This window comes from Streptomyces sp. NPDC021224 (assembly GCF_044332905.1).
In the GTDB taxonomy this organism is placed as follows: Bacteria; Actinomycetota; Actinomycetes; order Streptomycetales; family Streptomycetaceae; genus Actinacidiphila.
The window spans coordinates 43998-249357 of sequence record NZ_JBIRPW010000002.1; the positions used below are offsets into that span (position 1 = coordinate 43998).

The 205360-nt window shown below is 73.5% G+C and carries 151 protein-coding genes, 1 tRNA gene, 4 pseudogenes and 1 riboswitch; of the genes and pseudogenes, 76 read left to right on the top strand and 80 right to left on the bottom strand.

Translation table 11 applies throughout. From position 1 onward, the window contains the following. A pseudogene (locus ACH4PY_RS05375) lies at positions 1 to 810 on the bottom strand (hypothetical protein); the annotation flags it as partial. Between the two features lie 303 nt (positions 811 to 1113). Further along, complete coding sequence (locus ACH4PY_RS05380; RefSeq protein WP_398176194.1) at positions 1114 to 3621, bottom strand: hypothetical protein; 2508 nt, start codon at positions 3619 to 3621, stop codon at positions 1114 to 1116. 1307 nt (positions 3622 to 4928) lie between these two features. On the opposite strand from ACH4PY_RS05380, the gene ACH4PY_RS05385 reads away from it, so the two are divergent. Continuing rightward, positions 4929 to 5582: a DUF4240 domain-containing protein gene (locus ACH4PY_RS05385; RefSeq protein WP_398176196.1), complete on the top strand. Its 654-nt coding sequence runs from the start codon at positions 4929 to 4931 to the stop codon at positions 5580 to 5582. Between the two features lie 60 nt (positions 5583 to 5642). Here ACH4PY_RS05385 and ACH4PY_RS05390 read toward each other — a convergent pair whose 3' ends face one another. Then, the gene (locus ACH4PY_RS05390; RefSeq protein ID WP_398176198.1) at positions 5643 to 6296 is read right to left on the bottom strand and encodes an N-acetylmuramoyl-L-alanine amidase; all 654 of its coding nucleotides are present in this window, start codon (positions 6294 to 6296) and stop codon (positions 5643 to 5645) included. 431 nt (positions 6297 to 6727) lie between these two features. Then, positions 6728 to 6890, top strand: a riboswitch (cyclic di-AMP (ydaO/yuaA leader). Positions 6891 to 6937: 47 nt separating this feature from the next. On the opposite strand from ACH4PY_RS05390, the gene ACH4PY_RS05395 reads away from it, so the two are divergent. Then, positions 6938 to 8227, top strand: a complete 1290-nt coding sequence (locus ACH4PY_RS05395) for a M23 family metallopeptidase (protein ID WP_398176200.1) — start codon at positions 6938 to 6940, stop codon at positions 8225 to 8227. Positions 8228 to 8631: 404 nt separating this feature from the next. Here ACH4PY_RS05395 and ACH4PY_RS05400 read toward each other — a convergent pair whose 3' ends face one another. The 6 genes from ACH4PY_RS05400 to ACH4PY_RS05425 form a co-directional block, all read right to left on the bottom strand. Beyond that, positions 8632 to 9729, bottom strand: coding sequence for an MBL fold metallo-hydrolase (locus ACH4PY_RS05400; protein ID WP_398176202.1), 1098 nt, complete (start codon positions 9727 to 9729; stop codon positions 8632 to 8634). Further along, on the bottom strand, positions 9726 to 10739 hold the full coding sequence (locus ACH4PY_RS05405; protein ID WP_398176204.1) for an XRE family transcriptional regulator: 1014 nt from the start codon (positions 10737 to 10739) through the stop codon (positions 9726 to 9728). Before ACH4PY_RS05405 ends, ACH4PY_RS05400 begins: the two co-directional genes overlap by 4 nt. Positions 10740 to 10774: 35 nt before the next feature. Beyond that, positions 10775 to 11425, bottom strand: coding sequence for a LuxR C-terminal-related transcriptional regulator (locus ACH4PY_RS05410; RefSeq protein ID WP_398176206.1), 651 nt, complete (start codon positions 11423 to 11425; stop codon positions 10775 to 10777). 347 nt (positions 11426 to 11772) lie between these two features. After that, entirely contained in the window at positions 11773 to 12678 is a 906-nt protein-coding gene (locus ACH4PY_RS05415) for a DUF6339 family protein (RefSeq protein WP_398176208.1), read from the bottom strand. Next, positions 12675 to 13649, bottom strand: coding sequence for a hypothetical protein (locus tag ACH4PY_RS05420; protein ID WP_398176210.1), 975 nt, complete (start codon positions 13647 to 13649; stop codon positions 12675 to 12677). Before ACH4PY_RS05420 ends, ACH4PY_RS05415 begins: the two co-directional genes overlap by 4 nt. After that, positions 13646 to 15769, bottom strand: coding sequence for a helix-turn-helix domain-containing protein (locus ACH4PY_RS05425; RefSeq protein WP_398176212.1), 2124 nt, complete (start codon positions 15767 to 15769; stop codon positions 13646 to 13648). The genes ACH4PY_RS05420 and ACH4PY_RS05425 overlap by 4 nt, the downstream gene beginning before the upstream one ends. Before the next feature lie 518 nt (positions 15770 to 16287). Between ACH4PY_RS05425 and ACH4PY_RS05430 the strand changes: the two genes are divergently transcribed. From ACH4PY_RS05430 to drmB, 5 genes are all read left to right on the top strand, one after another. Beyond that, the gene (locus ACH4PY_RS05430; protein ID WP_398176214.1) at positions 16288 to 16755 is read left to right on the top strand and encodes a hypothetical protein; all 468 of its coding nucleotides are present in this window, start codon (positions 16288 to 16290) and stop codon (positions 16753 to 16755) included. A gap of 231 nt (positions 16756 to 16986) precedes the next feature. Continuing rightward, a complete protein-coding gene (locus ACH4PY_RS05435; protein WP_398176216.1) occupies positions 16987 to 21738 on the top strand; it encodes a DEAD/DEAH box helicase in 4752 nt (1583 codons plus the stop codon). Further along, positions 21735 to 23654, top strand: a complete 1920-nt coding sequence (locus ACH4PY_RS05440) for a UvrD-helicase domain-containing protein (RefSeq protein WP_398176218.1) — start codon at positions 21735 to 21737, stop codon at positions 23652 to 23654. The genes ACH4PY_RS05435 and ACH4PY_RS05440 overlap by 4 nt, the downstream gene beginning before the upstream one ends. Next, positions 23651 to 26881, top strand: a complete 3231-nt coding sequence (locus tag ACH4PY_RS05445; RefSeq protein ID WP_398176220.1) for a helicase-related protein — start codon at positions 23651 to 23653, stop codon at positions 26879 to 26881. Before ACH4PY_RS05440 ends, ACH4PY_RS05445 begins: the two co-directional genes overlap by 4 nt. Next, positions 26878 to 28728 carry a DrmB family protein gene (drmB, locus tag ACH4PY_RS05450; RefSeq protein ID WP_398176222.1) on the top strand — a complete coding sequence of 617 codons (1851 nt, stop codon included), beginning with the start codon at positions 26878 to 26880 and terminating at the stop codon, positions 28726 to 28728. The genes ACH4PY_RS05445 and drmB overlap by 4 nt, the downstream gene beginning before the upstream one ends. A gap of 14 nt (positions 28729 to 28742) precedes the next feature. Here drmB and ACH4PY_RS05455 read toward each other — a convergent pair whose 3' ends face one another. The 7 genes from ACH4PY_RS05455 to ACH4PY_RS05485 all read right to left on the bottom strand — a co-directional run bounded on the left by ACH4PY_RS05455 (position 28743) and on the right by ACH4PY_RS05485 (position 37472). After that, positions 28743 to 29807, bottom strand: coding sequence for a DNA cytosine methyltransferase (locus ACH4PY_RS05455; RefSeq protein WP_398176224.1), 1065 nt, complete (start codon positions 29805 to 29807; stop codon positions 28743 to 28745). Positions 29808 to 29939: 132 nt separating this feature from the next. Continuing rightward, entirely contained in the window at positions 29940 to 30932 is a 993-nt protein-coding gene (locus tag ACH4PY_RS05460; protein ID WP_398176226.1) for a DNA cytosine methyltransferase, read from the bottom strand. A gap of 99 nt (positions 30933 to 31031) precedes the next feature. Next, positions 31032 to 31448: a very short patch repair endonuclease gene (locus tag ACH4PY_RS05465; protein WP_398176228.1), complete on the bottom strand. Its 417-nt coding sequence runs from the start codon at positions 31446 to 31448 to the stop codon at positions 31032 to 31034. Between the two features lie 62 nt (positions 31449 to 31510). Next, positions 31511 to 32893, bottom strand: a complete 1383-nt coding sequence (locus tag ACH4PY_RS05470) for a PrsW family intramembrane metalloprotease (protein WP_398176230.1) — start codon at positions 32891 to 32893, stop codon at positions 31511 to 31513. A 103-nt stretch (positions 32894 to 32996) separates the two neighbouring features. Beyond that, a complete protein-coding gene (gene trmB / locus ACH4PY_RS05475) occupies positions 32997 to 33827 on the bottom strand; it encodes a tRNA (guanosine(46)-N7)-methyltransferase TrmB (RefSeq protein WP_398176232.1) in 831 nt (276 codons plus the stop codon). A 130-nt stretch (positions 33828 to 33957) separates the two neighbouring features. Further along, positions 33958 to 35193: an L-2-hydroxyglutarate oxidase gene (gene lhgO / locus ACH4PY_RS05480; RefSeq protein WP_398176234.1), complete on the bottom strand. Its 1236-nt coding sequence runs from the start codon at positions 35191 to 35193 to the stop codon at positions 33958 to 33960. Between the two features lie 863 nt (positions 35194 to 36056). Then, complete coding sequence (locus tag ACH4PY_RS05485; protein WP_398176236.1) at positions 36057 to 37472, bottom strand: MFS transporter; 1416 nt, start codon at positions 37470 to 37472, stop codon at positions 36057 to 36059. A 1267-nt stretch (positions 37473 to 38739) separates the two neighbouring features. Here ACH4PY_RS05485 and ACH4PY_RS05490 point away from each other — a divergent pair. From ACH4PY_RS05490 to ACH4PY_RS05520, 7 genes are all read left to right on the top strand, one after another. After that, on the top strand, positions 38740 to 41082 hold the full coding sequence (locus ACH4PY_RS05490) for an asparagine synthase-related protein (protein ID WP_398176238.1): 2343 nt from the start codon (positions 38740 to 38742) through the stop codon (positions 41080 to 41082). Between the two features lie 591 nt (positions 41083 to 41673). Further along, the gene (locus ACH4PY_RS05495; RefSeq protein WP_398176240.1) at positions 41674 to 42867 is read left to right on the top strand and encodes a DNA polymerase III subunit delta'; all 1194 of its coding nucleotides are present in this window, start codon (positions 41674 to 41676) and stop codon (positions 42865 to 42867) included. 302 nt (positions 42868 to 43169) lie between these two features. Continuing rightward, positions 43170 to 44240, top strand: a complete 1071-nt coding sequence (locus ACH4PY_RS05500; protein WP_398176242.1) for a hypothetical protein — start codon at positions 43170 to 43172, stop codon at positions 44238 to 44240. A gap of 139 nt (positions 44241 to 44379) precedes the next feature. Then, on the top strand, positions 44380 to 46029 hold the full coding sequence (locus tag ACH4PY_RS05505; protein ID WP_398176244.1) for an alpha/beta hydrolase: 1650 nt from the start codon (positions 44380 to 44382) through the stop codon (positions 46027 to 46029). A 91-nt stretch (positions 46030 to 46120) separates the two neighbouring features. Continuing rightward, a tRNA-Thr gene (locus ACH4PY_RS05510) sits at positions 46121 to 46197 on the top strand. 156 nt (positions 46198 to 46353) lie between these two features. Next, on the top strand, positions 46354 to 47007 hold the full coding sequence (locus ACH4PY_RS05515) for a hypothetical protein (protein WP_398176246.1): 654 nt from the start codon (positions 46354 to 46356) through the stop codon (positions 47005 to 47007). Positions 47008 to 47467: 460 nt separating this feature from the next. Further along, positions 47468 to 50914 (top strand): discoidin domain-containing protein, encoded by a 3447-nt coding sequence (locus tag ACH4PY_RS05520; protein WP_398176248.1) that lies wholly within the window; start codon positions 47468 to 47470, stop codon positions 50912 to 50914. A 360-nt stretch (positions 50915 to 51274) separates the two neighbouring features. On the opposite strand, the gene ACH4PY_RS05525 is transcribed toward ACH4PY_RS05520, so the two are convergent. Next, positions 51275 to 51688, bottom strand: a complete 414-nt coding sequence (locus tag ACH4PY_RS05525; RefSeq protein ID WP_398176250.1) for an arsenate reductase ArsC — start codon at positions 51686 to 51688, stop codon at positions 51275 to 51277. A 92-nt stretch (positions 51689 to 51780) separates the two neighbouring features. On the opposite strand from ACH4PY_RS05525, the gene ACH4PY_RS05530 reads away from it, so the two are divergent. Further along, positions 51781 to 52089, top strand: coding sequence for an ArsR/SmtB family transcription factor (locus ACH4PY_RS05530; RefSeq protein WP_398176252.1), 309 nt, complete (start codon positions 51781 to 51783; stop codon positions 52087 to 52089). Then, entirely contained in the window at positions 52086 to 53201 is a 1116-nt protein-coding gene (gene arsB / locus ACH4PY_RS05535) for an ACR3 family arsenite efflux transporter (RefSeq protein WP_398176254.1), read from the top strand. The genes ACH4PY_RS05530 and arsB overlap by 4 nt, the downstream gene beginning before the upstream one ends. Positions 53202 to 53304: 103 nt before the next feature. On the opposite strand, the gene ACH4PY_RS05540 is transcribed toward arsB, so the two are convergent. Further along, a complete protein-coding gene (locus ACH4PY_RS05540; RefSeq protein WP_398176256.1) occupies positions 53305 to 53661 on the bottom strand; it encodes an ArsR/SmtB family transcription factor in 357 nt (118 codons plus the stop codon). A gap of 24 nt (positions 53662 to 53685) precedes the next feature. After that, positions 53686 to 53826, bottom strand: a complete 141-nt coding sequence (locus tag ACH4PY_RS05545) for a hypothetical protein (protein WP_398176258.1) — start codon at positions 53824 to 53826, stop codon at positions 53686 to 53688. Positions 53827 to 53930: 104 nt separating this feature from the next. Here ACH4PY_RS05545 and ACH4PY_RS05550 point away from each other — a divergent pair, with 104 nt between their 5' ends. Next, entirely contained in the window at positions 53931 to 55295 is a 1365-nt protein-coding gene (locus tag ACH4PY_RS05550; RefSeq protein WP_398177552.1) for an FAD-dependent oxidoreductase, read from the top strand. A gap of 29 nt (positions 55296 to 55324) precedes the next feature. Then, positions 55325 to 55823 (top strand): annotated as a pseudogene (locus ACH4PY_RS05555) (ArsI/CadI family heavy metal resistance metalloenzyme). Here ACH4PY_RS05555 and ACH4PY_RS05560 read toward each other — a convergent pair. Then, a complete protein-coding gene (locus ACH4PY_RS05560) occupies positions 55789 to 58080 on the bottom strand; it encodes a xyloglucanase (RefSeq protein ID WP_398177555.1) in 2292 nt (763 codons plus the stop codon). The pseudogene ACH4PY_RS05555 and the gene ACH4PY_RS05560 sit on opposite strands and share 35 nt — an antisense overlap. A gap of 888 nt (positions 58081 to 58968) precedes the next feature. On the opposite strand from ACH4PY_RS05560, the gene ACH4PY_RS05565 reads away from it, so the two are divergent. From ACH4PY_RS05565 to ACH4PY_RS05595, 7 genes and pseudogenes are all read left to right on the top strand, one after another. Then, positions 58969 to 59448, top strand: a complete 480-nt coding sequence (locus ACH4PY_RS05565) for a hypothetical protein (RefSeq protein WP_398176260.1) — start codon at positions 58969 to 58971, stop codon at positions 59446 to 59448. After that, positions 59445 to 61376 carry a cellulose binding domain-containing protein gene (locus ACH4PY_RS05570; protein ID WP_398176262.1) on the top strand — a complete coding sequence of 644 codons (1932 nt, stop codon included), beginning with the start codon at positions 59445 to 59447 and terminating at the stop codon, positions 61374 to 61376. Before ACH4PY_RS05565 ends, ACH4PY_RS05570 begins: the two co-directional genes overlap by 4 nt. Positions 61377 to 61621: 245 nt before the next feature. Continuing rightward, positions 61622 to 62275: a family 43 glycosylhydrolase gene (locus tag ACH4PY_RS05575; RefSeq protein WP_398177558.1), complete on the top strand. Its 654-nt coding sequence runs from the start codon at positions 61622 to 61624 to the stop codon at positions 62273 to 62275. Between the two features lie 114 nt (positions 62276 to 62389). Further along, positions 62390 to 62827, top strand: coding sequence for a hypothetical protein (locus ACH4PY_RS05580; protein WP_398177561.1), 438 nt, complete (start codon positions 62390 to 62392; stop codon positions 62825 to 62827). Positions 62828 to 62995: 168 nt separating this feature from the next. Next, positions 62996 to 63366, top strand: a pseudogene (locus tag ACH4PY_RS05585) (DEAD/DEAH box helicase); the annotation flags it as partial. Positions 63367 to 63426: 60 nt separating this feature from the next. After that, positions 63427 to 63657: a FitA-like ribbon-helix-helix domain-containing protein gene (locus tag ACH4PY_RS05590; RefSeq protein ID WP_398176264.1), complete on the top strand. Its 231-nt coding sequence runs from the start codon at positions 63427 to 63429 to the stop codon at positions 63655 to 63657. After that, positions 63654 to 64061, top strand: a complete 408-nt coding sequence (locus tag ACH4PY_RS05595; protein WP_398176266.1) for a type II toxin-antitoxin system VapC family toxin — start codon at positions 63654 to 63656, stop codon at positions 64059 to 64061. The genes ACH4PY_RS05590 and ACH4PY_RS05595 overlap by 4 nt, the downstream gene beginning before the upstream one ends. A 317-nt stretch (positions 64062 to 64378) precedes the next feature. On the opposite strand, the gene ACH4PY_RS05600 is transcribed toward ACH4PY_RS05595, so the two are convergent. Continuing rightward, positions 64379 to 64588: a hypothetical protein gene (locus ACH4PY_RS05600; protein ID WP_398176268.1), complete on the bottom strand. Its 210-nt coding sequence runs from the start codon at positions 64586 to 64588 to the stop codon at positions 64379 to 64381. Between the two features lie 464 nt (positions 64589 to 65052). Here ACH4PY_RS05600 and ACH4PY_RS05605 point away from each other — a divergent pair, with 464 nt between their 5' ends. From ACH4PY_RS05605 to ACH4PY_RS05630, 6 genes are all read left to right on the top strand, one after another. Next, positions 65053 to 66303, top strand: a complete 1251-nt coding sequence (locus tag ACH4PY_RS05605; RefSeq protein WP_398176270.1) for a nucleotide sugar dehydrogenase — start codon at positions 65053 to 65055, stop codon at positions 66301 to 66303. 540 nt (positions 66304 to 66843) lie between these two features. Further along, positions 66844 to 67899 (top strand): Gfo/Idh/MocA family oxidoreductase, encoded by a 1056-nt coding sequence (locus ACH4PY_RS05610; protein WP_398176272.1) that lies wholly within the window; start codon positions 66844 to 66846, stop codon positions 67897 to 67899. Next, the gene (locus ACH4PY_RS05615; protein ID WP_398176274.1) at positions 67889 to 69028 is read left to right on the top strand and encodes a sugar phosphate isomerase/epimerase family protein; all 1140 of its coding nucleotides are present in this window, start codon (positions 67889 to 67891) and stop codon (positions 69026 to 69028) included. Before ACH4PY_RS05610 ends, ACH4PY_RS05615 begins: the two co-directional genes overlap by 11 nt. Next, the gene (locus ACH4PY_RS05620) at positions 69025 to 70377 is read left to right on the top strand and encodes a M20/M25/M40 family metallo-hydrolase (protein WP_398176276.1); all 1353 of its coding nucleotides are present in this window, start codon (positions 69025 to 69027) and stop codon (positions 70375 to 70377) included. The genes ACH4PY_RS05615 and ACH4PY_RS05620 overlap by 4 nt, the downstream gene beginning before the upstream one ends. Positions 70378 to 70444: 67 nt before the next feature. Beyond that, positions 70445 to 70912, top strand: a complete 468-nt coding sequence (locus ACH4PY_RS05625) for a DUF6917 domain-containing protein (protein WP_398176278.1) — start codon at positions 70445 to 70447, stop codon at positions 70910 to 70912. A gap of 85 nt (positions 70913 to 70997) precedes the next feature. Continuing rightward, positions 70998 to 71459, top strand: a complete 462-nt coding sequence (locus tag ACH4PY_RS05630) for a carboxymuconolactone decarboxylase family protein (protein WP_398176280.1) — start codon at positions 70998 to 71000, stop codon at positions 71457 to 71459. Here the strand turns inward: ACH4PY_RS05630 and ACH4PY_RS05635 are convergent. The 5 genes from ACH4PY_RS05635 to ACH4PY_RS05655 all read right to left on the bottom strand — a co-directional run bounded on the left by ACH4PY_RS05635 (position 71444) and on the right by ACH4PY_RS05655 (position 76336). Next, entirely contained in the window at positions 71444 to 72115 is a 672-nt protein-coding gene (locus tag ACH4PY_RS05635; protein ID WP_398176282.1) for a response regulator, read from the bottom strand. The two genes, ACH4PY_RS05630 and ACH4PY_RS05635, sit on opposite strands and share 16 nt — an antisense overlap. Next, the gene (locus ACH4PY_RS05640) at positions 72067 to 73095 is read right to left on the bottom strand and encodes a sensor histidine kinase (RefSeq protein WP_398176284.1); all 1029 of its coding nucleotides are present in this window, start codon (positions 73093 to 73095) and stop codon (positions 72067 to 72069) included. Before ACH4PY_RS05640 ends, ACH4PY_RS05635 begins: the two co-directional genes overlap by 49 nt. Before the next feature lie 56 nt (positions 73096 to 73151). Then, positions 73152 to 74510, bottom strand: coding sequence for an FtsX-like permease family protein (locus tag ACH4PY_RS05645; RefSeq protein WP_398176286.1), 1359 nt, complete (start codon positions 74508 to 74510; stop codon positions 73152 to 73154). Next, on the bottom strand, positions 74510 to 75289 hold the full coding sequence (locus tag ACH4PY_RS05650) for an ABC transporter ATP-binding protein (RefSeq protein WP_398177565.1): 780 nt from the start codon (positions 75287 to 75289) through the stop codon (positions 74510 to 74512). The genes ACH4PY_RS05645 and ACH4PY_RS05650 overlap by 1 nt, the downstream gene beginning before the upstream one ends. A gap of 213 nt (positions 75290 to 75502) precedes the next feature. Further along, positions 75503 to 76336, bottom strand: a complete 834-nt coding sequence (locus ACH4PY_RS05655) for a DUF4232 domain-containing protein (protein ID WP_398176288.1) — start codon at positions 76334 to 76336, stop codon at positions 75503 to 75505. A gap of 186 nt (positions 76337 to 76522) precedes the next feature. On the opposite strand from ACH4PY_RS05655, the gene ACH4PY_RS05660 reads away from it, so the two are divergent. Both ACH4PY_RS05660 and ACH4PY_RS05665 read left to right on the top strand, forming a co-directional pair. Then, positions 76523 to 77899, top strand: a complete 1377-nt coding sequence (locus ACH4PY_RS05660; protein ID WP_398176290.1) for a helix-turn-helix domain-containing protein — start codon at positions 76523 to 76525, stop codon at positions 77897 to 77899. A 271-nt stretch (positions 77900 to 78170) separates the two neighbouring features. Further along, positions 78171 to 79388 carry an SEFIR domain-containing protein gene (locus ACH4PY_RS05665; RefSeq protein WP_398176292.1) on the top strand — a complete coding sequence of 406 codons (1218 nt, stop codon included), beginning with the start codon at positions 78171 to 78173 and terminating at the stop codon, positions 79386 to 79388. A 21-nt stretch (positions 79389 to 79409) separates the two neighbouring features. Here the strand turns inward: ACH4PY_RS05665 and ACH4PY_RS05670 are convergent, their stop codons facing one another. From ACH4PY_RS05670 to ACH4PY_RS05685, 4 genes are read right to left on the bottom strand one after another with little or no spacing between them, the layout of a single operon-like run. Next, positions 79410 to 81926: an RNaseH domain-containing protein gene (locus ACH4PY_RS05670; RefSeq protein ID WP_398176294.1), complete on the bottom strand. Its 2517-nt coding sequence runs from the start codon at positions 81924 to 81926 to the stop codon at positions 79410 to 79412. Continuing rightward, the gene (locus ACH4PY_RS05675) at positions 81920 to 85186 is read right to left on the bottom strand and encodes a hypothetical protein (protein WP_398176296.1); all 3267 of its coding nucleotides are present in this window, start codon (positions 85184 to 85186) and stop codon (positions 81920 to 81922) included. The genes ACH4PY_RS05670 and ACH4PY_RS05675 overlap by 7 nt, the downstream gene beginning before the upstream one ends. Next, entirely contained in the window at positions 85183 to 86340 is a 1158-nt protein-coding gene (locus tag ACH4PY_RS05680; protein WP_398176298.1) for a hypothetical protein, read from the bottom strand. Before ACH4PY_RS05680 ends, ACH4PY_RS05675 begins: the two co-directional genes overlap by 4 nt. After that, the gene (locus ACH4PY_RS05685; protein WP_398176300.1) at positions 86337 to 87863 is read right to left on the bottom strand and encodes a PD-(D/E)XK nuclease family protein; all 1527 of its coding nucleotides are present in this window, start codon (positions 87861 to 87863) and stop codon (positions 86337 to 86339) included. The genes ACH4PY_RS05680 and ACH4PY_RS05685 overlap by 4 nt, the downstream gene beginning before the upstream one ends. Positions 87864 to 88157: 294 nt before the next feature. On the opposite strand from ACH4PY_RS05685, the gene ACH4PY_RS05690 reads away from it, so the two are divergent. Continuing rightward, a complete protein-coding gene (locus ACH4PY_RS05690; RefSeq protein WP_398176302.1) occupies positions 88158 to 91307 on the top strand; it encodes a DEAD/DEAH box helicase in 3150 nt (1049 codons plus the stop codon). 433 nt (positions 91308 to 91740) lie between these two features. Here the strand turns inward: ACH4PY_RS05690 and ACH4PY_RS05695 are convergent, their stop codons facing one another. Beyond that, positions 91741 to 93945: a tetratricopeptide repeat protein gene (locus ACH4PY_RS05695; RefSeq protein ID WP_398176304.1), complete on the bottom strand. Its 2205-nt coding sequence runs from the start codon at positions 93943 to 93945 to the stop codon at positions 91741 to 91743. A 248-nt stretch (positions 93946 to 94193) separates the two neighbouring features. After that, a complete protein-coding gene (locus ACH4PY_RS05700) occupies positions 94194 to 95468 on the bottom strand; it encodes a DGQHR domain-containing protein (protein WP_398176306.1) in 1275 nt (424 codons plus the stop codon). Between the two features lie 466 nt (positions 95469 to 95934). Here ACH4PY_RS05700 and ACH4PY_RS05705 point away from each other — a divergent pair, with 466 nt between their 5' ends. Continuing rightward, positions 95935 to 97179, top strand: a complete 1245-nt coding sequence (locus ACH4PY_RS05705) for a glycosyltransferase family 4 protein (RefSeq protein ID WP_398176308.1) — start codon at positions 95935 to 95937, stop codon at positions 97177 to 97179. Positions 97180 to 97222: 43 nt separating this feature from the next. Here ACH4PY_RS05705 and ACH4PY_RS05710 read toward each other — a convergent pair whose 3' ends face one another. Beyond that, the gene (locus tag ACH4PY_RS05710; protein ID WP_398176310.1) at positions 97223 to 97819 is read right to left on the bottom strand and encodes a TetR/AcrR family transcriptional regulator; all 597 of its coding nucleotides are present in this window, start codon (positions 97817 to 97819) and stop codon (positions 97223 to 97225) included. Between the two features lie 15 nt (positions 97820 to 97834). On the opposite strand from ACH4PY_RS05710, the gene ACH4PY_RS05715 reads away from it, so the two are divergent. Further along, the gene (locus ACH4PY_RS05715) at positions 97835 to 98647 is read left to right on the top strand and encodes an alpha/beta hydrolase (protein ID WP_398176312.1); all 813 of its coding nucleotides are present in this window, start codon (positions 97835 to 97837) and stop codon (positions 98645 to 98647) included. A gap of 45 nt (positions 98648 to 98692) precedes the next feature. Here ACH4PY_RS05715 and ACH4PY_RS05720 read toward each other — a convergent pair whose 3' ends face one another. Together ACH4PY_RS05720 and ACH4PY_RS05725 are read right to left on the bottom strand one after the other, a co-directional pair. Continuing rightward, positions 98693 to 99313: a TetR family transcriptional regulator gene (locus ACH4PY_RS05720; RefSeq protein WP_398176314.1), complete on the bottom strand. Its 621-nt coding sequence runs from the start codon at positions 99311 to 99313 to the stop codon at positions 98693 to 98695. A 77-nt stretch (positions 99314 to 99390) separates the two neighbouring features. After that, entirely contained in the window at positions 99391 to 101124 is a 1734-nt protein-coding gene (locus ACH4PY_RS05725) for an MFS transporter (RefSeq protein WP_398176316.1), read from the bottom strand. Between the two features lie 282 nt (positions 101125 to 101406). On the opposite strand from ACH4PY_RS05725, the gene ACH4PY_RS05730 reads away from it, so the two are divergent. The 5 genes from ACH4PY_RS05730 (at position 101407) to pcaB (ending at position 108083) form a co-directional block, all read left to right on the top strand. Then, positions 101407 to 103266: an LCP family protein gene (locus tag ACH4PY_RS05730; protein WP_398176318.1), complete on the top strand. Its 1860-nt coding sequence runs from the start codon at positions 101407 to 101409 to the stop codon at positions 103264 to 103266. Between the two features lie 109 nt (positions 103267 to 103375). Next, positions 103376 to 103540, top strand: coding sequence for a hypothetical protein (locus tag ACH4PY_RS05735; protein WP_398176320.1), 165 nt, complete (start codon positions 103376 to 103378; stop codon positions 103538 to 103540). Between the two features lie 242 nt (positions 103541 to 103782). After that, complete coding sequence (locus ACH4PY_RS05740) at positions 103783 to 104118, top strand: hypothetical protein (RefSeq protein ID WP_398176322.1); 336 nt, start codon at positions 103783 to 103785, stop codon at positions 104116 to 104118. A gap of 565 nt (positions 104119 to 104683) precedes the next feature. Then, positions 104684 to 106672, top strand: coding sequence for an FAD/NAD(P)-binding protein (locus ACH4PY_RS05745; protein WP_398176324.1), 1989 nt, complete (start codon positions 104684 to 104686; stop codon positions 106670 to 106672). A gap of 19 nt (positions 106673 to 106691) precedes the next feature. Beyond that, the gene (pcaB, locus tag ACH4PY_RS05750) at positions 106692 to 108083 is read left to right on the top strand and encodes a 3-carboxy-cis,cis-muconate cycloisomerase (protein WP_398176326.1); all 1392 of its coding nucleotides are present in this window, start codon (positions 106692 to 106694) and stop codon (positions 108081 to 108083) included. A 115-nt stretch (positions 108084 to 108198) separates the two neighbouring features. On the opposite strand, the gene ACH4PY_RS05755 is transcribed toward pcaB, so the two are convergent. Both ACH4PY_RS05755 and ACH4PY_RS05760 read right to left on the bottom strand, forming a co-directional pair. Further along, a complete protein-coding gene (locus ACH4PY_RS05755; protein WP_398176328.1) occupies positions 108199 to 109608 on the bottom strand; it encodes a collagen-binding domain-containing protein in 1410 nt (469 codons plus the stop codon). 232 nt (positions 109609 to 109840) lie between these two features. Further along, positions 109841 to 110830 (bottom strand): AraC family transcriptional regulator, encoded by a 990-nt coding sequence (locus ACH4PY_RS05760; protein ID WP_398176330.1) that lies wholly within the window; start codon positions 110828 to 110830, stop codon positions 109841 to 109843. 270 nt (positions 110831 to 111100) lie between these two features. Here ACH4PY_RS05760 and ACH4PY_RS05765 point away from each other — a divergent pair, with 270 nt between their 5' ends. Next, positions 111101 to 112366: an MFS transporter gene (locus ACH4PY_RS05765; protein ID WP_398176332.1), complete on the top strand. Its 1266-nt coding sequence runs from the start codon at positions 111101 to 111103 to the stop codon at positions 112364 to 112366. 34 nt (positions 112367 to 112400) lie between these two features. On the opposite strand, the gene ACH4PY_RS05770 is transcribed toward ACH4PY_RS05765, so the two are convergent. The 11 genes from ACH4PY_RS05770 to ACH4PY_RS05820 all read right to left on the bottom strand — a co-directional run bounded on the left by ACH4PY_RS05770 (position 112401) and on the right by ACH4PY_RS05820 (position 128966). Continuing rightward, positions 112401 to 115811 carry a DEAD/DEAH box helicase gene (locus tag ACH4PY_RS05770; RefSeq protein ID WP_398176334.1) on the bottom strand — a complete coding sequence of 1137 codons (3411 nt, stop codon included), beginning with the start codon at positions 115809 to 115811 and terminating at the stop codon, positions 112401 to 112403. A 93-nt stretch (positions 115812 to 115904) separates the two neighbouring features. After that, entirely contained in the window at positions 115905 to 118667 is a 2763-nt protein-coding gene (locus ACH4PY_RS05775) for a pyridoxal-phosphate dependent enzyme (RefSeq protein WP_398176336.1), read from the bottom strand. 51 nt (positions 118668 to 118718) lie between these two features. Next, positions 118719 to 120374, bottom strand: coding sequence for a copper resistance protein CopC (locus tag ACH4PY_RS05780; protein WP_398176338.1), 1656 nt, complete (start codon positions 120372 to 120374; stop codon positions 118719 to 118721). Further along, on the bottom strand, positions 120371 to 121093 hold the full coding sequence (locus tag ACH4PY_RS05785) for a YcnI family protein (RefSeq protein ID WP_398176340.1): 723 nt from the start codon (positions 121091 to 121093) through the stop codon (positions 120371 to 120373). The genes ACH4PY_RS05780 and ACH4PY_RS05785 overlap by 4 nt, the downstream gene beginning before the upstream one ends. After that, on the bottom strand, positions 121093 to 121893 hold the full coding sequence (locus ACH4PY_RS05790; protein ID WP_398176342.1) for an ABC transporter ATP-binding protein: 801 nt from the start codon (positions 121891 to 121893) through the stop codon (positions 121093 to 121095). The genes ACH4PY_RS05785 and ACH4PY_RS05790 overlap by 1 nt, the downstream gene beginning before the upstream one ends. Next, a complete protein-coding gene (locus tag ACH4PY_RS05795) occupies positions 121887 to 123005 on the bottom strand; it encodes an ABC transporter permease (protein WP_398176344.1) in 1119 nt (372 codons plus the stop codon). Before ACH4PY_RS05795 ends, ACH4PY_RS05790 begins: the two co-directional genes overlap by 7 nt. Positions 123006 to 123013: 8 nt before the next feature. Next, the gene (locus ACH4PY_RS05800) at positions 123014 to 124231 is read right to left on the bottom strand and encodes an ABC transporter substrate-binding protein (RefSeq protein ID WP_398176346.1); all 1218 of its coding nucleotides are present in this window, start codon (positions 124229 to 124231) and stop codon (positions 123014 to 123016) included. A gap of 530 nt (positions 124232 to 124761) precedes the next feature. Beyond that, complete coding sequence (locus ACH4PY_RS05805) at positions 124762 to 125427, bottom strand: GNAT family N-acetyltransferase (protein WP_398176348.1); 666 nt, start codon at positions 125425 to 125427, stop codon at positions 124762 to 124764. Continuing rightward, positions 125424 to 126563 carry an LLM class flavin-dependent oxidoreductase gene (locus ACH4PY_RS05810; protein WP_398176350.1) on the bottom strand — a complete coding sequence of 380 codons (1140 nt, stop codon included), beginning with the start codon at positions 126561 to 126563 and terminating at the stop codon, positions 125424 to 125426. Before ACH4PY_RS05810 ends, ACH4PY_RS05805 begins: the two co-directional genes overlap by 4 nt. 52 nt (positions 126564 to 126615) lie before the next feature. Then, positions 126616 to 127914: an NtaA/DmoA family FMN-dependent monooxygenase gene (locus ACH4PY_RS05815; protein ID WP_398176352.1), complete on the bottom strand. Its 1299-nt coding sequence runs from the start codon at positions 127912 to 127914 to the stop codon at positions 126616 to 126618. Positions 127915 to 128327: 413 nt separating this feature from the next. Further along, positions 128328 to 128966, bottom strand: coding sequence for a TetR/AcrR family transcriptional regulator (locus ACH4PY_RS05820; protein WP_398176354.1), 639 nt, complete (start codon positions 128964 to 128966; stop codon positions 128328 to 128330). A 90-nt stretch (positions 128967 to 129056) separates the two neighbouring features. Here ACH4PY_RS05820 and ACH4PY_RS05825 point away from each other — a divergent pair, with 90 nt between their 5' ends. After that, positions 129057 to 130022: a zinc-binding dehydrogenase gene (locus ACH4PY_RS05825; RefSeq protein WP_398177568.1), complete on the top strand. Its 966-nt coding sequence runs from the start codon at positions 129057 to 129059 to the stop codon at positions 130020 to 130022. Positions 130023 to 130067: 45 nt separating this feature from the next. On the opposite strand, the pseudogene ACH4PY_RS05830 reads toward ACH4PY_RS05825, so the two are convergent. Beyond that, positions 130068 to 130856, bottom strand: a pseudogene (locus tag ACH4PY_RS05830) (inositol monophosphatase family protein); the annotation flags it as partial. A gap of 55 nt (positions 130857 to 130911) precedes the next feature. On the opposite strand from ACH4PY_RS05830, the gene ACH4PY_RS05835 reads away from it, so the two are divergent. Then, complete coding sequence (locus tag ACH4PY_RS05835) at positions 130912 to 132204, top strand: WD40/YVTN/BNR-like repeat-containing protein (RefSeq protein ID WP_398176356.1); 1293 nt, start codon at positions 130912 to 130914, stop codon at positions 132202 to 132204. A gap of 3 nt (positions 132205 to 132207) precedes the next feature. On the opposite strand, the gene ACH4PY_RS05840 is transcribed toward ACH4PY_RS05835, so the two are convergent. The 3 genes from ACH4PY_RS05840 to ACH4PY_RS05850 form a co-directional block, all read right to left on the bottom strand. Then, a complete protein-coding gene (locus ACH4PY_RS05840) occupies positions 132208 to 133383 on the bottom strand; it encodes a serine hydrolase domain-containing protein (protein ID WP_398176358.1) in 1176 nt (391 codons plus the stop codon). A gap of 377 nt (positions 133384 to 133760) precedes the next feature. Next, entirely contained in the window at positions 133761 to 134762 is a 1002-nt protein-coding gene (locus ACH4PY_RS05845) for an acetylxylan esterase (protein WP_398176360.1), read from the bottom strand. 66 nt (positions 134763 to 134828) lie between these two features. After that, positions 134829 to 135866: a LacI family DNA-binding transcriptional regulator gene (locus tag ACH4PY_RS05850; RefSeq protein ID WP_398176362.1), complete on the bottom strand. Its 1038-nt coding sequence runs from the start codon at positions 135864 to 135866 to the stop codon at positions 134829 to 134831. Between the two features lie 325 nt (positions 135867 to 136191). Between ACH4PY_RS05850 and ACH4PY_RS05855 the strand changes: the two genes are divergently transcribed. The 6 genes from ACH4PY_RS05855 (at position 136192) to ACH4PY_RS05880 (ending at position 144252) form a co-directional block, all read left to right on the top strand. Beyond that, a complete protein-coding gene (locus tag ACH4PY_RS05855; protein WP_398177570.1) occupies positions 136192 to 137190 on the top strand; it encodes an ABC transporter permease in 999 nt (332 codons plus the stop codon). 35 nt (positions 137191 to 137225) lie between these two features. Then, positions 137226 to 138110, top strand: a complete 885-nt coding sequence (locus ACH4PY_RS05860) for a carbohydrate ABC transporter permease (protein WP_398177573.1) — start codon at positions 137226 to 137228, stop codon at positions 138108 to 138110. 116 nt (positions 138111 to 138226) lie between these two features. Further along, positions 138227 to 139900, top strand: a complete 1674-nt coding sequence (locus tag ACH4PY_RS05865; protein ID WP_398176364.1) for an extracellular solute-binding protein — start codon at positions 138227 to 138229, stop codon at positions 139898 to 139900. 91 nt (positions 139901 to 139991) lie between these two features. Next, entirely contained in the window at positions 139992 to 141539 is a 1548-nt protein-coding gene (locus ACH4PY_RS05870; protein WP_398176366.1) for a xylan 1,4-beta-xylosidase, read from the top strand. After that, complete coding sequence (locus ACH4PY_RS05875; protein WP_398176368.1) at positions 141536 to 142225, top strand: hypothetical protein; 690 nt, start codon at positions 141536 to 141538, stop codon at positions 142223 to 142225. The genes ACH4PY_RS05870 and ACH4PY_RS05875 overlap by 4 nt, the downstream gene beginning before the upstream one ends. Further along, a complete protein-coding gene (locus ACH4PY_RS05880) occupies positions 142222 to 144252 on the top strand; it encodes a beta-galactosidase (RefSeq protein ID WP_398176370.1) in 2031 nt (676 codons plus the stop codon). Before ACH4PY_RS05875 ends, ACH4PY_RS05880 begins: the two co-directional genes overlap by 4 nt. A gap of 77 nt (positions 144253 to 144329) precedes the next feature. Here ACH4PY_RS05880 and ACH4PY_RS05885 read toward each other — a convergent pair whose 3' ends face one another. Together ACH4PY_RS05885 and ACH4PY_RS05890 are read right to left on the bottom strand one after the other, a co-directional pair. After that, on the bottom strand, positions 144330 to 146339 hold the full coding sequence (locus tag ACH4PY_RS05885; RefSeq protein ID WP_398176372.1) for an alpha-glucuronidase: 2010 nt from the start codon (positions 146337 to 146339) through the stop codon (positions 144330 to 144332). A 240-nt stretch (positions 146340 to 146579) separates the two neighbouring features. Continuing rightward, entirely contained in the window at positions 146580 to 147167 is a 588-nt protein-coding gene (locus ACH4PY_RS05890; RefSeq protein ID WP_398176374.1) for a histidine phosphatase family protein, read from the bottom strand. Between the two features lie 158 nt (positions 147168 to 147325). Between ACH4PY_RS05890 and ACH4PY_RS05895 the strand changes: the two genes are divergently transcribed. From ACH4PY_RS05895 to ACH4PY_RS05910, 4 genes are all read left to right on the top strand, one after another. Beyond that, positions 147326 to 147748, top strand: coding sequence for a hypothetical protein (locus tag ACH4PY_RS05895; RefSeq protein ID WP_398176376.1), 423 nt, complete (start codon positions 147326 to 147328; stop codon positions 147746 to 147748). A gap of 76 nt (positions 147749 to 147824) precedes the next feature. After that, entirely contained in the window at positions 147825 to 148898 is a 1074-nt protein-coding gene (locus tag ACH4PY_RS05900; RefSeq protein WP_398177576.1) for a MerR family transcriptional regulator, read from the top strand. Positions 148899 to 148920: 22 nt separating this feature from the next. Next, positions 148921 to 149430 carry a hypothetical protein gene (locus tag ACH4PY_RS05905; protein ID WP_398176378.1) on the top strand — a complete coding sequence of 170 codons (510 nt, stop codon included), beginning with the start codon at positions 148921 to 148923 and terminating at the stop codon, positions 149428 to 149430. Between the two features lie 19 nt (positions 149431 to 149449). Then, complete coding sequence (locus tag ACH4PY_RS05910) at positions 149450 to 149839, top strand: Scr1 family TA system antitoxin-like transcriptional regulator (protein ID WP_398176380.1); 390 nt, start codon at positions 149450 to 149452, stop codon at positions 149837 to 149839. A 72-nt stretch (positions 149840 to 149911) separates the two neighbouring features. On the opposite strand, the gene ACH4PY_RS05915 is transcribed toward ACH4PY_RS05910, so the two are convergent. From ACH4PY_RS05915 to ACH4PY_RS05935, 5 genes are all read right to left on the bottom strand, one after another. Then, positions 149912 to 150322: a hypothetical protein gene (locus tag ACH4PY_RS05915; protein WP_398176382.1), complete on the bottom strand. Its 411-nt coding sequence runs from the start codon at positions 150320 to 150322 to the stop codon at positions 149912 to 149914. A gap of 46 nt (positions 150323 to 150368) precedes the next feature. Next, positions 150369 to 151652: a VWA-like domain-containing protein gene (locus tag ACH4PY_RS05920; RefSeq protein ID WP_398176384.1), complete on the bottom strand. Its 1284-nt coding sequence runs from the start codon at positions 151650 to 151652 to the stop codon at positions 150369 to 150371. A gap of 50 nt (positions 151653 to 151702) precedes the next feature. Next, positions 151703 to 152941, bottom strand: coding sequence for an AAA family ATPase (locus ACH4PY_RS05925; protein WP_398176386.1), 1239 nt, complete (start codon positions 152939 to 152941; stop codon positions 151703 to 151705). 578 nt (positions 152942 to 153519) lie between these two features. Then, entirely contained in the window at positions 153520 to 155046 is a 1527-nt protein-coding gene (locus tag ACH4PY_RS05930) for a hypothetical protein (RefSeq protein ID WP_398176388.1), read from the bottom strand. A gap of 115 nt (positions 155047 to 155161) precedes the next feature. Then, positions 155162 to 155485 carry a hypothetical protein gene (locus ACH4PY_RS05935; RefSeq protein WP_398176390.1) on the bottom strand — a complete coding sequence of 108 codons (324 nt, stop codon included), beginning with the start codon at positions 155483 to 155485 and terminating at the stop codon, positions 155162 to 155164. Positions 155486 to 155816: 331 nt separating this feature from the next. On the opposite strand from ACH4PY_RS05935, the gene ACH4PY_RS05940 reads away from it, so the two are divergent. From ACH4PY_RS05940 to ACH4PY_RS05950, 3 genes are all read left to right on the top strand, one after another. Further along, positions 155817 to 156638 carry a helix-turn-helix transcriptional regulator gene (locus tag ACH4PY_RS05940; protein ID WP_398177579.1) on the top strand — a complete coding sequence of 274 codons (822 nt, stop codon included), beginning with the start codon at positions 155817 to 155819 and terminating at the stop codon, positions 156636 to 156638. A gap of 74 nt (positions 156639 to 156712) precedes the next feature. Then, on the top strand, positions 156713 to 156928 hold the full coding sequence (locus ACH4PY_RS05945) for a DUF397 domain-containing protein (RefSeq protein ID WP_031515947.1): 216 nt from the start codon (positions 156713 to 156715) through the stop codon (positions 156926 to 156928). A 49-nt stretch (positions 156929 to 156977) separates the two neighbouring features. Beyond that, entirely contained in the window at positions 156978 to 157799 is an 822-nt protein-coding gene (locus ACH4PY_RS05950; protein ID WP_398176392.1) for an SAM-dependent methyltransferase, read from the top strand. Positions 157800 to 157829: 30 nt separating this feature from the next. Here the strand turns inward: ACH4PY_RS05950 and ACH4PY_RS05955 are convergent, their stop codons facing one another. From ACH4PY_RS05955 to ACH4PY_RS05970, 4 genes are all read right to left on the bottom strand, one after another. Beyond that, positions 157830 to 158387 (bottom strand): CGNR zinc finger domain-containing protein, encoded by a 558-nt coding sequence (locus ACH4PY_RS05955; RefSeq protein ID WP_398176394.1) that lies wholly within the window; start codon positions 158385 to 158387, stop codon positions 157830 to 157832. 64 nt (positions 158388 to 158451) lie between these two features. Continuing rightward, positions 158452 to 159201 (bottom strand): class I SAM-dependent methyltransferase, encoded by a 750-nt coding sequence (locus ACH4PY_RS05960; RefSeq protein ID WP_398176396.1) that lies wholly within the window; start codon positions 159199 to 159201, stop codon positions 158452 to 158454. Positions 159202 to 159296: 95 nt separating this feature from the next. Beyond that, a complete protein-coding gene (locus ACH4PY_RS05965; RefSeq protein WP_398176398.1) occupies positions 159297 to 159545 on the bottom strand; it encodes a hypothetical protein in 249 nt (82 codons plus the stop codon). Positions 159546 to 159640: 95 nt separating this feature from the next. Continuing rightward, positions 159641 to 160354, bottom strand: a complete 714-nt coding sequence (locus tag ACH4PY_RS05970; RefSeq protein ID WP_398176400.1) for a TetR-like C-terminal domain-containing protein — start codon at positions 160352 to 160354, stop codon at positions 159641 to 159643. A gap of 119 nt (positions 160355 to 160473) precedes the next feature. Here ACH4PY_RS05970 and ACH4PY_RS05975 point away from each other — a divergent pair, with 119 nt between their 5' ends. Both ACH4PY_RS05975 and ACH4PY_RS05980 read left to right on the top strand, forming a co-directional pair. After that, the gene (locus ACH4PY_RS05975; protein WP_398176402.1) at positions 160474 to 161250 is read left to right on the top strand and encodes an SDR family oxidoreductase; all 777 of its coding nucleotides are present in this window, start codon (positions 160474 to 160476) and stop codon (positions 161248 to 161250) included. Between the two features lie 412 nt (positions 161251 to 161662). Then, the gene (locus ACH4PY_RS05980) at positions 161663 to 162889 is read left to right on the top strand and encodes an arylsulfotransferase family protein (RefSeq protein ID WP_398176404.1); all 1227 of its coding nucleotides are present in this window, start codon (positions 161663 to 161665) and stop codon (positions 162887 to 162889) included. 66 nt (positions 162890 to 162955) lie between these two features. On the opposite strand, the gene ACH4PY_RS05985 is transcribed toward ACH4PY_RS05980, so the two are convergent. From ACH4PY_RS05985 to ACH4PY_RS06015, 7 genes are all read right to left on the bottom strand, one after another. Next, positions 162956 to 164050, bottom strand: a complete 1095-nt coding sequence (locus tag ACH4PY_RS05985) for an LLM class flavin-dependent oxidoreductase (RefSeq protein WP_398176406.1) — start codon at positions 164048 to 164050, stop codon at positions 162956 to 162958. Positions 164051 to 164285: 235 nt separating this feature from the next. After that, entirely contained in the window at positions 164286 to 164351 is a 66-nt protein-coding gene (locus tag ACH4PY_RS05990; protein ID WP_324607789.1) for a putative leader peptide, read from the bottom strand. 120 nt (positions 164352 to 164471) lie between these two features. Then, positions 164472 to 166109 (bottom strand): mucoidy inhibitor MuiA family protein, encoded by a 1638-nt coding sequence (locus tag ACH4PY_RS05995; protein WP_398176408.1) that lies wholly within the window; start codon positions 166107 to 166109, stop codon positions 164472 to 164474. A gap of 2 nt (positions 166110 to 166111) precedes the next feature. Beyond that, entirely contained in the window at positions 166112 to 168322 is a 2211-nt protein-coding gene (locus tag ACH4PY_RS06000; RefSeq protein ID WP_398176410.1) for a DUF4139 domain-containing protein, read from the bottom strand. A 137-nt stretch (positions 168323 to 168459) separates the two neighbouring features. Continuing rightward, a complete protein-coding gene (locus ACH4PY_RS06005) occupies positions 168460 to 170037 on the bottom strand; it encodes an ABC transporter substrate-binding protein (protein WP_398176412.1) in 1578 nt (525 codons plus the stop codon). Between the two features lie 5 nt (positions 170038 to 170042). Continuing rightward, positions 170043 to 172049, bottom strand: a complete 2007-nt coding sequence (locus ACH4PY_RS06010; RefSeq protein WP_398176414.1) for an ATP-binding protein — start codon at positions 172047 to 172049, stop codon at positions 170043 to 170045. Between the two features lie 223 nt (positions 172050 to 172272). After that, positions 172273 to 173577 carry an extracellular solute-binding protein gene (locus ACH4PY_RS06015; RefSeq protein WP_398176416.1) on the bottom strand — a complete coding sequence of 435 codons (1305 nt, stop codon included), beginning with the start codon at positions 173575 to 173577 and terminating at the stop codon, positions 172273 to 172275. A gap of 570 nt (positions 173578 to 174147) precedes the next feature. Between ACH4PY_RS06015 and ACH4PY_RS06020 the strand changes: the two genes are divergently transcribed. Both ACH4PY_RS06020 and ACH4PY_RS06025 read left to right on the top strand, forming a co-directional pair. Further along, positions 174148 to 174702, top strand: a complete 555-nt coding sequence (locus ACH4PY_RS06020; protein ID WP_398176418.1) for a hypothetical protein — start codon at positions 174148 to 174150, stop codon at positions 174700 to 174702. Between the two features lie 351 nt (positions 174703 to 175053). Then, entirely contained in the window at positions 175054 to 175443 is a 390-nt protein-coding gene (locus tag ACH4PY_RS06025) for a hypothetical protein (protein WP_398176420.1), read from the top strand. Here the strand turns inward: ACH4PY_RS06025 and ACH4PY_RS06030 are convergent. After that, complete coding sequence (locus tag ACH4PY_RS06030) at positions 175412 to 176881, bottom strand: sensor histidine kinase (protein WP_398176422.1); 1470 nt, start codon at positions 176879 to 176881, stop codon at positions 175412 to 175414. The two genes, ACH4PY_RS06025 and ACH4PY_RS06030, sit on opposite strands and share 32 nt — an antisense overlap. After that, the gene (locus ACH4PY_RS06035; RefSeq protein WP_398176424.1) at positions 176878 to 177621 is read right to left on the bottom strand and encodes a response regulator transcription factor; all 744 of its coding nucleotides are present in this window, start codon (positions 177619 to 177621) and stop codon (positions 176878 to 176880) included. The genes ACH4PY_RS06030 and ACH4PY_RS06035 overlap by 4 nt, the downstream gene beginning before the upstream one ends. A 206-nt stretch (positions 177622 to 177827) precedes the next feature. On the opposite strand from ACH4PY_RS06035, the gene ACH4PY_RS06040 reads away from it, so the two are divergent. The 5 genes from ACH4PY_RS06040 to ACH4PY_RS06060 all read left to right on the top strand — a co-directional run bounded on the left by ACH4PY_RS06040 (position 177828) and on the right by ACH4PY_RS06060 (position 184308). Beyond that, positions 177828 to 179207, top strand: coding sequence for a ferric reductase-like transmembrane domain-containing protein (locus tag ACH4PY_RS06040; RefSeq protein ID WP_398176426.1), 1380 nt, complete (start codon positions 177828 to 177830; stop codon positions 179205 to 179207). Positions 179208 to 179271: 64 nt separating this feature from the next. After that, on the top strand, positions 179272 to 179754 hold the full coding sequence (locus tag ACH4PY_RS06045) for an FMN-binding protein (RefSeq protein WP_398176428.1): 483 nt from the start codon (positions 179272 to 179274) through the stop codon (positions 179752 to 179754). Next, positions 179744 to 180508 (top strand): FAD:protein FMN transferase, encoded by a 765-nt coding sequence (locus ACH4PY_RS06050; RefSeq protein ID WP_398176430.1) that lies wholly within the window; start codon positions 179744 to 179746, stop codon positions 180506 to 180508. The genes ACH4PY_RS06045 and ACH4PY_RS06050 overlap by 11 nt, the downstream gene beginning before the upstream one ends. 126 nt (positions 180509 to 180634) lie before the next feature. Beyond that, positions 180635 to 181120: a hypothetical protein gene (locus ACH4PY_RS06055; protein WP_398176432.1), complete on the top strand. Its 486-nt coding sequence runs from the start codon at positions 180635 to 180637 to the stop codon at positions 181118 to 181120. 158 nt (positions 181121 to 181278) lie between these two features. Further along, complete coding sequence (locus ACH4PY_RS06060) at positions 181279 to 184308, top strand: tetratricopeptide repeat protein (RefSeq protein ID WP_398176434.1); 3030 nt, start codon at positions 181279 to 181281, stop codon at positions 184306 to 184308. A 10-nt stretch (positions 184309 to 184318) separates the two neighbouring features. On the opposite strand, the gene ACH4PY_RS06065 is transcribed toward ACH4PY_RS06060, so the two are convergent. The 3 genes from ACH4PY_RS06065 to ACH4PY_RS06075 form a co-directional block, all read right to left on the bottom strand. Then, positions 184319 to 185245, bottom strand: coding sequence for an SDR family oxidoreductase (locus ACH4PY_RS06065; protein ID WP_398176436.1), 927 nt, complete (start codon positions 185243 to 185245; stop codon positions 184319 to 184321). Next, the gene (locus tag ACH4PY_RS06070; RefSeq protein ID WP_398176438.1) at positions 185242 to 185847 is read right to left on the bottom strand and encodes a TetR/AcrR family transcriptional regulator; all 606 of its coding nucleotides are present in this window, start codon (positions 185845 to 185847) and stop codon (positions 185242 to 185244) included. Before ACH4PY_RS06070 ends, ACH4PY_RS06065 begins: the two co-directional genes overlap by 4 nt. A 92-nt stretch (positions 185848 to 185939) precedes the next feature. Further along, a complete protein-coding gene (locus ACH4PY_RS06075; protein WP_398177583.1) occupies positions 185940 to 186458 on the bottom strand; it encodes a TetR/AcrR family transcriptional regulator in 519 nt (172 codons plus the stop codon). A 339-nt stretch (positions 186459 to 186797) separates the two neighbouring features. Between ACH4PY_RS06075 and ACH4PY_RS06080 the strand changes: the two genes are divergently transcribed. From ACH4PY_RS06080 to ACH4PY_RS06095, 4 genes are all read left to right on the top strand, one after another. Then, on the top strand, positions 186798 to 187745 hold the full coding sequence (locus ACH4PY_RS06080; protein ID WP_398176440.1) for an alpha/beta hydrolase family protein: 948 nt from the start codon (positions 186798 to 186800) through the stop codon (positions 187743 to 187745). Between the two features lie 20 nt (positions 187746 to 187765). After that, a complete protein-coding gene (locus ACH4PY_RS06085) occupies positions 187766 to 188725 on the top strand; it encodes an NAD-dependent epimerase/dehydratase family protein (RefSeq protein WP_398176442.1) in 960 nt (319 codons plus the stop codon). Between the two features lie 140 nt (positions 188726 to 188865). Beyond that, positions 188866 to 190128 carry a chitinase gene (locus ACH4PY_RS06090; RefSeq protein WP_398176444.1) on the top strand — a complete coding sequence of 421 codons (1263 nt, stop codon included), beginning with the start codon at positions 188866 to 188868 and terminating at the stop codon, positions 190126 to 190128. Between the two features lie 137 nt (positions 190129 to 190265). Next, on the top strand, positions 190266 to 190757 hold the full coding sequence (locus ACH4PY_RS06095; protein ID WP_398176446.1) for a hypothetical protein: 492 nt from the start codon (positions 190266 to 190268) through the stop codon (positions 190755 to 190757). 6 nt (positions 190758 to 190763) lie between these two features. On the opposite strand, the gene ACH4PY_RS06100 is transcribed toward ACH4PY_RS06095, so the two are convergent. Both ACH4PY_RS06100 and ACH4PY_RS06105 read right to left on the bottom strand, forming a co-directional pair. Then, a complete protein-coding gene (locus ACH4PY_RS06100) occupies positions 190764 to 193421 on the bottom strand; it encodes a tetratricopeptide repeat protein (RefSeq protein WP_398176448.1) in 2658 nt (885 codons plus the stop codon). A 76-nt stretch (positions 193422 to 193497) separates the two neighbouring features. Then, positions 193498 to 194076: a TetR family transcriptional regulator gene (locus tag ACH4PY_RS06105; protein WP_398176450.1), complete on the bottom strand. Its 579-nt coding sequence runs from the start codon at positions 194074 to 194076 to the stop codon at positions 193498 to 193500. A gap of 443 nt (positions 194077 to 194519) precedes the next feature. On the opposite strand from ACH4PY_RS06105, the gene ACH4PY_RS06110 reads away from it, so the two are divergent. From ACH4PY_RS06110 to ACH4PY_RS06130, 5 genes are all read left to right on the top strand, one after another. Next, positions 194520 to 195839 carry a carboxylesterase family protein gene (locus ACH4PY_RS06110; protein ID WP_398176452.1) on the top strand — a complete coding sequence of 440 codons (1320 nt, stop codon included), beginning with the start codon at positions 194520 to 194522 and terminating at the stop codon, positions 195837 to 195839. Between the two features lie 76 nt (positions 195840 to 195915). Continuing rightward, positions 195916 to 196275, top strand: a complete 360-nt coding sequence (locus ACH4PY_RS06115) for a hypothetical protein (protein ID WP_398176454.1) — start codon at positions 195916 to 195918, stop codon at positions 196273 to 196275. 185 nt (positions 196276 to 196460) lie between these two features. After that, positions 196461 to 197363 (top strand): SDR family NAD(P)-dependent oxidoreductase, encoded by a 903-nt coding sequence (locus ACH4PY_RS06120; RefSeq protein ID WP_398176456.1) that lies wholly within the window; start codon positions 196461 to 196463, stop codon positions 197361 to 197363. 202 nt (positions 197364 to 197565) lie between these two features. Then, positions 197566 to 198447 carry a RimK family alpha-L-glutamate ligase gene (locus ACH4PY_RS06125; protein ID WP_398176458.1) on the top strand — a complete coding sequence of 294 codons (882 nt, stop codon included), beginning with the start codon at positions 197566 to 197568 and terminating at the stop codon, positions 198445 to 198447. Between the two features lie 245 nt (positions 198448 to 198692). Next, positions 198693 to 199520, top strand: coding sequence for a RimK family alpha-L-glutamate ligase (locus ACH4PY_RS06130; protein WP_398176460.1), 828 nt, complete (start codon positions 198693 to 198695; stop codon positions 199518 to 199520). A gap of 36 nt (positions 199521 to 199556) precedes the next feature. Here the strand turns inward: ACH4PY_RS06130 and ACH4PY_RS06135 are convergent, their stop codons facing one another. Further along, complete coding sequence (locus ACH4PY_RS06135) at positions 199557 to 200006, bottom strand: winged helix-turn-helix transcriptional regulator (protein WP_398176462.1); 450 nt, start codon at positions 200004 to 200006, stop codon at positions 199557 to 199559. A 228-nt stretch (positions 200007 to 200234) separates the two neighbouring features. On the opposite strand from ACH4PY_RS06135, the gene ACH4PY_RS06140 reads away from it, so the two are divergent. Beyond that, a complete protein-coding gene (locus ACH4PY_RS06140) occupies positions 200235 to 200933 on the top strand; it encodes an NADPH-dependent F420 reductase (protein ID WP_398176464.1) in 699 nt (232 codons plus the stop codon). Positions 200934 to 200995: 62 nt separating this feature from the next. Here ACH4PY_RS06140 and ACH4PY_RS06145 read toward each other — a convergent pair whose 3' ends face one another. Both ACH4PY_RS06145 and ACH4PY_RS06150 read right to left on the bottom strand, forming a co-directional pair. Next, positions 200996 to 202159 (bottom strand): hypothetical protein, encoded by a 1164-nt coding sequence (locus tag ACH4PY_RS06145; RefSeq protein ID WP_398177586.1) that lies wholly within the window; start codon positions 202157 to 202159, stop codon positions 200996 to 200998. Between the two features lie 521 nt (positions 202160 to 202680). Then, positions 202681 to 205032 (bottom strand): SCO7613 C-terminal domain-containing membrane protein, encoded by a 2352-nt coding sequence (locus tag ACH4PY_RS06150; RefSeq protein WP_398176466.1) that lies wholly within the window; start codon positions 205030 to 205032, stop codon positions 202681 to 202683. Between the last annotated feature and the right edge of the window lie 328 nt (positions 205033 to 205360).

Below are 205360 nucleotides of genomic sequence, written 5' to 3' on the forward strand. Positions count from 1 at the left end.
CGCTGCGGCGGGCGCGGCCTCGGGTTGCGGTTGGGCGGCCTGCGTACCGGTGTTCGCGGTCGCCGACTTGCGGGCGGCGGCGGTCTTGCGGGTGGTCGTGGTCTTGGCGGTGGGCGCGGCTTGGGGCTGGGCGCTCTGCGCTTCGGCGGCTGCGGCGGGCGCGGCCTCGGGCTGCGGCTCGGCGCCCTGCGTACCGGTGTTCGCGGTCGCCGACTTGCGGGCGGCGGCGGTCCTGCGGGTGGTCGTGGTCTTGGCGGTGGGCGCGGCTTGGGGCTGGGCGCTCTGCGCTTCGGCGGCTGCGGCGGGCGCGGCCTCGGGTTGCGGTTGGGCGGCCTGCGTACCGGTGTTCGCGGTCGCCGACTTGCGGGCGGCGGCGGTCTTGCGGGTGGTGGTGGTCCTGGCGGTGGGCGCGGGCGCAGGCTCGGGCTGCGGTTCGGCGCTTCCCGTAGCGGCGGCCTCCGGGGCGGCGGGTGCCGCGGTCTTGCGTGCGGCGGCGGTCTTGCGGGTGGGGGTCGCCGGGGGCTGCGGCGTGGCAGGCGTCGCGTCCGCGGGGGCGTGCTTCGGGGCCTCCGGGGGGAGGGGCTGGGCGGCGGGCGGCTGCGGGGACTTGGCGGCCGCGGCCTTGCGCGTACCGGTGGCCGTCCTGCGCGCGGCGGGTGCCTTCTTCGCGGGAGCCGGAGCCGGAGCCGGAGTCGCGTCCGTGCCCGCCGCAGGCGACTGCGCGGGGGCCTTCTCCGCGGCGGCTGCCGCCGCGTCCGCGGGCGGTGCCTGCTCGCCGGGTATGCCGGTGCCGTCGTGCTGGTCTGCCACGTGATCCGCCCCTCGCGCCGCGCCCTTGTGGAGAGGGGACACCCGTCGTACCCCTCGATGCCCTGTGCCGTACTCGTCGGCGTCCGGCCGGCAGCCGGGCCGGGCTGCCGTGGCCCACGGGCTCGCGGGCAGCGTACGGGACGAGGCCGGGGTACGCAGCGGAGCCGCCGTGAGGGTCATGAGCGTACCTGCCCGCGGTGGCGCGGCGCGGACCCGCCTCCCGCCGCTCCGCCGGGGGGAGCCGGGGGAGCGGGGGAGACGGGCCCGCACGCGGGGGCGCCCGTCACGTACCGGGCGCGGCCCTCAGTGCTTGTCGGCCGGCACGAGGATGCACAGCAGCGAGCACGCGACCGCCGACGACGGGTCGGTGGTCGTGTAGGGCGTGCCGTGCGGCGAGTTGGCGGGGACGAAGCTCGCCCACGCCGTGTTCTTGACCGGCAGGGCGAGCAGGAAGGAGTCGCAGTAGATCTGCTTGCTGTCGCCCGCGGCGAGCGTGAAGCTGCCCGCTGCCTGCGAACACTGCGGCGTCGTGGGGTCGTTGACGCTCACGTCGGAGGCCGCGACGGGCCCGGCGTTGCTGACGGTGATGCGCCAGTGCGCGGTGCCGAGCAGCTGGAGCAGCCCGACGGGGCTGGACTTGACCCATGGGCCGGGTCCGCCCGGCTTGCAGTCGTGCGACGAGACCGAGCCGCAGATCTCCTTGACGACGGTGACGTGCGGCCGGCACGCCGCCCCCGGCATGACCGGCACGGTCACGGTGTTGGAGGTCAACGCCCCGCTCGCGTCCGTACCGCCCGCCGTGTCCTGGACCTGCGCGGTGGCGCAGTCCGTCCCGACGACCGTCCGGAGGCAGATCTGCGGAGCGTCGCCCTGGAAGGCGACGGTGAGCGACGGGTGCGCGCCGCCCGCGAAGTCGCTCGTGTCGGTGAGGCTGAACTGCACGGTGACGGTGAGGGTGGGGTGTTGGGCGGCGGAGATCCCGGAGAGGTCGATCGTGCCGTCGGCGCCCAGCGCGGGTGTGGCGACGACGGTGCCGTCCGGGTCGGTCACGGCGACCGTGGTGGCCGCCGGGTCGGTGTGGGCGAGGTCGAGCCCGGTCAGCCGAGCCCGCGTGTACGCGGCGGTGTGGCTCGAACCGTCGCAGTAGAAGTCGGCGGGGGTGAGGGTCACGGACGCGCCCGTGTGCAGGCACGGCGAGCCCGCGGTGGCCGGGTCCATCGAGAAGAGGATGCCCGCGTCGCCGAGCCCGTACAGGCAGCGGGTGGTGGCGTCGTAGGCGTAGCCGTAGTCGCGGGTGACGCCGCCGTTGACGGCCGGGTGGCCGGCCGCGGCCGGGAATCCGGCGCAGGGCGCGGCGTGTGTCCAGCTGTAGCAGGTGGTGTTGCCGGGGAGCGGGCCGCCCCACTCGGCGAAGTAACTGCGGGTTTCGGTGCCCGTGTTGACGACCTCCGGGCTGAAGACCAGCACGCCCGGGGACAGTTGCCCGAGCCCGGTCGCGGGCGCGGCGAGCGCGCCCCCGTCGAGCGTGAAGCAGCCGGTCGCCGGTGCGCTGCCCGATGTCACGGCGGAGCACACGCCGTTGGGCGCGCCCGCGGTGTCGTAGGAGACGAAGGCGTTGTAGGTGTACGCGTTCGGGTCGGCCGTCACCGGGTGCGGTGTGGTCCAGCCCGCGCACACCGCGCCGGTCGCCGGGTCGTAACAGCCCAGCGAGGTGGGCGTGCCGCCGTTCTGCGGCGAGGAGGAGGCGTAGACCCGCCCGCCGGCGACGGTCATGCCGCCCTGGTAGAGGGAGTACGTGGCCCCGGGCGCGTTGTGGTTGGGCGGCACGATCGCGGCGAAGGGCTGCCCGGTGCACGGGCTCTGCGAGGCCATGTCGAGGCACAGCACCTCGCCCGTGCTGGACACCCCGTACGCCTTGCCGTCGCCGGGTGTGACGAGTCCGGCCAGCCCGTTGGCGGCGCTGGGCGAGCCGGTGGACGACTCCAGCGCGACGTAACCACAGTTGGCGCGGGCGCCGAGGTCCAGACAGCCCGCGCCGACCGAGTGCGCCGCGACCGCCGGGTAGTAGACGACTCCCGGGCGGTGCGGGTCCTGGACGTACTGCGGGGTGAGGGTGGTGAAGACGTCGCCGGTGCCGCCGCTGCCGAGCGGGCCCGCCGTGGTGTTGAGCGGGCGCGGCCAGGGCCCGCCCGCGCAGGGCTGGCCGGAGGAAAGGTCGTTGCAGACCACCAGCGGGTTGGCGGGGCCGGTGTGGTGGTAGATGTTCCAGGCCTCGACGTCGCCGGAGGGCGCGCGGTAGAGGATCGGCGTGAAGCCGTCACCGCCGGTGGCGCGGGCTGCCGCCTGCACGGGTGGCAGCAGGTCGCCGCTCACGGCGGTGCCGCCGCCGGTGTCCGCGGGGCTGGTGCCGCGCACCGCGGTGGTCGCGGCGCCCTGGTCGGTGCCGGTGAAGGTGCTGCCGTCGGTGGACCAGCCGGAGGCCCAGCCGGGCGGGACGTGCAGCGAGCCGGGCACATACGTCTGGCCCGCGCTGATCGGGTCGGTGATGGTGGCGGGCGTCCCGGGGGTGGGGGTGCCCTTGTAGGTGACGGTCCAGTCGAGCGTGTCGCCGTGCGCGGCCGGGATGCGGCCGGGGCTGGTGGCGTTCTGCACGGTCTTGACCAGCGGGCCGTCGGGCGGTGGCGGGGTGCCTCCGCCGCCTCCGCCCCCGTGGGCCGTGGCCGGTGCGGTGGAGCCGGCCGCCGCCGCGAGCAGCGCCGCCGAAAGGGCGACTCCTGCGCGAGCGGCGAACCGGCGGGATCTGCGGCTCACCGTCTGCGCCGGAGGCGCAGAAAAGGAACGTAAAAGCCGGAGCATCGATGTCCCCATTTCATCTCGGTGCGCGCGGGCGCCCTCGCCGGCCCGCGCGCGAACACGGTAGAGCAGGGGAAGGTGCGCAGGTCACCCGAACGAGGGAAAGAAGAGGGAGCTTGAAAGCAATTCGCCGGTTGCTTTCGGAAACGGATGACGGAAGGTGTCCGCGGTGATGATTTCCGACCGCGGATGAATGAGTACGCGGAAAAGGAGCGGGGCGCACGCCGAGCGCGAAATCCCGCCCTTATGCGCTTCGTTTGTATGTTTGGCCGCGAGCCTTTACGGTGCGGGGTACACGGTGGTGGAGTGTCGGCTTCGAGCCGGGCACCCACCGGTCGCCGACGCCGGAACGGACGGTCGGCGGGGCGTTCGGCCCGGTCAGGACCGCAGGTCCGGTGGCCGGCCGGAAATCACGGCGCGAAGGGGCGCGGGCGGTCGGACCGGCGGGAACCGCGGGCTCCGGCGCACGGTCGCAGCGGCCGGAGCGTACCGCCGAACGGTGGATCGTGTTCCGCCAGTCGGGTGAATCGGGCGGAGCGGCGTGGGCGCTGGGGCTGGTGGGGCATCACCGTTGTGAGTAAGGCGGGTGACCTGCCACTTCAGCGCGGGGCACCTGCCGTAGCGGGAGGTGAGCCATGATCACGAATGGCTTGTGGCGAACGGTGCAGCGGGCCATCGAGGCCCCTGAGTTGACGGTCCGGTTGATCGCCATCCTGGTCACCATGGGCACGTGCGCCGCCGTTTTCGCCTGGCTCTGGAGAGCCTGACCCCTCCGTCCCGCCCCCGGTCCGTACCGGCGGCCCCACCGCCGCCGACCCGGGCGCGACCCGTCCGTCCACACCCTGTGGACGACGGTCCGCCCGTACGGTCCCGGGCTGCGGGACGCAGGGCTCGGGCCCCCAGGCCGGGCGCTGCCGGAGTGGCACCACGGGCTCCCGGCGAGGCCGGGCGCGGCGCACCGGACACGGCGCGGTGCGGCGCGACGGAGATGGCGCGGCGCACCGGACACGGTGCGTGCGGCGCAGCCGGTACGGCCTCGCCCGGGGTGCCGGACGCGGTGTGGCGCGTGTGGCGAGGGTCACCGGACACGGCGTCCGGCAGGCCCTCGTCCCGCCCCGGCCGGGTGCGGGAGAGCCCGCGGCCGCCCCGGATCCGGAACCACCCGCGGCCCGCGCGTCACAGCCGCCCGCCCAGCGTGCGACGTCAACTTCCGTCCCTGACAAGCGAATTGGAGTCGTCAGAAGCCCCTGGCATAGTCAACCTCCATGAACAGCGACTCCTTCTGGGCCCTCCTGGAGGACTCCCGGCAGCACGGGAGGGGCAGCGACAAACGCGACGCCTGTCTGCGCGACGGCCTCGCGCGGCGCACCGGCGACGAGATCGTGGCCTTCCAGGCCTGGCTCGACGAACTGACCGACCTGGCCCGCACCTGGGACCTGTGGGCCGCCGCCGACCGGATCTTCGGCGGCTGGTGTTCCGACGACACCTTCCGCTCCTTCCAGCACTGGATGATGGGCCTCGGCCGCGCCGTCTTCGAGGCCGCGGCGAACGACCCGGACGTGCTGGCCTACGCCCCCGAGGTGCTGCGGCTGTCCGCCTGCCCGCGCGCGTCCTGGCCCGCCGCCGACCGCCCCGTGTGGCCCGCCCTGGACACGGTCGGCTTCGCCGCGTACGAGCTGGCCACCGGCCCCTCCGAGGACTTCGGCGACGCCTTTTACGCCGCCGTCCGCGGCGCCCGCCGCTCCTGGCCCGCCCCGGGCGGCGGGCGGAGGGCCGGCGCCCCGCCCGTACCGGTGGACGGCTCCGACCCGGCCGGGCGCCGCTGGTCCGCCCTTGACGAGGAGGAGGCGGCCCGGCGGCTGCCGCGGCTGAGCGTCCTGTTCCCCCTCGACCTGCCCCTCGACGCCCCCGGCCCGTGACGACTGTGACCCGGGCCGGTCCGGGAGGGCGGGGCCCCGCGGCGCCCGCGACCGTCCGGCTCAGACGCCGTTGACGAGCCGGATGTAGCGCACCCAGTCCCAGTTGGGGCCCGGGTCGGTGTGGTCGGTGCCGGGCACCTGGACGTGGCCGATGATGTGGTCGCGGTCCTTGGGTATGCCGTACTTGTCGCAGATCGCCGCCGTCAGCGCCGCCGAGGAGTGGTACATCGCGGTGGTGAAGTACGACGGCTGGTCGACCCAGCCCTCGTGCTCGATGCCGATGCTGCGGGTGTTGTAGTCCCAGTTCCCGGCGTGCCAGGCGATGTCGTGCTCGCGGACGCACTGGTCGATCGCCCCGTCGGCGGACCGGACGACGTAGTGGGCGGTGGCCGCGTGCGCCGGGTCCTGGAAGAGCGTGATCGTGTCGGCGAAGGTCTCCTGCGTGACGTGGATGACCACCATCTGGATCGGGTAGCTGGTGGGCCGGTTGGACGCCGTGTAGTTGGCGGTGCTGGCCGGCGCCCAGGTGGCTGACGGGTAGTCGACGGCGGCTGCGGCGGCGCGGGCGGCGCGGTTCGCGGCGGGTGTGGCGGCCGGGGCGGAGGCGGCCGGCCAGAGGTCGGCGGCCAGGCCCGCGGTGGCGGCGGCGCCGAGTCCGAGTCCGCCGCGCAGCAGTGAACGGCGGCTGGGCTCGCCGGGGTTGGGGCGATGCATCGAGGGCTCCCTGAGGCGTCATGGTATGGACGAGTGCATGACAAAGACATGGGGCCCGCCCATCGTGCGGCTCACGCCCCTGACATGCCAAGGGATTCGCGAAATGGCACAGGTCCAGACCACTGGCGTACCTGTGCCGCGCCCGCCGTGCCCGCCCCGCGTGCGCCCGTACCTGCTGCGGCGCGCCCTCCGAGCGCTGCCGCACGGGTCATCGAACCCTCACTGCGCGTGATCACGCCTCCCCCTCCCGGTAACAACTGGCGAACACTCACATCACTGCCCGGCCACGCCGCGTGTCCGCTTCCTCCCCTCTCCGTATACCCTGCCCGATTGCTTCCCACCCCCAACTCTTCGGTTCGGCTTGGAAAACCCGTCCGGCTCTATTAACGTTCGATAACGCAGCGCGGTCGTCACTGCCGCCGACAGGCGGCACCGTGCGCTTGCCGAATCCCGTCCGCGGGAACCGGGGACCCGCCCTTCCGTCACCACGGAAGGGGTCCAATGGGGTGAATCGGGGGGCCGTCAGGCCGTCCGTAGGAGACCTTCCTGCTCCGAACCCGTCAGCTAACCCGGTAGGCGAGAAGGAAGGAAAGGAGTGCGCCCCCGTGGCGTCCAACCAGCCTGCCTACGCTCCGACTCCGGTGGCAGAACCGACCGGACAGTGGCACTTCGGAGAGCCCGGCGAGCGCTTCTCGCCCGACGGCCCCGGTGCTTTCCCCGGCGTCCCCGTCACTCCCGTCACCCCCGAAGTCCCCTCCTACCAGGGCTTCCCCGGCTCCGCCGAACCGCTCCCGGCAGCCGTCGCAGTCCCCGCCCCCGAGGCCCCCGCGCCGGCCGGCTCCCCCCGGCCCGACGCCGACGGCCTCCCGGGCGACGGTCTCCCGGGTGACGGCCCGCGCAGCCAGCCGCGCCTGCCCCGGCAGCGCAGCGGGCTCCCGGGGCTGGGCGGCGGCCTGGGTGCCGGTCTGAGCGGCGCGGCGAGCGTCGGTTCCGCCGTGCTCGGCATGGCGGCGATGGCCGCGGTCGGCGCGGGCGGCGTCGCCGCCGCAGCCGAGCCCCCCGCCGCCGCCGCGCCGATAGCGGCTCCGGACCTGCCCGCCGTGCCCGCGGCTCCCGCCGCCCCGGCCGCGGTTCCCGCCCCCGCCCCCGCCCCCGCCGTGCCGCTGCCGGACGTGGCGGTCGGCACCCCGTCGTACGACCCCGCCGCCGTCACCCGGGCGGCGACCGCGGCCCCCGCCGCCCCGCGCACCGCCGAGGCCGAGGACGCCCCGTGCGCCGAGCCCGCCGCGGAGGCCGCCGACCCCGGCGAGGCGCTGTGCAGCCGCATCATCGCCCAGGTCACCCAGCAGCGCGCGGACGCCGAGCGCCGCGCCCGCGAGGCCGTGGAGCGGGTCGCCGCGGAGCAGGCGGCCAAGGAGGCCGCGGCCCGCAAGGTGCGCGAGCAGGCCGCCGCGGCGAAGGCCGAGGCAGAGGCGAAGGCCAAGGCCGCCGCCGAGGCCGCCGCGCAGGCGGAGGCGGAGCGGCTGGCGAAGCTCGCCGCCTCCTACGTCAAGCCGGTTGCCTCGTACACGCTCACCAACGCCTTCGGCGAGTCGAGCAACATGTGGGCCACGCACACCGGCCAGGACTTCGCCGCCCCCACCGGCACCCCGGTGCACGCCGTCCACACCGGCACGGTCACCTCGGCCGGCTGGGCGGGCTCGTACGGCTACCGGGTCGTGCTGCGGCTCGACGACGGCACCGAGCTCTGGTACTGCCACCTGTCGACGATGGTCGCCACCGGCGGCCGCGTCACCACGGGCGACACCATCGGCCGGGTCGGCGCGACCGGCAATGTGCCGGGCCCGCATCTGCACCTCGAAGTACGCCCCGGCGGCGGTGCACCGGTCGACCCGGTGCCGTGGCTGCACGGCCATGACGTCGCCGTCTGAAATCCGGCGCGAAACACCACGCCGAAACGCACGCACGTACGGATATCCGCGCATAAACTAGGCGCACGGGCATAGGCTCGGAGGTATCGGAGGGCGGGCACCCGTCCTGCCCCCGACACCACCGGCGGCGTCCGGCGCGCATGACGCGGAAGCACCACGCGGAAGCACTACGCTGAGACGGACCGCGCAAGCGGATCGCGGAAGCAGGCGCGGAAGCGGCCGCGGACGCACGACGGAAACACCGCAGGAGTACGGTCACGGCACGGGCTCGGCGCCCGCTCCCGGCCCCCAGGAGCCGCCGCGGCCCCGGCGTTCACCCCCCCCGACGCCGGGGCCGTCGGCATCTCCAGCCCACGGCCCGGCATCGTCCCCGCGGCCGCTGCTCCGGCCCGCCGCCCGTACGGTCAGCTGCCCGCGCCGCCGCCCGCCGCCGCCCCGCCGTCCGCGGCGGCCCGCTCCCGTCCGCCGCTGCCGTCCTCCGCCTCTGCCTCTGCCTCTGCCTCTGCGGTCCCGGTCGCGGTCGCGAAACCCGCCGCGAGGCCGACGAGGGCGACGAGGTCGGCCCGGTCGGTGACGCCGTCCAGGGCGCGGTACTCGACGGCCGCGAGGATCGCCATCCGCTCGTTCAGCCCCCACTGCGGGTAGGGGTCGGCCGCGAGCAGGTCCGCGGCCAGGACCGGCAGCGGGCGGCCCGCCGCGTGCCCGCGGTGGATGACCTCCCGCAGGTCCAGCAGGTAGTCGGCGTAGCGCCGTACGTCCGCGGGCGTCATCACCGGCCCGTGCCCCGGTACGACGATCCGCGGGTCGCACTCCAGGATGCGCGCGCACGCGGCGTGCACCGACTCCAGCGGCCCCGCCCAGTGCACCGGGTGGTCCTCGTTGAAGACGACGTCACCCGCGCACACCACCCCCTCCTGCGGCAGGTGCACGATCAGGTCGCCCGCGGTGTGCGCGGGCCCGACCTCGATGAGCCGCACCGCCACCCCGTCGACGTCCAGGTCCAGTTCGCCGCTGAAGGTACGGTTCGGGTGCAGCGGCGTGACCCCGCCGAAGTCGCCGTAGCGCGCGAAGTGCCGCCGCATGTACGCCCCGATGGGCGTGGCCGGGTCGGCGGCGGCGACCAGCCCGGCCAGCACGGCGGGCTCCGGCTCGGCGCACAGGTGCTCGCCGTTGGCGTCGGTGGCGACGACGTCGGCGCCCGGGAAGAGCCCGTTGCCGTACGAGTGGTCGCCGTTGCCGTGGGTGTTGACGACGGTACGGACCAGGTAACCGTCCCCGCCCGCGCCGCCGTCGCCGAGCCCGGCGACGAGCCGCTGGAGCTGCCGGGTCATGTCGGCGGTGTACGGGGTGTCGACCAGCAGCGCGGTGCCCGGACCCGGGCCCGTACCCCGCCCGGTGACCACGACGCAGTTGGCCATGCCCCACGTCGCGTGGCCGTCCGGGAGCCAGGCGTGGACATGGGGGGTCAGCGACCGCAGCGCATGCGGAAGAGGGAAGCTCATGGGGCCCAATTGTGCGGCCCAGCAGGCCTTTTCGCCGTATCGGCGGCCGTACGGGCGCGTACCGCCGCCACCTTCTCCTCCGGCTTCCCGGCAGCCCCCGCCGCCCCGCCCGCATCCGCGGCGATGAAACGGCGCCCACCGCCCGCCAGGCCCTCCGGATCGACGGGCACGGTGGCCGGCGCGGTGAGGGCCGGGCCGTGCCGCGGCTCCTCGCCCTGGTCGAAGAGGACGAACATCAGCCGCCCGCCCGGCACCCCGAACGGCCCCGCCGTGCACAGCGTCACCCACCCCGGCCCCAGCTCGGCGTGCACCAGCGGCAGCGCGCTCTCCGCCCGCGGCCCTATGTACTCGCCCGTCGGCGCCTCCAGGAAGGGCGCGACGACCGGGTCGCGCATGGCGTCCGCGTGCAGCTGCGCCAGCGGCCGGTCGTGCGGGTTGGCCACCAGCGCGGCCCGCAGCTGCGGCACCAGCCGCGGCAGCCAGCTCTCCGCCCAGTCCCCGAGGACCTCCCTCGCCTCCGGGTCCAGCAGCATCCAGCGCATCGTGTTGCCCGGCACCTCACGGCGCGGGAAGAGCCGTGCGAAAGCGGCGTTGTACGCGACGACGTCCCAGGCCGCGTCGTTGACGTACGCCATCTCGTGCGAGCCGCGCAGCACCCGCTCCCAGGGGCTCGGCACGGCCCTGCCCAGCTCCGGATCCAGCCGGTAGGCGGGCGGCACCCCCGTCGCGTACAGGACCAGCGCCTCCCACTCGTGGTCCGACAGGCGCAGGATCCGTGCGACGGGCTCCAGCAGCTCCGCCTCGATCGCGGCGAGCCGCCCCCGCTCCACGTACCCGTACTTGTGCTCCGGCCAGCCCAGCAGCCGCGTCATGTGCTCGTGCGTCAGGCCGGTCACCTTGCGCCCGCGCGGGTCGGCGCGCGGCGCGAGACCGAACTCGCCCGGGTCGACCCGCGCCCTGGCCCGTGCGAGCAGCGTCTGCATCGCCTCGCGGTCGCGCACCGACCTCACGGCTCCCTTCCGGCCCGCACGCCGGCCGGCGACCCTCACAGGTCCCGCGGATCGACCTCCCGGGCAAGCTTGTACCCCGCCTCGAACCGGCTTCCCGCGCCCAGCCGTTCCATGAGTGCGGCCACCACCGACTGTACGTCCGCAGAGGTGATACCCAGCTTTCTGGCGATCCTGTCATCGCTGTAGCCATTGGTCATCAACCGGATCACCGCCCGCTCCCGCTCCCCGAGCTGAGCGTGGTGCGGCCCCGGCGACATCCGCGACAAGGGCGTGCCGCGCCGCCAGTACGACTCGTACACCGCCGCGAAGGACGCCGCCAGCAACTCCCCGCTGACCCGCACCATCGGCGGCTCCTCCGCCCCCGACGCCACCACCCGCGCCGCCAGGCACACGGTGTGCCGGTCGAAGACCATCAGATCGTGCGGCAGGTGGTCCAGCACCCGCACACTCACCCCGGCGTCCGACACCTGCCGCAGCCACGACGCCTTCTCCGGCACCGCCAGCAGCCCCCGCGGATACATCGCCCGCACCCGCACCCCCCGCCCCGACATCGCCGCCGCGGCCTCCACCTCCGCCTGCCCCGGCCCCCCCACCAGCATCCCGTCGGCGGTCTCCACCACCGACCCCGCCATCTCCCCGAGCAGGTCCTCGTAGTCCTCCCCCGTGGCCCGCGGATACTCCTCCACGACCAGCCGCTCCGCCCGCCCCCCTACATCCCACCGAAACACCGACCCCGACCCCGAACCCGGCCTCGAACCCGACCCCCGCCCACCCCCGTACCAGACCTCCGACCCGACCTCTGGCTCCACGGCCCCACCCTTCCCACTCACCCCGCCTGACGCCATCCACCCGCCACAACCCCGCCCACGCCGAGCGCGCGGAAGCCGTGCCGTCGTCTGTCGCCCCGTCAGATACAGAGTGTTACAGGGGTGTCACGCGTTTTCCAGGCCGAATCCGTCGAGGAAAAGAACGGCACGGACCGAGGCAAACCCTGTCTTGTCGAACGATCTGCGCCGCTCCGAAGGGTTGGGGGTCACCCGAGCGGCGCGGACCTGCCGCCTCGGTCGCGGACGCGGCCCAGGTGCTCGTTGACGTCCTCGAAGAGTCGCGTGAGGGCGTCGACGGACGCGGCGGGGGCCGTGCCGTCGTCGGGACCGTCGGGGAGACGGTCCCAGGGAACGGGAGGAGCGGAGTCGGCCTCGTCGATCCAGGCCAGCAGTTCGGCGTCGTCGGGGAGTTCGTCGGGTCCGACGGTCTCGTACATGAGGGTGCTGGCAGCGATACCGACGGCCTTGCACAACGCGTTCAGCTGATCACCCGGTCGGGGAGCGCCGGATGCGGCGAGGTTCTCCATGACCCGGATCACGGCCAGTGCGGTGGGGCGGTGGTCCATGATGCCCAGGCGCAGGGCGGTGTTGAGGAAGTCCTGGTTGCCGCAGGCCGCTTCGACAGGACGGTAGTCGGCGCCGTCACGACACATCTCGGCCGCCCACCAGAGTCGCGCGAATGCCTGGACGGAGTTACCCCCCACGAATCGGGACGCCTGGACGACGGAGGCGGGTCTCGCGTCGTCGTCGCCCGCCGGAAGGTGTCGCCACAGGACGTAGTCCGGGGCGACGACCATGGCGAGGTACGCCCACAGATCCTTGTCGGCGGCCTCGCTCCTGGTCAGTCGGAGAGTCGCGTGCAGGCGCGGGGCCAGCCAGGCGTCGGCGTCGGTGCGGCTGCTCGCGAAGCGGGCCATGGCCTGGTCCAACAGATCCCGGACCGGCGCGGTGCTCCACCGCGCCGACGGATCGGTGATCGCGACCGCGGCGCGCAACAGGGCGACCTGGGCGGGAGGTTCGGCCCCGGAGCGAACCGCCTGGCTGAGATGGCGGGCGGCCACCCCCACCGGCAGCAGGGCGAGCCGATCCACCGTGGCGTGCTCGGTCGTCACCGAAGTTCTCCCTGTGTCGAGCGGGCGGTGAGGCGCAGTGTCGTGGCGAGCTGTTTGGGCAGCTGCGCCCGCAGCCCGGCGGCGTACTGGACGCGGGACTGCAGCTCGGCCCAACCGTGGCCCTCCTCTCGGCGCGCCTGGAGCTCGACGAGCGCGTCCGAGGGGGACAGTCCGGGCAGGACGTCGGAGAGCATGGTGTCCAGAACGGAGCCACGCCAGCCGTCGGGCATTCGTGGTCGGGCGTCCTCGTCCAGGTCGATGTCGCTCACCGCCGCGTGGAACATCGTCTCCCACACGTCGCTGACGATCTGCGCGTTGACGAGAGCGGCAGTCGCCTTCTCCGTGGTGCTGCGACCGCGCAGCAGAGCGGTCAGCCCCTCGACGCCCCGGTTCAGATAGACGGTCGGCATTTCTCCGGATGTGTCGACGAACCACGGAGCGTCCTTGAACGGGCGCAGCCAGGAGTACGGACCGTCGCGGAAGTCTGCTTCGACGATCCGGATCTCCTCGTCGCGGACGGGGACCTCGGCTCGGAGGTCGACTGCCCAGTCGTTCTCGCCCCACCCGATCATGCGCCCCCGGACCCCACCGACCGCCGCCACCACCTGCACCCCGAGGGTGGCTCGGGAACGGTGTCGGGAGCGGCGCAGCCGTACCGGGCCCTGCCAGGAGCCGGAGTTGCGGTCCCTGGCGAGGCGTTGAACGGTACGGGTGTTGGTGGCCTTCTCCTCCAGCACGGCCACGCAGACGAGTTCGGACCAGGGACCGTAGGCGATCTCCTCCTCGGGCAGCACCGCGCGGACGTCGAACACCGCCTCCTGCCAACTGTCGCGACCGGCGTCGAGGGCGACGGTGCGCAGCGAGGGGGAGACCCTGGCGTAGTCGAGTGGGCGTCCGTCTACCCGGACGCGGGTGACGTCTACCTCGACCGGTCCGGTCAGGACGTCGTAGGGATAGATGATCCGGCTCATGGGCGTGCGGCTCCTTCGGCGGCCCTGCGCAGGCTCACGGTCACGTTGGTCCGAGCGGCGCTCACCGGGTGGCTGTTGACGTCGGTGACACCACTGAACATCGCGTACCGGACTCCCGGAGCGACGACGAGGACGTCCCCGGTGAACGAGCAGTTCTCCGTGGCGGTCAGTTCCGCCCAGCGGACCGGGCTCCCGGAACCCGTTCCGGCGGCTCCGAAGCACGCCGTCGGTGAGAGGTACCAGGCATCGTCCTGCTGCGGGACGGCGACGCGGACACGCAGTGACCAGGCCCCGGTGTCGTCGACCTCGCCGTCGATGTCGTCGACGACGGGGTAGCCGCGGCCACGACGTGTCGTCGTTCGCCCGCCGGTCGGGGCGGTGAGCTGCAACAGGCTGCGGAGCAGCTCGGGGCCTGCTTCGTCGGTGGGGGCGGCTACCCGCGTGCCGACGATCGCCCGCACCGCGTCGTCGATCGCCACGCGGAACTCGTCGAGGCGCTTCTTCGCGCCGCGTACGTACGCGTCGGACAACTCCTCGGTCCACTCCCAGCGGTTGTGCTCGGGCGGCTCTGACGCGCGGAGGAACGCCTCGGCGCGCACGACGTCTTCCCCTTCGCGGGCAGTGGCGAAACCCGCGAGCAGAACGGCCTGGTAGGGCTCGACGCCGAGGCCCAGGTCACGCGGCCGGCGACCGGTGATCCGCATGCGGTTCCCCCGCATGGACACGACCTGGCTGTGCGTCCGGTCGTTGCCGTCCGCCGGGGTGAGCAGCAGGACGGCGTCGTGGGTGACCGACGTGGCTCCCTTGCCGTCGGAACGCAGGGGCGGCACGGTCAGCGGGACGGCGCGCTCAACCACGTCGGTCCGGTCGGTGAGTTCGGTGACGGTCCGTCCGGCCAGATAGGCACGTAGTGCGCGGGCCAGGGCAGGTCGGCGCTGGTCGGGGCTGATGCGTGTCTCCGGGATCAACTCCGCCCCGTTGCGCAGGGTGCGGACGGAAGCCTCCAGCAGCGGTGGCACGGCGTCCGTCCCGGTCATCGCGGCCCAGAAGTTCTCCGCCAAGGAGTCGCAGAGCTTGTCGTGCATGGCCTGCAGCCCCTCGTCGCCGGCCGCGACGGCGGCGGCGTCGTGGGCACCCACCACGAGGAAGGAGGTGCCCGGATCCTCGCCCTCACGCTCCAGGTGGAGGTTCGTGGTCTCCTGTTCGACACCCCACCAGGACCGGGACACGTTCTCGAACGCGCGGTCACTGTCCGGTTCGCCGAACCAGGCCGGTCCGGCGAACGACTCGTTGCCCACCTCGCGCCAGGGCAGGTCCAGACGACCGATCAGCCGCCTCGACGTGCGGCCCTCGTGGGGTACGGAGAGGGTGCTGTTGACGAGGACGAGGCCGAGTCGGCTGGTGGCCCACAACGTGGCCTTGCCCAGGCCGTAGGAGCCGCCGGCCCGACGGTTGTCGCCCTTGTGGCTGTCGAGCTGACGTCGGACGACGGCGGCGAAACGGCCGTCCCCGTACTCGGGACCGGTGAGGCCGTTGGCGTTGTAGTCGTCCACCCGCAGCAACAGGAGCGAACCGGTGGCCTCCAGCTCCCGCAGTCCCTCGGCGAGTGCGCGGCCGACCTTCTGGTCGGTGGTCGCGGCGGCTGCGTAGTGGGCCTTGAGCGATTCCCACTGCACGGCGTCCAGGAAACTGCGAAGATGCTCACCGGTGAGCTCGTGGAGGATGTAACGGACGCGGACGGGCCGTGCGGGGTCACGCCGCTCGTCGAGAGAGTTCTGCGTCGCCTCACGTGCGAGGACGCCGAGGTCCGCGTCGAAGGCGAACGCCGCCGCGTTGCCGAACTCCCGCCCGCCGTCGGCGTGCGCCGGACGGTGGTACCACGCCACCGGGCGCGCCGCGACCGCGTCGCTCGTGCGCCCGTACACCGTGGCCAGGTCGGTGTCGAAGGCGTCGGCGATCAGACGCACCGTCTCCGGACGCGGCTGTGCCCGACCGGTGATCCACGCGGACACCGCGGCGCGAGTGACGCCGACCGTGGTCGCGAGTTCCGTCTGCGTCATCTCGCGGCGTCGGAGCTGCCTCCCGAGCCACGATCCGAAGTCTTCGCTCTCGTCGATCACGCGGGCGTTCCCCTCGGCCGAGCCGCCGACCTCGTGCGTCGCAGGCTGTTCGTGCTGGTCAGAAGCATGCTAGCAGTGAAATTTGACACCTGCAATGCAGCAAAAATCTTTGTCCGGAGTCTCCGGTGGGCTGCGCCAGCAAGTGTCTCGACATGAACGACAAGGTTCGTGTTCGGGGACGGGGCAGAAGCCGCAGAACTGCGGAAAGAGGGGCGATCGGGGCGAAATGAAAGGGCGCGACACAGGCGAATCGGCGCTGGACACGGACGAGGGCCTGTGTCAATCTGGTGCGACTGACTTGCCGCCGAATTCCTTCGGTGGCAGGTGAGTTGAGATTTTCGTGGGGCTCTCCTCGGGGTGCCCTTGTACGGCAGTTGCACAGATCGGGTGTACCGTCGGGCAGTTCTCCGCGCGGAACCCCACTCACCACCGGACGAGTCCCGCGGCGAAATCAGCGTGCCTTGTTCCTCTGTTAATGCACCGTTGTCTCGATTTCGCCGTGCCCGTAGGAGGCTGTCGTGGCCATGCTTTTCCCCGACGATGACGACGACATCTCGTCGTTGATCCGGGAGTACAACTCCATGGATCCGGCCCAGCGCTCGGACTTCCTCGAAGCGCACGGATTGACGCGGGAGGGCTGGCGGTCGAGGGTCGCGGCTCACGAGCGGCGGCGGCGTGCTGCCCGTGAAGCGCGGTCGTCGACCGATGCGCCGCACGCCGGACGCGACGGCAGCGGCTTCTCCTCCGACGGTGAGGTGGTGGTGGTCACCGTTCGGCTCCCGAGGCCGATCCGGCGGGTCGACATCCTGCTCGACGCGGTTGAGGGTGGCGTCGAGGAGCGGTCCCTGCGGCACAGGTCCGCCCCTCCGGCGAGCGGGAGGGGCGCCACGGGCCCGGGACGGCGCCGTTCCGGGAGCCGTCGTCCGTCCGGTTCCCGGGGACGTCCCGGAACCCGCCTTCTCGTCATCGTGCTGTCCGAGGAGTAGGGGCAGGGTGTTCGACCGTCGGCCCACCGATCCGCCGTGCGGTCGGTGGGCCGGCCCCGGCCCCTGTCCGGGCGAATTCCCCCGAGGGACCGGAGTACTCCGTAACCTCGTCGGGGGAACATTTTTCGGTTGGCCGTCGGTCTTCATCTTGACACTCGGTCCGGGCCTTTCCGGACAGGAAGCAGCTGGGTCGTGAGCGATCAGACGTTGTCGCAGGGTTCGGATGCCTCGGTGATTGACACGGTGCTGGAACAGTCCCACCGTACTCTGGAGACGTACCGCATCGACCCGGGCCTCGTGCAGGAGCACGCCAACGGCGAACTGCGGATCACGCAGGGCGGATACGGTGAGCGCCAGTTGTTCGAGCTGGTGCAGAACGGTGCGGACGAAATCGCCAACGAACCCGGCGGTCGCCTTGCCGTGATCCTGACCGACGACACGCTGTACTGCGCGAATCAGGGCACGCCCGTCACCCCGCAGGGCGCCGACACCATTTTGCGGATGAGCGTCTCCCGTAAGCGCGGCGGTCAGATCGGCCGGTTCGGCGTCGGTGTGAAGTCCGTGCTGTCGGTGACCGACGCGCCCCAGTTCTTCAGCACCGGCGGATGCTTCGCCTTCGACCGGGCCTGGGCCGCCGACCGGATCGCCGAGGTACTCGGACTCCAGCAGCCCCTCGACATGGACACCCCGGTGCTCCGGATGGCCCGTCCTCTGGACCGGGAGGAGGAACTCGACAAGGACGACGTCCTGCGGGAACTCCTGACCTGGGCGGTCACCGTGGTCAAACTCCCGCTCCTGCCGGGGGCCGCCGAGCGTCTCGGGCACGACATCTCCGGTTTCAGGCATCCCGACGGTCGGCAGACCGACGCGTTTCCCTCCGGTTTCCAGATCTTCTCCTCGCACGTGGGCGAGGTGCTCCTGGAAGACAGGCGTCGGCTGCCCATCCAGCGACGCAAGTTGACCGTGCAGGCCTCCGGGGAGCGGCGGATCGTTCGCGAGATCGGCACCGGGATCACGGAGACGGTGAGTGAGTGGAGCGTCTTCACGATCGCTCACGAGCCCACGGCGGAGGCCCGCGGCGGCGCCGGCGAGTTGCACGACCGAAGCGTCATCGACGTGTCGTGGGCGGTTCCCGCTTTCGTCGAGAAGGACGGGTTGTGGACGGTGCCGGTCGGGCGCGGCCAGTTCTGGTCCTACTTCCCCACCAAGTACCCCGTGTCCGTCACGGGTTATCTGAACGCGGCGTGGAAGACGAATGAGGACAGACAGAACCTTTTGGACGGCAGTGCGTTCAACCGCGAACTGCTCCAGGTCGCCGCCCGCCTGGTGGTCACCTCCCTGCCCCGGCTCTCCCGAAAGGAGGATCCCGCCAGTTGCCTGCCGCTCCTGCCCGGCCGCGCCCGGGAGGCCGTGAACTGGGCGGAGGAGTACTTCATCCGGCATGTCTGGGACGCCGCCGCGCAGATGCCGTCCCTACCCGACCAGGACGGCGTGCTCCGCGTCCCGCGCGAACTGCACGTCCACCCGGAGAAGTTGCAGCCGGAATGGCTGCACATCTGGGCCGAGTACCCCGGCCGCCCGCGTGACTGGGTGCACCCCTCGGTCGACGCCACCTCGCTGCGCCACGGCAAGATGGAGCACATCCTGTTGGCCGCAAGGAAGTCGCCAGAAGACGTCCGCACGTGGCTGGAGGCGCTGGTCTCGGACGGCACCGCGGATGCGTCCTGTCACGCGATCCGCATCCTCGCGGCCATGGTCGAGCACGACGGAGACAAGGAGACGCTCGCCGCCGCACGCAGCGCCCGTGTCGTCCTGACCGAGGCCCACGGGATGGTGGCCCCGGTCGCGGGCAAGGTCTTCCACCGCACCGGTTCCGACGAACTCCGTGACGACATGGTCTACGTGCACACCGCCATCTCCGAGCGGATGGAGATGCACCGGCACCTGCACACCATCGGCGTCCGTGTCGCCGATGCCCAGGGCCGCTTCCAAGGCGTTCTCGACCAGGGCTTCGGCGGCTACACCCCGGAACAGTGGACCCAGTTCTGGATGCTGCTGCGCAGCGCGGGTGGCAACGCCCAGGTGGACCGCATCCGCCGCCGACACCCGGACCCGCGTGGCGTGCTCCACGTCCGCACGGTCGACGGGCGGTTCCGGCTCATGTCCGCGTGCCTGCTGCCCGGCGCTGTCGTGCCGGCGGACGGCAGCAGGGACGCCTCGATCGCCGTGGACACCGGCTTCCACGGCGGGGACACCGCGATCTTCCGCGATCTCGGTCTGACGGACAGGCCCGTCATCGGCCAGGACCCGAGGCGGCAACCCTGGTTCGACGAGTATCGGCAGGCGGTGCACGAGCAGTACCTGCGCAGGCTCGCCGCGGACGCCCCGAGGACCAGCATCAACCGACTCGTCCTGGAGGGTGCCGCCCCGGCCGGCCCGCTGGACCTCCTGCCGCGCCTCTCGGCCGAGGGCCGTGCCGCGTTCGTCGCCGCGATCCCGGACGCGGGCGTCGTCGAGAGCTGGACGCGCGCGTACGGCACCTCGGCGGCCAACCGGGCCGAAGTGACCTCACCACTGCGTTGGATGCTCGACAAGCACGGTTCGGTACGCACCTCGTTGGGCCTGACCTCGGTACGCGAAGCGGTCGGACCGCAGCTCAAGGCGTACGCGCAGGTGCTTCCCGTCGTCACCGACATCTCTGAGGCGAAGGCTCGCAGGCTCCGCATGCCGGCCACCGCGGAGGAGGTGCCGGCGAACCGCTGGCGTGCCCTGTTGGACCGGGTGCTGGTCAGTGAGGACGACGCCTTCATCGGCCACGCGTACGCCCTGATGCTGCGCGTCGGCACGGAGTTTCCCGAGGGTGTTCTGACTCGCTGCCGTGTGGGTGACGGGTGGGACGTACGTCCCGACTCGGAGATCGTCGTGGCCACGTCCGACGCGGACTTCCGTGAACTCGTCCGCGAGCAGCTCCCCGCCCTCCTGGTCGCCGACAGGGCCGACGCCGCGACCGCCGTCCAGATGGTCGAGCAGTGGGGGATGCTCAAGGTCGACGACGTCATCAGCAAACAGATCCGCAAGGCGGGGGCCACCCCCGCCACTTTGCTCGTCGACGAGTTCCCGCCGCTGCGCCAGCGCCTCGGCAAGGCGGTGGAGAATCGGAAGGTGCAGCGGTGCGGCGAGCTGGAGCAGGAGATCCGCACTCCGCGCGGTGTGGAGCTGAAACCGCTGACCTCGGCCCGCAGCGCGTCGACCCTGTTGGTGCTCGACACTCTCTCCCCACTGGAGGTACTGCTTGCCGCCGACCGAGAGTTCGGCTGGCAAATCGGTCCCCAGGGCTGCAAGGGAGTGCTCGACCTCCAGAAGCGACAGGAGCAGGACCGGGAGACCCGAACCAGGCTGCGGCAGATCACCGAGGCCGAGAGCGTGATCGACAAGATCGTCCTGCTGATCGGTGAGGCGGAGCTGCGGACGGAATTGCCCTCGGGCCTCCTGGACAGCGAGATCGCCGAGCGCGGTGGTCAGCAGCCGGACGCCCGACGGATCGCCGAACTGGCCTTCAACGCCCACGGTGAGGAGATCCTGCGGATCCACAGCCGGGACCTGGCACTCGCCTTTCCCGGCAACGCGCCCAGCAGCTTTACGGGTGATGCCAAAGCACTGAAGTTCGTCACCGACCTGGGGCTCCCGGATTCGTTCGCCGGCTCACGGGTGCCTCCGCTGGAAGCGCGGATCCAGGTCGACGGTCCGTCCGAGTTCCCCGCTCTGCACGACTACCAGGAGCAGCTCGCCCAGGCGCTCCTGCAGCTGCTGGACAATCCGGTTCCGCAACGCGGGATGCTGTCCATCCCGACCGGTGCCGGCAAGACGCGTGTCACCTCCGAGGCGGTCATTCGATGGATCCGGAACCGTGGCGAACTCCCTGGGCCGGTGCTGTGGGTCGCGGAGAGCGAGGAGCTGTGCGAGCAGGCGGTGCAGAGCTGGCGGTTCGTCTGGTCCAAGGTGGGTGCGGAGATGCCGCTGGTCATCAGCCGGCTCTGGTCGTCCAACGAGGCGGCCCCGGTGACAGGCGAGCCGCACCTGGTCGTTGCCACCGACGCCAAGTTGCAGCACGTGCTCGGCCAGGAGGACTATGCCTGGCTGCGGGACGCCGCACTGGTCGTTGTCGACGAGGCGCACCGGGCGACGTCCCCGGGGTACGCCCAGATCTTCGAACAGCTCGGCGTCAACCCGCCGATGACGCGGTGCCACCTGATCGGACTCACGGCCACCCCCTACCGCAACAACGAGGACTTGACCCGGCGCCTGGTGCGTCGCTTCGGCACCCGCCTCGACCTCGACGTCTTCGGCGGCGATCAGAACGAGGCCATCCGCCGGCTCCAGGAGATCGGGGTCCTGGCCCGTGTCAGGCACCGCGAACTCCTCGGCGCGGAGATCCGACTGAGCTCCGACGAGGTGACCAGTTCGGAGAAGTTCGGAGTACTGCCCAAGCGCGCCGAGCAGCGCCTGGCGGAGGACCAGGACCGTAACCAGCGGATCATCGAGGAGATCGAGAACCTCCCCGTGGACTGGCCGATCCTTGTCTTCGCCACCTCCGTCGCCCACGCCAAGTTCCTGGCCGCCAAGCTCAACGACCGACAGATCCGCGCCGCGGCCATCGACTCGGCCACCCCGGTGTCGGAGCGCCGCAAGCGCATCGAGGACTTCCGCAAGGGCCGCATCCAGGTGCTCACGAACTACGGCGTCCTCGCCCAGGGCTTCGACGCCCCGGCCACCCGTGCGGTCGTCGTCGCCCGCCCGACGTACAGCCCCAACATCTACCAGCAGATGATCGGCCGTGGCCTGCGCGGACCGAAGAACAACGGAACGCCCACCTGTCTGATCCTCAACGTCCGCGACAACGTGGTCAATTACCAGGGAGATCTGGCCTTCACCAAGTTCGACTACCTGTGGAACGAGGACTACCTGTGGAGCGAGGAAAAGTGAGCGACTCGCCGCGGGCGCTCACCCCTGCGCAGCAGTCCGTCGTCGACCAACCGTGGGACGCCCGCACCCTCGTCACGGCGGGTGCGGGAGCCGGTAAGACGCACACCCTGGTCCGCCGTCTGGAGACACTGGTCGAACGGGAGGAGCTGGATGCGCACGAGATCCTGGTCCTCAGCTTCTCCCGGGCCGCGGTGCGCGAACTGCGGGAGCGGATCGACAGCCACGCCGACGCCGCACGCCGGGTGCGCGCCCAGACCTTCGACTCCTGGGCGGCCACCCTGCTGCGGTGGTCGTACCCGGACCGCGACTGGTCGGGGACCACCTTCGATGCGCGCATCGAGGCGGCCACCGAGGCGATCGAGAAGGGTGCCGTCGAGGCCGGTGAGTTCGGCCCCCCTGCCCACGTGCTGATCGACGAGGTCCAGGACCTCGTCGGGGTGCGGCGCGAAATGGTGGAGGTTCTGCTCGACCGCTTCCAGACGCAGAGCGGATTCACCGTGGTCGGGGACGGCGCCCAGGCCGTTTTCGGCTTCCAAGTCTCGGACTCCGACCAGCGGGCCCGGGAGACCAACTACTTCTTCGACTGGATCCGTGGCTCCTTCGCCGGAGACCTGGTCGAGATCCACCTCGGTGACAACTTTCGGGCCCGCACCCAGCAGGCCCGCGTCGCCCTCCCCTACGGACCGCGGCTCCAGGAACTGGCCGCGGAACGGGAGTCCGCCGAGGTGCAGGCCGAGCAGATCCATCGCGAGCTGCGTCTCCTGCTCGACGAAGCTCCTCGTTTCGGATCGCTGGACGACGCCTTCGTCCTGGACTCACTCCGATACTTCGACGGCTCGACCGCGATCCTGTGTCGTGACAACGGCCAGGCGCTCTCCGTCAGCCAGACCCTCCACCGGGCAGGAGTGGACCATCGGTTCCAGCGTTCGGTCCGGGACCGGTCCGCCCCTGCCTGGATCGCCGCTCTGCTCGCGGCCACCGATGCGGCCGACGTCACCGAGGGACGCCTCGCCGAACTGGTCGCCGACCTCCACCCACGCCCCGAGCTGGACCCGTCCGTGCTCGCGCGAACTCTGCGCCGGGTCACCGGCCGCCGGCATGGCCGGATCGAACTCGCTGCGCTGCGCCTGGCGGTGGCGGAGCGGCGGCTCCCCGACGAGCTCACGGCGGCCGAACCCGCGCCGCTGGTCGTCTCGACGGTGCACCGTGCCAAGGGCCTGGAGTTCGACCGGGTCCTGGTCGTGGAGCCCGTGGAACTGAGGCGGCCGAAGAACGTGGCCAAGAAGAAGATCGACTACGACCCTGCTGCGGAAGCCCGCCTCCTCTACGTCGCCATGACCCGACCCCGTGACGACCTCTACCGACTCGACCGCCCCAACACATGGCTGATCCGCAAGGACAGGCGCCTGGACCGTTGGTACGTCGGAGGAGGCCGGTCGTGGGCCCGTAACGGCATCGAGGCACTCGGCAACGACGTCTGCCACGCGTACCCGCCGGGCGTCCGCAACGTCGCCGCCGACCCCGTCGAGGTCCGACGACGCCTCGCCCACGAGGTTCACGCAGGCGACGCCGTTGAACTGTCGCTGCTCCACCGCCTGCCGGAGGGCGAGGACCAGACGCCTCCCTACGTCGTCCTGCACGACGGCCGACCCGTCGGCGAGGTCTCGGAGGACTTCCGTCGCGCCTTGCACCTCATGCTCAGTCGTGGCGGCACCTGGCCGGTCCACAACGTTCCCGGCCGCATCACCGGACTGCGTGTCGACTGCGTCGAAACCGTTGCGGGCAGCGACGTCGCGACCGAACGTGCCGGTCTCGGCGCCTCGGGGGCCTGGCTGGCCCCTCGCCTGACCGGCCTGGGCCTCTTCGACTGGACGGACCCGTCCGACGACCCGAACACGGAGCGACTTCCTTCATGAGCCCGTCCCTCCACGACCACTACGCCCTGCGGGACCGTCTCGGCGCCGCGCTCCGTCTGGACCTCCTGGGTCCGATCGGTGGCGCCGAGGAGATCCTCAAGGACGACGCACCCGTGACCATGTACCCGGTCGGCGTCCTGTTCCCCCGGGAGACACCAGAGGTCGCCCGTGGCGACGGGGAGGAACTGGAGGCCGACGGGGACGACTCTCCCGCCCTGGTGCGCGGTGGTGACGGTGAGGAGGGCGCCGTCGAACGGGGGGTGTCGCTCGCCAACGTGCGGCGGCCCTCGTCCATGGGGCTCACCTTCGCGGTGGACCTCGACGCGGCGCAGCGGATCGTGCTGCGCACGACAGCCGCCGTCTACCGCCCCGAGGACGCCGACGGCAATCCTGTGGCGGCCACGCGCATCGAGGCCCGGAGCACCCAGGAGCAGCGCGAGCACTGGCGACGGGTCCCGCTCGATCTGCCCGACGTCGAGGTGGACGTGACGAGGCCGACCACGGTCGGGCAGACGCTCTCGGCCGGGCTGGAACTCCGCGTCCTGGTACGTCCCCGGAGCGTCCACGGCACCGTGACGGTCACCGCCACGTTGATCAACTCCCGTACGGCCGGCGCCCGGGAGCTCAAGGACGCCGCCTGCTTCTACCAGTCGACGCTCCGGGCCCTGGCGCTCGCACCCGGCGTCGAGCCCTTCGTGGAGCGGCGTACGTCCACCGGCAGCGACGACCGGGAGCTGATGCTCAGTCGGCTGCTCCACCGGCACGCCCCCGGCTTCGCCACCGGTCACGGCTGCGCGGCCGTGTGGGACTGGACCCCTCCGGCGATCGGATCCACGTCCCGCCGGCGTGCCGCCGTCGCCGAGGTCCGGACGGAGTTCGTGCCCGTGCACGAGGTGCTGCTGACCGACTCCAACCGGGCCGTCGCCGTCGACGCCCTGTCGATGCGAGGTCTCGGCGTGGCCGACCCCAGGACGGTGGTGGACGCGCTCGACGCGCTCCTGGGCGGCTACCGGACGTGGATCGACGAACGCAGGGCCGAGGCCGCCACCCTGGCCGGTACCGAGTACGCGCAAGCCGCGAAGGAGCGGATCGAGGCGTGCGAGACGGCGCTCACCCGTATGAGCGCGGGCGTCGAACTGCTCTCCGACCCCGCGCACGCCCGTGCGATGCGGGCGTTCCAGCTTGCCAACCTGGCCATGGCCGAGCAGCGCGCCCGCACCTCCTGGATCAAGGACGGGCGACCTGCCGGAGGACCTGACGAGAGCAAGGAGTACTGGCGCCCCTTCCAGATCTGTTTCCTGCTGCTCTGCCTGCAGGGCGTCATCGACGACACACACCCCGACCGTGGTGTCGCCGATCTGCTCTGGTTTCCCACCGGCGGCGGCAAGACCGAGGCGTACCTCGGTCTGATCGCCTTCACCACCTTCCTGCGCCGCCTGGAGGACCCTGTCCACGGTGGTGGTGTCACCGTGCTGATGCGGTACACCCTGCGACTGCTGACGCTCCAGCAGTTCGAACGGGCCACCGCGCTGATCTGCGCGATGGAACTGACCCGGGCTCGCCACGAGAACGAGTTGGGGCGGGAGGGCATCTCCATCGGCATGTGGGTGGGGAGGTCCGCGACCCCGAACGACCTGGCGGCGGCCGAGGAGAAGCTGGAGGTCCTGCGCGCCGGCGGCCGCTCGCTGGACAAGGAGAACCCGGCGCAGCTCCAGGCGTGCCCCTGGTGCGGCAGCCGTCTGGACGCATCGGACTACGAGGTCGTGGCGGAACGTGCGCGTATGCACATCCACTGCCCGGACGATCGATGTGCCTTCCACCGCGGCGACGGGCTACCTGTGCACCTGGTCGACGAATCCGTCTACGACGCGCATCCGACGCTGGTCATCGCCACCGTCGACAAGTTCGCGTCCATGCCGTGGCGGGAGAGGACGGCCGCGCTGTTCAACCGCGACCGAACGGCGACCCCTCCGCCGGAGCTGATCGTCCAGGACGAGCTCCACCTCATCTCCGGGCCGCTCGGCACGCTCACCGGGCTCTACGAGACCGCGGTGGACGTCCTGGCCGAGCAACCCAAGGTGATCGCGTCCACGGCGACCATCCGACGGGCCGACGAACAGGGCCGGCACCTCTTCAACCGCGAGGTCCATCAGTTCCCGCCGGCCGGACTCGACTCCCGCGACTCCTGGTTCGCGGTCGAGGCTGCTCGCGAGGACAAGGCCACCCGGCAGTACATCGGTCTGCTCACCGCCAGTACCAGCCAGTCGACCCTGCTCATCCGCACCTACGCCGCCCTCCTGCACCACATTCACCTCGCCGCCGAGAGCGACGAGGTCAAGGACGCCTACTGGACCCTCGTCGGCTACTTCAACAGCTTGCGGCTGCTGTCCGCCGCCGAACTCCAGGTCCTCGACGACGTGCAGGACCGGATGGAGCAACTCGCCGCGCGCGACGGTGTCGAGAAGCCCCGCCGCCCCGAGGCGGTGACGGAGCTGAGCAGCCGGGCCAGTGCCAGCGACATCCCCAGGCGCCTCAAGGACATCGAGCGCAGGTACCCCTCCCCGGAAGCCACCGACGTGCTGCTTGCCACGAACATGATCTCCGTCGGCGTCGACATCGACCGTCTCGGTCTGATGGCGGTCATGGGCCAACCGCAGACCACCGCCGAGTACATCCAGGCGACCAGCCGTGTGGGCCGTCGTCACCCGGGGTTGGTGGCGGTCATGCTCAACTCGACCCGGTCTCGCGACCGTTCGCACTACGAGAGCTTCCAGCACTTCCACTCCGCCCTCTACCGCGAGGTCGAGTCGACCAGCGTCACGCCCTTCTCGTCGCGGGCCCGCGACCGCGGCCTGCACGCCGTGATCGTCGCCCTGGCACGCCTGATGCTCCCGGAGGCCCGCGACAACGCGGCGGCGGCCAGGATCGAGGACTTCGTCCACGAGATCGACGGCCGCCTTCGCACGGCACTGCTGGAAAGGGTCGCAAAGGTTGCGCCCCGGGAGGTCGACACCACCGCTGCCGCCTTCGACGAATTCGTCGCCTGGTGGCGTCAGGCCGCTGCCGACGATCCGAACCTGCTCTACGAGACCCATGCCAGGAGCGGCCGTTACGCCGTCCTCAGCGCCTTCGACAACGACCTCCCCGAGGCGCGCCAGGGCTGGCCCACGCTGTGGAGCCTGCGTGACGTGGACGCCTCCTCGACATTCTTCCTGGAGAAGCGATGACCCCGCCGCCCCCTCGCAGACGAGGAGCCGTACGACCCGGCTCTCCGATCACGCGCCTGCGCAAACTGGGCGAGATTCGCCGTGCCCAGGCCGTCACCACCTACGGCGTCGGCTCCATGATCGCGGTCGACAACGAGTCCTTCGTGATCGCAGGGCTCGACACCTGGGACGTCAGTCATGCCGAGACCCTGTGGGAGCCGCGCCTCACCGCGGTCACAGGCGTGCGCGAGTTCAAGCTGCCGCCCGCCGTCGATCTTGAGGAGGCCCGTGACGGGGTGCGGGCCGTCCGTTTCCCACAGCTGTACTCGTGCCCTGAGTGCCGCGAGCTGCAGTACTACGCGAAGTTCAACCCGCCCAGGGACAAGGCGGTCTGCGGTACGTGCGAACGGGACCTCGTCCCGTCGCGATTCGTGACGGCATGCGTCAACGGGCACCTCGACGACTTCCCTTACTGGAAGTGGGTCCACCGTTCGTCCTCCCACGAGCCGGGCGCCGACGGCTCGCCCGGTCGGTGCGGCGGCAAGCTGCGGCTGCGGACCGAGGGCTCCACGGCCTCCCTCCGCGGTGTCGTCGTCGGCTGCACCTGCGGAGTCAAGGAGGTGTCCATGGAGGGGGCCTTCCGCAGCCAGGCGCTGCGTGAGCTCCGTATCCGGTGCGCGGGACGCCGCCCCTGGCTCAAGGACGTCGCCCCCGATCCGTGCAACGAACTGCCGCGCACCCTCCAGCGTGGTTCCTCCGCCGTGTGGTTCCCGGTCGTCCACTCGGCGCTGTCCATCCCTCCGTGGAGCGACGGCGTGCACAAGGCCCTCCGCCCCTACTGGAACAGGATCAAGGACGAGGACGAGGCCATGGTCCGGGGATACCTCAGGATCGAGAACTTCGAGGAGAGGAACCGGGGGCTGACCGTGGACGAGGCGGTGGCCGCCGTGCTGGAGGCCAGGGAGAAGGCAACGGACCGGCCCGCTCAGGAGCACACCACGCTGTCCTCGCGCGAGCATCTGTACCTGGAGGAGTACCGGACCCTTCAGCGTGAACGTCCGGAGGACGCTCGGGACGAGCGGCAGGACTTCGTCTGCGAGCGACCCGACGACGAGCGGACACCGGACGGCATCGGACAGGTCATGCTCGTCAAAAGGGTCCGTGAGGTCCGGGCGTTGCAGTCCTTCACCAGGGTCGAGGAACCTGCCGTGGGCGACGGTCCGACCAGTCCCCGTCGCGCGGCGGTGTCCCTCCTTCGCACGCCGGAATGGCTGCCCGCCATGGAAGTCAGCGGCGAGGGCGTCTTCGTCCGCCTCGACCCGGAACGTCTCGCCGCCTGGGAGCGGCAGGACCGGCCGAGGGAGCGCGCGGAGCGCGTCCGACGTCATCACCAGGCGCTGCTCCGGGAACGCTACGCCCATTCCGACCGGCCCGCGCCGCTCTCCCCGGTCTCCCCGCGCTACCTGGCGGTGCACACCCTCGCGCATCTGCTCGTGAACGAGTGGAGCCTCGACGGTGGCTATCCGGCCGCGTCCCTGCGAGAGCGTCTCTACGTCGGCGACGACATGGCCGGCTTCCTCATCTACACGGCGACCAGTGACTCCGCGGGAAGTCTCGGCGGGATCGTCGCCCAGGGCGACCCCGAACGCCTCGCCGCCTCGCTGGAATCCGCACTGCACCGTGCCTCCTGGTGCTCCAACGACCCCCTCTGTTCCGAGGCGTCGACGAGCGGGGCCGACAGCCTCAATCTCGCAGCCTGCCACGCCTGTGTGCTGCTCCCCGAGACCAGCTGCGAGACGAACAACGCGTTCCTCGACCGCGTTGCCCTCGTCGGCACGCCGGACGGGGAGCTGCCCGGTCTGTTCTGACGGGGCAGTTGGTCTCAGTAGGTGTAGTGCTTCCGGATCGCCGCGTCGAGATCCTCCTTGGGAACCTCCAGGGCGGCGGCAAGGATGTGCATGCCGAGGCGGGGCGGTACGGCGTTCCCGATCTGCTGGGAGATGTCCTTGCCTGCCCATGTCCAGTCCGGTGCGGCAGGGAACGTTTGCAATTGCCCCATTTCGGACCAGGTGAACCGGTCCGTGGCGGTGCCCTCGGGCGCTTCGACCCGATTCCGCGAGACCTTGCCGGTGACGGTCGCCGACGGCTCGTGGGAGTGCCGCCGCCCGCGGGCCTTCGGATCGCCGCCGGTCCCGTAGTTGGAGATCACGACGAAGGGGGCCGGTCGGTCCGGAAGGGCGGTGGCCATCGACACGGGGGCCGCCGGACCGTGCAGTCGTTCGGCCCGAACCTTCTTCAGCGGGTTGAACGGATCGTGCGTGGCTTGAGGCATGCACGGAACGTCGGACAGACGGCCCGAGCCGCGGAGCCGGGCGATGAAGATCGCTCGGCGACGGGTCTGCGGTACGCCGTACTCCTCGGTACGCAGCACCTTGGGAGGGGCGACCGCGTAGCCCTCCTTGTGGAGCAGCTCGGCGTACCTCTCCCAGACCGGTCGGACGGCGGGCACCTGCTCGAGGACGATCACCTCGTACGGGCGGCCCGCGTCCAGAGCCTGCAACGCCCAGCGGAGAGGTTCGAGTACCAGTCCCGTGCGCTCGTCCTCCAACGTGGACAGGTCGGCACGGATCGACTCCAGCGGTTCGCGGGCCACGAAACGATCGGCGAATTCGAGTACCTGCTCCAGGGCCTTTCGCCCGCTACCGCTCCCGGCCACGGTGAATGTCTGGCAGGGGGGGCCGCCCGCGAGAACGTTGGCCTGCTCGAACTGGTCGGGTCCGAAGAGGCGGACATCACCCTGTTTCGTGTCCAACCCGTTTGCCGCGCGGGTCGCGCAGGCGCCGTCGTCCCACTCGACGCCCACGGCTGGAATGCCCAACTGGCGCGCCGCAAGATCGAGTCCGCCGGGGCCGGCGAACAGGTCGACAATCTTGAACGGCGTGGACATGCGGATTCCTTGCTGAACGGATCGTGGGGCGGGCGACCTTCCGGCCCCTCGATCACGAGGGCCGCGACCGACCATGCTAGCCCGGCGACGTCGTCCGTCCGCGTCGGCGGCGCAGGAACGGACGACGTCGGATCACGTGGTCGTCGGAGCTGTGCCGTCGGCCAAGGCGGTGGCGATCGACCGCCCCACGGCCTCGGCGACCGGCGGGGGCAGCGCGTTTCCGACCTGCCGGTAGGCCCGCGTCTTGCGCCCGTGGATCCGCCAGCTCTCCGGGAACGCCTGCAAGATCGCCGTCTGCCGCACGGTCAGCCGGGGCCTGCCATCGACGGGGAAGTCGGCCTCGGGGCTGGAGTCGCCCAGACTGCGCCCCTCGACGCCCATGGCCCACCAGGCCCTCTTGCTGCCGGTCGGCCCGAGGTCGCCGCCGCCGCGGTTGTCCGAGCCGCCGACGAGGGCGGGCGCGAGCCGGTCCGCCGCTGCGGCCCACTGCACCGCGCCGAGCCATCCGTTGGCCGCCATCGAGGGGCCCAGCGCCTCGCCCACCGTCGGTGCCGGGGCGGGGTTCGGTTCGGGCCAGGCGAAGCCGTCCCCGCCGCCGTCCGCGAGGGCCACCAGGAAGCCGCTGCGCCGGTGTTGCGGAACGCCGAAGTCCGCGGCGTCGAGCACCTTCCAGAAGGCGCGATATCCGAGGTGCTCCAGCTCCGCCTGCATCCAGCGGCGATCCTCTGCGTAGTCCCCACTCTGGACCAACCCTTCCAGGTTCTCCAGCATCAGTGCCTTCGGCCGGACGGCCATCAGCACGCTGACCGCCGCCTTCAGCAGCCGTCGCTCCTGGTCGTCCCCGCCTCGACGGGCCACCGCCGCTGCCGCCTTGATGCGCGGCATCCCTCCGCTGATCAGGTCGACGTCCAGCACCTTGCGCAGGTCCGGCTCGTCGTCGTCCAACGGGTCGAAGGTCATCAGATCCCGACAGCGGACGTCCCAGTCCGGCCTGTTCAGCTGAATCGTCCGACACGCGGACTCGTTGTTGTCGATCAACATGACCGGGTCGAATCCCGCGCGCTCCAGGCCGAGCGCCTGTGCGCCCGACCCGGCGCACAGTTCCAGCGACGTGAACCTGGTCATCGCTCCCCCTGCCGTCGAACTCCGTCGTACCGGTACGACTGGTGCACCGGTGCTTCGACAAGCCTAGGTCCCACCACTGACAGAGGGCGGCGACAGGCCTCAGGCCGGTTCCCTCCGTACCGTTGCTGTGATCGTCGCGGCGACGTCCGAGGCCGCCTCGTGCTCCCAGAACCGCAGCACCGTCCATCCCTGGGTCGCGAGGTGCTCCGTCGTCTCCAGGTCGCGCTCCATGTTGCGGTCGAGCTTGGCCCGCCACCAAGCGGCGTTCGACTTCGGCTCGGTCGCGTGTTCCGGGCAGCCGTGCCAGAAGCAGCCGTCCATGAACACCGCGACCTTCACCCGTGAGAAGGTGATGTCCACCGTCCGGCGGGACATACCCGGCACAGGTGTGTTGACCCGGTACCGGAGCCCACCTCTGTGGAGCAGCTTGCGGACCGCGAGTTCGGGTGCCGTGTCCTTGCGGGCCTGGTGACGCATCCGGCTGGTCACTGACGGCGAGGACGGGACGGGACGCATATTTCTATTCTTGCGGATCGCCCCGCGGGACGCGGCCCAGTTGCACGCGCCGGCACACGCCGCTACACCTGCCCCCGTGGTGGCCAGTACGGGGTCGGGGCGGGTTGGGGGTGGGGTGGGGGCCAGGGGGTGGAGGGGCGGGGGGACGGGAAGGGTGGGGGCCAGGGGAGGGGGGTGGAGTGGAGGAGGGCGGGCTGGGCGAGGCGGCGGTGGTGCCAGAGGTGCTGGAGGAGTTCGGACTCGCGGGCGGCGTAGTCGGCGGGTTTGCGGCCGCGGGCGGCGGCGGCGCGGAGGAAGGCCAGGTGGGTGGCGTACGCCGCGTAGTCGCGGACGGCGCGGGCGCCCGCGTCGCCGTAGTGGCGGCGGGCCAGATCGCGGGCGTCGCCGCGGATGCGCATGGAGGCCAGGGCGACGGGTTCGCGGGGGGCGAGCCAGCCGGCGGCCGCGTAGGCGGCGAGGTGTTCGCGGACGGTGCGGAACTGCGCCGCGCGGGCCCAGAACGTCAGGCCCACGAGCAGGCCGAAGACCGGGATCATCACCGAGACGTAGACGGTCAGGAAGGCCACCGGGGACAGCTGCGAGGAGCCGTTCCACGAGCCGTGCAGCACCATGGCGAGGAGCCAGCCGCCGATCGGGGCGATCCAGCGCAGGGGGCTGCGCGGGCGGCTGGTCGCGGCAATGGCGAAGCCGAGGCCGGTCATCGAGGTGAAGAGCGGGTGCGCGAACGGTGTCATCAGCACCCGGACGATGAAGGTGCCCAGCGTGGTGGAGCTGAGCACGCCGGCGCCCACCGCCTTGTCCTCGCCGAACGCCGTGCCGAGGTAGAGGATGTTCTCGGTGAAGGCGAAGCCGGTCGCGACGAGGCCCGCGAGCACGATGCCGTCGAGCAGCGACTCGATGAAGCGCCGCCGGAAGAGGTAGAGCAGCAGGATCGCGGCGCCCTTGGCCGTCTCCTCCACGAGCGGGGCGACGAACGTGGCACCCCACTGGTCGGACTGGGTGGGCGTCGCCGACAGGGTGTTCGCGAGGAGTTTGGCGCCGTACTCGTTGGCGAAGAGCGCGACCAGCGTCGCGGCGCACGAGCCCCAGGCGAAGGCGAACACGACGTTCTGCCAGGGGCTGGGCGCGGCGCGGTCCAGCCACAGGAACCCCGACACCAGCACCGGCACGGGCAGCACCGCGAGCGTGGAGCCCACCACGAACGGCTCGGTCCCTATGTGGTGCCGCACGACCGCGAGGATGACGACCCCGCACACCGCGAGCGCCGTGAACAGCGCGCCGGTGCGGACGGCCCGGCTCTCCCAGAACGGCCGCCGCGGCGCATAGTGCACCGAGGGGGGCGGGGGCGCCGCGGGATCGTAGGCATGCTCGTACGCCTGCTCGTCGGACGGCCCGCCGGGCACTTCCGGGTCGGGCGGCGAGGACGGGTACGAGTACGTGGCCACGCATCGACAGTACGGGGCGGATGCCCTGCTCCGCGAGGGTATGGCGCAGGTCGCGGCGCCGGTCGCGCGGCGGGGCGGGAGCCGGCGGACCCGCCCCGGAACGTCACACGCGCGTGAAGAGGAGGTCGCGCACGACGTGTCCCTTCGCGAGCCCCTGCCGCTCGAACTTCGTCATCGGCCGGAAGCCGGGCCGCGGGGCGAATCCTTCCGCCGGGTGGGCGTTGGCCAGCCCGGGTGCCGCGCTCAGGACCTCCAGCATCTGCTCGGCGTACGGCTCCCAGTCCGTCGCGCAGTGCACGACCGCGCCGGGCCGCAGCAGCGGCGTGACGAGCGCGAGGAAGGACGGCTGGATCAGCCGCCGCTTGTGGTGCTTGGCCTTGGGCCAGGGGTCGGGGAAGTAGACGCGCAGGCCCGCCAGCGAGGCGGGCGGCAGCATGTCGCGCAGCAGGACGATCGCGTCGCCGTTGGCCACCCTGACATTCGTCAGGTGTGCGCGGTCGGCGAGGGCGAGAAGATTTCCCTGTCCGGGGGTGTGGACGTCGACGGCGAGGATCCCGGTGCCGGGGTCGGCGGCAGCCATCTGCGCGGTCGCGTCACCCATCCCGAAGCCGATCTCCAGCACGACGGGCAGATCGGCGGAGCCGAAGAGCGCGGCGAGGTCCAGCGGACTGCCGTCGAGCTCGACGCCCCATGTGTCCCAGTGCCGGTCGATCGCGGCGGCCTGCGCCTGGGTGATACGGCCGCGGCGCGCGTGGAAGGACCGGATGCGGTGCTCCTCGCGCGAACCGGCCGGATCGGCGGCGGGCCCGTCCGGGAAACGGGCCGCGGACCGGCCCGCCGGGCGACGGGTGTCCGCGGGGGCGGTGTCGGCAGGGGCGGCCGAGGTGACGGGAGCAGCCGCGGAAGCGCGGGAGACAGCGGAAGAGGTGGACACAATGAGTTCGATTCTACGGGAGTACGCCGCAGGCCCCGGTGCTGGTCAGAGCGCCGGGACGGGGACCGGACCGGTGGGCGCGGTACGCCGGGCACGACGGTGGCGGGATTCCCGGGCGGCGCGCGGGAGGTCAGAGTGCGGCGAGGGCGCGGCGGGCCACCTCGCGGCCGATCGGAAGGGCGGCGGTCGCGGCGGGGGAGGGCGCGTTGAGCACATGCACGAAGGGCGGCGAGCCCGCGAAGCGGAAGTCGTCGACGAGCGTCCCGTCCGGCAGGACGGCCTGGGCCCGCACACCCGCGGGGGCGGGCCGCAGATCGCCGGGCCGCAGCGCGGGCAGCAGACGGCGGGCATCCGCGGTGAAGGCCCGCTTCGACAGGGAGCGCCGCAGCTCACCCGCCTCCTGCCGCCAGTGGCGGCGGGCGATCCGCCAGGCCCCCGGGTAGCCCACGGTGTCGGCGAGGTCACGCGGCCGCACCGTCCACCGGCGGTAGCCCTCCCGGGCCAGGGCGGGCACGGCGTTCGGGCCCACGTGCACCCCGCCGCGGACGTCCCGGGTGAAGTGCACGCCCAGAAAGGGGAAGTCCGGGTCCGGCACGGGGTAGACCAGGCCGCGTACGAGCCCGCGCCGCGCCGGCGCCAGCTCGTAGAACTCACCGCGGAACGGCACGATCCGCAGCCCCGGATCGTCCCCGGCCAGCCGCGCGAGACGGTCGCTGTACAGCCCCGCGCAGTTCACCAGCACCTTGGTGCGCAGGGTCGGCCCGTCCGGTGCCGTGCTGAGCGTCACGGCGCCACCGTCCGTCCGCCCGACCGCGGTGACCCGCAACCCGTAGCGCAGCACACAGCCCGCGTCCGCGGCCAGCCCCGCGAGCGCGGCGGCGACACCGCCGAAATCGCAGATCCCCGTCGACGCCACATGGATCGCCGCCAGCCCCGCGACCTCCGGCTCGTACTCCGCGATCTGCGCACGCCCCAGCTCCCGCACCGCGAGCCCGTGCTCGCGCCCCCGCTGGACCAGCCCGTGCAACCGCGGCAGCTCCGCCTGCGCCGTCGCCACGATGAGCTTGCCCGTCACCTCGTACGGGACGCGGTGCTCCGCGCAGAAACGCGGCGTCTCCACCGCACCGGCCAGCGCGTAACGCGCCTTGAGCGAACCGGGCCGGTAATAGATGCCGCTGTGGATCACCCCGCTGTTGCGCCCCGTCTGATGCAGACCCGGCCCCGCCTCCTTCTCGACGACGGCCACGCGCAGGGCGGGCGCGGCCCGCGTCAGGGCGTAGGCGGTGGACAGGCCCACGACGCCGGCACCGACGACCGTCACGTCGTACGGCTCACCGCGAGCCGCGCTCCTGGGGGACGAGGACACGGTGCCACTCCCTGCGGTTGCTGTATACGGAGGGGGGTGTTGGTGATCAACTTACGCGCTGCGCGCGGCCCCGCGGGCCAAGTCGCCCCACCCTCACCCCTGCCTTGCTGGGCGAGCCGTTCTCCGCCCCCACCGGCGGGACGGCCGCCGACGCTCCCCGGGAGGGGGACGGTGCGGGGTGCGGTTGCCCCGCTGGGCGAGCCTTCCTCGGCCCCCACCGGCGGGCAGCCGCTTTTCCTGCCCGGGAGGGGGACGGTGCGGGGTGCGGTTGCCCCGCTGGGCGAGCCTTCCTCGGCCCCCACCAGCGGGCAGCCGCTTTTCCTGCCCGGGAGGGGGACGGTGCGGGGTGCGGTTGCCCCGCTGGGCGAGCCTTCCTCCGCCCCCACCGGCGGGACGGCCGCCGACGCTCCCCGGGAGGGGGACGGTGCGGGGTGCCCCCGCAGGAATGCGCATCGACTGCGTCGGCTTTGCGGATGAGGTCGTACGCGCATTCCGAGGAGGTGCCCCGTGGCGGCACCCGACCCACCCACCCGCGTGGGGCGCGATGCCCCGCCGGGCACCCCCAGGGGCGCGGGGAACTGCGCGAGCAACCCACCACCGGCCGGTGGCCCGGAAACGACAGCAACTGCCCCCTTCGACCGGTGACTACCTGCACCCCGGTGGGGCCTGAGCGCGCAGTTCCCCGCGCCCCTAAAAAACGGATCCCCGGCGGCGCAGCCGCACCCCCCCGCGAGGGCCGCGCCCCGAAAAACGGGTGCCCCGCGCGGCAGCGCACCGCTCATCCGGCGCGGCAGCGCAAACGTTCACCCCGCGCGGCAGCGCAAGCGCGGGTCCGGCGGCGGGGGCCACCCCGGGGAAGGGCCCTACGCGGGAGCGGCCAGGAGAGGACGCGCGCGTTCGCGGAGTTCGAGTACGCGCGGCTCGTCCGCGTACGGCTCAAGACGGTGGAGCAGGTCGCGGACGTACTCCGTGGTGCGGGCCGAGGAGATGCGGCCCGCGACCTCCACCGCCTTCGCCCCCACCGCACAGGCCGCGTCAAGATTGCCGGATTCGAGCTCGGCGACGGCGGAGACGACGAGCCGCAGTCCGTGCGAGCGGACGAACTCCTCCGTGGGCCGGGCGAGCGCCTGCTCGGTGAAGCGCTGGACCTGCCGTGGGATGCCGAGGTCGCGGTAGCACTCGGCGGCGTCGGCGGCGAGCCGGTCGTAGGAGTAGAAGCCGAGCCAGTGCGGGTCGGCGTCGCCTTCGCGGGCGCGTTCGAGCAGTGCTTCGGCGGCGGCGAGGGAGGCACCGCAGGCGGCCGGTTCACCGGCTTTGGCGTGGGCGCGGGCTTCGACGAGGTGGAAGAAGCTCATGGTGCGGGCGGTGGCGAGGCCGCGGTTGCGTTCGAGGGCGGCCTGGGCGAGGTCGACGCCTTCGTCGGCGAAGTTGCGGTAGGTGGCCTGGAGGGACATGGAGGCGAGGACGTATCCGCCGAGCGGCACGTCGGCGGCGGCGCGGGCGAGCCGGAGGGCCTGGATGTAGTAGCGCTGGGCGGCTTCCTGCTGGCCGGTGTCGAAGGCCATCCAGCCGGCGAGCCGGGTGAGTTCGGCGGTGGCGCCGAAGAGGGCGCGGCCGACGTCGTCGCTGTAGGAGCCGAGCAGCAGCGGTGCGGCCTCGACGCGCAGGCATTCCGGGACCATGCCGGATCGCCAGTCGCCGCCGCCGTACTTGGAGTCCCAGCGGCGCGCGTCCTCGGCGGCCTCGCGGAGTTTGGCGACGTCGGTGTGGCCGACGTGTGCGGTGCCGGGTGCCGGGGCGTCGCGGGCGACGGTCGCGTCGGCGGGGGTGATGAGCCAGCGGGAGGCGGGCGTGACGTAGGCGCTCACGGCGAAGGATCCGGCGAGGCTCTGCCAGATCCCGTTGCCGCCGGGGCCGCGGCGCCCGGCGAGGTCGAGTTTCCACAGGTCGGTGGCGGACTTGACGGCTTCGCCGATGTCGCGCGGGAAGGCGAGGCCGACTTCGGGGGCGGGGTCGGCGTCGGCGAGGCCTATTTCGTGCAGGGGGACGGGCCGCCCGAGTTTGCCGGCGATGGCGGCGGCGATGAGGTGCGGTGCCGCGCCCTGCGGCACCATGCCCTTGGCGACCCAGCGGGCGACGGACGTCTTGTCGTAGCGCAGCGTCAAGCCGCGCTGCGCGCCCAGGTCGTTGACGCGGCGGGCGAGACCGGCGTTGCTTATTCCGGCGAGACCGAGAAGGGCGCCGAGTTTCTCGTTCGGCCCGCGGTGTTCTCTGTTCACTGCGGTTCACCTCGTGATGCCGCTGGGGCAGGCCGGCGGGCCTGGTCGGTCGTCGGGGTGGCGGGGGTCACCCTCCCCTGGTGCCCGATTCAGCCACCGCGGGGCCCTGTTGGCGGCGAGTGCGGTGCCTGAGCCGGATGTCCGAGCCGCACGTACGTGTGCGAACCGGATACACCCAGCGTAGTTCGCCGCCTCCCGACCGTTAAGGGTCTCGTGTCGGATGGCGCGAATCCAGCCCCTTACGGGAACGCGGAGTTGGTCCGGAAAGCGCCGCCCATGACCCTCCCCAGGGGTCGGACGAATGTGTCCCGGGGCGGTGCCGGGAGGTTCCCGGCGCGGCACCGGGACGGGGGCCGGGGGCGCGCTCGCACGGGCGCCCCGCGCGTGCTCCCGGTATATGTGGCCGTGCGCCCGGCCGTGCGCTCTAGGCCGTGCCGACCGCGGGTTGTTGCATAAGGAGCCGTGGGTCGGCCCGCGCTTCCGTCAGGCGGCTATGGCGGTGTGTGCGGCGGGCCAGCGAGTTCCGCTGCCACAATCCCCGCGGGTGGCGGACCGGCCCGGGAGGCGTTGAGCCGTCTCCCGGGCCGTGTGTTCCGGGTGCCGAGTGCCCCGGCGCCACCCCGCGCAGGCCGCCCCCGGCCTGCCCCGCCCGCCCTCAGGGCCTGCCCGAACCGCCGTGTGCGGCACGGGTGTCGAGGGCTGGCGGGGCGATGACGTGCCCCGGCGTACCCTCCGCCGTACCCCTCGACGTACGCTCGCGCCCGCGCTCGTACCAGAGTTGTGCGCCGGCGTACGCGCGCCGCGCCGGTGTGCGCTTCCCGGAGTCCCGGCCGAAGATCGACGGCGGAAAACGATCGTGCGCACGGCCGCCTGGCACGCGGCATATCCCGCCCGGCATGTGCCGCTGCCGCGCCAAAAACTTGGCGCGATTGCGACGTTTCGGCTGAGCCGTATGTTCCGGATTCCGTCGCTGTCCGCAACATCCCGATTACGTATGCGGGATGCTGGGTGATCGAGGTGCCGCAGGGGGTCGTCCCCGGGGTGTCCGGGGCCGTTCACGAGCCGCCCGGCGGTGCGCATATGCCGCATGGCTGTGTACGGCGCACGAACCGGCGCACCCGGGAGCACTCATGCGCCTCCTTGCGCGCGTCCACGTGGCAGCATGGACTTTCGGACGTCAGACGTGGCGGCATGGTGGGGCGAGGCGCGCGCGAGTCAGCGGTGGGTCGGATCCTGCACCGGCTGTCCACAGCCTGTGGAGGCGGCGATGCGGTGGTTGGTGGGGTGGAGCAGTGCCACCGCGGGTCCCGTTCCCGGTGTCGGCGGGGCCGGTGCGGTCGGCGCGGCCGACACGGTCGGGGGGAGCGCGCGCACGCTGCTGCCGGTCGGCGCCCAACTCCTGTGGGACGGGCCCGATCCGCTGTGGGCGGTGGGTGACTGGCGGCCCGACGAGGTCCGCGTCGTCCACGCCGACCCGGCGGGCGCGTACGGCTCCGCCGCGTCCAACGGCGCCGCGTACGGCGGGGCTTACGGCGGGGCTTACGGCGGCGGCGCGCAGGGCTCGTACGGCTCGTACAACTCGTACGGTTCGTACGACGGCGGCGCCGGGTCCCGTACGAACGGGCGCGGCGTCAACGGCACCGGCACGTACGGCGTCGCGCGGCTCGCGGTCTTCGGGCGGTGCGCCGCCAGCGACGCGGAACTGCGGCTCGGGCTCGTCGCCGCCCGCGGCGGCGCGCTGCGGCACGTCACGGCGTGGCCCGGCAGCTACACCGCCGTCCTCCAACTCGGCCGCCGCATCACCGTCCTGGGCGACCTCGCCGGCGCCCGGCCGGTCTTCCACACCCGCTTCTCGCGCGGCACCGCCTTCGCCACCGCCGCCCTCCCGCTCGCCGACCTCATCGAGGCCGGGCTCGACGTCACCCACCTCGCCGCGCTGCTCGCCTGCCCCGACGCGCCCGAAGCCCTCGGCGACGGCACCCCCTACCTCGGCGTACGCCGCGTCCCGCCCGGCCACGCCCTCACCCTGCGCGACGGCGCCCCCGAGATCACCGGCTACGAGCCCACCGCCTCCCTCGCCGTCGGCCACCAGCCCGCCACCTCCGCGGACGCGGACGCCGCCATCGCCGCCATACGGGACGCGCTCGTCGAATCGGTGAAGGCGCGGCTCACCCAGCCGCGGTTCGTGCCGGAAGCGGCCTTCGCCGGGGAACCCGCGGGCCCGGACGGCCGGTTCCCCGACGCGCCCGCGCCCGCGCCCGGCATCGGCGCCGACCTCTCCGGCGGCTCCGCCTCCGCGACCCTCGCGCTGCTCGCCGCCGGACTGCCCGGCATGCCCGGCATGCTGCCCGGCGCACCCGGCACCGCGGCCGGCGAACGGCTGCTCGCCGTCACCTTCAACGACCTCACCGCCGGCGGACACGCCCTGCGCGAGGACGAGATGGCCCGCGCCGGCGAACTCGCCGCCGACCCGCGGCTGCGGCACGTCGTCGTCGCCGGCGGCGAAGAGGCCCTGCCCTACGCCGACCTCACCGGCGGCAACCCGCCCGTCCCGCTCACCGACGAACCCTCCACCTCGCTCGTCGTCGCCGAACGCCACCGGCGGCGGCTCTCCGCGGGCGGCGCCGACCACCTCATCGGACTCGGCGCCCGGCAGGTCCTCGACGCGCACCCCGCGCGGCTCGCCGACCTCCTCATGGACCGCCGCCGACGCCACCTCGTGCGGCCCGTCGCCGCCCTCACCCGCGCGGGCGGCTCCGCGGCGGGCGGGCCCGCCGTCCTCGTGCCCTTCACCGTGCCCATCACCGTCTACCGCGCCGCCCGGCGCCTCGCCCGCACCCCCTACCAGCAGGGCGTCACCGACACCGCGGCCCTGCTGCTGCGGTACGCCGCGGGCGCCGGACCCGCCGAGGAACAGCCCGGCGACGGGCCGATCGGCGCCTCCCTCGCCGCGATGGCCTGGGTACGGCCGGGGCCCGCCGCCCGCTGGCTCACCGGCGAGGCGCTCGCCGAGGTCTCCGTACGGCTCCAGGACGCCGCGCGGCGGCCCTGGCCCATCGAACGCCCCGGCGAACGGCGCGCCCGCGCCGTCCTCGCCCGGCACGCCGCCGACTTCCGCGTCCTGGAACAGGCCGCCGCCGTCCCCAGCCAGCGCCTGCACGCGCCCTACCTCGACAACGCGGTCGTCCGGGCGGCACGCGCACTGCCCGGCGCGCTCCGGGTACGCCCTGGGGCGCGCGCGGAGATCCTCCGCGACGTACTGGCCAGTGCGGGCGTACGGGCGCTGCCCGCGGGGTGGGGCGCCGCCTCGCACTCCTCCGCGTCCGCGGCCGCCGCCGCCCGCGCCGGAATGCGCTCCGCCGCCGACCCCCTGATCGACCTCTTCCGCGCGCCCCTCCTCGCCGACGCGGGCCTCGTCGACGCCCGCGTCGTCCGCGCCGCCCTCCACGCCGCCGCGACCTCCGGCGCCCCCCTGGAGGGCCTCGGCGACATCGTCGCCGTCGAACTGTGGCTCCGCAGACTGCTGGCCCGGCGGGGTTCGTGCTGGACCGGCACGGATTCGCCTGGGCGGCGGGCGGTTGCGAGCGGGGTGCAGCGACTCTCCCTGTAGGACGGCACGTCTGCGCACTGCCAGCGCGTGCGGCGCGGGGGACGCGTTTTTGGGGCTGTGCGTGCCGCGCGGGGCAACCACCAGGGGCGCGGGGAACTGCGCGACCAGCCCCCACCGGGGTGCGGGTAGTCGACCGGCCGAAGGGGGCAGTTGCTGTCGTTTCCGGGCCACCGGCCGGTGGTGGGTTGCTCGCGCAGTTCTCCCCCAGAGCTTCGCCTGGGAGGTGCCCCCACGCGCCCCTGGGGGTGCCCGGCGGGGCATCGCGCACCCGGTGCGCGGGTGGGTCGGGTGCCGCCACGGGGCACCTCCTCGGAATGCGCGTACGACCTCACCCGCACCCTCGACGGAGTCGATGCGCATTCCTGCGGGGGCACCCCGCACCGTCCCCCTCCCGGGGAGCGTCGGCGGCCGTCCGGCCGGTGGGGGCAGAGAAGGGCTCGCCCGGCGGGGCAACCGCACCCGCATCGTCCCCCTCCCGGGCAGGAGACGCGGCTGCAAGCCGGTGGGCGGAGGGCTTGCCCGGCAGGGCAGGGAGGCGGGGATGTCACAGGGATGGCGCAGAATGGACCGCGTCAGCGAAAGGAGTGCGCGGTGAGCGTGTGGGACGACGTGGTCGGGCAGCCCCATGTCGTGGCCGAGCTGGCCGCGGCCGCGGGGGATGCCGACGCCGTCGTCACCTCGGGTGCGGCGGGCTCGCGGATGACTCACGCGTGGCTCTTCACGGGGCCGCCCGGGTCGGGGCGGGCGACGGCCGCGCGGGCGTTCGCCGCGGCGCTGCAGTGTGTCAGCCCGGACCGGGCGCTGGGCGGCGCGCCCGGGTGCGGGTTCTGCGAGGGCTGCCACACGACGCTGGTCGGTACGCACGCGGACGTGGAGTTCGTCCGGACGGACCTGCTGTCGATCGGCGTCAAGGACACCCGTGACCTGGTGCGGCGGGCGTCGATGTCCCCGGCGGGGGGCCGCTGGCAGGTGATCGTCCTGGAGGACGCGGACCGGCTCACCGAGGGCGCGGGCAATGTGCTGCTGAAGGCGGTGGAGGAGCCGGCGCCGCGCACGGTGTGGCTGCTGTGCGCGCCGTCCGTCGAGGACGCGCTGCCGACCATCCGTTCGCGCTGCCGGCTGCTCACCTTGCGGACGCCGTCCGCCGAGGCGGTCGCGGATGTGCTGACGCGGCGCGACGGCATCGATCCGGGTCTTGCCGCGCAGGTGGCGCGGGCGACGCAGGGGCACATCGACCGGGCGCGGCGGCTCGCGACCGACGAGGCGGCCCGCGAGCGGCGGGCGGCCGTCCTGCGGCTGCCGTCGCGGGTCGGCGACATCGGGGGGTGTCTGCGGGCGGCGCAGGAGCTGGTGGACGCCGCGGCGGAGGACGCCAAGGCGGTCGCCGAGGAGGTGGACGCGAAGGAGACGGAGGAGCTGCGCGCGGCTCTGGGCGCGGCGGCCGGGACCGGCGGGCGGATGCCGCGGGGTACGGCCGGGGTGATGAAGGATCTCGCCGACCGGCAGAAGCGCCGCTCGACGCGTACGCAGCGCGACACCCTCGACCTCGCCCTCACCGACCTCGCGGGCTTCTACCGTGATGTCCTCGCCGTCCAGCTCGGTTCGGACGAGCGCATCGCCAATGTCGAGGTCGTGGACGGGATCCGCCGCCTGGCCGCGGATTCCCGTCCGGAGCAGAGCCTGCGCCGTATCGAGGCGGTGCTCGCCTGCCGCGAGGCCCTCGACCGTAACGTCGCTCCGCTGCTGGCCGTCGAGGCCATGACGCTCGCTCTCCGTACGGGCTGATCGGAGCCGGACCGCGGGCGACGCGGCGGCTGCCGGCCCGCACCTCCGTTGTGGGGCGTCTCCTCACGCGCGCACCGCGCCGGTGGACCGCCCCGCGCGGTCGCGCCGGCTCACCCCTCCTCCCGCTCGTCGGAAGCGGTCCCGGACCCCACCCCCGCGTGGTGGTTGTGCGGCGTTCGGGTGATCGCGGGGCGGAGTGCGTGACGCCAGCGGGGGCTGGGGCGGTGGGCGTTGCAAGGTGCAGGGAGGGGGCTGCCTGCCCGCCGTGGCCCCTGCGGGGGCGCCGTCCCGAGGGGGTTGCCGTGGCTGACGTCGTGTGGTCCGTGCTGGTCGTGCTCGCCGGGGCGGCGGCCGTGCTGCTCGGGCACCGGGCGGTACGGCACTGGTGGGCGGAGCGGGCCGGGCGGGCCTACGAGCTGCCCGTCGACCGCAACGGCACCGTCCTGCGCGCCGGGGCCGCGGGAGCCGCCGCGCTCCTGGCCGGAGTGCTGGCCCTTCCGCTGCTCGGCGGCGGAGCGGGAGGCGGGGGCGGAGCGGGCGGTGCGAGCGGAGCGGGCGGAAGCAGCGCGGCCCGGGTCAGCGCCGACGGCGGCAAGGCGTCCGGCGCGCCCGTGCCCGCGGCCCCGTCGCGTACCCCTCAGCCCGCACCGCCGCCGCCGGCGATGCGCACCCTCGGCTATCCGGCGGGCGGCACCCTCGACGTGCTGGCGGACGGCACCCGCGTGTGGCTGCCCCCGTGGTACGCGGCGCCGCAGGGCGTACGGGTCGCCTTCCCGGTGGCCGTCGCGCATCTGCCCGCGGCGCGGGAGGCGGACCTCTTCGACGGCTTCGCCTTCGCCGCCCGGCGCGGGTTCGCCGACCCCTTCGTCCTCGTCCTGCCCGTGGACTGCGCCCACACGGGCGCCGCCCTCGCCGACGCCGGGCGGCACTTCCGCGTGCTGCCCGTGCGCGGCGGCACGGGCGTCATCGGCGTCGGTGCCGGTGCTCCCTGCGCCGTGAACGCAGCGCTTGCCACCACCGGCCGTTACGGCGCCGCCGCCGGTGTGTCCGGTCTGTACCCACCGCCTGCCACCTCGCCCTCCTCGTCGCGACCCGCACCGCCTCCCCTGCTGCTCGCTTCCGCCCCCGGCGAGACCGCGGCCCGTACCTCCGCGCAGCGGCTGCGCGCCGCCCTCCACCCGCGCGGGACCGACGACGTACGCCTCCTCGACGGCGTGCCCGCGCGCCGCGAGCTCTTCGCCCAGATCGCCGGCTATCTCACGGAGAAGCTCGACGGCCCCGCCGCGACCACCCGGACCCCGCCCGTCACCGTCCCCTCGCCCCCTTCGCTCTCCCCGCCCTCCGCCGGCCCCCACAACAGCCCCACCCGCTGACTACCCACGCCACACCGGCCCGCAATCCAGCAAACCATCGCAAAAAGCGCATTCACCCGTGAGAGGGACACCTCGCGGAGCGCCTGCGGCGGACCCCCGCTACGCTCGCAATCATCCGACGGGAGGACCTGAGCCGCCGATGCACCTCACGCGCCTGCTCCGCCTCCCGGCCGCCGCGCTCGCGGCGGCCGGGCTGCTGCTGTCCACATGCTCGGCGTGCTCCGGCGACGGCCACCCGGCCGCCTCCGCGTCCGCCGCGGCCTCCTCCCCGTCGCCCGGGACGGCCGCGCCCACCGCCGGATCCGGCGCGGGCACCGCGACCGGCGCGGGCGCGCAGCCCGCCACCGAGGCGACGCTCAGCCCCCTCCCGGCCGCGACACCCGCGAACCTGAAGCCGTACTACCAGCAGAAGCTCGCCTGGCACTCCTGCGGTGTCCCGGGCTTCGACTGCGCCACCATGCGCGTCCCGCTGGACTACGCGCACCCCTCCGCCAAGTCCGACCTGGAACTCGCCGTCGCCCGCAAGAAGGCCACCGGCCCCGGCAAGCGGCTCGGCTCACTGCTGGTCAACCCGGGCGGTCCGGGCGGCTCGGCCATCGACTACATGCAGTACGCGGCCCTCGGCTACCCCGCCGCCGTCACCGACCGCTACGACATGGCGGCCGTCGACCCGCGCGGTGTGGCCCGCAGCGAGCCGGTGAAATGCCTGACCGACAAGCAGATGGACGCCTACACGGCCGTCGACACCACCCCCGACGACGCCGCCGAGCAGGGCAAACTCGCCACCGCCGACCGCGGGTTCGCCGCGGGTTGCAAGAAGATGTCCGCCGCGCTGCTCGGGCACGTCTCCACCGTCGAGTCCGCGCGCGACATGGACGTCCTGCGCCAGCTGCTCGGCGACGCCAAGCTCAACTACGTCGGCAAGTCGTACGGCACCTTCCTCGGCGCCACCTACGCGGGCCTCTTCCCGCAGCGCGTCGGCCGCCTCGTCCTGGACGGCGCCATGGACCCCTCCGTGGACGCCCTGGAGAGCAGCCGCACCCAGGCCGGCGGCTTCGAGACCGCCTTCGACGCCTTCGCCGCCGACTGCGTCAAGCGCTCCGACTGCCCGCTCGGCCGCACCTCCACCGCCGACGCCGGCAAGCACCTCGACGCCCTCTTCGCCGCCCTCGACAAGCACCCGCTCCCCACCGGCACCTCCCGCCCCCTCACCGAGGCGCTCGGCACCACGGGCGTGATCGCCGCGATGTACGACCAGGAGGCCTGGCCCTCCCTGCGCGGCGCCCTGATCAGCGCGAACAAGGGCGACGGCGCACCGCTGCTCAAGCTGTCCGACGGCTACTACGAGCGGGACGACACCGGTAAGTACAGCAACCTGATGTACGCCAACGCCGCCGTGAACTGCCTCGACCTCCCCCCGGCCTTCCGCTCCCCGGCCGACGTCGACAAGGCGGTGGCGTCCTTCCGCGCCGCCTCCCCGCACTTCGGCAAGACCCTGGCCTGGTCCTCCCTGGTCTGCGGCTACTGGCCCCTCCCGGCCACCGGCCACCCCGAGCGCATCCCCGCCAAGGGCGCCGCCCCGATCCTCGTCGTCGGCACGATCCGCGACCCGGCCACCCCCTACGCCTGGGCCCAGTCCCTCGCCTCCCAGCTCACCTCCGGCACCCTCCTCACCTACGACGGCGACGGCCACACCGCCTACGCCCGCGGCTCCACCTGCATCGACTCCGCGGTCAACGCCTACCTCCTGTCCGGCACCGTCCCCCCCGCCCACAAGAAGTGCACCTGACCAGCCCCTCCACCCGGTCACGACCACCCCCCGGAACCCTGTAGACTTTCCCCCGCTGCGCCTGCCAACCTTGGCCCTACGCGCGCAGCACGCCGCCTTAGCTCAGTTGGCCAGAGCAACGCACTCGTAATGCGTAGGTCTCGGGTTCGAATCCCGAAGGCGGCTCCACGAAACCCTAGGTCACATAGCCCGTGACCTGGGGTTTTTGCTTTTCCTCCGAGTCCGGTCGCCCTGGACGCGGCAGCGACGACCTTCGCCGGCGGCCAGTCCCGTCCCGATGGGATCGCCGACACCCTCGGCGACGCGCTGCGGGATGCGGCGGGCATGGCCGGCGACGACACGTACGGCAAGCAGTTCGCGCAGCACTACGACCCGGCGGCCAAGGCGCTCTTCCGGACGATCTCCCCGGCCGTGCGGGCCATCGGGCAGTCCGCGAACGGCCTGGTGCGCACCGCGAACCACTGCCTCAAGGCCGACCGCCGCTCCTGTCCGAAGGCGGGTAAGAGCGCACCGAAGCTCTTCGGCCGGCCCGACGTCGTCGACGACATCACCTACCCCGACCCGCCGACCGCGATCCGCTCCGGCAGCAACCACTGGCCCCCGCCGCTGCACAAGTACTGGGGCCGGCAGCTTGAGCTTCCCGCCGCGTGCCGAGGCCGGCCCGGGGCGCCCGGACGGTGGGTACGTCGGCCGCAACTCGGGGTCCGTAGTGGCGGCCTGCCGCTGGGGTCACCCACCCCTGCACCAGACCCGACAGACCGATCCAGAGCTTCGAACGAGAGAACCTGCTGGAGTCGACGAGCGGTCGACTACGGCCAGGTCGCCAGCGCTCTGTGCCGCTGCCTCTCCGGCGGACGGACATGGCTCTGCTGGTCAGGGCTTCGTCAGGTCCCGGTCATCGTGTTCACCGGCACCGCTCCAGCGGGCCCGCCGTCCCCTGGGCCAACTCGTCGGCACTCGCGGCGTCACATCTCTTGACACAGCGTTGTCCTCGGGCCCACGATCGCGCAGCGGCTTTGGGAGAGCGCTCTCCTTGAGCGCCCGTCCATGCCCCACTCCTCCGTCAGGAGAGTCGATGGGAACGCCGATGTCCCGTGCCGGCGCGCCGGCCGTGGCCGCACCGACATCGCTCCTGCGTGCCGCGGTCGGCGGTGTCACGACCCGGACCCCGGACGACGGCGCGACCTGGACCGATGTCCACTCCGCGAGAACCGGGACCGGTGGCGCCCAGACGCTTCCCGTAAACGCTTCCGGGCGTCATGCCCGCATGTACGGCACCCGGCGGGACAGCGGGTAGCTGCTCATGACGCCCAGCGGCCGGGCAGGCCGCCTCCACTGAGCGGACGCCGGACCCCCCACCCCGACCAGCAGCAGCCATAGGAGAGCCGTGTACACACGAACGCAAGGCCGCCCCCACCATCCTCCGGGGTTCGCTCCCGTGCCCCGTAAGACCGGCAGAACCCTCTGGACGGCGGCTCTCGCCGTCCTGGCGCTGATCACCGCCCTGCTCGCCTCCGGCGCGACCACCGCGAACGCGGCCCCCACGCTGCTCTCGCAGGGCAAGGCCGTCACCGCCTCCTCCGTGAACGGCGGCAACGCCGCCGCCAACGCGGTCGACGGCAACACCGGCACCCGCTGGGAGAGCGCCTGGAGCGACCCGCAGTGGCTGCAGGTGGACCTGGGCTCGACCGCGACGATCAGTCAGATCGTGCTTCAGTGGGAGACCGCCTACGCCAAGGCGTACCAGATCCAGGTCTCGACCGACGGGTCGACCTGGACCCCGGTCTACTCGACCACCACCGGTCCTGGCGGGACCGAGACCCTGAACGTCAGCGGGACCGGCCGCTACGTGCGGATGTACGGCACCGCGCGCAACACCGGCTACGGCTACTCCCTCTGGGAGTTCCAGGTCTTCGGCGCCTCGGGGACCGGTGGCGGCGGCACGACCTGCGGCACGCAGAACGCGGCGCTGAACCAGCCGGCGACCGCCTCCTCCACCGAGAACGCCGGCACCCCCGCCGCCGCGGCGGTCGACGGCAACAACGGCACCCGCTGGTCGAGCGCCGCCGCCGACCCGCAGTGGCTCGACGTCGACCTGGGCTCCACACTGACGATCTGTAAAGCCACCCTCAGTTGGGAGGCCGCCTACGCCACCGCGTTCCAGCTCCAGACCTCGACCGACAACACCAACTGGACCACGATCTACTCCACCACCGCCGGAACCGGTGGCACCCAGACCCTCAACGTCACGGGAACCGGCCGCTACGTGCGGATGTACGGCACGGCCCGGGCCACCGGCTACGGCTACTCGCTGTGGGAGTTCCAGGTCTTCACCGGCGGAACGGGCGGAACGGGTGGAACGGGTGGAACGGGTGGAACCGGCGGCGGCACACCGCCGCCCACCGGCGATTGCGGCACCACCAACGCGGCCCTCGGCCACCCCGCCACGGCCTCGTCGACACAGGACGACAACCCGGCCTACGACCCGTTCTACGCCACCGACGGCAGCACCCTGACCCGCTGGTCGAGTGCGATATCCGATCCGCAGTGGATCATGGTGGACCTCGGCGGCAGCCTGCCGGTGTGTCAGGTGGTGCTCCAGTGGGAGAACGCCTACGCCTCCGGATTCCAGCTCCAGACCTCGACCGACAAGACCAACTGGACCACGATCTACTCCACCACCACCGGAACCGGCGGCACCCAGACCGTCAACGTCACGGGAACCGGCCGCTACGTGCGGATGTACGGCACGGCCCGGGCCACCGGCTACGGCTACTCGCTGTGGGAGTTCGCCGTCCGCACGGTCGGGAACCAGACGGTCACCATCCCGCCGCCCCCGTCTCAGCCCGCCCCGGGCAACTGCCCCTGGATCAACAAGCCCAACGTGGCCGTCTCGACCCGCGTCGCCCAGCTGATGGGCGCGATGACGCAGGACCAGAAGGCCGGGATGCTGCACGGCGACGGTTCGAGCGTCTACATCGGGCAGATCGCCGGGCAGCCCTCGCTCTGCATCCCGGACGTCAACCTGGAGGACGGGCCGACCGGCGTGGGCGACGGCCTCGGGGGCGTCACTCAGTTCCCCGACGGCGAGACCTCCGCGGCCACCTTCGACCCCGCCTACGAGCACGACTTCGGCGTTGCAGTGGGCCAGGAGTTCGCCGGCAAGGGCGTCAACGTCTCGCTCGGCCCGACGATCAACATGGTGCGCGACCCGCGCTGGGGCCGGTCCTACGAGACCTTCGGCGAGGATCCGTACCTCACCGGCGAGATCGTCAGCGCCGACGTGCAGGGCATGCAGAGCCAGGGCGTGATGGCCATGGTCAAGCACGCGGCCGCGTACAACATCGAGCAGCCGTCGGCGCCCGGAAACGAGGTCGTGGACAGCCGCACCCTGCAGGAGATCTACCTGCCCGGCTTCCAGACCGCCATCGAGAAGGGCGGCGCGGCGGCGCTGATGTGCGGATACAGCATGGTGAACGGCGCCTATTCCTGCCAGAACCCGCAGATCGAGAACGTGCCGATGTACCAGCAGGCCGGGTTCCAGGGCTTCATCTGCTCGGACTGGGGCGGCATCCACTCCACCGCGCCGTCGGCCAACGCCGGCGAGACGATCGAGATGCCGTTCGGCGGGTTCTTCGGAGCCAACCTGGAGCAGGCCGTCGCCGCGGGCCAGGTCACCCAGGCCACCTTCGACACCATGGTGTCCAGGGTGCTGACCCAGATGTTCCGCTTCGGCATGTTCGACAAGGCGCCCAGCGGCTCCACCACCGCCATCGTGGCCACTCCCGCACACCGCGCGGTCGCGCTGCGCGGTGACGAGGAGGGCTCCGTCCTGTTGAAGAACAACGGCGTGCTGCCGCTCGACCCGAACGGCAGCGAGTCCGTCGCGGTCATCGGCACCAACGCCGGCGCCGGCGTGATCACCGCCGGCGGCGGCAGTGGCACCAGCACCAGCACCGGCACCTACAACCCGCTGTACGGGATCCAGCAGCGCACCGCCGGCACCAACGTCAAGGTCGCCTACGACGACGGGACCAACCAGAGCAGCGCGGCCGCGCTGGCGAAGTCCTCGAACGTCGCGATCGTCTTCGCGGCCGACAACTACGGCCACGAGGAGTCCGACAACCCCACGCTCAACCTGCCGAACAACCAGGACGCGCTGATCTCCGCGGTCGCGGCGGCGAACCCGAACACGATCGTGGTGCTCAGCGACAACTCGGCGATCATGATGCCGTGGCTGAACCAGGTCGCGGGCGTGTTCGAGACCTTCTACCAGGGCCAGGAGTTCGGCCAGGCAATCGCTGAGCTGCTGTTCGGCGACGTGAACCCGTCCGGGCACCTTCCGATCACCTTCCCGGCCTCGCTCGCGCAGGTGCCGGCGAACACGGCCGCGCAGTGGCCGGGCGTCAACGGCACCGTGCAGTACTCGGAAGGGCTGAAGATCGGATACCGCTGGTACGACGCGAACAACGTCACGCCGCTGTTCCCGTTCGGCTTCGGTCTGTCCTACACCAACTTCTCGTTCAGCAACCTCAAGGTCGGGGCGCTGAGCGGCGGTCAGGCAACGGTGACGGCCACCGTCACCAACACCGGAAGCCGGGCCGGGACCGAGGTGGCCCAGTTGTACGTCGGCGATCCGGCCTCGGCCGGCGAGCCACCGCACCAGCTCAAGGGCTTCCAGCGGATCACGCTGAACCCCGGCGCGTCCGGCACGGTCACGTTCACGGTGACCGCGCACGACCTCGCGCACTGGGACACCGCGTCGAGCAACTGGATCGCCTCGGCGGGCAATTACCAGATCCTGGTCGGCAACAGCTCGCGTAACCTGCCGCTGACCGGCAGCCTCAACAACCCGAGCGACGTCACGGCCAACGCCATGGACTGATCCGGGATCGCCCCTGAGGGGCGTGAGGTCCCGCTGCCCGGCCACGGCAGCGGAACCTCACGCCCCTCTCGCGCGTCACGGCGCTGCGCGCTCTCCCGAGGGCCGTCATGGGCCCGGGGAGGTGACGTCCACCAGGACTTCGCCGACCGCGCAGGTTCGCCATCAGGTCGGGGCCGTCGACGCCGTCCGGGAAGCCCGGGAAGTTCTCGGCCTCGGTCGTCGTGGTCAGGGAGTCGCCGACGACGATCGAGCTGCCGAACAGCGGGGGCTTGAGCTGGGCGCGGGCGGTGTGGAGAGCGGCGGTGCAGTCGGCCGGGCCCGGGCCTGTGACGATGACCTCGCGCACGTCGCCGGTGGTGCTCATACGGCGGGCTCCGGGGCGATCTCCGCGATCAGGCCCTCGATGAGGCCCTTGATCGCGTCCCGGATGGGCCGTACGGCCTCGACACCCTGACCGGCGGGGTCGTCGAGTTTCCAGTCGAGGTAGCGCTTGCCGGGGAAAACGGGGCAGGCGTCGCCGCAGCCCATGGTGATGCACACGTCCGACGCGCGGACCGCCTCGACCGTCAGCACCTTCGGCGTCTGGGCGGAGATGTCGATGCCGACCTCGTTCATCGCCTCGACGACGGCGGGGTTGACCTGGTCGGCCGGGGTGGAGCCGGCGGAGCGGACCTCGACGCGGTCCCCGGCCAGGTGGGTCAGCCACGCGGCGGCCATCTGGGAGCGGCCGGCGTTGTGGACACAGACGAACAGCACGGACGGCTTGTCGGACATGTTCGAGGCTCTCTGATCGAAATGACATATCAAGCACGGTTAACATCAGCTCCCGGTGACGTCAGTCACCGCTGATGTGAGATTATCAGTCCATGATGACGTCAGTCGACACTGAACTGATCCGCGTTCTCGCGGACCCGCTCAGGCTCCGGATCGTGACCCTGCTGTCCCGCGAGACGCTGTGCACCACTCACCTCGTGGAGGAGACGGGCGCCCGGCAGACCAACCTCTCCAACCATCTGAAGGTGCTGCGCGAGGCCGGCGTGGTGGAGACCGAGCCGTGCGGCCGGTTCACGTACTACAAGCTCCGCCCGGATGTCATCGAAAGCCTCGCGGCGTCCTTCGCCGAGCTCGCCGTCACGGCACGCGCCACCGCCGACACGAAAAGGGCCTGCCCGTGACCCGCACCGAAGCGCCCGCGCCCGTCGAGGAGCCCTCGATCGTCGCGAACCTCTCCACCCTGGACCGCTTCCTGGCCGTCTGGATCCTGATCGCCATGGGCGTCGGCATCGGCCTGGGCCGCGCCATCCCCAGCCTCGACAGCGGTCTGGCCGAGCTCGACGTCGGCGGCATCTCCCTGCCGATCGCCCTCGGCCTGCTGATCATGATGTACCCGGTCCTGGCCAAGGTCCGGTACGACAGGCTCGACACGGTGACCGGCGACCGCAGGTTGCTGGTCACCTCTCTGCTGATCAACTGGATCGTCGGCCCCGCGGTGATGTTCACCCTGGCCTGGGTGTTCCTGTCCGACCTGCCCGCCTACCGCACCGGCCTGATCATCGTCGGCCTGGCCCGCTGCATTGCCATGGTGATCATCTGGAACGACCTCGCGTGCGGCGACCGCGAGGCCGCCGCCGTCCTGGTCGCCCTGAACTCCGTCTTCCAGGTTGTCGCCTTCGGCCTGCTCGGCTGGTTCTACCTGGACCTGCTGCCCAAGTGGCTCGGCCTCGGCAACGGCGAGCATCTGCACATCTCCGTCGGCAGAATCGCCCTGAACGTCGTCGTCTTCCTCGGCATCCCGCTGGTCGCTGGGTTCCTGACCCGCCGTATCGGCGAGCAGAGGATGGGCCGTGACGCCTACGAGGCCAAGGTGCTGCCGCGGATCGGTCCCTGGGCGCTGTACGGGCTGCTGTTCACGATCATCGTCCTGTTCGCGCTGCAGGGAAGGACGATCACCCACCAGCCCGGCGACGTCGCGCGCATCGCCCTGCCGCTGCTGGCATACTTCGCGATCATGTGGTTCGGCACGTTCGCGCTCGGCAAGGGCGTCGGCCTGCCCTACGACCGCACCGCGACACTGGCGTTCACCGCGGCCGGAAACAACTTCGAACTCGCCATCGCCGTCGCCATCGGAACCTTCGGCGTCACCAGCGGCCAGGCCCTGTCCGGCGTGGTCGGCCCCCTCATCGAGGTTCCCGTGCTCATCGCTCTGGTGTACGTCTCCCTCGCCTGGCGCGGACGCTTCGCCGGCCCGGCGTCGCAGCCTGCCGGGCAGGCCGAGTCGGTGGCGTGACCCGGCGCGCCGACGTGGTGATCGTCGGCGGCGGCAACTCCGGTCCCCCTGAGACGGTCGGACTCCCACCGCGGCATGCTGTATCGCTCAGCCCGGGCAGGGGTCAGTGTCCGGCGGTCAGCAGGTTCCCCATAGCGGCCAGCACGGAGGGGGCGACCTTGTAGTAGACCCAGGTGCCGCGGCGCTCGGAGGTGAGCAGGCCGGCCTCGCGGAGCTTCTTCAGGTGGTGGGAGACGGTCGGCTGCGAGACGCCCACGTCGGAGATGTCGCATACGCACGCCTCGCCGCCCGCGTGCGAGGCCACCAGGGAGAACAGCCGCAGCCGTACCGGGTCGCCGAGCGCCTTGAACATCACGGCTGTCCGCTCGGCCTCTTCCGCCGTCAGCGGGCGCTCGGTCAGCGGCGGGCAGCACGGCGCGACGTCCGGTTCGAGTACGGGCAGCAGCTCGGCGTTCGACATACTTCTATGTTGACACATGTCGAATCAATGCGTGCCGTCCAGGCGGTTGCGCAGCACCCGGGCGACGCGTCGGGTGTCCCGGCCGACGCAGCGCAGCTCGTGCGCTGCCGCGAGCCCCGCCTGGTCGCCTCCGGTGACTGCCGCGTCCAGTTGCTCCGTGATCAACTCCCTGATTTCGATAACTGTCTAAGTTGACGCTTGTCTAATCAGTTGCCATGCTGGCAGCACGAGCCATCGACGAAGGTCGAATCAGCAAGCAGAGGGGAAGTATCGTGAGTCCGTCCACACCCGCCCTGCCCATCGTGGTGATCGGGGCCGGCCCCGCTGGTCTTGCCGCAGCCGCCCACCTGGTCGAACGCGGCCAGGACGTCGTGGTCCTCGAAGGTGGAAGCCGCGCGGCGGCCGCGGTACGGGCCTGGGGTCACGTGCGGCTGTTCTCGACCTGGGCCGAGCTGACCGACCCCGCCGCCGAGAAGCTGCTCGCCCCCACCGGATGGGTGAAGCCGGACGCGGGCACGTACCCGACCGGCGCCGACTGGGCCGAGCGGTACCTCCAGCCGCTCGCCGACGTCCTTGGCGACGCCGTGCGCTACGGCGCCACCGTCACCGGCGTCTCCCGCCTCGGCCGCGACCGCGTCGTGGACGCCGACCGCGACACCCAGCCCTTCACGGTCGACCACACCACCCCCGACGGCCGCGAGCAGCGCGTCCTGGCCCACGCGGTGATCGACGCCTCCGGCACCTGGAACCAGCCCTCCCCCGCTGGCGCCAACGGCCTGCCCGCGCTGGGTGAGCGCGCCGCGGCCGACCGCATCTCCTACCGCGTCCCGGACCTGGGCGACCCGGCCGTACGAGCCCGGTACGCAGGCAAGCGCACCGCCGTGATCGGCTCGGGAGCCTCCGCCTTCACCGCCCTCGCCTCGCTCGCCGACCTGGCCGAGGGCGCTCCCGGGACCCACAGCACCTGGATCCTGCGCCGCGGCATCAGCGGCTCCACCTTCGGCGGCGGCACCGCCGACCAGCTCCCCGCCCGCGGCGCCCTCGGCCTGGCGGCGAAGGCCGCGGTCGACGACGGCCAGGCCGACGCCGTCACCGGCTTCCGCACAGCCGCCATCGAGTGCGACGGCGAGCAGCTGGTCCTGGTCGGTGACGACGGACGCCGCCTCGACCCGGTCGACGAGATCATCGTGCTCACCGGACTGCGCCCCGACCTGTCCTTCCTCGGCGAACTGCGCCTCGACCTCGACGGCCGCCTCCAGGCCCCGACCGCCCTCGCCGCGGAGATCGACCCCAACCTGCACTCCTGCGGCAGCGTCCGCCCCCACGGCCACCGTGAACTCGCACAGCCCGAGGCCGGTCTGTACCTGGTCGGCATGAAGTCCTACGGCCGAGCCCCGACCTTCCTGGCCATGACCGGCTACGAGCAGGCCCGCTCGGTGGCCGCCGCCATCGCGGGCGACCTCGACGCCGCCGACCGCGTCGAACTCACCCTCCCCGAAACGGGCGTCTGCGGCGGCTCCGGCCTCTTCGACGACCCCGCGGCCGCCGGGCAGAGCGGTGGCGGGTGCTGCACGCCCGCACCCCAACTCATCCAGCTCGGCGTCAGCGCGCCGGCTTCCGGCGGCTGCTGCTGATCCTCGTCCGCACGCAGCAGGAGGTCGTCATGTCCCGCGTCCAACTCGCGCTGCGCGTCCCCGACCTTGAGGCGTCCATCGGCCTTCCACTCCCGGCTCTTCGGCATCGAGCCCGCCGAGCTCCGTGACGGCTACGCCAACTCCGCCATCGCCGAACCCCCGCTGGAGCTGGTCCTGGTCCAGGGTGCCGACGGTGAGGACACCCGCATGGGCCACCTCGGGGTCGAGGTGGACACCACCGACGCCGTCAACGCCGCCATGACCCGACTCGCGGCGGAGGGCCTGGACACCGCCGTGGAGAACGACACAGCGTGCTGCTACGCCGTCCAGGACAAGGTCTGGGTGCACGGCCCCGGCGACGAGCCCTGGGAGGTCTACGTCGTCAAAGCCGACGCCGACACCCTCGCCGAACAGCGGGCCGGTACATGCTGTTCGGCGTCGGGCGACACCCGCCGATACGCGACAGGGTGTCGCCGGCGCGGCCGTCAGCTTGTCAGTGGTGGATGCGGGCGGGGTCGCCGTAGATGACACCTCGGCCGTATCCGCTGAGGTAGACGCGGCCGTACGTGTCGGGGTCCCCGGTGAGGACGTCCGGGGATCCGCCGTACTGGTGGCGGTCGTCGTTGATGCGGGTCCAGGTCTTCGCGGTGTCGTCGGAGCGGTAGACGCCGCGCTGTCCGCCGATCGTCGCGGCGGTGTACAGGGCGGGGTAGGTCCTCCCGGGTGCCGGCTTGCCGAAGCCGATGTTGTCTGCCTGGCCGACGGTGGTCACCCGGGCGAACGTCGCTCCGGAGTCGGTCGAGCGCCACAGTCCGTAGGAGGTCCAGGAGGCGCCGCCGGCCAGCCAGATGTCGCCCCCGTGTCCGGGTACGGCCTTGAAGCGCACGCCCCAGTTGGTGGCCGGCAGACCGGTGGCGGGGGAGGCGGTGAAGGTGGCGCCGCCGTCGGTGCTGACGTAGAAGGTGCCGTTGGAGTAGGCGTAGAAGGTCGTCGGATCGACCCGGTCGGAGGCCACGAGGGCGTTGGCCGGCACCCCGGTGGACGCGGTCCAGGTGCTGCCGAAGCCGGTCGAGAGGACCACCGGCACGCCCGCGTCGCCCGGCGCCCACAGGAAGCGGCTGCCGTCGGCCGCCGCGGCGATGCTGCCGCCGACGGTGACTCCCTCGGGCTCGCCGCCCTCGAACCAGGTGGTGCCCCCGTCGGTGGAGAACGCCGCGTGGCTGTCGCCGTTCCCGGAGTCGGCGAGGTATCCCGCCCGTACGAGGACCTTCGGGTTGAGCTGGGCGTAGTCGATGCCCGTCGTGGTGCTGAAGACCGGTGAGGTGAAGACCGTCGACGGTGCCGTGCCGAGGTCGTCGTGGCGGAAGCCCCCCACATCGCCCATGGCGCTGACCAGCGCTCCGCCCGGGGGCTTGACGAGGCCCTGGACCGCGCCTTCCTCCAGGCCCCGCACCACGGGTGTGATCTCGACGGTGCCGCCGGTGTCCCAGGCGGTCAGGTTGTTCGTGCCGGCGATGCCGGGGCCACCGTTGAACAGCATGTGGTCGGAGTCGAACGGGTCGATCTCCATCGCCGAGAGGGCTTGGCCGAGTTTGGGCACCAGTATCGGCGGGGCGGACTGCCCTCCCATGGTGTACCAGGGGGTGGCGGTGATGTCGAAGTGGTAGCGCAGGGTGCGGTCGGGCCAGGACCCCCAGTCCCAGATGCGTGTCCAGGAGGCGCCGGAGTCGGTGCTGCGGAAGATGTTCCCGTCCGGCCACCAGGAGACCTGTGTGCCCACCATGAGCGTGCCCGGGCGCTGCCGGTCGACGGTCAGGCCTGAGTAGCCGAAGTAGTCGTCGTCGCTCGACGAGGGCAGAGGGCTGATCCGCGTCCACGTATCCGCGGTGGCGTCGTACTTCCACACGTCGCCCTTGCCGCCGCCGAAGGGCCCGACGTCGTCGCTGGTGGCGATGTACAGCAGGCGGTTGTCCGGGTCCACGACTCCCTTGTGCGGCAAGTAGCCGGTCGGCGCGCCGGGCAGCGGGGCCCAGGTCGCGCCGCCGTCCGTGCTGCGGTACACCGGGTCGTCCCGGTCGGCGACCCCGACGTAGACGGTCTTCGTGAGGTGGCCCGGCCTTCCGGTGCTCTTGTCGAACGCCACCCACACCAGACCCGGGTCCTCCGCGGTGCCGGGTGTCCCCGGGTCGTCACCGGAGGTGGGGAAGCCGGTCACCTGTCCCCACGTCGCGCCGCCGTCGCTGCTGCGCCACAGGCCGTGTCCGCTGGGTGCGCCCAGATAGAGGACACGGTCGTCGTTCGGGTCGACCGCCAGCCGCTCGCCCATGCCGCGACCGTTCATGTTGCCGCCCAAGGTGAACGGAAGGACCGCGGTCTCCCAGGTGGCGCCCCTGTCGCACGAGCGCAGGACGGCACCGTTGTTGGGGTCCACACCGTTGGTGTACATCCCCACCGCGGCCCAGACCTTGGACGCGTGGGAAGGACTGGCGGCGATGGCCGCCACGCCCATGTAGCCCCAGTGGTCCCAGTCCACCCAGTCCAGCAGGGGCTGCCACGCCCCGGCGGCCTGATCCCGGCGGTACATGCCGCCGACATCGGTACGCGCGTAGGCCAGGTCCTTCTGTGCATGGCTGAAGACGATGCCCGTCACGAAACCCGTGCCGCCGATCCTGACGTTCCGGAAGCTGTACCGGTCCCAGCCGGGCTTCGCGTGGGGCGGCGTGACCGCTGAGGCCCGTGGATCCGCGGCAAGGCCAACTGCTGGGGCGCCCAGCGCCGCTGCCATCAACTGCCTGCGGGTCAATCCAGGGGTTGTCACGGTCTGGTGCTCCTCGCGTGTCGGGGTGTCGGCCAGCTCCTTCGGGCACGAACTCAAGGACGTTCGGAGGTGCGGAAGTTGCCACTCCCGGGTGGGAGCGCTCCCATATGCCACACCGTATGCAGTCTGCGAGGACCTCGACAAGACCCGTGACGCGCCCGCGGGGCGCGAGTCGACGTGCCGGGTTCGCGTCCGGCCCACTGCGGTCGACGACTCCTGCGGGCTCGCCGGGGCCGCGGTGGCAGGTGTTGACACCACGCACGGGCGAGGTGCAAGGTGCCGTCGTTGGTGTCGGGCCGACGGCCCGGCAATCTCCCCATCGGGAATGTTAGCGCTAACGTTTCCCCCTCCTCGCGCCGCCCTTGCCCACCCCCCACTGCAAGGAGAACCCGCGTGAACGCCCGAAGTCCGAACTCGACCGGGGAATCCGACTCGAGATGTCACCCGGCCCGCGTCCGCCGTTGAGGCACTCGCCGACGCTGGCACCGTCCGAGCCGGACTCGTAGGACCCCGAGTGCAAGCGGAGTTCGACAGCGCTGCCGCGTACTTCGGCGACGGCACGCCGCCAGTACGCGGGAAGTTCTCTCCCACGCGCGTCACCGGTGAACGTGATGACCGGCAGGACGGCTCTTGTACCGGCCGGACATACCCACTTCATCGGCCGCCCGGCGCGCGCGGTTGATCGTCCATTGCCGACAAGCAGGTGTCCAGCGTCAGCCGGCCCCCTGTCGCTTCACGGACCGTCGGCGTTGCAGTCCGGGTGCGCACGGAGGGGCTTGGTGCGGCAGACCGTCCTTCCGCCATTCCCCGACCCCACATCCCGGAGGAAACCGTGCGCAGACCCGTGCGTCCATTTTGTCACCGCCCGTTCTGCTGGCCGCGGCCGGACTCTTCGCCCTCCTGGGCGCGGGCGTGGCGGTGGTCCCCGAGGCCTCGGCCGCCGTCACCGCCTCGGTTTCCGCCAACGCCGACGCGAAGCTCGCGACGATGCCGGCAACCGGCGTCGGAACGAACGTCGCCGTCTACGACGGGAACATGAACCAGTCGGCCGTCCCGGGCCTGCTCAGCGCCGCGGGCATCAGGACGATCCGCTACCCCGGCGGTTCCTACGCCGACATCCACCACTGGCAGACCAACACCACCGAGGGTGGCTACGTCGCCCCCAACACCGACTTCGACGCCTACATGGGAACGGTCAAAGCCGCCGGCGCCCAGCCCATCGTCATCGCGAACTACGGCTCGGGCACCCCCCAGGAAGCCGCCGACTGGGTGCGGTACGCCAACCCACCCGCTTTCATCTTCCAGACCTCACCGAGATCCAGGAGAGAGCCATGACAGCACGGCAGGACGAACACAAGCCCGCAGGACGGAAATCTCCGAGCCGCAGAGCGGTGCTGGTCGCGCTGGGTGCGCTGCCGGTCCTCTCCGTCGCGACACCTCGTGCGAGTGCGGCGGCCGCAGTGGCGGTGGATCCGGCCGCGCGACGGCAGACGATCCGGGGCTTCGGCGGCATGAACCACCCGGAATGGGCGGGCGACCTGACCGCGGCTCAGCGTGACACGGCGTTCGGTAGCGGCACGGGGCAGCTGGGCTTCTCGATCCTGCGAATCCACGTGGACGAGGACAAGGCCAACTGGAGCAAGGAGGTGGCGACCGCGCAGGCGGCGGTCGCACACGGGGCGCTCGTCTTCGCGTCGCCGTGGAATCCCCCTGCGAGTATGACCGAGACGTTCACCCGCGGCAGCCAGACCGACGCCAAGCGCCTGCGGTACGACATGTACGGGGCCTACGCGCAGCACCTCAACGACTTCTGCACTTTCATGAAGAGCAACGGCGTCGACCTGTACGCCATCTCCGTCCAGAACGAGCCGGACTACGCCTCGACCTGGACCTGGTGGACGGCGAGCGAGATCGTCACCTTCCTGCGGAACAACGCCGGCTCCATCGGCACCAAGGTGATCGCCCCGGAGTCGTTCCAGTACGTCAAGAGCATGTCCGACCCGATCCTCAACGACGCCACCGCCCTGGCCAACCTGGACATCCTCGGCGCCCACCTCTACGGCACCGCGTACTCCAACTTCCCCTACCCCCTGTTCCAGCAGAAGGGGCAGGGCAAGGAACTGTGGATGACGGAGGTCTACTACCCCAACAGCACCGACTCGGCGGACCTGTGGCCCGCCGCGCTCGGCGTCGGAGAACACATGCACCACGCCATGGTGGACGCCGAGTTCCAGGCGTACGTGTGGTGGTACATCCGCCGCTCCTACGGGCCCCTGCGCGAGGACGGCCAGATCAGCAAGCGCGGCGCCGTCATGGCCCAGTTCGCCAGGTTCGTCCGCCCCGGCTGCGTACGCCTCACTATCACGGCCAACCCGCAGACCAACGTCTACACCTCCGCCTACGCCTACGCCGACGGATCCAAGGTCGTGATCGTGGCGGTCAACACGGCCACCTCCACCGTCAGCCAGCAGTTCACGGTCTCCGGTGCCACGTCCGGGAGCGTGTCCGCCTACGTCACCGACGGCTCCAGGAACGTCGCGGCGACCACCGGCCCCGGCATGTCCGGCGGCACCTTCACCGCCTCGCTGCCTGCCCAGAGCATCACCACCTACGTCGTCCCCGTCGGCGGCTCCTCCGGTGGTGACACCCAGGCGCCGACCGCCCCCGGCGCCCCCACCGCCTCCGCGGTCACGTCCGGCTCCGTCACCCTCAGCTGGACGGCCGCCACCGACAACGTGGGCGTGACCGGCTACGACGTCGTACGCGTCAGCGGCAGCACCGAGACCGCCGCCGCGTCCTCCACCACCAACCAGGCCGTTGTCACCGGCCTGACCGCCGGCACGGCCTACACCTTCGCGGTCTACGCCCGCGACGCCGCCGGCAACCGTTCCTCCCGCAGCACCACCACGACCGTCACCACCACCACCGGCACCCCGACCGGCACCTGCGGGATCGGCTACCAGGTGACGAACAGCTGGAGCGGCGGCTTCCAGGGCGAGATCGTCATCAGCAACACGAGCAGCACCCCCCTCGACGGCTGGACCCTGGCCTTCTCCTTCACCGCCGGCCAGACCATCACCCAGATGTGGGGCGGCACACCCGCGCAGAACGGGAGCGCGGTGACCGTGACCCCGGCGGACTACACCCGCGCCATCCCGGCCGGCGGCTCCGTCACCATCGGCTTCCTTGCCAACCAGGGTGGCACCAACCCCGCCCCGACCGCCTTCGTCCTGAACGGCGGCACCTGCACCACCGCCGGCTGACGAGTGGCACCACCGCCACCCACGCGTGGCCCGGACTGCGGCCGGAAGCCTCTGACGCCGGGCCCGTGAACGGGGCGAAGATCGTTGTGTGGACCCGCGACGGCGGCCAGGGCCGGCGGCGAACCGCGAGCCGACCGGTGGCCCGCCGGCGACCACGCGACCGAGACGCACGACCCGCCGCGTACCCCGGCATCCGCCGGGATACGCGGCGACCGAACCGAGGAAGATCAGCTCCCCCATTGCAGATGTACGACAACCCGGTGATCAGTGGCTTCTACCCAGACCCGAGCGTGTGCCGGGTCGGCGATGATTACTACGCGGTGAGTTCGAGCTTCGAGTACTTCCCCGGAGTGCCCCTTTTCCACAGCCGCGACCTGGTGCACCGGCGGCAGATCGGCAACGTCCTGGACCGGCCGGGCCAACTGCTCCTGACGGATGACATACCGTCCTCCCGCGGTATCTACGCACCGACGATCCGGCATCACGACGGCCTGTTCCACGTGATCACTTCCCGGGTCGGTGCCGGCGGAGTCCCCGCCGGGCACCTGATCGTCACCAGCGAGCGGCCGGAAGGTCCGTGGTCCGAACCCGTTCACGTCGATACGCCCGGTGTCGACCCCGACCCGGCCTGGGACGACGACGGCACGTGCTGGTGCAGCACCTCCGGCGTCCGTATGGCGCGCATCGACCCGTCGACAGGGGCGGTGCTGGAGGGCCCGTGGCGGACATGGTCGGGATCCGGTGGGCAGTATCCGGAGGCGCCGCACCTTCACCGCATCGACGGCTGGTGGTACCTGCTGGTCTCCGAGGGCGGTACGGGCGACGGGCACGCCGTCTCCATCGCGCGCAGCCGCCCCCCCGCGGGCCGTTCGAGCCGTGCCCTTCGAATCCGTTCCTGAGTCACCGCGGCACCGATCTGCCGATCCAGAGCACCGGGCACGCCGATCTCGTCCCGCCCGGGACGACTTCGACACCACCGCGCTGTCACCAGGCTGGATCTCCCCCCCCGCAGCCTGCCGGACGCGTCGTGGTCACTGGACGACCGGCCGGGGTGGCCGACGCTCCGTGCGGCCGGCCCGAGCCTCGACCGCCCCGGGTACACCTCCGTCGGACGCCGCCAGCAGCACCTGGACTGCCGAGTCTCCGCCCGTATCGATCCGGGCTCGGGCCGCGGCGGTTTGTGTGTACGCATGGACGAGGCGCACCACTACGAACTCGAAGTCAGCGGCGGAGAAGCCGCCGGGCCGGACACGCTTGCCTTCTCGGTCGTCGGCACTGACACGGCACTGCTGGCGGAACTCGACGGGCGTTACCTCTCGACCCAGCTCAGCACCGGCTTCACCGGTCGTGTGATCGGCATGTACGCCATCGAGGGCAGCGTCGCCTTCGACTGGTTCGACTACACGCCTGCGACGCTTACCACTCAGCACGGCGGAACGAGCGGCTCCTGAAACAGGGCGGGCGGTTCGGCACCGTCGAGGAGCACCATGTGCTCTTCGTCCGAGCAGCCGCACTTCCCGCACTTCGCGCAGCCGTAACGCCGGGGCCCCTTTCGGCTCTGGCGCCGGTACGGGCCGGGGAAGCCGCTTCGGCTCAGCCGCCCCGAGCCGTTCCCAGGGGTCGGCCGGGGGCGCACCGGCTCCGGCAAGACCCTCGCCCTCGGCCTGGCCCTGCCGGCGCGTACCGCCGGGCGGCGCGCCGAGCCCCGTCAGCCGCTGGCCCTGGTGACTGCCGACTGGACCAGGTCGCGATCACCGTGCCGGACGAGGCCGACCAGATGGCCGGCATGGGCTTCGTGCCCCAGGTCACGGCACTCCTGGAACGGTTCTGCCCGCGGGCCGGCGGATGCTGTTCTCCGCCACCCTCGACCGGAACGTCGACCTCCTGGTCCGCCGCTACCTCACCGACCCGGTCGTCCACTCCGTCGGTCCCTGACAGTGGGGTGAGAGCCGCCGCCCTGCACGGCGGGAAATCGCAACCGCAGCGCACTCACGGATCGACAACCCGGAGTGAATCTGCAAAGTGCATGCATTGCTGCTAGATTAAAAGCATGAGCGCACTCACCATCCGGGACGTCCCTGAAGACCAGATCCAGACCCTGAAGATCCGCGCAGCCCAGGCCGGAAAGTCTCTCCAGGCATACTTCCTCGACCTCATCGAACGCGAGACGGCGAAGCCCACCATGGCGGAGATGATGGAACGACTCAACCGCGAAACCACCGCCGACATCAGCACCGCCGACATCCTCAGCGCCATCGACGAAGGCCGGGCGGGCCGTTGATCGTCCTCGACTGCTCTGCGCTCGTCGCTGTCCTCAGCGCCCACAACGCCGAAGGCGACCTGATCCGCACTCGCGTCGCCCAAGCCACCGAGGTGTACGCTCCCACCCTTCTCGACTACGAGGTCCAGTCAGCCCTCCTCGGTATGCGGCGCGGCGGAAAGCTCACCGAAAAGGAGGTCGGTAAGGCGATCGCCGCCTACCGGCTGCTGCCGATCACCAAGCGGGAGACGCTGCCCTTCTGGGACCGAATCCAAAGGCTTCACGCCAACCTGAGCGCCTACGACGCCCAATACGTCGCCCTCGCCGAAGCGCTCGGCAGCCCCCTCGTCACCTGCGACGCCCGCATCGACCGCAGCGGCGCGGCAAAGTGCGCGGTTGAGGTCTTCGAGAGCGCCACCAAGTAGCACGGGTCCGGGTGCTGCCACATCACTCGGCCAACGTGACACGCCCGTCGGCCATTGTCGAAGAGCAACACGTGGTTCTCGTAGGGGGGGAGCAGTCCACCGTGGCGATGGGTTGGCAAGCAGTTGGGCGGGGTTTTCTCCCTGGTGGCATGGCCGGAGCCGTACTCGTCATGCGTAGGTCTCGGGTTCGAATCCCGAAGGCGCTCTCGGCAAACCCCAGGTCAGGCCACTGACCTGGGGCTTTCGTTCTCTCTGGCCATGGGAAGCCCTCGTCGAGGGGCTTTTCGACCTACGCGTGACCGTGCGGCGACAGCTGTTCAGAGGCGAGGGGTGGGTGGCTGTCGTGGCTGGGGTGTGCGGGTGACGATGACCGCGTAGCGGCACTCGGCCTCGGTGGTGTCGTGGAAAGCGCATGGCGCGGGCTCTGCGAGTTCCAGGGTGTCACCGGCGTCGAGTTCGTGGACGGTGGCGCCCTCGTGGAAGGTCAGCTGACCGTCGAGGACCCAGATGACATGGCGGATGAACACCGGCGCGGCATAGGCTCCGCCCAGATGCCGCCGGCGGCGGGCATGCCACCCTGCAGCGCGGAACTCGGCCTCGATCAGGAGGCCACCAGGCCAGGTGCGTCGAACGGCGGCGTGGACCCTCCAGGCGCCTTGACCGCGCGCCGGGCGCACCAGTTGCGGCCCCGGACGCCGCCTTCCGCACCCCCTTGCAGGCACCGGTGCCGTGGGGCCCGCGCGAACCCCGGGCCGCTGCACGGGACTTGCCCGGGCGAGCGGCGGACGCGGGCCTCACTCGGCCGCCTAGCGCAGGGGCGCGGGGGTGAGGGCCGGGGGAGTGAAGAATTCACTCGCTTGAGCAGCGCGCGGCGGCAGTGCCTGCGGGTCGTGCGGGCGACTGGGCAAGATGCGCGGGGTGAGCGCACCGCGGGCGGCCGCCCGGCACGGTTCGTGCAGCGCCCACCGCCGCCGTCAGGGGAGTTTCGGTCATGACGTTCGATCTGCTGATCGTGGGCCTGGGGTACGTCGGGCTGCCGCTCGCCCGCGCGGCCGGGGACGCGGGGCTCGCCGTCGCCGGGTACGACATCGCCCCCGACACGGTCGCGGCGCTGCGCGCGGGGCGTTCGACGGTGCGCGACGTCAGCGACGCGGACGTGGCCCGTATGCTCCGCGCGGGCTTCACCGCCGACACCGACCCGGGGCTGCTCGCGGACGCGCAGGCCGTCGCCGTGTGCGTGCCCACCGGCCTCACCGCGGACGGGCGGCCCGACCTCGGCCCGCTCACGGCCGCGTGCCGTACGGTCGCGCGGTATCTGCGGCCCGGGATGCTGGTCGTCGTCGAGTCGACGTCCTTCCCCGGGACGACCGAGGAGCTGGTGCGGCCGCTGCTGGAGACGTCGGGACTCGTCGCGGGGACGGACTTCCACCTGGGCTACTCGCCCGAGCGGGTCGATCCGGCGAACCGGTTCTTCGACATCGGGAACACGCCCAAGGTCGTCTCCGGTGTGACGCAGGTGTGCGCGAAGCAGTGTGCCGCGCTCTACGAGCACTTCGTCGAGCGCGTGATCGTCGCGCGCGGCACGCGGGAGGCGGAGCTGGCCAAGCTGCTGGAGAACACCTACCGCAGCGTGAACATCGCGCTGGTCAACGAATTCGCCCGCTACTGCCACGAGGTGGGCGCGGACGTGTGGGACGTGGTGGCGTGCGCGTCGACCAAGCCGTTCGGCTTCCAGTCCTTCCGGCCCGGTCCGGGCGTGGGCGGCCACTGCATCCCCGTCGACCCGGTCTACCTGCTGCACGGCGCCCCCGCCGACTCCTTCCCCGTCGTACGGGCCGCGCTGCGCGCCAACCGCGTCATGCCGGACCATGTCGTGGGCCGGGCCGCGCGGTTGCTGCGGGACGGCGGTCTCGCGCTGCCGGGCGCGCGCGTCGTGCTGCTGGGCACCTCGTACAAGCCCGACACGGACGACCTGCGCGAGTCGCCCGCGCGGGACGTCGCGCGCGGGCTGCTGGAACTCGGCGTCGGCGTCGGCTGGCACGACCCGCACGCGACCGCCCCGCCGCTCGACGACACCCGGCTGCGGCGGTACGACGACGCGCTGCGCGCCGCGGCGGACGCGGACCTCGTGGTGCTGCTCCAGGCGCACCACGCCTACGACCTGGGCGCGCTCGCGGCCACCGCGCGGCTGCTGTTCGACACCACCGGGAAGATGGCGGGCGAGGGCGTCGTACGGCTCTGACATACGGCACGCGTCGGACCGCGTCAGCCTGCCGGGGCGAACTCCCGTACCGCGTCGGCGATGAACTCCACGTGCCCGTCGGTCGGATGGGGGTGGACCGGCGGCGACAGGATGCGCCGGCCCGCGTGTCCGGCGGCGGGCCAGAAGCCGCCGGGGTCGGCAAACGGAGCGAACGCGGGCCGGCACGGCAGCGGTTGGCCTGCGGGAAGAACGGGACGCCGGGCGGCCGTTCGCGCTGCGGCTGCACGGTCTGCTGGAGGTCCATCTCCGCCTCTCCGGTCCGGGGTCGCACGGTGACGCTACGGCGTGCGGGGCGGCGAACACCGGGACGCGGCGGGCCCCTTGCGGTGTTTCACGCGAAAAGGGCGCGACCGGCGCGTTTCGTTGACTTCGTCCGGTTCCGGCGCGCAGGCTGGCCCGCGTTGCCCCGGATCCGCCGGATCCGGGGCGTACCCGTTCGACGGGACACCGAACGCCGAACGCAGAAGACGGAAACACCGCCCGTACGACGGCGGACAGGACGGAAGGTTGTTGCCGGACATGCCGGAGAAGCTGCGCACGTTGGTCGTCGGCCTGGGCCGGGCGGGGGCGGGCCTCCACCTGCCGGTCCTCGCCAAGGCCCGGGAGCGGCAGCCGGAATGGTTCGCGCCCGACCCCGTGGTCGCCTACGACCAGGACGCCGTGGCCCGTGCCTGCCACGCCGCCGAGGGCCTGCGCACGGTGGCCTCGCTCGCGCACGCCGCGCGGGAGATGGACCCCGAACGGACCGTCGTGCACGTCTGCACGCCGCCCGTCGCGCGGGTCGCGCTCGTCGAGGAACTGCTCGAACGGGGCTTCCGCAGACTGCTGGTGGAGAAACCTCTCGCCTCCGGCCCGCGCGACCTCGCCCGGCTGCTCGACCTGCTGCGCCGCCCCGGTGTCCAGGCCGCGGTGGTGGCCCCCTGGCTGGCCAGCACGCTGACCGACCGGCTGACCGGACTCGTCCGGGAGCGGTCCGCGCTGGGCAGGCTGCGGCAGATCTCCGTCGTCCAGAACAAGCCGCGCTTCCGCCGTTCGCTCGCCACCACCGGGCACCCCACCGCCTTCGACGTCGAGGTCCCGCACGCGATGGGCGTCCTGCTGCGGCTCGCCGGGGACGCCGACGTGGCGGGCGCCACCTGCGCCGACCTGGACGTCAACGGGCGGCGGCTGCCGCGGATCGGCGGCGCGACGCTGCGCCTGGCGCACCACGGCGGAGTCCGCAGCGTCATCCGCTCGGACCTCACCTCGCCCGTGCGCGAACGCCGCATCACCCTGCGCTTCGACCAGGGCACCGCGATCGGCCACTACCCGGCCGAGGCCTCCGACCACTACGCCCAACTGCGCCTGCTCGTCCGGGACGCACCGGTCGCACCGCGCGCGGTCTTCCGCGACGACGCGCTCACGGAGGTCATGCTGCGCTCCTACACCGGCTTCGCCACCGGGGGAACCGACAGCGCCGCCTTCGCGGAGCAGGCGCGCGTGGTCGGGCTGCTGAGCGAGGCGAAGGAGCTGGCCTTCCCGCACGAAGCGCCCGAAGGGGCCGAGGCGCAAGAGGAGTTGGCCGGTGTCCGCTGAGCCCCCCGTGGGAGCCGCCGTCCGCCCCGTCCTGACCGGGATCGGCGACGAGGCCGCGCTCGGCGTCGCGGGCCAGATCGCGGCCGTCACGGCGCTGGGCTGGCGGTCGGTCGAGCTGCGCACGATCGACGGCACGCCCGTCGCCGACCTCTCGCGCGCCGACTTCGACCGCGCGGCGGGCACGCTCGCCGACGCCGGGGTCGCGGTCAGCGCGGTGGACGCCCGGATCGGCGGCTGGGCCCGCCCCGTCACCGCCGACTTCACCGCCGACCTCGCCGAACTCGACGTCCTGGCACGGCGATGCGCCCGGCTCGGCGCGTCCCGCGTCCGCGTCATGTCCTTCCCGAACGACGGGCTCGGCGCCGCGGAGTGGGAGCGCGAGGTGCTCCGCCGATTCGCTGAACTCGCCCGCCGGGCCCAGGCGTTGGGCGTCACGCTGCTGCACGAGAACTGCGCCGGGTGGGCGGGCGCCGACCCCGCCCGGATGCTGCGCCTGCTGGACGCGGCCGGGCCCGCCCTCGCCCTCCTCCACGACACCGGCAACGGCCCCGCGTACGGCTACGACGCCTTCGCCCTGCTGACCCGCCTGCTCCCCTACGCCGACCGCATCGCCCACGTCCACGTCAAGGACGCGCTGACGGCCCCCGGCCGCCCGCCCCGCTACTGCGAACCCGGCACGGGCGACCTCCGCGTGGCCGAGACCCTGCGCCTTCTGCTCGCCCACGGCTACCGCGGCGCCCTCTCGATCGAGCCGCACATCGCGGTGCGCCCCCACGAGGCCCACCGCGCCCCGGAGGACCGCTGCGCCGCGGCCTTCCACCGCTGCGGGCTGGCGCTGACCCGGCTGCTGGACGAGACGGGGGCGGGGGCGGGCGCGTCGTACGGTACGGCCCGGGTCGCGGGCCAAGGCATGCCGGAGGGTGCGGCCCGGCTGCCGCGCCCGGCGGCGGGGGTGTGGGGCGGCGCGGTGCGCGCGGCCGGGCGGCTGCTGCCCGTACGGGACGGCGCGGGCGGGCCGCCGGGCACGGAGGGGAGCCCCGGCCGTACGACCGGTGCGGGCTCCGACCTGGCCGGCCGCGCGGGCGTCGCGCCCCTGCCCGGCCCCGTGCGGCGGGAGCCGCTGCCGTGAGCGTGTTCGGTGCCGCCGACCGGGATCTGCTCCTGGACCTGCTCGCCCTGCCGACCGCCGGGCCGCTCGAAGGGGGGCCGGGGGCGCCTGCCCCCGCGCTGTGGGAGGCGCAACGGCGTTACGCGGAGGCCGCCGCCGGGCTGGGGTTCGCGGTCGTGCACCACGCGGCGCCGCCGCCCGGGTGCCTCGCGCGCGCGGACGTACCCCTTCCCGTACGCGAGGCAGCGGCCACGCGGGCGGACTTCCTCGACTGCCAGCCCGGTCTCGTGCTGGCCCTCGGGCCCACGGCGGCGCCCGCCGGGCGGACGGTGATGTTCAACGTGCACCTCGACACCGTCGCGGGGGCCGGGCCCGTCTCCTTCGACGGTGCCCGCTTCCACGGCCGGGGCGCGATCGACGCGAAGGGGCCGGCCGTCGCACTGCTGGCCGGGTTGCGGCAGGCGCTCCGGGAGCAGCCGGGGCTGCCGCGGGACACGCGCGTGCTCGTGCAGGCCGTCTCGGGCGAGGAGGGCGGCGCCCTCGGCACCTTCGGGACGCGCCTGCTCGTCGAGGCCGGGCACCACGGGCGGCTCAACGTCTTCTGCGAACCCACCGGCGGGCGCGCGCTGTTGCGGTGCACCGCCGCCATGACCGCGCGCATCCGGGTGCACGGCCGGGACGCGATCGACGACCGGCCCGGCACCGGCCACAACGCCACCGTCCTGCTCGGCCACCTCGCCGCGCACCTGGCCGCCGCGCTCGACCCCCGGCTCGACCCGGCCGAGGGCCAGGTGTGCGTGGCCGGACTGCACACCGGCACCCTGCACAACCGCGTCTACGGGGAGGGGCAGTTGCTGCTCAACCTCTCCTACGGCTCCGCGGCCGCCGGGCAGCGGCTGGAGCGGCTGGTGTCCGCCGCGGTCGCGGGCGGACTGCGATCCTTCCGGGCGGAGTTCGCGGCGAGCCCGCGGTTCGGCCGGACCGCCGCCGACGCCGCCGACATCGTCCGGCTGGACTGGCTCAAACGCGGCCTGCCCGTGCTCGACGGCGACCCGTCGTGGCTCGCGCCGCTGCTGCACCGCGCGGGGGTGCCGCTGTGGCCCGCCGCCGAGCCCGGGTTCACGTGCGACGCGATCTGGATGTCCGGCGTGCCCGGCGCGCACACCGTCGTGCTGGGCCCCGGCCGTCTCGACACCAACCGGGCCCACGCGGAAGGGGAGTTCGCCGAACTGACGGAGCTGGACGCGTTCGCGGCCACCGTTCCCCGGCTGCTCGCGGCCTTCCGGTCCGCGCCCGCCGACGACGTCCCCCGCGTCCCGCCGCCCGCCCGCCCGGCGCAGAGCCCCGCGCACACCGCCCCGCCCCCGTGACCCGCGCCTGCCCAGACGACGCACCCGAATCCACAGACGGACCCGAACCCGTACCGGAGGCGCTCCCGTGCTGACCTCGCCCGCATCGCCCGCATCCCTGCCGCGCCCCGCCGTTCCCGAGGACGGCCGCAAGCGCATCGTGCACGGCCCGCTCGTCAAGGTGCTCCTCCACCGCGGGGACGACCGCGGCATGACCCTCGAACCGCACGCCAGCCGGTGCGTGCGCGCGGGTGAGGTGCACGAACTGGTCACCACCGACCACGACGACACCGCGCCCGGCGCCCGGATCGACCGCGTCGGCTTCCTCGGCTTCGTCGAACTGGCCTGCGGCGGGGTCGTGGACCGTGGCGACACCGTACGGATCGGGGGGCGGCGCGTCGGCACCGTCCTCGGCTTCGACGCCTGCCACTTCCCGGACCACTACAACATCGTCATCCGCGCGGACGCCCCCGTGACCGGGGCCGATCTGCGGCTCGCGCCCGAACTCCCGGTCAGCTTCGAGCAGTCGCCGCTCACCGCGCCGCCCACACCGTAGGAACCGGTGCCGTACGGCCCCACGCGCGTACGACCCCACGCCGCAGGACCCGACCCGTACCACCGCACCCGCCAGGAGCCCCCCCATGACGCGTACCAACCCCATCGCCGCCGCGCCCGACGCGCTGGCCGCGCTCACCGAGCTGTCCTCCGCCTCCGCCGAGGGCCTGCCGCCCGCGCTCGCGCAGCTCGTCAGCCTGCACGTCTCCCAGCTCAACGGCTGCGTCTACTGCACCGGCCTGCACCGCGACGGGGCCCTGGCCGCGGGTCAACCGGCGCTCAAGCTGGAGGCGTTGGCCCGCTGGGCGGACTCGCCCGACTTCACGCCCGGCGAGCGCGCCGCCCTCGGTCTCGCCGAGCACCTCACGCGGCCGTCCGGCGGCGCGGTGCCCGAGGACGTGCACGCGGAGGCCGCCCGGCACCTGGGGGACGCGGCGGCGGCCCGGGTGATCTGGACGGTCGCGGCCGTCAACGCCTGGAACCGCGTCGGCATCGCGACGGCCGCCCCGCTCGCCGGGCGGCGGCCCGCCGTTCAGGAAGGGGTCTGAGGGCTCCCGCCCTCCGTCCGCAGGTATTCCAGGACCGCGAGCACCCGGCGGTTGTCGTCCGGCGCGGTCGGCAGGTCCAGTTTCGCGAAGATGCTGTTGATGTGCTTGCTCACGGCGTTCTCCGTGACGACCAGGGCCGCGGCGACGCCCGCGTTGGAGCGGCCCTGCGCCATCAGGGACAGCACCTCGCGCTCGCGCGGGGTGAGCCGGGACATCGGCCCGCTGCCGCCCAGCCGGGAGACCATCGCCGAGACGACCTTCGGGTCGAGCACCGTCGCGCCCCTGGCCACCTGCCGGACCGCGTCCACGAAGTCCGGGACGTTGCCGACCCGGTCCTTGAGCAGGTAGCCGATCGCGCCCTCGCCCGAGCTGAGCAACTCCCGGGCGTAGAGCTGCTCGACGTACTGGCTGAGCACCACCACGGGGAGTCCCGGGCGGCGTTCGCGGGCGGCGAGGGCGGCGACCAGGCCCTCGTTGCTGAAGGTCGGCGGCATCCGGACGTCCACGACCGCGACGTCCACCTCCGCGCGGGCCAGCGCCTCCGACAGCGCCTCCGGGTCGCCGACCGCGGCCACCACCTCGAAGTCGTGCGCCTCCAGCAGGCGGGTCAGGCCGTCCCGGAGGAGGGCGAGGTCTTCGGCGATGACAACGCGCACGGCACCTCCATCGTCACCCGGGTCGGGCCCCCGGGCGGGCTGTCCACGGCGAGCGTGCCGTCGAAGACCTCCAGCCGGCGCGCCACCCCGCTCAGCCCGCTCCCGGCGCCCGTGGAGGCACCGCCGGAACCGTCGTCCCCGACGACGACCGTCAGCGTACCGGCGCGGTGCGCCAGCTCCACCCACGCCCGGCTCGCCCCGGCGTGCTTGACGACGTTGGCCAGGCACTCCGTCGTCGCGAAGTACACTGCGGACTCCACCGGCGCCTCCAGCCGCCCCGGTACGTCCGCCGCGACGGTGACCGGCAGCGCCAGGTCCAGCGCCACCGCCTGCACCGCGCCGGCCAGTCCGCGGTCGGCCAGCACGGGCGGCTGGATCCCCTCCATGACGGTGCGCAGCTCCTCCAGCGCGGTCAGCGTCGTCGCCCGCGCCTCCGCCAGCAGCGCCGCGACGGCGTCCGGGTCGCGGCGCAGCAGCTCGCTCGCGAGCCCCAGGTTCATCGCCAGCGACACCATGCGGGCCTGCGCCCCGTCGTGCAGATCCCGTTCGATCCGCTTCAACTCGGCCGCCTGCACGTCGAGTACGCCGCTGCGGGTGCGGTGCAGCGCGGCCACCCGCGCGGTCAGCTCCTGCTCGCGGGCCGGGGGCAGCCGTTGCAGCCACCACGCGTGCACCACGAGGGCGACGGCCACCACGGGCGTACTGAAGACGGGCCAGAAGAAGCCGCCGCCGGACAGCGCCCACGACACGATGTCGATGCCCACCCACACCGCGCTCAGGGCCAGTTGGAGCGCGAACGCGCGCCGCCGCCCGCGCGGTTTGCGCAGCGCCCAGCGCAGCCCGTACTGGAGCGCCAGGTTGACGCCGAGCCCGAACCACACCCAGCGCGGCCAGAAGTACATCGGCCGCAACTGCGCCCACACCAGCGTGTCCACGGCCCCGATGACGGCCGAGGCGACGGCCTGCCACACCAGGAACACGCCCCAACCGGGCCAGCGCAACCGCCGGCCCGGTCGGGGGAGTTGGCGCCCCGCGCTCACGCGGCCGCCGCCGTCCGCAGGGCGACCGTCGCGGGGGCGCGCCCCGCGCGGTGGGCCGCAGCGAGCGCCGCGCCCAGCCCCAGCACCGCGACCCCGGCGACCACCGCGGCGTGGATGCCGACCGCCGCGCCCGGCAGGACCTCGCCCGTCACGGCCAGGCTGTACGGGACCGCGGACGCCACGGCCGCGAGCGTGCCGAACAGCAGCCCCGTCACCAGCGTCAGCGCGGTCTCGGCGGCGACCTGCCGCAGCACCTGCCGCGGGGTCGCCCCGGCCAGCCGCAGTTGGGCGAACTCGCCCTGCCGGGCGGCCGTCTCGGCCACCACCAGGTTCACCAGCATCACCGCGGAGAAGACCGCGAGCATGCCGACGACGACGTAGTTGAGCGTCGCCGTGCCCTTGTCGTCCGCGGACAGGTGCGGGTGCGCGGAATTCCACACCGACTGCATCGCGAGCGTCCCCGTGGAGATCGCCGTGCACAGCACGACCGGCATCACCGCGGTCGCCGCCCGCTGGACGCGCTGCCGCACCGCCAGCACACCGAGCCGCCCCGGCGCCCCGAACGCCCCCAGCAGCGGGGCCAGCGCCGCCGCCACCGCCCGCAGCAGGACCGGCGCCAGCAGCGCGAAGCCCAGCGCGGACAGCACCGCGCCCTCGCCCGCGACGGACTGCGCGTCGATCTTCGAGCCGTCCACCGCGGTCGCCGTCACCACCGCGCAGCTCGTCCCGGCCACCACCAGCAGCACCCCCGCGGCCAGCCGGAAGCGGCTGGTGCGGCGGCCCCCGGCGGCGGCCTGCCGGTGCGCCTCCACCGCCCGGCGGCGGGCCGCCCGCCGCGCCGTGCCGAACGAGGCGGCGAGCGCGGCCAGCAGACTGCCGCCCGCCCCGACCGCGAGCGCGGAGGCGCCGAACCGGAAGCCCACCGCGTCGCCGACCTGGCCGGTGTCCTGGAGCAGGTGCAGCAGCGTCCAGCCGCCGCCGTAGCCGACCGGCAGCGCGAGCAGCACACCCGCGAGCCCCACCAGGGCCGTCTCGCCGACGACCAGCCGGACGGTCTGCGCGGGCGTGGCGCCCAGCGAGCGCAGCAGCGCCAGCTCGCCCGCCCGCTGCCGGGCCGCGACCGCCAGCGTCGTGGCCACGGCGGAGGTGACGACGAGCACGCCCCAGCCGCCGACGACCGAGGCCATGATCGTGAGCGTGTCCCGGTCCGTGCCCGTGACGTGCGGGCCGCCCGCGGTGTCCAGCAGCGCGGCGAAGGACATCAGGATCGCCGCGCCCAGGAAGACCGCGAGGAAGGCGGCGAGGAAGCTGCCGCGCCGGTGCCGTACCGACGCGCGGGCGAGTCCGCGGGCCATCACGCGACCTCCGTCCGGGGCGCGGCGGCGGTGCGGGCGCCCGCGGACGCGGCGGAGGCGCCCGCTCCGACGTCCAGGGCGGCCATCCGGCGCGCGGTCTGCGCCGCGTCCGGGGAGCGCAGCTCGTCGACCAGCCGGCCGTCGGCGAGGAAGAGGACGGTGTCGGCGTAGGCCGCCGCCACCGGGTCGTGCGTGACCATGACGACCGTCTGCCCGAACGCGTCCGCGCTCTCCCGCAGCAGCGCCAGCACCTGCCGGCTGCTCACCGTGTCCAGCGCGCCGGTCGGCTCGTCCGCGAACAGCACCGCGGGCCGCGTCGCCAGTGCGCGGGCGACCGCCACCCGCTGCTGCTGCCCGCCCGACAGCTCCGCCGGCCGCCGCTCCGCGAGGTCCGCGATGCCCAGCCGCTCCAGCACCGCCGCCGCCTCCGCGCCCACCCGGCGCCCGCGCCGCCCGGCGAGCGACTGCGGCAGCAGCACGTTCTGCCGCACGGTGAGGTACGGCACGAGGTTGTAGTGCTGGAAGACGAAGCCGATGCGCGACCGGCGGAAGCGCGTCAGCTCCGACTCCCCGCCGCCCGGCAGCTCCACCCCGCCGACCAGCACCCGCCCCGAGGTCGGCCGGTCCAGCCCCGCCGCGCACTGCAGCAGCGTGCTCTTGCCCGACCCCGACGGCCCCATGACCGACGTGAACGTCCCCGCCGCGAGGCCCAGCGACACCCCGTCCAGCGCGGTCACCGGCTCCCCGTCGCCCCCGTACACCTTGACCACGTCCACCATCCGCAGCGCCTCCCCGGCGCCACCGCGTGTCCCGTCCACTGCCCCGTCCTCCCGCCGTCCGTGCCGGTGTTTTCCGACACCGACGACGCTACGGACCCCCGGATCCCCCGGACATGCAGCCAGTATCCGGATCCCGGACTACAGAAAACCCCACCCCGCGGGTGTCCTTTCCCGTGGGGAGGGGCTGCTGCGCCAGGTCAGGGAGGGTCCGGGTCAGGACTGGTAGTCGGCGGTCTTCATGGAGGACACCGCGTCGGAGACCGTGGTGCGGTAGAGGCCGAGCTTGGGGTGCAGGACGGGGGTGGAGGCGGGGAGCGGGAAGTTGAGGGTGGCCGCGTTGGGCATGTGGTCGCCGTCGGCGAGGACGTTCAGCTCGTCGATGCCGGGGACGGTGCCGGTGGTCGCGCCGCTCGGGTCGAGGTCGATCACGGCGTAGGCGGTGCCGCCCGCGTACACCGGGTAGGCCGGGGCGCCGCCGAGGCCGCTGGGGATCAGCGGGTGGACGGCCTTGTCACCGTTCGGGGCCTTCGCGTTGTCGAGGTAGACGAGCGGGTAGTAGCTCAGGCCGCACGAGCGCTTCCCGGTGTTGTGCACCTCGATGACCCGCTGGGAGGGGGCGCCGGAGCGGCCCGTCACATGCACCGAGAGCTGCTGCGGCGTGCAGGGGTGGGTGAAGGCGTAGCTGTCGCTGGTCGCGTCACCGCCGCCCTTCGCGCTGCTGCCCTGCGACCCGGTGCCCTTCGCGCCGCTGCTGCTGCCGTTCCCGTTGCCGTTCCCGCCGGTGGTGCCGTTGCCGCTGCCGCCGCTGCTCTTGCCGTCGCCGGAGTGCGAGGCGGCCGGCGCGGGGGACGCGGGGTCGGCGGAGGGGGCCGCGGTGGAGGCGCCCGGGGCGGCGGTGCTCGACGCCGTCGTGGACGGGGCCCCTGCCGTGTCGTCCGACTGGCACGCCGTGAGCGTGAGCACGCCGAGTCCGAGGACGGCGGCGGACGCGAGCGCCCGGACGGAGGTGAGGGACGCGGCGGACAGGAAAGCGGGCTTCGTCGGCATGGTGGCCGCCCTTCGTGTGGATCACTGGGTGATTCGCTGACTGGCTTGCGTCATCACCGTCGGGCGTGGCCCGTCCCGTCCGCCACAATCTCGCGACAGTCCGGGACGCTGGGACATTCCAGCCCCTCTGAGCTGCGATGATGTACCCACCTGGAACGCCGTTCCGGGACGGGGAGGGACTGGGGCATGACCACGCACGTCGAGGAGTTCGCGGGGCGGCTGCGCGAGCTGAAGGAGCGCTCGGGGCGCAGTTACGGCCAGCTGGCCACTCGGCTGCACCTCAGCACCTCCACTCTGCACCGCTACTGCAACGGCGCGGCCGTACCGACCGACTACGCCCCCGTCGAACGCTTCGCCCGGCTTTGCGGCGCTACGTCCGAAGAACTGCTCACACTTCACCGCAGCTGGGTGCTCGCGGACGCAACACGCCGCGAAACCGACCGACCGGGGGAGCCGCGGCCCGCGCCCTTGACGGGGCCGGTCGCGGAGCCGGCTGCCGAGCCGGCCGCGGGACCGGCCGCCGAGCCGGCCGCGGACCGCGCGGAGGACCCGCGGCCCGCCGCCGAGCCCGAACTCGGACCCGAGCCCGAGACCGCCGCCGGGTCCGGCACCCCCGCCGAGCCCGGACCCGACGTCACCGCCGAGCCCGGTGCCGCCGCGGGCCGGCCGCCGCGGCGGGCGCGCCGCACCGTGCTGGTCCTGGGGGCCGTCGCGGCGATCGCGGCCGTCGCCACGCTGCCGCTCGCGCTGCACGGGCGGGGCGACGGCGACCGCGGCAGCGGCCCGCCCTCGCCGCTCCCGGCGACGCACAGCCTGACCGCCGCTCCGCCGACGGCGACGCCGTCCCCCGTCGTGACCTCGGCGTCCGCCACCCCCACGACGGCGTCCCCCACGGCGACCGCGCCCACCGCGCCCGCCACCCACGCCCCCGGCACGGGCCCGGCGCCCTTCACGGTCAATGTGATGGCCGACAACTGGAACTCGCAGTGCGGGCAGTGGTTCCGGATGCCGCAGCAGCCCGGCAAGGTGCCCCCGCCGCCGTCGCTGGAGCAGACGGACGCGTGGGCGGCGGCGCTGGGCGGCGTCCCGGCGGGGCACCTGCGGCTGGAGCTGACCGCGCAGACCGGGGCGACGCAGCCGATCGTGCTGCACGCGCTCTACGTCCACGTCGTGAGCAGCAAGCCGGCGCAGAAGGGCACCGTCTACACCCCCGGCTCCGGCTGCGGCGGCGCCCTGGACCCGGCGTACTTCGCCGTCGACCTCGACGCGACGACCCCGCGCACCACGCCGGTCCGCGGCTTCGCCGACGACGGCCGGACGCGGACCCTCAGCACATTCCCGTACCGGATCTCCGCGACCGACCCCCAGGTCCTGGACGTGGACGCGGGCACCGCCGACCGCGACGTCAGCTGGTACCTGGAGCTGTCCTGGAGCAGCGGCGACCGCTCCGGCAGGCTCACCGTCGACGACGGCGGCCACCCCTTCCGCACGGTCGGCCTCAAGGGCGATCCGGCCTACTTCTACAACGGCGAGGCATGGGCCCCCACGACGGCGGACAGCTGACAGCGGTCTCCGTCCGTCCAGCGCCTCCATGCCACCGGCCACGGAGAGGCTGAACGGGGCACACGCGGCGGGGCGACACCGGTCGACCTTCCTCGGGGCCCCGTTCGGAGGGCGGCGAGTGCCGAATCAACCCCGTTTTTCCACAGCGGAAGTTGACAATTGTCTGACGGTGTTCCGCTCCGGCCCGCGTGCGTGTGCCGGCGTACCTAGCGTGGTTTCACCGTGAAGTGCTGCGAAAGGCGGACCCGTGAAACCGCAAGGTCAGAGGAACGTGCGCATCGACCTCACCCTCGTTCGTGAGGGTGGACGGCGAATGGATTCGGCGCCTGGCGATGCCGTGTTCGGTGCCGTGCGCCTGTGGAATTGGCAGGTCGATCGCATCGAACCGCCGGTACACACCTTTGGCGGGTCCGATCTGCATCTGATCAAGATCAACTACGAACTGGAACTCCGGCCCGGCTTCTCCCGGATGCCCTGGTTCGAGATCTCCTGCCGGTTCCCCTCCCCCGAGGGGGAGGGGCAGGCCGTGGTCGTGGACGCCCTTCCTGGGCGCGTGGCACCGACGGACGTCTCCAGGGCCTACGTGCTGAATCAGTACCTGAACTTCGTGCCGAGCGCGGACGGTGCCGGTGCGCATGCCTTCCTGCCCGCGTCCGCCGACCGGATCGACACGTTCGGAATCGGTGGGCCCGGCGTGCGCTGGCGGCATGTGGAGCACGGCGAGTCCGGCGTCCGCCAGGGTTCCTACGCCGCGTGGGCGGTGCTGCTCACGCCCGGCGGCCGTGTCGAGCAGGAGGTGGAGTTCTCAGTCCGTTATGACCGCTCGGCGGGGCCGGATGACGCCTATGTGCCGGTGCAGTCTCCGGCCTCCTTCGTTCTCGACCTCGGCGAACGCGCAGCGCCCGTGCCCGCCGTCACGCCGTGGCCCTCCGCGGCGAACGGGGAACGGGCAGGGAGGCGCGCGCCCTCGGTGTTCATCTGCTACGCCCACGATTCGCCGCACCACAAGTACATGGCTCGGCAGTTCGGCACCCTGCTGGTGAAGAGCGGTGTCGACGCGCACATGGACCAGTGGGACGACGACGGTCGCAAGGAATGGTCCGTGTGGGCGCTCAAGCTCATCAACGAGGTGGACTACGTCGTCGTCCTTGCCTCTCCTATCTGCCGCAAGGCGTTCGACGGCGGGCTTCACGGTCCAGACCACCCAGGAATCCGCAGCGAGGCCCAACTGATCAAGGAGAAGCTGCACGCTCACCGTGACGTGTGGACGGCCAAGGTGCTGCCGGTCGTCCTGCCGCACGAGTCGGTGGACAACATCCCCGAGATCCTGCAGCCGTGGACGACGGACCACTACGAGGTGGAGAAGTTGACCTCCGACGGCATCAACGATCTGCTGCGGGCGATGACGGGAGTTCCCCGCTACTCCCGGCCAACACTCGGCACGCTGCCGCCCGACGTCGTCGATCCCTTGGAGGACGACGAGTTCTGACCCGCAGCCGGGGGCCATCTGTCAGGACTCTCCGTCCCCTGCGACCCGGTAGTCCGGATGGTCCTCGTCGAGGACGCTCGCGAGGTGCAGCGGGACGGGCACCTGCGTGCGGTCGTCCCAGGCGAGAGCCTGTTCGCACAGACCGGCCGTGAGCCCGGCCAGCTGCACGGGGAGCCAGGATCCCGTCCGCACCACGCATATTTCCTTGGCCGTGTACGAGTGCCAGGGGACGGCGAGCTGGGAGGAGAGTTCGGAAGGGAGGGTCCACCGAGTGTAGTGGGCGCCCCGGTCACCACCCTTCGCCTTGATCGACCGGGATCGGCCGGCGAAGAGCCAGCAATGGCCGCTCGCTTGGGTGAGCCGGTACACCTTCCGATCAGGGGCGGCCGGTTTGGCCGGATCGCTCGGCATATTGGCCTTCTCCCTCCGCGTGACGGGGCGACCGATCTCTCCGATTTCGGTGTTCAGACGTACGACCGCGACGTCGGCGCCGGCGGCCCGCAACGAATCCCCGGGCAGCGGGCCGTCGCCCAGCCGGACGTTCTGAAGCCCGGGCCAGATGGTCCGAGTCTCCTGTGTATCGACGAAGACCACCATCGGCGTGCCGTCCGGCCCGGTCGGACGATCCGGATGCACGGCAGCGAGAAGGGCTTCGAGCCTCGCCTCCACGACGGCACGTGTCAGCTCGGCCTTGTCTCCCGTGCGCCCGAAGCGGGTGGTCCCGATGGCGCCGGCGTGGAATTCCGCCGTGCCGTCGGCTCCACGCACCCAGGCCTGCCGTCGATCGCTGTGGACGAGGAGTCGGCACCCGGCCAGGTCGTCGGGATCGACGTGGAGTGCGACCATGGTCAGGATCAGCGGTTTGCCTTCCGTTCCGGTTTGCTGCCTGCGGGCGTGAATACCGACGAGCAGGGCCCTCTTCGCGAGCTTGGGCGAACGTCCACCCGCATTCACCGCGTCCAGCAACCGGTGATCCAGAACTCCTGCGGCGCGCAGCAAGTCCCGTAGGGCGGCGCGGGCGGCATGCTTCTTCGTCTTGGTGCTGGCCGTTGTAGCTGTCGGAGGCAGGAGGGTGGGCTCGGTGGCGAGAAACTGCGCCGGTATCCCCATATGCCCCAGCAGACGCCGCAGATGCGGCTTGGCGTCGAGTTCGGGACTCGCGCCTTGGGGGTGGTACTCAGTCTCCAGCCAGGCGGCGGTCAGCCCTTCGCCGGGAGCGGGCAGTTCCAGGCGGGCGAGATGGGCCGCTCGGTTGACGGTGTCGTGGGCGAGGAGTCCCGGACAGTAGCGCGCGACGACGTCCAGACGTGCGTTGACAGCAGCGGGTGGACCGTCTGCGTCCGGTCTCACCGTCCGGCCCGCGAGCTCGGAGATCTCGGCGAGCATCCGGTCGCGCCCCGTCGGTGTCGCGTAGGCGCAGACGAGGGTGACCTTGCGGAACCCACTCGGATCGACCGCTTCCGGGGGGAGGCCGCCGACCGGGTAGTGCGTGACGCGGGTGGCCAGTTTGATCTCGCGGTCCTCCGTGTAGGGCAGCGGCTCGAGGGCGGGAAGGACCGACACGATGTGCTCGTGCAGCCGCAGCATGAACCGGGGCCCCGGGCCGCTGCCGAGCGCGGGGAAGCGGGCGCTCGCGAGCTGCGGCCGGAACTGCCCTGGAACTGAGGGGAGTTCCGCCGGGATGTCCAGTGGCGACAGCTGGCACGCCTCAAGGATCTTGACGACAGCCGGGTCGAGGTGGCTGCGCCATTCGCCGGTGTCCTTGACCTTGCGGCGCCTCAGCGGAAGTCGCAGGACGGGGCTGCCGTTTCTTTCGCGGTCGATCCAGATGCTCTTTGACCAGCTGCCGTCGGGAGAGATCCTCGACAGATGCGCGTCGAAGCAGAGCACGGGGTCAGCGATGCCGACCCGCGTGGTCAGCCGTGCGGTCACCCGGTGCATGCTGAACGCCTTTCCGGACCGACTGACCACAAGGTCGTCCGGGTTCCAGGCCAGTAGCGCCCCGTCGGTATCCATCGTCAGCGGGACCGGTGACCGGCCGTCCACCGTCATCGGCACCTTCGCCAGCCGCCGCATCACCTGCCATTCCGCGGTGCGGAACACCCAGCCAGGCATGACCGGAACCTGGCCGGGACGAAATTTTACGAAATCGGCGAAGGGGCGAGCTGCTTCAGGCGCGGGAAGCAGCCCCGCGAGGACGGCGGTCCCCTTGCCGTCCCGGACGTGTCCCTCCCAAGCCCGTACAGCGACGTGCACGCGGTCGTCGAAGGACCCGCCGCTGGTCAGGAGGAGCATCCGGCTGCCCGCCGACTGTTCCTCCTCGGCGAGTTCCCACTCACCGAAAAGCCTGACGGGCTGACCGGTGGCGGCGACGAGCCCGGTGGCCAGGGCGGAGTAGCGGGGACCGCGCTGGCCTTCCCGCGAGGGCAGGCCTTTCCAGGCTGCCGCAAACTCCTCGGTGAGCGGATAGGCGGTGATCGTGCCGAGCAGGGAGTCCAGGTCCTGCCTCGGGAGGCGGTAGGCGAGCGTGATCAGCACAGGGGTTCGTCCTCCAGCGGGTGCTCCGCGTAGGCCAGGAAGGCGTCGAGCGTGGTGCCGTAGTACTGCCGCATGGCGGGCAGCGTGCCGTCACGCCGCCACTTGTCCCGCAGTTGCAGGATGAGCGTGGCGAGATCGGTGCCACCGGAAGTGTCGAGCAGGGCGCCATCCACGAGATGGAGCGTCGCGTCCGTTCCTCCGCGTCGGGCCCGCCCGATGAGCTGGACGGCGCCGTTGAGGATCTCCGCCAGCACTCCGAGCCGGACGTCGAGCGGTTGGGCCTGGAAGTACGGCGGGCAACGGACGATCTCATCGAAGTACTGCCCGGCCACCTGCCGGCGCTTGGCGAGCAGTGCCCGGGGATCGCTTGTGGGGCCGCGGTGCTCGGCCAGTGCCCGGGCCTGGATGTGCGCGACGAGCTCCGCCGGCTCGTCGATCAGGGGGATCGGCCGCACGATCAGCCACACCGACCCCAAGGCGGACTTGTTTCCCTCCCCGATGATGTTCACCCCCCGCTGCACTCTGGCCAGCGGCGCGATCAAGATGTTCGCTCGGTGGATTGCCGGGAAGCTCTCCAACCGGTCGGCGGGTAGCTCCCACCAGTGCCCGGTGTGAACGGCCGCCTGCTGCTCGCCCTGGTGGGAGGCAGGCCGTACAGCGAGACATATGCGGGCGGGATCCACTCCGGCTGCCGCGAGGCCTTCCGCCACGTGCCGTGCGGCTTCGTACGACGTCGTGGCCAGCAGGACGCGAGCACGGTCCTTCTTGTGGATTTCCAGCTGCTCCAGCTCGTTCCGCAGGTACCTGTCCCACAGCTCCTTGGCGATCCGCCGGGTGGCGGCCGCGCGTTCGGGCCCTTGCAGGCCCGAGATGCGGCGTGGTCGTCCTTCCTCGTCGTCGATTCGAGCGGCGCGGACGCGTACGGTATCCGGCTGGTCGTCCGCGACCCACCACTTCGGCAGTGTGTGGATGTGGTGGTGCGGCGCGCCGGGGAAATACGACGTCGCCGACATGCCGAGGACGATGCGGCGGACACCTGCGTGGCCCAGCGCGGTGGTGTCGCCGAGCCCGACCGTGTAGGTGTGCGGATCGCCGCCGAACGCTGCTGTGGACAGGCGGGCCGGCGCGCCCCCGGTGTCGTCGTAGTACTCGGTGAAGGCGAAGACCAGCCGTCCCAGGGGGCCGGTCGGGGTCACCTGCCAGTGCCCGTATGTGCCGAGCGCGTCCGCGATCTCCTGGGCGGACTCGATACCGATGTCGACGAGCTGGGCGCTGCTGGCCATCAGCTGGTGCAGGAAGATCCGGATACGTTCGAGGATGGCCCGCCGCAGGATCCGGTTGACGGCCTTGGTCCTGTCCTCCTCGGGCGCCTTTTCGACGAGGCGCTCCAGGGCGGCCCGTGCCCTCGGCAGGGACAGGCCGCCGGAACCACCGGTGACGACCGCCGCGAGGTGCTGCCGCGCCTCGGCGAAGCCCGGAGGGTCGTTGGCGGGTGGCTCCGATTCGCCCAGGAAGAGCGAGCGGAACGCGTTCAGGTCGTCGGACGAGATCTTTTTCACGTCGCGGCCGAACAACCGGGCGGTCAGCCAGTTGTCCCAGCGGCGGGGCACTATCCAATAGCGCCCGGGCCCGCGTGGACGCCGTCCTTTGCTGGGGGGCGCTCCGCCGAGGCGCTCGTAGGTCAGATGGCTCACATACGTCTCGGACAGATAGCGGAGAGTGAAGTAGGCGTCGCGGACGCTCGCGTCGACCTCGTCCTGGAGACGGCCGAATGCCTCGGCGAAGTCCCGGTCGAACCGCCGCAGAGGGGTATTGGTTCTTCCCGCGTGGTCGAGTACGAGGTGACGACCGGCCCGGTCGATCGCGGCGCTCTGGAACACGTCGACCTCGTCGATGACGACGATCTGGCAGCGTCGCATCAGCAGCTCCTCGACCGTCAGTCGGTCGGTGACTCCGTGGCCGTCGTTCACGGGGGCCTGGAGCACTCCGGCGAGAAGGTTCGCGTGCGAGGTGACGATGACGTCCGCGGTGCAGGCCTGCCGAGTGCCCCGGAAGCGCCCACAGCTCGTTCGCCAGGGGCACGCGAAGGCCTGTTTCTTCCGGTTGCGTCGGGCAGCCTTGCGCAGCTTCGCGCAAGGCTCGCTGCCCGGCTGCCACCGGTCGACGCCGTCGTCGCTCCCCGCTGTAGCAGACAGGGCGCAGCCGTAGCCGAACCGCTCCCAGACCCAGTCCGCGTCCGGACCACCGTCGGTGGAGCGGGAGGCCGCCGTCTCCGCCACATCGATCAGAGCCCGAGGCGAGACGAGCGGTACGACGCCGCCTACCGGCTGCTCTCCGCACATGTCCAGCGCGCGCTCGATGGCGTGGACTGAGCGGACGACGTCGGCGTTGGTCGGCAGGACGAACGCCACCGGGATCCGGTGGCGGACCGCCCAGCACGCGAAGGTCTCGATGAGGACGACCGACTTGCCGAATCCGGTGTAGGCGAGAAGTTCGTTGAGGTTTCCGGTCGTGAGGTCGAGCCCGTCCAGAAGCTCGTTGTTCTGCGAGCGGATCTGCCTGCCGAAGCGGTCGACGGCGTCCTCCCGGTGGCCGCTCCTGCCGTGTTCGCGCTCGCCTTGGTCGATCAGCCGCGCGATCTCGCGCAATTCATCGAAGGGCACGTGGCGTTCGGGGAGTTCGGGGGCATCGGCGATGACTGGTGGCGGTTGTCCGGCGTCGAGATGGTGGGGGTGGATGTCGTAGTGGAAGTCGACGAAGACCTGCTGCCGGTCGCCTTCCCCGGCCACTCCTGTCGTGGTCACGTGGGCCCCGGTTCGGGCAGGCGGAAGCACGCGATTCCTGGCGGCGTGGAGCTCGTCCAGCCGTTGCAGAAGGCCGTCGACGTAGGCGGCCAGCGGCATTCCCGGGCGTACGGTGATCATTCCGGGCATGTCCTCGTCGTCGGCCGTGGTACAGCCAGGGATCCGTGCGTCGCGCCGCAGCCTGTCGAGGACCCCGCCGGCCGCCTCCGCGTTGGCCAGCTGATTGGGGCGCCGACGGAGCAGCCTGGTGAAGCGGCGGGCGTCGGCGTGGGACAACCTCTGCCAGCCCGACCAGTCGGCGATGTGGCCGTCCAGGACGTAGAGGAGGTCGTCCCGGGTGATCGTCCGGCCGGATTCACCAGCGTCACCGCAGGGGAAGAACAATGCGGTCAGTCCGGCGGCGGCACCCATGACGGCCGGGAAGACCTGCTCGGCCCCGGAAGCGAGGCCGCTCACCGTGCCCTCAGCGCTCGGCGTACCTCGCTGACGAACGCGGTCTCGGTAGTGACCTGGAGCGAGGGCACCGCTGTCGTCAGGGCGCCGCGCTGGTGCTCGTGCGTTCGGGGCAGGAGGACCCGAGCCTGGGGCGGCTCGGCCCGCAGGTCGGCGATCAGACGATGCGCCGAGCGGTACTCCTTGACGTCGACCCGGAACTCTCGGCTTCCTGCCAGCACGCGCAGGTCGTATCTGTCGATCTCCGGCCAGAGCTCTACCGTCGCACCCTGCTTCACGAGCCGCTCCATGATCCTCGTCTCACTCGCTCCCGGTACCACGACAAATCGCCAGACACCGAAGTCCACACACACGGAGCCGCTTGTCGGGCGAGCCGTCGGCGTGGCCATCCGCGGCCGCCCCTCGTCGACACGGCTCAGTCGGGGGAGGGCCCCGGGGGTCCGACCCGCCGCCAGCCGGTAGACCGCGGCGTGCGGGCCGTAGCGGCAGCGCACGGTCGTACCTCGCACTGCCATCGGCCAACGGCAGAAGGGGCAGGGCCACCACCATTGCTCACCGTCAGGCGACCGGTGCACGTGCTCCGCGGGTATGTCGCCGTAGCCGCCCGCGGGAGGTTTCACACCGCTCTCCCCGATCAGGCGGCGCAGCTCGGAGAGATCGCCTGCCGGGTGGTCGATCAGAAACCGTCGCGACGCCACGTACAGCTCCTGGTTCCTTTCTTCGGCCAAGACCTGGAAGGCCTCGCTGCGGAGGCGATCGGCGTGCATCCAGGTCCACGCAGGCATCCACGAAGTGGAGCCGGGGCGGTGGCTCACCGGTAGGGCGTACTCGCCCGCGAGGTCGTACGCCTCCGTGGTCAGCAGCCCATTGCTGTCGAGGAGCGCCACGCGTGCGATGTCCCCGTCCGGTCCGGCAGCCAGAGCCGGTATCGTGCCGAGGCGTCGCTTGAGGCAGTCGACAAGTTCCAGCGGCGTGGTCGGCCCGCGGCCAGGCCCGTGAACTTCCATGACGACGCCGGTCATGCGCGCGACTTCCCGCATGGCGTCGTGGTGCCGGTGCCGGACCGTCCATGCGTACGCGGCCCGCAGGGAAGCGGCCACGACGCGGTCAGCCCGTTCGGCCGGGTCGTCCCACCGGCGGGTCGGCCATTCGGTCATCGACTGCCTCCCGCGGCCGCGTCGGGGCACCACCGTGTGAACGGGCAGTCCGTGCACGCGGCGCCCGGGGCGGTCGTGAACTGGGAGTCGGCGCGCCATGGGGCGATGTACTCGGCCATGACCGTTCGCGCTTCCGCGGCCACATCCGGGGCAGCGACGTCGAACCTTGTGACGATCGGGCCGGTGCCGGTCAGCCGTTCCAGCTCCACCCCGCAGTGCCTGCCCGGCAGGACTCCGGCGTGGGAGAGCAGCACGGCCAGTGCCAACTGCGGATGCTGGGCGAGCAGGTTGCCTTCGTCCGGCACGCGGGCCGTCTTCGTCTCGCGCAGGGTCCACCGGTCTGCCACACGGTAGAGCAGGTCCGACTTGGCGAGGACGACGACGCCGGCGGTGGGGTCGTAGGCGACGACCGTCCGTTCCGGATGGACCTCCGTGTCGGCCGGGCGGTTTTGCAGCGGGCAGACGAGGGCGTGGTCGGCGATCATCTGGATGCCGAGCCTTGCCTGTAGACCCGACAGCGACCATTCCTGGTAGCGCCACGCCTCGGGCGGCCCGGGTACGTCGTCCGGTGTGCACGGCTGCTGCGGGCTGCGGCGGTGGCGGCTCTCGATCCACGCGTGTACGGCCCTGCCGCGTATGACAGCCTCGGTGTCCTCGGCCGCGGTCTCCCGCGGCAGGAAGAGGCCCTCCAGGTGGGAGCGCGCCGGGCAACGGCGGTAGGAGCGCCCCGTCGTGACCGACCAGGAGCGACGAGGCGCGCCGGGCGCGGCGACAGCGAGGAGGCCGGGCGCGGACACGACCGCGGGGCAGTCGGCGACGGCGGCGCAGCGGCCGCAGTTCTTGCCCGGGCGGTACGAGCCGCCGGCGACGATCCGCCCGACGTGTGCCTCGACTTCGGGGGTGTAGCGGGCGTAGGCCTCCGCGGGGGGACCTTCGAAGAGGACGCGGTGGGAGCCGTCGGCGCAGCCGATCTCCACGAGCCGCACGAACCGCGGTGGTTCGTAGCCGCCGAGCACGAGCGGAGTCGCTGCCCACCGGGAGCTCAGGACCGGTCTGCCGCCGGCCAGAACGCCCGCGGCCACGGCGATCTCCATGTCGTCCGGGGGGTTCTTCTCGACCGATCCCGCGCGGACCAGGCGCAGCTCGCGGACACCGTGCCCGGCGTAACGACGGTCGAGCACGATCTCCTCGTACCTGTCCGGGTCACCCGGCCTGAGCGGCCCCCGCTGCCGGGCCCACACACGTGAGAAGGGTTCCAGCGGCACATCGGGCGGAATGCCGGGCGCGGCCGGCAGCGCGGCCGTCGCGGCGAGGTAGCCGCGGACGGCGTGCTCCGTCCACTGGACGAGCGCGGGGTGAACCGGGCGTTTGGGCGCCGCCTCCCATTTGATCAGGGCTTCCTCCGTGCCGAGTCGTCCGAATTCGATGAGGTCCAGGACGTCGTGCAGGGGGCCCAGCGCCCGGCTCGTCGGCGCAGGCCTGTCCTCGCGGAGGACGGCGAGTGGTCTGGGGCGTACTCGCACCGCAAGTCCCTCCGGACATTCGTTCTCCCGGCGTCGCACATCGAAAGGCCGGATGCGCACGAGATCGCTGCCTGCCGGTACTTCCAGGGCGTCAGGCGGATTTCCTGTCATTTTCCCCCCTGAAGTCTCGCGACTCCTGAAGCATTGAAGTTCCCCCGAACGTGCGGATGTCCGGGTTTCCGAGGATCGTGCTTTCGCCTCACCCGGGATTGCCGTAGTGTTCTCATCTCGCAGCCTCCCGCGGGTTTTTGCGGTATGTTCTCGCGTGGGCGGCTGCATCGCAGAGGGGGTGGAATGAACTTTCGCGGACTCTTCGTCGGGATCGATTCTTACGGTCCCGATCTGACGCGCTTGCGATTTGCGCGACGGGACGCCGTCGTGCTCGACGCTATTTTTCAGGACAACCTCGGTGGGGACACGACGCTGCTCGTCGACGGCGATGCCACCAAGGAGAGATTCGTGGCAGAGATTCGCCACCTCGCCGAGGTCGCCGCCGCGGAGGATTTCGTGGTGATCACTTTCTCCGGGCACGGCCTTCCCGGCGGCGCGCTCGCCCTGTCCGACGTTTCGGCGAAGGATCCGGACCCCGGCTCGCTCCCGCTCGACGAGCTCGTCCGGCTGGTCGGCCATATCCGTGCGAAGGCCCTCGTTCTCGTGCTGGACTGCTGCTTCGCGGGGAACGCCGCGGAACGGACCGTCAACGCCCCGGGGGCCGGTTGCACAAGCCGCGACGGTTCCGCTTCGATCTCCGGCAGGCTGGACGTGCTGCGTCGCAAGGAGTACGCCGTCATCGCCGCCGCCGACCACGACCAGGAGGCTCGCGAGGAACCGCGGTTCCGGCACGGCCTGCTCAGCCACTACCTGATCGAAGGACTGCTCGGGCGCGCCGGCACCACCGAGAACGGCAGGGTTCACATTCTCCAGTTGGCCCACTACGTCTTCACCAGCGTGAGTGCCTACGGGCAGGGCGTCCCCGGGAGGAATCAGGATCCCGTGCTCGTCGGTAGCATCTCGAATTTCTCGCTGCCCGTCTTCATCGGCGGGCCCCGATATCTGGAGACAGCCGACGGAAAGCAGCTCGGCAACGTGACGTCCGACATCGCGACGCTGGCGTCGTACGGGATTCCCGGTCCGGTCCTGGAGATGTGGAAACGCCGTATCGGAAAACTCAATCAGCTCCAAAGGGACGCCGTCAACGAAGGCGCCCTGCTGGAGGGTGTGAACGTACTGGTGAGTGCTCCCACGTCGACCGGGAAGACCATGGTGGGCGAAATAAGTGCGTTGCGGTCTGTGGCTCAGGGCAAGAAGGCGGTGTTTCTGCTTCCTACCCGCGCTCTCGTCAACGAGCAGTACGAGAGATTTCAGGGCGACTACGGACCTCTCGGTATCGACGTCATCCGTGCCACGGGCGAACTGCGCAACCACCTGCGTAAACTGATCAGCGGAGACTTCGACATCGCTGTTCTCACGTACGAGAAGTTCGTCGGCCTGCTGTCCAGGATTCCCGGCCTGCTGAACGCGGGAGTCCTGGTCATCGACGAGATCCACTCCCTCGCGCTCGCCGAGCGCGGTCCTCTGCTGGAGACGCTTCTCACCTGGCTGAGGATGAGGAAGGGACGCAGCGCCACTCCGCAGATCGTGGGGCTGTCCGCGGCCCTCGGAAATCCCGCCGAGTTGGCCCGGTGGCTCGGTGCGAGCCACGTGCCCGGTGGGCGCCGGAGCGTCCCGTTGCTCGAAGGTGTCCTGTGGGCGGACGGCCGCTATCGCCATCGGGGCCGGGACGGGGAGGAGTCGATCGAGGAACTGCTGGAACCCGAGGCTGCTCCCGGGTTCGGCACTGCCGAATTCAGCGGCACGGAGCGGCTGATGGTCCGCCTGACCGGCAAACTGGTCGCGTGGGGACAACAGGTCATCGTCTTCCGCTCCACCCGTGGTGGGGCGCGTGGGCTTGCTCAGGAACTCGCCCGCACGCTGGGGCTGCCCCCTGCCGTCGGTCTCCTCGCCTCCCTGGACGGAGGTGACAGCGGTCGTACCACGGACCTGCTGCGGGCCTGCCTGGAGCACGGAGTGGCGTTCCATCTCGCGGACCTGACACTCGAGGAGCGGTCGGCGCTGGAAAAGTCCTTCCGGAGCCCGCACAGCGAGGTACGTGTCCTCGTGGCCACCACGACACTGGCCCAGGGCGTCAACCTGCCCGCGGACTCCGTCATCATCGGGGATCTCACTCACCCCTCCGCGGCGGGCCTGCCGTACTCCGTCGCCGAGTACAAGAACATGGCGGGCCGGGCGGGCCGTACCGGCATGGGGAGGCGGGAGGGGCGCGCGGTCATCGTGGCGAGGGGCAGCGCCGCGGCAGAGGAGAAGTGGCGGCGGTACGTCCTGGGGGAGCCGGAACCTGTGCGGTCGGTGCTGTTCGACTCCGGCGCCGACATCCGCGCCGTGATCCTGGCCGGTCTGGCTGAACCGGTGGCATTCGCCCCCGGCCGGTCGGGCTCGGACGTCGATTGTTTCCTGGAGGCCACCTTCGCTGCGCACCAGTCGCGGAGCAGCGGCCTTTCCGGCCCGTTCCGTGACGCGGACGTCCGCCGACGGATCGACGAGCTGGTCGACGGCGGCTTCCTGAAGAGGACCGTGACGGGATCGCAGGCAGCGCCGTGCCGGCTCGTGCTGACGGACCTGGGTAGGCTCACCGTCCGCAGCGGCCTCGGCGTCGACTCCGTTACCGCAGTGGTGGAAGCGCTGGGCGCGGTCGCGGCCGACCGGATCGGCGCAGCCACCCTGGTCTGTGCCGCCCAGCTCATGGCCGAGCTGGCGGACAGCCGCTTCCAGCAGCTCCCGCAGTCTGCCTACGCAGAGCGCAAGCGCCTTATGGCAGCGCTGAGGGCTCGTGGTGCCGCCGAGCAGGTGCTGGCCCGGTTGATGGGCTCCCCATCCAGGGACGGCGTCGACTTCGGCCGGGCGCGGCGGAGCATCGCCTGCCTGATGTGGGCGGAAGGAATCGCACTCGCCAATATCGAAAGGGCGATCGCGGACGGAGCGATGGCCACGCGGCGGGAGGTTCCCGGCCCTGTCCAGCATGCGGTGCAGCGCACCGCCGACGTGATCGACACCGTCATCGAGATCGCCCACCATGTCCACCCGACCGCGGACCTCGGCAGTTTGCCGGACGTTCTTCCCCACCAGCTGGACCTGGGAATCGCCGCGGGCCTGGTTCCTGTGGCCAGGCACGCGGAGCCCCAGTTCCGCCGTTCCGTCTATATCGCGCTGGCCCGGAAAGGCCTGACCTCGCCGGCGGACATTCTCGCAGCGGACCCGCAGCTGTTGCTCGAGTGCGGGGGAGGCGGCCCCGCGCAGCCACAGGCCCTCCGGGAGGCGGCAGCAGCCGCCTGGGAAGCGGAGGCCGAGAGCAGCCGCGCGGACCGGTTCCTGCCCCCGGTCGGCTGACCGGGCCCGGGATACGGAGCGCTCCGCGGGCGGGTCGCTGTGCGACACGGCCTCCTCCGCGAGGCGCCCGAGAGCCGCGTCCACCCATCTGCGGGCGGTACGCGGATGGCGGTCCAGGCGCGCGGAGATGCCGGTCAGCCGCTGTTCGAACCGTTCGGTGCCGCAAGAGTCCAGGCCCAGCGCGTCCGTCGCGAGCCGGGCCATCATCGGAGGCAGCGCGCCCGCCAGTTCGAGCAGGCGGCTTCTGAGCTTGACCCGTACCGCCGCGGCGCCGTCATCGTCGGTGATTCCCGCGACGTGGCGGAGCGTGGGACCGGTCCGTTCCACAGCGCGGGGATCGTCGATGCCGAGGCCTCTGCGGAGGGACTTGAGTTCCGCCTGCACCTCCGTGACCGTGGGCAGTGGCGCCGGGCCGGGACGGTGCTCCGTCCCGTCATGACGCAAGGCGGACACGCGCTTCCCCGAGCATGATCGGTTCGAGTCCGCCGTAGAGGGCATCGGCGTGGCTCCACAGCTCCGCCGCCTTCTCGTCCTCGCCCGCGGCGCGGTGGATGTTGCCGAGCCCGGTCAGCGCGCGGGCCTGCTCGTACCGGCTGGCGCACCGGCCGGCCAGCGCCAGCGCCTCGTCGTAGCAGGCACGGGCGGCGGGATGGTCGCCCTCCCGGAAATGCGCCCAGGCGGCGCAGTTCACGGACATCACCGCGTCCAGCTCCAGGCCCAGCGCCTGGAACTCGGCGCGGGCTTCCTGCGCGTGCCGTACCGCAGCCGGTCCCATTCCCAGCTCCGCCTCCAGAAGCGCGATGCCGCGCAGCGTGATGGCGGCGTTCCGCTTGTTCCGCATCAACCGGTAGTACCTCAGCGCCGTACGGAGCCCGTCCATGGACGCCTCGTGGTTGCCCAGGTAGAGCTCGGTCCAGGCCAGATTGGAGATGGCGTTGACGATGCCGTGGTCGTCGCCCAGCTCCTGGTACACGGAGAGCGACTGCTTGAAGCAGTCGACCGCGACGGTCAGATCACCGCGGTCCGAGTGGGCGACGCCGAGGTTGCTCAGGCTCATCGCCAGCCACGCGCGCGCACCGGCCGCCCGCGCGCACTCGATGGCCCGGCGGTGGCTCTCCACCCACGGCCCCCACCGTTTGGTGAGAAAGAAGAAGTCCCGCATGGCGAAGGCGAGCTGCCAGCACAGGGAGGAGAGCCCGCTGTCCGCGGCGCAGTGGCACAGCGCCACCAGACTGGGCCACTCCCTCTCGAACCAGGCCAGGGCCGTCACCCGGTCGTCGAACGGTACCGCTGCTCTGCCGAAGTCATCGAGGATGACTGGCGGCCGGTAGCGCTGGGGGGTCAGCAGCTTGTCGGCCGCCACCGCGAAGTGCAGTCCGTGTTCCAGCACCCGCCGGACGGCGTCCCGGCGCTCCTCCAACGGAATCTGCGGCAGGAGAACGAGCGCGGAGAACTCGCGGACGAGGCTGTGCATGCTGACGCGGAACGACGACTCGTAGTCCACGAGATGTACGTCGGCGAGCCCGTCCACGAGAAGGGACGCCCGGAAGCGGTCGACGTCCGCCAACGCCGCGATGCTGTAGAGGTCCGGGGTGGTCCCGGGATACAGGGCCAGCAGTGCGAGGACGCGGCGCTGCTCGGCGGTCAGTTCCTCGCATGTCACCGTCAGGGCCGCGGCCACACTGCGGTCCCCGTCGTCGAGGAGCTCGAGCCGGTGCGTGGCGTACGAGAGCCGTTCCGCGAGCTCCCCCACGGTGGCCATCGGCCCTCTGCGGAGCCGAGCGGCTGCGATGCGTACCGCGAGCGGCAACCTTCCGCAACTGTCGACGACCGCGCGCACGGCGCTGTCCGGCGCAAGCGCGGCACCTTCTCCGCCGACCGCGCGGAATACCGCTTCTGCGCCTGGACCGTCGAGGATGCCGACCGGCACGTGGACAGCCTCGTCGAGAGCGCTCAGCCGCTTCCGGCTCGTGACGACGATCTTGCATCCCGGCTCGGACGACAGCAACGGAAGGACGTCGGCCGCGCGTCGGACATCGTCGAGAACGAGGAGAATTCGCTTGCCCGCAAGGCGGCTGCGCCACAAGCCGGCCATCGCGTCCAGCCGTGACGGAATCTTGCTTTCGGTTACGCGAAGATGGCGGAGCAGTGCGTCCAGGATGTCCCGCGTTCCTCCTGGGGATTGCTCCCCGAGATCGAAGAAGAAGCATCCGTCGGGGAAATCAGCCGCGACGTGCCAGGCGGCGCAGAGCGCCATGGTCGTCTTACCGGTGCCCGGAAATCCACTGATCACGCAGAGCTGGTCCGTGGAGACGCCCGTAAGGAACTGCGTGATATGGTCCAGCTCTTTCGGCCGCCCGTAGCAGTGATGGGGCCTTGGCGGAAGCGTGAGGAGATTTTCTCCGTCCGGCCGTCCCTCCGATTCGGCAACTTCAGTCCGTGCGAGCGCCGCCAGCCTGCCGTCGGCGTCCAGAACCTGGTCGCAGATTTCGGCAAATTCGCTGCTCGCAGGCGTCAAACCCCTCTCCACCATGCTGAGATGGCTCCTGCTCCAGGCGATTTTGCGAGCGAATTCATTCAGTCCGATTCCCTGTTCTTTGCGCGTCCTGCGGAGTTCGCTGCCGAAACCATGCTCCATCTTCCACGACTCCAACGATCTTTGCGGTGGCGTTCAGCCGACGGTCGGGTACGAGGGCGATGGGCGAATGCCTGGGGCTCGTCAGAGACTGCCGCCCTCGTGGGAGGCAGCGTTGCACAGACCGGGGTAGCTTGTAAGGTGTTCTCTGTTCGCAGAAAAAATAAAAACAGAGAACACCTGGGAAACAATTCCGGGTGCCTGCGTACGGGCGCACAGTTGCTACCCGGAGGAAGGAAGCGCGCCGACTGTCATACGACGATGGCGCTGTTCGTCTTCGAGATGAGTCCGCGGATCATGCCCACGAGACGGTCGGTTCCGTAGCGGCCGGTGTACTGGGAGGCGAGCGACGCGGAGCGCCAGAAATCGGATCCGTCGACCTGGTACTCCACGCCGGTGTCGGGGTCGATCATGATGCCGGAGAGCTTCGGCAGGTCGGCCAGCAGGTTCTCGTACTGCAGTGCGTCGGAGAGTCGCGTACCGCGTTGGATCACGATGGGCAGGCAGTCGGCCAGTACGCGGTGCATCGTGTTCACGCCCGTGGCTTTCAGGAGTACCCAGTCCCCGGGCTGCTCGGTCGGATCGAACGGCGTAGGCAGCAGGCGGGCGATCGCTTCCCAGAACGAGTCGATGATCAGCGCCCACTCATGCGGGTTGAGGTCCCGCGGCATCTGGGCCGTCTGCAGGGGCTTCAGGCTGCTGATGAACTGGGAGACCGCGATGGACGTGTCCTTGGAGATCTTCTCGTTGGGCTTGCGGATACGGGTGAGCCACGGACTCCTCTTGCTCACCAGCGCGTCGTAGATTGCGGCACCCGCGAGAAGGCTGCCCCTGTTCTTGCGCTCGCTGAGATACTCCGCCTCGTGGCTGTCCTGCCGCGCCATCCGAAGCAGCAGTTCGGCGGTCAGGTCCGTGGGGACGTTTTTTGCTTCGCGGTTGATGTAGTAGAACTGCTTGATCTCCTCGGTGCGTTCGAATCCGAGCATGAGCTTGACGGGAACGGGGAAATCCTCCCCGAGCCGCTTCCGGTCGATCAGCATGCGGATAGCACCGCTGCGGTGCTGCCCGTCCACGAGCCACATGACGATCTCCTCACCGAGCGTGATCGTCCCCGTCGCCGTCGCACTGCCACCATCAGCTAGCGCCGACATGACGTTCTCACGGTCTTCGGCGGAAGCGAACGTGAGGGTGACGCCCGCGGGCAGGCCGAGCCCCAGGTCGTCGACGGGCTCCCCGTCCTCTGCCGGGCGGATATTGGCGATGATCGGATTCGGCATCAAGCCGTGGCGGTCCTGGAAGACCCTGCCCTGACGCTTCTCCTCGCCTTCGCCGTAGAAGGAGGCTGCCTGGGCCATACGGCTCACGGCCCCGCGTCGCTGGTATCCATTGGCGGGGTCGTTTCCCCGTTCCGGATCGTAGGCGTCGATGTTCGTCGCGGTGCGCAGTTGTGCGGGGGTGAGGGTGGTCGACGCCATGGCCCTTCCGCGCTGTACCTCGATCAGCGCCGGGCTTTCGATCTCTGTCATGTCCGGCTCTCCCCTGGGAATGGCTGGATCTGTTGTACGCAAGTTGTTGAGCTGACTCTGCCAGGCGGATGTCGTCAGGCTCTGACGGTCGACGAAACTGTCGACGATATGAGAAATAGTTTTTCATTCAGCAGGATTTGCGTCGCTGCGTGACTGCTCGGTGATCGAAATACTTCGGGCGCCGGCAGGCGGCGTGGCGATCGGGACCCGCGGGTGGCGGGCGCTCGGCGATCCACACGTCGTGTCCCGGTGGCGCGAGGCACTGCGGTCGGGGAAGGAGGTACTGGAGCGGTTGGAGCAGGAGGACGGTTGGCGTTCAGCTAGTTTTTTTCATAGGTTCTCCATGGGTTCCGGGACGAGTCACCCATGAGGTTGTCCATCGGCTCCGGGAAGTGCTGAGCGCGCGCCCGCTGAGGGGCAGTCCGGGGCCGGTCCGAGCGGAGCGAGGTGTGGGGGAGCGGCAGGCGTGAAGATCACGTTCTTGATTCATGACCTTTACGGGCTCGGCGGGACCAACCGGACGACGCTCAACCTCGCCGCCGCGTTCGCCGAGCGGCACACCGTGACGATCGTGTCCGTGCGGCGGCACCGCACGGAGCCGGAGTTCGAGATAGACCCGCGCCTGACGGTCGTGCCGCTGGTGGACGCGCGGGCCGGGTCCGACGACCGGGCCGACCCGCTGACGGCGGAGCCTTCGACGGCCTTCCCGCAGGCCGAGAAGCGGCTGCACCAGTACAGCCGGCTCATCGACCGCCGGGTCGAGGAGTACCTGCGCGACTGTGACGCCGACGTCGTCATCGGCACCCGGCCCGGCCTCAACGTCTACCTCGCGCGCTTCGGCCGGCCCACGGCCCTGCGGATCGCGCAGGAGCACCTGACGTTCGAGAGCCACGGCGGCAGGCTGCGCGCGCAGCTCGCCCGGTTCTACCGGCGGCTGGACGCCCTGGTCACCATCACCGAGGCGGACGCAGCGGTCTACCGGGCGCGTATGAGCCTGCCCGGCCTGCGCGTGCTGGCGATCCCGAACTCCGTGCCCGACATCGGTGTCCCGCCCGCGGACGGCACCGCCAAGATCATCGCCGCCGCCGGGCGGCTGGCCCGCGGCAAGCGGTACGACCTGCTCATCGACGCGTTCGGCGACGTCGCCGCCAAGTACCCGGACTGGACGCTGCGGATCTACGGCGTCGGCCCGGAGAAGGCGGCGATCCAGCAGATCATCGACGACCGCGGGCTGAGCGGCCGGGCGGTGCTGATGGGGGTCGTCTCGCCGATCGAGGGGGAGTTCGCGAAGGCGTCGATCGTGGCGTCCGCCTCGGAGGCGGAGTCCTTCGGCATGACGCTCGTCGAGGCGATGCGCTGCGGTCTGCCGGTGGTCTCGACCGACTGCCCGCTCGGCCCCGCCGAGATCATCACCGACGGGACCGACGGCCGTCTGGTGCCCGTGGGCGACCGGGACGCGCTGGCCGCCGCGCTGCTGGAGCTCGTCGCCGACGAGTCCGCCCGGCGCCGGATGGGCCGGGCCGCGCTCGAATCCGCGCACCGCTACGACCCCGAGCGCATCGTCGCCGCGTACGAGGCCCTCTTCGCCGACCTCGACGCCTCGCGCCGCTCGCGCGCCTTCGCCCGGCAGACCGCCCGCGTCCGCCACTCGGTGACCCGTACCCCCGCCGCCGCCCTGCGCCGGGCGGCCCGGCGGCTGCGCCGCGGCTGACCCGCCACCGCGGGCCCCGGCACCTGAGCGGGGCCCGCCGCTCTCAGGCGAATCCCCGCTCCAGCGCGTCCAGCGCCGCCCCCGCCGCCGCCCGGACGTCCGCCCCGACGCGCTCCGGCGGGTGGTCCGCGACCAGGCCGGACTGGGCGACGTCCTGCCGCAGCGCCAGCGTGCCCGCCGCCAGCGCACCCCACGCGCGCGAGCCCACCGCCTCGGCGAGCGGGTGCGACCACCCCTGGGTGAGGGCGGCCCGGCGTACGGTCAGGGCGGGCGAGTCGCGCTCGCAGCGCGCCCACACCCGCATCGCCTCCCACGTCGCCGCGTCGACCGTGTCCCAGCGGCAGGGCCCGGCGAGGAGCGGGCCGTCGAGGACGAGCGGGCGCAGTGCCGCGGTGGCGGCGGCGGGGGTGAGGCCGCGGACCGTCGTGACGAGGTGGTCGAGGACGGCGGGCTCGGTGTCGAAGAACAGCTCGTCCTTCGCGCCGAAGTAGTTCGTCACGGTCTTGACGGACACCCCGGCGGCCGCCGCGACCTGCGCGAGCGTGACGTTCTCGAAGCCCTGCCGTTCGAACAGCCGGGTCGCATGGTCCGAGATCCGCTGCCGGGTCTCCGCCTGCTTGCGCTCCCTCAAACCTGCCATGGTAGAAATATTATCATGATGGAAACTTTCGAGACCGCGCTGGTCTCAGGCTCCTTCCATGCCGCCTCCGCGGACCGTACGGTCGACTACCGCGTCCTGCTCCCCGCCGACCGCGCCCCCGGCGAGCGGCTGCCGCTCGTGCTCCACCTGCACGGGGCGAGGTCCTCGGCGGCGTCCCTGGAGCTGCTGCGGCCCCTCTACGACGCGGCGGTCGGCCGCGGCGACCTCCCGCGCGCGGTCGTCGCGTGCGTGAGCACCCCGACGCAGGGCGGCTTCTACATCGACGGGCCCGGCGGGCGCTGGGAGTCGGTCGTCGCCGCGGACTTCCCCGCCCATCTCGCCGCGCACCTCGGGCCGCTGGGCCCGACCGCGCTCATCGGCTCGTCCATGGGCGGCTACGGCGTGCTCAAGCTCGCCTTCGCCGAACCCGAGCGCTGGGCGGCCGTCGCCGCGCTCTCGCCCGTCGTCTTCCCCGGCGAGACGCCGGACGGCGTCCCGGCCCGCGCCCTGCCCTCGCTGCTCGGCGAGCTGCACGCGGCGATGTCGCTGGGCAGCGGCGACCGCGCCGTCTACACGGCCAACAGCGTCCACGGACGGGCCCGCGCGCACGCCGACCGCATCCGCGCCGCCCGGCTCCCCGTCCTCGTCGACTGCGGCGGGGCGGACGAGTTCGGCCTGCACGAAGGAGCGGAGTACCTGCACGGGGTGCTCGACACGCTCGGCGTCGCGCACACCTACCGGCTGGTGCCCGGCGCCGGGCACGTCGGCCCCGAGTCGGACGCGCGCACGGCGGACGCGATCGCCTTCGTGGGGCGGGCGCTGCGCTGAGAGCCGCCGGACCGGCGGGCGGTACGGGCGCGGTACGGGGCCGGGTCAGCCGGCCAGGTAGCCCTGGACGGCGCGTCCGATACGGCCGACGACGTCCTCCAGCGGCGCGTCGCACAGCGGCGGGATGCGGTAGACGTACCGCACGAGGGCGGCGCCGATGAGCTGCGAACCGGCGAGTTCCGCGCGCAGTTCGGCGTCGTCGCCCTCCAGCATCGCGCCGACACGTGCGATGACCTCGCCCCGTACGAAGTCGCGGAGCACCGTGGCGGCGGCCTCGTTGGAGGCGGCCGAGACGAGCATCGCCTGGAAGGGGTGGCGGCGCTCCGGGTCCTCCCAGATGCCGAAGAAGTACGCGGCGAGCGCGTGCCCGAGGCCGTCCGCGCCGCTGCCGCGGCCGCCCGCGGCCAGGACGCGTCCCACGCCCTCGTGCGGCTGCACCGCCCCGTCGAGCACCGCCTTGAACAGGCCGTCCTTGCCGCCGAAATACTGCACGATCAGCGACGGGTCGACGTCCGCGGCCCGCGCGACCGCCCGCACGCTCGTCGCCTCGTAGCCGTGCGCGAACTGCTCGCGCGCCGCCCGCAGGATGTCCCCGCGGGTGTCGGCGTCGCCCCCGCGCCGCCCCCCCTTGCGCCGGGCGGGCGGCTGGGGGGCGGAGGTGGGCACGGCGAGAAGTATAGGCGGGGCCGGTGAGGGCCTGGCGGCTCGCGGAGCCGCGGGGGCCGGTGACGGCGGCTCGGGGGTCATGCCGCCGGGAGGCTCGAGACGTCTCCGCCGCGGACCCGCGGCAGCGCCGCCACCAGCAGGAAGGAGAGGGCGAAGACGCCCACCTGCCAGCCCAGCGCCTGCTGGAGCGTGCGGCTGAAGTCGTGCCGCCGGGCCTGCGGCAGGGCCTCGGCGAGGACGGCCCGCCGGACCGCCGCCCGTACGTCCGCGGGGGCGGCCCCGGCACGGGCGTCCATACGGGCGCAGCTCGCGGGGGTGGCCGCGGGGTCGGTGGCGTGGGCGCGGTCGGTGAAGCAGGCGGTGAAGCCGGTGAGCACGTCGCGCTGCTGGTCCGCGGTGAGGTGGGCCGCGGTGAGCCGCTGGCGCAGATCCGGGGTGACGGCGTCGACCGAGCGCTGCGCGTTCCCGCCGAGCAGGCCGAAGAAGACGACACCCGCCACCGCGATGCCGAGCGCCGCGCCGACCTGCTGCGCGGTGGCCAGCACGCCCGAGGCGGATCCGGCGTCGCGCTGCGGCAGCCCCGCGGTGATGACGCCGGTGACGGGGGCGAGGAAGAGCCCGGCGCCGACGCCGGCGACGGCGAGCGAGGGCAGCAGCTGGTAGCCGTGCAGGCCGGTGCCCGCGGCGTGCAGGGTGAGCAGCACGCCGGTCATGCCGGCGACGAGCAGCGCGGTGCCGAGCGAGAGCGTCCGGGTGCCCAGGCGGCGGACGACCGCGCTGGAGCGGGCCGAGGCGAGCGCGACGAAGACGGCGAATCCGAGCGTGACCGTGCCCGCGCCGACCGCGCTGTAGCCGAAGCCCGCCTGGAGGGTGAGGATGAAGAGGAAGAAGAAGCTCGGGATCCCGGCGAAGAAGACCAGGTTGACGGCCAGTCCGACGCTGAAGGAGCGGCGGCCGAAGAGGCCGGGCCGGATCAGCGGGTCGGCGTCCGCGTGCCGTCCGAGCCGCCGCTGCTGCGCGGCGAAGGCGCCGAGCACGGGCACGCTGAGCGCGAGCAGCACCCATGCCCACACCGGCCAGCCCTGGTCGCGGCCCACCACGAGCGGCAGCACCAGCAGGAAGAGCCCGCCGGTGACGAGCGGCGCGCCCGCGAGGTCGAGGCGGCGGCCGCGGTCGCCGTACGTCTCGGGGAGGATGCGCAGCGCGCCGACGAGGGCGAGGGCGCCGATGGGCAGGTTGAGGTAGAAGATCGCGCGCCAGCCCGTACCGAGGACGTCGGCCGCGATGAGGGCGCCGCCGAGGACGGGCCCGGAGATGGTCGCCAGGCCGATCGAGGCGCCGTACGCGCCGAGCGCCTTCGGGCGGCTGCGCTCGTCGTACAGGCTCTGGATGATGGCCAGGACCTGCGGGAACATCAGGCCCGAGCACATGCCCTGCACGAGCCGCGCGACGACGAGGGTCGTGGCGTCGGGCGCCGCGCCGCACAGCGCGGAGGTGAGGACGAAGCCGAGCATCCCGATGAGGAAGAGGCGGCGCCGGCCGTGGCTGTCGCCGAGCCGGCCGCCGGTGACGAGGGTGCAGGCGAAGGTGAGGCTGTAGCCGGCCAGGACGAGCTGCACGGTGCCGAAGCCGGCGCCGAGGTCGTCCTGGATCGACGGGATCGCGACGGTGACGATCGTCGTGTCGAGCAGCTGCATGAAGACGGCCGAAAGGACCACCACCAGCGCGAGCGCGCGGTGGCCGCGCCTGGCGGCGAGCCGGGCGCCGGCGGCGGTGACTCCGTCTCCGGCGGCGGGAGTTGCGGCGGACATGAATAACTCCTCGCGTGTTGAGTTCTTTGTGCCGCGCAGAACTCTACGCCTGTTGAGTTTCTTGTCAACGGCTCGGAGGCGGCCGGTGCCGCAGGGGGGGCGGACGGGGCGCGGGCGGCGGCCCGGGCGTACGCAACGGGTGCGGTTGTGGGGGAAGTTGGGCGCGAATGATCAACCGGCCTACAACTTTCGGCCGTCCGTGACCGTCTTACCGGGCGTCGGGGGACTGTCCCGCCCGGCTGCGCCACGGGCGAACGCCCATGACATGGGGGATGGTTACGGATGTACGGCGACACGACGGAGGGCGGCGGCGGCCCCTGGCCGGACGGCGGTACGGGCGCGGGTCCCGGACACGGTTACGGCCCCGGTCCCGGTCCTGGCGCGGACACCGGTTACTCCGGCCGTCCCGGGCACCCCGGCCGCCCCGACCCCTCCGGCTACCCCGGCTATTCCGGTCACCCCGGTGTCCCCGGCCCGCGTCACCCCGAGCCCGACCCGGAGCCGGAGCCGGAGCCTGAGTCCGGAGGCGGCGGCCCCCACGACGGCGACGGGCCGCAGCCCGGCGTCACCCCGCAGCCCGGCGGCGGCCACCGCCGGGGCGGCGCCCGTGGCCGGAAGAAGCCGGTCAGCCGTCGCCGTAAGGTCCTCAAGTGGACCGCCATCGGCACCTGCGTCGTCGTCCTCGGCACCGCGGGCGCCGCGTTCGGCTACTACGAGTACCTCGCCGGCAAGATCCAGAAGGGCGAGCGCGTCAGCGGCAAGAGCACCGTCCAGAAGGCGAAGGCCAACGCCGACGGCACGAGCGCGATGAACATCCTCATCATCGGCTCCGACAACCGCGACGACCCCGAGGACGCCAAGCTCGGCGGCGCGAAGGACGCCAAGGGCGAGCGCGCGGACGTCATCATGATCGCCCACCTGTCCGCGGACCGCAGCAACATGTCGGTCGTGAGCATCCCGCGCGACACCCGGGTGCAGATACCGGAGTGCACCGACCCCAAGACGCACCACGTGTACGCGCCGACGGAGGACATCATCAACGCCTCCCTCACCCGCGGCGGCGCGGGCTGCACGCTCGCGACCGTGCAGAACCTCACCAAGGTCTACATCGACCACTGGATGATGATCCGCTTCCACGGCGTGGTGGACATGGCCCGCGTCGTCGGCGGAGTGGACGTCTGCGTGGAGAAGCCCGTCTACGACCACCCGACGCCGAGCGCGCCCGGCAGCTCCCACCTGCTGCTGAAGAAGGCCGGCAAGCAGACCATCACCGACCCGAAGATGGCGCTCGCCTGGCTGCGCGCCCGGCACCCCTTCATGGACGACGCGGGCCGCGCCAAGGCCCAGCACATGTACATGAACTCGCTCATCCGCAAGCTGCGCGGCGAGAACCTCTTCGGCAACCCGGCCAAGCTCAACGACATCGCCACGACGGCGATGTCGGCCTTCGTCGTCTCCGAGGAGATCGGTACCCCGAAGAAGCTGTACGACCTGGGGATGCAGCTCAAGACCGTGCCGCCGGACCGCATCTCGATGGCGACGATGCCGCACGACGCCGACCCCGAGGCCCCCAAGGCCCACTACATCCCGTCCAAGGATGCCGAGACCGTCTGGGCGATGCTGCGCAACGACACCGAGATGGACCCCAACGGCAAGCCCAAGTCCACCGCCTCGCCGACGACTTCGCCCAAGCCCTCGGGTCCGCCCGCGGCCGCCCCGGCGACCGTCGCCGTCTCGGTCGTCAACGGCACGGCGGGCAACGCGACCGGTCAGGCCGTCCCGGGCCGCGCGGGCGACATCGCCGACGCGCTCAAGGCGGCGGGTTACACGCAGGCGGACTACGACAAGCACGCCGCGCCCAGCCCCGCCACGACCGTCGTCTACCCGACGAGCGGCGGCGCGCAGGCGAAGGCCGACGCGACGGCGGTCGCGAGCGCCCTCAAGATCCCGGTGAGCGGAGTGCGGGCGTCCGCCGACGCCGAGCACATCACCCTCACGGTCGGCGCGGACTGGCGCACCGGCACCGACTACGCGAAGACCGCCCCCAAGGCGGGCGGCATCCCGAAGTCCGCCCAGGTGGTCAACGGCGCCGAGGAAGGCTGCATGCCGGTCTACTGGCCGTACGTCTACCACGGCAAGTAGGGCCCACGGGCCCGGCGTTCACCGCGCGCGGGCCGCGTCGCCGACCACGGGGCCGACCCGGGACAGCATCGGGTCCAGGAAGACGTCCCGGGCGGCGGAAGGACGCGAAGTGGCTGGCGTCCCCGATCAGGGCGAAGTCCTTGACGGGGGCGCTCACTTCGTCGAAGAACCGGCGCGCGGGCCCGGCAGCCCCGCACGCCATCGCGACGACCCCCTCGGCTTCGGACTCGACCGCGTCCTCGACGGTGTCCAGGCCCTCGTCGACCGGACCTAGGCGTGTCCTGGGCCCTATCCGCCGTGCGCGCCGGAGCGCGCGCCGGTCGCGCCCGTGACGGGTGTGCCTCCGCAGACTTGTTCATGGCTGAATCATCTGGGGCCGGATCCGGCCTGATGGGCGTATGGTCATTTGTCCGGTCGGCTGCGGGGGGGGCACCGGCCGTACCAGCGGCGGAGCGCCGGGGGAGGCCGCACGCGCCCGTCCGTGGAGGGGGACTCATGACAGGGGGGCGATGGGGGATGGACGACGGAAGACGGGACGAAGAAGGCCGGCTCGCCGAGGTCCTCGACGAGCTGGCCGGCCGAACCGGGCTCCCGGTGGGGGAGGCGGACGCGGACGTCGGCGGTGCCGACGACCACTGGCCGCTGTACGAGGCGGCCCTCGCCGACCCGGCCAACCACGCGCTGCTCTTCGAGGCGGTCTGGTTCGAGCCGGACCAGAACGTCGCGCTGAGCGTCGTCCTGCGTGTGCTCGGCGGGCTCCCCGAGGATGAGCAGGCACGATGGGTCGCCCAGCTCCGCTGGGAGTACGCCCGCGAATACGCTCGCCGCTCCGCACACGGGGCCCTCCGCTGACCCCCACGCGGGGTGCGCATGCCGCGCCGGGCACGCATTTCGCGGGGTGCGCATGCTGCGCGGGGCACTCGTTTTCAGGGCGCGCGTGCCGCGCTGAGCACTCGTTTTCAGGGGCGCGGGGAACTGCGCGGCCCGCCCCCACCGGCCGGTGGTCCGGATCGGACCGAAGAGACCCCTTGGGTCGGTATCCGACCCGCGCCCCGATGGGGGCTGGGGGCACCTCCCAGGCGAAGCTCTGGGGGAGCGCAGTTCCCCGCGCCCCTGAAAACGCTCGCCCGGCGCGGCAGGCGCGACCTCCCCCGCGCGGCAGCGCGAAACGTGCCCGGCGCGGGCTTCGCGCGGGTGGGGAACGGGTGCCCCGGGCGGTGGCGCGAGGGGGGCTACCAGCGCGCCAAGGGCGCGGATAGTGCGCGGCAAGGCGGCAGACCAAAGGTGGGCGTAGTCCGTAAAGTTATGCACTCACCTGGGAGAGGAGCTGGCCCGGATGACGTACTCCGGGGGCGAACCGCGGCCCGGCGGAACGGCGGGGGCGGGGGGCCCGGCGCGCGGGTTGGAGGTGTGCGTCGTGGGGGCCGGCCCGCGCGGCCTCTCACTGCTCGAACGGCTCGTCGCCCGTGAGCGGCGGCACCCGCGGTGGCAGCGGCTCACGCTGCACGTCGTGGATCCGGACCCGCCGGGCGCGGGCCGGGTGTGGCGGCTGGACCAGTCGCGGCATCTGCTCATGAACACCGTCGCGAGCCAGGTCACCGTCTTCACGGACGCGAGCGTCAGTATCGAGGGGCCGTTGGAGCGCGGCCCGAGCCTGTACGAGTGGGCGAAGGCGCTCGCCGACATCGCGGACGCGTCGGGTGCGACGGGACCGGACGACGCGGCGCTGTGCGAGGCCCGCGCGCTCGGGCCGGACACGTATCCGACGCGCGCGCTCTACGGGCAGTACCTGACGTGGGCGTTCCGGCACGTCGCCGCGGACGCCCCCGCGCACGTCCGGGTGCGGGTGCACGCGTCGCGGGCGGTCGCGCTGGACGACGGGGACGGTGCCCTCGGCCCGCACGGGCCGCAGACCGTCACGCTGGAGGACGGCACCCGGCTGACCGGGCTCGGCGCGGTGCTGCTGGCGCAGGGCCATGTGCCGGTCCATCCGACGAGCACGGAGCGGGAGTTGGCGGCGTTCGCCGACCGGCACCGGCTCACGTACGTCCCGCCCGCGAATCCGGCGGACACCGACGTGTCGGCGGTCGCGCCCGGCGAGACGGTGCTGCTGCGCGGTCTGGGGCTGGGCTTCTTCGACTACATGGCGCTCTTCACGCACGCCCGCGGCGGGGTGTTCGAGCGCAGCGGCGGCAAGCTGGTGTACCGGGCGTCGGGCAAGGAGCCGCACATGGTGGCGGGTTCGCGCCGCGGTGTGCCGTACCAGGCGCGCGGCGACAACCAGAAGGGCGCGCACGGGCGTTACACCCCGCGTCTGCTGACCGCCGAGTACGTCGCGGCGCTGCGCACCCCGGCCACCGCGCGCGAGCCGGTGCGCTTCGGCACCGGGCTGTGGGCGCTGATCGCGATGGAGGTGCAGTGCGTCTACTACGAGACGCTGCTCGCGCACCGTGACACCCCCGCGGTGGCGGCGGACTTCGCGGCCCGCTACCTGAGCGCCGCGCCCGGCGAGGACCAGCGGCGGCTGCTGGACGAGGCGGGGATCGCCCCGGCGGACCGCTGGGACTGGGAGCGGCTGGAACGCCCCTACGGAGCACCGGAGTTGCGGGACGCCGCCGCCTTCCGGGCGTGGCTGCGCGGCTATCTGGACGACGATGTGCGCAAGGCCCACGAGGGCAATGTGGACGGGCCGTTCAAGGCGGCCCTGGACATCCTGCGCGACCTGCGCAACGAGGTGCGGCTCGCGGTCGATCACGGCGGGCTCGACGCGGCCTCGCACCGCGACGAACTGGACGGCTGGTACACCCCGCTCAACGCCTATCTGTCGATCGGCCCGCCCGCCTCCCGGATCGAGGAGATGGCCGCGCTGATCGACGCCGGGATCCTGGACGTCACCGGTCCCGGCCTGCGGGTCGGCATCGCGGCGGACCCGGCGGACGGCGGCCCGTGCTTCGTGGCGACCTCCACGGAGATCCCCGACGTGCGGGTGCGGGCCACCGCGCTGATCGAGGCCCGGCTGCCGGACATCGACCTGCGCCGTACCGCCGACCCGCTGATGACGCACCTGCTGCGGACCGGCCAGTGCCGCACCTACCGCGTCCCCGGCACGGACGGCACGGACTACGAGACCGGCGGTCTCGCCGTCTCCCGCCGCCCGTGCCGCCTGCTCGACGCGCACGGCGCCGCGCACCCGCGGCGCTTCGCGTACGGGGTGCCGACGGAATCGGTGCACTGGGTGACGGCGGCGGGCATCCGCCCGGGGGTGGGCTCGGTGACGCTGGAGGAGTCCGACGACATCGCCGCGGCCGTCCTGGCGCTGCCCGAACCCGGCCTCCCGCAGGGCAGGTTGCCGGAGCCGGCCGACAGGCGCGACCGTACGGTGAAGACCGCTGGGACACCGGGATGACGGGACGAGGAGAGCGCGCATGAGCTACGGGGAGCACCAACCCGCCTGGGCCGACCTGGGGTTGCTCTCGCCGGTACGGGCCGGTACCCCCGCCGAGGCCGCGGTCGGCGACGCCGCCTGGCTCCAGGCGATGCTGGACGCCGAAGCGGCGCTGGTACGGGCGCAGGTGCGCTGCGGGACCGTGCCCGCGGCCGCCGCCGAGGCGATCACGGCGGCGGCGCGGGCCGAGCACCTGGACGTCCGCCATCTCGCGCTCGCCGCGCGGGAGACGGCCAACCCGGTCGTCGGACTGGTCGCCGCGCTCACCGCCGTGGTGGCACAAAGGGCGCCGGAGGCGGCGGAGTTCGTGCACCGCGGCTCCACCAGCCAGGACATCCTGGACACCGGTGCGATGCTGGTCGCCGCGCGGGCGCTGCGGCTGATCCGCGCGGACCTGCACACGGTCGCCGACACCCTCGCGGTGCTCGCCGCCGAGCACCGCGACACGGTGATGGCCGGCCGCACCCTCGCCCTGCACGCCGTGCCCACCACCTTCGGGCTGAAGGCCGCGGGCTGGCGGCAGTTGGTGCTGGAGGCGGCCGAGCGGATCGGCGCGGTCGCCGACCGCGGGCTGCCGGTGTCGCTGGGCGGCGCCGCGGGCACCCTCGCGGGCTACCACCAGTACGCGGGGGAGGGCGCCGAACCGGCCGCCGTGCTCGACCTGGTGGCCGCCTTCGCCGCCGAGACGGGCCTGGCCGTGCCCGCCCTGCCCTGGCACGCGCTGCGCACCCCGCTCGCCGACCTCGGCGCCGCGCTCGCGCACACCACGGGGGCGCTCGGCAAGATCGCCGCGGACGTGCTGGTGCTGGCCCGCACGGAAGTCGCCGAGGCCGCGGAGCCGGGCGGCGCGGGCCGCGGCGCGTCCTCCGCGATGCCGCACAAGCGCAACCCGGTGCTGGCCACGCTCATCCGCTCGGCGGCGATCCAAGTGCCCGCGCTCGCAGGCGTGTTGGTGTCCTGCCTGGTCACGGAGGACGAGCGGTCGGCGGGCGTCTGGCACGCCGAGTGGCAGCCGCTGCGCGAGTGCCTGCGGCTGGCGGGCGGGGCCGCGTACACCGCGGTCGAGCTGGTACGCGGCCTCACCGTCCACCCGGAGCGGATGCGCGCCAACCTCGCCGCGACCGGCGGGCAGATCGCCTCCGAGCGCGTCTCGGCGGTGCTGGCCCCGGCCCTCGGCAAGGCCGCGGCGAAGGAACTGCTGGGTGCGGCCTCGCTGCGCGCCGCCGCCGAGGGCCGTCCGCTCGCCGACGTGCTGGCCGAAGAGCCGCAGCTCCAGGGCCTGCTGGACGCGACGCAGCTGGCCTCCCTGCTGGAGCCGGCGAACTACACGGGCGCGGCTGGCCCGTTGGTGGACCAGGCGCTCAAGAGCTGATCGATGCCGGGGTCCGGTGGCGGTACCTGGCGCAGGACCTGCGGCCCGTGGCCCGCCACATGTGCGGAGCCGCGGGCCGCGCCGGTATCCCGTACGCGGTGGCGGTGTGCGGGCCTCAGCCGCCGTAGCCCTGCCCGTAGGTCGGCGGCTCGGTGCTCGGCGGGCAACTGGTGGACGGGGACGGGCTCGGCTCACCGGTGGGCGGAGCGGTGGTGGGGGGAGTCGTGGGGGGTGTGGTCGGGGGTGTGGTGGGCGGAGTCGTGGGGGGAGTCGTAGGGGGTGTGGTCGGAGGTGTGGTGGGGGGTGTGGTGGGCGGTGTGGTGGGCGGGGTCGTGGGCGGTGTGGTCGGGGGCGTCGTCGGCGGGGTTGTGGGCCCGGTGGTGGGCGGGGTGGTCGGTGGGGTCGTCGGCGGGACGGTGCCGCAGTCGATCGAGGCGTCGAAGGGGAAGTCGTGGATCTCGCCCGCGTTGACCCAGGTGCCGTCGGCGAGCTGCGGGCCCGCGGTCAGTCGGCGTACGACGATGTCGCCCTCGATGTTGGAGGCGTCGGTGTCGGTGAGGTGGGCGCGGGGGGCGAAGATCGTGCCTTCGAGGCTGTCCCCGGTGGCGAGTTCGATGTCCGTGGCGTCGGGGAAGTCCCAGAGCATGTACGGAGCCTGGTCCCCGTCGACGCCCGCGAGCGTCGGTACGTCCCACGTGTACTGTCCGCCGGTGGCCGTGGTGTCCACGACGACCAGGAAGGGCGTGTCGGCGGTCGGCTGGTCGCGGAAGGTCAGGGTGCCGATGCGGTTGAGGTCGTCACCGGTGACGTGCAGGACGTTGGTCCGCCCGGGGACGAGGCGGACGTACGCGTTCGTCCCGGCCGGGAAGCCGGTCTGCGGGTCGAGCGGGTCGCCGTTCGCGTCCTCCAGCACCACGTTGGCGTCGCACGTGGCCATCGCGTCGGCGCGGGCGCGGTAGTCGGCGAAGAGCGTCGTGAAGTCGATGAGGCCGGGCTTCGGGGCCACGGAGGCGGGCGGCTGGTCGGTGGTGAGCTGGATGCGGGGGGTGGCCCCGTAACCCGCGCCTTCGGGGACGACCTGTGTGCTGACGCTCGCGCCGTTCGCGTCCCGGTCGAGGACGTCCACCCCGGTGGGGTCGCCGATCTTGACGTAGCCGTTGTTCAGCACCTGGAGCACCCCCGCCGGGTCGCTCGCTCCTGGCAGCACACGGCCACCGACCAGCAGCGCGGTGGGCTCGGCGTCACCGTCGTCGACGAAGGTGCCGGTGGTGTGCAGCGCGACGTTGTATCCGGGGCCGAAGGACAGGTCGCCGCCGAGGGCGACCGTCCCCTCGGTCTCGGTGGTGCCGAGCAGGGCGTCGTGCTCGACGACGGTCCCGAAGCCCTGGTTGCCGACGACGGGGTTCCCGACGGCGCGGGTGGCGGCGACCGCGGCGGGAACGGAGGGCATGGCGACGAGCCCGGCGACGGCGAGACCGCACGTGCACACGGTGAGACCGGCGGTGGCGAAGAGTGGTTTGCGCATGCCCGCGACCGTAGGCAGCGCGCATCGCGAACCCTCCGGACCGGCCGGGGGCACGCCCCCCGTACATCCGATCGGCGCACCCCGCTGTGGGCCGTGCGAGTAGTCCCGGCGCCGGCCCCGGACCGGCCCGGGGGAGTCCGCGGCGGACGGGACGGGGGTCCCGGGCGGGCGGACGCTCGCCGGGCGGTACCGGCTGGTGGAGCGGCTCGGTCGCGGCTGCCGGGGCGGGGAGTCAGCGTCCCTCGGGATGGGGGAGGAGGTGGGCGGCGTGCCGGAAGTCGCGCGGGGTGACGCCGTAGGCGGCACGGAAACTGCGGCTGAAGGTCGCGTGGTCCTTGAAGCCCCAGCGCGCGGCGATCGCGTGGACGGGCACGGACTCCCGTGCGGTGTCGGCGAGTTCGCGGCGGGCGCCTTCGAGCCGCTGCTCGCGGATGTACGCGGCCACCGTCGTGCCCTGGGCCTGGAAGAGCCGGTGCAGGTGGCTGCGGGAGATGTGCCGGGCGGCGGCGACGCTGCTCGGCGTGAGGTCGCCGTCGGCGAGGTGGCCGCGGATGAAGGCCATCAGCTCCAGCGTGAGGGCGCGGGTGCGGGTCTCCGGCGGGAGGCCGTCCTCGGCGTCGAGGACGTGCGCGAACTGCGCGCTCACCAGGTCGGCGAGGACCCGCCCCAGGCGCGGGGCGTCGGCCTGCCGGTACTCGCTCGTGTGCGAGGTCACCTGGGTGAGGAACTGCGCGACCAGGGCGCCGATGCCCGTCCGCCCCGGCAGGTCGCGCCCGACGACGTCACGCACCCGGTCCCACGGCAGGCTCAGCGCGCGGCGGGGCACCTCGACCCCGATCATCTCGATCCACGGCCCGGCGCCGGCGACGCTCATCGGCACCGACGAGACGTTCATGTGGAAGTCCCCGGTCCGGAGGTCCCGTTGCGGACGGTCCGGCCACCGGGTCGACGCCTCGCCCTGCACGACGAGCGACAGGTTGACCGTCTCCGGGTCGGACTGGCGGATGCGGCGCGGGGTGCGGTGGAAGGTCAGCTGCGGGAAGTTCGCGGGCCACAGCGTCATCCCGCCGAGGTCCATCAGCCGCAGCGTCCCGCGGAAGTCGGCGGCGTAGTCGCTCGTGAGGTCCATCGGGGCGTGGGTGCTGCTCATCAGGTCGTGCCAGACGTCGAACCGGTCGGCGACCGGCACGTCCTCGCTGCGGTAGACCATCTCGTCCAGCATTCAGGATCACCCCCGACGCTCCTGCCCCAACCGGCCTCCCCGACGCTGGCGTAGCGGAGTCAACCGCATCCCCCGTGCGGGCGCCACACTCGGCGACGCTCCGGGTCCGCCGGGAGTTGCGCACCGCGCGACTTCTGGCCCGAATTCGGTTGCGGTCAGCCGGTTCGGCACGGGAACATCCGCGGGTGTTCACCACGCCCCGGGTCTCGTAGCTCGGCACCAAGCGCGACACCGCCCTTGTGCCCATGAGCGACCACGGAGCGTATCCACGTGAACACCCCTCGTCAGACCGGTCCGTTGCGTGACCGGAATCTCCCGCTGCTGCTGAGCGGCCAGATCGTCTCGTCCGTCGGCGACCAGGCGCAGGGCATGGCCCTGCCGCTCGTCGTCCTGGCCCTCACCGGCTCGGCCGCCCGCGCCGGGCTCGTCCTCGGCCTGAGCACCCTGTCCTTCCTCGTCTTCGGGCTCGTCGCCGGGGCGCTCGCCGACCGCTGCGACCGGCGCGCGCTGATGGTGTGGTGCGACGCCGGGCGCGCCCTGCTCACCGCGGGCGTCGCCGTCGCACTGTGGCGGGGCGTGCTGGGCATGCCGCAGCTGTACGCCACGGCCGTGCTGTCCGGCATGCTCACCACGCTGTTCCAGACCGCGAGCACCGCCGCGCTGCCCGCCGTCGTCGGCCCGCGGCGGCTGGCCGCCGCACTCGGCTGGTCGCAGACCGCGACGGGCGCGGTCGGTGTCCTCGGCGCGCCGCTCGCGGGCGCGCTGTACGCGGCCGGGCGCGTCGTGCCCTTCGCCGTCAACGCGGTCTCCTTCGCCGGGTCGGCGCTCGCGCTGCGGCTGCTGCGCGCGGACTTCCGGCCCGCGGCGGCGGCCTCCCCGCGGCCCGGCCGGCTCGCCGCCGACATCCGCGAGGGCCTGCGGTGGCTGTGGGACCGGCCCGTCCTCCGCTTCCTCACCCTCGTCAACGCCGCCGACAAGATCCGCTACGGCGCCGGCTACCTGCTCATCGTGACCCTCGCCCGGCAGGCGGGCGCCTCCCCGCTGTGGATCGGCGTCATCTTCGGCGGCGCCGCCGCGGGCACGATGGCCGGCGCGCTCGTCTCCCAGCGGGCCGTCCGCCGCTTCCCGCTCGGGCGGATCGCGGTCGTGATGCTGTGGTCCGAGGCGCTGATGTTCCCGCTGTACGCGCTCGCGCCCGGCCCCCTCGCCCTCGCGGCCGTCGCGGCGGCGGAATCCGTCGTGGCCCCCGTGTACATGGTGGCCATGACCACGCACCAGCTCCGTGCCACGCCGGACGCGCTGCGCGGGCGGGTGTCGGCCGCGGTCTCCACCCTCACGACGGGGGCGCTGTCCGCGGGCACGCTGGCGGGCGGCTTCCTGCTCTCCTCGCTGGGGGCGCACCCCCTGGTCTGGGCCTCCACGGCATGGCTCGCCGCGCTGGCCCTGCTGACGACGGCGCACCCCGCGGTCCGCGCGCCGGTTGCCGAGCCGCCGGGTGACCCGGCGCGGTCGCCGGACGCGGCGACCGCGTCCTGACGGACCCGACGACGCCGGGGCGGTCGGCGGGGGTTCAGTCCCGGTGCTCCTGGTAGTCGACGCGCCGCAGCTGCCCGGCGAGCACGGAGAAGTGCGTGTGGCCGCGCCAGGACTCGTGGTCGCCGATGACGACCAGGCGGCGCCTGGCGCGGCTGACGGCGACGTTGAGGAGGTTGGGCTTCGCGGCCGCCCAGCGGCGGGACCCGGCCGCGTCCGGGTGGGTGCCGAGGACGAGGACCACCACGTCGGCCTCCTTGCCCTGCGCGGTGTGGACGGTGCCCACCCGCTCCCACGGGACCAGGCCCCGCAGTTGCTGCGCCGCGCGGGTCGCGACCTCCCGGAAGGGGCTGATGACGTAGAGCCGGTCGGCGGTCAGGCCCTCGGCGAGGAGCCGCTCCACGGTCGCGGTCAGCGCGCGGCCCTCGGCGGGCACCCACTTGCCCTCGGCCTGCGGGGAGCGCACATGCCACCAGAAGCTCTCCCGGGGCGGCCGGAAGTCGCCCCGGTCGCCGGTGCCGTGGACCATGAGCCCGGCGTACGCGATGGTGTTGCTGACGGTGAACATCGGCTCGTCGCAGCGGCGGTGGACACGCAGCGGCGCGCCGACCCACACCTGCGTGGAGCCGTCCGGGAGCTGCGCGGGCAGGGTCGTGCCCCACCGGCCGAGGCGGTCCGCGACCTGCTGGGCGGACGTCCAGGACGGCGCCCATTCCTGGGCGGCGCCGTGGTGTTCGCGCAGCCGCTGCTGGGCGGTCCACGGCAGCACGACGACCGGCTCCAGTTGCAGCGGGTCGCCGACGAGGACGGCGCGGCGGGTCCGCCACAGCGCGCCCACCGGCATCTGCGGTGAGGCCTGCCCGGCCTCGTCGACGAAGAGCCAGCCCAGGTCGCCGCCGCCGAGGCCGGTGAAGAGCCGGTCGTAGGAGGCGAAGGTGGTGGAGACCACCGGGACGGTGAGGAAGAGGCTCTGCCAGGCCGCGCGCACCGCCTCGGGCGCGAGGTCCTTCGGGGCGCCGCCCCCGACGACCTCCATGGCGGCCTGGAGGTTCCGGCGCATGACGTCGCCCGCGGCGCCCAGGAAGGCGCGGTGCAGCCGCAGCGCCTCCAGGAAGAGCCGGGTGCGGGCCTCGGCGAAGGCGGTGTCGGACCAGGGCGCGGACTTCTCCCGGCGCTCCGCGGCGGCGTCGTCGGCGTCCTCGGTGAAGTCCGCCGGGTCCGGGACGGCGTCCCCCCAGCGCTCACGGGCCGTGCGGACGGTCGCCTCCAGGGCCTCGACGGCGCCCCGCCGGACGTCCGCCGCCTCGGCCATGCGCTCCGCGGCGGCCAGCGTGTCGGCGGCCCGCCGGTGCCGGTCGCGGGCCGCGGCGGCGTCCTGACCGGCGCGTTCGGCGGCCGCGGACAGCCGCTCGTACGTCTCCTGCCAGGTGCGGTGGGCGCGGCCCGCGCCCAGCAGATTCCGCAGACCGGCGGGCTTCGCGGCGAGGTGCGCGCGGAGGTGGTCGCGGTGGCCGTGCTCGCTGTCCGCCGCCCGTTCGGCCTCCCGGGCCGCCTCGGCCTCCTGCCGCCGCAGCTCCGGTACGGCGCCCGAGGCCACGGCGGCGCTCGCCACCGCGTCGGCCAGCTCCCCGCGGGCCGCGGGCAGGGCGGCGAGCGCGTCGGCCACCTGTCGGCGCTCCGTGCGGAGCCGCTCGACCAGGCGCCGGGCGGCCTGGAAGCGCCGCCGGGCCCCGGCCCAGTCGACCGGCGCGGGCGCATGGGCGCCCCGGCCGCTCAGGACGTGCCACAGCCCCTCGTCGGTGGGGACGGACCGGCCGGGGGCGCCGCTCGCGGCCGGGGTGCGCCTGCTGCCCCACCAGAAGCTCTGGACGAACTCGCCGCGGTTCTTCCGGTTGCCGAGCCGGGCGGCGACGGCTCCCCACGCGGGCTCCCCGCCGAGCATGAGGCTCGCCTGCTCGGTCAGGTAGCCGGCTTCGTCGTGCCACTGGGGGGCGATGGCGCCGAGGGACGGGATCTCGCTGGTGATGTTCTCCACCGCCCCGTTGTTGGCCGAGGCGACGACCATCTCGTAACCGGCCAGCCGCGGCTTCAGCTCGTGCACGGTGCGCGTGTACTGCTCGCCGCGCCAGGTGTGCGCCTTCCCGAACGCGTCGCGCGGGTCGGCCACTTCGGCGAGCGCGCAGGCCCGCTGGGTGACCAGGGCGGCGATGACGTCGCGCAGCAGGGTGGTCTTGCCCGTGCCGGGCGGTCCGTTGACGGAGAAGACGCCGCCCTGCGTGCCGAGTTCGGCGAGCATCCGGTTGACCGCGAACTGCTGGCTCAGGACGAGCGAGTGGCCGGACGCCGAGGGCCAGCGTCCCAGCGGGATCCGGTCGGGACCGACCTCCGCCAGCACCTCCGCCGGGCGGTCCCGGACGTCCCGGCGCTGCCCGGTGTCGATCCGGGCCGCGTCCGTGAGGTAGGTGGTCAGCGGGCGGCCCGCGCCCTTGGCCGCGAGCTCGTCCGCGATCCGGTCGAGGTCGTCGGCGATGAAGCTGTTGAGGAAGCCCTCGTTCGCGGCCTCGTCCGCACGGTCCTCCCTGACCTGGACGCTCTGCACGCGGGCCGCGTCCGGCACCAGGTCCTCCGTGACGTGGAGGCGGGCGGCGAGCCATGCGGTGAAGGCGGCGATCCCGTCGAAGGTCACCGGGCGGGTGCCGAAGCGGGAGGGCGGTTCGCCGTCGTCCTCGTCCTCGTCCTCGTCCTCGTTCGAGGCCGCCCCGCCGCCCCGGAGCCGGTCGAAGGCCCCCCGGGCCAGGGATTCCGCCGTCTCCCCGGCGGCGGCCTGCGCGGCCTGCCCGACGACGCCCCCGACCGCCTCCCCCACCAGGCCCCGCGCCAGCGTGCCGAGGCCCGTGACGGCGCCCCCGGTCACCGAGTCGGCGACCAGCGTGCCCGCCGCGGCCAGCAGGCCCCCGGCGCCGGGCCGGGCCCCGCGTACGGTGAGCCGCCCGTCGCCCAGCTCCTGGAGGCACCGTTCGTACTCGGCGGCAGCGGCGTCGAAGCCGTCCAGCCACCGCGCGTCACCCGGCCCCGGGGAGCGGGTGCGCCCGACCGCCCACGCGCACGACGACACGCACACGGAGTCGGCCAGCAGCAGCCCGTCCTCGTTGACGGTGAAGGACAGCAGCGCGCTGGAGCCGCCGAGCCGCCCGTCGCGGTCCTCGGCGGCCGCGTCCGGGAAGACCTCGGCGAGCACGTCCCGTACCCGCTCCACCGGGAAGACCCCGCAGTAAACGGTGTGCTGCCAGACGCAGTCCTTGCGCGGCCGCGGCAGAGCGCCGCCCTCCTCCCACGGCAGCGGGACGCCCCGCTTGACCGCGACGACGTGCTCGCGCGGCCGGACGTCGGGCACCTTCTGCGGGCTGAAGAGCTCGACCGCCCGCCAGAACCGCACGACCTCGGCCATACGGCGTCGCTCACCGGCTCCCGCCGCCACGAGGCCCCCCTCCGTCTCCGCTTCCCCGCAACCCTAGCCCCGCGGGACCGGGCGGCGGGGCGGTCAGTGCCAGGTGGACGGGTGGTCGCGGTGGGTGGGGAGGTAGGCGGCGGGGGTGAAGTGGTGGTCGTAGAAGTCCGGGTCGAGGTGCTGGGCCTGGAGGTAGTTGAGGATGTGGACGGTGGGGACGGTGCCGGGGATCTTGCCGAAGGTCTCGTCGATGTAGCGCACCTGGCCGGTCAGCAGCCGCACGAAGCGCTCGTCGTACGGGGCGGCGGAGGCGCGGACGCCGCGGGTGTCGCGCCACGGGCCCGGGGTGGCGGGGTGGAAGGGGCCGCCGGGACCGAACTTGCGCTCGGTGAAGCGCTGTACGGCCTCGGCGGCGTCCGCGACGTGCGGGCGGGACAGCGTCTCGAAGACGCCGGTGAGGCCGGTCGGGTTGGGCAGCGCCCAGCGCTCGTCGTGCTGGACGTGGAAGCCGAGGCCGGGCACGTCCGGGCGGCCGGAGGCGCCGAGCACCGAGAGCCGGTCGATGCCGTCGAAGGTCCAGCCGCCCAGGCCCATCGCGCCCAGCAGCAGATGGCCGTTGTAGACGCCGGTGATCAGCTCGGCGCTCGCCTCGGCCAGGGTGTACTGCTCCACGAAGGACAGCGGGAAGGGGTCGCCCGCGTGCCGCAGGGACGGGTCGTGCGCGCCGGGCAGCGGGCGGCCGTTGACGTCGTCGTAGACGCCGTAGCCGTTCTGGAGGAAGAAGGCCAGGTTGGCGATGAGGTGCTGGGCCAGGTCGGCGACCGGGACGACGAGCAGGGAGCCGGGGTGGTTGGCGATCCAGGTGTTGTGGCCCTCCAGATACGGCTCCTCGCGGGGCAGCCACAGGCGTTGCGCGGACAGCTTGCGGTAACGGGCGGTGGTGGCGTTCAGCCAGGCGTCGATGTCGGGTTCGGTGCCGGGTTCGGTGCCGGGGCCGGTCTCGCCCGCCGGGGCGGCGTCGCGGGTGGAGAGGAAGTACGTGCCCGAGTCGTCGGTGAAGAAGAAGTCGGTGGTGTGGAAGCCGGCCGCGGAGGGGAAGGTGCGGCCGACCGCGGAGCCCGGGTAGTTGGGGAGGGCCGGGGCGTAGCCGGGGTGGTGCGAGATGCCGAAGTTCCAGCCGGTCACGCCGGTGACGACGGCGAGGACGAGCGCCCGCTCGGCCTCGCTGAGCGGCTGGACGGGCCTGGTGCTGGTGAAGGCCAGTTCGCCGGAGGGGATGCGGCCGCCGACCGGGAAACGCCGCGAGCGCCGCCCGTTGACGGCCGCGAGCAGCGGGAAGCGCAGCAGCCCGGCGATCGCCTCGCGCTCCTGCCCGGAGAGGCGCAGGGGCGGCGCGGGCTGCGACGCCGGGGACGCGGGCGTGGGCTGCGCGGCCGGGGACGCGGGTTCGGCGGCGGGGCCGGGCGCGGACGCGGGCCGTGCGGCCGGCGGGTCCGCCCGTACGGCGTGCCACCGCACCGTGCCCGTCACCCGGCCGCGGTGGAGGACCTGGGCGACCTCCCCGTCCGCCGCGTCCCACCTCGTCACCGCCGGGTCGGCCAGCGGCAGCCCGGCGCCCAGGCGCGGGCCGAACGGCCGTACCGCGCCGGTCACGGAGGGCGCCGCGCGCAGCAGCCCCGGGGTGGTCCAGCCGAGGAGGTCCGTGGGGTGCGGGGCGAGCCGGCGCCCGCCGCGCGGGTACGCGGCCAGTACCACGTCGTCCTCGCCCGCCCCGGCCGCGGTGAGCCGCCGGGCCGCCTCGGCGGCGTCCTCGTCCCGCTCCACCAGCGGCGCCGGGGCGGCGCGGTCGCCGACGAGCGGGCCCGCGGCGGGCTCGCCGCCGTGGAAGCCGTTCTCCGCGAGCCACCGGTCGTTGAAGTACGTCGACAGGTAGGCACGCCCGGAGTCCGGCAGCAGCACCACCACCGTGTCGTCCTCCGTGAGGTCGCGCGCCACGCGCAGCGCCGCGGCGAGGGCGACGCCCGAGGAGCCGCCCGCGAGGATGCCCTCGGTGCGGGCCAGCCGGCGTACCGCGTCGATCGCGTCCTGGTCCTCGACGGCGACGTAGTGGTCGATCACACCGGTGTCGAGTGCCTGCGGCCAGGTGTCCTCGGCGGCGTCGGGGTGGAGGAAGTGGCCCGCGCCCTCGATGTACTTCTGGCTGCCGTCGCCGCCGGAGTAGAGGGACGTGACGGGGTCCGCGCCGATCACCCGGACCCGGCCGCCGCTCGCCTCCTTCAGGAAGCGGCCCGTTCCGGTGACCGTCCCGCCGGTGCCGACGGTGGCCACGAAGTGGGTGACGGCGCCCTCGGTGTCGGTCCAGATCTCGGGTCCGGTGGTCGTGTAGTGGGCGGCCGGGTTGGCGGGGTTGTCGTACTGGTCGGCGAACCAGGCGCCGGGCGTCGCGGCGGCGAAGCGCATGCCCTGGGAGCGCATGCTGCCGGGGTGGTCGCGGGGCACGAAGGCGTCGACGAGGCGCACGTCGGCGCCGTACGCGGCGAGCTGGTCCCGCTTCTCCCGGGAGGTCGAGGAGCTGGTGAAGACCACCGCGCGGTAGCCGAGGTGGGCGGCGGCGAGCGCGAGGCCGATGCCGGTGTTGCCGCTGGTGACCTCGACGACGGTGCCTCCGGGGCGCAGTGAGCCGTCCGCCTCGGCCCGGCGGATCATCGACAACGCCGCCCGGTCCTTGACGCTCGCGCCGGGGTTCTGCCACTCGGGCTTGACGTACACGCGCGGGCGCAGGCCCTGCGCGGCGCGGGTGAGCCGGATGAGCGGCGTCCCGCCGACGGCGTCGAGCAAGGACTCGTAGCTGGCCATGGGGTCTCCTCGGACGGGCGGTCGGTCAGGCGGTGCGCCGGGGCGGGCGGTTCACAGGACCCGGTAGTGGAGTGCGGTGGTGTACTGCTCGGTCGGACCGGCGACGACGGTGAGTGTCGCGGTCCAGCGTCCCGCGGCGGGGACGACGACCGAGGAGCTGACGAAGGTGAACGCCGTGGCCCGGCCCGGAAGGACCGGACCCGGCAGCCGGTACGGGAAGGCGACCCGCACGTCCCGGACGCCCCCGGCGCCCTGCCCGACGTCGAGCTGCACCGACCGCGGCAGCGCGGTGGCGTCGCTCGCGCCCCGCGCGGTCACCCGGAAACTCTGCGGGCCGCGCCGGGCGGGGGCGACCTCGAAGGTCACGGTGTACGGGCCGGCCACCGTGTGCACGACCCTGGCCGGGGCGTACGCGGCGGCCGCGGGCGCGACGGAGGACAGCACACCGGAGACGACGACGATCACCGCGCCGATCCCGGCCTCGGCCCGCACCCGCCCGCGCAGCCGCGCGGTCTCCCCCGGCGGCACGGTGCCCGGACCGGCACCCCGGCGGCCCACCCAGCGGTGGCCGCGCCACCCCAGCAGCAGGGCACCGGCCACGAGCGCGAGCTTCACCAGGAGTATCCACCCGTAGGTCGTGCCCACCAGCGCGGGCACGTACCGCACCTGGACGAGCGCCTGGACCAGGCCGGTGAGCGCGAGCACGGCGACGGCGGACGCCGCGTAACGCGACCAGCGGGGCAGTCGGGCGAGCCGGGCGGGGGTCAGGCGGCGCCGCAGCAGCAGCCAGCCGAGGACGGCGAGGCCGCCCAGCCATGCCGTGACGGCCGCCACGTGGGCCAGCGTGAGCGGGAAGTGCCACCACGCGCCCGTACCGCCGTGCCCGTTGCGGACCACGGTGGCCAGCGCGGCGAGCGCGAGCACCGTCCCCCCGGCGGCGCGCAGCCGCGGCAGCAGAGCGAGGGCCGCCGCGAGCAGCCCGGCCCGCACGTACACCGCCCGGGCGTAGTCCGATCCGGCGAAGGCGCGCAGGCCCGTCCAGGTCGCGCCGCCCGGCACCGCGGAGGCGTCCCACAGGTACTGCGCCACCACCTGGAGCGCCGAGGCGAGCAGCGCCAGCAGCAGGCCCGCGGCGGCGGCCCGGCGCAGCAGCCGGCGCTCGCCGGGGTCGGCGCCGAGCACGAGTCCGGCGGGCAGCAGGCCGAAGGCGGCGACGAGCCCCAGGTAGAGCAGGCCCTTGACGGCTCCGGCCAGCAGTTGCAGCCCGGCGCTGGGCCGCGGGGCGGGCGGCGCGGCGGCGGCCTGCGCGGGCACGCCGTAGCCGAACTCGATCGAGCCGCCCACCGGGTGGGTGTCGGCGGAGACGACCGACCAGCTGGCGATGTACGTGCCCTTGGCGAGCCCGGCCCGCAGCCCGATGACCAGGGTGCGGTGCCCGCCGGTGAGCCGCACCGGGCCGGAGCCGACCTCCCGGCCCGCCGCGTCCACCACCCCGGCCGGGTGCTGTGCGGCGGGCAGCGTGACGGGCTCGTCGAAGGTCACCCGCACCTGCGTCGGGGGCGCGGCGACCCGCGCACCGTTCGCGGGGGTGGTGGCGACCGTGTACGCGTGCGCGGCGGCGGGCGGCGCCGTGCGCACCAGGCCGGTCAGGGCGCCGAGCAGGGCGAGGAGGGTGAGCGCGCAGCGCCGCCTCCAGGGCCCGGTCACGAAGGCGTACGCTCCGGCTCCCGGCTGCTCGCCTCGGCCGCGGGCGGTACGGCCGCGGAGCGGCGGGCCCTGGTCAGCGCGGCGCCGCCCACCGCCCCTGCCCCCAGGGCCAGCACGATGCCGGTGACGCCGAGCCAGGTGCCCCGCCCGGAGTCCGCCGCGCTCTCCGGCGAGGACGCGCCGGGGGCCGCCGCCGGGGTGACGGTCACACTGGGCGCCGGGTGCTCGGGCTCGGCCCCGCCCTGCGCCTGCTGCACCCAGTCGACCTCGGTGCCGTCGGAGTAGCGCTGCACGGTCGGCAGGTAGAGCGTGCCGCGGGCGGGCAGCGGGCCCACCGACAGCGCGAACCGCCCGAACTGCCCCGGCGCCAGCCCCTCCCCGGTCGCCGTCCAGGTCACCGCGGTGACGGCCGAGGTGACGGCCCGCCCGTCGTCGTCCTTGCCCGGCGTCGCGAGGGCGCTACGGGTGAGCTGCACGCGCCAGCCGGGCACGGGCTCGCTCAGCACCGAGGTCAGCGGGGTGGCGGCCGGCAGGTGCACGGTCAGCCCCACCGTGCGGGCGGTCTGCGACTCGACGGGCACCTTGAAGGTGAGCACGGCGCTGCCGCCGCCCGTCGTGTCCGACGCCGTCACGGTGACGTGCGCGGCGGCCGGCCAGGCCGCCGCGAGCAGCAGGGCCGCGGCCCCGGCCGTACCGGCGACCGCTCTGGCGTACGTCATCAGGTCCGTCCTGTCTGTTCGAGCTCGTCGGGCTGCGTGGTGGCCTCCTCGTCGAGCAGCGCGAGGATCCGCGCGCGCAGGGCGACGAACGCGGGGGCGGACTGCTCGCGCGGGCGGTCGAGCCCGACCTCGACGACCTCGCGGATACGGGCGGGGCGCGGCGACAGCACCACCAGCCGGTCGGCGAGCACCAGCGCCTCGCTGACGTCGTGGGTGATGAGGACCGCGGTGAAGCCCCGCTCCTGCCACAGCCGCAGCAGCTCGCCCTGGAGCACCCGGCGGGTCAGCGCGTCGAGCTTGCCCAGCGGTTCGTCGAGCAGCAGCACCGAGGGGTCGTTGACCAGCGCGCGGGCCAGCGCGGCCCGCTGTGCCATGCCGCCGGACAGCTGCGCGGGCCAGGCGTCGGCGAAGTCGGTCAGGCCGACGAGCGCGAGCGCGTCGTCGATGCGCTGCCGGGACGACGCCAGGGCGCGGCGGGCCTGCGGGCCGATCGCCACGTTTCCGCGGACCGTCCGCCAGGGCAGCAGCGTCGGGTCCTGGAAGACCAGCGCGCGGCTCGGGTCGGGCCCGGTCACCCGGGCGCCGCCGACCTGCACGGTGCCGAACAGCGGCCGGTCGAGCCCGGCGAGCAGCCGGATCAGCGTCGACTTGCCCGAGCCGCTCGGCCCGACCAGGGCGACGAACTCGCCCGGCCCTACCGACAGCGAGATGTCGTCGAGGACCGCGAGGTCGCCGTCGGCGGCGCGGAAGGCCTGCGTGACGTTGCGGATGTCGACGGCGGCGCCGTGGCCGGTCACCATCGGGTCAGCTCCTTCTCCCAGCGCAGCACCCAGCCGCGCAGCCGGAACAGCAGGGTCAGCAGCAGGCCGCAGACACCGACGAGGACGACGATGCCCGCGTACAGCGCGGGGAAGTCGCCCCAGCCCTTCTGCCAGTTGAGGTACCAGCCGAGCCCGGAGTTGACGCCGAAGTTCTCCGCCACCGTGAGGCTCACGAAGGACGAGCCGAGCGCCATGAAGGCCCCGGTGAAGATGCTCGGCAGCGCGGCCGGCAGGCTCACCCGCAGCACCAGGAACCAGCTCCTGGCGCCCAGGGTCTGTGTGACGTCGTAGTACGAGCGCGGCACGCTCACGATGCCCGCCCTGGTCAGGACGGTGATGGGGAACCACACGCTGACCGCGATCAGGAAGACCGCGCCGCTGTAGGCGCTCGGGAAGAGCGCGAAGATCACCGGGACCCAGGCCAGCGTGGGCACGGGCCCGAGGAACATCAGCACCGGGTGCACCCAGTAGTTGGCCTGCTGCCACCAGCCGATCGTCACACCGGTCGCGAGGCCCGCGACCAGGCCGAGCGCGAAGCCGAGCGCGAGCAGCTGGAGGGAGTTGCCCAGGCTCTCGGCGAGGATCCGCCGGTCGCTCCACAGGTGCTCGAAGATCTCCTGCGGGGCGGCGAAGTACGGCGTTTCGAGCGCCTGCGTCTTCGCGGTGGACAGCTCCCAGAAGACCGCCCAGGCCGCGGAGCCGACCAGCCAGGGCGAACCGTGCGCGACCCGGGCCGCCGCGCGCGCCCCGAGCCGGCCGCCGGTCGCGGCCACCGCCCAGAACACTGCGGCCAGACCGGCGACGGCCAGCCCGGTGACCACGGTGAAGGGCGTGGTGTGCCGGACGGCGGCGAGGTCGGGCGGCGGCAGCCGGGGGCTGTCGGACAGCGTCCAGGTGAGCACGCCGAAAGCGGCCCAGCCGAGGATGCCGGCCGCGGTGATGACGGGGTTGATACGGACCGGGTGGGTGGTCTTCTGCAGGGCGGCGTGGATACGGGCGGCGCCCTGCACGGTCTTCTCCGCCGGAGGCGGTTCGGCCGGCCGCGCCTCGGGGGCTGCCGCGGGCGGGCCGGTGAGCGGGGTCGTGGTCACGGGCGTCCTCAGAAGTCCAGGCCGAGGTTGACGAAGACCTTGTCGGCCAGCGCCGCGGCATCGGTGGCCGACGGCAGGAAGCCGGTGTGGATGAACTTCGCGATGCCCGGCCGCAGGGCCTCCTGGAGGTTCCTGGGCGACGGGTCGAAGGTGAGGGTGCGCAGCACCGGGAGGATGTTCGCGGGCTTGTCGGGGACGTAGTTCTTCGCGGACTCGATCTCGGCGGTCTTCTCCAGGTTGCTCCCCACCCAGCGCGAGCCGCGCGCCCACGCGTTGACGAGCTTGGCGGCGGTGACCGGGTCCTCGGAGACGAAGGTCTGGTTGAGGGCGACCGCGCAGCACGGGTACGAGGCGTTGCGGCTGAGGTCGCGGTTGTTCGACACCTCGCGCGCCCAGCCGTCCTTGACGCCCTGGATGATCGGCAGGAAGCCGCCCGCCGTCGCGATGGCGTCGACCTTGCCGTCCTTGAGCGCCTTGGGCAGCAGGTCCTGCTCGATGACCACCCATTCGACCTGCTTGGCGGCCGGGCTGGAGTTGATCCCGGCGTCCAGCAGGTCCAGAGAGAAGAAGTTGGTGGCCGAGCCCTGGAGGTTGCTGACGCCGATCCGGCGCCCCTTGAGGGCGGCGACGGAGGCCACGGAGCCGTCGTTGCGCACGTAGAGGTCGAGGCAGCCGTGGTGCAGGCCGCCGGACAGCTTGACGGGGGCGCCGTTGTAGATGGGGCCGAGGAAGTTGAAGAAGATCCCGTTGCTCGCGGTGTACTTGCCGGAGCCGACCGCCGCGGCGACGTCCTCGTCCGTACCGGTCTTCTTCAGGACGACGTCGAGCCCCGCCTCCTTGAAGAAGCCGTTCTCGTACGCGGCGATCAGCGGCGCGTCGCAGACACCGCTGGGCGCGGTGACCCGGATCTGGCGGCCCGCCCAGGACTTGGTGACGGTCAGGCCGTCCGCCTTGCTGTCGTCGGCCCCGCCGCGCCGCAGGAAGGCCCAGCTGCCCAGGCCAGCGGCGGCCGCGACGCCGAGGCCGACACCGCCGAGCGAGAGCAGGCGGCGGCGCGAGAGGCCGGAGGCGTCGTCGAGGTCGACGTTCGCCTCGACGAGCGGGGTGCCGCCTCCGGGCCCGGGAGCGGGTTCGGCGGCGGGTTCGGGAGTGGGCTCGCGGTCGGGCTCGCGGTCGTGGTCGGGCTCGTGCTCGTGCTCGGGGGAAGCGGGAAGGTCGTCACTCATCGTTCGCACATCCTGGGATCGGTTGGCGGGACGGCCCGGTGCCACGGCCGGGGAAGGCGGCACCGCGTGCGTACGCGTGGACGTACGCACGCGGGGCGCGGGCGTGGCGTGCTGCCGGGGATCAGCGGGAGGGCGCCGCGGCGCGGGCCGGGCGGACCGCGGTACGGCGGAGGGGGCCGGGCGGCCGGTTCGGTGACCGGCGGCCCGGCTCAGTGACCGGCGGGCTGCCCCGGACAGAGGGCGGCGGCTATGTGCCCGAGGTCGACGTGCCGGCGGCAGCAGCCGCGGAAGGCGGAGGGCTTGCCGCAGGACAGCGATGTCGGCCGCTCGGCCATCCCCCGCCACCCCCACTCGGCGGCACATGCCGCCCGCCCGTTCCGCGCTCGTCGAATGTCGCGGTCCGACACGGTGCGGCCGCGGCACAAAACGTAGCTCCGCGGCGACGAGCGGGGCAAGGCGGTGGTTTTTGCAGGTTCATGAAGGCTGTGTCAACGCGCTTTGCGGTCGTGTCAACGTGGTGTGAGGCCGTGTCACCGCGTCCTTTCCCCCGGTGAACGGGCCCCGGGGTCGGTACGCGGCAGGTCGGACCCGGACCCGGACCCGGCCCCGGACCCGGCCCCGGGCGTGTACGGGTGGCGGCGCGGCGGCGGGAACTCGTCCGGGCGGATCGGCTCGTCGCCCACCAGCCGCTTGGCGAAGGGCAGCGGGCCGGTCAGCGACCCGGGGTCGGCGGTGACGTCGAACAGCGGGGTGTAGCCGGTGACCAGGTACAGGCCGCGGGCCTCGGGCTGGCGCGTCCCGGTGGTCAGGTAGACCCGCCGGTAGCCGGCCTCGGCGGCGGCCCGTTCCAGCGCGGCCACCACGCGCCGCCCCAGCCCCTGGCGGCGGTGCCCGCTGTGCGTCCAGATGCGTTTGAGCTCCGCGGTCCGCTCGTCGAAGCGGCGGAAGGCGCCGCCCGCGACCGGTTCGCCGTCCCGCAGCAGCAGGAGCAGCAGCCCGCCGCGCCGCGGCTCGAACTCCTCCACCGGGTAGCGCGCCAGCTCCCGGCCGGCTCCGCCGGGCGAGGGGTAGCGGGTGCTGTACTCGTACTCCAGCTCCCGCAGCAGCGGCTGGGCCAGCGGGTCCGCCAGCGTCGCCACCCGCAGTTCGACGCGGGGCCCGGCGGGGCCCGCCGTCGTTCCCGGCGCCGCCGTCACCGCTGCGCCGCTTCCGCCACCGGCCGGGCCTCCCGCGCGTCCTTCGCCGCCCGTTCGGCGTCCCGGCGGGCGACCTCCGCGCGGACCAGCGGGATGACGTGGCGGCCGAAGTCGATGGCGTCGCCGAGCAGGTCGTAGCCGCGGGCCGAGATGATGTCGACGCCGAGGTCGATGTAGTCCAGCAGCGCCTGGGCCACCGTCTCCGGGGTGCCGACCAGGGCGTTGGAGTTGCCCGCGCCGCCCGTGACCGCGGCGGTGCGGGTCCACAGCGCGCGGTCGTAGCGCTCGCCCTGCTCGGCGATGCCGATCAGCCGCTGCGAGCCGGTGTTCTGCGGGGCGTCGCCGCCGCGCCGCCGCCACGTGCCCGCCGCCTTGCGCCGCTCGATGGCGGCGACCGTGCGGTCCGCCTTCTCCCAGGCCAGTTCCTCCGTCGCGGCGACGATCGGCCGGAAGGCGACCTGGATCCGCGGCGGGGTGCTGCGGCCCGCGGCCAGTGCGGCGGCCTTGACCGCCGCGATCTGCTGGGCGGTCTCCGCCAGCGGCTCGCCCCACAGTGCGTAGATGTCGGCGACCGCGCCACCGGCGGCGTACGCGGCGGGCGACGAGCCGCCGAACGAGACGTCGGGGTGCGGCTGCCGGACCGGGAAGACGTCGGAGACGTAGTCGTGGAAGCGGTAGTGCGCGCCCTCGTGGTCGAACGCCTCGTGCTCGGTCCACACCCGCTTGACGATCTCGATGTACTCCCGGGTGCGCGCGTAGCGCTCGTCCTTGGCCAGCACGTCGCCCTCGCGCTGCTGCTCGTGGTCGCTGCCGCCGGTGATGAAGTGCACCGCGAGGCGGCCCTCGCTGATCTGGTCGAGGGTCGCGAACTCCCGTGCCGCGAAGGTCGGGTAGGACACGTTGGGGCGGTGCGCCAGCAGGATCTGCAGGCGCTCGGTGCGCGCCGCGAGGTACGCCGCCGCTGTGCCCGGCTCCGGCGAGGCGGAGCTGTACGCGAACAGCACCCGGTCCCAGCCGTGGTCCTCGTGGGCGCGGGCCAGCCGCAGCGTGTAGTCCTTGTCGAAGGAGGAGCCGCTGCGTGCGGTGGTCTCGGAGCCGTCGTTGGTGGCGGCGATACCGAGGAATTCGACGGGCATGGCGAAGCCTTTCGTGGTGGGGTGGGAGGGGGTTCTTCGGGGGGCGGGGTGGTCAGGTGCCCGCGGGCGGCAGGTCGAGGCCGAGGTTCTCGCGCAGCGTCGTACCGGCGTAGTCGGCGGCGACGATCTTCCGTTTGCGCAGCTCGTGCAGGAGGCCGTTGACGGCGAAGTCGTGCTGGCGCGGGTCGTCCAGCCCGCCGACGAGGACGACGTCGAGCACCCCGGCCCTGAAGCGCTCCTCCACCGCGTCGGCCAGCTGCTCCGGTGTGCCCGCGGCCGCCCAGTGGCCGGTGTCCTGCGCGGCGACGATCAGCTCGCGCAGCGTGTAGCCCTGCCGTGCGTACCCGGCGAAGATGTCGACGCGGCCGCGCCGCCGGTTCACCGATGTGACGTCCGGCAGCAGGCTCTCGGGCAGCTTCGCGTCCAGCGGCAGCCCGGAGAGGTCGAGGCCGCCGCCGAGCATGTCGGCCACCTGGGCGCGGCCGCGTTCAAAGTCGATCGCCTCGCGCCGCTCGCGCACCAGCCGCCGCGCCTCCTCCTCCGTGGCGCCGTAGGTGGCGTGGAAGGAGCTGAAGATCAGCGGCAGCCCGCCGGGCCGGCCGAACTCCTCGGCCTGGCTGCGGATCTTGCGGGTGAAGTCGAGCGCGACGTCCAGTGTGGGCAGCGAGGTGAACACCACCTCGGCGTACCGCGCGCCCAGCGTGCGGCCCGCGTCGGACTGCCCGGCCTGGAACTGCACCGGGCGGCCCTGCGGCAGCGGCGGGATGTTCAGCGGGCCCGCCACCGAGAAGTAGCGCCCGTGGTGGTCGATGGGCCGGACCTTCGCCGGGTCCAGCACCGCGGTGCCGTCCGGCCCGCGGGTCAGCGCGCCCGGCCGCCAGCTGTCCCACAGCGCGTTGACGACGTCCAGCGTCTCGGCGGCGCGCGCGTACCGCTCCTCCGGGCTCGGCAGTTCGCCGGGTCCGAAGTTCTCCTCGCCGAGCGAGGACGTCACCAGGTTCCACGCGGCCCGTCCGTTGCTGACGTGATCGAGCGTGCCGAACAGCCGCGCCAGGTTGTACGGGTGGTGGAAGGTGCTCGACACGGTCGCGATCAGGCCGATCCGCGAGGTCACCGCGCTCAGCGCGGACACGAACACCAGCGCCTCCTGCGAGCCGATCGCGCCCTGCGCGCCGAAGCTCAGCAGGTCGGCGGTGAACAGCGCGTCGATCCGCGCGGCCTCGGCGAGCGCCGCGACCCGCAGCGCGGTGTCGAGGGTGGACCGCTGCGGGTCGAGCGCGAGGCCGTACGTCTCCGACACACCGCCGGCTCCGGTCACGGTCTTCAGCGTCCTGGGGGGTTTCGCGCTCACGGGGGCGTCCCTTCTCGGCCGGTGCCGGGGGCACCGGTGGCGTCGTGGGGCTGGGGCTGGGGCTGGGCCTGGGGTTCGGCGTCGGCGGTGCGCGCGCGGGCGCGGGCGGCCGCCGGGGCTCGCGGGCACGGCGGCGCGCGAGCGGAAAAAGGGGTGAGGGGGGCCGTCAGGGACGGCGGTGCGTCAGCGACAGAGCGCGGTGTGGGTACGGCACAGGTCGACGTGCCGACGCTTCGTACAGCCGGGCCGCGGAACCGCGACCCCGGCCGGTACGACGCGCGAACCCTTCACGACCACTCCGATCGGCCGGGCCCCGAGGGCCGGGCACTGCTCCGCGGCCCCGGGGACGTCCCCGGCCGCGTGATCCGTGTTGACGGTGCGGGACGAACGTACGTGGCGGGCAGCGGGAGTTGTCAAGACCCCCCGGCCCGCGGCGGTCCCGCGTGCAGGCGCGGGGCCCGCGGGAGCGGCGGCGACGGCGGCGCGGCGCGGAACGCCTCGATCACGTAGGCGGCGAAGCGGCGGGACGCCGCGAGGCGGACGGCGGGCGGGGCGTCCTGCGCGCCGCGGTGCGCCATGAGCATCAGGATCAGGTCGTCGACGACGAAGTCGGGGCGCAGCGCACCCGTCCGCTGCGCGCGGCGGGTCAGCTCCCCGACCGCGCGCAGGGTCTGCTCGCGGTCCGCCGCGAAGTCCATGGCCTCGGGGAAGGCCGCCGCGAAGACGTCAGCGAACCCGCGGCTGTGGGCGTGCAGTTCGCAGATCCGCGTCACCACACCGCGGAATCCGCGCCACGGGTCGGCGTCGGCGAGGGCGTCGCGGACCACCTCCCGGCAGGCCCGCCGCTGGTCGGCGTACGCCGCGTGGATCAGCTCCCGCTTGGTCGGGAAGTGCCGGTAGAGCGTGGCCGGGCCGACCTCCGCGCGCCGGGCCACCTCCCGTACGGGCGCGCCCAGGCCCGCCTCGGCGAAGACCGTCCGCGCGGCCGCCAGGATGCGGGCGCGGTTGTCCCGGGCGTCCGAGCGCAGCACGTGAGACACATGGGCCGTCATGCCCTCCCACTTTAGCCAGCGGGCCGCGCCCGGCCGTTACGTTCCGGCAGCGGTAAGGCCGATCCGTACGAGCAGAAGCCGGAGCATGCGATGAAAGCCGTCGTCGTCAGGACGTTCGGGGACCCCACCGGGCTGGAGGTCGTCGACCTCCCCGTGCCCGTACCCGGTCCGGGGCAGGTACGGGTCGCCGCCGAGGCGATCGGGGTGGGCGGTGTGGACGCCGTCATCCGCCGGGGCACGCTCGGCGGCTACGGTTTCCGGGAGGGCCACCTGCTCGGCAGCGAGGTCGCGGGAAGGGTCACGGCGGTCGGCGAGGGCGTGGACGCCTCGTGGACGGGACGACGGGTGTGGGCGTTCACCGGCCTGTCGGGCGGGTACGCCGAGCACGCCGTCGCCGCGGTCGAGGACGTCCTCCCGCTGCCCGACGCCCTGACCGCCGTCGACGCGGTCACCCTGGGCGGCAGCGGCGTGGTCGCGCACTTCGCCCTGAGCCGTGCGCGTTCCGGACCCGGCGAGCGGGTGCTCGTACGCGGCGCGGCGGGCGGTATCGGCGTCCTGGCCGTCCAGCTCGCGGCCCGGGGCGGCGCCTCGGCGGTCGCGGTCACCACCGCCTCGCCCGAACGCGGCGCCCGGCTGCGCGCGCTGGGCGCCACCCACGTCCTGGACCGCTCCGGCGCGGGCGGCGGCCCCGGCGCACCGGCCGACTTCGACGTGGTGATCGACGTCGTGGGCGGCCCCCGCCTCCCCGCCTTCCTCGACCGCCTCGCCCCCAACGGCCGCTACGTCTGCGTCGGCGTGGTCGCGGGGCCCCCGCCCGCGGACTTCGGCACCCACCTGATGGCCGCCTTCCGCAAGTCCCTCTCCTTCGCGACCTTCAGCTCCGACACCGTCCCCGCCCCCGCCCGCCGCACCGTCCGCACCGCCCACTTCGCCGAGGCCGCCCGCGGCGAACTCCTCCCCGTCGTCCACGCCGTCCTGCCCCTGGCCCAGGCGGCGTCGGCCCACCACGCCATGGACGCGGGCGAGGTCTTCGGCCGCCTGGCCCTGACCCCCTGACCCGATTGCCCCGCCGGCGCGGGGCCGGGTCCAGTGGGTCGCCGCGATGATGCCGAGCAGCCGGGTGTGGGTGGGGGCGTCCGCCGCCGCGAGGAGGCCGCGGGTGGTGGGGCCGAGGGGGGAACCGTCCAGGGCGGTCACGACGCAGCCCGCGGCCCGGCACAGGGCGATGCCCGCGGCGAAGTGGACGCTGGAGGCCATGTCGCCGCCGTCGGTGACGTAGGCGGCGCGGCGGCCCGCGGCGACCCACGCGAGGGCCAGCGATGTGGAGCCGACGCGGGTGCGGAAGTGCTGGTCGAACGCGGGGTCGGCCATCATGTCGAGGGCCCGGAAGCCGTACGGGCCGCGGGCCAGCGGGTCGAGGTTGACATCGACGAGGCGGGTCGCGGACGACGGCTCCAGGGGCGCGGAGACGGCGCCGTTGGTGCGGAGCCAGGCCGTGCCGCCGTCCGTGCAGAAGACCTCGCCCGCGAAGGGGTCGGCGACGGCCGCGGCCCCGCCGCGCAGCGCGACGTTGACGGCCACCAGCATCGTGCCGGACGCGTAGTTGAGCGTGCCGCACAGCGGGTCGACGAGCCATTCGCGCTGCGTGCCCGCCGCGCCGCCCTGCCGCCCGAACTCCTCGCCGAGGAAGGCGTCGTCGGGGCGGGCGGCGCGGACGACGCCCAGGATCGTCTTCTCCGCCTCGATGTCCGCGGCGGTCGCGAAGTCGCCGCCGCCCTTGTCCACGCGGTCCAGCCGCGTCCCGTACAGCGCGCGGACCACGTCGGCGCCCGCCTTGGCGGCGGCGGCCGCGACCTCGGCGTCCGCCGCGGGGGTGTAGGTGCTGGTCATGACAGGAGGCTATCCCCGGGCCGGATGCCGGAACCGCTCGGCTAGCGTGGACCGCATGACACGACGAGGGGGGCGGCTCGCGATCCTCGCGGGCCTCACGGCGTGCGCCGCGGCGACACTGACCGGGTGCGGGACCGAACGCGGCGGGGGCGGCGACACGAGCGCGACGAAGCTGGGCTTCACCCGGTACGCGAACGCCGTCGAGTACGCGGCGCAGGACTACGGCAACGAGAAGGCGTACGTGGCCCCGGGCGAGGGCCTGCGGCAGCTCGTCCCGCTGGGCAACTGCGCCTTCGGCATCGGTACGTACGCCAACGGATACCAGTACGTGGACGTCAACTGGACGGCGTCCAAGGGCTGTACGTCCTTCGCGATCACCCCGCGACCGGGGCAGGCGAAGGAGGACGACAAGCCGTACTCGATGCGCAGCGGCTGGCACGGCGGCGGTCTGCGCGCCGAGGTCGCGGTGCCGTGGACCGGCGGCTCCGTCCTCGGCATCGGCGGCACCATCACCCGCCAGGACCCGGACGGCTCGCAAACCGCCCTGGCCACCCTGCCGTTGACCTTCCGCACCGACCCGGCGCAGGAGACGTCCGACGACGCCTCAATCAACACCGCCGTCACGGTGGGTGACCGGCTGCTCATCGGCGGCGGGGAGTACGTCAGCAAGGTCGAGACGCCGTACGTCCTCGCCTCCGACGACGCCGGACGCACCGTGCGGCGGGTGCCGCTGCCGACCGTGAACGGGCTGCAACCCCCCACCCCCGTGGGCGGGTTGGCGGTGGACGGCACGCGGGTCGTCGCCGTCGGCATGGAGGCCGGCAACGCCTACGACTACCACACGGACGCGGGCACCCTGCCGTTCTGGTACAGCACGGACTCCGGCACGAGCTGGATCGCGGGCCAGGTCACCGGCACACCCCCGGGCACCCGGATCCGCGGCGTCCTGCACGCGTCCGGGCGGTGGTACGCGGTGGGCGGCCGCGCGGCGAAGGGAGCGGTCTACGACTCCCTGCCGTACGTCCTCACCAGCACCGACGGCCTGCACTGGACACGCGTCGACAACGACGCGATGGGCAGCGGCCAGATCGTCACCGCGACCGTGGACGGCGCCGGGCACCCCGTACTCGTCGGTACCGCCGCCCGGCCCAGGTCCAGGCCCGAGGACCGCTCCGTCTACTGCGCCACCGTGTGGATCGGGGACGGCACCGCCGACACCGCGAAGTGGCGGCGCGGCGGCCTCGGCTGCTCCGAGAACCCGCCGACCACCGCCGTCACCCTCGCGGGCGGCCGCGTCCTCGTCGCGGGCAACGCCGACCTGTGGGCCACCGCCGCCCGCCGGACGTGACGGTCACCTCAGCGCGGCACGCACCGCGTTGACCAGCGTCGCGGCCCGCCGGTCGTCGGCGCGCTCCACGATGCGGTTCACCACGTAGCAGAACGCCAGCCCCCGTTCGGGGTCGGCGAAGGCCAGCGAACCGCCCCGCCCCTGGTGCCCGAAGGCGGCGGGGCCGGTCAACGGGCTGAGCAGGGTCGGCAGTTGGAAGCCCGAACCGAAACGGCTCGGCAGCCCCGTGACCAGGTCGGGCCCCGACGACTGCTGCACGGTCGCCGCCGCCACCGTCCCCGGCGCCAGCAGCCGCACCCCGTCCACCTCGCCGACCAGCGCCGCGTACATCCGCGCGAGCGCGCGGGCGGTGCCGATGCCGTTCGACGACGGGACCTCCGCGGCCTGCACCTCCACCGACCCGAAGTCCACGTCCGCCGGGTCCGTCACCGCGAACGCGCGGTTCGCCAGCGACCCCGGATCCGCCCACATCGCCACCGCCGTACGGATCTCCGCGGGCAGCGACTCCGGCGGCAGCGACGCGAGATCGACCTCCGGCGCGGGGTACGACATGACGCTCACCCGCTCCCGCGCGGCCGGCGGCAGGCCGATGTGGAAGTCCAGCCCGCCCAGCGGCGCCGCGATCTCCTCGGCGACGAACCGCCCCGGCGTACGCCCCGACACCCGGCGGATCACCTCGCCGACCAGCCACCCGAACGTCCGCCCGTGGTAACCGTGCGCCGTCCCCGGCTCCCACTGCGGCTTCTGCGCGGCCAGCGCCGCCACCATCGGCGTCCACGCGAGCGCGTCCGCGAGCGGCACGGGCGTGTCGAGCGCGACGAGGCCCGCGCGGTGCGAGAGCAGCCAGCGCACCGGGATGCGGCTCTTGCCGTGGGCGGCGAATTCGGGCCAGTAATCGGCGACCGGCGCGTCGAGGTCCAGCGCGCCGCGCTCGGCGAGCATATGGGCGGCGGTCGCGACCGCGCCCTTCGTCGCGGAGTACACGAGCTGGAGGGTGTCCCGCTGCCACGGCCGCCCCGCCGCGGCGTCGGCGAGACCGCCCCACACATCGACGACCGGCTCCCCGCCGACATACACGCACAACGCGGCGCCGACGTCCCCGCGCTCCCTGAAGTTCTCCGCGAATGCGGCTTCGACGCCGCCGAATCGGGGAGCGGCCTCCCCGTGGATCCTCGTCATGCCCCCATCCTCACCCGCGCGCGAGCCGCTCCTTGCGCCGAGGGCGCCCGTTTTTCGGATGCGCGGGTGAGCTGCCCTTTGCGCCGGGGCACTCGTTTTTCCCGCTAGCGGGTGAGCTGGCCCATTGTGCCGCTGGGCACGCGATTTTAGGGGCGCGGGGAACTGCGCGGCCCGCCCCCACCGGCCGGTGGTCCGGATCGGACCGAAGAGACCCCTTGGGTCGGTATCCGACCCGCGCCCCGGTGGGGGCTGAGCGCTCCGTTCTCCCCCAGAGCTTCGCCTGGGGGCACCCCCACGCGCCCCTAAAAAACGCGTGCCCAGCGGCGCAGCCGCAGCGTCCCCCGCCCCGGGGGCGCAGGCCCTGCGCAGCAGGAAGGTCAGGGCGCCAACCGGACGCGAAGCCAGGCGAGTTGGCGGGCGGCGTGCAACGCCTCCCCGCCTTCGTGGTGGTTGAACGGATAGACGTGGAGCGCCCGCTCCACCCCCTCACCCCCCGCGGCAGCGGCCCCCGCACCGTAGTGGTTGTACGCCGCGAACACCGTGCTCGGCGGGCACACCGTGTCGCGCAGGCCCACGCCCACGTGGACCGGCGCGGTGGCACGGCGCGCGAAGTTGACGCCGTCCACGTACGACAGCGTCGTGCGCACGCGCTCCTCCGCCTCGCGGTGCACGGCGAGGTAGCGCACGACCTCGCCGTACGGGTCCGCGTCGGTGATGTCGATCGCGCGCTGGACGTGGCAGAGGAAGGGCGCGGCGATCATGAGGGCGGCGAGGTCGGGGACGAGGCCGGCGACGGCGAGGGCGAGTCCGCCGCCCTGGCTGTTGCCGACCGCGGCGACGCGCCGCGGATCGACGCCGGGCAGCGCCCGTACCGCCGTGACCGCGCGCACCGCGTCGGTGATCAGGCGGCGGTAGTAGTAGTCGTGGGGGTCGAGGACGCCGCGGACGACGGCGCCGGGGCCGCCGAGGGGGCCGGCGCCGGGGTCGGGGGTGTCGCCGCCGTTGCCGTAGAGGTCGCCCTGGCCGCGGGTGTCCATGAGCAGGTGGGCGTATCCGGCGGCGGCCCAGGTGAGGCGTTCGTGCGGGAGGCCGCGGCCGCGCCCGTAGCCGAGGTATTCGACGACGGCGGGGAGGGGGGCGGGGTCGCTTGCGGGGCGGGTGAACCAGCCGCGGACGGGGTGGCCGCCGAAGCCGGCGAAGGTGACGTCGAAGGTCTCGACGAGGCTGAGGCCGGTGTCGGCGCGGCGGACGTCGAGGAGGACGGGCGCGGTGTCGGACTGCTTGAGGGTGGTGGCCCAGAACGCGTCGAAGTCGTCGGGCTCGCGCACGTCGGGCGTGTAGCGGTGCAGCTCGCCGATCGGGAGGTCGAACAGGGCCACGGGGGTCCTCCAGCGGGAGAAGGGAAGGGGTCCGGGGCGGCGGGGCGGCCGCGCGTACGGGGCCGGTCAGGGCCCGGGTCGGGGCGGCGCCGTGCTCTCCCGGACGACCAGTTCGGTGCCCAGGTCGATGCGTTTGGTGGGGACGTCCACACCGGCCGCGAGGTCCAGCAGCATGCGGGTGGCGGCGGCGGCCATGTCGTGCAGCGGCTGGTGGACGGTGGTGAGCGCGGGTTCCATCCAGGCGGCGACCGGCAGGTTGTCGTAGCCGACGACGGACAGGTCGTCGGGCAGGCGCAGGCCCAACTGCCGTGCGGCGCGCAGGACTCCCATGGCCTGGGCGTCGGATCCGGCGAAGATCGCGGTGGGCGGGTCGGGGAGCTGGAGCAGCTGCATGCCGTGCTCGTATCCGGCGTCGAGGTAGAAGTTGCCGTGCCGGACGAGGCCGGGGTCCATGGTGAGCCCGGCTTCGTCGTGGGCGCTGCTGAAGCCGGCGACGCGGGCGCGGCTGCACAGCAGGTCCTCCGGGCCGGCGATGACGGCGATCCGGCGGTGGCCGAGTTCGAGCAGGTGGCGGGCGGCGATGAGGCCGCCGTTCCAGTTGTTGGAGCCGACGGTGGGTACGGCGGCGGGGGTGGCGCTGTCGGTGTCGACGGCGACGAAGGGGACGCGCTGGCGGCGCAGCTTCTCCTGCTGTGCCTCGGCGAGGCCGCACTGGACGAGGAGCACGCCGAGCGGGCGGCGGCCGACGATCCGGTCCAGCCAGGTGTCCTGCGGGCGGTGCACCCCGCCGAGCTGGGTGAGCACCAGTTCGACGCCAGCGCTGGCGACCGCCTCCTCCACGCCGCGGATGATCTCCATGGCCCACGCCGAGTCGAACTCGTGGAAGACCAGGTGGATTTGGCTGCTCGGCTCGCTCGACCGGCGGCTTCTGCGCCGGTAGCGGTGGCGTTCGAGGCTGGCCTCGACGCGTGCCCGGGTCTCGTCGGCGACGTCCGCGCGTCCGTTGAGGACCTTGGAGACGGTCGCCACCGAGACGCCCACCTCGCTGGCGATGGTGGCGATCGTCGCGGCCCGCTGCCCGCCTGCTGGATCGGTACTGGTCACGGAGGTGCCCTAGCTGCGGGGTGTCGAAAGTTTCGACACATCTACTGAAACTAGCTGTGCCCATGGGGTGGGCAGATGGCGAATATACGGCACGGAGAGGGCCCAGACCAGGCTCAAAAGCTGCTGTCCCGACTATTGACACCCGTTCTGCCACGTCCTTAGGCTGCCCGACACATTAAGCAAGAGTTTCGAAAGTTTCGACTCCGCCCGCTCTTTTCCTGCCGCCTCCTGGAGGTCGGCCCGGTCCTGCGCATGGCCGAACCAGCGCCAGGCGACGTGGGCGTGCGTCGCCCATCCACCGCACGGAGGCCCGACGATGAGCACGATGGGGACGGTGGACCTGCCGTCCGAAGCCTCTGGCGCGGGCGGGCGGAAATCCGCCCGGACCCGCCCCAAAGGCCGTAAGACTGCCAAGGGGGCAAAACGGTCCTGGCGGCAGTCGCTGCGCCGCGACTGGCAGCTCTATTCGCTCGCGGTACTGCCGCTGCTGTTCTTCGCGGTCTTCCGCTATCTGCCGATGCTCGGGAATGTCATCGCCTTCCGGCGATATCACCCCGGCGGCAGCATGTTCGGCGACCAGTGGGTGGGCTTGCGCTACTTCAAGCTCTTCTGGCACGACCCGCAGTTCTGGCACGTCTTCACGAACACCCTGCTCATGGGCGTGCTGACGCTGGTCTTCGCCTTCCCGATGCCGATCGTGCTGGCGCTGCTGCTGAACGAGGTGCGCAGCCGCAAGTTCAAGAAGATCGTGCAGTCGGTCTCCTACCTGCCGCACTTCCTGTCCACGGTCATCGTGGCCGGCGTGGTCATGCAGTTCCTGGCCGCCGACGGCCCGGTCAACCAGGCGGTCAAGCACTTCGGGCACAAGCCGATCCTGTTCATCCAGGAGCCCGGCTGGTTCCGCTCCATCTACGTGTCGTCCGAGCTGTGGCAGACGGTCGGCTGGGGCACGATCCTCTACCTGGCCGCGCTCACCGCGATCGACGACAACCTCTACGAGGCCGCGCGGATCGACGGCGCCAACCGGTGGAAGCAGACCTGGCACGTCACGCTGCCGGGCATCCGGCCCACGATGGTCACGCTGCTGATCCTCAACATCGGCACGTTCATGGCGGTCGGCTTCGAGAAGATCCTGCTCCTCTACAACCCGCTGACGTACCCGACGGCGGATGTCATCTCCACGTACCTGTACCGGATGGGCGTCGTCTCCAACAACTTCAGCTACGCCGCCGCGATCGGGCTGTTCGAGTCCCTGATCGGGCTGGTGCTGATCGTCTCGGCCAACCGGATTTCGCGTCGCACAGTGGGGACGAGCCTGTGGTAGCCCTGGACACAACCGCCACCGAGGACCGGCCGTCGATGCGGCCGGACGGGATCCGCGTCAGCCGCGGCTACCGGGTCTTCCAGGTGGTCAACACGCTGATCCTGCTCGGCGTCGTCGTCGTGACGCTCTACCCGGTGGTCAACATCGTGGCCCGCTCCTTCAGCGAGGACGGCTACATCCGGTCGGGCAAGGTCAACCTGTGGCCGCGCGGCTTCAACGTCACGACCTACAAGGCCGTGATGAGCAACTCGCTGTTCTGGACGGACTATCGCAACACGGTCGTCTACACCGTCGTCGCCACGGTCGTCGCGATGGTGCTCACCACCTGCTACGCGTACGTGCTGTCCAAGAAGGACCTGCGCGGCCGCGGGGTGCTGGTCGGGATCGCCGTCTTCACGATGTTCTTCACCGGCGGCCTGATCCCCAACTACGTGCTGGTGACCACGCTGGGGCTGAAGAACAGCGTGTGGGCCATCGCACTGCCCAACGCGATCAGCGTGTTCAACCTGCTGGTGATGAAGGCCTTCTTCGAGGGTCTGCCGGTGGAGCTGGAGGAGGCCGCCGCGATCGACGGCCTGAACACGTACGGCATCCTGTGGCGCGTCGTGCTCCCGCTGTCCAAGGCGGTGCTGGCCACGATGGTGCTCTTCTACGCGGTGTCGTTCTGGAACTCGTGGTTCACGGCCTTCCTCTACATGGACCACTCCGACCTGATGCCGGTCACCGTCTACCTCCGCAACATGATCGCCGGTGCCACGGGCGGCACCTCGGTGGGCTTCTCGGAGGCGGACGCGACCGCGATCGGCGCCAACATCCAGGCCGTGACGATCGTCCTCACCACCCTTCCGATCCTGGCCGTCTACCCCTTCGTCCAGCGCTACTTCGTCTCCGGGGTCACGCTCGGCGCCGTCAAGGGCTGACCCCCGCGAGCGCCGCCGCGGGCCGCCACCGCGGCTCCGTACGACAAGCCCTGCCACACCCGTCCCGTACCACCCCCTACCCCGAACTCCCGCGCCACGCGGGAATGGAGTCCCCCATGAACAACATCTCCCGGCGGTCGATGCTGATCTCGCTGGGCGCCACCCTCGGCGCCGCGACGCTCGGACTGAGCGCGTGCAGCAGCGACAGCGGCGACGACAAGAAGAGCTCGGACCTGTCGAAGAACAGAGAAGACGCCATGGACAAGTTCGGCGTCGGCGACCAGTTCAAGGCGAGCAAGCCGTTCACCCTCACCACTCTGCTCAACGACAACCCCGGCTACCCGGAGAAGGGCAACTGGCTGTTCTGGACGGAGCTGGCCAAGCGCACCAACGTCACGCTCAAGCCGACCGTCGTCCCCTTGAGCGACTACGAGAACAAGCGCAGCGTCATCATCGGCGCCGGCGACGCGCCGTACCTGATCCCCAAGACCTACCCGGGCCAGGAGGCGACCTTCGTCTCCTCCGGTGCGATCCTGCCGGTCAGCGACTACGTCGACCTGATGCCCAACTACCAGGACAAGATCAAGAAGTGGAACCTCCAGGGTGACGTCGACACCGTCATCCAGGACGACGGCAAGTACTACGTGCTGCCGGGCCTGCACGAGGACGTCTGGATCGACTACACCTTCGCGATCCGCACCGACATCCTGGACGCGCTGGGTCTGCAGATGCCCAAGACGCTCGACGACTTCTACAACGTCCTCAAGGCGATGAAGGCCGCGCACCCGGACCTCTACCCGATGTCGGACCGCTGGAGCCAGCCCCACCCGGGCGGCGCCATGCTCCAGACCTTCGGCCAGGCCTTCGGCGCCGGATACGGCGGCGGCTGGGGCTACGCCAACGCCACCTACGACAGCGCCTCCGACAAGTTCGTGCTGACCGGCGCGATGGACCAGTACAAGGCGATGCTGGAGTTCGTCGCGAAGCTGGTGAAGGAGAAGCTGCTCGACCCGGAGAGCTTCACGCAGACCGACGACCAGGCCAACGCCAAGTTCACCGCGGGCAAGTCGTTCGTGATCTCCACCAACGCGCAGGAGCTGGTCAACACCTACCGTCCGGGCCTGGCCAAGTCCGTGCCCGCCGCCAAGGTCACCAAGATGCCGGTACCGATCGGCCCGGCGGGCGACGTCAAGGTCGGCACGCGCCTGGAGAACGGCCTGATGATCTCCAAGAAGGCGCGCGACTCCAAGGACTTCGTCGCGATGATGCAGTTCGTGGACTGGCTCTTCTACTCCGACGAGGGCCAGGTCTTCGCCAAGTGGGGTGTCGAGGGCGTCACCTACACCAAGGACGCGGCCGGCAACTTCAAGCTCACCAAGGACGTCGACTACATCGGCCTCAACCCCAGCGGGACCAAGAAGCTGAACGTCGACTTCGGCTTCGCCAACGGCAACTTCGCGTACGGCGGCAGCACCCAGCTGCTGGAGTCCGTCTTCTCCGACGAGGAGAAGGAGTTCCAGAAGGTCATGACCGCCCGCAAGACCCTGCCCGTGCCGCCCCCGCACCCGCTCAACTCCGACGAGCAGGAGCAGTTCTCGCTCTACGAGGCACCGCTGACGGACTACGTCCAGCAGCAGACCCTGGACTTCATCCTCGGCAAGCGCTCCCTCAGCGACTGGGACAAGTTCAAGAGCGAGCTCAAGGGCAAGAACGGCGACCAGTACCTGAGCCTCGTCAACGGCGCCTACGACCGCTACAAGAGCAAGAAGAACGGCTCCGACAAGAGCTGACGCTCCTGTGATGTGCCGTCAGGCGGGGACTCTCCCACCGGACCGGCCGGCCACCGACGCCACGAACGCACCCTCGCAAAGGACCACCACTGTGCGGATCCCAGTACCCGACCAGCCCTCAGGACACCTGACGGACGCGTGGCGCTTCTGCGTCGGGACCGGCCGGTTCGACCTCGCCCTGCGGCGCGACTACCAGGACTCGCTCGCCCTCGTCCAGCAGGACATCGGCTTCCGGCACATCCGCGGCCACGGCCTGCTGAGCGACCAGACCGGTGTGCACCGCCCCTACGAGCACGCCGGGAAGCGGCACGTACGGCACTCCTTCACCTACGTCGACCAGGTCGTCGACGCCTACCTCGACCTCGGCGTCAAGCCCTTCGTCGAACTCGGCTTCATGCCGCAGGGGTTGGCCTCCGGCGAGCAGACGGTCTTCTGGTGGAAGGGCAATGTCACCCCGCCGCGCGACTGGCGCGAATGGGCGGACCTGGTCCGCGGCACGGTCGCGCACCTCGTCGACCGCTACGGCCTCGACGAGGTGCGCACCTGGCCCATCGAGGTGTGGAACGAGCCCAACCTCCCCGACTTCTGGCAGGGCGCCGACCAGGACGCCTACCACCGCCTCTACGAGATCAGCGCCGCGGCGGTGAAGGAGGTGGACGCCGGACTCCAGGTCGGCGGGCCCTCGCTGGCGCCCGGCTACCAGCCGCACTGGATGACCGGTTTCGCCGACTTCGTCGAATCCAGCGGCGCCCCCTGCGACTTCGTCAGCCGGCACGCCTACTCCACCGGCCCCGCCCAGCACGTCCCCTTCGGGGTGCACCAGACGCTCGGCCCCGCCGCGATGCTGCTGGAGCAGTTCGCGGCGCCGCGCGAGCAGCTCGCGGGCAGCAAGCTCGCCGAACTGCCCGTGCACATCACGGAGTTCAACTCCTCCTACCGCCCCGACAACCCGGTGCACGACACCGCGCTGCACGCCGCGTACCTCGCGCCCGTGCTGGCGGGCGGCGGCGAGCTGGTGGACTCCTTCTCCTACTGGACCTTCAGCGACATGTTCGAGGAGGTCGGCATCCCCACCGCGCTCTTCCACGGCGGTTTCGGGCTGCTCACCCACCGGCAGATCAAGAAGCCCACCTACCACCTGTACGCCTTCATGGCCCGGATGGGCGACGACGTCCTCGCGCGCGGCGCCGACCACCTCGTCACCCGGCACCCCGACGGCCGGGTCACCGTCCTGGCCTGGGCCCCCGTGGACCACACCGGCACCGGGGACGTCACCGACGGCCACACCGTACGGCTGTCCGTCCCGGTCGGCGGCCCCCCGGACGCCACCGTCTACGCACACCGCTCCTCGGTCTCCGAGGACGCGGGCAACGCGTACGCCGCGTGGGCCGAGATGGGCCGCCCCCTGTCGCCCGACCGCCGGCAACTGGCAGCTTTGCGGGAGGCCGCCGAGCCGTCCCGCATCCACCGCTCGCTGCCCGTTGCCGGCGGGAGGGTCGAGGCCGACCTCGTCCTGGGCCGCCACGAGGTCACCCTGCTGGAGCTGACCCCGGTCACCGACCACACCCCGCAGTGGTGGGAAGAGCGCCGGATGCTCGGCCTCGACCCCGCCGCCGACTCGACGGGAGGCCCGGCATGAGCGCCGCGTCCGCAGCCCGCAAGGAATTCGGCGAGGGCCCGCTGGCCCGCGCCGCCGCCCTCGTCTACAGCCTGCTGGTGATCGAGGTGCTGCTGCTGGTCGCGGTGGCCCCCGGCCTGCTCGTGCTCGGGCTGCTCGACCGCGACGCGAGCAACGTGCCGCTCGCCGCGCTGTGCGCGCTGCCCGCCGGACCGGCCTGGTCCGCCGGGCTCTACGCGTGGCAGCGGCGCAGCCGCGACCTCACCGAACTGCACCCGGCGCGCGCCTTCCGGCGCGGCTACCGCGCCAACGCGGCCGACGCGCTGAAGGTGTTCACGCCCTGGCTGGTCGCGATGGCGCTCGTGGCCACCGTCCTCACCCACCGCGACGCAGCGGGCGTGCCGGGCTGGTGGACCGCGCTGCTCGCCGTCTTCGCCGCCGTGTCCGCGCTGTGGATGGTCAACGCCCTGGTGATCAGCGCCCTGTTCAGCTTCCGCACCCGCGACACCGCCCGGCTCGCCGCCTTCTTCCTGGTGCGCGGCTTCAAGGCCACGGTCGGCAACCTGTGCGTGCTGGCCGCGGCCTTCGCCGTCACCCTGGCCGGCGCGCAGCTGCTGCCCTTCCTGCTCGCGTCGGTCGTCGCCGCCGCGACACTCGTCAACAGCCGACCGATGATCGACGCGATCCGCGAGGAATTCACCGCATGAGCCTGCCCGTCACGCCCAGCACGCCCTTCGGCGGGGACTACAACCCCGAGCAGTGGCCGGAGCACGTGTGGAAGGACGACTACCGGCTCTTCGACGCCGCGCACATCGACACCGTCACCCTCGGCGTCTTCGTCTGGGCCAAGACCCAACCGGCCGAGGACACCTACGACTTCACCGTCCTGGACCGCGCCGTGGACGAGGCCGAGGCGCACGGCCGCCGGATCTGCCTGGCCACCGGTACCGGCGCGCACCCCGCGTGGCTCGCCCGCGCCCACCCCGACGTGACCCGCACCGACTTCGAGGGCCGCAAGCACCGCTTCGGCCAGCGCCACAACTCCTGCCCCAGCTCCCCGGCCTTCCGCCGCCTGTCCGCCGAACTCGCCGCCCGCGTCGCCGAGCGCTACGCGGGACGGCCCTCGGTCATCGCCTGGCACATCGGCAACGAGTACGGCGGCGCCTGCTACTGCGACCTGTGCGCGGCGGGCTTCCGCGACTGGCTGCGCGAGCGGTACGGGACGCTGGAGGCGCTCAACACCGCCTGGTACACCGACTTCTGGTCGCACACCTTCTACGACTGGGACGAGATCGAGCCGCCGTCCGCGCTCACCGAGCACTGGCGTGGCCCCGACCACACCGCCTTCCAGGGCATCACCCTGGACTACCTGCGCTTCATGTCCGACGCGATGCTCGCCAACTTCCGCGACGAGAAGGCCGCGATCCGCCGCTTCAGCCCCGACCTGCCGGTCACCACCAACTTCATGGGCATGTACCGGCCGATCGACTACCACCGCTGGGCCGAGCACCTGGACTTCGCGTCCTGGGACAACTACCCGCCGGAGAACACCACCCCGGCGTGGATGGGCCTGAGCCACGACCTGATGCGCGGCCTCAAGGGCGGCCAGCCGTTCTGGCTCATGGAGCAGGCCCCCACCACGACCGCGTGCCGCGACGTCAACCCCGTCAAGCGGCCCGGCGTGATGCGGCTGTGGAGCTGGCAGGCGATCGCGCACGGCGCCGACGCCGTCCTGTACTTCCAGATGCGGGCCTCGCGCGGCGCGAGCGAGAAACTCTTCGGCGCGGTCGTCAACCACGCCGGACGGGACGACACCCGGGTCTTCCGCGAAGTGGCCGCGCTCGGCCGGGAGTTGGCGGACTTCGGCCCCGTCGCACTGGGCGCCCGCACCCCGGCGAAGGTCGCGCTGCTCTTCGACTGGGACAGCTGGTGGACGCTGGAGATCTCCGACGGCCCCAACCGCCACGTCCGCTACCCGCAGGTCGTGCTGAGCTACTACCGGGCGCTGTGGGAGGCCGGCGTCGATGTCGACGTGGTCCCCGTGACCGCCGCACTCGACGGCTACGACGTGGTCGTGGCCCCCGCCCTGCACATGGTCAAGGGCGACCTCGCCGAGCGCCTCGAAGCCGTCGCCCGGCGCGGCGGCTCGGTGCTCGCGAGCTACCTGTCCGGCCGGGTCGACGAGAGCGACAACGCCTTCCTCGCCGACGTGCCCGGCCCGCTCGCCCCGCTCATGGGCATCCGCATCGACGAATGGGACGCCCGCGAGCCGGAGTTCAGCAACCCGGTGCTGCTCGGCAGCGGCCCGGACGCCGTGGAGTCCGCGGCCCGGCTGGTCTTCGAGCTGGTCATCCCGCAGGGCGCCGAGCCGGTCGGCAGCTACCGGGCCGACTTCTACGCGGGCACCCCCGCCGTGACCCGCAACTCCCACGGCTCCGGCTGGGGTTGGTACGTCGCCGCCGGGCTCGACCAGACCGGTGTCGACTGGGTCGTCCGCCAGGTGCTGGACACCGCCGGGGTCGCCACCCGCCACCCCGGGCTGCCGCACCTGGAGACCGCCGTCCGCGTCGCCCCCGACGGCACCCGGCTGCTCTTCCTGCTCAACCACTCCGACCAGCCGGTCACCGCACCGGCCGCGACCGGCGGCACCGACCTGCTCACCGGCGACACCTTCGCCACCGGCGAGCAGATCCCCCTCGACGGCCACGGAGTGCGGGTGCTGCGCGAGCACTGACTCCCCGCGCTCCACGGCCCCTTGACGCCGCCGCCCCCTCCTGCCGGGGGCGGCGGCGTCGTGCTCCGTCCTCCCGGCTACGGGATGAGCCGGCCGTGCGCGTCCGGCACCCCCGACTTGCGCAGGAAGTACGCGTTCACCTGGTCGCGCCACTCCCCGGCGCACCGCACCTGCTCGTCCAGCCGCTCCAGCACCCGGGCGTACAGGGCCGCGTCGACAAGTCCCGTACCCGCCAGCTCCGTCCACCGCTCGCGCATCGCCGCCGCCTCGTCGGCGCCCGCGAAGTGCGTGTCGTAGATGTGCTGGACGACGGTCACCCCGCTGTGCAGCACATGCCCGTACGGCACATGGTGGAAGAACAGCAGCAGCTCGTCCGGGCAGGTCGCCAGGTCCTCGTAGACGTCCGACCAGGGCCGCGGGTACTGCCCGGTGTAGCCGGTGCCGGTCGCGCGGGTGCGGTCCACGCCGATGCCGTCGCGGTCGGCGAAGTGGTAGGTGCCCCACGGCTGGTACTCGTAGCCGTCGACGTCCGGCCCGTAGTGGTTGCCCGGCCGGACCATGAAACCGACGCCGAGCGGCGCGGTGTAGCGCTCGTACGTCCGCCACGAACCGTCCATCAGCGCGTGCAGCGTGCGGCGCAGCACCCGCGGGTCGCGCTCGCGCGACAGCAACGGCACGAACGTCAGGCCGATCCACTCGTCCAGCAGCGCCAGCGGATCCGCCGCCGGATCCCATGCGAGGCGGCCGAACGCGTAGAGGTTGGCCTGCGCGAGCGGGTGCCCCGTCCAGTACGGGTCGTCGCCCACGTTGGAGACGGCCACCAGGCCGCCGCCGGTCACCGGGTCCGCGGCCAGGTCCGCCACCGACCGGCCCGCCTCGCCCCACGGCCGGAAGCCCAGCACCTCGCTCCACATCGGGCCGAGGTAGCACACGTGCCGCTGCTGCCCGGTGTACTCCTGCGTGACCTGCAGCTCCACCGCGAGCTTCGTGCGCGGCATCGCCGCGACGACCGGCGAGACCGGCTCGCGGGTCTGGAAGTCGATCGGACCGTACTTGACCTGGAGCACCACGTTGTCCGCGAACTCCCCGTCCTGCGGGGCGAAATGGTCGTACGCGGCGCGCGCCCGGTCCGTCGAACGGTCCCGCCAGTCCTGCTGGTGGTTGTAGACAAACGCCCGCCAGTGCACCTCGCCGCCGTGCGGTGCGAGGGCCGCGCCCAGCATGTTCGCGCCGTCCGCGTGCGTGCGGCCGTACGCGAACGGCCCCGGCTGGCCCTCGGAGTCGGCCTTCACGACGAAGCCGCCGAAGTCCGGGACGGCGTCGTAGACGCGCGCGGCCGCGGTGGCCCACCAGTCCCTGACCGTCCCGTCCAGCGGATCGGCGGTGCTGAGATCGCCGAGGACGACGGGCGCGGCGAAGTTCACCGACAGATGCAGCCGGATCCCGTACGGCCGGAAGACGTCCGCCAACTCGGCCACGTCACCGAGCCGTTCGGTGAGCAGCCGGGTCTCCGCAGCGTGCACGTTGACGTTGTTGACGGCGACCGCGTTGATCCCGCTCGCCGCCAGCAGCCGCGCGTACGCCCGCACCCGCGGGAAGTCCCGCAGCGGCTCGCCGTCCCGCCAGAAGATCGACCCCCCGGAATACCCGCGCTCCACCGCGCCCATGACCGGGTGGACGGTCAGGTTGTCCCAGTGGTCCAGCATGCGGGTGCGCAGCGCGGGCCGGTGCGTCGTCGCCCCGAAGTCGTCACCGAACGCGTCCTCCCCGAGCCGGACGACATGGAAGAACCCGTACAGCAGCCCCGCCGCCTCCTCGGCCACGACCCGGGTGACCCCGTCCCGCCGCTCCAGCACATAGCCCTCCGCCCCGGCGTCACCGCCGAGCGCCAGCACCAGGTCGCACCCGTCACCGCCGTCGGCGCTGCCCCCGTACTCCCCGCACGCCCGCTCCACCTCCGCCCGCACGGTGTCCGCCACGCCACCGGCGACCCCGCCGGCCGCGTCCACCCGCACCCGCCGCGTCCCGACCGCCCGAAAAGCCTCCGGCGGAAGCCAGGCCGCATGCACCTCGGTCGTCGTGTCCATCGTCACGGAATTTCCCGTCTCGTCGCGTACGCGCGTGCCGCGCCGTGCTCTCCCGACGAATCTACTCACTGCGATTTCCCGGGTAAATGCCCTGGTGGGAGTATGTGCGAGATATTCGGTGGACCGAAATGTTTCGAAGCGGAGAGTAAGCGGGCGGGCCTCTTGTGAATACCCCCGCTCATATGACGGCGGGCGTATTCGGATGATCTCCGCCACGGAATTCGACCGCGTCTTTCGTGGCTAGGGAACGTTCCAGGCGGACAGGACCGGCTGTCCGTCCTCCGTGGCGAGGAAGCTCAGGGTGCCCGGGTGCGGGTGGGCGAGCAGGCGGCTCGCGGACGGGTCCAGGCCGAGCCAGCGGACGGTGAGGACGCGGGCGAGGTGGCCGTGCGCGACGACGGCGACGTCCCCCTCGTCCAGCAGCGGACGGATCCGGTCCAGCACCGCGTCCGTGCGCGCGGCCACTTCGGCGAGCCGCTCCCCGGGGTGCTCGGCGTCGCCCGGCACCACACCGTCGCGCCACAGGTCCCAGCCGGGGCGGGCCGCGCGGATCTGCTCGGCGGTCAGGCCCTCGTAGCCGCCGTAGTCCCACTCCAGCAGGTCGGGATCGGGCTCGGCGCCGGTCAGCCCGGCCAGCTCGGCCGTGCGCACCGCCCGGCTCAGCGGGCTGGTGAACACCGCGACCAGGCTGCGGCGGGCCAGCCGCGGCGCGAGCGCACCGGCCGCGGCCTCGCCCGCCGCGGTCAGCGCGACATCGGTCCGTCCGGCGTGCCGGCCCGACAGGCTCCACTCGGTCTGGCCGTGCCGGATCACCATCAGCTCACCCATGGCCGCGCACGCTACCCGATCGCGCGGCCTTCCGGCATGCGCCCGCCGCCGCCCCGGCGCATGCTGGGAGGCGGTGGCGGACGCCCTGCCCGCGGTGCCGTGCGGCCCAGGACCGGCGGATCGCGGAAACCGGGGCCTCCCGCGGAAGGGAGCAGGCCGTGCCCGCTCTGCATCTCCAGCTGACATCGTCCATGAGCCCCTCCGAGGTGATGGGGGTGCTGACCGACTTCAGCCCGGCCCGGGTCGACGAGTGGCCCTCGATCGACGCGGACCACTTCGAGGTCCACGAACGCGGCGACACCTGGGCCGAGGTGACCGAGGGCAACGAGAAGTCGTTCGAACGGGCCCGCTACGAATGGGACCCGGCCGCCCGCAAGGTCACCGTCACCACCCGCGAGTCCAAGCCCTTCGGCCCGGGCGGCTGGGTCTTCGACCTCACCCCGGACGGCGACGGCACCCGCATCGACATCGAACTCCAGCGCCACCCGACGACGCTGACGGCGAAGGTGCTGTCCACGATCATCCCCTTCGCGGGCCCGGTCTTCCGCAAGTCGTTCCGGGAGCCACTGAAGACGACTTAGGCGTTGCCGACCACGAGGCGGGTGACGCCCACGTCGATGTTGACCTTCGAGTTGGTTGAAGCTCGATGATGGCGAGGTGCCGCATTCCGAGTTGATGCCTATCGGGGTCTTCGCCCAGCACACCGGTCTGACCGCCAGCGCGTTGCGGTTCTACGCCGACTCCGGGCTGCTACCCCCTGCCGAAGTGGACCCGGTCTCCGGTTACCGCTACTACGGCACCGAACAGAGGGCACGGGCGACCGCGCTGCGTCAGCTCCGCGAGATCGCCATGCCCCTGGCTGAGGTGGAGGCGGTCCTGGAGGCTGGGGCCGACGAGGCGGCGCGGCTGCTCGACGAGCATGTCGCCAAGATCGTCGAGGATGCGGCGTCGGCACGGCAGAAGGCCGCGGTCATCAAGTCCGCGCTCGGCGCGAGCGCGCCCGGTCTGCCGATCGTCACGCTGAAGGGACCCGTACTGGCGGACGCGGTCGATCAGATCCTGACCGCGACGGCATACGGGCCGGGTATCGCGGTGCTCGCCGGCGTGCACGTCGAGGCGAGTCATGAGGCGCTCGCCCTGACGGCAACCGACCGGTACCGGCTCTCCACCCGGACCCTGGTGCCGGCACGGCCCGCACAGCAGACGTGGGCCGGCACGGTTGACGGCGACGACCTGCGGGCCGCGGTCGCCGCGGTCCGGCGCAGTGCGCTGGTCCGCATCGAGGCGGTACCGCACGGGATCTGGCTGCGCATGCCCGAACAGCAAGACCGGCACTGCCGGTTGCTGACCGAGGACTACCCAGATCACCGGCTGATGCTCGCTTCCCTGGGCGAGGTCGCCACCCGCGTGACGGTCCCGAAGGATCTTCTGCTGCGTGCCGTCGAAGAACACCTTGGTGAACATGCCGCGTTGCACATCTCCGCGCAGGCGGTGAGCGTTGGGTCCCCGAACGACGAGAGTCCCGGCGTTCGGATCCCCGCCACCGTGACGGGCCCGGCCCTCGAGATCCGGTTCGAGGTGACCACGCTCTATCCCGCCGTGAGCACGGCCATCGGCCCCGACGTGATGTTCGACCTGAGGGGACACGACCGACCTGTCACGATCCGCTCCGCCGACCGCGGCGATCTCGTCACCCTGGCCATGCCCGTCCCGTCCGACCACCCAGCCTGAGAACGACGACGAGGAACACGTCATGCCTACCGCACCCGCCGGCCCTGACCCGACCATGGAGGCCATCGGCCGGGCCGTCGCCGAAGGCCGAACGGGCAGCACACGTACCGCCCGCCGCAAGCTCCTGGACCTGTGGTCGACGATCGGCGTCACCGGCGACCCGCTGCACCGTTGCTCACTCGCCCACCACCTGGCAGATCTCTACGAAGATCCCGCGCAGGCTCTCGCCTGGGACGTGCGGGCCCTGGACGCCGCCGACGCCGTGACCGAACAGCGCGTCCAGGACCACCACGCCGGCCTCCACATCGCCGGGTTCTACCCCTCCCTCCACCTCAACCTGGCCGACGACTACCGGCGACTGGGGTCCTTCGACGCAGCCACGGAACACATCGACGCGGCCAACGAGCACGCCCCCCACCTCCCTCAGGAGGCATACGGTGCCCTCGTGCGCACCGCCCTCGACGAGGTGGCGGAGGCCATCTCCCGGCGGGACACCACCAAGCGACCCTCCGCACCCGGCCCCACCGCGTGACGCACCGGAACGGCGCCCGATGCGGGCGCAGTTGCGCCACCTGCTGGACATGGCCGCCCTCCCCGATGTCACGATCCAGGTGATGGACCTGCGTGCGCCCCCGCACCCCGGGCTGCTCGGTCTGTTCGAGGTCGTTCGCTTCCCTGGCCCGTGGCCGACCGTGGTCAGCCAGGAGAATCTGCGGGACGTGACTCCCCACAAGGAAGAGCTGTACGCCGTCGATCTGGCCGCCGCCTCGTGGCGGAAGTCGTCCTTCAGCAACGGCGGCGAGGGGTGCGTCGAGATCACCGACCTCCCCGGCGGAGGCGTCGCCCTGCGGGACTCGAAGAACCCGTCCTTCCCGGCGCTGCGGTACACCGCCGAGGAGTGGGACGCCTTCCGGAAGGGCGTGGCCGCCGGGAAGCTGTGAAGGTCGGCCCCACGGCGTGGCATCGCAGAACGGCCCTCCCCGGATGCGGGGAGGGCCGTGTGGGTGCGGGGGCTATCCGGCGCGCGGTGGGGTGGTTGCGGGGACCTCGGGGAGGGACAGGAGGCCCGCGAGGAGGGTGAACAGGGTGAGGAGCAGGACGGTGGTCGCGGGACCGGGGGAGTTCCCGACGGCGCGCCCGCCGATCAGCCACCAGAGGGGTGTGCCGGCCAGGATCAGGAGGTGGTTGCCCCTTTCGCCGAGCAGGCGCATGCCCGCCCACAGCAGGACGGGCATCGACGTCAGGCCGACGGCCAGGGCGAGCAGGGCCTCGGACCAGCCCGCGCCCATCGCGCCCGAGGCGGCCGCGGACACGTCGTCCGACCACTCCACCAGGCGGTGCCACACCGTGTAGTCGGCCGTCGCCGCCGCCGCGGACACGAGCGTTGCCTTGGTCCCGCGGACGACCACCGTACGTCTCGTCATCCGCCCATCCTCGCGCCCGCGCGCGGCGCCGTGGGACGGGGCAATGTCAGCCGATCGTCACCACGCGGGCCCAGTCGGGTGGGGGAGTGGGGTGGTAGTGGTCGGGGGTGTCCTCGGTGATGCGGGGTGGGCGGGGGAAGAGGCCGATCACCGTGCGGCAGGGCGGGGCGTGGGCGGGCCAGGGGGTCTGGCCGTCGGTGAGGGCCACGATCACGTCGGGGGAGGGGTGGGCGCGCAGGGCGCGGGTGAAGCCCTCGCGCAGGTCCGTGCCGCCGCCGCCGATCAGCGGGATGTCGTGGGTGGTGGTGAGGGGGCGGACGGCGGCGGCCGCCGCGTCGCACGCGAGGACGCCGACGAGGTCGCGGCGGCCGCCCACCGCCGCGGAGATCGCCGCGATCTCCAGCAGGGCGCTGCCCAGTTCGGCGTCGCTCACCGACCCCGAGGTGTCCACGATCACGCGCACCCGCGGCGGCGTACGGCGCAGGCTCGGCAGCACCGCGCCCGGCACGCTCGCCGAGCGCCGGCCGGGGCGGCCGTACGTGTAGTCCCCGCCCGTACCGCCGCTCGCCGCCGCGGCCCGTACCGCCGCGCCGAGCAACTGCCGCCAGGGCTGCGGCGGATGGAAGGCCTCCTCCGCCCACCGCTGCCAGCCCTCCGGTACGTCACCGGGGCGGCCCTTGATGCCCTCGGCGACCCGGAAGCGCACCGCGTCCCGCTCGTGCGGCTTCAACTTCCAGGAGCCGCCCGGCCCGAGGTCCCACGCCCGGCCGTGGCCGTCCACGCCGCTGCCGCAGTCCAGCCACTTCAGGCCGCCGGTACGCGGCCCGAGACGGATCTTGCCCAGGTACTCCTCCATCAGCAGACCGGGCTGGAGCCCGAACCACCCCGGGGTGACCGCCCCTTCGGGGAAGGGGAGGCCGTCGCCGAAGGCGTCGTCGTTGATCTCGCAGTCCGCGGCGATGTTGCGGCGCAGCCGCTCGGCCGGGCCGTGCTCGTCGTGCTCGCGCGCGTACCGGTCGCCGCGGCCCTGGTGGTCGCGCAGCAGGTGCGACACCTCGTGCACCCACACCGACGCCAGCTCCTCGACGGGCGTCGCGGCCACGAAGGCGGGGGCCGCATAGCAGCGCCAGTACGGGTCCACCGCCATCGTCGGCACCCGCAGGGACGGCACGATGTGCAGCGCGAAGAGCGCGCTCGCGAGGTACGGGCGGGCGCGGGCGGCCAGCAGACGGGCCGCGTAGAGCTTGTCGAGGTCGAGCGTGGGCGGCGGCTCGTCCGCGGGGGCGGGCGGCGCGGGCAGTTCGGTCCGCCCCGGCGTACGGCGCGGCATGAGGCGGGGGGTGGGGCGCGGCTCCCCCGCAGACGGGCGCGGGTCCGTGCTCATCGGGCGGCACCCGCCTTCGCCGCCGTACGGGCCGCGGCCGCCGAGGCCTGGCGGGAGATCGTGAACGCCCCGCTCAGCCGGTCGATCGCGGCGGGGACGTCCCAGTCCTCGCGGCGCAGCGCCGCCAGCGTCTTCGCGGGCACCACCACCAGGTCGGGCGCGCCCGTGTCCAGGGCCCGCACCAGCAGTGCCCACGCCGCGTCCCAGCGCGCCCGGGTCGGACGGGAGTGCACGGCGGTCACCACCGCCTCCAGCGCCGCCTGCCGCAGGTCACCCCGCTCCGGCAGCTCCGCGGTGGCCGGGTCGGCGAGCAGCGTCTCGGGGTCGGGCAGCTCCATCCGGTCGATGGCGGCGAGGAGTTCCAGCCCGGGGCCGTCGCCGACCGTGCCGCGCGCCAGCAGCGCGAGCACCTCGCGCGGCGAATCCGCGGCCGTCGCGAACGCCACCAGCCGCAGCGTCATCTCCCAACTCCGGGGCGAGGGCCACGCACCGCCCCTGCGCGTCTCCGACGCCGGGAGCTGGTGCACGAGTTTGGGCCGCGCCCGCAGGAAGCCCGTCACCGCCCGTCGGGCGAACTCGACGGCCTCCGCGAGGCGTTGCGGATCCAGCTCGGGCAGCGCAGCGCGCGGCCACACCCCGCCCAGACCGCGCACGACGACATCGTGCTCGTGCGTCCACTGCAGATGCACGAAACGGTTCGCCAGCGGCGGGCTCAGCTCCCAGCCGTCCGCCGCCGACGAACGCGGATTGGCCGCCGCCACGATCCGTACACCGGGCGGCAGTTGGAGCGCGCCGATGCGGCGCTCCAGCACCAGCCGCAGCAGGGCCGCCTGCACGGCGGGCGGCGCGGTGGACAGCTCGTCCAGGAAGAGCAGGCCGCGTCCCGCGCGGACCAGCCGCACCGCCCAGTCGGGCGGGGCCATCGGCACGCCCTGCACGGCCGGGTCGTCCCCGACGACGGGCAGCCCGGCGAAGTCCGACGGCTCGTGGACGCTTGCGATCACCGTCGTGAGCGGCAGATCCAGCGCGGCGGCGAGCTGCGTCAGCGCGGCGGTCTTCCCGATGCCGGGGGCTCCCCACAGCAGGACGGGGAGGTCGGCGGCGACGGCGAGGGTCAGGGCGGACAGCTGGTCGTTGGGACGGTGCTCGGTGCGGGTCGCGCTGAGCAGCGCGAGGAGTTCCCCGGCGACGCCGAGCTGGTCCCTGGCGGGGGCGGTGGGGCTTTCAACGGTCATAGGTCACCTTTGCGTTCGAGGTCGAGGCGTTCGGCCTGGTCGGCCGGACACGATGGAGCTTGCGGTCGCCCTGCCGGGCGGGCTTCCCGGTGCGGCGGGGGGCACCCGTTTTTCCGGCCGCGCGGAGAGTGCGCCTGCCGGGCGGGGCACCCGTTTCCGGCCGCGCGGGGAGTGCGGCTGCCGCGCCGGGCACCCCCAGGGGCTGCGTGGGGGTACCTCCCAGGCGAAGCTCTGGGGGGAGAACTGCGCGCTCAGCCCACCACCGGCCGGTGGTCCGGAGCGGACCGAACTGCCCCTTCGGGCCGGTGACGACCCGCGCCACCGTCGTGGCTGGTCGCGCAGTTCCCCGCGCCCCTAAAAACGGATGCCCCGCGCGGCACGCGCAGCCCGAGAACGGGTCCCCCCGCGCCGCACGCGCAGCCCGAGAACGAGTGCCCCGCGCAGCCCGAGAACGGGTGCCCCGCGCGGCAGCGCGAGCTGCCCACCCGCGCGCTGGCGGGAAAACGGTCACCCCTCGCGGCAGCGAAGAGCTTGCGGGCCCCGCGGGGCAGAGATACGGGTCCAGCCGGGGGGGCGGGTCAGTGGGTGGCGGCGTGGCGGGGGTGGGAGGTGAAGTCGGTGCGGCGGCGCCGCTCCTCGCGGGTGAAGGGGGCGAACGCCCGCCGTCCGGGCGCGGGCCCGGGCGTGGCGAGGCCCGAGCGGTAGAGCCCGTGGTCGATCCGACCACGGGCCGCCGCTTCGAGCGCGTCCCGCAACCCCCCTTCGCCGAGCCGCGCCGCAGGCCCGAGCAGCGCTTCGACCTCGGCGAGCGCGCCGCGGACGTCGCCGTGCGCGAGGCGGGCGCGGACGTCCGGGAGGCTCTCCGGGTGGCGGTGGGCGAGTGCGATGGCCTGGAAGCACGGCAGCGGGGGTCCGTTGAGTTCGGCGAGCAGCGCCTCCCTGCGGACTTCCTCGCCGTCGTGGTCCAGCGCGGTGAGGACACCGCCGACCAGGCCGATGCGGTGCCGCGCCCCCCGGCAGTCGACGTACCGGGGTCCGGCCGCGCCCGGCGGGCCGCCCGGAGGTCCCGCCGCCCGCGCGCGGCCGGGCGCGAGGGCGGCGGCGACCAGCGGGTGCAGCTCCTCCGGTGCGATCAGCCCCGCCGTGAGGAGCGCGAGGTCGGGCGGGATCCAGGTCGCCGCGTCGGGCAGCACGGGCAGTGCGCGCGGCTCACCGTGTGCGGTGGCGGGGCCGAGGCAGCCCCCGCATCCGGCGCGGCAACCCCCCTCCCCGGCAGGGGTGTCGCATCGGTACGCCCCCTCCGCGTACCGTGCGGCGATCCGGGGCGGGGCGCCCGGCGGGGTGTGGATCTCCAGGACGAGCCGCCGCCCGCGCCCGAGCCGTACGGCGACGGCCCCGCCGTCCGGGGAGCCTTCGGCGTGCAGCAGCCGGGCGGCCTCGTCTGCCCACCGTGGTACGGCGGCCCAGTCGTCGGGGCTGTCCGGGGCGGGGTGGGCGCGGGGGTCCCACCCGCGGGTCACGCCGGAGCGTTCGCGCAGCTCGTGTGCCCTTTCCGCGTCCCATACGTGGCGGTGCAGGTCGAGCCGGAAGCGGCGGTCGGGGCGGGCGTGCGGGTGGGTGCCCCAGGAGGGGGCGGGGGTGCGGGTCAGGTCGCGGGTGCCGTCGTGGAGCGCGAGCTGGACGCGCTGGCGGCCGGCCGCCCGTGCGGGCGGTGTGCGGGCGACGAGGTGGAGTGCTCCCTCCGCGGTGGGGTAGCGCGCGAGGGCGAGGGTCACGCCGGGGCGGAGCAGCCCGTCCGGGCTGGTCCTGGGCATGTGCCAGCGCAGCAGGTCGGGCGCCAGCCGCCGCAGGTCCAGGCGGACGCGGGCGGCGAGTTCGCGGCCGTGCGTTCGGGCGAGGGAGCGGGGGGTGAAGTCGACGTCGAAGCCCGCAGCGGCGCAGGCTCCCGCCCAGTCGCCGGCGTGGCGGCGGGCGGTCGCGGTGTCGATCATCGGGAGCGGCACGGCGTAACGCCGCACGTGCAGCCACACGGAAAGCCGGGTCTCCGGATTCGCGGATCGAGCCGTGCCCTCGAAGGCGGCGGGCTCGAAGGTCTGAGTGCCCATCAGCACTCACCTTGCGCGAATCGGGCCCCCGTTCTGAAAACAGAAGGAGTAGTCATCGCGCTCACCATAAGCGAGCGTGCCGCGCGATGTCACCCCCTCGCGGGGGTGCGCGGAATCAGGCGATGCGGGCCCGTACCGCCCGCCGGATGCTCCAGCTGACCCGCCCCTGGTCCAGCTCGAAGGTAAGGTCGGCGGCGCCGGTGAGGAGTAACTGCCGTTCGGTGGCGCGGTGCAGGGTGTCGATCCAGCCCCAGATGGGGTGGTCCTCGGGTGCGCTCGCGCCGTACGTGCGGGCCTGGATGCGTATCCAGGACACCGCGCGGTCCGCGCACTCCACGGGCAGCTGGACGCGGCGGTGCTGGTGGTCCGCGCCGCTGAAGACGTGGTCGATGACGTAGGCCGGCGGCGGTACCGGGTACGCGAACATGCCGTCTTCCACCGTCACCACTCCTGTCCCGGCCAGGGCGCGGCGGTCGGCCCGAGGGTCGCCGCCGTGCCCGCGGCGCCCCCGTGCGCCCGGCGTTGCGTGAGTCACACACGTCACTATCGTGCCGCGGAGCGCATCGCGCAATGCGCTTCCTGATAATTTCATCCTGCGTCCGATCGACCTGGTGTTCTCATCAACTGTGTGTGACACTCGGCTTGTTGACGGATGGTCAGCAAGGTGTGAGCAACCAGGACAACCAGCCCTCGGGGCCCGGTCAGGGGGACGTGTGAGCGAGGAGCGGCCGGCCGCCGCGGGCGGCCCCAGTGCCCCCACCGTGCTGCGCATGATCCTCAGCCGCCGGTTGCAGGAGCGCCGCCAGGAGGCGGGCCTGTCGCTGGAGCAGGCCGCCCGGTCGCTGCGGGTGACCCCGCTCACCATCCGCCGCCTGGAGAAGGCGGAGGTCGCGCTCAAGCCGCTCTACGTCGAGAAGCTGCTCCAGACGTACGGGGCCGGGCCGCGTGAGATCGAGGAGTTCTGCGCGCTCGCCGAGCAGGCCAACGAGCCCGGCTGGTGGTATCCGTACCGCGATGTGCTGCCCGGCTGGTTCAAGGCGTACGTGAGCCTGGAGACCGGCGCGCGGGCGCTGCGCACGTACGAGCCGCACTACGTCACCGGACTGCTCCAGACGCCCGACTACGTGCACGCGTGCCTGCGCGGCGGATTCCCCCACGAGTCCGAGGAGGCGCTCGCCCAGCGCGTCGAACTCCGGCTGCGCCGGCAGAGTCTGCTGGAGCGGGAGGACGCGCCCACGCTGTGGGTCGTCATGGAGGAGGCGGTGCTGCACCGCCAGGTCGGCGGCGCCGCGATCATGCGCGCGCAGATCGAGCGGCTGCTGGAGGCCAACGAACTCCCGCACGTCAGCGTCGACATCGTGCCCTTCAGCGCGGGCGCGCACGTCGGCGCCTGCGCGCCCTTCACGTACTTCCGGTTCGCCGAGCCCGAACTCCCCGACATCGTCTACAGCGAGATCCTGTCGGCCGCCGTCTACCTCGACCAGCGCGCCGACGTCTCGACGCATCTCGAAGCGCACAACCGGCTCTCCCTGCTCACCTCCACCCGGGAGAGCACCGCGCTGCTCAACCGCATGCGGAAGGAGTACTCATGACCCCCACCGACTCCCGCGGCCCCGCCTCGGAGGACCGTCCGGAGATCACCGACCTCGCCGTCATCCGGAGCGGCATGCCCGCCCGTGAACTCGGCGACCACGGCTGGGAATGCCCGTGGAGCGGCCCGAACGGCGGGCAGTGCGTGGAGCTCAAGCAACTCCCCGACGGACGTGTCGCGTTGCGCCAGTCCACCGACCCGGCGGGCCCCGCGCTCGTCTACACCCCGGACGAGATCCGCGCGTTCGTGCGCGGCGTCAAGGACGGGCTCGCCGACCACTTCGCCGCGTGACGGCTCCCTCCGGCAGGAGGGCCGCGGACGCCTGACCGAAAGGACCACCATGAGCACGCCCGGGGCCGAACCGGTGATCGACACCAGCCGCCCGCACTCCGCCCGCATGTACGACCACTACCTGGGCGGCAAGGACCACTTCGAGGCCGACCGGCAGGCCGCCGAGGCCATCGCCGGGGTCTTCCCCGGCATCGGCACCTGCGCGCGCGAGCTGCGGTTCTTCATGCACCGGGCCACCCGGGTGCTCGCCCGTGAGCACGGCATCCGCCAGTGGCTCGACGTCGGCACGGGCATACCCACCGAGCCCAACCTGCACCAGATCGCGCAGTCCGTCGCCCCCGAGGCCCGCGTCGTCTACGCCGACAACGACCCGCTCGTCCTGAAGTACGCCGAGCGGCTGATGCGTACGGCGCCGGGCGGCCGCACCGCGTACGTCCACGCGGATCTGCGCGACCCGAACGCGCTGCTCAAGTCCCCCGAGGTGACCGACGTCCTGGACCTCGGCAAGCCGGTGGCGCTGTCGCTCAACGCGATCCTGCACTTCGTGCCCGACGACCAGGACCCGTACGGCCTCGTCTCCCGCTTCGTCGACGCGCTCCCCTCCGGCAGCGCGCTCGCCCTCAGCCACAGCACGCCGGAGTTCGCCCCCGAGGCATGGGCGCGCATCGAGGAGATCTACCTCCAGGGCGGCACCCCCGGCCAGGTCCGCACCCTGGAGGAGGGGCAGCGCTTCTTCGAGGGCCTGGACCTCATCGAGCCGGGCATCGCCATGGTCCACACCTGGCGCCCCGACCCGGAGGACGGTCCGCGCGTCGCCGCGCTCACGAACACCGAGGTCTCCGCGTGGGGCGGCGTCGCGATCAAGCCGTGAGCGCACGGGGGCGGTCGGCGCCCCCGCCGCTCAACCCGCCTGCGCGGCGGACTTCTTACGGGCCCGGTACGCGGCGGCCTTCACGCGGTTGCCGCACGACTCCATGCCGCACCAGTGCCGCCGCATGCCGTGCGAGCGGTCCACGTAGATCCGTGTGCACTCCGGATTGCCGCACTCCTTCAGCAGCGGCACGTCCGGTCCGCTGAGCAGCTCGACCGCCTGCCGGGCCACGGTCGACAGCGCCTCGGCGGGCGCCGCCGCCGTCCACCGGCCCGCGGGCGTCAGCTGCGGCGCGGCGGCGGCTTCGCGGGCCGCCGCGTTCAGCGTCGCGAGGGCGTCCGCGCCGTACGGCTCGTCCCGGCGCCGGGCGCCCACCAGCGCGTAGATCGCCTCGCGGACCTCGCGGGCGCGGACCAGGTCCGCGGGCCCGCTCGGTGTGACGGCGTCCACGACACCCGACTCCACGTACCAGGCGTCGAGGCGGTCGGGCGAGACCAGCGCCTCGAACCGCAGGGTGCGGCGGGCGCGGAGGGTGGCGGCGAAGTCCAGGGCGGGGCTGCCGCAGACGAAGACATGGGTGAGGTCCACGTCACCAGTCTGGGGGGTGAGCCGCCGCGCCGCAACCATGCCCGCCCCTGGGGGCGGGCCGGGGTCAGTCGCCGGCCACCACCAGGCGGTAGCCGTAGTCCATGGCGGGGCGGTCGAGGAGATCGGCGTGGCGGCGGTGCCATGCGCCGGAGTCGAGGTCGTCCTGGAGTCGGGACATCGCGGGTTCCACGACCGCGGGCGACATCGTCGCGAACGTCGAGTTCGCGCGGCGCACCGCGGGGTCGAGGTAGCGCTCGGGGCGGCGCCAGTACGCCGCCTGGAAGCCGTCCGTGAAGTCGTGGGGGACGGGGAAGGGCAGGACGGTGTGCGCGCCGAGCGCGGCGGCGACCTCCGCGACGGGCGTGAAGCGGGCGAACTCCATCGCGCGGATCTCGGGGACGTACTCGTCGATGAGCCACAGCCGCGGCTCGTGCGCGGGGTCCCATGTGAAGACGACCTGGCGGCGGGAGACGCGCCGCAGTTCGGCGAGTCCGCGGGCGAGGTCGGGCCAGTGGTGGACTGTCATGACGGCCATCGCCGCGTCGAACGCGCCGTCCGCGAAGGGCAGTTCGGTCGCGCCCGCCCTGACCTTGCGGCGGCCGGGGTGCTGGTCGAGCATCACCTGCGAGGGCTCGACGGCGGTCACCGCCGCGTGCTGCGGCTCGTAGGAGCCCGCGCCCGCACCGACGTTGACGACCGTCTCCGCGCCCTTGAGGGTCGTGCTGATCAGGGCGTGCAGCCGGGGGTCGGGGCGGCGGACGTCGCGGTAGCCGACGCCGATGCTGTCGTAGACCGGGGGAGTCGCAGGTGTCATCCCCCGAGTCCATCAGGACCCGGGGGCCGAAGCCAGAGTTTCACGGTGGCCGAATGGTGCCCGCCACTGGCGAACCGTTTCGTGTGCGGCGGGGGTCAGAGGCCCAGGTCGAGGGCGAGGCAGTTGAAGGAGATGAGGGAGCCCGCCGCGTTGTACGCGTCGCGAGCCGGATCCCGCGGCTCGACCTGCTCCTGGACCATGTCCGCGAACCGTACGCGCTCGGGCAGGTGGCCGAACCGCGCCTGCCGGGCCGCCGCCGAGGCCTGCTCCCCCTGTGCTCCCTCCCCGTCGTGGGCCTGCCGTACGACCTTCACGCTCACCGCAGTGCTCGTCACCGTGCTCATCGCGGGCCTCCGCTCAGTGGTCCTGGCTGTGCCGTACCTCACGTTCCCACCACCTGCGTCACCTGTCAAGCCGGTGACGCGAATCGGCGGGCGGATCAGCACGGGTTCGCGACGCCGCCGAGCAGATTGCGGACGAGTGTGTCGGCGAAGGCGCGGTCCAGCGGGCGGGCGGGCAGCAGCAGACGGTGGTAGCAGGCGCCCCACAGCTGGTCGACGAGGCTCTCCAGGTCGGTGCCGGGCCGCAGCTGCCCGGCCCGCAGGGCGCCGCCCAGCCGCTCGACGGCGAGGGCGCGGCGCGGCCGCGTGTAGTGCTCGTCGAGGGCGGCGGCGAGGTCCGGGTCGGTCTGCGCGGCGCCGACGAGCTGGGCGATGACGGGGCCGCTGCCCTCCCGGGTGAGCAGGTCGACGAAGGCGTGCAGCTGGGCGGTGAGGTCGGCGGCGAGGTCGCCGGTGTCGGCGAAGGCGAGGGTCTCCTCGGTCGCGGCGAAATAGGCGTCGAGGGCGAGCGCGCCGGGGGAGGGCCACCACTTGTACAGCGTCATCTTGCTGGCCCCGGCGCGCGCGGCCACCTTCTCGAAGGTGATGTCGCGCAGGCCGCTCTCGCGCAGCATCGCGGCCGTCGCGGTGAGCACGGCGGCGCGGACCTCGGCGGCGGGCCGGCGCCCGCGCCCGGGCCGCGCGGGACGCCCGGCGGCGTGCGGGTCGGCGGCGCTGTCGGAGGGGCCGCCGGACGGGCCGCCGGAAGGGCCGCCGGGGTGGCCGCCGGACAAGCCGTCGTCGGGGTGGACGTCGTGCGGACGGTCGGGCATGGCGGGCCTCCCGGGGGCTGGTCCTGGTTGCATTATATGGACGATCAGTCTACATTTCTTGATGTGGACGGACAGTCCACAAAAGCAGTGGACCACCGTGCGAGCCAGAGGAGACCGCCATGACCACCACACCCGAGAGCAACGCCACCGGCAGCCGGGTCGCGCTCGTCACCGGAGGCTCGGGCGGTATCGGCCGGGCCGTCGCCGAGCGGCTGGCCGCCGACGGGCAGTCCGTCGTCCTGCTCTACGGCGGCGGCACGCGACGCGCCGCCGAGGCGCTCGCCGCCGTCGAGAAGGCCGCGGCCGCCGCGGGCCGCGGCGGGAAGGCGCTCGCGCTGGCCGCCGACATCGCCGACGAGACGGAGATGGCCGCCGTCTTCGACCGCGTCGAGCGGGAGCTGGGCGGGATCGACGTCGTCGTGAACACCGCGGGCGTCATGCTCCTCGCGCCCGTCGCGGAGCTGGACCTCGCCGACCTGGACCGTATGCACCGGGTCAACATCCGCGGCACCTTCGTCGTCTCCCAGCTCGCCGCGCGGCGGCTGCGGGCGGGCGGCGCGCTCGTCAACTTCTCGACCTCCGTGACGCGGCTCCAGCAGCCCGGATACGCCGCCTACGCCGCGGCCAAGGGGGCGGTCGAGGCGATGACGCTGATCCTCGCGCGCGAACTGCGCGGGCGGGACGTCACCGTCAACACCGTCGCCCCCGGGCCCACCGCGACCCCGCTCTTCCTGGAGGGCAAGCCGCAGGAGCTGGTCGACCACATCGCGGGCCTCAACCCGATGCAGCGGCTGGGCAGCCCCGAGGACATCGCCGACTCCGTGTCCTTCCTGGCCGGCCCGCACGGACGCTGGACCAACGGGCAGACGCTGTACGTCAACGGCGGCGCCGCATAAGGGCGTTCGCGGTCTGCCGAACGGGCGGGGCACCCCACGGACGGGTGCCCCGCCCGTCCCCGCGCGCCCGGCCGCCACGATGCGGACGGGCGTTGACGGTGTACAGGACAAGCAGTTAGCTTGCTCGGCATGCAGCGGCCCTACCTGCGCACCCTCACGACCCGCGGTCACGTCGACCTCATGCGGGTCTGCTCTGCTGCCTGTCGTCCCTGCTGAGCGCTTCCGCTCGCGTCGAGGACGCCTGAACCACGCCGCTCCTTCCCTGCGATGACGCACGGCCGCCCGCGGGCCGCCGTGCGGTGACGGCGCGCGTCCCGACGCATTCGTCGACCGCGTAAGTCCCCCCTTCCGTCCGGGTGTTCGCCGCCTCGCGCGCGCCGCCCGGCGGATCCGCCATGCCCGGAGGAGTCCCATGTCCGTGAAGTCCTGGTCCCGTCACGCCGTTTCCGCCGCCGCCCTGGCCGCGCTCGCCGCCGTGCTGCCGGTGAACGGCGCCGCCGCCGCATCCGGTACGACGGCGGGCGCGCTGCCGCTGCCACCGCTCGACGTCCTGACCGCGAAGCCCGGCACCGCGAGCGGCGACCTGTTCGTGGCCCCCTACGGAGGCGACGGCACATATGCGAGCGGCGTGGAGATCCTCAGCCACGACGGGCGGCACACCGTGTGGTCGCACGCGGTGCCCGCGGGGCAGACCGCCGCCGACTTCCGCAAGCAGACCTACCACGGCAAGCCCGTCCTTACCTGGTGGCAGGGCACCGGCCTCGGCGGTGTCGCGCAGGGCGTCGACTACGTCTACGACGACCACTACCGCAAGATCGCCGAGGTCCGCACGGGCAACGGCTACTCCGCCGACGGGCACGAGTTCCTCATCACACGGCGCGACACCGCGCTGATCCTCGCCTACGGCGTCGCGACCGCCGACCTCACCTCGCTCGGCGGCTCCGACCACCAGAAGGTCATCGACGGCGTCGTGCAGGAGGTCGACATCCGCACCGGCAAGGTGCTCTTCGAGTGGAACAGCGCCGACCACGTGCCGTACTCCGAGAGCCGCCAGCCGCTGCCCGCCTCCCCCGACACCCCGTGGGACTGGTTCCACATCAACGCCGTCAAGCCCGACACGGGCGGCAACCTGATCGTCGACTCCCGCAACACCTGGGCCGCGTACGAGATCTCCGGCCGCACCGGCGCGGTGCAGTGGCAACTGGGCGGCAAGAGCAGCGACTTCGCCCTCAAGGCCGCCCCCGGCCAGGTGCTGAACACCAAAGACGCCATCGTCGCCTGGCAGCACGACCCGGAGCCGCTGGGCGGCGGCCGCTACAGCTTCTTCGACAACGAGTCCGCGGGCATCGCCAACACCGGCACGGGCGCGGTCGACGAACTGCCCTACAGCCGCGCGGTCACCGTCCAGCTCGACTTCCGCAGGCACACCGCCACGCTCGTCGCCTCCGACGACCAGCCCTCCGGCCTCGTCGCCTCCTCGCAGGGCAACGCCCAGCCCCTGCCGACCGGCGGCCGCCTCGTCGGCTGGGGCGCCCAGCCGTACGTCTCGGAGTTCGGCCGCACCGGCGACCTGCGCTTCAACGCCCAGTGGCCGAACGGCGTGATCAGCTACCGGGCGTACCGCTTCGACTGGAAGTGACCCGCGCGGCACACACCGGCGCCCGCCCCCGACCGCACGTCCGGGGGCGGGCGCCTCGCCGCCTTCCTAGACCGCGGGCGCGGGCTCGCGCAGCCGGTCCCGGAGCAGGGGCAGCAGGGCGTCGCCCACGCGGGCGATCTCGGAGCGGTAGGGGGTGTCGGACAGGACGAAGTGCGTGACGCCCAGGTCCGCGTAGGCGCGCAGGGCCGAGGCGACCTCGTCGGCGGAGCCGACGAGCCAGGTGGTGCCCGCGCCGCCGCCGCCGAAGCGGCCCGGGGCGGTGTACAGGCAGGTGTCCAGCACCTCGCCGCGCTCGGCCAGGTCGTGCAGGCGCTGCTGGCCGACCGCGCGGCGGCGCTGGGCGGTGAACGTCGCGTCGTCGCCCTGCTTCTCGGCCATCGCCGCGACCTTCGCCTCCGCCTCGCGCCAGGCCTCCTCGGAGGTGTCGCGCACGAGCGTGGTGATCCGCAGCCCGAACTCCAGCGGGGCGTGCCGCCGTTCCACCTCGGACGTCAACTCGCGCAGCCGGGCGATGCGTTCGGCGACACCGTCCAGCGGCTCGCCCCAGAAGAGCTGGACGTCCGCCTCGGCGGCCGACACCCGTTCGGCGGCGGCGGAGGCTCCGCCGAAGTAGAGCCGCGGGGTGCGGCCCCGGTCGGCGCCGTGCGGGCGCGGGCGGACGGTGGAGCCCTCGACGCGGAAGAAGTCGCCGGTGAAGGTGACGTCCTCCTCCGTCCACAACCGCCGGACGAGCTGGAGGAATTCGCGGGTGCGGTCGTAACGGCGGGCCTGGTCGGTCTGGCCGTCGCCGTACGCCGCCGCGTTGTCGAGGCCGCTGACGATGTTGACCAGCAGCCGTCCGCCGCTGAGCCGGTCCAGGGTCGCGGCGGCGCTCGCGAAGTGCGCGGGCTGCCAGTAGCCGGGCCGGATCGCCACGAGCGGCTGGAAGGTGGTGGTGCGGGCGGCGAGCGCGGTCGCGACGGTGAAGGTGTCCGGCCGCCCCCACCCCGTGCCGAGCAGCGCGCCGCCCCACCCGTGCGCCTCGGCGGCGAGCGCCAGCTCGGTGGAGTAGTCCAGGGTGCCCCACCCGGTCGTCGTGTCGTCGCCGCGGTGGCCCGGCTCGACGGTGTTGGGGATGTACCAGAGGAATTCGTGAGCCATTTCCGGGACTCCGATACGTAAAAAGGGCGGCGGGCATTCGCGTACGCCGCCGGGATTCGGCCGTGCGGGAATTGCGCCCAGCGCGGGACCGGCCGTCGATCCGGCGGCACGCCGAAGCCGCGTCCTCGGTGAAGACGCAGGTGGGGCCCGGTGGGCGGGAGAGAGGACGCGACGCGCTCGGCGGGTGGCGGGAATCAGCGCGTGGCGGGGAAAAGAGGAAGGGGCGCTGTGCGCGTCAGCGCGGACACAGCGCGCTCGCCGACCGCAGAAGGTCGACGTGGCGGCGCGAAACCAGCCTCATGCCTGTGTGCACACCGGAAATGTAATCGACGGGCCGGATGTCTGGCAATGCTCCCCGAGCCTTTCCGGATTCCGCCCCTCCGCCCGGCCCGGGACGGAACCCCCGCTCACCGCGTCCCGCTCACAGCCCGGTGACCGAACTGGCCGCCGTGATGTCGTAGGCGAGGGCGATCTCCTCCCGGGCGCCCGCCGGGAGGGTCAGGGTCCAGCGGGCGACGCCCTCGGCGTCGAGGGTGTCGGGGGCGGGGGTGGTGTCGGCGGAGCGCAGCGCGACCTCGACCGCGGAGACCTCGGAGACCGGGACGCGCTCGCGCAGGGTGATGGTGCGGTCGGGGGTGCCGGGGGCCGCGTCGAGGCGGGAGACGAAGAGGCGGACGCGCCGGGTCACCACGGTGCGCTGGTTGATCGCGGCCAGGCCCGTGGTGTCGCGGCTCTCCTCGGTGTGCCGGACCACCCGGAAGGTGTCCTCGCTGCCGAAGGCGATCGTGAACTCCTCGCCCGCGGCGGTGAATTCGAGCGTGCCGCGGCCCGTGAAGCCGCTGCCGCGCACCAGGTCGACGGGACCGGCGAGCAGCACGTGCCCGGCCTGGTTGACGAGCCGGGCGACCGTCACGACGAGCGGGGACAGCTCGGGCGCGCAGGTGTGCTCGACCTCGCAGGGGGCGGTGAAGGACGTCAGGTGCACGCGGTGCGGGCGGCCGTCGGACGGGACGCTCACCGGGTGCGGGGCGTGCAGCACCCGCACGTCGCCGCCGTCGTTCAGGCCGGGCAGCGCGGTGGGCCCGGCGGGGGCGCCGACCCGGCGGATCTCCTCCTCGCGCAGATCCACCTCGACCGTGCGCCGCTCCTCGGCCGAGCGGTCCCGCAACGTCAGGACGTCGTCGGCGAGTTCGGGCGGGCTCGCGGCGAGGGTGGGGCGCGCGGTGGACAGCGTGAGCCGCACGCCGGACCAGTCCTCGCCGGTGTCCTGCCACACGAAGGCGTCGGTCTCCAGCCGTACGGTGTGCGGCTGCGGCCCCGGCTGGGAGGTGAGCGTCGCCCGGTAGCCGGGCCGCCACAGCGCGCACGGCACCAGCGCGGACACCCGCAGCTCCGCGGCGCCGGGAGCGTCCGCCTCGACGACCAGCTCCAGGTGCGCCGCGAGGGTGTCCTGCGTGCTCTCGTACACGCTCAACGCAAGGCGTGCCTCGCGCAGTTCGGACTCGATGTCGTGCCGGCGGCGGCGCAGCTTGTGCAGTTCGGCGAGCCGTGGCTCGGCCTCGCTCTCGACGCGGTCCAGCCGGTCCGCCCAGCGCTCGGGGTCGGCGTCGCCGCCGCCCGCGCCCTGCGTGATGTCCCGGTAGAGGTCCGTCCTGGCCTGGGCGACGACCGCGAGGGCGCTCTCCAGCCGCTGCCCCAGCAGCTTGGCGTCGGCCAGCTCCTCCTCCAGGGCGTGCACCTCGCGGCGCAGCGCGGAGGCGTCCGGGCCGGGTTCACCGGGCGGGAGGGGCGCGTAGCGGCGTACGACCCGGGCGTCCACGACGCGCGCGCCGACGCCCTCGTCGGTCGCGGTGACGTCGGCGCGCAGCGAGCGGTCGACGGTCAGCGGGGTGACCGGGCCGATCCGCAACCGGCTGACGCCCGCGGGCAGTTCGACGCGTCCGGTGCGCTGGACCTGCGCGCGGTCCTCCATGCACGTGACGGCCGTGATCGGCAGCGCGGTCATGCCGGGACCGGATGCGGCGGGCGTGGTCCCGGGCCGGGACGGGTCCTCGTGCACGGTCAGTTCCTCCTGTTGCCGCCGACGACGGCCTTGCCCGCGGGCAGGCGTATCGCGTAACCGCCGCTGAGAGTCGTGGTGCCGCCCGGCTCCAGCTCGACGTGCCAGGTGCGTACACCGGCCGCCCAGCTCTCCTCCTGGCCCTCCACCGGGGCGGTGGCCGCCTGCCACGGCGGGACGGCCTTGTGCTCGTCGATCCGCACGTCCTTGTCGGCGGACACCGGCACGCGCTCGCGTATCCGGACGGCGACCGGGTACGGCAGCCGGTTGGCGACGTCGATCTCCACGGTGTGGTCCAGCACCGTCGTGCCGCCGCGCAGCCCCGCCGTCGACTCGCGCATGTGTGTGCGGCGCGCGACCTTCACGCTCTCCGCGACGCCCAGCCCCACCGACTGCCGCTGCCCCGGTGCGAGCGTCGGCAGCGGCGCGGTCAGCACGAAGTCGCCGTCCACCAGGACGTCCACCGGGCCGGCGAGCAGCGCGTGCGCCGAGGTGTTCGTCAGCCACACCGTGCTGAAGACCGCGGGGTCCTCGGACGGCACCGACACGTACACGAAGTCGGCGGTCACCGGGATCTCGTTGACCGGCACGGTGTGCCAGCGGCCGTCCGCGGCGACGTCGGCGGGCGCGGCGGTGTCGAAGCGGTAGTCGAACGAGCCGGCCGACGTGCGCACGTCCACCGCGTGGGCGGGGCGGGCGAGCCCGGCGACCCGGTCCGCGCGGCCGCGGTACTCGCTGCCGACCGCGCCGAGCGCGGGGGACGACGGCTGGAGCGTGCCGCGCTGCTCCTCGGCGGACTCCGGGCCCGCGAGGGTCAGCCGGGCGTAGTCGAGCAGGTCCGCACCCGGCGCGGCCGGGCCGGTCGGCGGCGCTACGGGCTCCGCCTGCGGGGCCCCGTAGCCGTCCGCGGCGCCGGCCCCGGCGGGCGCGAAGCCGCGGCTCACCCGGGAGCGGGCCATGGGCGCCGCCGCCGGGGCCATCGGGCGCGGGGGTCCGCCGGGCGCGGGCGGGGGCGGCGGGGGCAGGGGCGCCGCGGACACGGCGATCGGCGCGCCGAAGGCGAGGTCGTCCTCGGTCTCCTCCCCCTCCTCCGCGTAGCCGTACCCGCCCACCTCGGCGGCCGCGGCCCCGATCGTCGCGGGCGGCGCACCAGCGGTACGGGGGCGGCGGGCCGCGTCGTAGCCCGCGAACAACTCGCCCAGCCCCGGGGGCGGTTCGCGCCAGCTCAGCCCGGCGGGGGGCGCCTGCCGCCGGCCGATCCGCAGCGAGCGCAGCTCGGGCAGGTCGGTGCGGCGCAGCAGGTCCGCGGTGGACAGCGCGAGCCGCACGCCGGTCCAGTCCTCGCCGGTCCGCTGCGCGACCATCGCCCGCAGCACGAGCCCGCCCGCACCGCTGCGCCCGTCCAGCCGCAGCTGGTAGACGGGCACCCAGCACGCGCCGGGCACCTGGTACTCGACGTCCAGCTCGACCTCCACCCCGTCGCCGGGGCCGCCCGCGTCCGGCTCGGCGCCGTCGCCCGCGGGAGAGACCGTGGTGCCGTCACCGGGGGAGCCGTCGTCCGACGACGGGCCCGCGTCGCCGCCGCCCCGGGTCAGCGTCACGTACGCCGTCGCCGTGGGGGTGGTACGGGAGTGGTCCTCGGCGGTGGAGGTCTCCGCCAGGCGGTGCAGGAGGACGTCCACCGCGTGGTCGGCGTCCCGTTCCTCCTGCTCGGCGGCGCGCAGCCGCCGGTGGAGGGTGGTGAGGCGGGCGTCGACGAAGCTCGCGAGGGCGAGGATGGACTCGACGGGGGCCCAGCGGGGCGGGTCGCCGCGGCGCGGGGCCGGGGGCTCGGCGCGCAGCGCGGCGGTCTCGGCGATCTCGGTCCGCAGGCGCGCGGTGCGCTCCCGCAGCCTGCTCTGCCGGTCCTCCGCGTCCTCCAGGTCCAGCCGCAGCCGGGGGAGTTCGTCGCCGCGGCGCAGCGTCGCGCCGTGGCCGACGCGGATGTCGGCGACGCGTATCTCCTCGTCCGCACTGACGCGGCACCGCAGGGACTGCTCCAGCAGGGCGGGGGAGAAGCCGGTGACGCGTACGGTCACGGGTCCGTCGCCGGGCGGCAGCGTGAGACGGGCGCGGCGCGTGCAGACGGCGCCCGCCGCGTACACCACGACCGATGTGAGGGCGGACGGGACCGCGGGTCCGTCCGCCTGCCACTCGCGCGTGCCGGCGCCCACCGTGCCTCCCCTTCCGGCCGGTGCGCCGCCCGGTGCCACCGGGTCGGGTCCGGGCCGACTCCCGCTCTCGGGTGTGCCCCCGGCCGTACCCTAGCCGACGCCGCCGCGCCGCAGCAGCGGAACGGCGGCCGCACGGCTCAGCCCACCGGCGGTGCCTGCCCGGGCCACTTGACGGTCAGCACCCGCGGGGTGCCCTGCGCGGTGAGCCGGATGATCGGGATGGGCTTGCCCACCGGGTTCGAACCGGTCCGGCTGGTCTGGTAGTTGGCGGTGAACTGGATCGGCCCGCTGGCCCCTTCGACGGCGTACTCGCCCTGGAGGGCGCCCAGTTCGTTGAGCACCGCGTCGGGCAGCGGCTGCGTCTGCTGGGTGAGGCGAATCGCGGCGGTCGCGGTGAGCGTCGCGTCGTGGGCCATCATCGCGTTGCCGTCGCCGAGGTAGCCCTTGGGGAAGAGCTGCTGGTAGGTGCGCTGGAAGCGTGCGTAGCCGCGCGCGCCGGTGGCCTGCTCCCGCTCGTGGCCGGGGTCGTGCCCGGCGTCGGCGGCCCACTCGCCCGGGTGGGCGACCCCGGCGTAGTCGACGGTGACGTGGCCGGAGGCGAGGTCGGCCCGCAGTTGCGGGCTGTCGGGCAGGTTGGTGGTGTCGTCGCCGCTGACGATCCTGATCTTCTTGTCCAGGCAGGTGTCGGAGAAGGCGTGCACGAGCACGCCGAGGTCCTGCCCGCGCCCCGCGAAGAGCACCACCGCGGGCTGCGCGGCGCAGATGTTGGTGGTCATCTGGCTGATACGGGTGGCGACTTCGCCCTGGTGGCGGCGCCGCTCCTCCGCGGACTGCCCGTCGCGGTCGCGCTCGGTGGTGTCGTACGGCTCGACCCCGACGATGCGGTGGCCCTTGATGGCCGAGAACTTCTTGAAGCCGGTGACGAGCGTGACGTCGTAGCTGTCGTCGGCGTTGCCGTCCTCGACGAGCACGGCCCGGGTGAAGTCCTTCTGCACGTACGACAGCGCGGCCGCCATGTTGTCGACGTTGCTCGGCGAGACCCGCACGAAGCCCTTGATGTTCGAGTAGGCGTCCGAGGTGAGCGTCGCGCCGAAGGACGCGATGTCGTGCGCGGTCAGGTCGCGGATCGCGCTCTCCGTCCCGGCCAGGCTCAGGCCGAAGCCGGTGACGGCGGCGATGTGCCGGCCGCGGTCCTTCTCGATCTCCGCGACCGCGGGCTGCCAGGCGTTGGCCTGGTAGCCGTCGCTGCCGATGAGCAGCTGGACGTAGGGGCTGTTGCCCTCCACGTTGTTGCGGTTGGCGTAGAACTGCGCGGTGTAGGCGCCCTGGAGCTGCTCCACGGCGTTGGGCATCGACAGGATGCTGCCCTTGTCGGCCGATATCGGCAGCAGCAGCACCACGCTCACGTAACTCGTCGGATAGGCCTTCCGCACCCGCTCGTTCTCCTTGCGAATGGCGTCCTCGGCGGCCTTCAGCGACGGGTCGAAGACGTAGGCGCCGTCGGTGACGCCGACGCACTCGCCGCCCGAGCCGTGGTGCGTCACGGCGGTGGCGCCCTTGCGCATGCAGGGCTTGTTGAGCAGGTGGTCGACGGGCACGTACACGCCGTACGCGACGGCCGCGAGCGCGAGGACGCTCAGCACGGCGAGGAAGCGCCGTGCGGCGACCGGCAGATGCGCGAGGTAACGGCGGACGAACGCGATCGGGCGAGGCACGTCCTTCAGTCCTTCCAGGAGTTCTCGATCCGGCGGAACTTGCCGGCCTGCCGGTACAGCTCCTCGTTGTCGTCGGTGATGTCGGCCAGGTGCTCGTACTCGCCCGCGACGGTGTGGGCGAGCTGGTGGGCCGGGTCGAAGGTCCGGTCGGCGTGCAGCCAGCGGGCCACCGCGAGGCGGGTGACCGCGCGGCGCCGGTTGCGGGCCTCGGCGGGACCGGCGAGCGAGGTGACGAAGGTGCGCGGATCCAGCGGCGTGGCAAGGCGGTTGGGGGCGGACGTGACGCGCTCCAGCACGTCGAGCCAGTCGGCGGCGCTCGCGGCCCGGTCGAACTCCTCGTCCAGGTAGGCGGCGACGGCGCCGAGCGGTTCGCGGCGCGCGGGTTCGACCTGGGCCAGGGTGTGGTGGTGGCGCAGCGGCGCGTCGGCCCGCCCGGAGTAGTGGGCGGCGTAACCCGTGTGCGTACCGCGCCAGACGGCCGGGTCGCGGGCGAGCCAGCGGCGCAGCAGCAGCGCGGCCAGCGGGTGCAGCCGCAGCGCCTCGCCGTCGGCGGTCTCCTCCAGCCACATCCCGGCGGTCAGGGCGAGCTGGGCGGTGTCGGCGTCGGTGTCGGTCCAGTCCAGGTAGTGCAGCGTGGCGTTGCAGGCGCCGCGGCGCAGCCCGGGGGTCGCGGCGAGCACCGCCATGACGTTGAGGAGCGTGTTGTCGGCGGGGCGCAGGGTGCCGTCGGCGGCGACGGTGAGGTGGTCGGCCAGCGCCCGGCGCAGCAGGTAGTCCTCGACGGTGGTGTCCGGGCGCGGCGGCGCGGGCCAGGACGCGGGCAGCGGGCGGGTGTCGTCGGTGAGCCGCGCGCCGAGCAGCCGCCGCGGGTCGAAGGGCTCGGGCAGTTCGGCGGGGGCCCGGCGCGGGTCGGCGGGGGGTGTGCGGCCGAAGCGGGCGAGCAGGTGGGCGAGCCGGTCGGTGGCCTCGGGGTGGCCGCCGGCGAGGGCGTGCAGGAAGTCGGCGTCGCGGTTGTGGCGGCCCAGCACGCTGCTGGTGCACAGCGCGAGCACCTGCTCGCCGGTGAGGTCGGCGAGGGCGACGGGGTACCACCACACCGGGTGCCCGGCGGCGCCGGGGGCGTACGGGTGGCGGGTGCCGAAGGCGAGGGCGGGGTCGGTCGGGTCGAGCAGCCGGGCGGCCTCGGGGCGGACCCGGCCGCGCTGCACGGCCACCACCACGGCGGGGTCGGGGCGTTCGTCGCGGGCGGCGTCCTCGCGGCGGCACTCGGCGAGGAGTTCGAGGAAGAGGTCGGCGGTGCGGCCGCCCGCGTTGTCCAGTAGCAGCAGGCAGTTGCGGGGGCGTTGCAGCCGCGGCCAGGAGTCGTTGAAGTCGTGCCGCAGGTCCGCGAGGAAGGCCGCGCACAGGGTGCGGGCGACGACCCGCGGGGTGCCGGTCGGGTCGTCCTGCGCCTGGTGGCGCCGGTAGAGCTCCCACAGCGAGTCGTACTCGCGCCCGCCGCCGCCGCGTTCGGCGAGCCAGCGCAGTGCCCGGGTGTCCTTGTGCCGGCCGACGGCGGAGTGCAGGGCGCCCAGCAGGCCGGTCAGGACGTCCAGCAGGCCGCGGTGCTCGGGGCTGAGCAGCGGGGCGGCCCGGTTGCTCCAGTCGGTGAGCGCGGACTGCACGGCGGCGTCCTGCGCCCGGGCCCGTAAGTAGGCCTCGAAGGCGGTGCGGCCGCCGCCGGTGTCGACGAAGCTGAGCGCCTTGAGCAGCATCGCGGTGCGCGGGAAGTCGACCGGCCGGATGCCGGGGATGCGGCGGCCCAGCCCTCGGACGGCCGCCAGCGCGATGTCCTCGACGCCCTGTGCGGAGCGCAGGTCGAGCCGCACGCTCAGGCAGTCGTCGGCGAACTCCTGCCACATCGCGTCCAGCAGCACGGTGCCGCCCGAGCCGCGCGGCCCGGCGAGCAGCACGACCGGGCTCGGCTCGGCGGGCACACCGCGGCGTACGAGCGCGCCGCGGACGTAACCCACGACTCTTTCCCGCCCGTGCAGCCTCAGCCCGCCGCCTTCTGCCACCTGTCCACGACCCCCGTCGTCCTCCCCGCGGGCCCGTCCGCCGGGGCACCGCTCGGAAGGGGGATCGTAGACCGGCCCGCGGGGGCCGGTCCCGGAAACGGCGAACCTCGCGGGCGGGCCCGGCGGAAACCGGACGCGAAGGAGACGGAAAGGGGGCGGGGAGCGGGCGCAGGGGAACTCAGCGGGCGGAGTCCATCGACTGCACGAATTCCTTGGGCGTCATCTGCTTGTTGAAGACCTTCTGCAGATTGGCCAGCATCAGCACCGAGGTGTCCGGATCGAGCGCCTGGTCCCAGGACTGGGTGAAGGTCGGGGCGTCGGCGACCATGTCGTAGATGAATCCGGTGTATTCGGGGTTGAGCGCGCCCATCAGCTGGCCCTTGATACCGGCGATGGCGGGGACGTGGCCGATGGAGAGCAGGTCGGCGATGTAGGACGGCTGGTCGAGGGTCTTGGTCATGAAATCGACCGCACCCGACTTGTTCTTCGAGCTGTCCGTCACCGAGAAGTAGTTGGACGGGTTGCCGACGACGTTCTTCGGGTCGCCGACACCGCCCGCGACGGTCGGGAAGGGCGCGAATCCGAGCTTGCCCGCGTTCACGAACTTCGGGGCGGCGGCGAGCATGTCGGCGTATTCCCACGAGCCCATCAGCAGCATGCCGGCCTTGCCCTGCGAGACCAGCGCGTTGGTGCCGCCCGCGTCCTGGTTGACCTTGCCGTACTTCGTGCCGAAGGCGCCCCGGTCGACCAGGTCGCGGATCATGCCGAGGGACGTCTCGACCGCCGGGTCGTCCCACGCGCCCGCCTTGCCCGACTCGATGGCGGCGAAGGACTGCGGGCCGCCGACGCGGTCCAGCAGGTATTCCAGCCACATCAGTTCGGTCCAGGCCTGCGAACCGGCCAGCGCGATCGGGGTGACGCCCTGCGCCTTGATCTTGTCGACGTCCTTGAGGAGGTCCTTCCAGGTGGCCGGCGGCGCGTCGATGCCGGCGTCCTTGAAGACGTCCTTGTTGTAGAAGAGCGCGACGGGCTGCACACCCTCCATCGGCACGGCGTAGACCTTGCCGTCGACCGTTCCGCCGGCCAGCACGCTGGGCAGGAACTCGTTCTTGAAGTCGGTGCTCAGCATGCCCGTCAGGTCGGCGACATGGCCCTGCTTGACGTACTGGCTCAGGTTGCCGCCGCCCCAGTTGAGGAAGATGTCGGGGGAGCCGGACGAGCCGAGCGAGGCCTTGAGCTTTTCCTTGTACGGGTCGTTCTCGAAGGTCTTGAGGCTGACCTTCGCCTTCTGCGAGGTGTTGTAGGACGTGATCGACTGCCTCTGGAGCGGGTTGAGCGCGTCGTTCGACAGCGTCCACACGGTCACCGGGCTGTCGGTCCCCGAGGCACCGTTGCCGATACCGCCGCACGCGGACGCGGTCAGGGCGAGCACGGTCACGGTGGCCACCGCGGCCGTCGCCCGCAGGGACACGAGGCGCTTCATGGTGCGTACACACTCCTTCGGGACCCGGACTTTTCCGACCCGATCGGGGAAACTAGCGAAAGTTTACGTGCCGAGGAACGTACGATTTCGGTGACGTGCAGTCAATGGCCGTGGGGGTAAAACCGCCGCCGCATTGCCCCGCGGTATCCCGTTCCGCGACCACGTCGCGAGACCGGTCGGGCACGCGGCGGCGTCAGTTGGGTCGAGATGCGCATGAGGCGTACGGGGCGCCCGCGGTGTGCCGCCGTGAACGGCCGCACTACGGAAACGTCTCGAAACTTTCGGCTCCTGCGCGCCATCGTACGGGCCCTCTCCGGGGCTTCGGCGGGCGGGGCGGCGCAACCCTTCGTCCAACTCCTCGAAAAGGCCGCGACCTGCTGTTCTTCCGCTTCCCGGGTCGGATACGATGCCGCTCCGCCGGGGGACGGATGTTCGGATCGGCCGACGCTTCTGCGGTGATTTCCCCCGGTGTCCGCCCATGACCGCCGTTTACCGCCGATTCCCTCCCCTTGTCACCGGTTCCGCCCGTGCGCGGCAGCGCGCCGCCACCAGGCCCACCCGAAGGTCCCGATGCTCCCCTTCACCCCGCTCGTCACCGTCGTCGTCCTCTCCGTGCTCCTGCGCAACCGCCACAAGATCCCCGTCTCCCGCGACCCCGCCCGGAAGTTCGGCCTCACGCCCGCCCGGCGGACCGACCCCGAACGGGCCGCCCCCGACCCGGCGGGCGACGCCGCCCTCAAGGCCGTCCGCGCCGGTGACTGGCAGCACGCCGCGGACTTCCTCGCGCACGCAGACGGCAGCGGCGCCCCCGGCACCGACACCTCCTGGGACGAGCGCGGCCGCCGCGCGGGCGTGCTCGGCGAGGAGGCCGCGCGGGGCGGTGCCTGGCTCACCGCGTGGCTCACCGCCCGCCCCGACGACGCGGGCGCGGCCCTGGTACGCGGCAGCTCCCTCATCCACAAGGCATGGGCGGCGCGCGGCGACGGCTTCGCGAAGAACACCTCCCGCGAGCAGTTCGAGAACTTCGCCGTCCAGCTCGACCGCGCCCTCCCCGCCCTCCAGGAGGCCGCCCGCCGCGCGCCCGGCGACCCGTCCCCGCTCGTCGCGCAGATCCCGCTCGCCTAGGGCCTGTCGTGTGGATCTCCGTGGAGGAAGGAGCGGGGTCCGGCGCGTGCAGCTGCAAGGCGGAGGAGGGAGGCAACGCGGAGCGTTGTCGACCGACGACAACGCGGCAGATGTGCGTGCCGGGGCACGCGACGCCGCGGAGATCCACACGACAGGCCCTACGGCCAGGGCTGGTCGCACGAGCGCTTCCGCGCGCTGTGGGCGGAGATCACCGCGCGCGACCCGCACACCTTCCTCGGGCACGCCGGCGCGCTCCAGTACTGGTGCGCGAAGTGGCGCGGCTCCGACCAGCTCGCCCGCGAGTTCGCCGAGCAGGCGATCGCCGGCGCGCCCGCCGGAAGCCTGCTCCCGGTGCTGCGCCTGCACGAGCTGTACGAGCGCCGCACGGACGACGCCGAGCCCGACCGCCGCTGGGGCACGACGCGCGGGCGGGCCGCGATCGACGCGACGATGGACGCGGTCGAGGCGGCCCCGGCCGGGCACCTGCTGCTGCCCCGCGTCCACCTCACTCTCGCGTACGCGCTCGCCCACGCGGGCCGCCACACCGAGGCCGTCGTCCACTTCCGCGCGGCCGACGGCTACGCCGGGGCCCTGCCCTGGACCTACTTCCGCGTCCCGCGCATCTACTACGGCCACACCCGCGCGCGCTCCCTGCGCGCCTGGGCCGCCGCGGGCCGCCCGGCCCCGCCCCGGCGCGCGGCCGCGCCCGTCACGAAGGGGCCCCGCGCGACGGCAGGGTGACGGTGAAGGCCGTCGCGCCCGGACGCGACGCCAGCGTCAGCGTGCCGCCGTGCGCGGCGGTCACGGCCGCGACGATCGCGAGGCCGAGCCCGGCGCCGCCGGAGGGCGTGCCCTCCGCCCGCGCCCCGCGGGTGAAGCGCTCGAAGACGGTGTCGCGGACGGCCTCCGGCACACCGGGCCCGTCGTCCGAGACGACCAGCCGCGCGCCGCCCGACGCGGTCCGGCGCAGGCGCACGGTGACGTGCGTGCCCGGCGGGGTGTGGACGCGGGCGTTGGCCAGCAGGTTGGCGAGCACCTGGTGCAGCCGCGCCCCGTCGCCCGTCACCGTGACCGGCGACTCGGGCAGGTCCAGCAGCCAGCGGTGGCCGGGACCCGCGGCCCGCGCGTCCTCGACGGCGGCCAGGACCAGCAGGGTGAGGTCCACCGGCTCGCTGGCCTGCGGCACCCCCTCGTCGAGCCGGGCGAGCAGCAGCAGGTCGTCCACCATGCCGCCCATCCGCGCGGACTCCGCCCCGATGCGCTCCAGCGCCCGGCGCACCCCGGGCGGTACGGGCTCGGTCCGGCGGAGCGCCAGTTCGGCGTGCCCCCGGATCGACGCGACGGGGGTGCGCAGCTCGTGGCTGGCGTCGGCGGCGAAGCGGCGCAGCCGCTCCTCGCTGCTGTGCCGCCGGGCGAGCGCGTCCTCGACGTGCCCGAGCATGAGGTTGAGCGCGGCCCCGACCTGCCCGACCTCGGTGCGCGGGTCGGTGTAGGCCTGCGGTACCCGGTCCGGCAGCTCCACCGCACCGCTGGCCAGCGGGGTCGCGGTGACGGCGGCGGCGGTCGCGGCCACCCGGCGCAGCGGCCGCAGCGACCAGCGCACCCAGAACGCGCCCGCGGTCCCCGCCCCGGCGAGCGCGACCCCGAAGACGACCGCCTCGACGATCACCAGCCGCCGCGCGGCGGCCTCCACCCGTTCCAGCGGCAGCCCGGTGACGAGCACGTCGCCGTCGTCGCCCGTCACGGCCACGACCCGGTAGTCGCCGAGCGCGGAGAGGTCCAGGCCGTGCGGGCGCCCGTCGGGGTGCAGCCCGGCGAGGGCGGCGCGGTCGCCCGCCGACAGCGTCACGGAGGTGTCCGTCCCGGAGCGGACGACGGCGGCGTCGGTGACCTTGCCGCCGAGCAGCCGGGCGCCGAAGGTGCCGGGGGCCTGGCGGCGGGTGTCGGCGTGGGCGTTGTCGCCGTCCGGTTCGCCGCGCCCGGGGTGCTCCAGACTCGCGGGGAAGCGCCCGCCCGCGGCGGCGAGCTGCTGGTCGAGCTGCCCGGTGAGGTAGGAGCGCAGCGTGAGCACGGCGGCGATCCCGACAGCGGCGCAGCTGAGCGCGAGCAGCACGACCAGCCCGCAGATCAGCCGCCCGCGCAGCGTCCGCGGTGCCCACCGCGGGGAGCGTCCGCTCACACCGCGGCCCGGATGACGTAGCCCGCGCCGCGGACGGTGTGGATCATCGGCGGGCGGCCGGTGTCGATCTTGCGCCGCAGGTAGGAGATGTACAGCTCCACCACATGCGCCTGGCCGCCGAAGTCGTACGACCACACGTGGTCGAGGATCTGGCCCTTGCTGAGCACCCTGCGCGGGTTGCGCATCAGGTAGCGCAGCAGCTCGAACTCCGTCGGCGACAGCTCCACCGGCTCGCCGCCCCGGCTGACCTCGCGCGCGTCCTCGTCCATCAGCAGGTCGCCGACCACCAGGAGCGCCGCGTCGCCGCGCGCCCGGGTCATCCCCGCGCGGCGCAGCAGGCCGCGCAGCCGGGCGAGCACCTCCTCCAGCGAGAAGGGCTTGGTCACGTAGTCGTCGCCGCCCGCGGTGATCCCGGCGATACGGTCCTCGACGGTGTCGCGCGCGGTGAGGAAGAGCACGCACACGTCCGGCTGCGCCGCCCGCAGCCTGCGCAGCACCGCGAGACCGTCCCCGTCCGGCAGCACCACGTCCAGCACGACGGCGTCCGGCCGGAAGGCCGCGGCCTCGGCGACCGCGCCGGCCGCGTCGCCCGCCGTCCGCACCTGCCAGCCCTCGTAGGCCAGCGCCCCGGACAGCACCTCGGCGAGGTCGGGCTCGTCGTCGACGACCAGCACCCGCACGGGGGTGCCGTCGGGATGCGCCAGGGGCGGCGGGGCGGAAGCGGAGGGCGTGGATCTCATCGTCCCCCCAGCATCGCGCGCCGGTCCGTCCGCGGCGCGCCCGGCCGCCTCTGCGTTTGCTGTGGATCGGGGGGCGGCCGCCCGCGCGCCGTGCGCCGTGGACCGGCGGGAGCGGGCCCGTACCGGGGCGGGGCCGGTCGTACTCAGAGGTCATTCAGAGGTTCGGGCCCGACAGTGGCAGGCGTACACGTACGAGAGGAACCCCGATGACCAGCGCCTCCCGCGCCGCGCCGCCCCGTCACCAGGCCGCCGCGCCCCCCGCCACCCCCGTGGACGGCGTCTCCGCCGCCGCGGTCGTGCTCGCGCTCGGCTGGGCGGGGGCCGCGGCGGTGCTCGCCCTGTGGTGGCAGGACACCGGCTCGGTCGTCGGCGCCGACGGCTGGCTGCTCGGCGCCGGGCGCATCGCGGGCCTGCTGTGCGGGTACGGCTGCGCGCTGCTCGTCCTGCTCATGGCGCGCGTGCCCGCCCTGGAGAACGCCGTCGGCAGCGACCGCGTCGCCCGCTGGCACGCCATGGCCGGCCGCTACGTCGTGTGCCTGCTGCTGGTGCACGTCACCTGCGTGCTCGCGGGCTACAGCGCGCAGGCGCACACGGACATCGCGTACGAGACGTGGACCGTCGTCACGACCTACCCCGACATGCTCAAGGGCGCGGCCGGCGGCCTCCTGCTGCTGGCCGTGGGCGCGCTGTCGGTACGGGCCGCGCGCCGCCGGATGCGCTACGAGACGTGGTACCACCTGCACCTGCTCACCTACCTCGCCCTCTACCTCGCCTTCTGGCACCAGCTCGCGCTCGGCGCGGACCTCCCCGGCGGCTCCGGCGCCCGCACCGGCTGGTACGTCCTCTACGGCGCCGCCGCCGCAGCCGTCCTCTGGTACCGCCTGCTCGTCCCGCTGCGGCTCAACCTGCGCCACCGGCTGCGGGTGTCCTCCGTCGTGCGCGAGGCGCCCGGCGTGGTGTCCGTCTTCGTCCAGGGGCGGCGCCTCGGCGAACTGCGCGCCCGCCCCGGCCAGTTCCTGCGGTGGCGCTTCCTCGCGCCCGGCCTGCGCTGGACCTCCGGCCCGTACTCGCTGTCCGCGCCGCCGCGCGGCGACGCCCTGCGCATCACCGTCAAGGCGGTCGGCGGCCACAGCGCCGCCCTCGCCCGGCTCCGCCCCGGCACCCGCGTGTGGGCCGAGGGCCCCTACGGCGCCCTCACCGCCGACCGCCGCCGGAGGCAGAAGGTGCTGCTGCTCGCCGGGGGCGTGGGTGTCACACCGCTGCGGGCGCTCTTCGAGGCGCTGCCCGGCCGCCCCGGCGACCTCTCCCTCATCTACCGCGCCCGCACCCCGGCCGACCTGGCGCTGCGCTCCGAACTGGAGGCGATCGCCCACGCCCGCGGCGCCCGACTCTTCCTCGCCGTCAACGCCCCGGACGGCCGCCGCCCCGACCTCACCGCGGCAGGGCTGCGGGCCGCGCTGCCCGACATCGCGGTGCACGACGTGTACCTGTGCGGGCCGCCCGCCCTGACCCGGGCGGCGTACACGCAACTGCGGGCCGCGGGCGTGCCCGCGCGCCGTATCCACCACGAGTCCTTCGCGCTGTGACCGCCGACGACCGCGGCCCCGGCCCCACCATTGACCCCGCCGTCGACCGGAGAAAGGCCCGCTCATGAGTGGCATGCCCCTGCTGGCGCCCGGCGCGCGGATCGCGCTGGCCACCGCCGCCACGGCGTCCGGCGTGCTCGCGCTGCTGGCGCTCAAACCGCACACCAACGCCCCCGCGGTGACGGCGGCCCCGGCCCCCCAGGGTGCGCCGCGGACCCCGGCGGCGGGCACCGGCCCGCAGCCCACGGCCACCGGCGGGGCGAAGGGGACGCAGAAGATCGACGGGGACACCGTCCAGACGCGCTACGGTCCCGTCCAGGTGCGGATCACCCTCACCGGCGGCCGGCTCACCGGCGTGGACGTCCTCCGGGCCCCGCAGGGCAACGGCCGCGACCAGGAGATCACCTCCTTCTCCGTCCCCCAGCTCACCCAGGAGGCGCTGGCGGCGCAGAGCGCGGGGATCGACGCGGTGTCGGGGGCCACCTACACGAGCGACGGCTACGTGCGGTCCCTGCAGAGCGCGCTGGACAAGGCCCATGGCGGCTGAACCCGCGCGCACGGTGAGCGTCGTCCGCACCATGGGGACGGTCTTCTCGCTCGACGTCCGCGGTGCCGGTGACCCGCGGACCCGGGCCGCGCTGGACGCCGCCGGGGCGTGGCTGGAGCACGTGGACGAGGTCTTCTCGACCTACCGCCCGCAGAGCCAGATCAGCCGCCTCGCGGCGGGCACCCTCGCGCTGTCGGCGTGCTCGCCCGAGGTGTGGGAGGTGATGCGGCTGTGCGACGCGGCGGAGCGCCGCACCCGCGGCTACTTCAGCGCGCGGTACGCCGGCGGCCCCGGCTTCGACCCGACCGGCCTCGTCAAGGGCTGGGCGGTGGAGCGGGCGGCGGCGATGATCGCCGCGTCCGGCGCGGAGGCGGTGTGCGTCAACGGCGGCGGCGACATCCAGACGCACGGCGGCCCCTGGCGCATCGGCCTGGCCCACCCGCTGCTGCCCGACGCCCTCGCCGGGGTCGTCCTCGCCCCGCCGGGCGGGTCGCTGGCCGTCGCCACCTCGGGTCCCGCCGAACGCGGCGCGCACATCCTCGACCCCCACACCGGCCGCCCCCCGTGCGGCGCGGCCGCCTCGCTGACCGTCGTCACCGCCTCCCTGTCCGACGCGGACGTGTGCGCGACGGCGGGCTACGCGATGGGCCCGGCCGCGCGCGGCTGGCTGGAGTCGCTTCCCGGCACGCAGGCGCACGGCGTGACGGCGTCCGGTGAGGTGTGGGCCACCCCCGGCTTCCCGTCGCCCGCGTAGCCGGGCGGGCGGAGGGGCACGGCGGGCCGTACGGAAGTTACGCGTCCGGCGTTTCGCAAGGCGCTCCCCGAGCCGCCCGGAAAGAGCTACCTTCGGGGGAAAGGGCCGTCGCACACAGGGGTGTTCATGCTGGAGCAAGCACTTGCCGCGCTCGCGGCATCGGGGGGAGCCGCGGTCGTGACCGCGGCGGGCACGGACGCCTGGACGCAGCTGCGGACCCGGATGGCCGGCTGGTTCGGCCGGGGGAGCGAACGCCGGGAGAGGGCGACGCTCGAACGTCTCGACACCACCGCAGCCGAGCTGGAGGCCGCGCCCGGCACGGAGTTGGCGGCCGTACGGGAACGCGCGGGCGTGGTGTGGACGAACCGCATCCGGGATCTGCTCGAAGACCTCGACACCGACGAACAGACCACAGCCGCAACGGAGTTGCGCACGCTGCTCGCCGAACTCCCCGCCCGCACCGAGGTGCACGCGTCGGACGGCGGGCTCGCGGTGGGCGGCGACCTGCACGTCCGCGCCACGGCCCCCAACTCCGTTGCCGCCGGCGTCATCCGCGGCGACGTCCACGTGGGCGCCACCCGCCCTCCGACGCCGGACGCATCCCAGGGCTGAGCGCTCCGGCACCCACGAGCCCGACCTCTCCGGCGGACGCCGCCGAGGCCCTGCCTCGCGAGGCGCCCGCCGCGCACGAGCCCGCGGCGCAGGCCGTGCGCGAGGCTGCCGCCGCGGCGGAACCCGCGCATCAGCGGCGCGGGAGGGCCGCGGCGGCCATGCGCGACCTGGCCCTCGCGACCGCCCTCGGCCCGATGGCCGTCGCCGGGGTGCTCGCCACCCGTCGCGTCCTGTCGGCGGAGGAGTCCGCGCGGTCCGGCGACGACGGCACGGGCGTCCTGCCCGTGCACGCCGTCGCCGACGAGGCGGTGCCCGAGCCGTCCGGCCACCGCCGTGTCGGCGAGACCGAACCCCCCTCCCCGGGCGGCGGTGTGCGCGCCGGGCGGGACATCCACGTCGAGAACCAGGGCAGCGGCGCCGCGGTGGGCCAGGCGCACATCGTCAACAACTACCAGGTCACGCAGACCGCGGTCCGCCTGCCGTACCGCATCGGCCGGGTGCCCGCCCTCGCCTCGCCCTTCCAGGAGCGGGACGTCCCCGAGCCGGTGGGCGGCCGGCCCCTCGTCCTCGCGGGCATGTTCGGCACGGGCAAGTCCCAACTGGCCGCGTGTTATGCGGAATCCGCGTGGGACAGCGGCGACCTGCACCTGCTGCTGTGGGTCGACGCGTCCTCGCGCGAGGCGGTCCTGTCCGCGTACGCCCGCGCGGGCCAGGACGTCCTCGGCCGTACGTACGCCGACGCGGCGGACGGCGCGCAGGCCTTCCTCAACTGGCTGCGCCCGGCGGGCGGCACGCAGCCGCACCCGTGGCTCGTCGTCCTGGACGGCGTGACCGACCCCGCTCACCTGACGGGCCTGTGGCCGCCCGCGAGTCCGGTCGGGCGCGTGCTCGTGACCAGCAACCGGGCCGACTTCGAGGGCCCGGGCAGCCCGCAGGTCGTCCGCGTCCGGCCGTTCACCTTCGAGGAGGCCCACGCCTACCTGGAACTCGCACTGGAGCTGAACCCGGCCGCCCGCCGGGCGGTCGGGAACGACGTGCGGGCCTTCGTCGCCCGTGCGGCGGGCGAGATCGAGTCCGGCGGGCTCGCCCTGGACACGTACCTCGACGCGTACCTCGCGTCCCGCGGCGCCGCCCCCGGCAGGGACGAGGCCCGGCCGACGCCCCTCCAGCGCTCCATCGACGCCGCCGCGGCCATGGCACCGGACGGTGTGGTGCGCGCGGTGTTCGCCACGATCACGCAGCTGGACGGGGAGCGTGTCCCGGAGGACATCCTCGTCACGGAGGCAGCCCTGCGGCACATCGCCCTGCTCGGCGACCGCCTGCGGGCCGCCGGGGCGCAGTGGCTGGGCGCGGACGCTCCCGCCCCCGCCGCCCAGGAGCGCTCCGTCCCGCGCGAGGCGGCGCGGATCGTGCCGGTCGAGGCGGCCCCCGCCCTTGCCGCCCTCGTGGAGCGCTACATCTCCCGCGAGGCGGCGGCGTGGATCGTCCCGGTCGACGCGGACGCCGTACGTGTTGCGTTGCGCGCCCTGCATGCCACGAGCCTGGTCGACCGGGAGGAGACCGGCGGCTTCCGATCCGTGAGCACTGTCCCGTACGCGCGGCGGGCGAGCCTGGCCGGTGTGCCGTCGCTGTACGACGAGGAGCCGGTGCGTCAGGGCCTGCTGGACGCCGTGGCTGCGGCCTGGCCGGACGTCGAACGCAGCCTGCTGCACGCCGGGTCGCTGTGGGACACGGCCGAGGCCCTGGGAGCCTGCGACGCCGAGATCGACGGCAGGTCCGTCGCCGATCTGAGCCGCGGTGACGGCCTGCACCCCGTCGCCTTCCGCTACGGACGCAGCCTCGGCGCCTGGGGCCGGTACGGGAGGGCCGAGGAGTACTTCCGCGACCTGGTCCGGCTCGACTCCGAGAGACTGGGGACCGAGCACCCCGACATGCTCAAGGGGCTCGCACGGGCGGCCCGTTGGCGCGGCGCCCGCGGCGACGAGTTCGGCGCGGCGTCCGAGCTGGCCGACGTCACGGCCCGGCAGCGCGCGGTGCTGGGCGACGAGGATCCCGAACTGCTCACGACCCGGTGCGATCTCGCGGCGGCCCGGCTGTCCGCGATCGGCTGGGACGCGCCCGCTCCGCGCGCGGAACTCGCCGCGGTGCTGGCGGACCGGATCCGGCTGCTGGGCCCCGACCACATCGACACCCTGCACACGGCGAGCGAGATCGTCGCGGCGATGCTCGGCCGGGAGACCACCGAGCCGCTGGTGCCCGATGTCGACGCGGCCGCCGGGCTGCTGCTCGACGGCGACGACAGACGGCGGTTCAGCGAAACGACCCTGGCGAGCGCCTTGCACGCCCGACTGCTGCGGACCGTGGGGGCCGACCATCCGTTCGCCATCGTGGCCATGCGGCTGCACGCGAGCGCGTGCGCCCGCGGCGGTGACCACGCCCAGGCACAGGCGCTGGTGGCACGCGCTTTCACCGACGCGCGGCGGGCGCTGGGACCGGATCACCCCGCGACGCTCGAATGCCGGATCGCGGTGGCCGTCGCCGGTGCCACGGGCTCCGGGCGGCGGGTCTTCGAACGCACCCTCCGCGACATGCACGACCGGTGGGAGGAACGGGAGCGCGGCCACCCCTGGACGGTGATCATCCGCGGCCGCCTGCTCAGGTTCGCCTCCCCGGACCCGGAGCCAGCCGCGTTCGCGGAGACGTCCGCGGAACTGCTCGCCGACACCGAGCGGGTCTTCGGCGCGTGCCACCGCCGCACACGGCAGCTCCTCGCGGACGTGGCCGAGACGCACGAGCGCGCCGGCCGCCCCGTCGCCGCCCTCGTGGCTCTCGCCGACCTGGCCGCCCGGTGTGCCCGGGTGCCGGGGCCCGAGCATCCGGGCACCCTGCGGGTCCGGCTCCGGCTGGCGTCCGCGCGCGGCAGTCAGGCCGACACCCTCGGCGCGCTCACCGCCCTCGTGGAGCTGCACGTCGACTGCGTGCGGGTGCTCGGCCCCGAGCACCCGGTGACCCTCGACACCCGCCACCAGCTCGCCCTCAACCGCTATGTGGCGGGCGACACCCCCGGCGCGCTGAGCGACCTGGCCCGGCTGCTGGCCGTCCGGGAACGCCTCGACGGGTCCGGCGCCGCCTCGACGCGCGAGGTCCGCGACGACCTGGAGCGCATGCGGGCGGACGAGGAGGAGTGACCGCCGGACCTCACAACGCCGCCCCCAGCGGCCCGTGTTCGGCCTCCATGTCGGCTGCCCAGTGCGCGGCCCAGTCCGGCTGCGTGCCGTCCGTGTCGGTGAAGCCGTACTCCCCGTAGAGCCCCCATGTGGCCAGCGCGCGGCCCGACTTGGTCATGACGTGCGGGTCCGCGGCGAGCGCGGCGACGGCGCGGCCGAGGTAGGCGGGGCTCTCGGAGTGCGCGAAGTGCGGGTCCTTCGCGGCGCCGTCGCGCCAGTTGGCCTCGGTCACGCCGAATCCTTCCAGCATCGCCTCCGAGCGGAGGAAGCCCGGGGTGATCGCGAGCGCCGTGACGCCGTGCGGGCGCAGTTCGGCGGCCTGGGCGACGGCGAGGCGGATGACGGCGGACTTGGCGAGGTCGTAGAAGAACGAGCCGCGGTAGCGGGCGGTGTTGCCGTCGGTGACCTCGACCACGAGGCCGCTGCCACGGGCGACGAGCATGGGGAGGGCGTAGCGGCTGGTGATCACATGGGTCTCCACCGCCTGCCGCAGCAGCCGCAGCCCGGTGTCGAGGTCCTGCTGCCACAGCGGGCGGTCCCAGTCGGTCAACGGGTCGCCGCCCCATATGCAGTTGACCAGGACGTCGAGGCGTCCGTGCTGCTCGACGGCGATCCGGCCGACGAGCGCGCGCACGTCGTCCGGGCTGCTGTGGTCGGTGCGGACGGCGATGCCCGTGCCGCCCGCGGCGGTGACCAGCTCGGCGGTCTCCTCGACGGTCTCGGGGCGGTCCAGCGGGGAGCGCCCGGCGGTGGCGCTGCTGCGGCCGGTGACGTACACGGTGGCGCCCGCGGCGCCGAGCTGGACCGCGATGCCGCGCCCGCCGCCGCGGGTCCCGCCCGCGACCAGGGCCACCCGGCCGGCCAGCGGGGCTGCGGGCGGGCCTGCGTGCGTCGTCATGATGCCTCCGTGTCGCGTGTCGGGAGATGCGGGGCGAGCAGGGTGCCGAGGTCCCGGCGGAGCCGTTCGGCGAGGGTGCCGCGGCGTTCGAGGGCCCAGTTCAGGCCCGCGCCCGCGGTGACCGCGCGGACGGCGTCGGCGAGCGCGGGCACGTCCGTGCCGGGCCGCAGCTCGCCCGACTCGGCGGCCCGCGCGAGCAGTTCGGCGACGGCCCGGCCGTACGCCTCGTGGACGGCCCGCGCGCGGGCGTACAGCTCGGGGTCGGTGAGGTCCGCGCACAGGAAGGCCAGGTGGTGCGCGTAACGCTCGGGGGTGACCATCGAGGCGGCCGACTCGACGGTCAGTGCCCGCAGGGCATCGAGCGCGCCGCGGTGCTCGCGCCGTACCCGGTCGGCGACGTCGGCGGCCTCCGCTGCCGAGCGGTCGGCGAGGGCGAGCAGCAGGCCGTGCTTGGAGCCGAAGCGCTGCACGAGCGTGCCGGGGACGAGGCCGACCTCGCGGGCGACGGCGGCGAGGGTGAGCCCGGCGGGCCCGAGCCGTCCCATGACGTCGGCGGTCGCGCGCAGGATCACCGCGTCCTCGACAGCGCGCGGGCGTGCCACGGGGGACCTCCCTGGACGAGTAAATGAACGTCCATTTATTAATAGCCGACAGCCCCGGACCAGGGCAACCCCCGCCCGTCCGCGCACGGCCCTCAGACGGGCTGCCGCAGCCCCGCGACCAGGACCTTCACCAGCCGCCGGGCGTCGTACCGCGGATCGGACTCGGCCCCGACGCACAGATTCCCGATGCCGCGCATGAGGTGGTACGCGTCCAGGTCCGCGGCGCGCACCTGCCCGGCGGCGGTGGCGGCGGCGAGCAGCGCGTCGCACACGGGCACGAGCCGGTCGAGGAAGTACGTGTGCAGCGTCTCGAACCCGGCGCTGTCGCCCTGCATCGCGGCGGCGAGCCCGTGCTTGGTGACCAGGAAGTCGACGAAGAGGTCCACCCAGCGGGCGAGCGCGTCGTGCGGGGTGGGCTCGGCGGCGAGCAGCGCGGGTCCGGCCTCCGCGCACGCGTCGACCTGGTGCCGGTAGACGGCGATGACGAGGTCGGCGCGGGTGGGGAAGTGCCGGTAGAGCGTCCCGACCCCGACCCCCGCGCGCGCGGCGACGTCCCGCATGGGCGCGTCCACGCCGGACGCGACGAACGCCTCCGCCGCGGCGTCCAGCAGCGCCTGCTGGTTGCGCCGCGCGTCCTTGCGCCGCGAGCCGCCCGGCTGCGCGGCGCCGGGCGCGGGCGTGTCGCCCTCCGGGGCGGCGGCCTCGGGCGCGGCGGCCTCGGCGGCGGCCTCGGTGGTGGCGGCCTTCGGGGTGGTCCTTCGGCTGGTCTCGCGCACCCTGCGGTGCTCCTTCCGTGCGGCGACCGGCGGTCGGCCTTGCAAAACGGAACCGTGTTCCGTATCGTCGGTGACATCGAATCGGAACGTGGTTCCGCTTCGTTTATCGTGGCACACCGCGCCTCCGGCGGCCAGTCGTCGCCGGATCCGCGCTCCCGGAAGGCGTTTCCCACCATGGCCCACTCCGCCCCCACCCCCGTCGTCTCCGCCTGGCCCGTCGTCGTCCCGGCCCCCGGGCGGGGCACGGACCTCCACGTCCGGGTGTCCGCCCCGGCCGCAGCAGGGGAAGGCACCCTCCCCCTCGTCCTCTTCTCGCACGGCTTCGGCAGTTCCCTGCACGGCTACGCGCCGCTCGCCGAGCACTGGGCCGCGCGGGGCTTCGTCGTCGTACAGCCCACACACCTCGACTCGCGCACCCTCGGCGTGCCCGCCGACGACCCGCGCACGCCGCGCGTCTGGCGCATCCGGATCGACGACCTCGTGCGCGTCCTGGACGGGCTCGACACCGTCGAGCAGGCGGTGCCCGGCCTGCGGGGGCGGGTGGACCGGGGGCGTATCGCGGTCGCGGGGCACTCGTGGGGTGCGCAGACGGCCAGCACGCTGCTCGGCGCCCGGGTGCTCGGCGCCGACGGGACGACGCCCGGCGAGGACCTGACGGACGGGCGGGTACGCGCCGGGGTGCTGCTCGCCCTCGCCGGGCTCGGGGACGCCCCGACACCGCTGGCCGCCGAGCACTTCCCCTTCATGCGGCCCTCGTTCGCGGCGATGCGCGCCCCGGCGCTGATCGTCGCGGGCGACAAGGACCTGTCCCGCCTCACCACGCGCGGGCCGGACTGGTTCACCGACGGGTACGTCCACAGCCCCGGCCCGAAGAGCCTGCTCACCCTCCACGGCGCCGAGCACTCGCTCGGCGGCGTACCGGGCTACGAGGCCGCGGAGACGACGGACGAGAGCCCCGCCCGCGTCGGTCTGATCCAGCGGCTCAGCACCGCCTACCTCCGCAGCGCCCTCGACCCGGCCGACCCCGCCTGGCCCCGTGCTGCCGCGGACCCCGAAACCCTCGGCGGCCTGGGCGAGTTGCGCGGCAAGCCCGCCGCGCCGTCCGTCCGACCGGCCGTCTGACCCACCGGAAAGGCACCACCATGATCCTCGTCACCGGAGGCCTCGGCTTCATCGGCTCGCACACCGTCCGCGCACTGCTGGACCGCGGCGAGGACGTCGTCGTCCTCCAGCGCCGCCCGCGCCCGCTCCCGTCCTTCCTCGACGGCCCGGACGCCGCCCGGATCGCCGTCGAGTCCGCGGACGTCGCCGACCGCGACGCGCTGCTCGCCGTCGGCCGCCGCCACCACGTCACCGGCATCGTGCACCTGGCGGGCTCCTTCCCCTGGGACACCGCACCGGACACCGCGGTCGCCGCGACCCGCACATCCCTCGACGGCCTGCTCAACGTCGTGGAGGCGGCGCAGCGTTGGGGTGTGCGGCGGCTCGGCCTGGCGAGCACGATCGGCGTCTACGCGGGCACCGCCCTCGGCGCGCCGCTGCGCGAGGACGCCCCGCTCTCGCTCGCCGCCGGGCCCGTCTCCATCCCGACGTTCAAGAAGGTCGGTGAACTGCTGGGCGGCCACCTCGCGCACGCCACCGGGCTCGACATCGTCACCTACCGCATCTCCGGCACATGGGGGCCGCTCGGCCACTCCGACCCGTTCTTCGCCGCGCCCGCCCTCGTGCACGCCGCCGCCCGGGGCGCCGCGCCCGACCTGTCGCACCTCGCGGGCCCGGCCCGCGCCGGGGACGGGCTGGACCTGACGTACGTCAAGGACACCGGCCGCGCCCTCGCCCTGCTCCAGCTCGCGGACACCCTGAACCACCGTACGTACAACGTCGGTTCGGGCCGGGCGACGACCAACGCCGAGGTCGCGCGGGCGCTGCGCGCGGCCGTCCCGGACGCCCGGGTGGACCTTCCGGCGGGGGGCGAGGACGCCCCGCGGATGGTGTTCGACATCAGCCGGCTGACCGGGGACACCGGCTACCGGCCGGAGTACGGCACGGAGCGCGCGGCGGCCGACTACGTCGCCTGGCTGCGGGCGGGGAACACCGCCTGACGGCGGCCGAGGGGGCGGGACAGGGGGGAGTTGGTCTAGTCCTCTTGACGCGGTACACCTGCGCGCGCTTTGGTATGTACCAACTCAGGCCTGAGATGAACTCCTCCTCCCCCCCACCACTTCACGCCCGAGGGGCTTTCATGCACCTTGCCAAATGGGTGGCTTCCGCCTCCGCGCTCACCCTCGCGACCGCCGGCGCCGTCCTCGCCCTGGCCCCCGCCGGCAACGCCGCGGCGACCAGCACCTACGCCGTCGCCCCCTACGTCGACATGAGCAACAGCCAGGAGGGCCTGCTCGACCAGGCCATCACCGGCCACGGGCTCAAGGCCTACACCGCGGCCTTCGTGCTCGGCTCCGGCTGCAACCAGATCTGGGGCGACACCCTCCCGATCGGCAACGACTCCTTCACCGACCCGCTGATCGCGAAGGCGAAGTCCGAAGGCGCGTCCGTCATCATCTCCTCCGGCGGCGCCAGCGGCCTGCCGCTCGCCTGGACCTGCTCCACGCAGAGCTCGATCGTCTCCGGCTACCAGGCCCTCATCAACGACTACGGCGTCACGCAGCTCGACTTCGACATCGAGGGCGCCGCGGTCGCCGACACGGCGGCCGCGGCCCGCCAGATGCAGGCGATGAAGACGCTCAAGGCGTCCAACCCGAACCTGCAGTTCTCGGTCACGCTGCCGGTGCTGGCGAGCGGACTGACCGCCGACGGCGTCAACATCGTCAAGGCCGCGAAGACCGCGGGCGTGAAGATCGACGTCGTCAACATCATGACGATGGACTACTACACGGGCACCGGCACCGAGATGGGCCAGGGCTCGGTCGCCGCGGCCCAGGCCACGCTGTCCCAGATACAGTCCGTCGACTCCAGCTACACCTACGCCAACCTCGGCATCACGCCGATGATCGGCAAGAACGACGACGGCTCCACCTTCACCCTCGCCGACGCCCAGACCGTCGAGACCTTCGCCGAGCAGCACGGCGTCGGCCGCCTCGCCTTCTGGGCCGTGACCCGCGACCAGGCGTGCGGCGGCGGCGCCAACTCGCTGTCCACGTGCAGCCAGATCAGCCAGAGCCCGCTCCAGTTCACCGACACCTTCCTGAAGTACGCGGGCGGGTCCGGCGGCACGAGCGGCGGCACCACCAACGGCGGCACGTCCTCCGGAACCACCGGCTCGACCACCAACGGCGGCGCCACGACCGGCGGTTCGACCACGGGCGGGTCCACGACCGGCGGCACCGGCAACTGCCACGTCGCGTCCTGGAGTTCGTCCGCGATCTACACCGGCGGCAACCAGGTCTCCTGGAAGGGCCACACCTGGCAGGCCAAGTGGTGGACGCAGGGCGAGGAGCCCGGCACCACCGGCGAATGGGGTGTCTGGCAGGACCTCGGGGCCTGCTGAGCCCACGGCCCTGCCGCCCGTCACCGACCCCTCCCGCCCGTCGGCCCGACCCCGCTCCCGGGGCCGGGCCGACCCCCGTTCTCGGACCGGCGGACGAGGTCCATGATGGTGCCGGGACGCGAACGAGGGGGGACGCGATGCTCGCGCAACTGGCAGTGAACTGCCACCAGACGAACTGCACGGGTCATGTGGACAACACGCCCGCCTACTACATCTTCGGCGCCATCGGCGCGGCCATGATCCTCGCGCTCGTCGCGGCGGCGGCCGACAGCGCGAACCGGAGGCGGATCCTGGAGCGCGGGGTCGCCGCGACCGCGGAGATCCTGAAACTCTCCCCGCGCAAGGTGCAGAACGACGGCATGGTCGTGCTCGACATGACCCTCGCCGTGACCCCGCCCGACGGCGAGCGCTTCGAGACCGAGACCGACCACAAGTTCCCCATCACCGCGCTGCCCCAGGTGGGGTGGACCCTCCCGGTGCGCTACCGGGAGAAGAGCTACTACCGCGTCCTCGTCTCGGGCGACGCCGTCCCGCCCGCGAGCCCGCCCGCCGATGCGCCCGCGAGCCGACCTGCGGACGCGCCCGCGGACCCGCCCGCCGACGCGCCCGGTGAGGAGTCCACGTCCTGAGGCCCGTCAGCCGCCGTCCGCCCCGGCCGCCCGTGTGCGCCAGTGGGCGAGGAACCGGCGGGTGGTCGCCGTCTCCGGATGGTCGGGGCCGAAGAGGCGGACCCGGTCGTCGAGCAGCTCGGCGAGGGCTTGCGCGGCGCCCGCCGCGTCGCCCGAACGCCCGCGCCACACCGCGAGGTTGTCCCGGGTGACCAGGGTCATGGGGTGGTCGGGGCCGTGGACCCGCAGCCGGTCGGCGAGCAGGTCGGTGTAGGCCGCGACCGCCTCGCGCGGGTCGCCCGCGCGCCCCCGCCACCGGGCGAGGTAGCTGCGGGTCGTGAGGGTGTCCGGGTGGTCCGGGCCCAGGACCCGCAGACGGCCGCGGAGCACGTCGGTGAAGTCGGCCACGGCGCCCGTGACGTCCCCCGCCCGGCCCCGCCACTGGGCGAGGTTGTGCCGGGTGGCGAGCGTGTCGGGGTGATCCGGGCCGAGGACCCGCAGCCGATCCGCGAGCAGGGCGACGTACGCCGTGACGGCGCCCGCGGCGTCCCCGGCGTGGCCCACCCAATGGGCGTGGTTGTGGCGGGCGTTGAGGGTCGCGGGGCTGTCCGGACCCATGACGCGCACGTGGTCGGCGGCGACCTCCGCGAGGATCTCGGCGGCCAGGGCCGGGTCGCCCGCGTGCCCCTGCCAGCGGGCGAGGTTGTTGCGCGTGGCGAGGGTCATGGGGTGGTCGGGGCCGTGGACGCGCAGCCGGTCGGCGAGCAGGGCCGTGAACAGCTCGACCGCGCCCGCCGAGTCGGACGCGATGCCGCGCCGCTCGGCGTGCTGGTCACGGACGGCGAGGGTGCCGGGGTGGTCGGGACCCAGGACGCGGACGTGGTCGGCCACGAGGTCGGCGAGGGCCGCGACCGCCCCGGCCGAGTCGCCCGCCTGCCCCCGGTAGCGGGCCACGTGGTGCCGCGCGGTGAGGACGTCGGGGTGCTCGGGCCCGAGGACGCGCGCCATGTCGGCGACGACAGCGGCCAGTCGGTCCGCGCCGCCCGCCGGGTCGCCCGTCTCACCGTGCCAGAAGGCTGCGTTGTGGCGGGCGACCAGGGTGTGACGGTGGTCGGCGCCGATGTGACGGGCGGCAGTGGCCGCGAGATGCGTGAAGTAGTCGGTGGCCGCGCCGGGTTGACCCGCCTGGCCCAGGCTCGTCCCGGCCCGGAAGAACACCGCGTCGGCGCCGGATCCGTACAGGCACCCGGAGTCGTCCGTGCAGGACATCAGCGCGGCGGCGCAGTCGCGCAGCGCCTGGGCCAGCGCGGTGTCCCGCTCGACCTCGGGCCAGGCCGCCCGCAGCGCGGCGGCCGCCGCGTCGGCCGCCCGCCCGAACTCCTGCGGCGACAGGGCCTCGCGCGTCGCACGCTGCACGACCTGGTGGACGCGCACCCGCCGCCCGGCCCCCTCCTCCTCCACCCCCGGCGCGCTGAGCAGGCTGACGCGGTGCAGGGCCCGCAGAGCGTCCTCCGCGTCCTCCCCCGTCACCGCGCGACCCGCGCGCCCGGCGAGGTGAGCGAGCACCGGCTCGGCGGTCAGGACGGGCGCGGGGATGCCGCCGGGCGCGAGGAAGGCGGTCAGCTCCAGCATCGGCCGGGCGATCCCGGCGGGGCGGAGCTGGTCGGCGTACTCCACCGACAGGCGCCACGCCGCCGCCATGGTGTGCGCCTGGTCGTCCGGCAGCGCGTCCGGGCTGAGGTCCTCCAGCGTGCGCGCCCGCCGGGCGAGCCGCTCCCGGTAGTCCGGCACCCCGATCCCGGCGTCCGCGATGTAGGCCGCGGCCTGCGACAACGCCAACGGCAGGCACCCCAACCCGACGGCGAGCGCCTCCAGTTGCCGGGCCTCCCCGTTGACGGGCGCGGGGCCGGCGCGGTCGGCGGCGGTGGAGTCGGGGTCGGCGGGTTCGGAGCCGGCGCGGTCGGCGGCGGCGGGTTCGGCGGTGGGGGTGAGCACCGAGGTCAGGTACGTCAGGGCCTCCCTCGGGGTGAAGACGCCGACGTCGATGAGGCGGCGGTCGCCCCGGCTGAGGGCCGCGTCCCGGCGGCGGGTGGTCAGGACGGTCCGGCCCGTCGCGACGGCCGGGGGCCACAGGCCCGTCAGGTCGTTGGGGTCGGCGACGTCGTCGAGGACGACCAGCCACCGGCGGTGGCCCGTCGCCAGCCAGGCCAAAAACGTGCGGGCGGCCTGCGGCGGGTCCGCCGGATCCGCCCCGCACACCTCGGCCCCGGCCTGTGCGAAGGCGGCGACCACCGCGTCCCGCCCGGTCGCCGTGACCCACACCAGCAGCTCGGCGCCGTCCGGCCCGCCGCACACCTCGCGGGCGAGGTCGGCGGCCAACTGGGTCTTGCCGACCCCGCCCATGCCGGTGAGCACCTGGCACAGCACCGCGGTGCCGCCGCCCGCGAGTGCGGCGCGCAGCCGTGCCCGTTCGGCTCGGTCCTGGAACGCGCCTGCCCGGGGCGGCACGACCCCGACCGTGTGCGGCCACACCACCGGGCCGCGCGGGGCCTGGTGCACATGCCGGTGCAGTTGCCCGATCACGCCCGCGGCCACGGAGCCGGAGCCCGCGGCGGTGACGGTCACCTCGCCGCCCGCGGCGAGCCCGCCCTCCGCCGCGCCCACGCCCGCGGGCCCCGAATCCACCGCACACACCCCCCGGACGACGACCGGCCGCCGAAAGACGACGCCCGTCGAGCGTAGGCCCGGGGGCCGGGTCGCGTCAGGCGAGCAACGCCGCCACCGCCGCGACGACGACCTCGCGGCGCCGGGCCGCGGACGTCGGGGCGGACACCGCGTCGTACTCGGGCACGTTGCTGCTCCAGAAACCGGACAGGTGCAGGACCAGGCCGAGCAGCTCGGAGGGGGAGTAGCGGGCGGGCAGGACGCCCGCGTGCTGGGCCTCCTCGATCGCGCGGACCTTCGCGCGGGTGCTCTCGGCGACGACCGGCAGCTCCACGCCGCTGCCCGCGCGCTCCAGCCGGTACCAGGTGGCGAGGCGCTGCACCCAGGGGCGTTCGACGTAGGAGTCGTGCAGGCGACCGGCGTACTCGGGGAGGTTCGCGGGGTCGATCGGGACGGCGTCGAGGGTCTGCCGGCACATCTCGTCGAAGACGGCGTCGAACAGGCCGTCCTTGCTGCCGTAGTAGTGGTAGATCTGCGCCTTGTTGCTGCGGGCCTCCGCAGCGATGCGGTCGACGCGGGCGCCCGCGATGCCGTACGCGGCGAATTCGGCGGTCGCCGCGTCGAGCAGGCGGCGCCGGGTCGCGTCCGCGTCGCGGGCGGGGACGTCCTTGGTCATACCGTCCACCGTATCAACTAACCGGACAGTTGACACAGGGGTGTCCGGAGGCCGGATACGAGGTTGTCCACAGGCCGCGGGGTGAGCGGATGCCGCCGCGCCGCCGGGACAGAACAATAGAGGGAGGGAGGGGCCGGGCGCCCGCGCCGAGCCTGCTTCCGGCCCCGCGCCGAGCTGTCCCGGGCTCGTGCCGGTCCTGCCTCGGCCTCGCGCCGTGCCCGCCCCGGCCCCGCGTCCGGCCCGTCCCGTCCCGTCCCGCAGCCGTGGGGTGCCCGGCCCGGCCGGCGCAGGGCGCGTGCCCCGCGGAGGGTGCCGTCCCCGGGCGGTGCGGTACGCCGTCCCGCCGGGCGCCGCGTCCGAGCGGGGCCCGGGGCGGTGGCTGTCCGACCGCCGCCCGCCCGGCGCGCTGCCCGCCCGCGCCCGCTGCACCGGAGGTGCGCACGATGACCGACCGTCCCGCCGTCCGTACACCGCAGGGGGTGCTGCGGGGGACGGTCGCGGGCGGGGCCGCCGCCTACCGCGGGGTGCCGTACGCCGTCGCCGGGCGGTTCTCGGCGCCGCGGGACGCGCCCGGCTGGACAGGGGTACGGGACGCCGCCGCGCCCGGCCCCGCCGCGCCCCAGCCGCCCTCGCGGCTCGCCCCCGTCATGGGGCCCGGCGGCGGGCTCCCGCAGAGCGAGGACTGCCTCGCGGTGCACGTGTGGACGCCCGACCTGCACGGCGAGGGCGGCACCGGCCTGCCCGTCCTGGTCTGGCTGCACGGCGGCGGCTTCTCCAGCGGCTCCGGCGGCGAGGACTTCTACGACGGCACGCAGCTCGCCGCGCGCGGGCACATGGTCGTGGTGACGGTCAACTACCGCCTCGGCGCCTTCGGCTACGCCCACCTCGGGCCGCAGGAGGCGGCCGTCAACCCGGGCCTGCTCGACCAGGTCGCCGCCCTGCGCTGGGTGCGGGCGTCGGCGCCCGCGTTCGGCGGCGACCCGGGCCGCGTCACGCTCGCCGGGCAGTCGGCGGGTGCCCTCTCCGTCCTCGCGCTGCTCGCCCACCCCGCCGGGCGCGGCCTGTTCGCGCGGGCCGTCCTCCAGAGCGCCCCGGCGGGCGTCGCGCCCGACGCCCCGGAGCGGGCCGTCGCCCGCGCGCGGCGCCTGGCGCGGCTCGCGGGCGTGCCGCCCGGCCCCGACACGGGCGGGGAGGCGGACCCCGAGCCGGGTGGGCCCGCGCCGCCGTGGGCCGCCGGGCTGCGCTCCCTCGGCGTCCGCGCGCTGCTCGGCGCCCAGCAGGCCCTGGCCCGCGAGGCGGCCGAGCCGCTGTCCGTGACGCCGCCGCTGCAACTGGTCGCGGCGGGCGGGCTGCCCGCCGATCCCGTCGGCGCCGCGCGCACCGGCGTACCGCTCCTGGTCGGCACCGCGCGGGACGAGGCGCGGGCCTTCTTCCCCGACGAGCCCGCGGCCGTCCTCGCCGACGTCACCGCCCGGCGCTTCACCGACGGGACGCTCCGCCTCGCGGCCCGCGCCGCCACCGCGCACGCCTACCGGTTCGACTGGGCCCCGCCCGGCAGCCCGCTCGGGCCCTGCCACTGCGTCGAGCTGCCCTTTCTCTTCGGCGCCGACCGCCCCGCCTGGCGCCCGGCCCCGATGCTCGCGGGCGCCGACCCGGCGGACCTGCGCCGGCTGACCGCCGAGGTCCAGACCGCGTGGGCGGCCTTCGCGCACACCGGCGACCCGGGGTGGGCCGCGTACCCGTACGTCAGGATCTTCGAGTAGCCGCGGCTCCCCGGCCCCGCCTCCGCTCCCCGGAACGCGGTCGACACCTTCCGGCGGCGGCGCCGACAATCGCGCCATGAGCCTTTCCGTGCACACCTTCGGCTACGACGCCGACGGCGGCCACGACTTCCTCGACGACCCGGACGGCGGCCGCGACCTGGCCGGGTTCGAGAGCACCCGGAAGCGGCTGTGGGGCGGCGAGGCGGTCGTGGCCCTGGGGGCGCGGTTCCTGCCGCGGCTCGCGCGCGAGGATCTCTACGTGGAGCGGGACGACATCGCGGACTTCCTCGCCGAGTGCGCCCTGCTGCGGCCGCACCTGGACGACCTGGCCGAACGCGGCGGCTACCTCCCGGACTACGTGCGCGCGCGCTTCGCCAACATCGTCGCGGCCGCCGAACGGGCCCGGGGCGTGGGCGGCGGCATCGTCATCTGGTGACCTGACCGAAGGGGCCTCCCGGGCCCTCCTGCGCATCCCGGGCCCGTGTCCGGGGGCCGCGCGGGGCGACACGCGCTTATCAACTAACCGATCAGTTGACAACACTCCTCGGGCGAGGTTCCATGGGAGACGTTGCTAATCAACCGGTTAGTAAGAAGTGTCGGCCGGTGCGCAAGGAGACAGTCATGCCGGAGCAGATGCCTGAGCAGAACACCACCACCACACCCCTCGTCCTCCTGGTCAGCGGCGCCTCGCGCGGCCTCGGGCGGGAGATCGCGGCGGCCGCGCTGGCCGCCGGGCACCGGGTCGTCGCCGGGGTCCGCAAGGCCGGAGCGCTCGACGACCTCGCGGACGCGTACGGGGAGCGGCTCGCCGTGACCGAGCTGGACGTCACCGACGGCGAGGCGGCGCGCGCCGCGGTCCGTACCGCGGTCGACCGCTTCGGGCGGCTCGACGTCCTGGTCAACAACGCGGGGTACGCGAACGTCGGCTCCGTCGAGGACGTCGACTTCGAGGACTTCCGCGCCCAGGTCGACACCAACCTCTTCGGCGTCGTCCGCCTCACGCAGGCCGCGCTGCCGGTCATGCGCGAGCAGCGCGCCGGGCACATCGTGCAGATCTCGTCGGTCGGCGGGCGGCTCGCGACCCCCGGGCTCGGGGCGTACCAGTCCGCGAAGTGGGCGGTCGGCGGCTTCTCGTCGGTGCTGGCCGCCGAGGTCGGCCCGCTCGGCATCAAGGTCACCGTCATCGAGCCGGGCGGCATGAGCACCGACTGGGCCGGGTCCTCGATGCGGATCGACCCCGTCCGGCCGGAGTACGAGGAGACCGTCGGCGCGATGGCGCGCGTCCACTCCCCGCAGGCCCTCGCGGCGAGCGACCCGGTGAAGGTCGCCCGGCTGGTCCTGGACGTCGTCGGCCTCGACGAGCCGCCGCTGCGGCTGCTCGCCGGTCCGGACGCGTACGCCTACGCCACGGCGGCGGGCCGCGCGCTGCTCGCGTCCGACGAGCGGTGGCAGCAGCTGAGCGAGTCCACGGCCGTCGACGGCGTCACGGCCGAACAGCTCGACCCGCTGCGGCAGTCGCGCTGACCGAGCCGCAGCCCGCCCCGGGGCCGACCCCGGCCCGCGCCCCGTGCAGCCGTACGCCCAACCGTCAACCACCCCTCATGTGCACGTAGTTGACGGTGGCCGTTCGGCCCGGGGGAACGCGTGGCATCCTGTGACCTTCACGCCCCGCCGGTCACCGTCGGAAGGACGGCCCGGGGGAGGGGCTTGGGGGGGAGTGGGGCGCATGAAGCTGTGCTTTCTGGTGGAGGAGAACTACCGTCACGACGGCATGCCGGTGGAGGTGATCCGGCAACTCACCGCGTGGGGCCACCAGGTGGACGTCGTACGGCCCGGCGGCTCGCTGCTGCGGATGACCGACCTGCTGCGTACGGCCGCGCACGACGCGTGGGTGCTCAAGACCGTCTCCGGCGGGCCCGGCCTCACCCTGCTGGAGGCCGCCGCGGCAGCCGGGCTCACGACCGTCAACGACGCGCGGGCCATCCGCGGGGTGCGGGACAAGGCGCTCGCCGCCGCGATCGGCCGGGCCGGCGGGGTGCCGATGCCGACGACCTACGCGGCCGCCCGGCCCGAACTCCTCGCCGAGATACCCGAGTCGGACTACCCGCTGGTCGTCAAGCCCGCCGACGGCAGTTCGGGGCGGGCCGTGCACCTGGTCGCCACGCCCGCCGCCCTCACCGCCCTCGCCCCGGAACTGCGCGGCGAGGGCCTGCTCATCGCGCAGCCGTACGTGCCCAACTCCGGTGTGGACATCAAGGTCTACTGCGTCCGCGACGACTTCTACGCCACCGAGCGCCGCTCCCCGCTGCACCCCGACCTGCCGCAGCCCGAACGCCGGGTGGCGCTGCCGCGCGAGGTCGCCGCGATCGCCGCGCGCGTCGGCGCGATCTACGGGCTCGACCTCTACGGCCTGGACGTGCTGCTCGCCCCGGACGGCCCGGTCGTCGTGGACGTCAACGACTTCCCGAGCTTCCGGCAGGTACCCGACGCGGCCGCGCGCGTCGCCGCCGCCGTCCTCGGCCTGGCCCGCGACCGCCGCCCGGCACCCCCGGCCCCACGCCCCGCCCCCGTCCCGACCTCGGCCCCCACGGCCGTCCCGGTCCCATGAGCACCCCCGGTGGGGCGGAGGGGCCGCTCGGGACGGACCCGGGCCGTGGCCCCGGTGGGGCGGAGGGGCCGTTCGGGACGGACCCGGGCCGTGGTCCCGGTGGGGCGGAGGGGCCGTTCGGGACGGACCCGGGCCGTGGCCCCGGTGGGGCGGGTGAGCCGTTCGGGACGGACCCGGGCTCGCGGGTCGCGCGGTCCCGGAGTCGCAGTCCGCTCGGGGCCGCTCCTCCGGGGGCGCCGCCGCGGGTGCGGCGGCCGCTGCGGGTCGGGCTCGTCACGACCGACCCCGGCCACCCGCTGCTCGCCGCGGCGGCGGCCCTGCTGGCGGGCGGCGGCGCGAGCGTCGAGGTGCTCGATCCGGCGGGCCCCCGCCCACCGGGTGAGCCCGCCGACGTCTACCTGCTCAAGGCCCGTACACCGCAGGCGCTGGAGCTGGCCCGCGCGCTGGAGGACGCGGGGGCGCGGGTCCTCAACTCCGCTGCCGCGACCGCCCGTTGCCAGGACCGCCAGGCGATGGCCGCCGACGCCCTGGGCGCGGGGCTGCCCTTCGCGCCGACCCGCTGCTATCCCTCGCCCGCCGCACTCGCCGCCGGGGAGGCGCAGTCCGGGCCGGTCGTGGTGAAGAGCAGGCACAGCCGCAAGTCCGACACCGTCGTACGGCTCGACGGCCCCGCGGCCGTACGGGACTTCGCGGCCACCGCGCCCGAAGAGCCGTACGTCGTGCAGGACTTCGTGCCCAACTCCGGCTGGGACCACAAGCTCTACGCCGTCGGCCCGCACGTCTTCACCGCCCGCCGCCGGTCCGAACTCGCCGCCCCCACCGCCGACACCGGGCCCGTGCCCGCCGCGCTCCCGCCCGCCTGGCGGGACCTGGTCCGCCGCACCGGTGCCGCCTTCGGGCTGGAGGTCTACGGCGTGGACGTCGTCACCACCCCCGCGGGGCCCGTCGTCGTGGACGTCAACGCCTTCCCCGGCCTGCGCGGCCGCCCCGGCGCCCCCGAGGCGCTCGCCGCGCTCGTGCTGCGCGGCGCGGGCGGCTGGACGGCCGCGGCCTGCGGCGGCCCCTGGGCCTGAGCCCCGGCTGGGCCCCGGCGGACCCGGACCGTACGGTCAGGAGGCCGCCCTCGCGCGCGCCGCCTCGATGTCGGCGTGGTGCGCCTCCGCCCACCGGCACAGCCCGTGCAGCAGCGGGGACAGCGACTCCCCGAGCGGCGTCAGCGAATACTCGACGTGCGGCGGCACCACCGGGAAGGCCTCCCGGTGGACCAGCCCGTCCGCCTCCAGCGAGCGCAGCGTCTGCGTGAGCATCTTCTGGCTGATCCCGCCCACCGTGCGCATCAACTCGGCGTGCCGGTGCGGGCGGTGCCCCAGCAGGAAGAGGATGAGCGCGCTCCACTTGTCGGAGACCAGCTCCAGCACCTGGCGCGACCCGCAGTGCGGGTTGAGGACGTCGGGGACGGCGATCCCGGGCGGCCCGACGGCGCCGAAACGGGTGTTGGTGCCGGTGCTGCCGTCGGGTCCGGTGCCGGGGCCGCTACCGGGTCCGGTCTCGTCGGGCATGGGGTGACTCCTTCGTGCCGGGCCGGCCGGCGGTGGGCGACAGGCACCCGAAAGTGCGTACTGGTCAGCGGAATCGACTGAAGCTTACGGTCCCGGTGTGGCCAGGTGCCGCCCGCCGCAAGGGAGTCGGCCCACCCGGCGCGGCAGCGCCCGCCCGTGCCCCGGGCCCGGGGCACGGCGCCGTACGCCACCACCCACCCTTACGACAGGACAGGAAGCGGATACGTCATGCGCTACGCAGTGCTCGGCACCGGCATCGTCGGCCGGACCCTCGCCGGCAAGCTCGCCACGCTCGGCCACGAGGTCGTCGTCGGCACCCGCGACCCGGGCGCGACGCTCGCCCGCACCGAGCCCGACGCCTACGGCAACGCCCCCTTCGCCGCGTGGCTCGCCGCCCACCCGGCCGTCGTGCTCGCGACCTTCGCCGAGGCGGCCGCGGGCGCGCAGGCCGTCGTCAACGCCAGCTCGGGCGCCGCCACCCTCGACGTGCTGGCCGCGGCCGGTGCCGCGAACCTCGCCGGGAAGCCGCTCGTGGACGTCGCCAACCCGCTGGACTTCTCGCGGGGCGCGCCGCCCTCGCTCGACCCCGTCAACACCGACAGCCTCGCCGAGCAGATCCAGCGGGCCTTCCCCGCCGCGAAGGTCGTCAAGACGCTCAACACGATGAACGCCGCCGTCATGGTCGACCCGGCCCGGGTGCCGGGCGAGCACACCGTCTTCGTCTGCGGCGCCGACGCGGGCGCGAAGAAGGAGGTCACCGCGCTGCTGGAGTCCTTCGGCTGGCCGCCCGCCAGCGTCATCGACCTCGGCGGCGTCGCGAGCGCCCGCGGCACGGAGATGCTGCTGCCCGTGTGGGTGCGGCTGTTCGGCGTGATAGGCCACCCGGACTTCAACTTCCACATCGCGGGAGCGGGCACCCGGGCCTGAGCCGCCCCCCGCCCCGGGCCCGCGCTCGGGTCCGTACGGAGGGGGCGGCGCCGCCCGCGCGGTCAGGGCGGCCCCGACCCGTTCAGCCAGAGCGCCCCGTACACCGCGGCCCCCAACGCGCACACCGCCAGCACCGCCGCCCGCCACCGCACCCGCAGCCGCCCCAGCGCCGCCGCCACCGGCACCAGCACGCCGAACGCGGGCATCAGCAGCCGCGGCTTCGAGCCGAAGTAGCCCGACGAGCACAGCGCCAGCGCGAGCACGATCCCCGTGTAGACCTGCACGGGCAGCGGCAGCCGCGGCCCGCCCTCCCGGAAGCCCCGCACATACCCCCACAGCAGCACCCCGACACCGGCCGCGAGCAGCACCCCGCCCACGTACGGCGGGCGCGCCGCGAGCCCGCCGGTGAAGCGGACGAAGGCCGCCCCGCCGTCGAAGCCGTTGCCCCACCCGCGCTGCACGTCCAGGTAGCCGAACAGGCTGCCGCGCCGGGCGCCCACCCACAGCACGTACCCGGCGGCCCCCGCCGGGGCCAGCAGCGCACCGGCCACCAGCCGCGGTGAGACCCCGGCCCGCCGGGCGTGCGTCCCCGCGGCCACCAGCACCGCGCACGCCACCGCGAGCCCGATCGGCCGGGTCAGCCCGGCGGCCGACGCGAGCAGGCCCGCGGCGATCCACCGCCGGTCCAGCGCGCAGCACAGCGACCACGCGGCCAGCGCGGTGAACAGCGACTCGCTGTACGCCATCGACTGCACGATCCCCACCGGCAGCGCGGCCCACAGCACGACGGCGGTGATCGCGACGTCCGGCCGCTTTGGGACGGACCGCCGCACCACCGCGTGGATGCCCGCGGCCGCGGCGAGCGAGGCCACCGCCGAGACCAGCAGCCCGGCGTCCGGCTCCGCCAGCCCCGTCAGCCACGACACCGACCGCTCCAGCCACGGCAGCAGCGGGAAGAACGCCAGGTCGGACAGCCGCCGACCGTCCGGCGCGGTCAGGACGTAGCCGTATCCCCGGTCGACGACCCGCACGTACCAGAGCGAGTCCCAGCGGCGGGAGAGCAGCGTCACCGCGCTCTTGCCGTTCGCCGCCGACCAGACCGCGAGCACGACGAGCCCGGCGGCGCGCACCGCCGCGTAGCCGCACAGCGCGACCACCAGCCCGCGCCGGGCACCCCCGGCGCCGGACCCGGGCAGCGGCCGCCGCGTCGGAAGACCTGCCGTCAGCACGGCACCGGCTCTCGCTCTCGTCGGGGACGGTCGACGGGAGCCCGGCCCCGCCACCGTACGCGTACGCGTACGCGCTGCCGTGCCCCCCGCCGCATCCTACGGGGACGACACGAGGGTGCCCGGATCCCGGCCGCTGGGTGGGTGGTTGCTCGCGCAGTTCTCCCCCAGGGCTTCGCCTGGGAGGTGCCCCCACGCGCCCCTGGGTGGTACCCGGCGGGGCATCGCGCTTTCCGTCCGGGGGTGCGTCGGGGGCCGCCACGGGGCACCTCCTCGGAATGCGCGTTCGGCCTCGTACCGAGTTGGTGAGCTACGCCCAGCGCATTCCTGCGGGGGGCACCCCGCACCGTCCCCCTCCAGGCCGGACCAGCGGCTGCCAGCCGGTGGGGGTGAGCGTCCTTGGGCGAGGCTGCGGGGGAGGGCACCCGTTTTTCAGGGGCGCGGCAAGCCCCCACCGGCGGAAGGTCGCGGCGACCGCCGCAAGAGGCATCCCGGAGCGCGAAGGGCCCAAGGGAAGGGGCTCAGTGGAGGGAGTGGAAGGTGGAGCGCAGGCGGCGCGCCTCGGCGAGGCGGCGTTCGTAGGTGGCACCTACGTAGACGAGGAGGCCGCCCGCCAGGGCGACGGGCGCCCAGTGGGGGACGTGCGCGAGGGAGTGCAGGACGGCCGGGGCGAGCTCGTGCGCCGCGTCGGCGAGCAGGACGAGGCCGCCCGTGACGAGCGGGGCCCGGAGGCGGTGCCGGGCGCCGAGCAGGGTCACCGTCAGCGCCGCGGCGCCCAGCAGCAGGGGCCGGGGCCCGTGCGGCTGGGCCCATACCGCGACCAGGCTGGGCAGCAGCGTCGCGCAGAGGCCCGGCCCGTACGCGGGCCATGAGCCGAGCGCGGGTGCGCGGCGGCGCCGCAGGTGCCCCAGGGCGAGGAGTACGGCGGAGGGCCCGACGGTGTACGGCTCGGGGGCGTGCACCTCCGCGAGGGCGAGCTGCACCCACAGGGACGCGCTGAGCAGGAGCGCGGCCGCGGTCGCCGCGGCCCGGCGGCGTTCGGCGCGGAGCGCGGTTCCGGCGGCGCCCGCTCCGGCGAGGGCCAGCGCGAGGCTGAGTTCCTGCGGGTGCCCGGCGGTCGCGGTGACCGCCACCGCGCCGAGCACGTATCCGGCGTACTCCGCCCCCGCCCCGGCAGCCCCCGCCACGGGTACGGTCGCGAGCGCGATCCCCAGGACGGCGAACGCCGCGAGGTGCGACGGCAGCCCGGCGGCGTGCGCGGCCCGCGCGGCCTCGTACCCGAGTGCGGCGACGGCCACCGTGCCCGCCGGGAGGACGAAGCGCCGCGCCGCGGCGGCGCCGCCCGCGACGACGGCCGCGATCCCCCACACGGTGAGCGCGGCGCCGTCCCGCGCGAGGGACCAGCCGAGGGCGACCGCTCCCGCGGCGAGCAGGGCACAGAGCGCGGCGGCGGGCCCGGCCCCCCACGGCGGCGGGAGGTGGGGGCCCGCAGGCCCCGCGGGTCCGGTCCGGACCAGGGCCGCGGTCGCGGCGAGCGCGAGGGCCGTCGGGACCGCGACCGCCACCGCGTACGGGGCGCCCGCCGCGACGGGCGCGGTCACGGCCGCCGCCACCGTGGCCACCGCCGCCCCGCACCACAGCGGCAGCGCCACCGCGCGGAAACGTACGGCCGCTCCCGCCGCGACAGCCGCCACCAGGGCGGCGACTGTCGCGACGGTTCCGGTGACATGCCACGTCCCGGGGAAGTCCGGTGCCCCGCGCAGGGGTTCGGTGAGTGCGCGGAGCAGGTCCGGAAGGACGGACACGCCTGCGGCGGCCAGCGCGAACGCGCCGGCCGCCGACAGTCCGAGGGCCACGGGGCCGTGGCCGCGGCGGGGCGGCAGGGCGAAGGCCACCGCCGCCAGCAGCGCCGCCGGGCCCGCCCATGCCAGGGGGAGCCACGCGTGCGGCAGCGCGAGGTGCGGTGCGACCGCGGCGGCGGCGAGCAGGGCCAGGCCCGCGAGCGCCGCCGTGACCGTGCGGACGGGCGGCGCGGCGGCGCGCAGGCCCGCCGCCGCCAGGCCCAGCGCGGCGGCGAGCAGCAGCGGGACGCAGGCGCGCAGCGCCGGGCCGTAGGAGTCGAAGGAGTACGCGGCCGCGCCCGCGAGCAGGCCCCCCGCGGCCGCCCCCACCGCGGCGGCGCCGAACGCGAAGGGCCCCGGCACGCGCGCCCGCAGCCGGGCCGCCACCGCGAGGTCTACGCCCGCGCTCACGAGCAGGGCGTACGCCAGCCCCGTGGCGTGGGCGTGCCCGTACCCCGCGGTGAGCGGGGCGGGCAGTTGCAGCAGCAGCACGGCGGCGTACGGCAGCAGCTCCGAGCGGCTGAGCCGCGCGTACGCCGCCGCTCCCGCCGCGGCGAGCCCCGTGACCGCGGCCCAGTAGCCGTACGCCCGTACGCCGTCGAGCCCGGCGAGTCCCGCGGCCCGGGCGGCGTACGCGTCGAGCAGCACCAGCGCGAGGCCCACCGCCGAGGCGGTCTCCGCGGTGGCGGCCAGGGCGCGGCGCCGCAGCGGGAAGGGCGCGGCCAGTACGGCGAGCGTCAGCACCGCCAGGACGGCGGTGCGGGCGCCGATCCCGAAGCGCCCCCAGCTCACGAGCGTGAACACCAGCCCGGCGAGGGTGAGCAGCGAGCCGCCGAGCGTGAGCAGCAGCGTCTGCGCGGACCGCGCCCCGGCATCCGGCACCGGCACCCCCGCGACGTCGGCGCGCCGCCCCCGCAACACCGCGAGCAGCGCCGCCCGCCGCTGCACCAGCACCGCCTGCCGCGCCGCGATCCCCCGCAACTCCGCCGCGATGAGCCCCAGTTCCACCACCTCGCCACCGACGAGCGGCAACCCGCACCGCCCACATCCGGCGGCAGCCGGACCAAGCGGCCACCCACAGTCGGGACACCGGTCGAGTTCCATCCCCCGAGTCTGCGATTCCCCCCGCCGAGCGGCATGAGTACGCATACTCAATCCCGCCCGCCCCCCCCGTGCCCCCTCCGCACCGCCGCCGCCCGCCCCGCAGGGGCGCGGGGAACTGCGCGCCCAGCCCCCACCGGCCGGTGGTCCGGCGCGGACCGGTTCGCCCCTCCGGGTCGGCTACCCCCCACGGCCCGGCGGCGGCCCCGCAGGGGCGCGGGGAACTGCGCGCCCAGCCCCCACCGGCCGGTGGTCCGGC

Excerpts from the sequence above, each read along its gene's own strand:
- ACH4PY_RS05385 (WP_398176196.1), top strand. The coding sequence starts at position 4,929 with ATGAACAGCGACTCCTTCTGGGCCCTCCTGGAGGACTCCCGGCAGCAC.
- ACH4PY_RS05390 (WP_398176198.1), bottom strand. The coding sequence starts at position 6,296 with ATGCATCGCCCCAACCCCGGCGAGCCCAGCCGCCGTTCACTGCTGCGC.
- ACH4PY_RS05400 (WP_398176202.1), bottom strand. The coding sequence starts at position 9,729 with ATGAGCTTCCCTCTTCCGCATGCGCTGCGGTCGCTGACCCCCCATGTC.
- ACH4PY_RS05420 (WP_398176210.1), bottom strand. The coding sequence starts at position 13,649 with ATGAGCCGGATCATCTATCCCTACGACGTCCTGACCGGACCGGTCGAG.
- ACH4PY_RS05445 (WP_398176220.1), top strand. The coding sequence starts at position 23,651 with ATGAGCCCGTCCCTCCACGACCACTACGCCCTGCGGGACCGTCTCGGC.
- drmB (WP_398176222.1), top strand. The coding sequence starts at position 26,878 with ATGACCCCGCCGCCCCCTCGCAGACGAGGAGCCGTACGACCCGGCTCT.
- ACH4PY_RS05455 (WP_398176224.1), bottom strand. The coding sequence starts at position 29,807 with ATGTCCACGCCGTTCAAGATTGTCGACCTGTTCGCCGGCCCCGGCGGA.
- ACH4PY_RS05460 (WP_398176226.1), bottom strand. The coding sequence starts at position 30,932 with ATGACCAGGTTCACGTCGCTGGAACTGTGCGCCGGGTCGGGCGCACAG.
- ACH4PY_RS05465 (WP_398176228.1), bottom strand. The coding sequence starts at position 31,448 with ATGCGTCCCGTCCCGTCCTCGCCGTCAGTGACCAGCCGGATGCGTCAC.
- ACH4PY_RS05490 (WP_398176238.1), top strand. The coding sequence starts at position 38,740 with ATGCGGTGGTTGGTGGGGTGGAGCAGTGCCACCGCGGGTCCCGTTCCC.
- ACH4PY_RS05505 (WP_398176244.1), top strand. The coding sequence starts at position 44,380 with ATGCACCTCACGCGCCTGCTCCGCCTCCCGGCCGCCGCGCTCGCGGCG.
- ACH4PY_RS05515 (WP_398176246.1), top strand. The coding sequence starts at position 46,354 with ATGGCCGGCGACGACACGTACGGCAAGCAGTTCGCGCAGCACTACGAC.
- ACH4PY_RS05525 (WP_398176250.1), bottom strand. The coding sequence starts at position 51,688 with ATGTCCGACAAGCCGTCCGTGCTGTTCGTCTGTGTCCACAACGCCGGC.
- ACH4PY_RS05530 (WP_398176252.1), top strand. The coding sequence starts at position 51,781 with ATGATGACGTCAGTCGACACTGAACTGATCCGCGTTCTCGCGGACCCG.
- ACH4PY_RS05540 (WP_398176256.1), bottom strand. The coding sequence starts at position 53,661 with ATGTCGAACGCCGAGCTGCTGCCCGTACTCGAACCGGACGTCGCGCCG.
- ACH4PY_RS05560 (WP_398177555.1), bottom strand. The coding sequence starts at position 58,080 with ATGGCAGCGGCGCTGGGCGCCCCAGCAGTTGGCCTTGCCGCGGATCCA.
- ACH4PY_RS05570 (WP_398176262.1), top strand. The coding sequence starts at position 59,445 with ATGACAGCACGGCAGGACGAACACAAGCCCGCAGGACGGAAATCTCCG.
- ACH4PY_RS05575 (WP_398177558.1), top strand. The coding sequence starts at position 61,622 with ATGTACGACAACCCGGTGATCAGTGGCTTCTACCCAGACCCGAGCGTG.
- ACH4PY_RS05590 (WP_398176264.1), top strand. The coding sequence starts at position 63,427 with ATGAGCGCACTCACCATCCGGGACGTCCCTGAAGACCAGATCCAGACC.
- ACH4PY_RS05605 (WP_398176270.1), top strand. The coding sequence starts at position 65,053 with ATGACGTTCGATCTGCTGATCGTGGGCCTGGGGTACGTCGGGCTGCCG.
- ACH4PY_RS05610 (WP_398176272.1), top strand. The coding sequence starts at position 66,844 with ATGCCGGAGAAGCTGCGCACGTTGGTCGTCGGCCTGGGCCGGGCGGGG.
- ACH4PY_RS05630 (WP_398176280.1), top strand. The coding sequence starts at position 70,998 with ATGACGCGTACCAACCCCATCGCCGCCGCGCCCGACGCGCTGGCCGCG.
- ACH4PY_RS05645 (WP_398176286.1), bottom strand. The coding sequence starts at position 74,510 with ATGGCCCGCGGACTCGCCCGCGCGTCGGTACGGCACCGGCGCGGCAGC.
- ACH4PY_RS05650 (WP_398177565.1), bottom strand. The coding sequence starts at position 75,289 with ATGGTGGACGTGGTCAAGGTGTACGGGGGCGACGGGGAGCCGGTGACC.
- ACH4PY_RS05655 (WP_398176288.1), bottom strand. The coding sequence starts at position 76,336 with ATGCCGACGAAGCCCGCTTTCCTGTCCGCCGCGTCCCTCACCTCCGTC.
- ACH4PY_RS05660 (WP_398176290.1), top strand. The coding sequence starts at position 76,523 with ATGACCACGCACGTCGAGGAGTTCGCGGGGCGGCTGCGCGAGCTGAAG.
- ACH4PY_RS05680 (WP_398176298.1), bottom strand. The coding sequence starts at position 86,340 with ATGACCGAATGGCCGACCCGCCGGTGGGACGACCCGGCCGAACGGGCT.
- ACH4PY_RS05690 (WP_398176302.1), top strand. The coding sequence starts at position 88,158 with ATGAACTTTCGCGGACTCTTCGTCGGGATCGATTCTTACGGTCCCGAT.
- ACH4PY_RS05695 (WP_398176304.1), bottom strand. The coding sequence starts at position 93,945 with ATGGAGCATGGTTTCGGCAGCGAACTCCGCAGGACGCGCAAAGAACAG.
- ACH4PY_RS05700 (WP_398176306.1), bottom strand. The coding sequence starts at position 95,468 with ATGACAGAGATCGAAAGCCCGGCGCTGATCGAGGTACAGCGCGGAAGG.
- ACH4PY_RS05710 (WP_398176310.1), bottom strand. The coding sequence starts at position 97,819 with ATGGCAGGTTTGAGGGAGCGCAAGCAGGCGGAGACCCGGCAGCGGATC.
- ACH4PY_RS05715 (WP_398176312.1), top strand. The coding sequence starts at position 97,835 with ATGATGGAAACTTTCGAGACCGCGCTGGTCTCAGGCTCCTTCCATGCC.
- ACH4PY_RS05725 (WP_398176316.1), bottom strand. The coding sequence starts at position 101,124 with ATGTCCGCCGCAACTCCCGCCGCCGGAGACGGAGTCACCGCCGCCGGC.
- ACH4PY_RS05730 (WP_398176318.1), top strand. The coding sequence starts at position 101,407 with ATGTACGGCGACACGACGGAGGGCGGCGGCGGCCCCTGGCCGGACGGC.
- ACH4PY_RS05740 (WP_398176322.1), top strand. The coding sequence starts at position 103,783 with ATGGACGACGGAAGACGGGACGAAGAAGGCCGGCTCGCCGAGGTCCTC.
- pcaB (WP_398176326.1), top strand. The coding sequence starts at position 106,692 with ATGAGCTACGGGGAGCACCAACCCGCCTGGGCCGACCTGGGGTTGCTC.
- ACH4PY_RS05755 (WP_398176328.1), bottom strand. The coding sequence starts at position 109,608 with ATGCGCAAACCACTCTTCGCCACCGCCGGTCTCACCGTGTGCACGTGC.
- ACH4PY_RS05760 (WP_398176330.1), bottom strand. The coding sequence starts at position 110,830 with ATGCTGGACGAGATGGTCTACCGCAGCGAGGACGTGCCGGTCGCCGAC.
- ACH4PY_RS05770 (WP_398176334.1), bottom strand. The coding sequence starts at position 115,811 with ATGGCCGAGGTCGTGCGGTTCTGGCGGGCGGTCGAGCTCTTCAGCCCG.
- ACH4PY_RS05775 (WP_398176336.1), bottom strand. The coding sequence starts at position 118,667 with ATGGCCAGCTACGAGTCCTTGCTCGACGCCGTCGGCGGGACGCCGCTC.
- ACH4PY_RS05785 (WP_398176340.1), bottom strand. The coding sequence starts at position 121,093 with ATGACGTACGCCAGAGCGGTCGCCGGTACGGCCGGGGCCGCGGCCCTG.
- ACH4PY_RS05790 (WP_398176342.1), bottom strand. The coding sequence starts at position 121,893 with ATGGTGACCGGCCACGGCGCCGCCGTCGACATCCGCAACGTCACGCAG.
- ACH4PY_RS05800 (WP_398176346.1), bottom strand. The coding sequence starts at position 124,231 with ATGAGTGACGACCTTCCCGCTTCCCCCGAGCACGAGCACGAGCCCGAC.
- ACH4PY_RS05810 (WP_398176350.1), bottom strand. The coding sequence starts at position 126,563 with ATGCCCGTCGAATTCCTCGGTATCGCCGCCACCAACGACGGCTCCGAG.
- ACH4PY_RS05820 (WP_398176354.1), bottom strand. The coding sequence starts at position 128,966 with ATGACGGCCCATGTGTCTCACGTGCTGCGCTCGGACGCCCGGGACAAC.
- ACH4PY_RS05825 (WP_398177568.1), top strand. The coding sequence starts at position 129,057 with ATGAAAGCCGTCGTCGTCAGGACGTTCGGGGACCCCACCGGGCTGGAG.
- ACH4PY_RS05835 (WP_398176356.1), top strand. The coding sequence starts at position 130,912 with ATGACACGACGAGGGGGGCGGCTCGCGATCCTCGCGGGCCTCACGGCG.
- ACH4PY_RS05840 (WP_398176358.1), bottom strand. The coding sequence starts at position 133,383 with ATGACGAGGATCCACGGGGAGGCCGCTCCCCGATTCGGCGGCGTCGAA.
- ACH4PY_RS05855 (WP_398177570.1), top strand. The coding sequence starts at position 136,192 with ATGGGGACGGTGGACCTGCCGTCCGAAGCCTCTGGCGCGGGCGGGCGG.
- ACH4PY_RS05860 (WP_398177573.1), top strand. The coding sequence starts at position 137,226 with ATGCGGCCGGACGGGATCCGCGTCAGCCGCGGCTACCGGGTCTTCCAG.
- ACH4PY_RS05865 (WP_398176364.1), top strand. The coding sequence starts at position 138,227 with ATGAACAACATCTCCCGGCGGTCGATGCTGATCTCGCTGGGCGCCACC.
- ACH4PY_RS05875 (WP_398176368.1), top strand. The coding sequence starts at position 141,536 with ATGAGCGCCGCGTCCGCAGCCCGCAAGGAATTCGGCGAGGGCCCGCTG.
- ACH4PY_RS05880 (WP_398176370.1), top strand. The coding sequence starts at position 142,222 with ATGAGCCTGCCCGTCACGCCCAGCACGCCCTTCGGCGGGGACTACAAC.
- ACH4PY_RS05885 (WP_398176372.1), bottom strand. The coding sequence starts at position 146,339 with ATGGACACGACGACCGAGGTGCATGCGGCCTGGCTTCCGCCGGAGGCT.
- ACH4PY_RS05890 (WP_398176374.1), bottom strand. The coding sequence starts at position 147,167 with ATGGGTGAGCTGATGGTGATCCGGCACGGCCAGACCGAGTGGAGCCTG.
- ACH4PY_RS05905 (WP_398176378.1), top strand. The coding sequence starts at position 148,921 with ATGCCTACCGCACCCGCCGGCCCTGACCCGACCATGGAGGCCATCGGC.
- ACH4PY_RS05910 (WP_398176380.1), top strand. The coding sequence starts at position 149,450 with ATGCGGGCGCAGTTGCGCCACCTGCTGGACATGGCCGCCCTCCCCGAT.
- ACH4PY_RS05915 (WP_398176382.1), bottom strand. The coding sequence starts at position 150,322 with ATGACGAGACGTACGGTGGTCGTCCGCGGGACCAAGGCAACGCTCGTG.
- ACH4PY_RS05920 (WP_398176384.1), bottom strand. The coding sequence starts at position 151,652 with ATGCCGCGCCGTACGCCGGGGCGGACCGAACTGCCCGCGCCGCCCGCC.
- ACH4PY_RS05925 (WP_398176386.1), bottom strand. The coding sequence starts at position 152,941 with ATGACCGTTGAAAGCCCCACCGCCCCCGCCAGGGACCAGCTCGGCGTC.
- ACH4PY_RS05930 (WP_398176388.1), bottom strand. The coding sequence starts at position 155,046 with ATGGGCACTCAGACCTTCGAGCCCGCCGCCTTCGAGGGCACGGCTCGA.
- ACH4PY_RS05940 (WP_398177579.1), top strand. The coding sequence starts at position 155,817 with ATGATCCTCAGCCGCCGGTTGCAGGAGCGCCGCCAGGAGGCGGGCCTG.
- ACH4PY_RS05945 (WP_031515947.1), top strand. The coding sequence starts at position 156,713 with ATGCCCGCCCGTGAACTCGGCGACCACGGCTGGGAATGCCCGTGGAGC.
- ACH4PY_RS05950 (WP_398176392.1), top strand. The coding sequence starts at position 156,978 with ATGAGCACGCCCGGGGCCGAACCGGTGATCGACACCAGCCGCCCGCAC.
- ACH4PY_RS05960 (WP_398176396.1), bottom strand. The coding sequence starts at position 159,201 with ATGACACCTGCGACTCCCCCGGTCTACGACAGCATCGGCGTCGGCTAC.
- ACH4PY_RS05965 (WP_398176398.1), bottom strand. The coding sequence starts at position 159,545 with ATGAGCACGGTGACGAGCACTGCGGTGAGCGTGAAGGTCGTACGGCAG.
- ACH4PY_RS05970 (WP_398176400.1), bottom strand. The coding sequence starts at position 160,354 with ATGCCCGACCGTCCGCACGACGTCCACCCCGACGACGGCTTGTCCGGC.
- ACH4PY_RS05975 (WP_398176402.1), top strand. The coding sequence starts at position 160,474 with ATGACCACCACACCCGAGAGCAACGCCACCGGCAGCCGGGTCGCGCTC.
- ACH4PY_RS05980 (WP_398176404.1), top strand. The coding sequence starts at position 161,663 with ATGTCCGTGAAGTCCTGGTCCCGTCACGCCGTTTCCGCCGCCGCCCTG.
- ACH4PY_RS05985 (WP_398176406.1), bottom strand. The coding sequence starts at position 164,050 with ATGGCTCACGAATTCCTCTGGTACATCCCCAACACCGTCGAGCCGGGC.
- ACH4PY_RS06015 (WP_398176416.1), bottom strand. The coding sequence starts at position 173,577 with ATGAAGCGCCTCGTGTCCCTGCGGGCGACGGCCGCGGTGGCCACCGTG.
- ACH4PY_RS06020 (WP_398176418.1), top strand. The coding sequence starts at position 174,148 with ATGCTCCCCTTCACCCCGCTCGTCACCGTCGTCGTCCTCTCCGTGCTC.
- ACH4PY_RS06035 (WP_398176424.1), bottom strand. The coding sequence starts at position 177,621 with ATGAGATCCACGCCCTCCGCTTCCGCCCCGCCGCCCCTGGCGCATCCC.
- ACH4PY_RS06040 (WP_398176426.1), top strand. The coding sequence starts at position 177,828 with ATGACCAGCGCCTCCCGCGCCGCGCCGCCCCGTCACCAGGCCGCCGCG.
- ACH4PY_RS06045 (WP_398176428.1), top strand. The coding sequence starts at position 179,272 with ATGAGTGGCATGCCCCTGCTGGCGCCCGGCGCGCGGATCGCGCTGGCC.
- ACH4PY_RS06050 (WP_398176430.1), top strand. The coding sequence starts at position 179,744 with ATGGCGGCTGAACCCGCGCGCACGGTGAGCGTCGTCCGCACCATGGGG.
- ACH4PY_RS06055 (WP_398176432.1), top strand. The coding sequence starts at position 180,635 with ATGCTGGAGCAAGCACTTGCCGCGCTCGCGGCATCGGGGGGAGCCGCG.
- ACH4PY_RS06060 (WP_398176434.1), top strand. The coding sequence starts at position 181,279 with ATGCGCGACCTGGCCCTCGCGACCGCCCTCGGCCCGATGGCCGTCGCC.
- ACH4PY_RS06065 (WP_398176436.1), bottom strand. The coding sequence starts at position 185,245 with ATGACGACGCACGCAGGCCCGCCCGCAGCCCCGCTGGCCGGCCGGGTG.
- ACH4PY_RS06080 (WP_398176440.1), top strand. The coding sequence starts at position 186,798 with ATGGCCCACTCCGCCCCCACCCCCGTCGTCTCCGCCTGGCCCGTCGTC.
- ACH4PY_RS06085 (WP_398176442.1), top strand. The coding sequence starts at position 187,766 with ATGATCCTCGTCACCGGAGGCCTCGGCTTCATCGGCTCGCACACCGTC.
- ACH4PY_RS06090 (WP_398176444.1), top strand. The coding sequence starts at position 188,866 with ATGCACCTTGCCAAATGGGTGGCTTCCGCCTCCGCGCTCACCCTCGCG.
- ACH4PY_RS06095 (WP_398176446.1), top strand. The coding sequence starts at position 190,266 with ATGCTCGCGCAACTGGCAGTGAACTGCCACCAGACGAACTGCACGGGT.
- ACH4PY_RS06105 (WP_398176450.1), bottom strand. The coding sequence starts at position 194,076 with ATGACCAAGGACGTCCCCGCCCGCGACGCGGACGCGACCCGGCGCCGC.
- ACH4PY_RS06110 (WP_398176452.1), top strand. The coding sequence starts at position 194,520 with ATGACCGACCGTCCCGCCGTCCGTACACCGCAGGGGGTGCTGCGGGGG.
- ACH4PY_RS06115 (WP_398176454.1), top strand. The coding sequence starts at position 195,916 with ATGAGCCTTTCCGTGCACACCTTCGGCTACGACGCCGACGGCGGCCAC.
- ACH4PY_RS06120 (WP_398176456.1), top strand. The coding sequence starts at position 196,461 with ATGCCGGAGCAGATGCCTGAGCAGAACACCACCACCACACCCCTCGTC.
- ACH4PY_RS06125 (WP_398176458.1), top strand. The coding sequence starts at position 197,566 with ATGAAGCTGTGCTTTCTGGTGGAGGAGAACTACCGTCACGACGGCATG.
- ACH4PY_RS06135 (WP_398176462.1), bottom strand. The coding sequence starts at position 200,006 with ATGCCCGACGAGACCGGACCCGGTAGCGGCCCCGGCACCGGACCCGAC.
- ACH4PY_RS06140 (WP_398176464.1), top strand. The coding sequence starts at position 200,235 with ATGCGCTACGCAGTGCTCGGCACCGGCATCGTCGGCCGGACCCTCGCC.